The organism is Nocardioides gansuensis (assembly GCF_003076135.1).
Classification (GTDB): Bacteria; Actinomycetota; Actinomycetes; order Propionibacteriales; family Nocardioidaceae; genus Nocardioides; species Nocardioides gansuensis.
In genome coordinates, this window is sequence record NZ_QDGZ01000008.1 from 1 (window position 1) to 201,381 (window position 201,381).

182 protein-coding genes, 4 tRNA genes and 1 riboswitch are annotated in these 201,381 nt (G+C 71.3%); of the genes, 105 read left to right on the forward strand and 81 right to left on the reverse strand.

Translation table 11 applies throughout. The features are described 5' to 3' along the window. Positions 1–344 precede the first annotated feature (344 nt). The 3 genes from DDE18_RS17640 to DDE18_RS17650 form a co-directional block, all read right to left on the reverse strand. Complete coding sequence (locus DDE18_RS17640; RefSeq protein ID WP_116573599.1) at positions 345–1,055, reverse strand: alpha/beta fold hydrolase; 711 nt, start codon at positions 1,053–1,055, stop codon at positions 345–347. Positions 1,056–1,256: 201 nt separating this feature from the next. Then, the gene (locus DDE18_RS23795; protein WP_116573600.1) at positions 1,257–2,885 is read right to left on the reverse strand and encodes a helix-turn-helix transcriptional regulator; all 1,629 of its coding nucleotides are present in this window, start codon (positions 2,883–2,885) and stop codon (positions 1,257–1,259) included. 27 nt (positions 2,886–2,912) lie between these two features. Beyond that, positions 2,913–3,416, reverse strand: a complete 504-nt coding sequence (locus DDE18_RS17650; protein WP_133241259.1) for a nuclear transport factor 2 family protein — start codon at positions 3,414–3,416, stop codon at positions 2,913–2,915. 200 nt (positions 3,417–3,616) lie between these two features. Between DDE18_RS17650 and DDE18_RS23060 the strand changes: the two genes are divergently transcribed. Further along, positions 3,617–3,769 carry a hypothetical protein gene (locus DDE18_RS23060; RefSeq protein WP_165821188.1) on the forward strand — a complete coding sequence of 51 codons (153 nt, stop codon included), beginning with the start codon at positions 3,617–3,619 and terminating at the stop codon, positions 3,767–3,769. 150 nt (positions 3,770–3,919) lie between these two features. Here DDE18_RS23060 and DDE18_RS17655 read toward each other — a convergent pair whose 3' ends face one another. From DDE18_RS17655 to DDE18_RS17670, 4 genes are all read right to left on the reverse strand, one after another. Then, positions 3,920–4,408, reverse strand: coding sequence for a hypothetical protein (locus DDE18_RS17655; protein WP_116573602.1), 489 nt, complete (start codon positions 4,406–4,408; stop codon positions 3,920–3,922). A gap of 492 nt (positions 4,409–4,900) precedes the next feature. Continuing rightward, on the reverse strand, positions 4,901–5,356 hold the full coding sequence (locus DDE18_RS17660; protein ID WP_116573603.1) for a DUF1579 family protein: 456 nt from the start codon (positions 5,354–5,356) through the stop codon (positions 4,901–4,903). A 55-nt stretch (positions 5,357–5,411) separates the two neighbouring features. Further along, the gene (locus DDE18_RS17665) at positions 5,412–5,642 is read right to left on the reverse strand and encodes a hypothetical protein (protein ID WP_116573761.1); all 231 of its coding nucleotides are present in this window, start codon (positions 5,640–5,642) and stop codon (positions 5,412–5,414) included. Positions 5,643–6,244: 602 nt separating this feature from the next. Then, positions 6,245–6,637, reverse strand: coding sequence for a globin (locus tag DDE18_RS17670; RefSeq protein ID WP_116573604.1), 393 nt, complete (start codon positions 6,635–6,637; stop codon positions 6,245–6,247). 83 nt (positions 6,638–6,720) lie between these two features. Between DDE18_RS17670 and DDE18_RS17675 the strand changes: the two genes are divergently transcribed. Then, the gene (locus tag DDE18_RS17675; RefSeq protein ID WP_116573605.1) at positions 6,721–7,149 is read left to right on the forward strand and encodes an OsmC family protein; all 429 of its coding nucleotides are present in this window, start codon (positions 6,721–6,723) and stop codon (positions 7,147–7,149) included. On the opposite strand, the gene DDE18_RS17680 is transcribed toward DDE18_RS17675, so the two are convergent. Continuing rightward, positions 7,135–8,118, reverse strand: a complete 984-nt coding sequence (locus DDE18_RS17680) for a mechanosensitive ion channel family protein (RefSeq protein WP_116573606.1) — start codon at positions 8,116–8,118, stop codon at positions 7,135–7,137. The two genes, DDE18_RS17675 and DDE18_RS17680, sit on opposite strands and share 15 nt — an antisense overlap. A 55-nt stretch (positions 8,119–8,173) precedes the next feature. Between DDE18_RS17680 and DDE18_RS17685 the strand changes: the two genes are divergently transcribed. Next, a complete protein-coding gene (locus DDE18_RS17685; RefSeq protein WP_116573607.1) occupies positions 8,174–8,530 on the forward strand; it encodes a hypothetical protein in 357 nt (118 codons plus the stop codon). Next, positions 8,517–8,906, forward strand: a complete 390-nt coding sequence (locus tag DDE18_RS17690; protein ID WP_116573608.1) for a DUF5130 family protein — start codon at positions 8,517–8,519, stop codon at positions 8,904–8,906. Before DDE18_RS17685 ends, DDE18_RS17690 begins: the two co-directional genes overlap by 14 nt. 91 nt (positions 8,907–8,997) lie before the next feature. Here the strand turns inward: DDE18_RS17690 and pepN are convergent, their stop codons facing one another. Then, positions 8,998–11,541 carry an aminopeptidase N gene (pepN, locus tag DDE18_RS17695; protein ID WP_116573609.1) on the reverse strand — a complete coding sequence of 848 codons (2,544 nt, stop codon included), beginning with the start codon at positions 11,539–11,541 and terminating at the stop codon, positions 8,998–9,000. Between the two features lie 59 nt (positions 11,542–11,600). On the opposite strand from pepN, the gene DDE18_RS17700 reads away from it, so the two are divergent. Continuing rightward, the gene (locus tag DDE18_RS17700) at positions 11,601–12,200 is read left to right on the forward strand and encodes a mycothiol-dependent nitroreductase Rv2466c family protein (protein ID WP_116573610.1); all 600 of its coding nucleotides are present in this window, start codon (positions 11,601–11,603) and stop codon (positions 12,198–12,200) included. Positions 12,201–12,277: 77 nt separating this feature from the next. After that, the gene (metG, locus tag DDE18_RS17705; RefSeq protein ID WP_116573611.1) at positions 12,278–14,095 is read left to right on the forward strand and encodes a methionine--tRNA ligase; all 1,818 of its coding nucleotides are present in this window, start codon (positions 12,278–12,280) and stop codon (positions 14,093–14,095) included. Here metG and DDE18_RS17710 read toward each other — a convergent pair. Continuing rightward, positions 14,085–14,435 carry an MGMT family protein gene (locus DDE18_RS17710; RefSeq protein ID WP_116573612.1) on the reverse strand — a complete coding sequence of 117 codons (351 nt, stop codon included), beginning with the start codon at positions 14,433–14,435 and terminating at the stop codon, positions 14,085–14,087. The genes metG and DDE18_RS17710 overlap by 11 nt on opposite strands. Positions 14,436–14,467: 32 nt before the next feature. Here DDE18_RS17710 and DDE18_RS17715 point away from each other — a divergent pair, with 32 nt between their 5' ends. The 12 genes from DDE18_RS17715 to DDE18_RS17770 all read left to right on the forward strand — a co-directional run bounded on the left by DDE18_RS17715 (position 14,468) and on the right by DDE18_RS17770 (position 24,221). Then, complete coding sequence (locus DDE18_RS17715) at positions 14,468–15,028, forward strand: LURP-one-related family protein (RefSeq protein WP_245916840.1); 561 nt, start codon at positions 14,468–14,470, stop codon at positions 15,026–15,028. Positions 15,029–15,050: 22 nt separating this feature from the next. Next, complete coding sequence (locus tag DDE18_RS17720) at positions 15,051–15,599, forward strand: ribose-5-phosphate isomerase (protein ID WP_116573614.1); 549 nt, start codon at positions 15,051–15,053, stop codon at positions 15,597–15,599. Further along, positions 15,592–16,473 (forward strand): Fpg/Nei family DNA glycosylase, encoded by an 882-nt coding sequence (locus DDE18_RS17725; protein WP_116573615.1) that lies wholly within the window; start codon positions 15,592–15,594, stop codon positions 16,471–16,473. The genes DDE18_RS17720 and DDE18_RS17725 overlap by 8 nt, the downstream gene beginning before the upstream one ends. Then, positions 16,470–17,558: a PP2C family protein-serine/threonine phosphatase gene (locus DDE18_RS17730; protein WP_116573616.1), complete on the forward strand. Its 1,089-nt coding sequence runs from the start codon at positions 16,470–16,472 to the stop codon at positions 17,556–17,558. Before DDE18_RS17725 ends, DDE18_RS17730 begins: the two co-directional genes overlap by 4 nt. A 114-nt stretch (positions 17,559–17,672) precedes the next feature. After that, a tRNA-Gly gene (locus DDE18_RS17735) sits at positions 17,673–17,746 on the forward strand. Positions 17,747–17,792: 46 nt separating this feature from the next. Continuing rightward, a tRNA-Pro gene (locus DDE18_RS17740) sits at positions 17,793–17,865 on the forward strand. A gap of 34 nt (positions 17,866–17,899) precedes the next feature. Next, positions 17,900–19,291: a trigger factor gene (gene tig / locus DDE18_RS17745; protein ID WP_165821220.1), complete on the forward strand. Its 1,392-nt coding sequence runs from the start codon at positions 17,900–17,902 to the stop codon at positions 19,289–19,291. 138 nt (positions 19,292–19,429) lie between these two features. Continuing rightward, entirely contained in the window at positions 19,430–20,605 is a 1,176-nt protein-coding gene (locus tag DDE18_RS17750; protein ID WP_116573618.1) for an alpha/beta hydrolase, read from the forward strand. A 192-nt stretch (positions 20,606–20,797) separates the two neighbouring features. Then, positions 20,798–21,415 (forward strand): ATP-dependent Clp protease proteolytic subunit, encoded by a 618-nt coding sequence (locus DDE18_RS17755; protein WP_116573762.1) that lies wholly within the window; start codon positions 20,798–20,800, stop codon positions 21,413–21,415. A 3-nt stretch (positions 21,416–21,418) separates the two neighbouring features. Beyond that, entirely contained in the window at positions 21,419–22,027 is a 609-nt protein-coding gene (locus DDE18_RS17760) for an ATP-dependent Clp protease proteolytic subunit (protein WP_116573619.1), read from the forward strand. A gap of 133 nt (positions 22,028–22,160) precedes the next feature. After that, positions 22,161–23,444, forward strand: coding sequence for an ATP-dependent Clp protease ATP-binding subunit ClpX (gene clpX, locus DDE18_RS17765; protein ID WP_116573620.1), 1,284 nt, complete (start codon positions 22,161–22,163; stop codon positions 23,442–23,444). Between the two features lie 111 nt (positions 23,445–23,555). Further along, a complete protein-coding gene (locus DDE18_RS17770) occupies positions 23,556–24,221 on the forward strand; it encodes a hypothetical protein (RefSeq protein WP_116573621.1) in 666 nt (221 codons plus the stop codon). A 15-nt stretch (positions 24,222–24,236) separates the two neighbouring features. Here the strand turns inward: DDE18_RS17770 and valS are convergent, their stop codons facing one another. After that, positions 24,237–26,861, reverse strand: coding sequence for a valine--tRNA ligase (gene valS, locus DDE18_RS17775; protein ID WP_116573622.1), 2,625 nt, complete (start codon positions 26,859–26,861; stop codon positions 24,237–24,239). Between the two features lie 78 nt (positions 26,862–26,939). Here valS and DDE18_RS17780 point away from each other — a divergent pair, with 78 nt between their 5' ends. Continuing rightward, positions 26,940–27,827 (forward strand): GNAT family N-acetyltransferase, encoded by an 888-nt coding sequence (locus DDE18_RS17780; protein ID WP_116573623.1) that lies wholly within the window; start codon positions 26,940–26,942, stop codon positions 27,825–27,827. Between the two features lie 4 nt (positions 27,828–27,831). Here the strand turns inward: DDE18_RS17780 and DDE18_RS23065 are convergent, their stop codons facing one another. Next, positions 27,832–27,996 carry a hypothetical protein gene (locus tag DDE18_RS23065; RefSeq protein WP_165821221.1) on the reverse strand — a complete coding sequence of 55 codons (165 nt, stop codon included), beginning with the start codon at positions 27,994–27,996 and terminating at the stop codon, positions 27,832–27,834. Positions 27,997–28,197: 201 nt separating this feature from the next. On the opposite strand from DDE18_RS23065, the gene DDE18_RS17785 reads away from it, so the two are divergent. Next, positions 28,198–29,556 (forward strand): bifunctional folylpolyglutamate synthase/dihydrofolate synthase, encoded by a 1,359-nt coding sequence (locus DDE18_RS17785; protein WP_116573624.1) that lies wholly within the window; start codon positions 28,198–28,200, stop codon positions 29,554–29,556. Next, on the forward strand, positions 29,553–29,924 hold the full coding sequence (locus tag DDE18_RS17790) for a DUF4233 domain-containing protein (RefSeq protein WP_245916842.1): 372 nt from the start codon (positions 29,553–29,555) through the stop codon (positions 29,922–29,924). The genes DDE18_RS17785 and DDE18_RS17790 overlap by 4 nt, the downstream gene beginning before the upstream one ends. On the opposite strand, the gene pdxR is transcribed toward DDE18_RS17790, so the two are convergent. After that, positions 29,921–31,258 (reverse strand): MocR-like pyridoxine biosynthesis transcription factor PdxR, encoded by a 1,338-nt coding sequence (gene pdxR, locus DDE18_RS17795; RefSeq protein WP_116573626.1) that lies wholly within the window; start codon positions 31,256–31,258, stop codon positions 29,921–29,923. The genes DDE18_RS17790 and pdxR overlap by 4 nt on opposite strands. A gap of 69 nt (positions 31,259–31,327) precedes the next feature. Between pdxR and DDE18_RS17800 the strand changes: the two genes are divergently transcribed. After that, a complete protein-coding gene (locus DDE18_RS17800; RefSeq protein ID WP_116573627.1) occupies positions 31,328–32,020 on the forward strand; it encodes a pyridoxamine 5'-phosphate oxidase family protein in 693 nt (230 codons plus the stop codon). On the opposite strand, the gene DDE18_RS17805 is transcribed toward DDE18_RS17800, so the two are convergent. Further along, positions 32,010–32,870, reverse strand: coding sequence for a winged helix-turn-helix transcriptional regulator (locus DDE18_RS17805; protein ID WP_116573628.1), 861 nt, complete (start codon positions 32,868–32,870; stop codon positions 32,010–32,012). The genes DDE18_RS17800 and DDE18_RS17805 overlap by 11 nt on opposite strands. A 91-nt stretch (positions 32,871–32,961) precedes the next feature. Between DDE18_RS17805 and DDE18_RS17810 the strand changes: the two genes are divergently transcribed. Beyond that, positions 32,962–34,206: an MFS transporter gene (locus tag DDE18_RS17810; RefSeq protein ID WP_116573629.1), complete on the forward strand. Its 1,245-nt coding sequence runs from the start codon at positions 32,962–32,964 to the stop codon at positions 34,204–34,206. Here the strand turns inward: DDE18_RS17810 and DDE18_RS17815 are convergent. Next, positions 34,187–35,053 (reverse strand): carbohydrate kinase family protein, encoded by an 867-nt coding sequence (locus DDE18_RS17815; protein WP_116573630.1) that lies wholly within the window; start codon positions 35,051–35,053, stop codon positions 34,187–34,189. The two genes, DDE18_RS17810 and DDE18_RS17815, sit on opposite strands and share 20 nt — an antisense overlap. Positions 35,054–35,064: 11 nt before the next feature. Further along, positions 35,065–36,066, reverse strand: a complete 1,002-nt coding sequence (locus DDE18_RS17820) for a Gfo/Idh/MocA family protein (RefSeq protein ID WP_116573631.1) — start codon at positions 36,064–36,066, stop codon at positions 35,065–35,067. Positions 36,067–36,146: 80 nt separating this feature from the next. Here DDE18_RS17820 and ndk point away from each other — a divergent pair, with 80 nt between their 5' ends. From ndk to rodA, 6 genes are all read left to right on the forward strand, one after another. Further along, positions 36,147–36,572 (forward strand): nucleoside-diphosphate kinase, encoded by a 426-nt coding sequence (gene ndk / locus DDE18_RS17825; RefSeq protein WP_116573632.1) that lies wholly within the window; start codon positions 36,147–36,149, stop codon positions 36,570–36,572. Between the two features lie 156 nt (positions 36,573–36,728). Then, positions 36,729–37,757, forward strand: a complete 1,029-nt coding sequence (locus DDE18_RS17830) for a rod shape-determining protein (RefSeq protein WP_116573633.1) — start codon at positions 36,729–36,731, stop codon at positions 37,755–37,757. Continuing rightward, positions 37,757–38,695, forward strand: coding sequence for a rod shape-determining protein MreC (mreC, locus tag DDE18_RS17835; RefSeq protein WP_116573634.1), 939 nt, complete (start codon positions 37,757–37,759; stop codon positions 38,693–38,695). The genes DDE18_RS17830 and mreC overlap by 1 nt, the downstream gene beginning before the upstream one ends. Continuing rightward, entirely contained in the window at positions 38,692–39,201 is a 510-nt protein-coding gene (gene mreD / locus DDE18_RS17840) for a rod shape-determining protein MreD (RefSeq protein WP_116573635.1), read from the forward strand. The genes mreC and mreD overlap by 4 nt, the downstream gene beginning before the upstream one ends. After that, positions 39,201–41,339, forward strand: coding sequence for a penicillin-binding protein 2 (mrdA, locus tag DDE18_RS17845; RefSeq protein ID WP_116573636.1), 2,139 nt, complete (start codon positions 39,201–39,203; stop codon positions 41,337–41,339). Before mreD ends, mrdA begins: the two co-directional genes overlap by 1 nt. Then, complete coding sequence (gene rodA / locus DDE18_RS17850; RefSeq protein ID WP_116573637.1) at positions 41,336–42,541, forward strand: rod shape-determining protein RodA; 1,206 nt, start codon at positions 41,336–41,338, stop codon at positions 42,539–42,541. Before mrdA ends, rodA begins: the two co-directional genes overlap by 4 nt. 9 nt (positions 42,542–42,550) lie before the next feature. Here rodA and DDE18_RS17855 read toward each other — a convergent pair whose 3' ends face one another. Further along, positions 42,551–43,546: an endonuclease/exonuclease/phosphatase family protein gene (locus DDE18_RS17855; protein ID WP_116573638.1), complete on the reverse strand. Its 996-nt coding sequence runs from the start codon at positions 43,544–43,546 to the stop codon at positions 42,551–42,553. 130 nt (positions 43,547–43,676) lie between these two features. Here DDE18_RS17855 and DDE18_RS17860 point away from each other — a divergent pair, with 130 nt between their 5' ends. From DDE18_RS17860 to DDE18_RS17870, 3 genes are read left to right on the forward strand one after another with little or no spacing between them, the layout of a single operon-like run. Continuing rightward, the gene (locus DDE18_RS17860; RefSeq protein ID WP_116573639.1) at positions 43,677–45,626 is read left to right on the forward strand and encodes a TIGR03960 family B12-binding radical SAM protein; all 1,950 of its coding nucleotides are present in this window, start codon (positions 43,677–43,679) and stop codon (positions 45,624–45,626) included. A 31-nt stretch (positions 45,627–45,657) separates the two neighbouring features. Then, positions 45,658–46,197 carry a hypothetical protein gene (locus DDE18_RS17865; protein ID WP_116573640.1) on the forward strand — a complete coding sequence of 180 codons (540 nt, stop codon included), beginning with the start codon at positions 45,658–45,660 and terminating at the stop codon, positions 46,195–46,197. 1 nt (position 46,198) lies between these two features. Further along, positions 46,199–48,715: a rhamnan synthesis F family protein gene (locus DDE18_RS17870; protein ID WP_116573641.1), complete on the forward strand. Its 2,517-nt coding sequence runs from the start codon at positions 46,199–46,201 to the stop codon at positions 48,713–48,715. Here DDE18_RS17870 and DDE18_RS24090 read toward each other — a convergent pair. Both DDE18_RS24090 and DDE18_RS17880 read right to left on the reverse strand, forming a co-directional pair. Beyond that, positions 48,702–51,248, reverse strand: a complete 2,547-nt coding sequence (locus DDE18_RS24090; RefSeq protein ID WP_116573642.1) for a rhamnan synthesis F family protein — start codon at positions 51,246–51,248, stop codon at positions 48,702–48,704. The genes DDE18_RS17870 and DDE18_RS24090 overlap by 14 nt on opposite strands. Next, complete coding sequence (locus DDE18_RS17880) at positions 51,248–51,787, reverse strand: hypothetical protein (protein WP_116573643.1); 540 nt, start codon at positions 51,785–51,787, stop codon at positions 51,248–51,250. The genes DDE18_RS24090 and DDE18_RS17880 overlap by 1 nt, the downstream gene beginning before the upstream one ends. A 116-nt stretch (positions 51,788–51,903) precedes the next feature. On the opposite strand from DDE18_RS17880, the gene lhgO reads away from it, so the two are divergent. Together lhgO and DDE18_RS17890 are read left to right on the forward strand one after the other, a co-directional pair. Continuing rightward, the gene (lhgO, locus tag DDE18_RS17885; protein ID WP_116573644.1) at positions 51,904–53,112 is read left to right on the forward strand and encodes an L-2-hydroxyglutarate oxidase; all 1,209 of its coding nucleotides are present in this window, start codon (positions 51,904–51,906) and stop codon (positions 53,110–53,112) included. A 57-nt stretch (positions 53,113–53,169) separates the two neighbouring features. Beyond that, on the forward strand, positions 53,170–54,123 hold the full coding sequence (locus tag DDE18_RS17890; protein ID WP_116573645.1) for a Gfo/Idh/MocA family protein: 954 nt from the start codon (positions 53,170–53,172) through the stop codon (positions 54,121–54,123). On the opposite strand, the gene DDE18_RS24095 is transcribed toward DDE18_RS17890, so the two are convergent. From DDE18_RS24095 to DDE18_RS17940, 10 genes are all read right to left on the reverse strand, one after another. Next, positions 54,097–54,564, reverse strand: coding sequence for an acyltransferase (locus DDE18_RS24095; protein WP_116573646.1), 468 nt, complete (start codon positions 54,562–54,564; stop codon positions 54,097–54,099). The two genes, DDE18_RS17890 and DDE18_RS24095, sit on opposite strands and share 27 nt — an antisense overlap. A 4-nt stretch (positions 54,565–54,568) precedes the next feature. Continuing rightward, a complete protein-coding gene (locus tag DDE18_RS17900; RefSeq protein ID WP_116573647.1) occupies positions 54,569–55,492 on the reverse strand; it encodes an NAD-dependent epimerase/dehydratase family protein in 924 nt (307 codons plus the stop codon). Positions 55,493–55,547: 55 nt separating this feature from the next. Continuing rightward, positions 55,548–56,750 carry a glycosyltransferase family 4 protein gene (locus tag DDE18_RS17905; protein ID WP_116573648.1) on the reverse strand — a complete coding sequence of 401 codons (1,203 nt, stop codon included), beginning with the start codon at positions 56,748–56,750 and terminating at the stop codon, positions 55,548–55,550. A 10-nt stretch (positions 56,751–56,760) separates the two neighbouring features. Next, complete coding sequence (locus DDE18_RS17910) at positions 56,761–58,338, reverse strand: DUF2142 domain-containing protein (RefSeq protein ID WP_116573649.1); 1,578 nt, start codon at positions 58,336–58,338, stop codon at positions 56,761–56,763. Next, positions 58,335–59,438, reverse strand: coding sequence for a DegT/DnrJ/EryC1/StrS family aminotransferase (locus tag DDE18_RS17915; protein WP_116573650.1), 1,104 nt, complete (start codon positions 59,436–59,438; stop codon positions 58,335–58,337). The genes DDE18_RS17910 and DDE18_RS17915 overlap by 4 nt, the downstream gene beginning before the upstream one ends. A 16-nt stretch (positions 59,439–59,454) precedes the next feature. Continuing rightward, positions 59,455–60,150 (reverse strand): LbetaH domain-containing protein, encoded by a 696-nt coding sequence (locus DDE18_RS17920; RefSeq protein ID WP_116573651.1) that lies wholly within the window; start codon positions 60,148–60,150, stop codon positions 59,455–59,457. Continuing rightward, positions 60,147–61,298 carry a DegT/DnrJ/EryC1/StrS family aminotransferase gene (locus DDE18_RS17925; protein ID WP_116573652.1) on the reverse strand — a complete coding sequence of 384 codons (1,152 nt, stop codon included), beginning with the start codon at positions 61,296–61,298 and terminating at the stop codon, positions 60,147–60,149. Before DDE18_RS17925 ends, DDE18_RS17920 begins: the two co-directional genes overlap by 4 nt. 128 nt (positions 61,299–61,426) lie before the next feature. Continuing rightward, a complete protein-coding gene (locus DDE18_RS17930; protein ID WP_211754622.1) occupies positions 61,427–62,317 on the reverse strand; it encodes a glycosyltransferase family 2 protein in 891 nt (296 codons plus the stop codon). Next, positions 62,314–62,697 (reverse strand): DUF2304 domain-containing protein, encoded by a 384-nt coding sequence (locus DDE18_RS17935; protein WP_116573653.1) that lies wholly within the window; start codon positions 62,695–62,697, stop codon positions 62,314–62,316. Before DDE18_RS17935 ends, DDE18_RS17930 begins: the two co-directional genes overlap by 4 nt. Then, positions 62,694–63,470: a glycosyltransferase family 2 protein gene (locus DDE18_RS17940; RefSeq protein ID WP_116573654.1), complete on the reverse strand. Its 777-nt coding sequence runs from the start codon at positions 63,468–63,470 to the stop codon at positions 62,694–62,696. Before DDE18_RS17940 ends, DDE18_RS17935 begins: the two co-directional genes overlap by 4 nt. Positions 63,471–63,536: 66 nt before the next feature. Between DDE18_RS17940 and DDE18_RS17945 the strand changes: the two genes are divergently transcribed. Then, entirely contained in the window at positions 63,537–64,256 is a 720-nt protein-coding gene (locus DDE18_RS17945) for a TIGR03936 family radical SAM-associated protein (RefSeq protein ID WP_116573655.1), read from the forward strand. A 323-nt stretch (positions 64,257–64,579) separates the two neighbouring features. Next, positions 64,580–67,783, forward strand: coding sequence for an Rne/Rng family ribonuclease (locus DDE18_RS17950; RefSeq protein ID WP_211754623.1), 3,204 nt, complete (start codon positions 64,580–64,582; stop codon positions 67,781–67,783). 98 nt (positions 67,784–67,881) lie between these two features. On the opposite strand, the gene DDE18_RS17955 is transcribed toward DDE18_RS17950, so the two are convergent. The 3 genes from DDE18_RS17955 to DDE18_RS17965 form a co-directional block, all read right to left on the reverse strand. Further along, complete coding sequence (locus DDE18_RS17955) at positions 67,882–68,160, reverse strand: HAD family hydrolase (RefSeq protein WP_116573656.1); 279 nt, start codon at positions 68,158–68,160, stop codon at positions 67,882–67,884. 57 nt (positions 68,161–68,217) lie between these two features. Beyond that, the gene (locus tag DDE18_RS17960; RefSeq protein WP_116573657.1) at positions 68,218–68,838 is read right to left on the reverse strand and encodes a hypothetical protein; all 621 of its coding nucleotides are present in this window, start codon (positions 68,836–68,838) and stop codon (positions 68,218–68,220) included. A gap of 85 nt (positions 68,839–68,923) precedes the next feature. Next, a complete protein-coding gene (locus tag DDE18_RS17965) occupies positions 68,924–70,324 on the reverse strand; it encodes a tannase/feruloyl esterase family alpha/beta hydrolase (RefSeq protein WP_116573658.1) in 1,401 nt (466 codons plus the stop codon). 292 nt (positions 70,325–70,616) lie between these two features. On the opposite strand from DDE18_RS17965, the gene rplU reads away from it, so the two are divergent. From rplU to DDE18_RS18000, 7 genes are all read left to right on the forward strand, one after another. Then, a complete protein-coding gene (gene rplU, locus DDE18_RS17970; protein WP_116573659.1) occupies positions 70,617–70,922 on the forward strand; it encodes a 50S ribosomal protein L21 in 306 nt (101 codons plus the stop codon). Between the two features lie 33 nt (positions 70,923–70,955). Further along, positions 70,956–71,210: a 50S ribosomal protein L27 gene (gene rpmA / locus DDE18_RS17975; protein WP_116573660.1), complete on the forward strand. Its 255-nt coding sequence runs from the start codon at positions 70,956–70,958 to the stop codon at positions 71,208–71,210. Between the two features lie 107 nt (positions 71,211–71,317). Beyond that, complete coding sequence (gene obgE, locus DDE18_RS17980) at positions 71,318–72,871, forward strand: GTPase ObgE (protein ID WP_116573661.1); 1,554 nt, start codon at positions 71,318–71,320, stop codon at positions 72,869–72,871. Continuing rightward, entirely contained in the window at positions 72,868–73,992 is a 1,125-nt protein-coding gene (gene proB / locus DDE18_RS17985) for a glutamate 5-kinase (protein WP_170313296.1), read from the forward strand. The genes obgE and proB overlap by 4 nt, the downstream gene beginning before the upstream one ends. Before the next feature lie 49 nt (positions 73,993–74,041). Continuing rightward, positions 74,042–75,211: a cysteine desulfurase family protein gene (locus tag DDE18_RS17990; protein WP_116573663.1), complete on the forward strand. Its 1,170-nt coding sequence runs from the start codon at positions 74,042–74,044 to the stop codon at positions 75,209–75,211. Next, complete coding sequence (mnmA, locus tag DDE18_RS17995; protein ID WP_116573664.1) at positions 75,211–76,311, forward strand: tRNA 2-thiouridine(34) synthase MnmA; 1,101 nt, start codon at positions 75,211–75,213, stop codon at positions 76,309–76,311. Before DDE18_RS17990 ends, mnmA begins: the two co-directional genes overlap by 1 nt. After that, complete coding sequence (locus DDE18_RS18000; protein ID WP_116573665.1) at positions 76,308–77,294, forward strand: uroporphyrinogen decarboxylase/cobalamine-independent methonine synthase family protein; 987 nt, start codon at positions 76,308–76,310, stop codon at positions 77,292–77,294. Before mnmA ends, DDE18_RS18000 begins: the two co-directional genes overlap by 4 nt. Before the next feature lie 57 nt (positions 77,295–77,351). On the opposite strand, the gene DDE18_RS18005 is transcribed toward DDE18_RS18000, so the two are convergent. Together DDE18_RS18005 and DDE18_RS18010 are read right to left on the reverse strand one after the other, a co-directional pair. Then, positions 77,352–78,998, reverse strand: a complete 1,647-nt coding sequence (locus DDE18_RS18005) for an MFS transporter (RefSeq protein WP_116573666.1) — start codon at positions 78,996–78,998, stop codon at positions 77,352–77,354. 34 nt (positions 78,999–79,032) lie between these two features. Continuing rightward, a complete protein-coding gene (locus tag DDE18_RS18010; protein WP_116573667.1) occupies positions 79,033–79,641 on the reverse strand; it encodes a TetR/AcrR family transcriptional regulator in 609 nt (202 codons plus the stop codon). A 146-nt stretch (positions 79,642–79,787) separates the two neighbouring features. Between DDE18_RS18010 and ligA the strand changes: the two genes are divergently transcribed. The 3 genes from ligA (at position 79,788) to DDE18_RS18025 (ending at position 83,733) form a co-directional block, all read left to right on the forward strand. Further along, entirely contained in the window at positions 79,788–81,902 is a 2,115-nt protein-coding gene (gene ligA / locus DDE18_RS18015; protein ID WP_116573668.1) for an NAD-dependent DNA ligase LigA, read from the forward strand. 81 nt (positions 81,903–81,983) lie between these two features. Beyond that, the gene (locus DDE18_RS18020; protein WP_116573669.1) at positions 81,984–82,415 is read left to right on the forward strand and encodes a CBS domain-containing protein; all 432 of its coding nucleotides are present in this window, start codon (positions 81,984–81,986) and stop codon (positions 82,413–82,415) included. A gap of 79 nt (positions 82,416–82,494) precedes the next feature. After that, the gene (locus DDE18_RS18025) at positions 82,495–83,733 is read left to right on the forward strand and encodes a calcium-binding protein (RefSeq protein WP_116573670.1); all 1,239 of its coding nucleotides are present in this window, start codon (positions 82,495–82,497) and stop codon (positions 83,731–83,733) included. Positions 83,734–83,755: 22 nt separating this feature from the next. Here DDE18_RS18025 and DDE18_RS23075 read toward each other — a convergent pair whose 3' ends face one another. Then, positions 83,756–84,637, reverse strand: a complete 882-nt coding sequence (locus DDE18_RS23075) for an SGNH/GDSL hydrolase family protein (protein WP_165821222.1) — start codon at positions 84,635–84,637, stop codon at positions 83,756–83,758. A gap of 120 nt (positions 84,638–84,757) precedes the next feature. On the opposite strand from DDE18_RS23075, the gene DDE18_RS23080 reads away from it, so the two are divergent. Continuing rightward, entirely contained in the window at positions 84,758–87,028 is a 2,271-nt protein-coding gene (locus DDE18_RS23080; protein WP_165821223.1) for a sensor histidine kinase, read from the forward strand. A 2-nt stretch (positions 87,029–87,030) separates the two neighbouring features. Then, the gene (locus tag DDE18_RS18040; RefSeq protein WP_165821224.1) at positions 87,031–87,675 is read left to right on the forward strand and encodes a response regulator; all 645 of its coding nucleotides are present in this window, start codon (positions 87,031–87,033) and stop codon (positions 87,673–87,675) included. Here DDE18_RS18040 and DDE18_RS18045 read toward each other — a convergent pair whose 3' ends face one another. From DDE18_RS18045 to DDE18_RS18055, 3 genes are read right to left on the reverse strand one after another with little or no spacing between them, the layout of a single operon-like run. Continuing rightward, positions 87,676–88,584 carry an LCP family protein gene (locus DDE18_RS18045; protein ID WP_165821225.1) on the reverse strand — a complete coding sequence of 303 codons (909 nt, stop codon included), beginning with the start codon at positions 88,582–88,584 and terminating at the stop codon, positions 87,676–87,678. Then, a complete protein-coding gene (locus tag DDE18_RS18050; protein WP_133241262.1) occupies positions 88,581–89,177 on the reverse strand; it encodes a hypothetical protein in 597 nt (198 codons plus the stop codon). Before DDE18_RS18050 ends, DDE18_RS18045 begins: the two co-directional genes overlap by 4 nt. A 35-nt stretch (positions 89,178–89,212) precedes the next feature. Beyond that, positions 89,213–90,793, reverse strand: a complete 1,581-nt coding sequence (locus DDE18_RS18055; protein ID WP_133241263.1) for a N,N-dimethylformamidase beta subunit family domain-containing protein — start codon at positions 90,791–90,793, stop codon at positions 89,213–89,215. A 182-nt stretch (positions 90,794–90,975) separates the two neighbouring features. Between DDE18_RS18055 and gatC the strand changes: the two genes are divergently transcribed. From gatC to DDE18_RS18095, 8 genes are all read left to right on the forward strand, one after another. Continuing rightward, the gene (gene gatC / locus DDE18_RS18060) at positions 90,976–91,308 is read left to right on the forward strand and encodes an Asp-tRNA(Asn)/Glu-tRNA(Gln) amidotransferase subunit GatC (protein ID WP_116573677.1); all 333 of its coding nucleotides are present in this window, start codon (positions 90,976–90,978) and stop codon (positions 91,306–91,308) included. Further along, complete coding sequence (gene gatA / locus DDE18_RS18065) at positions 91,305–92,837, forward strand: Asp-tRNA(Asn)/Glu-tRNA(Gln) amidotransferase subunit GatA (protein WP_116573678.1); 1,533 nt, start codon at positions 91,305–91,307, stop codon at positions 92,835–92,837. Before gatC ends, gatA begins: the two co-directional genes overlap by 4 nt. Then, entirely contained in the window at positions 92,834–94,330 is a 1,497-nt protein-coding gene (gene gatB / locus DDE18_RS18070) for an Asp-tRNA(Asn)/Glu-tRNA(Gln) amidotransferase subunit GatB (protein WP_116573679.1), read from the forward strand. The genes gatA and gatB overlap by 4 nt, the downstream gene beginning before the upstream one ends. Positions 94,331–94,395: 65 nt before the next feature. Then, a riboswitch (cobalamin riboswitch) is annotated at positions 94,396–94,500 on the forward strand. 40 nt (positions 94,501–94,540) lie between these two features. After that, complete coding sequence (locus DDE18_RS18075) at positions 94,541–95,893, forward strand: prenyltransferase/squalene oxidase repeat-containing protein (protein WP_116573680.1); 1,353 nt, start codon at positions 94,541–94,543, stop codon at positions 95,891–95,893. 11 nt (positions 95,894–95,904) lie between these two features. Next, the gene (locus DDE18_RS18080) at positions 95,905–96,825 is read left to right on the forward strand and encodes a hypothetical protein (RefSeq protein WP_133241264.1); all 921 of its coding nucleotides are present in this window, start codon (positions 95,905–95,907) and stop codon (positions 96,823–96,825) included. A 4-nt stretch (positions 96,826–96,829) separates the two neighbouring features. Continuing rightward, positions 96,830–97,951 carry a CbiQ family ECF transporter T component gene (locus tag DDE18_RS18085; RefSeq protein ID WP_116573682.1) on the forward strand — a complete coding sequence of 374 codons (1,122 nt, stop codon included), beginning with the start codon at positions 96,830–96,832 and terminating at the stop codon, positions 97,949–97,951. Then, complete coding sequence (locus tag DDE18_RS18090) at positions 97,948–99,558, forward strand: ABC transporter ATP-binding protein (protein ID WP_116573683.1); 1,611 nt, start codon at positions 97,948–97,950, stop codon at positions 99,556–99,558. Before DDE18_RS18085 ends, DDE18_RS18090 begins: the two co-directional genes overlap by 4 nt. Continuing rightward, the gene (locus tag DDE18_RS18095) at positions 99,555–100,358 is read left to right on the forward strand and encodes an ECF transporter S component family protein (RefSeq protein WP_116573684.1); all 804 of its coding nucleotides are present in this window, start codon (positions 99,555–99,557) and stop codon (positions 100,356–100,358) included. Before DDE18_RS18090 ends, DDE18_RS18095 begins: the two co-directional genes overlap by 4 nt. A 465-nt stretch (positions 100,359–100,823) precedes the next feature. On the opposite strand, the gene DDE18_RS18100 is transcribed toward DDE18_RS18095, so the two are convergent. Next, positions 100,824–101,987: a PQQ-dependent sugar dehydrogenase gene (locus DDE18_RS18100; RefSeq protein ID WP_116573685.1), complete on the reverse strand. Its 1,164-nt coding sequence runs from the start codon at positions 101,985–101,987 to the stop codon at positions 100,824–100,826. Beyond that, complete coding sequence (locus tag DDE18_RS18105; protein ID WP_116573686.1) at positions 101,987–102,931, reverse strand: alpha/beta fold hydrolase; 945 nt, start codon at positions 102,929–102,931, stop codon at positions 101,987–101,989. Before DDE18_RS18105 ends, DDE18_RS18100 begins: the two co-directional genes overlap by 1 nt. A 135-nt stretch (positions 102,932–103,066) precedes the next feature. On the opposite strand from DDE18_RS18105, the gene DDE18_RS18110 reads away from it, so the two are divergent. Next, positions 103,067–104,662 (forward strand): alkaline phosphatase D family protein, encoded by a 1,596-nt coding sequence (locus DDE18_RS18110; RefSeq protein ID WP_245916843.1) that lies wholly within the window; start codon positions 103,067–103,069, stop codon positions 104,660–104,662. Here the strand turns inward: DDE18_RS18110 and DDE18_RS18115 are convergent. Beyond that, positions 104,659–105,513 carry an EamA family transporter gene (locus tag DDE18_RS18115; protein WP_245916845.1) on the reverse strand — a complete coding sequence of 285 codons (855 nt, stop codon included), beginning with the start codon at positions 105,511–105,513 and terminating at the stop codon, positions 104,659–104,661. The two genes, DDE18_RS18110 and DDE18_RS18115, sit on opposite strands and share 4 nt — an antisense overlap. A gap of 54 nt (positions 105,514–105,567) precedes the next feature. Then, positions 105,568–106,137 carry a PadR family transcriptional regulator gene (locus DDE18_RS18120; RefSeq protein ID WP_116573688.1) on the reverse strand — a complete coding sequence of 190 codons (570 nt, stop codon included), beginning with the start codon at positions 106,135–106,137 and terminating at the stop codon, positions 105,568–105,570. Between the two features lie 51 nt (positions 106,138–106,188). Between DDE18_RS18120 and DDE18_RS18125 the strand changes: the two genes are divergently transcribed. From DDE18_RS18125 to DDE18_RS18140, 4 genes are read left to right on the forward strand one after another with little or no spacing between them, the layout of a single operon-like run. Continuing rightward, complete coding sequence (locus DDE18_RS18125) at positions 106,189–107,181, forward strand: ATP-binding cassette domain-containing protein (protein WP_116573689.1); 993 nt, start codon at positions 106,189–106,191, stop codon at positions 107,179–107,181. After that, entirely contained in the window at positions 107,178–108,035 is an 858-nt protein-coding gene (locus DDE18_RS18130; protein ID WP_116573690.1) for an ABC transporter permease, read from the forward strand. The genes DDE18_RS18125 and DDE18_RS18130 overlap by 4 nt, the downstream gene beginning before the upstream one ends. 42 nt (positions 108,036–108,077) lie before the next feature. Further along, complete coding sequence (locus tag DDE18_RS18135; RefSeq protein ID WP_116573691.1) at positions 108,078–109,199, forward strand: WD40/YVTN/BNR-like repeat-containing protein; 1,122 nt, start codon at positions 108,078–108,080, stop codon at positions 109,197–109,199. 27 nt (positions 109,200–109,226) lie between these two features. After that, positions 109,227–109,697 (forward strand): SRPBCC family protein, encoded by a 471-nt coding sequence (locus DDE18_RS18140; protein ID WP_116573692.1) that lies wholly within the window; start codon positions 109,227–109,229, stop codon positions 109,695–109,697. On the opposite strand, the gene DDE18_RS18145 is transcribed toward DDE18_RS18140, so the two are convergent. Beyond that, positions 109,690–110,271, reverse strand: coding sequence for a dihydrofolate reductase family protein (locus DDE18_RS18145; protein WP_116573693.1), 582 nt, complete (start codon positions 110,269–110,271; stop codon positions 109,690–109,692). The two genes, DDE18_RS18140 and DDE18_RS18145, sit on opposite strands and share 8 nt — an antisense overlap. 400 nt (positions 110,272–110,671) lie before the next feature. On the opposite strand from DDE18_RS18145, the gene ilvD reads away from it, so the two are divergent. The 3 genes from ilvD to kynU are packed head-to-tail and all read left to right on the forward strand — an operon-like array spanning position 110,672 to position 115,066. After that, the gene (ilvD, locus tag DDE18_RS18150) at positions 110,672–112,390 is read left to right on the forward strand and encodes a dihydroxy-acid dehydratase (RefSeq protein ID WP_116573694.1); all 1,719 of its coding nucleotides are present in this window, start codon (positions 110,672–110,674) and stop codon (positions 112,388–112,390) included. 60 nt (positions 112,391–112,450) lie between these two features. Next, the gene (locus tag DDE18_RS18155; RefSeq protein WP_133241265.1) at positions 112,451–113,794 is read left to right on the forward strand and encodes a hypothetical protein; all 1,344 of its coding nucleotides are present in this window, start codon (positions 112,451–112,453) and stop codon (positions 113,792–113,794) included. A 12-nt stretch (positions 113,795–113,806) separates the two neighbouring features. After that, a complete protein-coding gene (gene kynU, locus DDE18_RS18160; protein WP_116573696.1) occupies positions 113,807–115,066 on the forward strand; it encodes a kynureninase in 1,260 nt (419 codons plus the stop codon). Here the strand turns inward: kynU and DDE18_RS18165 are convergent. Further along, positions 115,063–115,686, reverse strand: a complete 624-nt coding sequence (locus DDE18_RS18165) for a hypothetical protein (protein WP_116573697.1) — start codon at positions 115,684–115,686, stop codon at positions 115,063–115,065. The two genes, kynU and DDE18_RS18165, sit on opposite strands and share 4 nt — an antisense overlap. 94 nt (positions 115,687–115,780) lie before the next feature. Beyond that, positions 115,781–116,263, reverse strand: coding sequence for a DUF6973 domain-containing protein (locus tag DDE18_RS18170; protein WP_133241266.1), 483 nt, complete (start codon positions 116,261–116,263; stop codon positions 115,781–115,783). Positions 116,264–116,272: 9 nt separating this feature from the next. Between DDE18_RS18170 and DDE18_RS18175 the strand changes: the two genes are divergently transcribed. The 7 genes from DDE18_RS18175 to DDE18_RS18205 all read left to right on the forward strand — a co-directional run bounded on the left by DDE18_RS18175 (position 116,273) and on the right by DDE18_RS18205 (position 122,532). Continuing rightward, on the forward strand, positions 116,273–117,298 hold the full coding sequence (locus DDE18_RS18175; protein ID WP_116573699.1) for a S66 family peptidase: 1,026 nt from the start codon (positions 116,273–116,275) through the stop codon (positions 117,296–117,298). 4 nt (positions 117,299–117,302) lie between these two features. Next, the gene (locus DDE18_RS18180) at positions 117,303–117,719 is read left to right on the forward strand and encodes a VOC family protein (RefSeq protein WP_116573700.1); all 417 of its coding nucleotides are present in this window, start codon (positions 117,303–117,305) and stop codon (positions 117,717–117,719) included. Positions 117,720–117,757: 38 nt separating this feature from the next. Then, positions 117,758–118,429, forward strand: coding sequence for a 4a-hydroxytetrahydrobiopterin dehydratase (locus tag DDE18_RS18185; RefSeq protein ID WP_116573766.1), 672 nt, complete (start codon positions 117,758–117,760; stop codon positions 118,427–118,429). A 269-nt stretch (positions 118,430–118,698) separates the two neighbouring features. Beyond that, positions 118,699–120,441 carry an acetolactate synthase large subunit gene (locus DDE18_RS18190; RefSeq protein WP_116573701.1) on the forward strand — a complete coding sequence of 581 codons (1,743 nt, stop codon included), beginning with the start codon at positions 118,699–118,701 and terminating at the stop codon, positions 120,439–120,441. Next, positions 120,441–120,983 carry an acetolactate synthase small subunit gene (ilvN, locus tag DDE18_RS18195; RefSeq protein ID WP_116573702.1) on the forward strand — a complete coding sequence of 181 codons (543 nt, stop codon included), beginning with the start codon at positions 120,441–120,443 and terminating at the stop codon, positions 120,981–120,983. The genes DDE18_RS18190 and ilvN overlap by 1 nt, the downstream gene beginning before the upstream one ends. Positions 120,984–121,030: 47 nt before the next feature. Next, positions 121,031–122,056, forward strand: a complete 1,026-nt coding sequence (ilvC, locus tag DDE18_RS18200) for a ketol-acid reductoisomerase (RefSeq protein ID WP_116573703.1) — start codon at positions 121,031–121,033, stop codon at positions 122,054–122,056. Between the two features lie 74 nt (positions 122,057–122,130). After that, entirely contained in the window at positions 122,131–122,532 is a 402-nt protein-coding gene (locus tag DDE18_RS18205; RefSeq protein WP_116573704.1) for a VOC family protein, read from the forward strand. 14 nt (positions 122,533–122,546) lie between these two features. On the opposite strand, the gene DDE18_RS18210 is transcribed toward DDE18_RS18205, so the two are convergent. Both DDE18_RS18210 and DDE18_RS18215 read right to left on the reverse strand, forming a co-directional pair. Further along, positions 122,547–123,359 (reverse strand): ABC-2 transporter permease, encoded by an 813-nt coding sequence (locus DDE18_RS18210; RefSeq protein ID WP_116573705.1) that lies wholly within the window; start codon positions 123,357–123,359, stop codon positions 122,547–122,549. After that, on the reverse strand, positions 123,356–124,288 hold the full coding sequence (locus DDE18_RS18215; RefSeq protein ID WP_170313297.1) for an ABC transporter ATP-binding protein: 933 nt from the start codon (positions 124,286–124,288) through the stop codon (positions 123,356–123,358). The genes DDE18_RS18210 and DDE18_RS18215 overlap by 4 nt, the downstream gene beginning before the upstream one ends. 140 nt (positions 124,289–124,428) lie before the next feature. Between DDE18_RS18215 and DDE18_RS18220 the strand changes: the two genes are divergently transcribed. Beyond that, positions 124,429–125,139, forward strand: a complete 711-nt coding sequence (locus DDE18_RS18220; RefSeq protein ID WP_116573707.1) for a DsbA family oxidoreductase — start codon at positions 124,429–124,431, stop codon at positions 125,137–125,139. A 22-nt stretch (positions 125,140–125,161) separates the two neighbouring features. Here the strand turns inward: DDE18_RS18220 and DDE18_RS18225 are convergent, their stop codons facing one another. Beyond that, entirely contained in the window at positions 125,162–125,734 is a 573-nt protein-coding gene (locus DDE18_RS18225; RefSeq protein WP_116573708.1) for a YdeI/OmpD-associated family protein, read from the reverse strand. Positions 125,735–125,855: 121 nt separating this feature from the next. Here DDE18_RS18225 and serA point away from each other — a divergent pair, with 121 nt between their 5' ends. Then, a complete protein-coding gene (gene serA / locus DDE18_RS18230; RefSeq protein ID WP_116573709.1) occupies positions 125,856–127,442 on the forward strand; it encodes a phosphoglycerate dehydrogenase in 1,587 nt (528 codons plus the stop codon). A gap of 13 nt (positions 127,443–127,455) precedes the next feature. Here the strand turns inward: serA and yczR are convergent, their stop codons facing one another. Then, positions 127,456–128,898, reverse strand: a complete 1,443-nt coding sequence (gene yczR, locus DDE18_RS18235; RefSeq protein WP_116573767.1) for a MocR-like transcription factor YczR — start codon at positions 128,896–128,898, stop codon at positions 127,456–127,458. A 61-nt stretch (positions 128,899–128,959) separates the two neighbouring features. Between yczR and yczE the strand changes: the two genes are divergently transcribed. Together yczE and DDE18_RS18245 are read left to right on the forward strand one after the other, a co-directional pair. Continuing rightward, positions 128,960–129,625 carry a membrane protein YczE gene (gene yczE / locus DDE18_RS18240; RefSeq protein ID WP_116573710.1) on the forward strand — a complete coding sequence of 222 codons (666 nt, stop codon included), beginning with the start codon at positions 128,960–128,962 and terminating at the stop codon, positions 129,623–129,625. Positions 129,626–129,756: 131 nt separating this feature from the next. Next, positions 129,757–130,800, forward strand: a complete 1,044-nt coding sequence (locus DDE18_RS18245) for a DNA polymerase IV (RefSeq protein ID WP_170313298.1) — start codon at positions 129,757–129,759, stop codon at positions 130,798–130,800. A gap of 88 nt (positions 130,801–130,888) precedes the next feature. Here DDE18_RS18245 and DDE18_RS18250 read toward each other — a convergent pair whose 3' ends face one another. Beyond that, positions 130,889–131,455, reverse strand: a complete 567-nt coding sequence (locus DDE18_RS18250) for an O-methyltransferase (protein ID WP_116573711.1) — start codon at positions 131,453–131,455, stop codon at positions 130,889–130,891. Positions 131,456–131,689: 234 nt separating this feature from the next. Here DDE18_RS18250 and DDE18_RS23085 point away from each other — a divergent pair, with 234 nt between their 5' ends. The 4 genes from DDE18_RS23085 to DDE18_RS18265 are packed head-to-tail and all read left to right on the forward strand — an operon-like array spanning position 131,690 to position 135,715. Further along, positions 131,690–131,842, forward strand: a complete 153-nt coding sequence (locus DDE18_RS23085) for a hypothetical protein (RefSeq protein ID WP_165821226.1) — start codon at positions 131,690–131,692, stop codon at positions 131,840–131,842. A gap of 11 nt (positions 131,843–131,853) precedes the next feature. Beyond that, positions 131,854–132,924, forward strand: coding sequence for a 3-isopropylmalate dehydrogenase (locus tag DDE18_RS18255; RefSeq protein ID WP_116573712.1), 1,071 nt, complete (start codon positions 131,854–131,856; stop codon positions 132,922–132,924). 5 nt (positions 132,925–132,929) lie between these two features. Then, on the forward strand, positions 132,930–134,003 hold the full coding sequence (locus tag DDE18_RS18260) for a branched-chain amino acid aminotransferase (protein WP_116573713.1): 1,074 nt from the start codon (positions 132,930–132,932) through the stop codon (positions 134,001–134,003). Positions 134,004–134,032: 29 nt separating this feature from the next. Beyond that, positions 134,033–135,715, forward strand: a complete 1,683-nt coding sequence (locus DDE18_RS18265) for a serine/threonine-protein kinase (RefSeq protein WP_133241267.1) — start codon at positions 134,033–134,035, stop codon at positions 135,713–135,715. On the opposite strand, the gene DDE18_RS18270 is transcribed toward DDE18_RS18265, so the two are convergent. Further along, entirely contained in the window at positions 135,716–138,241 is a 2,526-nt protein-coding gene (locus DDE18_RS18270) for a M4 family metallopeptidase (RefSeq protein ID WP_165821227.1), read from the reverse strand. Between the two features lie 325 nt (positions 138,242–138,566). Here DDE18_RS18270 and cimA point away from each other — a divergent pair, with 325 nt between their 5' ends. Next, the gene (gene cimA, locus DDE18_RS18275; protein WP_116573716.1) at positions 138,567–140,147 is read left to right on the forward strand and encodes a citramalate synthase; all 1,581 of its coding nucleotides are present in this window, start codon (positions 138,567–138,569) and stop codon (positions 140,145–140,147) included. 4 nt (positions 140,148–140,151) lie between these two features. Here the strand turns inward: cimA and DDE18_RS18280 are convergent, their stop codons facing one another. Then, entirely contained in the window at positions 140,152–140,745 is a 594-nt protein-coding gene (locus tag DDE18_RS18280) for a TetR/AcrR family transcriptional regulator (protein ID WP_116573717.1), read from the reverse strand. Between the two features lie 73 nt (positions 140,746–140,818). Here DDE18_RS18280 and DDE18_RS18285 point away from each other — a divergent pair, with 73 nt between their 5' ends. The 3 genes from DDE18_RS18285 to DDE18_RS18295 all read left to right on the forward strand — a co-directional run bounded on the left by DDE18_RS18285 (position 140,819) and on the right by DDE18_RS18295 (position 143,738). Further along, positions 140,819–141,388, forward strand: coding sequence for an NADPH-dependent FMN reductase (locus DDE18_RS18285; protein ID WP_116573769.1), 570 nt, complete (start codon positions 140,819–140,821; stop codon positions 141,386–141,388). A gap of 27 nt (positions 141,389–141,415) precedes the next feature. Then, positions 141,416–142,825, forward strand: a complete 1,410-nt coding sequence (locus DDE18_RS18290) for an amidase (protein WP_116573718.1) — start codon at positions 141,416–141,418, stop codon at positions 142,823–142,825. 124 nt (positions 142,826–142,949) lie between these two features. Next, positions 142,950–143,738 (forward strand): mechanosensitive ion channel family protein, encoded by a 789-nt coding sequence (locus tag DDE18_RS18295; protein WP_245916865.1) that lies wholly within the window; start codon positions 142,950–142,952, stop codon positions 143,736–143,738. Between the two features lie 51 nt (positions 143,739–143,789). Here the strand turns inward: DDE18_RS18295 and bioD are convergent, their stop codons facing one another. Genes bioD through DDE18_RS18330 form a run of 7 tightly spaced genes read right to left on the reverse strand, consistent with a single transcriptional unit; the run spans position 143,790 to position 149,874 of the window. After that, on the reverse strand, positions 143,790–144,473 hold the full coding sequence (bioD, locus tag DDE18_RS18300) for a dethiobiotin synthase (RefSeq protein WP_116573720.1): 684 nt from the start codon (positions 144,471–144,473) through the stop codon (positions 143,790–143,792). Then, positions 144,470–145,597, reverse strand: coding sequence for an 8-amino-7-oxononanoate synthase (locus DDE18_RS18305; protein WP_116573721.1), 1,128 nt, complete (start codon positions 145,595–145,597; stop codon positions 144,470–144,472). Before DDE18_RS18305 ends, bioD begins: the two co-directional genes overlap by 4 nt. Next, entirely contained in the window at positions 145,598–146,902 is a 1,305-nt protein-coding gene (locus DDE18_RS18310; protein ID WP_116573722.1) for an adenosylmethionine--8-amino-7-oxononanoate transaminase, read from the reverse strand. A gap of 4 nt (positions 146,903–146,906) precedes the next feature. Next, positions 146,907–147,968 (reverse strand): biotin synthase BioB, encoded by a 1,062-nt coding sequence (gene bioB / locus DDE18_RS18315; RefSeq protein WP_116573723.1) that lies wholly within the window; start codon positions 147,966–147,968, stop codon positions 146,907–146,909. Positions 147,969–147,992: 24 nt separating this feature from the next. After that, positions 147,993–148,595, reverse strand: coding sequence for an energy-coupling factor transporter transmembrane component T family protein (locus DDE18_RS18320; protein WP_116573724.1), 603 nt, complete (start codon positions 148,593–148,595; stop codon positions 147,993–147,995). After that, entirely contained in the window at positions 148,592–149,281 is a 690-nt protein-coding gene (locus DDE18_RS18325) for an energy-coupling factor ABC transporter ATP-binding protein (protein WP_245916847.1), read from the reverse strand. The genes DDE18_RS18320 and DDE18_RS18325 overlap by 4 nt, the downstream gene beginning before the upstream one ends. Continuing rightward, positions 149,278–149,874 carry a biotin transporter BioY gene (locus DDE18_RS18330; protein WP_116573725.1) on the reverse strand — a complete coding sequence of 199 codons (597 nt, stop codon included), beginning with the start codon at positions 149,872–149,874 and terminating at the stop codon, positions 149,278–149,280. Before DDE18_RS18330 ends, DDE18_RS18325 begins: the two co-directional genes overlap by 4 nt. Positions 149,875–150,010: 136 nt before the next feature. On the opposite strand from DDE18_RS18330, the gene DDE18_RS18335 reads away from it, so the two are divergent. Then, positions 150,011–150,571: a TetR/AcrR family transcriptional regulator gene (locus DDE18_RS18335; RefSeq protein WP_116573726.1), complete on the forward strand. Its 561-nt coding sequence runs from the start codon at positions 150,011–150,013 to the stop codon at positions 150,569–150,571. A 1-nt stretch (position 150,572) separates the two neighbouring features. Here the strand turns inward: DDE18_RS18335 and DDE18_RS18340 are convergent, their stop codons facing one another. The 3 genes from DDE18_RS18340 to DDE18_RS18350 are packed head-to-tail and all read right to left on the reverse strand — an operon-like array spanning position 150,573 to position 152,015. Then, positions 150,573–151,181, reverse strand: a complete 609-nt coding sequence (locus tag DDE18_RS18340; RefSeq protein ID WP_116573727.1) for a pentapeptide repeat-containing protein — start codon at positions 151,179–151,181, stop codon at positions 150,573–150,575. Further along, positions 151,174–151,464 carry a DUF2087 domain-containing protein gene (locus DDE18_RS18345; RefSeq protein WP_116573728.1) on the reverse strand — a complete coding sequence of 97 codons (291 nt, stop codon included), beginning with the start codon at positions 151,462–151,464 and terminating at the stop codon, positions 151,174–151,176. The genes DDE18_RS18340 and DDE18_RS18345 overlap by 8 nt, the downstream gene beginning before the upstream one ends. Continuing rightward, positions 151,461–152,015 (reverse strand): M23 family metallopeptidase, encoded by a 555-nt coding sequence (locus DDE18_RS18350; protein WP_116573729.1) that lies wholly within the window; start codon positions 152,013–152,015, stop codon positions 151,461–151,463. Before DDE18_RS18350 ends, DDE18_RS18345 begins: the two co-directional genes overlap by 4 nt. Positions 152,016–152,058: 43 nt before the next feature. Here DDE18_RS18350 and DDE18_RS18355 point away from each other — a divergent pair, with 43 nt between their 5' ends. After that, positions 152,059–152,700: a sulfotransferase family protein gene (locus DDE18_RS18355; protein WP_133241268.1), complete on the forward strand. Its 642-nt coding sequence runs from the start codon at positions 152,059–152,061 to the stop codon at positions 152,698–152,700. Here the strand turns inward: DDE18_RS18355 and DDE18_RS18360 are convergent. Continuing rightward, entirely contained in the window at positions 152,688–153,560 is an 873-nt protein-coding gene (locus DDE18_RS18360; protein ID WP_116573731.1) for a 3-methyladenine DNA glycosylase, read from the reverse strand. The two genes, DDE18_RS18355 and DDE18_RS18360, sit on opposite strands and share 13 nt — an antisense overlap. A gap of 29 nt (positions 153,561–153,589) precedes the next feature. On the opposite strand from DDE18_RS18360, the gene DDE18_RS18365 reads away from it, so the two are divergent. From DDE18_RS18365 to DDE18_RS18390, 6 genes are all read left to right on the forward strand, one after another. Beyond that, on the forward strand, positions 153,590–153,991 hold the full coding sequence (locus DDE18_RS18365; RefSeq protein ID WP_116573732.1) for a VOC family protein: 402 nt from the start codon (positions 153,590–153,592) through the stop codon (positions 153,989–153,991). A 29-nt stretch (positions 153,992–154,020) separates the two neighbouring features. After that, the gene (locus DDE18_RS23445) at positions 154,021–154,830 is read left to right on the forward strand and encodes a fumarylacetoacetate hydrolase family protein (protein WP_116573733.1); all 810 of its coding nucleotides are present in this window, start codon (positions 154,021–154,023) and stop codon (positions 154,828–154,830) included. After that, positions 154,827–156,272 carry a glutamate--tRNA ligase gene (gene gltX, locus DDE18_RS18375; protein WP_116573734.1) on the forward strand — a complete coding sequence of 482 codons (1,446 nt, stop codon included), beginning with the start codon at positions 154,827–154,829 and terminating at the stop codon, positions 156,270–156,272. Before DDE18_RS23445 ends, gltX begins: the two co-directional genes overlap by 4 nt. A gap of 6 nt (positions 156,273–156,278) precedes the next feature. Continuing rightward, positions 156,279–157,211 (forward strand): CPBP family intramembrane glutamic endopeptidase, encoded by a 933-nt coding sequence (locus DDE18_RS18380; RefSeq protein ID WP_211754624.1) that lies wholly within the window; start codon positions 156,279–156,281, stop codon positions 157,209–157,211. 73 nt (positions 157,212–157,284) lie between these two features. After that, positions 157,285–157,356: transfer RNA gene (locus tag DDE18_RS18385), tRNA-Gln, on the forward strand. A gap of 96 nt (positions 157,357–157,452) precedes the next feature. Then, a tRNA-Glu gene (locus DDE18_RS18390) sits at positions 157,453–157,525 on the forward strand. Between the two features lie 631 nt (positions 157,526–158,156). Here DDE18_RS18390 and DDE18_RS18400 read toward each other — a convergent pair. Beyond that, a complete protein-coding gene (locus tag DDE18_RS18400; protein WP_133241269.1) occupies positions 158,157–160,643 on the reverse strand; it encodes an amylo-alpha-1,6-glucosidase in 2,487 nt (828 codons plus the stop codon). Positions 160,644–160,973: 330 nt separating this feature from the next. Here DDE18_RS18400 and DDE18_RS18405 point away from each other — a divergent pair, with 330 nt between their 5' ends. From DDE18_RS18405 to DDE18_RS18430, 6 genes are all read left to right on the forward strand, one after another. Continuing rightward, entirely contained in the window at positions 160,974–164,066 is a 3,093-nt protein-coding gene (locus tag DDE18_RS18405) for a glycosyl hydrolase (RefSeq protein ID WP_116573737.1), read from the forward strand. Positions 164,067–164,209: 143 nt separating this feature from the next. Continuing rightward, positions 164,210–164,407, forward strand: a complete 198-nt coding sequence (locus DDE18_RS18410) for a LuxR C-terminal-related transcriptional regulator (RefSeq protein ID WP_116573738.1) — start codon at positions 164,210–164,212, stop codon at positions 164,405–164,407. 100 nt (positions 164,408–164,507) lie between these two features. Then, positions 164,508–167,804 (forward strand): family 78 glycoside hydrolase catalytic domain, encoded by a 3,297-nt coding sequence (locus DDE18_RS18415; RefSeq protein WP_116573739.1) that lies wholly within the window; start codon positions 164,508–164,510, stop codon positions 167,802–167,804. Between the two features lie 22 nt (positions 167,805–167,826). After that, complete coding sequence (locus DDE18_RS18420; protein WP_116573740.1) at positions 167,827–171,225, forward strand: glycosyl hydrolase; 3,399 nt, start codon at positions 167,827–167,829, stop codon at positions 171,223–171,225. Then, positions 171,222–173,756 carry a beta-L-arabinofuranosidase domain-containing protein gene (locus tag DDE18_RS18425; protein ID WP_211754625.1) on the forward strand — a complete coding sequence of 845 codons (2,535 nt, stop codon included), beginning with the start codon at positions 171,222–171,224 and terminating at the stop codon, positions 173,754–173,756. The genes DDE18_RS18420 and DDE18_RS18425 overlap by 4 nt, the downstream gene beginning before the upstream one ends. Positions 173,757–173,849: 93 nt before the next feature. Next, complete coding sequence (locus tag DDE18_RS18430) at positions 173,850–175,898, forward strand: galactocerebrosidase (protein WP_165821229.1); 2,049 nt, start codon at positions 173,850–173,852, stop codon at positions 175,896–175,898. A 574-nt stretch (positions 175,899–176,472) separates the two neighbouring features. On the opposite strand, the gene DDE18_RS23090 is transcribed toward DDE18_RS18430, so the two are convergent. The 4 genes from DDE18_RS23090 to DDE18_RS18450 form a co-directional block, all read right to left on the reverse strand. Continuing rightward, a complete protein-coding gene (locus DDE18_RS23090) occupies positions 176,473–176,640 on the reverse strand; it encodes a hypothetical protein (RefSeq protein WP_165821230.1) in 168 nt (55 codons plus the stop codon). Between the two features lie 422 nt (positions 176,641–177,062). After that, a complete protein-coding gene (locus DDE18_RS18440; protein ID WP_116573742.1) occupies positions 177,063–178,217 on the reverse strand; it encodes a luciferase domain-containing protein in 1,155 nt (384 codons plus the stop codon). Further along, positions 178,214–178,723 (reverse strand): VOC family protein, encoded by a 510-nt coding sequence (locus tag DDE18_RS18445; protein WP_116573743.1) that lies wholly within the window; start codon positions 178,721–178,723, stop codon positions 178,214–178,216. The genes DDE18_RS18440 and DDE18_RS18445 overlap by 4 nt, the downstream gene beginning before the upstream one ends. 28 nt (positions 178,724–178,751) lie before the next feature. Next, entirely contained in the window at positions 178,752–179,327 is a 576-nt protein-coding gene (locus DDE18_RS18450; RefSeq protein ID WP_116573744.1) for an NADPH-dependent F420 reductase, read from the reverse strand. A gap of 89 nt (positions 179,328–179,416) precedes the next feature. Here DDE18_RS18450 and DDE18_RS18455 point away from each other — a divergent pair, with 89 nt between their 5' ends. After that, on the forward strand, positions 179,417–179,908 hold the full coding sequence (locus tag DDE18_RS18455) for a MarR family winged helix-turn-helix transcriptional regulator (RefSeq protein WP_116573745.1): 492 nt from the start codon (positions 179,417–179,419) through the stop codon (positions 179,906–179,908). Between the two features lie 217 nt (positions 179,909–180,125). Here DDE18_RS18455 and DDE18_RS18460 read toward each other — a convergent pair whose 3' ends face one another. Together DDE18_RS18460 and DDE18_RS18465 are read right to left on the reverse strand one after the other, a co-directional pair. Then, the gene (locus tag DDE18_RS18460) at positions 180,126–182,000 is read right to left on the reverse strand and encodes an FAD-dependent oxidoreductase (protein WP_211754626.1); all 1,875 of its coding nucleotides are present in this window, start codon (positions 181,998–182,000) and stop codon (positions 180,126–180,128) included. After that, positions 181,987–182,208: a hypothetical protein gene (locus DDE18_RS18465; protein WP_116573746.1), complete on the reverse strand. Its 222-nt coding sequence runs from the start codon at positions 182,206–182,208 to the stop codon at positions 181,987–181,989. Before DDE18_RS18465 ends, DDE18_RS18460 begins: the two co-directional genes overlap by 14 nt. Positions 182,209–182,284: 76 nt before the next feature. Between DDE18_RS18465 and DDE18_RS18470 the strand changes: the two genes are divergently transcribed. Continuing rightward, complete coding sequence (locus DDE18_RS18470; RefSeq protein ID WP_116573747.1) at positions 182,285–182,896, forward strand: TetR/AcrR family transcriptional regulator; 612 nt, start codon at positions 182,285–182,287, stop codon at positions 182,894–182,896. Positions 182,897–183,018: 122 nt separating this feature from the next. Here DDE18_RS18470 and ygiD read toward each other — a convergent pair whose 3' ends face one another. The 9 genes from ygiD to DDE18_RS18515 form a co-directional block, all read right to left on the reverse strand. Further along, positions 183,019–183,876: a 4,5-DOPA-extradiol-dioxygenase gene (gene ygiD / locus DDE18_RS18475; protein ID WP_245916848.1), complete on the reverse strand. Its 858-nt coding sequence runs from the start codon at positions 183,874–183,876 to the stop codon at positions 183,019–183,021. A 168-nt stretch (positions 183,877–184,044) separates the two neighbouring features. Continuing rightward, positions 184,045–185,883 (reverse strand): glycoside hydrolase family 15 protein, encoded by a 1,839-nt coding sequence (locus DDE18_RS18480; protein WP_116573748.1) that lies wholly within the window; start codon positions 185,881–185,883, stop codon positions 184,045–184,047. Between the two features lie 11 nt (positions 185,884–185,894). Continuing rightward, on the reverse strand, positions 185,895–186,350 hold the full coding sequence (locus DDE18_RS18485; RefSeq protein WP_245916850.1) for a hypothetical protein: 456 nt from the start codon (positions 186,348–186,350) through the stop codon (positions 185,895–185,897). A gap of 22 nt (positions 186,351–186,372) precedes the next feature. Next, entirely contained in the window at positions 186,373–187,476 is a 1,104-nt protein-coding gene (gene tal, locus DDE18_RS18490; protein WP_245916852.1) for a transaldolase, read from the reverse strand. Further along, positions 187,473–188,999 (reverse strand): FAD-dependent oxidoreductase, encoded by a 1,527-nt coding sequence (locus DDE18_RS18495; protein ID WP_245916854.1) that lies wholly within the window; start codon positions 188,997–188,999, stop codon positions 187,473–187,475. The genes tal and DDE18_RS18495 overlap by 4 nt, the downstream gene beginning before the upstream one ends. 5 nt (positions 189,000–189,004) lie before the next feature. Then, positions 189,005–189,262 carry a hypothetical protein gene (locus DDE18_RS18500; RefSeq protein WP_211754632.1) on the reverse strand — a complete coding sequence of 86 codons (258 nt, stop codon included), beginning with the start codon at positions 189,260–189,262 and terminating at the stop codon, positions 189,005–189,007. A 172-nt stretch (positions 189,263–189,434) separates the two neighbouring features. Beyond that, positions 189,435–190,658, reverse strand: a complete 1,224-nt coding sequence (locus DDE18_RS18505) for an NAD(P)/FAD-dependent oxidoreductase (RefSeq protein WP_116573751.1) — start codon at positions 190,656–190,658, stop codon at positions 189,435–189,437. A 1-nt stretch (position 190,659) separates the two neighbouring features. After that, the gene (folE, locus tag DDE18_RS18510; RefSeq protein ID WP_116573752.1) at positions 190,660–191,259 is read right to left on the reverse strand and encodes a GTP cyclohydrolase I FolE; all 600 of its coding nucleotides are present in this window, start codon (positions 191,257–191,259) and stop codon (positions 190,660–190,662) included. Continuing rightward, positions 191,256–191,678 (reverse strand): hypothetical protein, encoded by a 423-nt coding sequence (locus tag DDE18_RS18515; protein WP_116573753.1) that lies wholly within the window; start codon positions 191,676–191,678, stop codon positions 191,256–191,258. Before DDE18_RS18515 ends, folE begins: the two co-directional genes overlap by 4 nt. Before the next feature lie 90 nt (positions 191,679–191,768). Here DDE18_RS18515 and DDE18_RS18520 point away from each other — a divergent pair, with 90 nt between their 5' ends. The 6 genes from DDE18_RS18520 to DDE18_RS23100 all read left to right on the forward strand — a co-directional run bounded on the left by DDE18_RS18520 (position 191,769) and on the right by DDE18_RS23100 (position 198,786). Beyond that, positions 191,769–192,443 carry a helix-turn-helix transcriptional regulator gene (locus DDE18_RS18520; RefSeq protein WP_116573754.1) on the forward strand — a complete coding sequence of 225 codons (675 nt, stop codon included), beginning with the start codon at positions 191,769–191,771 and terminating at the stop codon, positions 192,441–192,443. Between the two features lie 1,116 nt (positions 192,444–193,559). Then, positions 193,560–194,477: a slipin family protein gene (locus DDE18_RS18525; protein ID WP_116573755.1), complete on the forward strand. Its 918-nt coding sequence runs from the start codon at positions 193,560–193,562 to the stop codon at positions 194,475–194,477. Positions 194,478–194,769: 292 nt separating this feature from the next. Beyond that, on the forward strand, positions 194,770–195,888 hold the full coding sequence (locus DDE18_RS18530; protein ID WP_245916856.1) for a PucR family transcriptional regulator: 1,119 nt from the start codon (positions 194,770–194,772) through the stop codon (positions 195,886–195,888). 531 nt (positions 195,889–196,419) lie between these two features. Further along, positions 196,420–196,725 carry a TraR/DksA family transcriptional regulator gene (locus DDE18_RS18535; protein WP_116573757.1) on the forward strand — a complete coding sequence of 102 codons (306 nt, stop codon included), beginning with the start codon at positions 196,420–196,422 and terminating at the stop codon, positions 196,723–196,725. A gap of 573 nt (positions 196,726–197,298) precedes the next feature. Further along, on the forward strand, positions 197,299–198,297 hold the full coding sequence (locus DDE18_RS18540) for an SDR family oxidoreductase (protein ID WP_116573758.1): 999 nt from the start codon (positions 197,299–197,301) through the stop codon (positions 198,295–198,297). 312 nt (positions 198,298–198,609) lie between these two features. Then, positions 198,610–198,786: a hypothetical protein gene (locus tag DDE18_RS23100; protein ID WP_165821231.1), complete on the forward strand. Its 177-nt coding sequence runs from the start codon at positions 198,610–198,612 to the stop codon at positions 198,784–198,786. 193 nt (positions 198,787–198,979) lie between these two features. Here the strand turns inward: DDE18_RS23100 and DDE18_RS18545 are convergent, their stop codons facing one another. Further along, a complete protein-coding gene (locus tag DDE18_RS18545) occupies positions 198,980–199,714 on the reverse strand; it encodes a response regulator transcription factor (RefSeq protein ID WP_281258406.1) in 735 nt (244 codons plus the stop codon). Positions 199,715–199,796: 82 nt separating this feature from the next. After that, complete coding sequence (locus tag DDE18_RS18550; protein ID WP_165821232.1) at positions 199,797–200,912, reverse strand: sensor histidine kinase; 1,116 nt, start codon at positions 200,910–200,912, stop codon at positions 199,797–199,799. Positions 200,913–201,381: the final 469 nt, after the last annotated feature.

Below are 201,381 nucleotides of genomic sequence, written 5' to 3' on the forward strand. Positions count from 1 at the left end.
GGGCACTGCGGGGCGTCTCAAGAATCCAGCGCGGTCGACTCTCACCCGCTCATCGACACTTCGGATCAGCCACTTCCCGGACCCGCGACCACGACGCTACGCCCACGACCGCCCACCCGGAAGAGGGCCCTCGAAACCACCGGTTGACAACAGAAGGGAGCCGATGTGTCACTCGTCCTGTCACCCTGATCGACCGGTTGGGTCGGGTCCATGCCATGCATCGGGTGCCCAAGCGTGTCATCCGACAGTTGATCTGCGACCTGGGTCTGCCACCTGATGCGCGACAAATAGACCGGCACTCAACGCGGCAACTGAGTGCGTCTCTGACGGCAATCCGAGTTCCGTCATGTCAGGCCGATGAGAAGACTGGCCAGTTGCCGTGGTGCGGTGACGTGCGCCGCGTGGCCTGCTGCCAACTCTACAAATTCCCAGTCCTTGTCCGCACGGATCCGTTGGACATAGTCGGGAAGCTCCTGCCCCTCCTTGCCCTCGGTGTGCAGCACGTACGTCTGGCGGAAGGGCGGTGCAGCGGCGGTCAGGCGCAGCGGCTGCGTGAAGGTCCGTAATGGCTGTGGCACCATTCGCGACATCGCCCACTGCACGTCCGGGTCGAGGTCCGGAGGCAACGGGTCCGGCAGCGGCGGCGGGATGCGCCAGCCCTGTCCGTGTAGTTTTGCGGACTCCTCGTATGTCGACCTCTCGTCTGGCGGCAACAGATCCATCACTGTCTCGCCCTCCCGAGGAACCTCCGCGTCGAGGTACACCAACCGGGCGACGCGCCTCGGCACGCGGTCTGCCGCGCCCGTTATCACTGGTCCTCCGTAGCTGTGGCCAACGAGGATCACCTCGCGGAGATCTTCAAACTCCAGCGTGCCGACGACATCGCGGATATGCATCTCGAGATCGACCTCGGGGCTGGCCAGGTGGGCGCGCTCCCCGAGCCCGGTGAGGGACGGCGTGAAGACGTCATGCCCGTCATCCCGCAGCAGCGGGCGGATCCATCTCCACGCATGGGCCCCGGACCAGGCACCGTGCACGATCACAAGGGTCGCCATCCCGTGTCCTCCTGGTCAGCAGGATCGCGCCCGATGAGCCGCGCAGCAAGGGATCTCACGGGATGCCGATGCTGAGCATCCCGGCGAAGGATCCACGGCCTGACTCGATCAATCGCCGCCCGCGCAGCGGCATGTCCGTGCGTCTCCGAGCGAGCCCGGTTCGGCAACTGACCACAAACGCCCGCTGCGCCTGGAGCCCGGTCACTGCAGGCCGTGTTCGTACGCGTAGGCGGTGGCGGCGGCGCGGCTGGCCAGTCCCAGCTTCGTGAGGATGTGGCCGACGTGGGTTGCCACGGTCTTCTCGCTGACGACGAGACGCTCGGCGATCTGACGGTTGGTGAGCCCCTTGGCGATGTAGGCCAAGACTTCTTCCTCGCGGCTGGTCAGACCGCTCGACGGCCGGGGTGCGAGGTGCAGACCAGCCCGGGCAGCGGCTCCGTCGCGGACCGCGTTGAGGCGATCGAAGACCGGGATGGCACCGGCGAGCTCCATCTCGGCACCGTCGTCGTCACCCACTGCTCGGCACGCGGCTGCGATCAGCATCCGCGTGCGGGCAGCCTCGTAGGTCGCGTCCAGCGAGCGCCACCCGGCCAGCGCTCGCCGAAGGGCGGACAGCGCGGGTTCGGGCTGATCCTCCGCCAGCAGCACGGCGCCCAGGACGTGCAGGTGCAGCGCGGTCGGCAGAGGCCGTCCGAGCATGCCGGCCACCGTGCCAAGCTCGTCGGCGGCAGACCGCGCGGCGGCGACATCACCGTTGGCGAGGGTGATCTCGACGTAGCCGGCAACCAGTCGCGCGCGTGACATAGGGTCGCCGGCCTCGTGATAGGCCCTCCGGATGGAGGCGGCGGCCGCCTCGAACTTTCCCGTGGCCAAGCGCAGCAGCGCGAGCCCCGGCTGCGGATCGCGACCGAGCTCGCTGGCCAGTTGGAACTCAGCCTCGGCGGCACGGTCCTGGCCACGGAGTCGGTGCAGGTCGCCCTTCAGATAGGCGGCAGCGCCCAGTGCCGGGTGCCCCACCGGGTCGGCCAGACGTCGGCAAGCCTCCTCGATCTGGTCGGCTGCGGCGTCCCAGTCGCCGCGAAGGTACAGCATCTCGGCGCGATGGATCAGGCACTGGCCTCGGTACAGCATGAGCTCTGGCTGGCCGTCGACCCACCGACCCAGCGCGGCGGTCCACGTGTCGGCGCGGCGTACGTCGAACAGTTCGTGGCAGCCCTCGATGGCGGTGCAGTAGGCATCGCCGATCGCGATCGCCGAGACGTCGTTGGCCTCGATGGCGACCATCCCCTCGTCGAGCAGGGCGACCCCGTCGTCCACTCGGTCGAGGTAGATCAGGCACCTGCCTTCGCCGATCCGTGCCAGCGCTGCGAGTTCGGGGTCGTGGAAGAGGACGCCGATTTCGGCCGCCGCGTGAAACGCCTCGTACCCGGTGCCCACGTCGCCGGAAAACGTCGCGCGCATCGCCGCCGCGTAACGCAGGTAACCGCGTTCGACGCAGTCGATCTTGCGGTCGTCCAGCAGCCGCTGGGCGCGGTCGACCCAACCGCCTCCGCGCGCCAGGTCCCCGGCGTTCAACAGCGCGAAAGCCAGCCAGAAGGCGCACCGGACCGCCCGTGCAACGTCGCCGACGTGGGCGCACTTCTCGTGCGCGCTGATCCAAGCGGACCGGCTCTCGTCGCTGAGTCCGGCGAGATAGGCCGCGGACGCCAGCCGCTCGAGATCATCGACCTCGAGCGGCTCCGCGACTGCGGCCGCCGACAACTCGTCGTACGCCCGCCGCCAGGCCTGTTGGTTGAACGCCTCGCGTGCGCGCCCGATGCCGGTGCCCATGGGCTCAGTGTCGCGCGAACACGCCGCCTATGCCCAGAACGATGCCGCCTCGGCTGGCCCGGCCGCGATGAACCACATCTCGCGGATTCGACCATCGTCGAACCGGTAGACGAAGGCGTCATTCATCTCCAACGTCTGCCCGTTGCGGCCAAAGACGGCGTGTTCCCACTCCGTCCCCCATTCGTCCTCAGCCAGGCAGAACAACTGCTCGAGCTTCACATCCCCGTCGGTCAGCTCAAAGACGGTGCCAAGGGCTGCCAGCAAGCCGTCGACTCCGTAGTGGTCGCCTGCGAACGGAACCGGACCACGGCCGTGGAAGACCATGTCCTCGGTGAAGATGCGGCTTAGGGTCTCGCGGTCGTTTTCGACGATCGCCTGGGTCATCCGGTCAATGACCGCAACATTCGGGTGGCTGCTCATGATGTCCTCCATCGCTCGGGCGTGCTTATAGAGCGACGATAGGAAGTGGGAACCGGCTGCCACATCGGGCGGATTGACGATCCGCCCGCATGGAGTGGTCAGCAATTCCACTGATCTCGGCAAGAGCGCGCTCCGCGGTGAGTGAGTGCGTGGGCGAGAGGACCGAGGAGTTGGGGATCGTTGACCCAATGGGGAGGGCAGTAAACGGTCATCGCGCGAACGGCGCCTTCGCCCGTGGTCGGCTGCTCGGCGCCGTCCTACCCTGGACTCAGGGACATGAGAGATCCAGCCAGAATCGAGGCGATTCACACATGTCAGCGATCTCAGGCAACCACGGCGACAAAGACCACGTCCAAGAAGACCGCGTCCACAGCGAAGCACCCGCCGAGGGCGATCCCGAGTTCGACGAAACCGAGATCCGGGCACATTCCATGGATCCTGCAGAAGGCGCCGACGAAGACTGAGCCGCTTAGCTGCGACGAGGGCTGCGCGCTGGGTCGAACGAGGCAGGTCACCACGCGCGATTCGCGGCAGTAGCGTGCGCCTGACGCGCGAGCGGTGGGGCATGAGCGGGTCTCGGGCTCGGCTCTTGCTGTTCCAGACGCGCGATCGGGCTAGCCAGCCACCGGCGGCGACCACGCTGGGTAGTCAAACGGGTTGACGCCCTTGGGCCCTGCCGCCACGTGGGCCGAAGCGCCCGCACGCTCGAGCGCCTGGACGATGATCTCGGTCATCTTCTCGAGCATGGGAATGGGGATCTCCGACTTCGTGTCAGCCCAGATCAGAAAACCGTCGTCCGTGACGACAGGGCCGAGGACCATGTTCGGCGTGTAATACTCGCCGGTCAGCGACAGGGGCTCGTCCAGCTCGGTCCCCTCGTAGGTCACCTGCTGTAGCCGGTGAGCGGCAGCCAGGAGCGCTTGGCCGACAACGTCCTCCTCAACGACACCGTTCGCGTCCGGCCGGGCCGAAACTAGGAACCGGGGATCGCCATTGACAGTCCGAATCCCGTTCGCCTGCAGGTCGAGCAGAACCTCCTGTGGTGCGTCCCATGGGGTGCCCTGAGCGGTGACCACGTCATCCGCAGTCGTGACGATGCCCATCCCAGCCTCCGTCCTCTTGCCGCTTGCAATGCAATCACACCGCGGGCCGCGGCACTGGCGTGACGTCATCAGATCGTCCGCCTAGCACCCGATCGACGCCATCGCGGTCCCAATGCCTGGTCGGACAACTGCGCGCTCATCGGCGTGAGCGGTCGCATCTCACCGCCGTTTGCCTGCGCTCATCCCGCGAGGATGTAGTCGATGGTGAGGGCCGGTCTTCGGTGGATAGCTCGCACGCATCCGACGCTCCCACAGGCCCCGCCAGGCTCCGCTGGGAACGCGTCGCGCACTTCTTCGAACATGTCTTCGATTCTAGAGACGGGACCACCGGCAACGCTCCGCGCCAGCAAGCCACCTGTGGCTTCGATGTTTCTGGGCCGCGGCGGTGGCTGCGGGCGATCCGCAGATGGCGCACCCGTGGGCGGGGACCGGCCACACGCCGAGGCACCCACCGCGACGGCGGAGGAGATCGCGCGCGCTGGTCCCCCCGCGTCAACGGCGGGTGAAGCGGGCGATCTGGCTCTCGTACCGTCCCGCGGCCAGGCCGTCGCTGCCGCCCGCCGGTACGACGTTGCGCATCGTGATGGTCAGGCTTGACTGGTCGCCGGCGATGTCGATCTCCCAGCCCCACTCGTCGTGATAGCTCCCATGGACAGACAGCGTGCCGCCGTCCTGTTCCCCGCGCAGGATCATCGGGTTGGGGGACTGGCCCCAGCTGTCCGTCCAGGCGACGACCACTTCTCCGGAGTCGTCGGGCGATCCGGCGAGCAGCACGCCGTCCGCGGGGCCGTCCTCGGGATGGCGCCAGGTGTATCGGATCAGGAGCGTGTGGTCGGCAGCCGCCGTCTCCAGCCGCGCGGTGGCCGGCGCCTCGGCGAAGCCCTCGGAGGGCAGCAGGCGGAATCCGCACGTACCGGACCAGTCACCCACGAGCGAGGCGTAGTCCATGACGGGACTCTATCTACTCCAGGCGTTCCTGGTGTCTGGGCCGGCTGAGCGAGGCTCAGTCGATGTAGCCCGTCGCAGGGTTGATCTGGGCGAGGAAGCTCCGGATCGCATCCTCGTGCCCGGCCATGCTCTCCTCGGCACGATCGGAGCGGCTGCTGCTGAAGCCGTAGTGGTGCCGCCCGCTCACCCAGTCGTAGTGGTAGACCCCGGGCTGGTCGGGATCCGTCTTGACGTCGAAGACCTCGCCGTCGACGACGAGGCGGAGTGGCTGCTCGGGTTTTGCCATGGCGACCTCCCTGTCGACCTCCATCATCGCCCACGGCGGGATAGCCGCCGGGACCTCATGGGTACCTCACCGCGGTGAGCCCGCTCCAGATCAGACCCGTCGGCGGAGCGGTCGGCTGCCTGCTCATGATCCTGGTCTCCGTCGTGCTGTCGATCGTGCTGACGGTCCTTCTCAACCGGGGTCGCTGAGCGACCCATGAGGGCCTACCTGCTCGTGGGCGGCCGGCCGGTCGACATCGGCGGGTTGGCGGCGCGGCTCAGGGCCCTCGTCGACGAGGAGTGCGCAGAGGCCTTCCGCGAATGACCCGCGAGCCAGCGGGCGCTCACGTGTAGCGGTGGCTCTTCGCCGCGTGCCCGGCCTCGCGCGTGCAGGTGCGGCCGCTCATGTTGCGGTGGCCGCAGAGCTGCTCCTCCACGGCCTCGGGGACCGGAGCGGGGGGTGTCCTCGACCTGCTTGGGGGCCGATCTCAACGCCGGCCTCGGGGAGGCGGGGGGCTTCGTGGTGCCCGCCGTCGCTCGCGCGTAGCGGGCCTCTCGCATGGCGCGCAGGTCGTCCATCTTGCTCATCGTCGGCTCACCTGGCCGATCCTAGGCCCGCGCGGGTCAGACCGGGTCTTCGAGGGTGTTGACCATGAACTGGGCGGCGTGGGTGACGTAGTCCCAGAACTGCGCGTCCTGCTCGGGCGTCAGGTCGACGGCGTCGAGCCCGGCGCGGAAGTGGACCAGCCAGCGCTCGGCCGCGCGAGGCGTCACCGCGAACGGCGCGTGTCGCATCCGCAGGCGCGGGTGGCCGCGGTTGTCGGAGTACGTCGTCGGGCCGCCCCAGTACTGGATCAGGAACAGCGCGAAGCGCTCCTCGGCGGGACCGAGGTCCTCCTCGGGATAGAGAGGCCGCAGGACCTCGTCTCCTGCCACGCCCTCGTAGAAGACCTTCACGATGCGACGGATCGTCTCCTCGCCGCCGATCTCGTCGTAGAAGGTGCTCACGCGGACCATTGTGCTAGCACCTCGGTGCGCAGTCCCAATCGGGCGTGGAACACTCGGACCGACCGACGAACCGCGACCACAGGAGAGAACCCATGGCAGCAACCCGCACCGCTCAGGCCCACTGGGAGGGCAGTCTGTTCGAAGGTGCCGGTCAGGTGACCCTCGCGTCCTCCGGCATCGGGACGTACGACGTGTCCTGGCCCGCCCGCACGGAGGAGCCCAACGGCACCACCAGCCCCGAGGAGCTCATCGCGGCCGCCCACTCGGCCTGCTTCTGCATGGCGTTCTCGAACGCGCTGGACAAGGCCGGCACCCCGCCGACCTCGCTCGACGTCAAGGCCGACGTGACCTTCGTGCCCGGCGAGGGCATCACCACGAGCCACCTGACCGTGACCGGCGTCGTGCCGGGCATCTCGGAGGAGGACTTCGTCAAGGCCGCCGAGGGCGCCAAGGACGGCTGTCCCGTCAGCCAGGCGCTCAAGGGCGTCGAGATCACCTTCGAGGCGTCACTGGCCTCCTGATCCGTTGTCCCCGGCGGGTGGGGCCGGCACGTCCCGGTGCCAGACCACCCGCTGGGGGAATGGGATCTCGATGCCCTCGGCGTCGAAGCGGGCCTTGATCCGCTCACGCATCTCGCGGGCGACGGCCCACTGCTCCATCGGCGCGGTCTTGAGGGTGACGCGCACGGTGACGCCGTCGATGCCGAGCGACTCCACGCCCCACACCTCGGGCTCCTCGATGACGAGGCCGCGGAAGGCCTCGTCCTCCCAGAGGTCGTGCGCGACCTCCTGGAGCACCCGGCGTACCTTCACCAGGTCGGCGTCGTAGGAGACGCTCACGTCCAGGACGCTGCGCGCCCAGTTCTGGCTCATGTTGCCGACGCGCAGGATCTCGCCGTTGCGGACGTACCAGACGGTGCCGTTGACGTCGCGCAGGCGGGTGACCCGCAGGCTGACGGCCTCCACGGTGCCGGAGGCCTCGCCCACGTCGACCACGTCGCCCACGCCGTACTGGTCCTCGAAGATCATGAAGATGCCGGACAGGAAGTCCTTGACCAGGCTCTGGGCGCCGAAGCCGAGCGCGACGCCGAGGATGCCGGCGCTGGCGATGATCGGGCCGATGTTGGCGCCGAGCTCGCTCAGCATCATCGTGAGGACGACGGCGAACACCAGGCCGGTGATGACGCTGTTGAGCAGCGACCCCATCGCCTGGGCCCGCTGCACGCGGCGGGCGGCTCCGGCGGAGTCGAACGCCCGGGTGAGGCGGTCGGGCAGCACGCCGGCCTCGGCCCTGCGGACGACGCGGTCGACCAGCCGGTGCAGCAGCCAGCGGGCGACGACCCCGAGGGTGAGCAGCCCGAGCAGGGCCAGCGGTGCGCCGACCAGCCAGTCGGCCAGGGTGGCGGCCGTCTGGTTGGACGTCTCCTCGTAGACCCAGGTGCAGATCTGCTCGTCTTCGTCGCATCGGTCGGCCAGGCTCAAGTCCCACATGCCCGCCAGTATGGCGAAGTCAGGCCGAGACCCAAGCCGCGATATCGTGTGCGCCGTGACCACGCTCGACTCGTTCGCCAGGCGCGCCACCCGCGCATCCGTGCTGATCGCCGGTGTCGGCCTCGCGCTGCTGACCGCGCCCGCCCACGCCGACGTGCCCGAGGGCTGGAGCAACCCGGAGGACGTGGACTCGCTGTATGCGCTGCTGCTGCTCGCCGGCGTGCCCCTCCTGCTCTTCGTCGGCATCGCGACGCTGGTCTACCTCCCCGCGATGATGCGCGGCGAGAAGCTCACACCGGGCCCGGCAGCTATCGAGGACCAGTGGTTCGGCGGCCCGCGCCAGGGCACCCAGGAGCTCCCCGCCCCCGACGACGAGACCTCGCAGGCAGGCGGGGCCAGTGGCCGCTGGTGAGCTGCTGACCGACCAGGACCGTCAGGCCGTCGACGAGGCCATCCGCAAGGCGGAGCAGCTCGCCCGCTTCGAGTTCTCGGTGTTCGTCGGCACCGTCCAGGGCGACGACCCGCGTGCCTTCGCCACCCAGCTGCACAACCGCCTCGTCGCGCCCTCGCGCAGCATCCTGCTGATGGTGGACCCGACGGCTCGCGTCATCGAGGTCGTCACCGGCCGCGAGGTGCGTCGCCACCTCACCGACGCCGAGGTCAGGCTCGCGGTCCTCGAGATGCGGACCGCCTTCGCCGCGGGCGAGCTGGCCGCCGGCCTCAAGCGCGGCCTCGCCATGCTCGCCGAGCACGCCCGCCCGCAGCACACCCTGCACGCCGACTCCTGAACACGGCAGACGCTGAACACGGCAGACGCTGAACACGGCAGACGCCCGGTGACCTCACGGTCACCGGGCGTCATCTGGTGGGGTACGCCGCTCAGCCGGCGTCGCAGGCCTGTGCGGCGAGCGCCCGGGCCAGGTCGGCACGGGCCTCGCTGACGTAGCGCTTCGCGGCCTTGGGGGCCGTCGACGTGGCCAGCCACTCGTCGAGGCGAGCCACGACCTCGGGGGAGCAGGCCGCCCGGGGGAAGCCGAGCTCGAGGACCACGGACCCCTTGTGGAAGCCGAGGGTGTCCAGGCACGTCTCGGCGGCCTCGAGGAACTTCTCGACGTACTCGCGCGCCAGCTCCTCCTGGCCGAAGCGGAAGATCGACATGACCATCTCGCGGGACGTCTCGTTCGGCGTGGCCGGGTCGAGGATCGCGGCCCAGCCGGCGGCCTTGGCCTCGGCGGTGGGCTGCGCGACCCGGGCGGCCGCGGCCTTCTCCTTCCCGGAGATGGTGTTGTCGCGCTCGAGCTCGGCGTCGATCTCGGCCTCGCCGATCTCGCCGAGCCCCGCGAGGGCCTCGAGCAGGCCCCAGCGCAGGTCCTGGTCGACAGCGAGTCCCTCGACGGTGAACGAGCCGTCGAGCAGGCCCTTCAACTCGGCGACGGCCTGCTCGCTGTGGGCAGCGGCGGCGTAGGACCGGGCGAAGGTGAGCTGGTGGTCGCTGCCGGGAGCCGCCTCGAGCAGCAGGGTGCGGAGGCCCTGCTCCCACTCGGCGCGCAGCGCCTCGCGGTGCTCCGGCGCGGAGTAGAAGCGCACCGCCATGCCGGTCGACGCGGGGATCCGGGTGACGCCCCACGCGTCGGTCTCCTGGCCGATGTTGGCCAGCACCAGCCGCATGAAGTCCGTGGTCGGCATCTCGGCGTCGCGGGTCATGTCCCACGCCGCGCCCCACACGAGGGCCCGGGCGAGCGAGTCGTCGAGGCGGGAGAGGCCCTCGATCGCCGTACGCAGGGAGCGCTCGTCGAGCCGGATCTTGGCGTAGGCCTGGTCCTCGTCGTTGAGCAGCAGCAGGTCGGGCTGCTTGGTGCCGATCAGCTTCTCGACCTTGGTCGACTCGCCCTCGACGTCCACCTCGAGGTATTCACGGCGCACCAGGGCGCCGTCCTCACCCGCGTCGTACAGGCCGATGCCGAGGCGGTGCCGGCGCAGGGTCGGCCAGTCGGGGTGGGCTGACTGCACTACCCGGAACGAGGAGTAGGCGCCGGTCTCGTCGAGCTCGAAGGCGGGCTTCAACGTGTTGACGCCCGCGGTCTGCAGCCACTCCTGCGCCCAGGACTCGAGCTCGCGGCCCGAGGAGCGCTCGAGTGCGGCGAGCAGGTCCTTGAACTCGGAGTTGCCGTACTCGTGGTCCTTGAAGTAGTCGCGCAGCCCCGCCAGGAACGGCTCGAGGCCCACCCAGGCGACGAGCTGCTTGAGCACCGACGCGCCCTTGGCGTAGGTGATCATGTCGAAGTTGACCTCGACGGCGTGGAGGTCGACGTTGTCGGCCGCGATCGGGTGGGTCGACGGCAGCTGGTCGGCGCGGTAGCCGGTCTGCTTGCGGGCATTGGCGAAGCCGGTCCAGGCGTCGGTGTACTCGGTCGCCTCGGCCTCGCACCAGTAGCAGGCCCACTCGGCGAACGACTCGTTGAGCCACAGGTCGTCCCACCACTTCATGGTCACCAGGTCGCCGAACCACATGTGCGCCATCTCGTGGGTGATCACCGAGGCGCGGAACTCGAAGAACGAGCGGGGCTGGCGGGAGCGGGGGAGGTATTCGTCGCGCAGGGTCACGCAGCCGGCGTTCTCCATCGCGCCCATGTTGTATTCCGGCACGTAGAGCTGGTCGTACTTGCCGAACGGGTAGGGGTAGTCGAACTGCTCCTCGAAGAACTGGAAGCTCTGCTTGGTCAGCTCGACCAGCACGTCGGTGTCGAGGTGCTCCTTGAGCGACTGGCGGCAGTAGTGGCCCAGCGGGATCTCGCCGTACTTGCCGACGTAGGTGTCGAACTCCGCGTGGTACTCACCGGCCACGACGGCGGTGATGTAGGTCGACATCGGCTTGGTCTCGGGGAACCGCCACACCGCCCTGCCGCCGCCCAGCGACTCAGGCTCGGGGGTGGGCGCGTTGGACACGACGACCCAGTGGTCGGGGGCGGTGACAGTGAACGTGAAGCGGGACTTCAGGTCGGGCTGCTCGAAGGTGGTGAACACGCGGCGGGCGTCGGGCACCTCGAACTGCGAGTAGAGGTAGACGCGGTCGTCGGCGGGGTCCACGAAGCGGTGCAGGCCCTCGCCGGAGTTGCTGTAGGTGCAGTCGGCGCGCACCACCAGCGTGTTGTCAGCCTCCAGGCCGTCCAGGGCGATGCGGGAGTCGGCGTACGCCGTCGCGGGGTCGAGGCGGCGTCCGTTGAGCGTGATCTCGTGGACGGTCGCGTCGACCAGGTCGGCGAACGTCGAGGCTCCCGGCTCAGTGCACGTGAAGCGCAGCGTGGTGGTCGATCCGAAGGTCTTGTCGCCCGTCGTGAGGTCCAGGTCGATGGAGTACGACGTGACGTCCAGGAGGGCGGCGCGGGTGGCCGCCTCGTCCCTGGTCAGGTTGGTTCCAGGCATGGGGGGATCATGTCACTCGGGTCACAACGGCGACCAACCGCTGTGACATCGTGTCGGGTATGACCAAGGCCGACTTCTGGTTCGACCCGCTCTGCCCGTACGCGTGGATCAGCTCCCGGTGGATGCTCGAGGTCGAGCAGGTGCGCGACATCAACACGACGTGGCACGTGATGAGCCTCGCCTACCTCAACAAGGACAAGGACATCTCCGAGGACTACCGCAAGATGCTGGAGCCGGCCTGGGGGCCGGTGCGGGTGTGCGTCGCCGCGGAGGAGCGCCACGGCAACCAGCGGCTGCTCGACCTCTACACCGCGATGGGCACGCGCATCCACCACGAGCAGGCCGGCCTCACCCGCGAGATGGCGGAGGCGGCGCTCGCCGACGCCGGGATGGACGCCGACCTGATCGACGCCTGGGACAACGACGGGATCGACGAGGTCGTGGTGAAGAGCCATCACGAGGGCATGGACGCGGTCGGCGACGACGTGGGCACGCCGACCATCCACGTCGAGGGCGCGGCGTTCTTCGGCCCCGTGCTCTCGAAGATCCCGCGCGGCGAGGAGGCCGGCCGGCTGTGGGACGGGTGCGTCCTGCTGGCGAACGTGCCCTACTTCTACGAGCTGAAGCGCTCGCGCACGGGAGAGCTCGACTTCAGCTGACGCACCGGCTGGTCGAGCGAAGTCGAGACCACTCGGGCGCCGAAGGCCCGGCGGCGCCTGCTCACTAGGATCGAGCCATGAGTCGTGTCCTCTCAGCAGTCGCCTGGCCGTATGCCAACGGCCCGCGCCACATCGGCCACGTGGCCGGCTTCGGCGTGCCCTCCGACGTCTTCTCCCGCTACATGCGGATGGCCGGACACGACGTGCTCATGGTCAGCGGCACCGACGAGCACGGCACGCCGATCCTGGTCACGGCCGACAAGGAGGGCGTCACCGCCAGGGAGCTCGCCGACCGCAACAACCGGGTCATCGTCGAGGACCTGGCGGCGCTCGGCCTGTCCTACGACCTCTTCACCCGCACGACGACGGGCAACCACTACCGCGTCGTGCAGGAGATGTTCACGACCGTGCGAGACAACGGCTACATGGTCGAGCAGACCACGAAGTCCGCGATCAGCCCGTCGACCGGCCGCACGCTGCCCGACCGCTACATCGAGGGCACCTGCCCGATCTGCAAGTACGCCGAGGCGCGGGGCGACCAGTGCGACAACTGCGGCAACCAGCTGGACCCCACCGACCTGATCGACCCGCGCTCGAAGATCAACGGCGAGACCCCGGCATTCGTCGACACCCAGCACTACTTCCTCGACCTGCCGGCTCTCGCCGGTGCGCTGGGGGAGTGGCTCGACGAGCGCGAGTCGAGCGGCACCTGGCGGCCCAACGTCATCAAGTTCTCCCAGAACATCCTCAAGGAGATCCGGCCGCGGGCGATGACCCGCGACATCGACTGGGGCATCCCGGTCCCGGGCTGGGAGGACCAGCCCACCAAGCGGCTCTACGTGTGGTTCGACGCCGTGATCGGCTACCTCTCCGCCTCCATCGAGTGGGCCCGCCGGCTGGCCGAGACCGAGGGAAGCAGCCCGGAGAGGTGGCGCGACTGGTGGAACGACCCGGAGGCGCTGTCCTACTACTTCATGGGCAAGGACAACATCGTCTTCCACTCCCAGATCTGGCCGGCAGAGCTGCTGGCCTACTCCGGATCGGGCGACAAGGGCGGCGAGCCCGGCACGTTCGGCGAGCTCAACCTGCCGACCGAGGTCGTCTCCAGCGAGTTCATGACGATGGAGAGCAGGCAGTTCTCCACGTCCCGCGGCCACGTGATCCTCGTCCGCGACGTGCTCGAGCGCTACGGTCCCGACCCGCTGCGCTACTTCATCTGCGCCGCCGGCCCGGAGACCTCGGACGCCGACTTCACCTGGGCCGAGTTCGTGCAGCGCAACAACTCCGAGCTGGTCGCGGGCTGGGGCAACCTCGTCAACCGCACGGCCACCATGGTCGCGAAGAACTTCGGCGAGATCCCCGAATGCGGTCCCCTCGAGGAGGTCGACGAGGCCGTCCTCGCCACCGTCCGCGGCGGCTTCGGGTCCGTGGGCGCGCTGCTCGGCCGGCACAAGCTGCGTGCGGGCATCGCGGAGGCGATGCGGATCGTCGGCGAGGTGAACAAGTACCTCACCGTCACCGAGCCCTACAAGATGAAGGACGACTCCCAGCGCGAGCGACTGGCGACCGTCCTCCACGTCGCCGTGCAGTGCGTGAGCGACTGCAACACGCTGCTCGCGCCCTTCCTGCCGCACGCCGCCAACAAGGTGCACGCGGTGCTCGGAGGCGAGGGCGAGCTCATCCCGATGCCGCGGATCGAGGAGGTCGACGAGCTCGAGCCGGACAGCGGCGCCGGCCTCGTGACGTATCCGGTCATCACCGGCGACTACACGGCCACGCCGGCCTGGGAGTCGCGCGCGGTCGTGCCCGGCACGAAGGTGGACAAGCCCACGCCCGTCTTCACCAAGCTCGATCCCTCGGTGGTCGAGGAGGAGCTGGCCCGGGTCAGCGGCTGACGTCGCCGCCGAGGCCGGCGGTCGCGCGCTCCCAGTCGTCGGCCAGCTGCACCAGGTCGCAGCGGAAGTCGGCGATCCGGCAGCCGAGGCCGTTGGGCTTCCAGGTGATGCCCTCGTCCGCCCAGCGCGGCCGGGCCTCGTCGCGCAGGTGGGCGGGCAGGTCGCCGTAGGAGTTGGTGATCCGCCACCAGGGCACGTCCGAGCCGAGCCGGCTCATGATCGCGCCGACGTGGCGGGGTCCGGTGCCCACCAGGCCCGCGACGTCGCCGTACGACGCGACGCGGCCCCGCGGGACCTGCTCGGCCGCGCGGAGCACGAGCTCGGCAACGAGGTCGTCCATGCGCACATCATGGCCCCAGTAGATTCGTCCCCGTGACCGCCGAGATGTACGTCCCCGAGTTCGTCCTCCGTCAGCGGCTGACGCTGATGGTCAACCGCTACGAGGTCCGCGTGCCCGACGCCCAGGGGCGCCTGATGGCGTTCGCCGAGCAGAAGCGGATGACGTTCCGCGAGCAGGTCACCTTCTTCGAGGACGACACCAAGGCCCGGCCGGTGTTCGCCTTCCGCGCCCGCCAGCGCCTCGACCTCAACGCCGGCTACGACGTCACCGACGAGTCGGGCGCGCCCCTCGGCTTCTTCCGCAAGGACTTCGGGGCCAGCCTGCTGCGCTCGACCTTCCACCTCGAGGGGCCCGGCGTCACCGGCACCGGCCGGGAGCGCAGCATGCCGGTCGCACTGCTGCGCCGGTTCACCGACGTGGACTTCCTGCCCATCCACTTCGACTTCGTCGACCCGCAGGGCGCGCCGCTGATCTCGGTGGAGCGGAAGTTCGCGATGCGCGACACCTACCGGGTCACGGTGCCGGACCCGCGCGTGGACTTCCGGCTGGCGGCCGCCGTGTCCGTGGCCGTCGACGCCCTGATGGCTCGGTGACGGATTCTGGAACACTGACGCCATGCGCGTACACCTCGGCTCCGACCACGCGGGCCTCGAGCTCAAGGACCACCTGCTGAACTGGCTGGTCGACCGCGGCTACGAGGCCGTCGACCACGGTCCCTTCGTCTACGACGCCCTCGACGACTACCCGGTCTTCTGCCTGCGGGCGGCCGACGGCGTCGCGGCCGAGCGTGCGGAGGGCCTGGACAGCCTCGGCGTCGTGATCGGCGGCTCCGGCAACGGCGAGCAGATGGCGGCCAACAAGGTGCCCGGCATCCGCTGCGCCCTGGTCTGGTCGGAGGAGACCGCGGTGCTCGCACGCGAGCACAACGACGCCAACGTCGTGTCCGTCGGCGGCCGGATGCACTCGCTCGAGGACATGACCCGCTTCGTCGAGGTCTTCCTCACCACCGACTTCCCGGGCGATGAGCGCCACGTGCGCCGCATCACGATGATGGCGGACTACGAGCAGACCAGGGAGCTGCCGCCGCTGCCCGAGTCCGCGCTCCACGGTCGCACGATGGTCGACCGGGTCGGTGGCGAGGGCGACCTGCCCCCACATGCCTGAGGGGCACACCCTCCGACGCCTGGCCCTCGACCTCACCGCCGCGTTCGGCGGGCGGGGGGTGCGGGTGTCGAGCCCGCAGGGCCGCTTCGCCGCCGACGCGGCCTCACTGGACGGCGCGGAGTGCGTCGGCGCCGACTCCGCCGGCAAGCACCTGTTCCTGGAGTTCGCCGGTGAGCGATTCGTGCACGTGCACCTCGGCCTCATCGGCACGTTCGACGTCCACTGCGACGTCGCCGAGGTCCCGCCGCCGGTCGGACAGGTGCGGCTGCGGGTCTCGACGGTCGACGGCGACCACGCGTCGTACGCCGACTTGCGCGGCGCCATCCAGTGCGACCTCGTCACCCGGGCCCGCGTCGAGGAGGTCGTCGCCGGCCTGGGCCCCGACCCCCTGCGGCCCGACGCCGACCCCGCGCGGGCCTGGCGGCGGATCTCGCGCAGCAGCCGCTCGATCGGCGACCTGCTGATGGACCAGTCGGTCGTCGCAGGAGTCGGCAACGTCTACCGCGCCGAGGTGCTCTTCCGGCACCGGATCGACCCCAGGCGGCCGGGCCGTAGCCTGCGGTCCGGCCAGTTCCGGGCGATCTGGGACGACCTCGTCGAGCTGATGGCGGACGGCGTCCGCACGGGGCGGATCGACACCGTGCGGCCCCAGCACACGCCCGAGGCGATGGGCAGGCCGCCCCGCGTGGACGACCACGGCGGCGAGGTCTACGTCTACCGGCGCACGGGCCGGGCCTGCCACGTCTGTGGTTCGGTGGTGCGCACCGAGGTGCTCGCCGGACGCAATCTCTTCTGGTGCCCGCGCTGCCAGCCCACGTTCCGTTCGCGCGCCGTAAAGTCGTCCTCACCCGCACCCCCAGGACCGAGGACATGACGTTGACCCGAGCCGCCCGCTTGTCCGGCGTGTCGGTGACGACCCGACGGTTCAGCGGCACGCGCCTGGCGCTCGGGCGCGAGCGGATGCTCGTCTTCCTGGTCGTGCTGACGCTCGCCGCGGGCGCCGCGATCCTGCTGGCCCCGGACTTCGCCCCGCTGATGCTGCTCACCGTCCCGATGGCGGTCTCCAGCCTCGTCCTGGGCCCGCGCGAGCTGCCGTGGTTCGTGGTCTTCGTGATGATGGTGCTCGCGGGCCTGGTGCCCGCCCAGCCCGAGATCAATCCCCGCATCGGGGTGACCGTGCTGGCGATCTTCCTCCTCGGCCTCTACATCCTGCTGACCTCCTTCCGCCGGTCCCGGCTGGGCGTGGGCGGCCTCCAGGGCGAGGAGATGCTGGTCGACCTGCGTGACCGCATCCAGCGCCAGGGCGGCATCCCGCCCCTGCCCAACCAGTGGTACGCCGCGAGCGAGCTGCGCTCGGCGGGGGGCACCAAGTTCGCCGGGGACTTCGTGGTCGCCGCCCGCGACGACCACCACCTCAACGTCGCCGTCGTCGACGTCTCGGGCAAGGGGGAGGGTGCCGGCACCCGGGCGCTCCTCCTGTCGGGCGCCATGGGCGGGCTACTGGGTGCCCTGCCCGCGGAGGAGTTCCTGTCGGCGGCCAACGAGTTCCTGCTGCGCCAGGACTGGGAGGAGGGCTTCGCCACGGCGGTCCATCTCTCGCTCGACCTGCGCACCGGGCGCTACGCCGTGCGCTCGGCAGGCCACCCGCCGGCCGCCCTGCGCAATGCCGGCTCCGGCCGGTGGTCGGTGCTCGAGGCCGAAGGGCCGGTGCTCGGCCTGATCGAGGGCGCCGAGTACGAGTGCGTCGTGGGCGAGATGCGCCCGGGAGACGCCCTGCTGCTCTACACCGACGGGCTGGTCGAGGCTCCGCACCGCGACATCGGGCTGGGCATCGACCGCATGCTCGGCCAGGCCGAGCGGCTGCTCCGCGGTCACTTCGAGGGCGGGGCGGCGCGCCTGATCGACGCGCTGGGCTCGCGCAACGACGACCGCGCGCTGCTGCTGGTCCACCGGCGCTGATCGCGGCCCGTTCCACGGGCGGCCTCGGTTGTGGGCGACGACCGGCGGTGTGGCACGATGACACCGCATAAAAGGCGCCGCAACCGCACCCACGGGGGCGGAGCCCTCGTGCGTGCGGATGTAGCTCAATGGTAGAGCCCCAGTCTTCCAAACTGGCTACGCGGGTTCGATTCCCGTCATCCGCTCCAAGCAGGTCGCTCCCGGCTCTCGCGGAGGCGGAAGGGGCCCACTTGGCGGGGCGTAGCGTAGTGGCTAGCGCGCCTGCTTTGGGAGCAGGAGACCGCAGGTTCGAGTCCTGTCGCCCCGACTGCACCACTCACCAGACAAGAGGAGACACACCTGTGAAGAGCGCCGTCGAGACCTTGAGCCCGACCCGGGCCAAGCTGACCGTCGAGGTGCCCTTCGAGGAGCTCAAGCCGAGCCTCGACGCGGCGTACAAGAAGATCGCCCAGCAGATCAACGTTCCCGGCTTTCGCCGGGGCAAGGTCCCGCCTGCGGTGATCGACCGGCAGGTCGGCCGCGCGGCCGTCCTGAGCGAGGCGGTGAACGAGGTGCTTCCGCAGAAGTACGTCGAGGCCCTCCAGGCCAACTCCCTCGAGCCGCTCGACCAGCCCGACATCGAGGTGACTCGCCTCGAGGACAACGAGGCGCTGGAGTTCACCGCCGAGGTCGACATCAAGCCCGACTTCGAGCTGCCGGACTACGAGGGCGTGGAGGCCCAGGTCGACGACGTCGAGGTGACCGATGCGGACCTCGAGGAGCAGGTGCAGGCCCTTCGTGAGCGCTTCGGCACCCTGGTCGACGTCGACCGCGAGGCCGCCGAGGGCGACTTCGTTACCATCGACCTCGTGGCGGCCCAGGAGGGCGAGACCGTCGAGGGCGGCGAGGTCACCGGCATGTCCTACAAGGTCGGCCGCGGCGGCATGATCGACGGCCTCGACGAGGCCTTGGTCGGCATGAAGGCCGGCGACGAGAAGACCTTCACGTCCGAGCTCGTCGGCGGCGACCTGGTGGGCCAGGACGTCGAGGTCACCGTCAAGGTGACGGGTGTCCAGGAGCAGCAGCTCCCCGAGTTCGACGACGAGTTCGCCCAGATGGCCTCGGAGTTCGACACCGCCGAGGAGTTCACCGCCGACCTGCGTGAGCGACTCAGCCGCGGCAAGCGCCTCGAGCAGGCCGCCGCCGCGCGCGACGCCGTCCTCGAGGCCGTCCTCGAGAAGGTCTCGATCCCCCTGCCCGAGACCATGGTCACCGACGAGCTCAACGCCCGCCGCCAGAACGTCGAGCAGCAGCTGATGTACGCCGGCCTCACGATGGAGAAGTACCTCGAGGACGAGGGCCAGACGCCCGAGGAGTTCGAGTCCGAGCTCGAGCGTCGCGTCCGCGACGCCATCACGGCCCAGTTCATCCTCGACGCGATCGCGAAGAAGGAGGAGCTCGGCGTCGACCAGGCCGACCTCTCCAGCCACCTCGTGCGGCGCGCCCAGCAGTCCGGCCAGGACCCGCAGGAATTCGCCAACCACATGTTCGAGCACAACCACATCCCCGACCTCGTGCAGGAGATCCTCCGCGGCAAGGCGCTCGCGACGATCGTCGAGTCGGCCGTGGTCAAGGACGCCTCGGGCAACGTGGTCGAGCTGAAGAACCTGCGTCCCGACGGCACCATCGGCGAGCCGGTGGCCGAGGACGAGAGCCCGGCCGAGCAGCCCGCGGAGGAGCCCTCCGAGGCCTGAGCCCGACGCGCGACGGCGCCCGTCCCCGGTGTGGGGCGGGCGCCGTCGTCATCTCTGGCCGGCCCAGCTCTGTGGACGCCGCCACGCCGCGCGACGAGTGAGTGCACACCCGTGCACTCAACCGGCTAGTCTGCTGCCATGTCCACCCAGGCAGTGCCCGGTCCCGGCGTCCTGGACGCGCTCTCGCTGCTCGCCGAGGTGGCCGACGACCTGGTCGTCGGCACCGCGCGCGACACCCACCTGGCGGTCGTCGACCGCGTCCACGGGCTGTTGAGGAAGCCGACCCTGGACGCGGGTGCCGTGCCCGGCTCGCTGCACCGCACGATCGTCTCGAGCGTGTACGCCGGCCTCGGCCTCGCCCTGCGTGCCACGAGCGCCGGCCTCGACCGGGCCGCCGCCCTCGAGGCGGACCCGCGCCTGGAGGCGGATCCGCGCGGACGCTTCCTGCACTCCGCCGTCAACGGCCTCATCGGCGACCGGCTCGACAGGGAGCGTCCCCGGTGGTCGATCCCGATGGCGGTGCGGGTCGCCGGACGCGACGTGCGGCCGGTGACCCCGGAACTGGCTGCGGCGTTCCCGGACACCACCGGGCTGGTGGCCGTCTTCGTGCACGGCCTGTGCGAGGACGAGACCCGCTGGCACCTGCATCGCGACCGCCTGGGTACGACCTACCCCGAGGCCCTCGCCTCCCGGGGCTGGACACCTGTGGCGCTCCGGGCCAACACCGGGCTCCCGGTGCGGGCCAACGGCGCCTTCCTCGCGGGGCTGCTCCAGGAGCTGACCGACGCGTGGCCCGTCCCCGTCGAGAGGATCGCGCTCGTCGGACACTCGATGGGCGGCCTCGTGATCAGGGCCGCGTCCACCGTCCGCACCGAGGCTGACGAGCCGTGGTCCGGGCTCGTGTCCGACGTCGTCTGTCTCGGCACCCCGCACCTCGGGGCGCCGCTGGCGGCCTTCGTGGGACGCAGCAGCTCGCGACTCGGCTGGCTCCCGGAGTCGGCCGCCTTCGGCCGGATCCTCGACCAGCGCAGTGCCGGCGTCCGCGACCTCGTTGAGGGCCTCGCCGAAGACGTGCCGCCCCTGCCGAGGGCCCGCTACCGGCTGGTCAGCGGCTCGGTGACGGTCTCGCCGCTCAACCCGGTCGGGGCCTTCCTCGGGGACGGGCTGGTGCGCGTGCCCTCGGCCCAGGGCCGCGGTCGTCGCCGCGTCGACCTCTTCCCGGGGGCTGACGTGCTGCACCTTCCGGGCGCGGGTCACTTCGACCTGCTCAACCATCCGCAGGTGCACGCGCACCTCGAGGAGTGGCTGTCATGAGTGCCGAGCGTGAGCTCCGGACAGAGACGACCGTCGCCGCCCCGCCCGACCACGCGGTCGAGGGCTGAGGAGCGTCCCCGCCACCCGAATCCGCTGTGGGCGAACAGGGGCGGTTCACGCGTGGAACTGTCCGACCTTCGGGCTAGTGTCGCCAGCGTGAACCAGAACTCCAGCCCCGCACTCTCGCCGGAGATGAACGGTGGTGCGCCCTCCTACGGCCTCGACGACCACATCTACCAGCGGCTGCTCCGCGAGCGCATCGTGTTCCTCGGCTCGGAGGTCCGCGACCAGAACGCGAACGCGATCTGCGCCCAGCTGCTGCTCCTGTCGGCGGAGGATCCCGAGGCAGACATCTTCCTGCACATCAACTCACCCGGTGGCTCCGTGGATGCCGGCATGGCGATCTACGACACCATGAACTACATCCCCAACGACGTGGCCACCGTCGGGATGGGCCTGGCCGCCTCCATGGGCCAGTTCCTGCTGTGCGCCGGCACCAAGGGCAAGCGCTACGCGCTGCCCCATGCACGGATCATGATGCACCAGCCCTCGTCGGGCATGGGTGGCTCGGCCTCCGACATCAAGATCCAGGCCCAGCAGTCGCTGCACATCAAGAAGGTGCTGCTCGAGCTGATCTCGTCGCACACCGGCCAGGCGCTCGACCAGGTGATCGCCGACGCCGACCGGGACCGCTGGTTCACGGCCGACCAGGCGCTCGAGTACGGCTTCATCGACAAGGTCGTGACCAGCGCCCGCGAGGCCGCCGACGAGGGTCGCCCGGCCCGCACCAACTCCTCCACGAAGGACTGACGCATGAACTACTACATCCCGCAGTGGGAGGAGCGGACGTCCTACGGCTTCCGCCGCATCGACCCCTACGCCAAGCTCTTCGAGGAGCGCATCATCTTCCTCGGCACGCCCATCAGCGACGACGTGGCCAACGCGGTCATGGCCCAGCTGATGTGCCTGGAGTCGATGAACCCCGACCAGGACATCCAGATCTACATCAACAGCCCGGGCGGGTCGTTCACCGCGCTGACCGCGATCTACGACACGATGCGGTTCATCAAGCCCGACGTGCAGACGGTCTGCCTCGGCCAGGCCGCCTCGGCCGCCGCGATCCTGCTCGCGGCCGGCAGCAAGGGCAAGCGGATGGCGCTGCCCAACAGCCGCATCCTGATCCACCAGCCCTACACCGAGGGCACGTTCGGCCAGACCTCGGACATCGAGATCCAGGCCAACGAGATCATCCGGATGCGCGAGCTGCTCGAGAAGATGATCAGCGACCACAGCGGCAAGGACATCGAGCAGGTCAGCCGCGACATCGAGCGCGACAAGATCCTGACCGCCGAGCAGGCGGTCGAGTACGGCCTGATCGATGCCGTGATCGAGTCCCGCAAGGGTGCCCCGGCACTCGCCTGACACAGCCACACACAGATGATGATCGCGACGAGGCCCCGTGTCCGGCTCCCCCGGGGAGCCGGCTCGGGGTACCGTCGAGGAGCTTGCAACGCCGGGTCCCCGCGCCCGGCAGGAGGACCGGAGGACCAAGCCCGTGGCACGTATCGGTGACGGCGGCGACCTGCTGAAGTGCAACTTCTGCGGGAAGAGCCAGAAACAGGTCAAGAAGCTCATAGCCGGGCCCAACGTCTACATCTGCGACGAGTGCATCGAGCTCTGCAACGAGATCATCGAGGAGGAGCTCGCCGAGGGCTCCGAGGTCAGCCTCGACGAGCTGCCCAAGCCTCGCGAGATCTTCGAGTTCCTCAATGCCTACGTGATCGGGCAGGAGCACGCCAAGAAGTCGCTCGCCGTCGCGGTCTACAACCATTACAAGCGGGTCCAGGCGGGCCTCCAGCCGGTCGGTGGCAAGCACAGCAAGGACGAGAGCGTCGAGGTCTCGAAGTCCAACATCCTGGTGATCGGTCCCACCGGGTGCGGCAAGACCTATCTCGCCCAGACGCTGGCCCGGATGCTCAACGTGCCGTTCGCGATCGCGGACGCCACCGCGCTCACCGAGGCCGGCTACGTCGGTGAGGACGTCGAGAACATCCTCCTCAAGCTGATCCAGGCGGCCGACTACGACGTGAAGAAGGCCGAGACCGGCATCATCTACATCGACGAGATCGACAAGGTGGCCCGCAAGGCGGAGAACCCCTCGATCACCCGTGACGTCTCCGGAGAGGGCGTGCAGCAGGCGCTGCTGAAGATGCTCGAGGGCACCACCGCCTCGGTGCCTCCGCAGGGCGGCCGCAAGCACCCGCACCAGGAGTTCATCCAGATCGACACCACCAACATCCTCTTCATCGTGGGTGGTGCGTTCGCCGGCCTCGAGCACATCATCGAGCAGCGGGTCGGCAAGAAGTCGCTCGGCTTCACCGCCGACGTCCGCGGACAGGCCGAGCGGGACGCCGAGGACCTGCTCGCCCAGGTGCGCCCCGAGGACCTGACCAAGTTCGGACTGATCCCCGAGTTCATCGGGCGGCTGCCGCTGATCGCGAGCGTCAACAAGCTCGACCAGGAGGCCCTCGTGCAGATCCTGACCGAGCCCCGCAACGCCTTGGTCAAGCAGTACCAGAAGCTCTTCGACCTCGACGGCGTCGAGCTCGAGTTCAGCGATGACGCCGTGCAGGCGATCGCGGACAAGGCGCTCGAGCGCGGCACGGGCGCCCGCGGGCTCCGCGCGATCATCGAGGAGGTGCTCCTCCACGTGATGTACGAGGTGCCCTCGCGTGAGGACGTCGGCAAGGTCGTGATCACCCGCGAGGTGGTCCTCGACGACGTGGCCCCCACGATGCTGCCCCGCGAGGCCGAGACCAAGAAGAAGAAGTCCGCGTGATCTGAAGCACGCTCAGATCTAGTCACTTCTGACCAAATTCGCCGCCGACTGGTTCGGACCGGCGGCCGACCCCCGACAATGGGACCGACCACAATCTCGGGAGGCCCCTCCGTGAGTCGCGAGCACAAACGCCCGCTCTTCGCGTTCGTCGCCGTCAGCATGCTCTGCATGCTGATGCTGGGACACGCGATCCGCAGTGACGCCCTGCTGGACTTGCGCCCCCCGTCGCCGACCGCGGTCGCCGCGCCCCCCGCGGCCGGTGGCGCTGCTCCCGCCCTGACGGTCTCCACCGTCGACGGTGCCCAGGTCGACCCGACGGCGCGGGAGGACATGCCCGCCGCGAAGCCGACGGTGAAGGCCCGCCCCGTCCGCCCCGCAGAGACCCCTTCTGCGGTGGCCGTCGCCGTGCCCACCCACGCGGTTGTGGTCGCGCCGACCCCCGTCCTCACCGTCCCGCTCTCCATCTCCACGCCTCAGCCCCAACCGGTCGACGACGCGAAGCCGCAGGGCACCGAGAAGGCGGCCGAGCAGGCTGCGAAGCAGGAGCAGGGCGCCAAGGCCCAGGAAGAGGCGGAGAAGTACTCCGAGGAGGCCGCCAAGGCGGTCAAGGAGGCCGAGCCGCCGACCGTCGAGGTGCGGGAGGCTGCCAAGCAGGCCGAGAAGGCCCAGGACGACGCGACCCACGAGGGCGAGAAGGCTGCCGAGGAGGTGGCCCAGGAGAGCGAGAAGGCTGCCGACGAGGCATCCCAGGCGAGCGCCCCGGGCCAGCAGGGCTGACCCGGGCGCGAGAGCTCAGTCGCTGGTGGGCGCCAGCTCCGCCTGGACGGAGATGTCCGTGGCGTCCTCGACCGTCGTGAAGACGAGCTCGCCGGTGATCCTGCCGGCGCGCTTGAGGTCGTCGGCGGCGCTCTCGACGGCGGCGATCCCGTCCGCGGGGCCCGAGACCTCGACCCGCGAGAGCTCCGCGCGCATGGACGCCTTGGCCTGCGACTTGGCGCCGCGGATGCCGATCAGCGCGGCGGCGACCGCGTCGACGACCGCGGGGTCAGCCGCAGCGGCGGCTCCCAGGTCGGCGGCCGTCGGCCACGACGCGGTGTGCACCGAGCCCTCCTGCCACCACGACCAGACCTCCTCGGTCACGTAGGGCAGGAACGGCGCCAGCAGCCGGAGCTGGACGTGCAGCGCGATCGCCAGGGTCGCCTTCGCCGAGGCCGTCGCGGCGCCACCGTCGGCGTCGTAGGCCCGCTCCTTGACCAGCTCGAGGAAATCGTCGCAGAACTCCCAGAAGAACTTCTCGGTGACCTCGAGCGCGGTGGTGTAGTCGTAGGCATCGAAGGCCTCCGTCGCCTTGCGGGTCACGACCTCGAGACGACCCAGCAGGGCGCAGTCGATCGGCTCGCTGACGGCGAAGTGGTCGAGCGAGGAGGCCCCGACGTTGCCGAGGACGAACTTCGAGGCGTTGAGGACCTTCATGGCCAGTCGCCGGCCGACCTTCATCTGCGACTCGTCGAAGGGCGAGTCCAGGCCCGGCCGGGCGATGGCGGCCCGCCAGCGGACGGCGTCCGCGCCGTACTTGGCGAGGATCTCGTCGGGGACGATCGCGTTGCCCTTGGACTTGGACATCTTCTTGCGGTCCTTGTCCACGATGAAGCCGGAGATCATCGCGGTGTGCCACGGCACGACCCCGTGCTCGAAGTGGGACCGGACCACGCGGCTGAACAGCCAGGTGCGGATGATCTCGTGCGCGTGCGTGCACAGGTCCATCGGGAAGACGCGGCCGAAGAGGTCCTCGTCCTCGAGCCAGCCGCCCGCGATCTGGGGGGTGAGCGAGGACGTGGCCCAGGTGTCCATCACGTCCGGGTCGCCGACGAAGCCCCCGGGCTTGCCGCGCTGGTCCTCGTCGTAGCCGCGTGGTGCGTGGGTCGACGGGTCGATCGGCAGCTCCGCCTCGCTCGGCAGCAGCGGGTGGGCGTAGTCGGGCTCGCCCTCGGCGTCGAGGGGGTACCAGACCGGGAAGGGGATGCCGAAGAAGCGCTGGCGGCTGATCAGCCAGTCGCCGTTGAGGCCGCCGACCCAGTTGTCGTAGCGGTGCCGCATGTGCGGGGGCAGCCAGTCGATCTCGGCGCCGCGCTCGATCATCTCCTTGCGCAGGCCGGCGTCGCGTCCGCCGTTGCGGATGTACCACTGGCGGGTGGCGACGATCTCGAGCGGCTTGTCGCCCTTCTCGTAGAAGTTCGCCATCCGCTGGGTGGGCGTCGGGTCGCCGACCAGGTCCCCGGAGGCGCGCAGCAGGGCCACCATCGCCTCGCGCGCGCTGAAGGTGGTCTTGCCGGCCAGCTCGGCGTACGCCGTGGCAGCAGGCTCGGCCGCCAGCCACTCCGGGGTCTCGCGGAGCAGCCGCCCGTCGCGGCCCACGACCATGCGGACCGGCAGTTGCAGCTCACGCCACCACATCACGTCGGTGAGGTCACCGAACGTGCAGCACATCGCGATGCCGGCACCCTTGTCGGGCTCGGCCGCGGCATGCGCGAGGACCGGGATCTCGACGCCGAAGACCGGCGAGGTGACGGTGGTGCCGAACAGCCCGGTGTAGCGCTCGTCGTCGGGGTGGGCGATCAGCGCGACGACGGCCGGGATCAGCTCCGGGCGGGTCGTCTCGATGTGGACCGGGCTGCCGTCGGGCTTGTGGAAGGCGACGCGGTGGTAGTGGCCGGGGTAGTCGCGCGCCTCGAGCTCGGCCTGGGCGACCGCCGTCTGGAAGGTGACGTCCCAGAGGGTCGGAGCCTCCTGAAGGTAGGCCTCGCCCCGGGCGAAGTTGCGCAGGAACGCGGTCTGGCTGACCTTCTGGGCCTTCCGGCCGACGGTGGTGTAGCTGATGTCCCAGTCGACGGAGAGGCCGAGCGTGCGCCAGAGCTGCTCGAAGATCTTCTCGTCCTCCTCCACCAGCCGCTCGCACAGCTCGATGAAGTTGGGCCTGCTGATCGGGATCTGCTTCTTAGGGTCCGGCTTCTCGGGCGGGGTGAAGTCCGCGTCGTACGGCAGGCTCGGGTCGCAGCGGACGCCGAAGTAGTTCTGGACGCGGCGCTCGGTCGGCAGGCCGTTGTCGTCCCAGCCCATCGGGTAGAAGACCGACTTGCCTGCCATCCGCTGGTAGCGGGCGATCAGGTCGGTGTGGGTGTAGGAGAAGACGTGGCCCACATGCAGGCTGCCGCTGACGGTGGGCGGGGGCGTGTCGATGGAGTAGACGTCCTCGCGGGGCTTCGTGCGGTCGAAGGCGTAGGTGCGCCGCTCCTTCCAGCGCGCTGCCCAGGTGTCCTCGAGCCCCTCCAGCGCCGGTTTGTCCGGTACGACGACGGCAGGAGCATTCGTCGTCGTGGGCTGTGCCCCGGATTGGGTCGGCGTGGGGGTCTCATTCATGCGCCTGAGTCTAGGAGTGTGCTCCGGAGCCGCGGAAAGCAGTTCCTCCCGTGGTCACGGCTCGCCTAGCGTGCGGTCATGGAGCTGGAGTTCTTCGACGTCCCGCGCCCCTTCCTGGCGGCGGCCGGTGACCTGCTGGCCGCCGATCCGGTGCTGGGCACGGTGGTCGCGACCGTCTCCGAGCGCCTGGCCCGGGAGCTGGACGAGGGGATCGGGCTCGAGGCGGCGCACCCGCGGTGGTGGGTCGTCGCCCGGGACGGCTCCGAGGTCGTCGGCTGCGGGATGCGGACGGCTCCCTTCCAGCCACACCCCGCGTTCCTGCTGCCCATGCCCGACGAGGCCGCGCTGCTGCTGGCGCGTGCCGTGCACGAGCGGGGCGAGGAGCTGCGCGGCGTCAACGGTGCGCTGCCGGCGTCCCGCGTGTGTGCCGATGAGCTCGCGCGGCTGACCGGCGGCCGGGTCGAGGTCGCGCAGCACACCCGGCTGCACGAGGCCACGTCGATCGAGCATCCACCGCTGCGGCCGGGCTCGCTCCGGCTCGCCAGGCCCGAGGAGGTGGAGCTGTGCCTGACCTGGTTCGAGGCGTTCGGGCGGGACGCCGACGAGCAGGCGGGACGCGAGCCCGGCTCGATGCACGAGCTCACCGACGACGTCGAGTCGATGGGCCGGCGCATCGCCGGTGGCCGCATCTGGCTCTGGGTCGACGAGGACGACCGGCCGGTCCACCTCACCGGCGCCAACGACCCGGCCTTCGGAGTGGCGCGGATCGGTCCGGTCTACACGCCGCCCGAGCACCGGGGACTGGGCTATGCCAGCGCCGCCGTCGCGCAGGTCTCGCAGCGCCTCCTCGACGCCGGGGCCCGGGTCTGCCTGTTCACCGACCAGGCCAACCCCGTCAGCAACAAGGTCTACGAGCGGATCGGCTACGAGCCGGTCGTCGACATGGCCAACCTCACCGTCGTCTGACGCGTCATCGGGGGCGTGCCGCCCCCCAGGCGCTGAGGGCGGCGTCGACCAGTCCCACACGCGGCAGCCGCGCGACCTCGTCGAGGTGGAGCCACTGCGCGTGGTCGGTGGTGCCTCCCACCTCGGTCGTGCCGAGGGTCCCGCCCGTGACCCGGGCGCTGAACAACACCCGGACGTGCTTGGCGGGCCGCGCCCGTTCGGGCTGGTGCGCTCGTGGCTCGCCTTCGTCCAGGTGTCGACCGCGAGGACCGGCCCGAGCACCACGTGCAGGCCGGTCTCCTCGAAGCACTCGCGGACCGCGGCCTCCTCGACCGTCTCGTCGAAGTCCACCGGGGGAGGGTAGGTGACCGGGCCATAGACTGGCGACGCCATGACAGACACCCCCGCTCCCCGCCCCGCCGAGACCGTTGCCGAGGCGGAGGACGCGCTCCTCTCCCGCTGGCCAGAGACCCGCCTCGAGCCGAGCCTGGATCGCATCCGGGCGTTCACCGAGCTGCTCGGCGACCCGCAGCGCTCGTTCCGGGTCATCCACCTGACCGGCACCAACGGCAAGACGTCCACGAGCCGGATGATCGACACTCTGCTGCGTGCGCTCGACCTGCGTACGGGCCGGTTCACGAGCCCGCACGTGGAGCGGATGAGCGAGCGCATCAGCGTCGACGGCGAGCCGCTCTCGGACGAGGAGTTCGTGCGCGCCTTCAACGACGTCGCGCCGTACACCCACCTCGTCGACGCCGAGCAGGACCATCCGCTGAGCTTCTTCGAGACCGTCGTGGGGATGGCCTACGCCGCGTTCGCGGACGCGCCGGTCGACGTGGCCGTCGTCGAGGTCGGCATGGGTGGCTCGTGGGACGCCACCAACGTCGCCGACGCCGACGTCGCCGTGGTGCTGCCGGTGGCGATCGACCACGCGAAGTACCTCGGTGAGTCCGTCACCGACATCGCCCGCGAGAAGGCCGGCATCATCAAGTCCGGCTCGATCGCGGTGCTCGCCCAGCAGGAGCCCGCCGTGGCGGCCCTGCTGCTCGAGCGGGTTGCCGAGGTCGGCGCCACGGCCGCACGCGAGGGCGTCGAGTTCGGCGTCGTCTCTCGGCTGCCCGCCGTCGGTGGCCAGGTCGTGTCCCTGCAGGGCCTGCGGGCGAGGTACGACGAGGTGTTCCTGCCGCTGCACGGCGCGCACCAGGCCCAGAACGCCGCGGTGGCGCTCGCCGCCGTCGAGGCCTTCGCGGGCGACCAGCCGCTCGGCGAGGACGTCGTGCGCGCCGCGTTCGCGGAGGTGACGTCACCGGGTCGGCTCGAGGTCGTGCGCCGGAGCCCCACGATCGTGCTCGACGCCGCGCACAACCCGCACGGAGCCCGCGCCACCGCGGCGGCTCTGGAGGACTCGTTCGCCTTCGAGCCGCTCATCGGCGTGGTCGGCGTGATGAACGACAAGGACTACGAGGGCGTCCTCGCCGAGCTCGAGTCGGTGCTCGCGCACGTCGTGGTCACCCAGAACTCCACGCCCCGCGCCATGCCGGCCCGCGAGCTGGCCCGCGCCGCGGTCGAGGTGTTCGGCCAGGACCGCGTCACCGTCGAGCCGAGCCTGGCCGACGCGATCGACAAGGCGGCCACCCTCGCCGAGGAAGGGGAGGCCATAGGCTCCTCCATCGGTGCGGGAGCCGTGCTGGTCACGGGCTCGGTCGTCACCGTCGGCGAGGCCCGCTCCCTGCTGAAGGTGCGCTCGTGAGCTCACCCCGCCGCGGCATGTGCGCGGCCGTGCTGTGCCTCGAGGCGATCACGCTCGGCCTCACCACGCCGGTGATGATCACTGTGGCCGGCGTGGCCAGGCCCACCGCGCTCGTCGTGGGCATCGGTCTCTGCCTGGCCTGCCTGCTGCTCTCCGGGATGCTGCGCGCCGAGTGGGCCTACAAGGCCGGCTGGGCGGTCCAGGTCGCGGCCGTCGCGCTCGGCTTCGTCGTGCCGATGATGTTCGTCCTCGGCCTCATCTTCGCCATCCTGTGGGGCTCGGCCGACCACCTCGGGCGCAGGATCGAGCGCGAGCGCGCGGCGGCCTGGGCGGCGTACGAGGCCGAGCAGGGCGACCAGGCCTCCTAGCCCCCGGCCAGGCTCCCCGCCAGCACCCGGAGCGCCTCGTCGAGCTGCTCGTCGGTCGCTCCTCCGAAGCCGACCACCAGCCCGGTGAGCCGGGCCGTCCGGCAGTAGTCGCCCAGCAGGTTGACCCGGAAGCCGGCCGCTTCGGCAGCGGCGCAGGCACGGACGGCGGTTGCGTGTGGCAGCAGCCACGTGGAGTACATGCCGGCAACCGGCCCTGCCAGCTCGGCGTACGGCGACAGTGCGGCGACCACGCGAGGCGCCCGGTCGGCGTAGGTCCGCCGGGCGCTGCGCACGACCGCGTCGACGTAGCCGTCGCGCAGCAACGCGACCATGGCCCGCTGGACCGGCCAGGGCGGCGCGTCGTGGGTCACCAGCCGGTGCCGGTCCACCGCCTCGCGGAGGTGCGGAGGGACCACCATCCAGCCCAGTCGCAGGGAGGGCAGGACCGATTTCGACGCCGTGCCGAGGTAGGCGACCGTGTCGGGGTCGAGAGTGCTGAGGGCCGGCACCGGGGCCACGTCGTAGCGGAACTCGGAGTCGTAGTCGTCCTCGACGACCAGCGCCCCGTCGCGGCGCGCCGTCGCCAGCAGGGTGAGCCGGTCGTCGGCCGGCATCACCCGGCCCAGCGGGTGCTGGTGCGCCGGCGTCACATACGCCGCGCTGCAGTCGCCCAGATCGGTCACGGGCTCCAGTGCCGGGAGGTCGCGCACCTCGCGGCCGGTCTCCCGCACGGTCAGCACCGCAGCGCGGTAGCCCGGGTCCTCGATCGCGACGGGTCCGCGGGGAAGGGCCGCGAGCAGGTGGCGCAGGCCCGCCGATGTCCCGGCGGTGACCAGCACGTCGCCGGGGTCGACGACGAGGCCGCGCGTGCGCCCGAGCCGCTCGGCGAGCAGGGTGCGCAGCTCCGGAAGCCCCTGCGGATCGTCGTACCCCCGCGGCGGCGCCGCCGCCGACACCTCGCGCCAGGCCCGCCGCCACGCTGCGGCGTGGCGGGTGTCGATCCAGGGCGTGCCGGCGTCAAGGGGGACGAGCGGCCTGGCGGCCGCAGGAGTACGGCGCGGGCGCGGGGCCGCCGCGCCGGTGATCGGCCCGCCGGCCACCCAGCTGCCGGAGCCCTGCCTGGCCTCGAGCCAGCCCTCGGCGCGCAGCTGGTCCCACGCCTGCTCGATCACCGCACGCGAGACGCCCAGCTCGGCGGCGAGCCGGCGCGTGCTCGGCAGGCGGGTGCCGGGGGCGAGGCCGCCGTCGAGCACCAGTCGGCGGACCTGGTCGGCCAGCTGGGTGCCCAGCGGGCGCGCCTCGGACCGGTCCAGGAGGACGGGGAGCGCGGGCATGAAGTGGCCTGTCAGAGTGGACGTGGATTGGCCCGTGTGCATGGGCCACTTGTCGCCGAGGATCGTGCCATGACGCTGACCGCCGACGCCAGGCCGCCGCTCGAGCCCACCGACCGCACCCGGGTCACCCGGGGTCGCAACCGCGCCGTGGCAGACCGGGCTCGCCTGATGGCCCTGCTGGACGACGCGCTGGTCGCGCATGTCGGCGTGGTCGTCGGGGAGCACCCGGTGGTGCTGCCGACCGCGTTCGCCGTCGACCCGGCCGGGCCCGACGAGGGCGGCACGCTCTACCTCCACGGCTCCGTCGCCGCCCGCTGGCTCAGGGCGACCCGGGAGGCGACGGTGTGCGTCACCGTCACCGAGCTCGACGGGCTGGTGGCGGCCCGCTCGGCCTTCCACCACTCGATGAACTACCGCTCGGCGGTCGTCATCGGCACGGCCCGCCTCGTCGAGGGCGAGGATGAGCGGCAGCGCGCGCTGGACCTCATCGTCGACCACATGGTCCCGGGCCGCGCCGCGACGCTGCGGGCGAGCACGCGCAAGGAGCTCGCGGCGACCGCCGTGGTCGCCGTGCCGCTCCTCGAGGCGTCGATGAAGCAGCGCGCCGAAGGTCCGGTCGACGAGCCGGAGGACATCGCCACCGGCACCTGGGCGGGCGTGATCCCGCTGCGGCGCGTCGCCGGGCCGCCGCTGGCCGACGCCGACGCGACCGGGGCCGTGCCCGCCGACGTGCGCGCGCGGGCCGAGGGGCTCAACGGCTGACCAGCGCGAGCATCTCGTCGACGGCGGCGGCCGGGTCGGTCACCGGCGCCTGCACGTGCCGCACCACGCCGTCCTCGCCGACCAGCAGGCTGACCCGCTTGAGCCGGTCGACGCCTGCCGTGCGGAAGACGGGCAGGCGGAGGGTGGTGGCCGCCCGGCCGTCCTGGTCGGAGGCCAGCAGGTAGGGGAGTCCGGCGTGCTCGGCGAAGCCGGCGAGCTGGTCGGGGCGCTGGGTGCTGACGCCGACCACCTGCACGCCCGCGGCGGTGAAGTCGTCGTGTGCCCTCGCGTAGGACAGGCACTCCAGGGTGCAGCCCCGGGCGCCGGGGATGTCGCCCCACCCGGGCGGATATCCGTGGGCATCCGGCGGCCAGGCGCCCGGGAAGAAGAACAGCACCGTCGGCCGGTCCGCGGGCAGGCGGACGGTGCCATCGTGGTGGTCGACCAGCTCGAGCGGGGGGAGGCGGGTGCCCGTCAGCCGCTCGAGCCGCTGCACCTCGGCGGTGGCGGGCGCCGCGCTGACCGAGCCGTCGCCCATCACGTGGCGGGTGCCGAACTCCTGCAGCGCGACCAGCACCGGAAGCAGTCCCTCGCCCTTCGCGGTCAGGACGTAGTCGTGGCGCGGTGGCCGGTCGGAGTAGGGGCGGCGCTCCAGGATGCCGTGCTCGACGAGCCGCGCCAGCTTCTCCGCGAGGGCACGGCGGCTGATGCCCAGCTCGTGGTGGAGGGCGTCGAAGCGGGTCACCCCGGCGGCGCACTCGCGCACGACCAGCAGCGTCTGCCAGTCGCCGACCACGCCCAGCGCCTGGGCGATGCCGCAGTCGGCGTCGGCGAGGTCCTCATGGCGCACGGGTGGCCTCCGGGGGAAGTCGGGTTGTCAGGGGGTCGCTCACCATGGTGGCATAGGGTTCCAATCTGGAACTGACAAGTGAGGAGCGGGCATGACGCGCGACGCCCGGGCGTTCTGGACCTACTGGGGGGCGGGCACGCTCAGCAGCGCCGGCACGGCGGTCACCGCGGTCGCCCTGCCGCTCACCGCGGTCACGGTCCTCGACGCCACGCCGTTCCAGATGGGGATGGTGGCCGCCGCGTCCTACCTCGCCTGGATCCTGATCGGCCTACCGGCCGGGGTGATCACCCAGCGCCTGCCGCTGCGGCGTACGCAGGTCGCCTGCGACCTCGTCCGTGCCCTGGCCATCGCCTCGGTCCCGATCGCCTGGTGGAGCGACCTGCTCTCGATCGGCCACCTCGTCGTCACCGCGCTCGTCATCAACCTCGCGGAGGTCGTCTTCTTCGCCGCCAACGCGACCTTCATGGTCTCCGTGGTCCCGAAGGAGGAGCTCAACGCCCGCAACAGCCTGATGTCGGGCACGCACGCCGTCACCCAGCTCGGGGGGCCCTCGCTGGGCGGGCTGCTGGTGCAGGTGATGGGTGCGGTGCCTGCCCTCCTGGTCGACGCCGCGTCGTACGTCGCGTCCGCGGTGCTGCTGCGCCGGCTCCCCGAGCGCGAGCTGCCGCAGCCGGAGGCGCGCACCGCCGTGCGGGAGATGATCGCCGACGGGTGGCGCTTCGTCACCCGGCACCCGGTGATGGCGCCGGCGACCTGGTGGGCCTGCGTCGTGAACTTCGTGTGCGGGGCGCAGCTCGCGCTGTTCGCGCTCTACCTGGTGCGCGACCTGGATGCTCCCGCCGGCGTCGTGGGCCTGCTCCTCGCCACCGAGGGAGTGGGAGCGCTGGCCTTCGCCGCCCTGACGCCGTGGCTCGTGCGGCGGATCGGCTCGGCCCGGGTGCTCCTGGTCGAGGGGCTGCTCGGTGCGGCCTCGGCGGCGCTGATCCCGTGGGGCCACGGCTGGGTCGGGTGGATCTTCTTCGCGGTGGGCAACTGCCTCTTCGCAGGATCCGTCGTGCCGGGCAGCGTCGTGACCCGCACCTACCGGCAGGTGGCGAGCCCGCCGGAGCTGCTCTCCCGCGTGATGGCGACCGTGCGCTTCGTCTCGTGGGGCGTCATCCCGGTCGGTGGCCTCGTCGCGGGCGGCCTGGCCGAGGCGATCGGTGCGCGGACCACGCTGCTCATGACCGCGCCGCTGATGCTGATCGGTCCGCTGCTGGTGTGGTGGAGCCCGATCCGGCACCTGCGCGACCTCGAGGACTACGGAACGCCCACCCTCAGTCGAGCAGCGGGCTGAGGTGCACCGAGCCGAGGGCGCGCACCGCCTGGTGGGCCCCGGCGCGCAGGCAGTCCGCGGTGCTCGCCCCGGCCACGTGGGCGGCGAAGAACCCGGCGAAGAACGCGTCGCCCGCCCCGTTCGTGTCGACCACCTGCGCCGGCTCGGCGGCGCACTCGGTCCATCCCTCGGCGGTGAGCGCCACGGCGCCGCGCGCCCCGAGCGTGCACACGACGGTGCTCGCGCCGCGCTCGAGGAGCGCGCACATGAGCGCGCGGTGGTCGTCCGTGCCGTCGTCGTTGAGGAACACCATGTCCGCGGCCTCCGCGAACGGGCGGTGGAACTCCGCCGCCCCGTCGTAGTCGTGCAGGTCCGTCCACACCGTGGCCCCGCTCGCCCGCGCTGCGTCCAGGGCCGCCGGCCCGGAGCTGCTGAGGTCCACGACGACGTGGTCGGCGGCCGCGAGCCGGTCAGCCACGCGCGCGGCGGTGGCGGTGTCCTCGGCCCCGGGTCGGGGCGCCGCCGGCGTGGCGAGGTAGATCGAGACCCGCTCTCCCGCGTCCGTCATCAGGTTGACGTGCTGCTCGGACGGACCGTCGGCCCGCCGTGCGAGGACCTCGAGGCCGGGCGCGCGCCCGAGGGCGCCGAGGACCAGCTCCGCCTCCGGGTCGGTCCCCACGGTGGTGACGAGCGTCGTCGGCAGGCCGAGGTCGGAGAGGTGGAGTGCCTTGCCGGCGCTCGTGCCCCCGACGGTGCGGATGGCGTCGCGGGCGAAGACGGTGTGCGGGCGGGGGTCGGGGAGGCGGTCGAGCCGGACCAGCGTGTTCCACGAGGCCGGCCCCACGACGACGGTGCGTGGCTCGGGCATGGCGACAGCCCCTACTCGCCGGGGTAGACGAGGCCGACCTGCGAACGCACCGAGTCGAGGGTGCCGAGCACGTCGAGCGAGTCCTGCCACGTCATGCGCGGGCTCTCGGTCAGCCCGTCGGCCAGGCAGCGGGCGACCTCGGCGGCCTCGTAGGCCAAGCCGTGGTCGACGGCGAAGTCGTAGCGACGCGGTGAGCCCCCGCGCGGATGCACCGTGAACGAGGTGGGCGTGTAGAAGGCGCCGTCGACCGCGACGAAGCCCGTGGTGCCGGAGATCGCGGCCGTCGTGGGCGTGCGGGCCAGCAGCGTCGTGTGCAGGCTCGCCTGCACCTGGTCCGGGTAGTCCAGCACCATCGTGACCTGCGCGTCGACACCCGTGTCGGTGAGCGTGCCGACGGCGGTGACCGTCGACGGGACGCCGAGGAAGTCGTGGGCCCACGCGACGGGGTAGACGCCGAGGTCGAGCAGGGCGCCGCCGGCGAGCGCGGGGTCGAAGAGCCGGTGGCCGGGGTCGGGCGCGAACCACTGCCCGTGGTCGGCAGCGACGTTGACGACCGTGCCGAGCTCACCTGAGCCGACCACCTCGTGGAGGGCGTCGACATGGGGCAGGAAGCGGGTCCACATCGCCTCCATCACGAACACGCCCGCCTCGCGGGCGGCGGCGAAGACCTGCTCGGCCTCGGCCCGGCTCCTGGTGAACGCCTTCTCCACGAGGACCGGCTTGCCCGCCCCGATCGCCATCAGCGCCTGCTCGAGGTGGTGCGAGTGGGGGGTCGCGACGTAGACCACGTCGACGTCCGGGTCCGCACACAGCGCCTCGTAGCCGGGGTGCACCCGCTCGACCCCGAAGCGGGAGGCGTACGCCGAGGCGCGGGCCTGGTCGCGCGAGCCGACCGCGACGACCCGCGACTGGGTCCGGGCGTGCAGCGCGTCCGCGAAGGCGGTGGCGATCCCGCCGGGGCCGAGGACGCCCCAGCGGAGCGCGGGTGCTTCCTGCGGGTCGGGCACGGTCATGGAGGTCTCCTTCGGCGACGACGTGGTGCTGGGGACACCTTGGCAGGTCGTGGCCCTGACCTGTCGATACAGTGCGGCGCATGACCCAGCGCACTCTCGTCCTCGTCAAGCCCGACGGCGTACGCCGCGGCCTCACCGGTGAGGTGATCCGCCGGATCGAGGCGAAGGGCTACACCCTCGCGGCGCTCGAGCTGCGCACCGCGACGCGCGAGCTGCTGGCCGCGCACTACGCCGAGCACGAGGGCAAGCCGTTCTACGAGCCCCTCGTCGAGTTCATGCTCTCCGGCCCGGTCGCGGCGATGGTGGTGGAGGGAGAGCGTTGCATCGAGGGCTTCCGCGCGCTGGCGGGCGCGACCGACCCGACCGCCGCCGCGCCCGGCACCATCCGCGGCGACCTCGCCCGCGACTGGGGCCTCAAGGTCCAGCAGAACCTGGTCCACGGCTCCGACAGCCCCGAGTCGGCCGAGCGCGAGATCAAGATCTGGTTCTCCGAGATCGCCGGCTGACCCCGGGCGCCCGCGCATCTGAGCCGCGGGGCAGGGCGTGTCCTCCCCGGATCGTCGGTAAGGCGTCCATACCCTGAATCCGGGCCGTTGGCCACCTCGCGGTGGTCGTGCTCACCCTCCCGACACGTCCGACCAGCAGCGAGGGCACCTGCGCGCATGGCACACAGCTTGATCGGCCGCGACATGGCCGTGGACCTCGGCACCGCCAACACGCTGGTCTATGTGCGCGGCAAGGGCGTCGTGCTCGACGAGCCGTCGGTCGTCGCGATGAACGAGTCGACCGGCGAGGTCCTCGCGGTCGGCCACGAGGCCAAGCGGATGATCGGGCGCACGCCCGACAACATCATGGCCATCCGACCGCTCAAGGACGGCGTGATCGCCGACTTCGAGGCGACGGAGCAGATGCTGCGCTACTTCATCCAGCAGGTGCACCGCCGTCGCTACTTCACCAAGCCCCGGCTGGTGATCTGCGTGCCGAGCGGGATCACCGCGGTCGAGCAGCGGGCCGTCAAGGAGGCCGGCTACCAGGCCGGCGCCAGGCGGGTCTACATCGTCGAGGAGCCGATGGCCGCCGCGATCGGGGCTGGGCTCCCCGTCCACGAGGCGACCGGCAACATGGTGGTCGACGTCGGCGGCGGCACCACCGAGGTCGCGGTGATCAGCCTCGGCGGCATCGTGACCAGCGTGAGCGTCCGCACCGCCGGCGACGACCTCGACCAGGCGATCATCGCGTGGATGAAGAAGGAATACTCCCTGATGCTGGGGGAGCGCACCGCCGAGGAGGTGAAGATGACCCTCGGCTCCGCCTTCCCGCTGCCCACCGAGCCCGAGGCGGAGATCCGCGGCCGCGACATGATCAGTGGCCTGCCACGCACCGTCGTGGTCTCCAGCGCCGAGGTCCGCCAGGCCCTCGAGGAGCCGCTGCACAACATCATCGACGCCGTCCGGTCCACCCTCGACCAGACGCCGCCCGAGCTGGCCGGCGACATCATGGACCGCGGCATCGTGCTCACCGGTGGTGGCGCCCTGCTCCGCGGCCTCGACGAGCGCCTCCGCCACGAGACCGGCATGCCCGTCCACGTCGCCGAGGACCCCCTCGCCTCCGTCGCCTACGGCGCCGGCAAGTGCGTGGAGGAGTTCGAGGCGCTGCAGCAGGTCCTCGTCTCCGAGCCCCGGCGGCACTGATGGGCACGTTCGGGGGGCCCGAGGGCCGCGAGCGGCGCTGGCGCGGCCTGGACCGGCTGGAGGCACGCAACCCCGCGCCCCGATCGCTGCTGGTCGCCCTCGTGCTCGCCAGCGCCACCCTGATGACCCTCGACCAGCAGGGGGGCGACGACTCGCCCATCGAGCCCGTACGCCGGGTGGTGGGGGAGGCGTTCGGCCCCGTCGAGACGGTCACGGCGGCCGTCGTACGCCCCTTCACCTCCGTGCCCTCGTGGTTCCGCAGCAAGGACTCCCTCGCCGATGAGATCGAGCGGCTCGAGGCCGAGAACTCCGACCTGCGCACCCGGGTGCAGACCGCCGGCTTCGACCGCAACCGGCTGGAGCAGTACGACGCGCTCACGGCCGCGGCGGAGGAGCTCGGCAGGTCCCTCGTGCCGGCGCGGGTGGTGGCCTACGGGCCGTCGCAGTCCTTCAGCGCCACGGTGACGATCGACGCCGGCTCGGAGGCCGGCCTCGGCCCCGACATGACGGTGGTCAACAACGACGGCCTGGTCGGCCGGGTCCTCCGGGTCACCCGCTCCACGGCCACGGTGCTGCTGCTCCTCGACCCCGAGTCGATCGTGGGCGGCCGCGTGGGCTCGAGCATGGAGATCGGCTTCGTGCACGGCGCCGGCAGCTTCCGCGAGGGCGGCTCGCTCGACCTGCGGCTGGTCGACGACAGCGTCGTGCCGGCCCGCCACGACTCCGTGGTCACCTGGGGGAGCGCCGGCGGCCCCTACCACCCGGGCGTGCCCATCGGGCGGGTCACCGACGTCTACACCTCGCTGCGCGAGTCGTCGCAGCGCGCGGTGGTGGAGCCCTACGTCGACTTCTCCGCGCTCGACGTCGTCGGCGTGATGGTGCCCGTGGGCACGCCGAGCGACCGGGCCATCATCGAGGCCGACGGGAGCCTGCGATGACCCGCGGCCGGGTGCCGGTGGCCTTCGTGGCCGTGGTGGTGGCGCTGCTGCTGCAGGTCTCGCTGTTCCCCCACGTCGCCTGGCACGGCATCGTGCCCAACCTGTGCCTGCTCGTCGTGGTCGCCGGCGCGCTCACCCTGCCGGCCCCCTCGGCCATGGTGCTCGGCTTCGTCGCGGGCGTCGCGCTCGACCTGGCGCCGCCGGCCGACCACCTCGCCGGCCGCTGGGCGCTCGCGCTCACCCTGGTCGCCTTCCTCGCCGCGCGCGTGCGCCAGGACGTCAGGCCCACGGCCATCGCCGTGGTGGCCACCGTCGCGGCGGCCTCCTTCGTCGGCACCTCGGTCTTCGCGCTCACCGGGCTGCTGCTCGACGACCCGGCGATGTCCGTGCCAGAGCTGCTCGCCGTCATCGGGGTCGCGGTCGTCTGGGACGTGCTGCTCACCCCGTTCGTACTGCCGCCGCTGATGAAGCTCTTCGGGCGGCTCGACCCGCGGTTGGCGACCTGATGGCGGTCACCGGGTCCGAGCGCAGCCGGCTGCGCCTGGTCGTCGTCCAGGCGCTCGTCTTCTCCCTGTTCGCCACCCTCTTCGTGCGGCTCTACTACCTCCAGGTCGTCGGCGGTGAGGACTACCAGGCGATGGCGGCCGACCAGTCGGTGCGCGACATCGTGGTCCAGCCGCAGCGAGGCCTGATCGTCGACGACCAGGGCCGCCCACTGGTCGCCAACCGCACCTCCTGGGTCATCTCCGTCGACCGCAACGTGCTCGACAAGCTGACCGAGCGCCAGCGCACCGAGCTCGTCCGCCGGGTCTCCGTGGTCGTGGAGGAGGAGCCGGCCGACATCGAGGCCCGGCTGGTCACGTGCGGTCACGAGGGCAGCGTGCGCGGCACCTGCTGGAACGGCTCGCCCTACCAGCCGGTGCCGGTCGCCCGCGACGTGCCCAAGGAGGTCGCCCTCCGGGTCCTCGAGCAGCCGGAGGACTACCCCGGCGTGCTCGCGGAGCAGGAGAGCGTGCGTGCCTATCCCCGCCCCTTCGGCGTCAACCTCGCCCACGTGCTCGGCTACCTGAGCCCGATCACGGAGGAGGAGTACGACGCTGCCGTCGCCGCCGACGACCAGTCGGTCAACGGCGCCTCCTCGGTCGGCCGCGCCGGCGTCGAGAAGCAGTACGACGAGTGGCTGCGCGGCCTGCCGGGCTACCGCCGTGTCGCGGTCGACTCGATGGGCCGGGTGCTGGGCGACGACAGCGTCGTCGAGGCGACCCCGGGCGACACCCTCGTCACCTCGATCGACGCCCGCGTGCAGGGCGTGCTCGAGCGCCAGCTGGCCGAGCGCATCCGCATCCAGCGCCAGACCGTCGACCCGGTCACCGGCCGTCGCTATGCCGCCGACGCGGGCGCGGCCGTCGTGCTCGAGGCGAAGACCGGCCGCGTCGTCGCGATGGCCAGCCAGCCGACGTACGACCCGGACGTGTGGGTCGGCGGCATCACGACGAAGGAGCTCGACCACCTCTACTCGGAGGCTGCCGGCACCCCGCTGCTCTCGCGGGCCACGCAGGGCCAGTTCGCCCCCGGCTCGACGTGGAAGCCCTTCATGACGGCCGGCGCGCTGCAGAACGGCTACGGCACCGACACGGTGCTGCCGTGCTCGTCGGGCTTCCAGGTCGGCAACCGGGTCTTCAAGAACTACGAGTCGGGTGCCTACGGCAACATCGGCTTCGCCAAGGCGCTCGAGGTCTCCTGCAACACGTTCTTCTACCGGATCGGCTACAACTTCTGGCAGAAGTTCGGCTCCGACGTCGATGACGTCGAGGCCCGCGACCCGCTGGTCGAGGAAGCCAAGAAGTTCGGCTTCGGCTCCCGCACCGGCATCGACATCCCCGGGGAGGCTCCCGGGCGGATCGCCGACCGCAAGTGGAAGCGCGCCTACTTCGAGTCGCAGAAGGACTACTACTGCGACCTCGCCAGCAAGCCGCAGACCCCGGACACCAGCGACTTCGTCTACAAGTTCGCCCGCGAGTTCTGTATCGAGGGGTTCGCCTACCGCGCGGGCGACGCCGTCAACTTCGCGATCGGGCAGGGCGACACCATCGTCACGCCGCTCCAGCTGGCGCGGGCCTACGCCGCGCTCGCCAACGGCGGCACGCTGTGGACCCCGACCATCGGCAAGGCGATCGTGAGCCCCGAGGGCGAGGTGCTGCGCCGCATCCAGCCGCGCAAGGCCGGCTCGGTCGAGGTGCCGAAGCAGTACCTCTCCTACATCGACGCGGCCCTCCAGGGCGTCACCCGGCAGGGCACGATGGCGTGGAAGATGGGCGGCTTCCCGCTCGACGACGTGACCGTGCGTGCGAAGACCGGCTCCGCCGAGGTCTACGGCAAGCAGTCGACCGGCTGGGTCGCGTCCTACACCGAGGACTACGTCGTGGTCATGATGATCAGCCAGGGCGGCACCGGCTCGGGCTCGACCGGCGACGCGGTGCGCAAGATCTGGGAGACCCTCTACGGCATCGAGGGCGAGCAGGTGCGGCCCGCGAAGGCCGCGATCCCGGGCACCGTCCAGCCCCGCACCCTGCCCACGTTCACCGAGGACGGGGCGATCGTCCCGCCGCGCCCCGCCGGGTCCGCGAAGGGAGAGGACCGATGAGCGTCCGCCACGTCCCGGGCCGCGGCGGCCTGCGAGCGCCCGGCCTCGACTGGCTGCTGCTCGGCGCGGCGATGCTGCTCGTGCTGCTCGGCACGCTGCTGGTGTGGTCGGCCACGTCGACGCGCATCGACCTCACCGGCGGCGACGCAGGCGCGTACCTCAAGAAGCAGCTCGTCAACGTCGCGATCGGCCTCGTGCTGATGGTGATGGTGCTCGCGACCGACCACCGCTGGGTGCGCATCGTCGCGCCGCTGGTCTATGTCGCCTCGATCGTCGGGCTGGTGCTCGTGCTCGTGGCGGGGTCGACGATCAACGGCTCCCGCTCGTGGATCCAGCTCGGCGGGATGTCGATCCAGCCCTCGGAGTTCGCCAAGCTCGCCGTCGTGATCGGCATGGCGCTGCTCGTCGCCGAGCGCACCGAGGGCCGCTGGCGCCGTGGGGTCCGCACGCTCGAGGTGGTCGGCATGCTGCTCATCGCGGCCGTGCCTGCCGTGCTGATTCTGCTCCAGCCCGACCTCGGCACGATGCTGGTGCTGGCCGCGACGGTCTTCGGTGTGCTCGCGATCTCCGGCGCAGACCGGCGCTGGCTGGCCGGGCTGACGCTCGGCGGCGTGGTCGCGGCGGTCGTCGCGGTGTCGCTGGGGGTGCTCAAGGACTACCAGGTCGACCGGTTCCTGGCCTTCACCAACCCGGGCCTGGACCCGCGGGGCGCCGGCTACAACACCGAGCAGGCGCGCATCGCGGTCGGCAACGGCGGGCTGTTCGGCCAGGGCCTCTTCGACGGCTCGCAGACCCGCTCGGGCTTCGTGCCCGAGCAGCACACCGACTTCATCTTCACCGTGGCCGGCGAGGAGCTCGGCCTGCTCGGCGCCGGCCTGATGATCCTGCTGCTCGGCGTGGTCATCTGGCGGGCGCTGGCGATCGCGATGGACACCGACGACGTGTTCGGCCGGATCGCCGCCGCCGGCATCGCCTGCTGGTGGGGCTTCCAGGCGTTCCAGAACATCGGGATGTGCCTGGGCATCATGCCGGTGACCGGCGTGCCGCTGCCGTTCGTGTCGTACGGCGGCTCGTCGATGTTCGCGGGCATGCTCGCCCTGGGCCTCCTGCAGAACATCCACCTGCGCGCCAGCGCGCCGCTGCCCACGCGACTGCTGGCCGCACCAACCGCCCGCAGGACCACGAGCCTCGCCGGCCGCTGACGTCGCGCGTCAGCCCTTCTTGCCGCTCCGGGCCTTCGGGCACTCCGTGGACGCAGGAACGACGTAGTCGGTGACCAGCCGGTTGTGGTCGGAGACGGCCGAGCCGTAGACCCGGCTGGTGACGGGCTCCAGCTCGGGGCTGGCGAGCAGGAAGTCGATCTTCGACCCGCCTGGACCCGTGCCGGAGGGGCCGACGCCGGCGGCGCTCCACGAGTCGACGAGCTGGCTGCGGAAGGCGCCGAGGGTGGGCGTGTTGATCGTGGCGTTCATGTCACCGCCGAGGATCTTCAGCTCGTCGTCCTGGGCCAGGATGCCGGCGATCTGCCGGGCCTGCGCCTCGCGGAGCCCGACGAGCTTGTTCTGCAGGTGGGTGTTGTAGACGTTGACGAAGCGGCCGCCGATCTCGAGGGTGGCGCCGAGGAGGCCCCGCTGCTCGCCGCCCCGGCCGTTGACGAGCCGGATGCTGGTCGAGTCGACGATCGGAAAGCGGGACAGGATCGCCGTGCCGTACTGCCCCGGCCCCTGGACCACGTTGGCGCCGAAGGTGTGCTCCATGCCCAGCGTGTTGGCGAACCAGGCGGCCTGGTCGACGCGCCCGGTGCGGCCGTAGAACCGGTCGATCTCCTGCAGCAGGACGATGTCGGGCTCCAGCGCCCGGATCTCCGCGGCGACGCGGGCGAGCCCGTTGCTGCCGAACGAGCGGTGGGTGTTGAAGGACATCACCCGGATGCGCACCGACTCCTGCAGCTTGCGGCACACGATGTCCTCGAGGCCGGGCGGCGGCGTGGGGATCTTGTCGGTCGCCCCGGCCTTCTCGGGCACCGGCTCGGGCACCGTCACGTCGGTCGGCGTCGACTCCGTCGGCGGCGACACCGACGGCGTGTCGGAGGGCTGGGTCTCCGGCCGGTCGTCGTTGCGGCCGCGGTCGAGCACCATGAGCGTGGCGATCACGCCGACGACGAGGACGAGCAGGGCCAGCCGCACCAGCTGTTCGCGCCGTCCCACTGCCCGCTTCCCCCACCTGTCCGTCCGTCGGTCGCGCACAGTGTGCCCTGCCGGCGCTGGTTTCGCCCGCAGGTCCCACGCGTCGTACCCTTGAGGGTCCCCGAAGTCGTCCCCCGTGAGGTGCTCCGTCGTGTCCGTCGGTCTCGACCACAGCAGCGTCTTCCCGAGGCTCGAGGGCCGTCTGCCGTCCGTGCAGAAGCCGATCCAGTACGTCGGCGGCGAGCTCAACTCCACCGTGAAGGACTGGGACTCCGTCGACGTCCGATGGGCGCTGATGTATCCCGACGCCTACGAGGTCGGCCTGCCCAACCAGGGCGTCCAGATCCTCTACGAGGTGCTCAACGAGCGCGACTGGATCATGGCGGAGCGCACCTACGCCGTGTGGCCCGACATGGAGCGGGTGATGCGCGAGGACGGGATCCCGCAGTTCACCGTCGACGGCCACCGCCCGGTGCGGGCCTTCGACGTCTTCGGCCTGAGCTTCTCCACCGAGCTCGGCTACACCAACATGCTCAACGCGCTCGACCTCGCCGGCATCCCGCTGCACGCGGAGGAACGTGGCGACGACGACCCGATCGTGCTCGCCGGCGGCCACGCGGCGTTCAACCCCGAGCCCATCGCCGACTTCATCGACGCGGCCGTCCTCGGCGACGGCGAGGAGGTCGTGCTCGCGATCTCCGAGGTCGTACGTGAGTGGAAGGGCGAGGGCTCCCCTGGCGGGCGCGACGAGCTGCTGCGCCGCCTCGCGGTGAGCGGCGGCGTCTACGTCCCGCGGTTCTACGACGTGACGTACGCCGACGACGGCGCCATCGAAGCCGTCGTACCCAACCGTCCCGGGATCCCGTTCCGGGTGCGCAAGCACACGCTGATGGACCTCGACGCCTGGCCCTACCCGGCGAAGCCGCTCGTGCCGCTCGCCGAGACGGTGCACGAGCGCTTCAGCGTCGAGATCTTCCGCGGCTGCACCCGCGGCTGTCGCTTCTGTCAGGCCGGCATGATCACCCGCCCCGTGCGTGAGCGCTCGATCGAGACCATCGGCGACATGGTCGAGAACGGCATCCGCAAGTCCGGCTTCGAGGAGGTCGGCCTGCTCTCGCTCTCGAGCGCCGACCACACCGAGATCGCCGAGGTGGCCAAGGGCCTGGCCGACCGCTACGAGGGGTCGAACGTCTCGCTGAGCCTCCCGTCGACCCGTGTCGACGCCTTCAACATCACGCTCGCCAACGAGTTCTCCCGCAACGGCCGGCGCTCCGGGCTGACCTTCGCGCCCGAAGGCGGCAGCGAGCGGATGCGCAAGGTGATCAACAAGATGGTCACCGAGGAGGACCTGATCCGCACCGTCGCGGCGGCCTACTCCCACGGCTGGCGGCAGGTGAAGCTCTACTTCATGTGCGGTCTCCCGACCGAGACCGACGACGACGTGCTCGCCATCGCCGACCTGGCCAAGAAGGTCATCGCCAAGGGCCGCGAGGTCTCCGGCCGCAACGACATCCGTTGCACGGTGTCGATCGGCGGCTTCGTGCCCAAGCCGCACACCCCGTTCCAGTGGGCCGCCCAGCTCGACCACGAGACCACCGACGAGCGGCTGAAGAAGCTGCGTGACGTGGTCCGCGAGGACAAGCGCTTCGGCCGGGCCATCGGCTTCCGCTACCACGACGGCAAGCCCGGCATCATCGAGGGACTGCTCTCCCGCGGCGACCGCCGCGTCGGTCGCGTGATCGAGGAGGTGTGGCGCGACGGCGGCCGCTTCGACGGCTGGAGCGAGCACTTCTCCTACGACCGCTGGACGCAGGCCGCCGAGCGCGGCCTCGCGGGCACCGGCGTCGACCTCGACTGGTACACCACCCGCGAGCGCGACTACGACGAGGTGCTGCCCTGGGACCACCTCGACTCCGGCCTCGACAAGGACTGGCTGTGGGGTGACTGGGAGGACGCCCTCGCGGCCGCCGACGGTGCGGACATCGAGATCGAGGACTGCCGCTGGACGCCGTGCTACGACTGCGGCGTGTGCCCCGAGATGGGCACGGAGATCCAGATCGGGCCGACGGGTCGCCAGCTGCTCCCGCTGTCGGTCGTCTGATCCGCCACGCCCAGCCGGTAGGGTCACGCAGGTGACCGTGCATCGCCCCAAGTCCGACGCCGCCGCGCTCCAGGCCGAGCTCGCGGACGCGCGGGCGGAGCTCGCGGAGCTGCGCCGGGCCCAGGAGCAGGTCGCCGAGCGGGAGGCCGAGCTGGTCGCCGCCAGGGACCAGGCCGAGCGCGCCGCGCGCTCCCTCTCCGAGGCGCTGGCCGAGCGCGTGCGCATCGACGCCGCCGGCCGCGGCCGCGGGAGTGCGCTGATGAAGGGCCGCCAGAAGCCGGTCACCCGCGAGGAGGAGGCGCAGCTCGAGCTGCTCCGTGGCTCCGCGCTGTGGGACCCCGCGTGGTACCTGCGCACCTACCCCGACGTCGTCGAGCTGGGCGAGGACCCGGCGCTGCACTTCGTGCGCCACCCCTACTACCCGGTGCGGCAGCCGAGCGAGCGCTTCGACGTGCGCCAGTACCTCATCGACCACCCCGACGCCGTCGAGCAGCGGATCAACCCGCTCGTGCACTTCCTGCTCACTCCCGAGTCCCAGGGCGCGGACGCCTACCCGCCCCGGCCCCGGTGACATGGAGGAGCTGATCGCGCAGCGCCGGGCCGAGGTGGCCGACTTCCGGCGCCGCTGGTTCCGGTTCGCACGACGCTGGCGCGCGGCCTCCCGCCGCGATCCGGACGAGGCCCGCGCGCTGGTCGCGACCGCCCTGGCCGAGGGCCTTCCTCCGGTCGGCGCCGCCGACCCGGCGCCGCCACCGGACGCCGTACAGCACGCGTGTGCCCGCGCCGTCGTCGCAGCCAGCGGCCTGATCGACGCCGAGGAGTACGCCGTGCAGCACCGGCTGCGGCGCGGCACCGACCCGGTCCGCCACTTCGTCGAGGAGGGCTGGCGCAGCCTGCGGACGCCCAGCCTCCGCTTCGACCTCTGGTGGTACTGGGTCGAGCACCTCGACCCCACCGACGACGCGGTCAACCCGCTGCTGCACTACGCCCTGCGCGGCCGCCACGAGGGTCTCGCGCCGCTGCCGAGCCCGGCAGAGCCGCGACCCCCGACGCGGCTGGACGGCCAGCCCCGGCGCGCGTGCCTGTTCGCGGGCTACGACCGCGACGGGCTCGTCGACGACACCGTCGTCGCCTACCTGGCCGAGCTGTCGCGGCACGCCGATGTCTTCTACCTCGCCGACGGCGTGCTCGAGCCCGGCCAGCTCGACCGCCTCGCCGACGTCACGGCCGGTGCGTGGAGCGTCCCGCACGGCGCCTACGACTTCGGCTCGTTCTCCCTGCTCGCCCGGGACCTGGTCGGCTGGCAGCGCCTCGCGGCGTACGACGAGGTCGTGCTCGCCAACGACAGCTGCTACCTGCTCCGCGGGCTCGACGACGTCTTCGCCGAGATGAACGGCCGCGCTGCCGACTGGTGGAGTCTGCAGGCGACGTCGATGGAGCACGACGAGTCCTACAAGCACGACGACTCGCCGATCCCGCTGGCCGAGGCGAAGCGCCGGTTCGTCGGGCCGCGGCACTGGACCGACGACCGCTTCCTCCACCTGAGCTCCTACTTCCTGGCCTTCCGCCGCCCGGTCCTCGACGACCCCGGCTTCCGCTGGCGGCTCGACACGGTGACCCGGCAGGAGGAGAAGCGGCTGGTGATCCACAAGTACGAGGTCGGCATCAGCCGCTACCTCGTGGACTCCGGCTTCGACTTCGACACCTTCCTGCCCGATCTGTGGGCCTTCCACCCGCTCTACGGCCGCCACTTCTTCGAGCTGGTGGAGCGCGGCTTCCCGCTGGTGAAGCGCAACTACCTCGGCGAGAACCCCCGCCACGTGGCCGGCCTCGAGCACTGGGAGGAGCGGCTGCGCCACCTCGTCCCGGACGCCCCGTTCGCGGCCATGCGGACCCACCTCGAGCGGGTCACGTCGCCCGCGATGCTCCGCGAGGCGTACGGCGCGCGTCTCGGGGAGGACGGGCGGCGGCACATCCCGCTGAGGGCGACCCAGGGCTTCGGGCTGCGCCGGCTCGACCGCGAGACGCCCAGCTTCCGGCACTGGTGGGCCTTCCCGGTCTCCTCGTCCGGGCGGCTCGACCCGGGCATGCGCGCCGTCCTCGAGGAGGTGCGCGACGACCCGAGCCTGCACAAGGTGGTGCTGACCCGCGGACGTCCGCTCACCGACGACGTCGCGGGCGCACGGGTGACCGTGCTGCCGATGGACACCCCGGACGGCCAGGCGGCGATGGTCCGCTGTGGCCTGATGCTGGCCGACGACACCCCCGACATGGCCTACCCGTTCTCCTTCCCGAGGTCCCGGCACGACTACGTGCACGTCGGGCTCGGGCTGCCGGTGCTCCCGCACCCCCTCGGCCCCGACGGCCGTGACTGGGCGCGGGTCGAGGCGTTGGCGGCCTGCTCGGCAGGTGAGGCACTGGTGCGGACCGCGGCCGTCCCCGACCTCGACCTCACGCGGAGCTGGGTGACCGGACTGCCGCGGCACGACCACCTCGTGCTCGCCCCCGAGCACCTGCCGGCCGACCTGCGGGCCGAGGAGCAGCGGCTCCGGGAGTCACTCGACGGCCGGCCGCTCGTCGTCTGGTGGACGCGTGGACCGGTCCAGCCGCTGCCGGCCGACCTGGTGGCCTGGGCCCGGGAGCACGACGTCGTCGTCGGGGTCAGGGAGCCGCGGGTCGACCGTCCGGACGGCTGGACGCGGGCCATGCTCGACCTCGGGCTGCCCCGCCTCGTCGGCCTCTCCGACCGGGCTGTCTCGTCACCCGTGCCGGTGCACCGGGTCGCGTCCGCGGTCGTGACCGACGACGACCTGCAGGCCGCCGACGCGCTCGTCACGGGCGTGCCGCTGCTGCAGGTGACTGGTCCCGGGCCGACGTCGGCACGCGGGATCGGGGCGGCGCTGCCGGGGGAGGGCTGGGCCGAGCCGACCCGCTGCCCGGACGCCGACGCGATCATGGACGAGCTCACCAAGCTGGCAGTGGCCGGGTTCCCCCGCCGTGAGGTCACCGTGCCGGCCGGTGCCCCCCGCCTGGACGGCGCGGCCGCGCGCCGGTTCGTGCACCGGCTGCGGTCGCTCAGTCGTCGGTGACCTCGGCCCCCGCGAGCCAGTCCTCCCAGGGCAGGTAGGTCTGCTTCAGGCGGCGCACCAGGCGGGCGGCGCTGTGGCCGTCGGAGTGGGCGTGCAGGGCGCGACCCCACGCGGCGTACTCCTCGTCGACGTGGCCGTCGAGCGCCTTCTCGACGGTGGAGAGCAGCCCGCCGGTGTCCTCCGGCACCTCGAAGGGCACGCCCTCGGTGCCGGGGGCGGCGACCGCGGACCGGCCGGTGGGGGAGAAGTCGGCGAGGTCCGCGGGCGTGCCGCTGACGACCACGCCAGCCAGCCGCCAGGCCATCTCCACCACGGGAGGCACGCGCAGGCCGGTGTTGCGCTCCAGCCACCGCGCGTCCATCAGGTCCACGAGCGGGGACGGCACGCGGGGGAGTGCCCCCGAGGTCGGCAGCACCGCCACCAGGACCTCGTCGGCGCGGTCGGCCGCCCACGTCGCGAAGGCAGCGAGGTCGAGCTCGCCGCCCGTGGCAGGGGACAGCAGCACCAGTCGGCGGCCGGCCAGCAGCCCCCGCAGGGCTGCCAGCTCGGCACGCAGGTCGCGGGCCAGGGCGTCCTCGGAGCGCAGTAGCAGGTCGACGCGCGGGGAGCCGAGCTCCCAGACGCCGTCCGGGTCGAGGTCGGAGAAGCGGGTCCCGGCCGCGTCGGTCCCGGTGTCCGAGGAGGTCACGACTGCGCGCGTCAGCCGCGCGTCGTACGCCGGGTCCGGCAGGGGCCGACCGCCCTGCAGCCCGGAGCCCGCCAGCGCGGCCACGGTCGGTGGGAGCCCGGCCGGCTGCCCCAGGTGGACGAACCGGTGGTAGCGGCGGCCGAGCGGGTGGTTGACGTCCGCGCGGGGGCCCAGCGTGCAGAAGAGCGTGGCGGCCCGGAGGCCGTACATCTGGCCGGCTGATGACTCGGCGGGCACGGCGGCCACGTTCTCGCCACCGACCTTGACCCTCCGACCGCCGAGCAGCACGATCTTCTTCACCGAGGGGTCGTCGCGCACCTCCTCGAAGACGCCGCGCACCGCTCCGGAGAGCACGCCGGTGCGGGGGTCGACGGGGAACACCCACCAGTGGTCGAAGGTGGGGACCCAGCGGTCCTCCTCGGCGAACTCGGCCGGACCGACGTGGCCCGGCGGCTGCACGGTGCCGTCGCGGCGGGTGCGGAACCCGAAGCTGCGCACCAGGCTCCAGGGTGGCGCCGTGCGGCGCAGGCTCCGGTCGATGGCGTCGACGTCGGCGTCGGGCGCGGCCGCGAGCACGCGCTCCTTCCACAGGTGCAGGTCCGGCGTCTCGAAGGGGTTCTCGGTGAGCAGCTGGCGCTTGAGGAGGGGGAAGCCCTCGTGCACCAGGTCGAACGCCGACGCGCGGTAGACGGGGTGGTAGGCCAGGATCCCGTCGACGAAGGTCGCGAGCCTGAACCCGGCCAGGATCAGGAGCCGCGAGAAGCCGATCTCGTACTTCAGGATGATCGTGACCTTCTCCGACTGCGACGCCACCTCGTCCAGGCGCCTCCTGAAGCGCGGGTCGGTGTGCACCCGCTTGCGGTAGCAGAGGAAGTAGGACCCGACGTGGATGAAGTCGGAGTAGCGCCACAGCCCCAGCTGGCGCATCTGCTCGCCGACCTCGTCGAGCCCGAGGCGGCGGCCGAGCCGCTCATAGGCGCGGTCGTCGAAGTCGTCGTACGTCGCCTGCAGCCCCCACCAGTCGCAGGTCGTCGCGTCCATCTTCGCGAAGACCTGGTCGAGTGGCTGGACCAGGAAGCAGGAGTCGTTGGCGAGCATCAGCTCGTCGTAGGTGTCGATGACGTCCCAGCCGACGAGCTCCTTGGCCAGCATGGAGTAGGAGCCGAAGTCGTAGCGGCCGTGGCGGATCGCCCAGGCGCCCCGGGTGTAGGGCGCGATCTTCTCCAGCTCGCCCGCGGCGAGCTCGCAGTCGGCGAGGTAGTAGACGTCGGCGAACCGGCTGAGGTCCGCCAGGTAGGTCACGACCGTCTCGTCGATGATCCCGTCGCCGTCGTAGCCGGCGAACAGGCAGACCCGGCGCGGCGCGTAGTCGGCACCCGGTGGCTCGGGGTCGGGCATGGTGCCGAGGGTCGGCAGCGTCGGGAGGCCGGCGCGGCGGCCCTCCACGGCGTAGTGGACGACCGGGTTGACGTCCTCGCGCGTGGGGTCGAGGTGGTCGCACCAGTAGCCCCACAGGTCGAAGTCGGGCGACGGGTGCCGCAGCTCCCTCCAGCCCTTCGTGACGAAGTGCTCGAGCTCCTCGCGGTGGCCGCACAGGTGCCAGGCCAGGTCCGGGTTGTGCAGGGCGTAGCCCAGGTCGTCGAACAGCCCGGCGGCCGCGATCACCGCGCCCTCGACCGTCGCGCGCTCGCCGGCGGTGGGGTCGAAGCTCGCGGACGGCTCGCCGGGCGGCAGGCCCTGCTCGAGGGCGCCGGCCACCATCCGGTCCCGCTCCTCCTGGCCGGCCGCCAGGAACCGCTCGGAGAAGGCCAGCCAGCGGAGACGGTAGTCGTCGAGCGCGAGCATCAGCCCTCCGCGGCCACGACGTCGACCAGGCCGTCGTCGAGGAGGCCGTGACGGTGCGCGTGCAGGAGGGCTGGCAGGCCGGAGCCCCCGGCCTCGGGGTGGCGGAGGAGGTAGCGGCCGGTGCTGAAGCCCTCGCTGGGGTCGAGCCGGCGCTCGTTGGCGTGGCGGACGTGGTGCAGCGCCGGCGGGATGCGCTGCTCCAGGATCGCCTTCTGGTGCTGGCGGAGATACCAGCCGGCGTCGAAGAGCGGGTGGGCCTCGACCTCCCGGACCAGCTCGGTCTCGGGATCGGCCGAACGACGGCGCAGCCGGCCGCGTCCGGGGTCCTGGTCGCGCCAGTAGGCCGCCGACAGCTCGGCTGCCAGGGCGGCCGCGAGGGACTCGGCCTGCTCGCGCAGCCGCGCCCGCTGGCGGCGTACGCGCTGGAGGGCCTCGGCCTGGTGCTCGAGCTCGTTGCGCGTCCACTTGAGCTCGTTGCGGGCCAGCCGCAGGGCCGTGCGGTCATCGGTCCCGGTCCCGTCCCCAGCGCGCTCCTCCACGCCGCCGAACCCTACACGGGGGGTCCGCGATGGGCCGCCTGCGCCCGCGGCGACCCACGATGGTACGAATGTGCGCACGGGGCGAGGGACGTTCCTGCCACCACGGAGGAGGACGGATGGAGGGCGTGTTCGACTACGTCGTCGTCGGTGGCGGGATCGTAGGTGCCTCCACCGCGTGGCACCTCCTGCGCAAGCGGCCGGGGGCAGGCGTGCTGCTGCTCGACAAGGAGCAGGCCTTCGGGGTGCACCAGACCGGCCACAACAGCGGCGTCATCCACAGCGGCATCTACTACGAGCCGGGGAGCCTGAAGGCGGAAATGTGCCGTCGGGGCGCCCGCCTGACGGAGGAGTTCGCCGCCGCGCACGGCATCCCCACCCGGCGCACCGGGAAGCTCCTCGTCGCCACCGACGAGCGCGAGGTGGCCGGGATGCACAGGCTGCACGAGCGCGCCGGGATCAACGGCATCGAGGCCGAGCTGGTCGACGCGGCGGAGCTGGCCCGTCGGGAGCCGCACGTCCGTGGCCTCGGGGCGCTCTGGCTGCCGGGCACGGGCATCACCGACTTCCGCTTGGTCAACCAAGCGCTGGCCGGCGAGGTCGAGGGCCTCGGTGGCGTGCTGCGCACCGGCATAGAGGTCGTGGGCGTCGTGGAGGGCACCGATCAGGTCGTGCTCCGCACCGCGGCGGGCGAGGAGCTGAAGACCCGACGCGTCGTCTTCTGCGGAGGGGTGCAGGCCGACAGGCTGGCGCGGCTCGCGGGCCTCGAGGTCGACTTCCGGATCGTGCCGTTCCGCGGGGAGTACTACGACGTGGTGCCCGCGCGTGCCGATCTTGTCTCCACCCTGATCTACCCGATCCCGGACCCGTCGCTGCCCTTTCTCGGCGTGCACCTGACGCCCACCGTGGACGGGGGGCTCAACGTCGGGCCCAACGCCGTGCTGGGCCTGGCCCGCGAGGGCTACCGCAAGTTCTCCTTCCAGCGGCGGGACGCCTGGGACGTCGTCAGCTTCCCTGGCATGTACGCCGTTGCGCGCCAGCACGCCCGCACCGGTGCACGCGAGCTGCGCAACTCCCTGTGGAAGGGCGGCTACCTCAAGGCGTGCCAGAAGTACTGCCCAAGCCTGCGGGCCGAGGACCTCACCCCGCGCGAGGCCGGCATCCGGGCGCAGGCAGTGCTGCGCGACGGCTCGTTCGTGCACGACTTCCTGCTGCGCAGGACGCCGCGCACCCTCCACGTCATCAACGCGCCCTCGCCGGCGGCCACCTCGGCCCTGCCGATCGGCGAGCACCTGGCCCGCCAGGCCCTCGACCCGGCCAACGCCTGACCGGCAGAGCGGCCCTGACAGACTGTCCGGACGCCCGATACGAAGGACTGACGCACCATGACGCACCGCATCGCTCTCGTCGGCTGTGGCTCGATGGGCCTCAACCACGCGCGCGTGATCGCGACCAGCCCGCGCACCAGCCTCTCCGTCATCATCGACCCCCACGAGGAGATCGGCCGCGCGGCGGCGGAGATGTACGGCGCCGCGTGGGCGCCCGAGCTCGACGGACTCGGCGACGTGGACGCCGCAGTGATCGCCGCGCCCACCGAGTACCACCACGGTCTCGCGCGCGAGGTGATCCGGGTCGGGCTGCCCCTGCTTGTGGAGAAACCGATCTGTCCGTCGGTGGAGGAGACCCGCGAGATCATCGCCGCCTCCGAGGATGCCGGCACGCCCCTCATGTGCGGCCTGCTCGAGCGGTTCAACCCGGCGGTCCGCGTGGCGCTGGGCATGGTCGAGGAGGCCCTGCACGTGCGCAGCGAGCGCCACTCGCCGTACGCCCCCCGGATCCGGACCGGCGTCGCCTGGGACCTGCTCGTGCACGACGTGGACTTGGTCGTGCAGGCCTTCGGCGGCGGTCACCCCGATGCCGTCGAGGTCGCCGTGGGCGAGTTCCACCCCTCGTCTCTGCCGGGTGCCGAGGACGTGATGGAGGCCGTGATGCGCTTCGGCAGCGGCATCGCGACCGTGTCGGCCAGCCGGATCGGCCAGCGCAAGTCCCGCACCATGGTGATCTGGGAGCTCGACAAGATGATCGAAGTCGACCTGCTGCGCCGTGGTGTCACCGTCTATCGGCACGCCTCGGTGGAGGAGACCGAGGTCGGCCACTTCGGCTTCCGGCAGCGCACCGAGATGGAGGTGCCGGAGATCATGGGCGCCGAGCCGCTGGTCAGCCAGCTGGACCACTTCGTGGACCTGATCGAGGGCACGGCGGACGTCGACCGGGAGCGCGACTCGATCCTGCCTGCGCACCAGGTGGTGGAGTCAGCCCTCGCCGCTCGCGTCGGCTGAGGCGGCGCCAGCGCCGGTGACGAAGGTCGGGGTCCCGGCCTCGTCGAGCTCGACCTGACCGACGACCCGGGCCGGCACTCCGGCGACGATCGCGCGGGCCGGCACGTCCCGGGTGACGACGGCGCCGGCCCCGATGACGGCCTCGTCGCCGATCGTGACACCCATGTTGATGATGGCGCCCGCGCCCACGAAGACGCGGTCGCCGATCACGACCGGCCGGCGCTCGATCTCGGCGAAGCGGCGCCCGCTCACGCAGCGCTTCGCCGTGGAGTGCGTGTAGATCTGCACCCCGGTGGAGATGTCGCAGCCCGAGCCGATCCTGAGTCCGCCCGACCCGTCGATCATGGTGAAGGCGCCGATCCAGGTGCCGTCGCCCACCACGGGCTCACCGACCACCCAGGCGTGCTCGTTCCACGGATTGGGCGGCAGCGACCCGCTCACGGGCTCAGTCGGCCCGGATGAGGTCGGTCATCCCCTTGACCACGTCAATCGTCGGCTCGAAGCCGAGGACCTCCTTGGCTCGCGTGACGTCCGCGGCGCGGCGGCTGACGAGCACGTCGCGCGGGTTGAAGATCGGCTCGACATCGGCGCCCACGGCGTCGATGAGGATGCGGGCCAGGTCGGCGATCGAGGTGTCGATGCCCGTGCCGATGTTGACCGGCACGTTGGCCTGGTCCGACTCCAGGGCCAGCACGACGGAGCGGGCGATGTCGTGGACGTGGATGAAGTCCATCGACTGCTCGCCCTTGCCGTCGATCACCGGCGGCTCGCCGTTGCGGATCCGGTTGACGAAGTGGTTGATGACCGACGTGTAGTAGGCCGTCGTCTTCTGGCCGGGGCCGTAGACGTTGAAGAAGCGCAGGGCCACCCAGGAGAGCCCGTTGCGCCGCTCGTAGAAGCCGAGGAGATCCTCGCCGGCGCGCTTGGCGATGCAGTAGGGCGTGAGGGGGGACAGCGTGTCGTCCTCATGCATCGGGAGCTTATCCGGGTCGCCGTAGACCGACGCCGAGGAGCAGTAGACCAGCCGGTCCACGCCGTGGTCGGCCGCGGCCGCGAACACGTTGTGGTTGCCGATCATGTTGATGTCCATCGACTCGTACGGGTCGGCCTGGCTCTTGTTGATCGACACCGCGGCCGCGTGGATGACTCTGCTGCAGCCCTTCATTGCCGAGTGCACCGCGCCGCCGTAGCGGACGTCCTGGTCGATCAGCTCGACGCCGTCGCCGAGGGCGGCGACCGCGTCGCGATCGCCGCGGAACATGTTGTCGAAGATCCGGACCTTGTAGCCCTTCTCGAGCAGCATCGGCACGACGTGCATGCCGATGAAGCCGGCGCCGCCGGTGAAGAAGACGGTCTCTTTCGAGGTCATGGGAAGGCGCTCCTGGAAGGTCGGGTGCGGGGGCCGATGGGGCGCTCGCAGGTTATCAACGGACGCTGGTGCGGTTGCCGGCGGCAGCGAGGTCAGCGAGGGTGTCGAGGTGCTTGTCGAGGACCCGCTCGAGGGCGAAGTGTTCGTCGACGACGCGGCTCGCGCTGGCGCCGATGGTGGCGCGCGCGGCCGGGTCGCCGAGGACGCGCAGGAGGCGCTCCCCGAGGCCGCGGACGTCACCGCGCGGGCACAGGTGGATGTCGCGTCCCTCGACGAGCTCGACGCCGGGGAAGTTGTCCAGGCGGCCCCAGCCGACGACTGGGACGCCGGCGGCCATCGACTCCAGCGTGGCGGTGCCGAGACCGTCGCCCTGTTCGTGGCACTCGACGTCCGCCGCCGCGAGCAGGTGCGGCACCGATGCCTTCGGGACGGCGCCCAGGCTGCGGACGGCGTGGGAGACGCCGAGCTCCTCGGCGCGAGTTAGGAAGTGGTTGTAGTAGACGCGACCGACGACCGCGAGCACCGCGTCGGGGTGCTTCTCGAGCACCGCGGGGAGGGCCTCGACGATGCCGACGCGGTCGCGGAGAGGGATGACGTGGCCGACCGAGACGATCAGCGGGCGATCCGCCTCGACACCGATGAGCTCACGACCGGTGGCGGCGTCGCCGGCGCGGATCCATACCGGGTCGACGCCGACGGGGATCGCGACGGTGTCGCGGTACGCCCCGCGGTAGCGGTCGGTGATGTAGTCCTGCATGTAGGTGTCCATGACGACCAGGCGCGGCCGGTGCCGGCGCATCATCGGCTTGACAATGAGCGCGTCGAGGCCGCGGAAGATCCGGCGGTAGTGCGCGGCAGGGTTCTCGAGGCGAGTGTGGATGCTGAGCAAGGTCGGCACGCCGCGACGGCGGGCGTAGTTGCCCGAGGCCCAGGTCAGGTCCATGAACTGGCCGTGCTGGTGGACCACGTCCGGGCCGAACTCGTCGAGGATCGTGTCGAGCCGCCGCGCCAGGCCAGGCCTCGTGGCGAAGGAGAGGTCGAAGGAGACGTTGATCCGGCTCTCCGGGAGCGTCTTCGCCGGGAACCGCACGATGCGGACACCTTCGCGGACCTCCTCGGCCGGCGCGTCGCCGTACTCCGCCGTCAGCACGAGCACCTGGTGGCCGCGGCGGGCGTAGCCGCGGGCGAGCGAGTCGCTCAGGTGCGAGCTGCCTCCCACACGGGGCGGGAAGAAGTTGTTGACGACGACGATGCGCATGACGGCTTCCTTAGTGCTGTTCGAGGGTGGGACGGTCGTGGACGGCGGGCCGTTCGGCGGGTGCCGGCTGCATTCGCCGCAGGGGTACGCGGCCGTCCGTCGCGACCGCGACGAACAAGGCCGCGAGAGCCACCAGCATGCTGAGGACCAGCGCCGCGAACGTGAGCTCGTTGGTCGCGAACGACTCCCAGGGGCCGTCGAACGCGTCGCCGGTGATGCCGGACGTGTTGCGACGCAGCAGGGTGTAGAAGCCCTCGATGTGGGCGCTGGCCAGCAGCACGAGCCCCAGGCCCACCAGGGCGACCGCGTTGCCGCTCGGGCGCGCCAGGCCCGGGGCCCGTTCGGGACCGAGGGCGGCGAGGACCGGCAGCATCACCGTGAGGGGAAGCGTGTAGCGGCCCTGCCACACCGGTCCGTTGGCGTTCCACTGCAACGCCTCGAGCGCGATGGGGGCCGAGTAGACGGCGAGGGCGAGCGCCAGCAGGGCGATCAGGGTGCGGGGTGTGAGGCGTAGCCACAGCACGGACAGGATGAGAGCCGCTCCCGTCAGGTACCGCAGGTATGCGTCGTCGGGCATGAGGGTGTCGAGCCAGCCGAAGGTGCCGACCTGCTGGCGCATCACGTCGGCACCGATGTGCTCTCGCGCCAGCTCCAGCCGCTGGAGCAGCGAGAGGTCGAATTGGGGGGTCGTCTGGGTGTCCCTGACGCCGGACAAGATGGTCCAGAGCGCTTGGGCCACCACGGCCACGACGGGCGCCCAGACCCACCTCCCGGCGTGCTGGGCCAAGCGGCGGAACGCGGGCCAGCCGAGGGCGACGACGAGCGCGGCGACCCAGATCGCCAGCCACCCCGGAGCGAGCATCCGCACGGCCACCATGAAGGACGCGGCCAGCATGGCACGCCTCGCGAGCACCCGGGACAGCCAGGGGTCGTTCACCTTGACGGCGGCCAGCGAGGTGGCCGCCATGGCGAAGGCGGCGAAAATCTCCCCGGAGTTCGGGTTGAGGACGCCACCCAGGTAGAGCGCCATTGGGGTGAGCGAGACGGCGCAGCCTGCCAGCGCCAGGCCACGCTGGCGGACCCTCATCGCGGCGCCGAGCCCCAACGCCAGGAAGAGGGCGGCGACGGAGATGGCCGCCGCGCGGTTGGCCGCCATCGACCACTCCACCGGGACCAGCGTCGACGGCCATCCCGTGACGAGGTAGTAGGTCGGGATGTTGCGGCCAGCGGGATTGAGCATCTCGCCCGGCTTCTCGCTGGGTCCGATCGGCGCGAGGCAAGACGCGGGCACGTCCATCTGGAACGCGGTACACCCCGCCGAGGCGGCGCTGTCGAGGATCCCCTGCGGGACGACGACTATCGCGTTCGAGGTCACTCCCGATCCGAACTCGTCGGACCGCTCGGGCCAGAGCTCACCGTGCCCCACGGAGTACGCCATTGTCTCGTGCGAGGGGGCGTCGGGGGAGCTCCACTGCGGCGTGGCTAGTGACCACAGGGTGAGAAGAGCGGCTCCGACGAGGAAGAGCCCGAGCGTCTCCAGCCGGACGCGTCGCCTGAGGCCGGGTGCCTCTGTGGTGGGGGCGGTCATGCACCCGCCTTTGCGACGGCGTTGACGCCGGTCACGATGCGGTGCAGGTCGGCCTCGGTCAGGCTGGGGTGCACCGGAAGCGAGATCACCTCGCGGGCCGCCTCCTCCGTCACCGGCAGGTCGACGTCCGGCGCGACGTGCGCCAGCGACGCCAGCCGGTGGTTGGGGATGGGGTAGTAGACCCCGCAGCCGACCTGGTGCTCCTTGTGCAGGGCGGTGACGATGCGGTCGCGATCGGCACCGTCCACCCGGATCGTGTACTGGTGGTAGACGTGCGTGGCGCCCTCCGCGACCGGGGGCACCACGACGCCCTCGAGGTGGGCGTCGAGGAATGCGGCGTTGGCACGGCGGGTCTCCGTCCACGCACCGACCTTGGTGAGCTGGACCCGGCCGACGGCGGCATGGATGTCGGTCATCCGCGCGTTGAAGCCGACGACCTCGTTGGCGTACTGCTTCTCCATGCCCTGGTTGCGCAGGAGGCGGACCGAGCGGGCGATCTGCTCCGTGGCGCAGGAGACCATGCCGCCCTCGCCCGAGGTCATGTTCTTGGTGGGGTAGAGGCTGAACATCGCGAAGTCGCCGAAGGTGCCGACGGGCGCCCCCTGCCAGGTGGCCAGGTGCGCTTGCGCCGCGTCCTCGAACACGCGGATCCCGGCCTCCTGGGCCACGGCGCCCAGGGCGTCCATGTCCGCGGGGTGGCCGTAGAGGTGCACGGGCATGACTGCGGCCGTGCGCTCGGTGATCGCGGCCTTGACGGCGTCGGCGGACAGGCAGAAGTGGTCCGGCTCGATGTCGGCGAAGACAGGGGTGGCGCCGGTGAGGGCCACCGAGTTGGCGGTGGCGGCGAAGGTGAACGACGGGACGATGACCTCGTCACCGGGCCCGATCCCGGCCGCGAGGAGGCCGAGGTGGAGGGCGGAGGTGCCCGAGTTGACGGCCACGCAGGTGCGGCCGGCCGTCACCGCGCTGGCGAACTCCTGCTCGAACGTGGCGACCTCGGGGCCCTGGGCGATCATGCCGGAGCGCATCACGCGGTCAACCGCCGCGCGCTCCTCCTCGCCCACGATCGGCTTGGCGGCGGGGATGAAGGTCTCGGACATGGTGGCCTTTCGTGGATCAGCTGGTGGCACGGCGCTCGTGCCATGCGTGGATCGGAGCGAGGATGAGGTCGGGGAGGCCGGCGGTGTCGGTGGATCCCGCCAGCAGCACGGCCTCGAGCTGCGCGTGGTGGTCCGGGGAGACGCCGAGCCGGTCGAGGCGGTGGGTGTTCAGGCGCGCGGGACGCGCCGGGACGCCCATGCTCACGACGTACGGCGGAAGGTCGCGCGTGACGGCCGACTGCATGCCGATCATCGACCCGGCCGGCACGGTGCGGCGCTGGTGCACAGTGGTGCCGAGCCCGAGGTTGGCCCCGTCCTCGATCGTGACGTGCCCTGCCGCGACAGCGGCCCCGGAGATGGTCACCTCGTGACCGACGGTGACGTCGTGGTTGAGGTGCACCTTGCCCATGAAGAAGCCGTCGTCGCCCACCGTGGTCGTGTGCGCCCAGCCGCCGTTGACCGCGACGAACTCCTTGAACACGTTGCGGGAGCCTATGCGGACACCTTGGCCGTCGTAGTCGTCCTCCCACGACGGCTCGAACCGGTGACCACGCACCTCGGCCGCGCCACCGATGGAGACGTGGGAGGCCAGGAAGTTGGAGTCGCCCAGGACGACGGGGCCCTGGAGCACGCAGAACGGGCCGATCACGTTGTCTTCGCCGAGCTCGACCTGCGGGCCGAGGACGGCGGTGGGGTGGATCCGGTTGCTCATGCCGACGTGCGCACCTCTGCCGCCGCGAGCACCTCACGGAGCTGCTCGGCGACGTGGTCGAGGTCGTCGTCGGTCAGGTTGGCGTGCATGGGCAGGGCGAACTGGGTGCGGAAGAGCCGCGCGGCCACGGGGCAGTCGCGGGTGGCGCCGTAGACGGGCTGGACGTGGCTGGAGTAGGTGCCGATGTTGCTGCCGACTCCGCGCTCGCGCAGGGCCATCACCACGCGGTCGCGGTCGACGCCGTCCTGTGCGGTGACGAGGTAGGACTGCCACGGGTGGGTCCGGTCGTCGAGCAACACGGGCAGGGAGATGCCTTCGACGCCGGCCAGCCGCTCGGCGTACCCCTCCGCCGCCCGCGTGCGGTTGGCGAGCAGGTCGGGCAGGCGGCGCAGCTGGACGCGCATGATCGCGGCCTGCACGTCGGACATCCGGTAGTTGTAGCCCGCGGTGTCGAACTCCGGCACGGCCAGCGCGGACTGCCCCTCGCGGGAGACGGCGGGCGCGATGCCGTAGGTGTGCAGCTTGCGTGCGCGGTCCATCAGGTCGGTGTCGTCGCCCACGAGCGCGCCGCCCTCGCCGCTGGTGATGCCCTTGCGGCCGTGGAAGCTGAACGCGGCGAGGTCGGCGAGGCTGCCGGCGGGCCGGCCCTTGTAGGTCGCGCCGGCGGAGCACGCGGCGTCCTCCAGCAGCCACAACCCGTGCTTGCGGGCCAGGGCTGCCAGCTCGTCGTAGTCTGCCGGCTGGCCGACCAGGTCGACGGCGATGATGCCGACGGTGCGCTCGGTGACCAGGGCGGCGGCGGCGTCCACGTCGATCGTGCCGATGTCGGGCCGCACGTCCGCGAAGATAGGCGTCGCTCCGGTCCAGACGACGGCGTGTCCGGTGGCGGGGAAGGTGTAGTCGGCGACGATCACCTCGTCACCCGGTCCCGCCCCCAGCACCTGGAGGGCCAGGTGGAGAGCCGATCCGCAGTTGGAGGTGGCCAGGGCGTGCGCCGTGCCGGCCGTGACCGCGAACTCCTTCTCGAACGCCACGCACGTCGGTCCGGCACCGCTCAGCCAGCCGGAGGCGAAGACCTCGCGCAGCGCCTCGATCTCCTCCTCGCCCACGGTGGGCTGGCCGAGGGCGACATTGCGGGTGGAGCTCATGGGACGACCTTCCTGACGGCCTCGGGACTGCGGGCCAACCTAGTGGGCGGGTCCTCCTCGTCCCAAAGCACGCCGAGGAGGTCCCTGGATGCCGGACGAACACTGACCCCCGCGCCAGCCGCCGCGGATCAGCGCACCGCGTGGCGCAGCAGCTCGCGCACCTGCTCGCGCGAGCCCGAGCGCAGCACTCCGGGCAGCAAGGTGAGCGCGTGGAGCCGGCTCGTGGCATGCAGCCGGGCCGCACGCCGGGCCCTGCGCCAGCCGAGCGCGTCCAGGCGCTGCTCAACCTCGTGGTGGAAGCGGTCCTCGTCGGAGAACCGATGGCCGTCGAAGCGGGCGGTGGCCGAGGCGCTGGCGTCGTGGCGCCGGTAGGCGAAGCAGGCATGGTCGTCGACGACCAGCTGCTCGCCGGAGAGCACCAGGTCGAGGATCAGCGCCAGGTCGAGGATGATCGGGAGGTCCGGGCGGAACGGCCGGTCCCGGATCACGTCGGCCCGGAAGGCCAGCGACGGCCAGTAGAGCCAGTTGCCGTGCAGCAGGCTGGTGGCGAGTGCCTCGCCGGCCACCATGCGGGGGAACGGGCCGTCCGGCGCGAGCCAGGCCTTGACCCGCTCGGTCAGCCCCCGGACCTCCTCGCCGTCGCCGCCGACCACCCGGACTCCCGGCTGGAAGAACGCCGCTGACGGGAAGCGGAGGTGCAGCTCGCGGACCCGGGCGACGTAGTCGGGCAGCAGGAGGTCGTCGCAGCCGGGGAAGGCCGCCAGCTCGTGCTCGACCAGCTGGCGGCACCGCTCGAAGTTGCCGGCGGTGCCGAGGTTGCGCTCGTTGCGCAGGTAGCGGATGCGCGGGTCGGGGTGGGCGCCGTAGCGCTCTCCTGCAGTGTGGTCGGGATAGCAGTCGTCGACGATGGTGAGCGACCAGTGCGGGTCGGTCTGGGCCAGCACACTCTCCACGGTCGCGTCCAGGAGCGCGGGCTCGCCCCAGTACGGCACGAGCAGGTGCAGGACCGGCTCGGTCACTCGTCCTCCGCTGGCGCATCGCGCTCGGCCTGCTGCTCTTTGCGCCGCTGCTCGACCTCGAGCCGGAGCACCGCGACCTCCTCGGCCAGGGTGCGGCTGCGTTCCTCGAGGCGCCCGAGGTCGGAGCTGTGCTGCAGGGTCATCAGGAAGAGCACCAGGATGCCCACGAAGAGCGCCAGGTTGAGCGGCAGCGCGATGCCGAGCAGGTCGGTGATCGCGAGCAACAGGCCCGGCACCACGGCCGCGAGGAGGGCGGTGACGGCGATGAGGAACCAGAGGAGCGCGTACTTCTCCCGGAGCCGCCGGCGACGGAGCATCTCGAAGAGCGTCACCATCACGACGAGCGCGCCGAGGACGCCGAGCACGGTCGCGCTGGTCATGAGGCGTCCACCCCTGCCCCGACCACCTGGGGCTGGTGCTCCACGCCTTCGTCGTACGTCGCGGGCCAGCGCCGCACCAGGGCGAGCCCGAGCGCGACGACCGCGCGACTCAGGTAGATCACGGCCCTCACCGGCGAGGCCGAGGCCTGGCCGGCGGCTCGCGGGCGCATGTCGACGGGCAACTGGGCCACCTTGCAGCCGCTGCGGATGGCGATGACCAGGGACTCGACGGTGTCGCCGAGGTATTCGGCGGGGTAGTGCATCGCAAAGATCATGGTGGCGCGCCGGTTGGCGACGCGGTATCCGGAGGTCACGTCCGTCAGGCGGGTGCCGGCGATCCGGGACAGGACGGCCGCCAGGAGCACCATCGCCCACCGACGGGGGCCGCGGACGCGGTAGGGGTCGCCGTCGCGGGCGAACCGGGCGCCGATCACGATGTCGGAGTGGTCGAGCGCAGCCACCATCTCGGTCAGGTATGCTGGGTCGTGCTGGCCGTCCGCGTCGATCTGGACGGTCACGCCGTAGCCATGTCGGAGCGCGTAGCGGTATCCCGCACGCATCGCGCCGCCGACGCCGAGGTTGAAGGGCAGCCGGCACACGAGTGCCCCCGCGTTCTCGGCCCGCTCGGCCGTGCGGTCCACGGAGCCGTCGTCGACCACGAGGACCTCGATTCCGGGGTTGGCAGCCGTGATCTCGCGCACGGTGGCGCCGACGGACTCCTCCTCGTTCCACGCGGGAACGATGACGAGGATCCGGGGCCCGCTGGTGGACATGGCGAGCACCCTAACAACGGGAGAGCGCTGCTCGACCCGTCGCTGCCCGGCACTAGCCTGTGCCCGATGCCACGCCAAGACCCGCCCCAGCAGCCGCCCCCGGTGCAGCGCCTGCGCATCCGCTACGCCAAGCGCGGTCGCCTGCGCTTCACGAGCCACCGCGACTTCTCGCGGGCCTTCGAGCGGGCGGTGTTCCGGGCCCGCATCCCGATGGCCTACTCCTCGGGCTTCAACCCCCATCCGCGCATCTCGTACGCCGGTGCCGCACCGACGGGCTCGGCGAGCGAGGCGGAATACCTCGAGCTCGCGCTCGCCGAGGTGCTCGACCCGGCCGAGGTCCACGCGCAGCTGGACGAGGCGCTGCCCGAGGGCCTGGACGTGCTCCAGGTGGTGGAGTCCTCCGGCGGCTCACTGGCCGACCTCCTCGAGGCCAGCCGGTGGCGGATCGACGTCCCCGTGGCCCCGGACGCGACCCGGAGAGCCGTGGCCGCGTTCCTGGCGGCGGGGGAGGTGCTGGTCGAGCGGATGACGAAGAAGGGCCTGCGCGAGTTCGACGCCCGGGGGGCTGTGGTTGCCCTCTCGGTGCAGCCGGTGGAGGGGTCATCCGACCGGTCGGCGCTCGACCTCCTCCTGCGCCACGGGGTCCCGTCCGTGCGGCCGGACGACGTGCTGTCGGCGCTGCGCCACGTCGCCGGGCTCGATGCCGGCCCGGCGCCGTTGATGACCCGGCTGGAGCAGGGGCGCCTCGTCGAGGACACCCAGGAGATCGCCGACCCGCTGTCGTAGATGGGGGCGCAGGGGGTGACGTGTGCGATACTCGCCCGTGTTCGACCCGGCCGGCGTGCCGACCGGATCGAGCCGACGACGTTCTCGCCACACCAGCCTGGTGCGGCACTTCGGACGCAGGTCGTCACCCGACCGCGACGCGGCCGGTGGGTCGGTGACAGCGGCTCACCCCAGTGCCTTGCGACCGCGGCAGGTTGGTGGCCGGCGCCCGTCGACGCATACGCGGAGGGCCTCGCCGCCACCGACAAGGCTTTGCGCCTGCGGCCACCGGTCGCGCGGCGCCGACACGGTTCCGGCACCTGCCGGGACGCGAGGAGCACCACATGCTCGACGACAACCAGCCCGACCCGACCACCATTGAGGCCGGAGCCGGCGACACCGACGCGCCTGAGGCGCCTGCGGCGCCCGCGAAGAAGACCGCGGCCAGGAAGGCGCCGGCCAAGAAGGCCGCTGCGAAGAAGGCGCCGGCCAGGAAGACCGCCGCGAAGAAGGCGGCTGCTGCTCCTGCCGAGGCCCCGGCCGTCGAGTCCGCCGAGGCCACCGCCGAGGCCACCGACACGACGACTGTGGAGGCGGCCGCACCTGCGACGGCGAAGAAGGCCGCCGCGAGGAAGCCGGCAGCCAAGCGCACCACCAAGCAGGTCGCGCCGGCCGCCACCGAGGCACCAACCGAGGCCTCCGCCGACGCGGCAGCCGACACCGCTGCCGCCCCCGCGAAGAAGACCGCTGCCAAGCGCACCGCTGCGCGGAAGACCGCCGAGCGGGCACCGGCCAGGAAGTCTGCGGCGAGCAAGTCCGCCGGCACGCCGGCCGACGCGGCCGTCGACGCCGCCGTCGAGCAGGCCGAGGCGACGGGGGCGGCCGAGGCTGCGGCCGGTGCCGCCGCTCCGCTCTTCCAGGCGCCCACGGCCACGACGACGACCACTCGCCGTACCCGCACGAGCGCCAGGAAGGCCGCTGCGGCTCCGGCCGAGACGCCTGCCGACGAGGAGGCGAAGCCGGCCGAGGAGCCCGCGGACGAGGTCGCGGTCGAGGTCGCGGTCGAGGACACCGACGCCGACGCCGACACCGCCGCCGCCGAGCCCGAGGCCGAGCCCGAGCCCGAGGCCGAGCCCGAGGCCGAGACCGAGGCCGAGACCGAATCCGAGACCGAGGGCGGCGCACCGCGCCGGCGTCGCCGCCGGGGTGGGCGTCGCCGCCGCAAGCCGGGCGAGTCTGCGCAGTCCGGTGCCGAGGACGACGCGTCCGAGGACGCTGCCGAGGGCAGCGCCGACGAGTCCGACACCGGCGACTCGACGGACTCGGGCGAGGCCGCCGGCGAGGAGCGCAACGGCGAGTCCACCTCGTCGCGTCGCCGTCGCCGTCGTCGTCGGGCCGGCGAGGACGGCGGAGACTCCGACGACGAGCCCAACACCGTCACCCGGGTCCGCAGCGCGCGCTCCGCGGAGGACCAGATCACAGCCGTCGCCGGCTCCACGCGCCTGGAGGCGAAGAAGCAGCGACGCCGCGAGGGCCGCGAGGCCGGCCGCCGGCGCGCCCCGATCGTGAGCGAGGCGGAGTTCCTGGCCCGTCGGGAGTCGGTCGACCGCGTGATGGTGATCCGCCAGCGCGAGGAGCTGACCCAGATCGCCGTCCTCGAGGACAAGGTCCTCGTCGAGCACTACGTCGCCCGCGAGTCGCAGACCTCGCTGATCGGCAACGTCTACCTCGGCCGCGTCCAGAACGTGCTGCCCTCGATGGAGGCCGCCTTCATCGACATCGGCAAGGGCCGCAACGCGGTCCTCTACGCCGGTGAGGTGAACTGGTCGGCCCTGGGCCACAAGGAGGGCCAGCCGCGCAAGATCGAGTCGGTGCTCTCCAGCGGCCAGTCGATCCTGGTGCAGGTCACCAAGGACCCCATGGGACACAAGGGCGCCCGCCTCACCAGCCAGATCAGCCTCGCCGGGCGGTTCCTGGTCTACGTGCCGGACGGCACGACCAGCGGCATCTCCCGCAAGCTGCCCGACACGGAGCGCAACCGGCTCAAGGCCCTGCTCAAGGAGATCGTCCCGGACAGCGCCGGCGTCATCGTGCGTACGGCGGCGGAGGGCGCCAGCGAGGACGAGCTGACGCGCGACGTCGAGCGGCTCAAGGCGCGCTGGGAGGACATCGAGGCGAAGGCGAAGGGCAACGCGCCGCAGCTGCTCTACGGCGAGCCCGACCTCACCCTCAAGGTCGTCCGCGACCTCTTCACCGAGGACTTCAGCAGGCTCGTGATCCAGGGCGACGACGCCTGGGACACCGTCCAGGGCTACGTCGCGCACGTTGCGCCGGACCTCCAGGACCGCCTCGAGAGGTTCGAGCCGGGGGAGAACGGCAAGGACGTCTTCGCCGTGCACCGCATCGAGGAGCAGATCCACAAGGGTCTCGACCGCAAGGTCTGGCTGCCCTCTGGTGGGTCGCTGATCATCGACCGCACCGAGGCGATGACCGTGGTCGACGTCAACACCGGCAAGTTCACCGGGTCTGGCGGCAACCTCGAGGAGACGGTCACCAAGAACAACCTGGAGGCCGCGGAGGAGATCGTCCGGCAGCTCCGGCTGCGGGACATCGGCGGCATCATCGTCATCGACTTCATCGACATGGTGCTCGAGTCCAACCGCGACCTGGTCGTGCGTCGCCTGGTCGAGTGCCTGGGTCGCGACCGCACCCGCCACCAGGTCGCCGAGGTCACCTCGCTCGGCCTCGTGCAGATGACCCGCAAGCGGATCGGCACCGGCCTCCTCGAGGCCTTCAGCAAGGACTGCGAGCACTGCCAGGGCCGTGGCGTGGTCATCCAGGACACGCCGGTCGAGCCCTCGAAGGGCGAGGACGACCGCCGCGGCCGGCGCACCCGCGGCCGCGCCAAGGGCGAGGGTGGCAACGGCCAGGGTGGGGACGGCGAGAACGGCACGTCTGCCCCGTCGCCCAGGACCGTGGCGTCCAAGGCCCGTGGTGAGGGCAAGCCGGACGAGGGCAAGGCGGACGGCGGAAGGTCCGGCAGGGGCAAGGCCGACCAGCGCACGGCTGTCGAGGCCGCGGTCGAGCCGCCCGCCGAGGCCCCGGTCTCGCCGGAGCCCGGCGTCGCGAGCATCGAGCCCGGGCCGTCGAGCGAGCCCGCCGCGGACACCGCCCCCGCGACGGAGGTTGCGCCGGTGGCGGAGCCCGTGGCCGAGCAGCCTGCGGAGCCGCCCGCTGCACCCGAGGTCTCCGAGCCGGTGGCCCAGCCGGTCGTCGAGCCGGTCGTCGAGCCCGAGCCGGTCGAGCCAGTGCGGCCGCGGGTGATCACGACCACCCGACGCCGCTCCGCCAGCCGTCCGGCCGGCCCGCCGATCACCCAGACCCAGGAGTCGCTGTCGGCCGCGCCCGTCGGAGTCGCCGGCGCTCCCGCCCCGGCCCAGGTGGAGCCCGGCACCGCCGGCCACGAGCCCGGCACCGACGGTGCCCACGCGGCGGAGCCGCACGTGGAGCACGTACCGATCAAGAAGAAGGGCGCGCGCAAGCGCTGACCCGGGCCTGCCCGCTGTGAAGCTCCACGCTCTGTGCGTGGAGCTTCACGCTTTCGGGACGTCAAACCCGTGAAGGTCGACGCCTCACGCGTGAAGCTTCACGCCTGGTCGGCGAGGAGGCTCTCGACGGCCGCGATCGACGTGGCGGTGTCGGTGTGGTGGAAGGCCTCGGGGTCGGGCTTCATCACCCCGACCTCGTGGGAGTAGATGAGGACGTCGACGAGGTCCTCGAATCCCCAGCACCGCTCGCGCTCGCGGGCGCCGGGGCCGGAGTTGGAGAGGATCCCAAGCAGGAGGCCGCGCTCGTGCAGCCCGGCGAACCAGTCGCGGAGTGGCACGTCGAGCTCACCGGCGTACCGCGGCCACATGTCCTCCATCAGCTCGTGCGCCTGCGCGTCGGTGAGTCCCAGCCCGCACCACCGCGCGGACAGGCATCAGGCAGGGCGGCGGAACCAGTCGGTGGACTCCTTCTGCCACAGCAGCCAGAGCACGAACGCCGTGACGCCCAGCCCGATGAGGCCGACCAGCCTGAGCAGGATCGGCTGCGGGTCACCGAGGCTCATCACGGCGCCGAGGATGCTGATCGTGGCGAGCACGGTGTAGACGATCCGGGCCCAGCCCGCGCCCCGCTTGATGAAGAGGGCGAGGCCGCCGTAGAGCAGCACGCCGATGGTGAGGCCGATGACGGCGCCGACCATCACGCCGGAGCGCACCGTGTCCTCGTCGAGCCCGCTCGCGCCGGCGTCGTCGAGCGTCATGCTGATGATCTCGTCGAGGTAGAGGAAGCTGAGCAGGGAGCTGAGCAGCCCGAGGCCGATGGTCACCCAGATCAGGGTGACGGCCAGCTGGATCGACCGGGGCGGCTCGCCACGGACCGCAGGCGGCTGGCCGTAGGCCGGCTGTCCGTAGGGAGACTGACCGGGCTGCGGCTGGCCGTAGTTCGGCTGGCCGTAGTTCGGCTGCCCGTGGTTCGGCTGCCCGTGGTTCGGCTGCCCGTAGTTCGGCTGCCCGTAGGGGTCCTGCCCGGGCCCCTCGTTGGTGGGCGGTGTGGTCATCTGATCCCCCTGGGATGGTCGAATAGCCGTGCGGCCGTGGGAGCGAGTATCCCGCCGATCCGTGCCAGGGTCACGGACGCGGGGGTCAGAGGACGCAGGTGTTGACCACGTCGCCGGTCGTGGGCTTGGGGTAGAAGCCGTCCTTCGGCGGCTTCACGTGGTCCCTCACCCACTGGTCGAGCGCCTGGAACGCCGACCGGGCGCACGGCAGCAGCGGCCGGAGCCGGTCGGGATACGTCGAGTAGAGGCCGTCGGTGTGCGTGCCGCCGCCGAACCGGTAGTAGCGGTGCAGGCGGGCCTGGTGGCTGTCCTCGACCAGCTCGTCGTAGATGTTGCTGTCGGTGCGCATCGGGAGGAGCGCGTCCAGGTCGCCGTGCAGTGTGATCAGCGGGCGCTGGATGTTGCCGGTGAGCTCCACGATGCGCACCGCCTCCTTCACCGAGGCCGGCCGGGACGCGTAGTCGTAGTCCGCGTCGCAGCCCGCCACGCCGCTCTGGCAGAACGGCACGCCGGCGTCCAGGGAGCCGTCGTAGTCGGGGTCGAACTCCTCCCGGTAGATCCGCTGGGTGAGGTCCCAGTAGTAGGAGTAGTGGAACGGCCAGAGGAACTCGCTGCCCTCCTCGAAGCCGGCCTCGAGCATGGCCTGTCGCGCCTCCTCCGAGCCCGTCGCGGCGTACGCCGGGTAGTGCCTGAGGGCAGTGGGCAGGTAGTGGAACATGGTCGGGCCCTCGGCGCGGAAGAGCGTGCCCTCCCAGTCGACGCCGCCGTCGTAGAGCCAGGGCCGGTTCTCCAGCTGCCAGCGCGTCAGGTAGCCGCCGTTGGAGATCCCGACCAGGTAGGTGTGCCGCGGAGCGCGGCCGTACCGCTGCTCGACCACGACCTTGGTGGCCTTCGTCAGCTCCGTCACCCGGTCGTGCCATTCGCGCACCGAGCCGCCGGGGGTGGAGCCGTCCGCGTAGAACCGGGCTCCCGTGTTGCCCTTGTCGGTGCTCGCGAACGCGTAGCCCTGCGCCAGCACCCAGTCGCCGAGGATGAAGTCGTTGGCGTACTGCGCACGGACGCCGGGAGCGCCGGTGATCACCACCTTGCCGTTCCACGCGTCGGGCAGCCGGATGACGAACTGGGAGTCGTGCCGCCACCCGTTGTTGGTGTTGCTGGTCGAGGTGTCGGGGAAGTAGCCGTCGACCTGGATGCCCGGCACGCCGGAGGGGTTGCGGGTGCCGCTGGCGTGGAGGCCCGCCCAGTCGTTGGGGTTGGTGTGCCCGCTCGCCACCGTGCCTGCGGTCGTCAGGTCCGCCAGGCACGCTGTCTTCTGCATCTCGGCCTGCGGCACGAGCAGCTCGGACATCCGGGCGCAGCCGGGCTCCGCAGGCGTGGGGGGAGCGGCGGCGACGTGCTGGGGTACGGCGATCGCGGCGAGCCCGAGGCCGACGGCTCCGGCGACGGCGGCGCCGAGCTGGCGCCGTACGGATGTGATGACGGTCATGTCCCCACCGTCGGCGGCAGCGGGATGGGCGGACAATGGGCCGGCCCTACACTTCGGAGCAGGGATGGCTGTGGCCCGGCGCCACCACGGATGTGGAGGACCCGTCGTTTTGCAGGCACCTCACCGCATCCCGTAGTCTTGCCCTTCGGCGTGTTCGAGCGCGCCGTTCCCGCGCGCCGGCGTGACGGCGCACCCCATCCCGGCAACGGGATGCGCGTGTGCCCGCGCCCAGCGGCAGGCCCGACAGTTTTCACAGACAGAAGTTCAGCAGTTCCGACGAGGAGGAGTCGCCGTGTACGCGATCGTGCGCAGTGGCAGCAAGCAGCAGAAGGTTGCCGTGGGCGACGTCATCGAGATCGACCGCGTTGCCGACGCGACCGAGGGCGACTCCGTCACCCTTCCCGTCGTGATGGTCGTCGATGGCGAGACCGTGACCGCGACCGGGCTGGACAAGGCTGCCGTCAAGGCCGAGGTCGTCGGCTCCACCAAGGGCCCGAAGATCGTCATCCAGAAGTACAAGAACAAGACCGGTTACAAGAAGCGCCAGGGTCACCGCCAGAAGTACACCCAGGTCAAGGTCACTGACATCTCCCTCTGAGCGCGCGCTCGGAAATCCCGAAGGACTGAATCCATGGCTCACAAGAAGGGTGCCGCGAGCACCAAGAACGGTCGTGACTCCAACGCGCAGCGCCTCGGCGTGAAGCGCTTCGGCGGCCAGGTCGTCAACGCCGGCGAGATCATCGTCCGCCAGCGCGGCACGCACTTCCACCCCGGTGCGGGCGTGGGCCGTGGCGGCGACGACACCCTGTTCGCGCTGATCGCGGGCGCGGTCGAGTTCGGCACCAAGCGCGGCCGCAAGGTCGTCAACATCGTCCCGGGCGAGTGACGCCTCGTCACTGACACCGGCACTCGGAGGGCGTCCCTAGACTCGGGGACGCCCTCCTTGCATTTCTCCGGCGGCATCGTGCCGCCGCCTTTCGAGAGGAACCCCCGATGGCTGTCCCCACGTTCGTCGACCAGGTGACGCTGCACGTCACCGCGGGGCGCGGCGGCAACGGCGTGGCGTCGGTGCACCGGGAGAAGTTCAAGCCCCTCGGCGGGCCGGACGGCGGCAACGGGGGCCCCGGCGGCTCCGTGATCCTGCGCGTCGACCCCGACGTCACCACCCTGATCGACTACCACCACAGCCCGAAGCGGCGAGCCGAGCACGGAGGCCACGGCGCCGGCGCCCACCGCAACGGCGGCCACGGCGCCGACCTGGTGCTGCCGGTCCCGGACGGCACGCTGGTCAAGGACATGGCCGGCAACGTGCTGGCCGACATGGTCGGCGCCGGCACCGAGCTCGTCGTCGCGACGGGCGGCCGCGGCGGCCTCGGCAACGCCGCTCTGGCGAGCTCCAAGCGCAAGGCACCGGGCTTCGCCCTCCTGGGCGAGCCCGGCGACGAGCTGGACATCCGCCTCGAGCTCAAGGTCGTCGCCGACATCGGGCTGGTCGGCTTCCCCAGTGCCGGCAAGTCGTCGCTGATCGCGGCGGTCAGCCGGGCCCGGCCCAAGATCGCCGACTACCCGTTCACCACGCTGGTGCCCAACCTGGGCGTCGTCCGCGCGGGCGACACCACCTTCACCGTGGCCGACGTGCCCGGGCTGATCGAGGGCGCGGCCGAGGGCCGCGGCCTGGGCCACGACTTCCTGCGCCACATCGAGCGCTGCGCGGCGCTGGTGCACGTGATCGACACCGCCACCATCGAGCCGGGCCGCAACCCGATCGACGACCTGGAGGTCATCGAGGACGAGCTGCGCCGCTACGGCGGGCTCGAGGACCGCCCGCGCCTGGTCGCGCTCAACAAGATCGACGTCCCGGACGGCAGCGAGATCGCCGACATGGTCGTCGACGACCTCCGCGCCCGCGGCCTGCGGGTCTTCCCCGTCTCGGCTGCCAGCGGCGCCGGGCTGCGCGAGCTCACCTTCGCGATGGCCGAGATCGTCCAGCGCTCGCGCGCCGACCGGCCGGTCGTCGAGGCCACCCGCATCGTGCTCCGGCCGCGGGCCCTCGACGGCGGAGGCGACTTCTCGGTGGAGGAGAGCCCCGAGGGGTGGCGCGTGCGCGGCGAGAAGCCCGAGCGCTGGGTGCGCCAGACCGACTTCAGCAACGACGAGGCCGTCGGCTTCCTCGCCGACCGGCTCAACCGCCTCGGCGTCGAGGACCGGCTGGTCAAGCTCGGCGCCCAGGAGGGCGACACGGTCCTCATCGGGCCCGACACCAACGCGGTCGTCTTCGACTTCAAGCCCGGCATCGAGGCCGGCGCCGAGATGCTCGGCCGCCGTGGCGAGGACCAGCGCTTCGACGAGTCGCGACCGGCCGCCCGCCGGCGCCGTGAGATCGACGAGGCGATGGACGACCGCGCCGAGGGTGAGACCCGCGCCGACGTGGCCCGGCGGCTCGACCGCGACAAGACGGGCGGGCGCCGCACCGGCAGCTCCGGTGTCGGGCCGATGGCCTACGAGATCGGCTCCTCCGACGACCCCGACTGGGACGGCCAGGAGTGAGCGCTCGCCCGCGGGCGGACCTGCTGGAGCACGCCCGGCGCATCGTGGTGAAGGTCGGCTCGTCGTCGCTGACGACGGCCGAGGGCGGCATCGACCCGGCTCGCGTGCGCCAGCTCGTCGAGGTGCTCGCGGCGACCGCGGGCAGGGGCGCGGAGGTCGTCCTGGTCTCCTCGGGTGCCATCGCGGCCGGGCTCGCGCCGCTGGGCATGCGCCGGCGCCCGAAGGCGCTCGCGGCGCAGCAGGCGGCGGCCAGCGTCGGCCAGGGCCTGCTGGCCCACCGCTACCAGGAGGAGTTCGCCCGGCACGGCCTGGTGACCGGGCAGGTCCTCCTGACCGTCGACGACGTCACCCGGCGCTCCCACTACCGCAACGCCTACGCGACCTTCGCCAAGCTGCTCGAGCTCGGCGTCATCCCGATCGTCAACGAGAACGACACCGTCGCGACCTCCGAGATCCGCTTCGGCGACAACGACCGGCTGGCCGCGCTCGTCGCCCACCTGGTGCACGCCGACCTGCTGGTGCTGCTCTCCGACGTCGACGGCCTGTACGACGGTCCGCCGACGCGGCCGGGCAGCCGACTGCTGCCCGAGGTGCGCTCGGGCGCCGACCTCGCGCACGTGGTCGTCGGCGCCGCAGGAGCGGCCGGCGTGGGCACGGGCGGCATGACCACCAAGCTGGAGGCGGCCCGGATCGCCACGGGCGCCGGCATCCCCGTCGTCCTCACCGCCGCCGACCGGGCAGCGGCGGCGCTGGCCGGGGGAGACGTCGGCACGCTGTTCCACCCGACCGGCAAGCGCCGGCCCACCCGCCTGCTGTGGCTGGCGCACGCCACCGAGCCGAAGGGGGCGCTGCACCTCGACGCCGGCGCCGTCCGCGCGGTCGTCGAGCGTCGTGCCTCCCTCCTCCCGGCCGGGGTGACAGGAGTCACCGGCTCGTTCGTGGGAGGCGACCCCGTCGACCTCGTCGACCCGGCCGGCGTCCCGGTCGCGCGCGGCCTGGTCAACTTCGACGCCGAGGAGCTGCCGTCGCTGCTCGGCCGCTCCACCCGCGACCTCAAGGCCGAGCTGGGAGTCGGCTACGAGCGCGAGGTGGTGCACCGCGACGACCTCGTGCTGCTGTGACCGAGACGATGGCGGACCCCGCGGCCGGCCCGCGTAGTCTTGACCGGTCATGACCGCCTACCTCGACCACGCTGCGACGACGCCGATGCTGCGCGTCGCGATCGAGGCCATGAGCGCCCACCTCGCGATCGTCGGCAACGCCAGCTCGCTGCACGCCTCGGGCCGCCTGGCGCGCAGGGTCGTGGAGGAGTCGCGCGAGACCATCGCGCGGGCGCTGGGCTGCCGGCCGGGCGACGTCGTGTTCACCTCCGGTGGCACGGAGTCCGACAACCTCGCGCTCAAGGGCATCTTCTGGTCGCGCCACGCGGAGGACCCGCGCCGCACCCGCATCCTGTCGACCGAGGTCGAGCACCACGCCGTGCTCGACCCCCTGCAGTGGCTCGCCGACCACGGCGCCGAGGTCGAGCTGCTGCCGGTCGACGACCGCTGCGTGCTCGACGTCGAGGCGCTGCGGGCGGCCGTCGAGCGCGACCCCACGTCCGTGGCGCTGATCAGCGTGATGTGGGCCAACAACGAGGTCGGCTCGCTCCAGCCGCTGCAGGACGTCGTGGCTCTGGCGGCCGAGCACGGCATCCCGGTGCACACCGACGCGGTCCAGGCCGTCGGGGCCTCACCCGTGGACTTCGCGGCGGCCGGCGTCGACGCCCTCACGTTCACCGGACACAAGCTCGGCGGCCCCTACGGCGTCGGCGCCCTCGTCGTACGCCGCGACCTCGAGGTCGCCGCGCTGCTGCACGGCGGCGGACAGGAGCGCGGCATCCGCAGTGGCACGCTCGACGTGCCCGCCATCGCCGGCCTCGCGGCGGCGGTCGAGGAGGCCGTGAAGCGGCAGCCCGAGCACGCCGAGCGCGTCGCGGCGCTGCGCGACGACCTGGTCCGACGTGTCACCGAGGCGGTCCCCGACGCCCACCTGCATGGAGCGCCGGCCGGGCCCGGCCGGCTGCCCGGCAACGCCCACATCGGCTTCCCGGGCTGCGAGGGCGACTCGCTGCTCATGCTCCTCGACGCCCGCGGCATCGAGTGCTCCACCGGCTCCGCCTGCTCCGCCGGGGTGCCGCAGCCGTCCCACGTGCTGCTCGCCATGGGCTGCGACGCCGACCAGGCCCGCCACTCGCTGCGGTTCTCGCTCGGGCACACCTCCACCCGGGCCGACGTCGACGCGGTCGTGGAGGCGATCGGCCCGGTGGTGGAGCGGGCGCGCGCCGCCAGGGCCCGCTGATGCGAGTCCTCGCGGCCATGTCCGGCGGGGTCGACTCCGCCGTCGCGGCCGCTCGCGCTGCCGAGGCCCGGCACGACGTGACCGGCATCCACCTCGCGCTCTCGCGCAACCCGCAGTCCTACCGCACCGGTGCCCGCGGCTGCTGCACGATCGAGGACGCCAACGACGCCCGCCGGGCCGCCGACGTGATCGGCATCCCGTTCTACGTCTGGGACCTCTCCGACCGCTTCCACGAGGACGTCGTGGAGGACTTCATGGACGAGTACGCCGCCGGCCGCACCCCCAACCCCTGCCTGCGCTGCAACGAGAAGATCAAGTTCGCCGCCGTCCTCGACCGGGCGCTCGCGCTGGGCTTCGACGCGGTCGCCACCGGCCACTACGCCCAGCTGCACACCGGCGCAGACGGGCTGATCGAGCTGCACCGCGCCGCCGACCACGGCAAGGACCAGTCCTACGTGCTCGGCGTCCTCACCCAGGAGCAGCTCGCCCACTCGATGTTCCCGCTCGGCGACACCACCAAGGACGTCGTACGCCGCGAGGCCGCGCAGCGCGGCCTGCTGGTCGCCGACAAGCCGGACTCCCACGACATCTGCTTCGTCGCCGACGGCGACAACGCGGGCTGGCTGCGGGAGAAGCTCGGCGACCGCGCGCCCAACCACGGCGGGGCGATCGTCGACGACGCGACCGGCGAGGTGGTCGGCAGCCACGAGGGCACGTTCGGCTTCACCATCGGCCAGCGCCGCGGGCTCCGGCTCGGGGTGCCGGCTCCCGACGGGAAGCCGCGCTACGTCCTCGACATCGAGCCGGTGACCGGCACGGTCACCGTCGGGCCTCGCGAGGGACTGCGGGTCGACCGGGTGACCGGCATCAGGCCGCGCTGGTGCGGCACCGTGCCGACCCGGCTGGCCGGGCCCGGCGTCACGGTGCAGCTGCGCGCGCACGGCCGCGAGCATCCCGCCGCCGTGCGGGTCGAGGGCGAGCGCGTCGAGATCGAGCTGCTCGAGCCGGCCGAGGGCATCGCGCCCGGCCAGGCCGCCGTGATCTACGACGGCACCCGGGTCGTCGGCTCGGCCACCATCAGCGCGACGGGCCGCGCATGAGCCTCTCGACGGGCATCGGCTCGTTCCCGGGCGACGACGACCGGGCGTACGCCGAGGCGGTGCGCGTCGTCCTCGGCGAGCTGCCGGACCTCCCTCACGTGCCGGAGCTGCCCGGCCGCGGCGCGATCGCCACGATGACCGGCCGGGCCCTGGCCGTCGTCGACGGCGTCACGGCGGACCTGCAGCCGGCCGGCTGGCGGCTCACCGACACGAGCGGCATCGACCACCGCCGGGCCCGCTCCCTCCTCGCCCAGGACCTCGACCAGGTCGAGGAGCAGGCGCAGGAACACCGGGGCGCGTTCAAGACCCAGGTCGCCGGCCCGTGGACCCTCGCGGCGACCGTGGAGAAGCCCCGCGGCGACAAGGTGCTGTCCGACCACGGTGCACGGCGCGAGCTCGCTCAGGCGCTCGCCGAGGGCGTGCGCGGCCATGTCGCCGACCTGCGTCGCCGGCTGCCCGGCGTCGACCGGCTGGTGGTGCAGGTCGACGAGCCGGCGCTCGCGGCCGTGCTCGACGGCAAGGTGCCGACGGCGTCCGGCTTCGGCCGGCACCGCACGGTCGACCTGCCCGAGGCCTCCGCGGCGCTGGAGTGGGTGCTCGCCGCGATCACCGAGTCGGGCGCCGAGCCATGGGTGCACTCGTGCGCGCCGCGCAGCCGCTGGTCGCTGGTGCGCGGCGCCGGCGCGGTCGGGCTGAGCGCCGACCTGGCGGTGCTCGACGCGGGGGACCTCGACGCCTTCGCCGCAGCCGTGGAGGATGGCGGCACGATCGCGCTCGGGCTCGTGCCGACCAGCGAGGCGGACCTCACCGACGCGGTGCTGGTGGAGCGCGTCCTGCGCTGGCTCGACATGCTCGGGCTCGACCCCGCCGAGGTGGGGGAGCGGCTCGTCGTCACGCCCACCTGCGGGCTCGCCGGCGCGTCCGCCGTCTGGGCTCGGCGGGCCCTGGAGCTCTCCCGTGAGGCGGCGCTCCGGCTGGGGTGACCCTCGGGGTGCCAGGAGCGTCCTGGTCGCGGAGCGAGGAGCGCCGGGACGGAGTCGTCAGCCGACGTGGACGCCCTCGGGCGCCTCGGTGGCCAGCTCCTCGTGCCTGACGCCGAGGCCGAGCCAGACGATGGCGGAGGACGCCACCATCATCAGCGAGCCGACGAGGAACGCCATCGTCGCTCCCTCGGTGAAGGCGCCGAGGCTGGCGAGCCGGTCGACGAGCGCGGTGAAGTCGGCCGACGGCATTCCCCGGTCGAGCCCCGCCTGCTGCGCAGCCGCCGCGAGGCCGGGGGCGATCTCGTCGGCCCGGCCCGAGGCGAAGTGGAGCGACACGGTGCTCAGGGTGGCCAGCCCGAGCGCGCCGCCCACCTGCTGCATGGTGTTGAGGACGCCCGAGCCGATGCCCGTGTCCCCCGCGCGGAGGTGGTGCACGGCCACCAGGGTCAGCGGCACGAAATTGAGGCCCATGCCGAACGCCATCAGCACGATGAACGGCAGCACCTGGGTCCAGTAGTTGACGTCCGAGCCGAGCGCGATGCCCTGCCCGCCCAGCGACTGGGGGATCGTCGCGAGGATCGAGGCGGGGTCCTCCGGGACGGTGATCCGGTGGAAGCCGTAGAGGGCGACCGCGGAGAGCAGGGTGCCGACGCCGGACAGGTACCGCGGGTCGACCTTGCTGATCAGCTTGGAGGCCGTGGTCGCCGAGATGATCATCGCGATCGAGAACGGCAGGAAGGCGAAACCGGTCTGGAGCGGCGAGTAGCCCACCACCAGCTGGATGAGCAGGCTGAGGAAGAAGAACATCGCGAACATCGCCGCCGGCACGATCATCATCACGGCGAAGGCGACGGCCCGGTTGCGGTTGGCGAACACGCGGAACGGCAGCAGCGGGTGCTCGACCCGCGACTCGATGAGCATGAAGATGCCGAGCAGCGCCGCGCCCACGACCAGGCTGGTGATCGTCCACTGGTCGCCCCAGCCGTAGCGCTCGTCGCCCGCGCGGGAGAGGCCGTAGACGATGCCGAGCAGGCCGAAGGTGCCGGTGATCGCGCCGGGGACGTCCAGCTCTCCCGAGTGGCGCTGGGACTCGGTGAAGAACTTCGGCGCGAAGAACGCAGCGGCGAGGCCGATCGGCACGACGATCAGGAAGGTGTAGCGCCAGCCGCTGATGCCGAGCGGCTCGTCGAGGCCGGTGAGCCAGCCGCCGAGGATGAGGCCCACGGCCGCGCCGATGCCGGCCATCGCGGCGTACACCGCGAAGGCGCGGTTGCGTTCCCTGCCTGCGGGGAACGTCGTGGTGATCAGGGCCAGCGCGGCGGGGGAGGCGAGGGCCGCGCCCAGGCCCTGGAAGCCCCGGGACCCGAGCAGCATGGCCTCGTTCTGCGCGATGCCACCCACCAGGGAGGCGACCGCGAAGATCACGACTCCGGTCATGAAGATGAGCCGGCGGCCGTAGAGGTCGGCCAGGCGGCCGCCGAGGAGCAGCAGGCCACCGAAGGTGAGGGCGTAGCCGGTCACGATCCAGGAGAGGTTGGCCTGCTCGATGTCGAGCTCCGCGCCGATGAAGGGCAGGGCGATGTTGGCGATGGTGCTGTCGAGCACCACCATGAGCTGGGCCAGGGAGATCAGCACGAGTGCCCAGCGCAGGCGCCGGTGCTCCTCGGGCGTGACCTCGACGGGGACGTCGACGGTCTGGGCCATGGGTGGGCCCTCCTTCTCGATCAGGTGGGTGGGGTCAGGAGCGGGTGGATCCGTGCGTGAGCGCCGGCAGGATGATCTGGTCGATCACGCGGACGACGAGCTCGGGGGTGGCCTTGTCGCCGAGGATGAAGACGCGGTGGAGCACGATGCCCGCGAGGGCGGGCGAGAGCAGGTCGAGGTCGGCGTCCGCGGAGATCTCGCCACGGTCCCGGGCGCGCTCGAGGACCGTGCGCGAGGCGGCCAGCTTGGGACCGACGTAGTCGCGCCGCCAGGCGGCCGCGAACTCCTGGTCGGTGGCCATGGCAGTCAGCACAGCACCCAGCACCGACAGTCCCTGGGCGTTGCCGAAGCCGCCCAGCCCGCAGTGGAGCGCGATCAGGTCGTCGCGCACGTTGCCGGTGTCCGGCAGGGAGTGCTCGCTCTTCTGCGAGCAGATCGCGTCCATCACCAGGGCCTGCTTGGAGGACCACCGGCGGTAGAGGGTCGCCTTGCCCGCCCGGGCGGCCGAGGCGACGGCGTCCATCGTCAGCCGGTCGTAGCCGACCTCCGCGAGCACCGCGAGGGTGGCGTCGAGGACCTCCGCCTCCCGTTCTCCCTCGATGCGCGGACGGCTGCCCGTGGTCTCGTGGGCGTGCTCCGGCATGGGCGGTCCTCCAGACATGGGATGGAACGAGACAGTTTCGTTTCAAGTACGACGGTACGCCGTGGTGCCGGATGGAACAACTCCGTTCCATCCTTCTGTTCCCGAGGCGCCGCCGGAGTGTCGGCGCGGCCGGGCAGACTAGGCCCATGAGCACGTCCGAGCCGCCTGCTGTCGCGCCTGCCCCCGCCGATGCCCGAGACCGCCACCAGGAGCTCACCCAGCTCGTCGAGGACGCGCGCTGGCGCTACTACGTGCTGGACGACCCGACGCTCTCGGACGCCGACTTCGACACCGCCATGCGGGAGCTCGAGGCCCTCGAGGAGGCCCATCCCGAGCTGCGCACGCCGGACTCGCCGACCCAGACCGTCGGCGGAGCCGTGTCCACCGACTTCACGGCGGTCGACCACCTGCAGCGGATGGAGAGCCTGGACAACGCGTTCTCGTTCGACGAGCTGACGGCGTGGCACTCCCGGCTCCAGCGCGACGGCATCCACGACCCCGCCCTGCTGTGCGAGCTCAAGGTCGACGGCCTGGCCATCAACCTCCTCTACGAGGAGGGTCGCCTCGTCCGCGCGCTCACCCGCGGCGACGGCCGCACCGGTGAGGACGTCACTCCCAACGTCAAGACCATCGACTCCGTGCCCCACCGCCTCACCGGCACAGAGGAGTTCCCGGTGCCGCGGCTGGTCGAGGTCCGCGGTGAGGTCTTCCTGCCGGCCGTGGCGTTCGAGCGCCTCAACGCGTCGATGGCCGATGCCGGCAAGCCGCTCTTCGCAAACCCACGCAACGCGGCCGCGGGCTCGCTGCGCCAGAAGGACCCGCGCGTCACCGCCACCCGGGCCCTGGGCATGGTCTGCCATGGGCTGGGCGCGCGCGAGGGCTTCGAGCCGGTCGCGCAGAGCGCGGCCTACGCCGCGATGCGGGCGTGGGGGCTGCCCACGTCCGACCGGGTCCGCGTCGTGGAGGGCCTGGACCTGGTGCGCGACTACATCGAGCACTACGGCGAGCACCGCCACGACGTCGAGCACGAGATCGACGGGGTCGTCGTGAAGGTCGACTCCGTGGCGCTCCAGCGACGCCTCGGGTCGACGAGCCGGGCGCCCCGGTGGGCGATCGCCTTCAAGTACCCGCCCGAGGAGGTCAACGCCCGGCTGCTGGCCATCGAGGTGGGCGTGGGCCGCACGGGCCGCGCGACGCCGTACGGCGTGATGGAGCCGACCCGCGTGGCCGGCTCGACCGTCGAGCGGGCGACCCTCCACAACGCCCACGAGGTGCGGCGCAAGGACGTCCGGCCCGGCGACACGGTGATCCTCCGCAAGGCGGGCGACGTGATCCCCGAGATCCTCGGCCCGGTGCTGGCGCTGCGGCCCGAGGGGCTGCCGGAGTGGGAGATGCCCACCGAGTGCCCCGCGTGCGGCACGACCCTGGCCCAGCAGAAGGCGGGCGACAAGGACCTGCGGTGCCCCAACCACGAGGCCTGTCCGGCCCAGGTGCGCGAGCGTGTCTTCCACGTCGCGGGGCGTGGGGCCTTCGACATCGAGGGGCTCGGCTACGAGGCGGCCGACGCGCTGCTCGCCTCGGGTGTCATCGAGAACGAGGGCGACGTCTTCGACCTCGACGAGGCCGGCCTGCTGCGCACCGACCTCTTCACCCGGGCGGCGAAGAAGGCCGAGGTCGAGGCAGGCGCCGGCCCGCGCGTGCTCAACGCCAACGGCCAGCGGCTGCTCGCCAACCTCGACAAGGCCAAGCAGGTGCCCCTCTGGCGGGTGCTGGTCGCGCTGTCGATCCGGCACGTCGGTCCCACCGCCGCTCGCGCGCTGGCGCAGGAGTTCGGGTCGATGGAGGCGATCCGGGCGGCATCGGAGGAGCAGCTCGCCGCCGCCGAGGGCGTCGGTCCGACGATCGCCGAGGCAGTCGTCGAGTGGTTCACCGTCGACTGGCACGCCGAGGTGGTCCGCTCGTGGACCGAGGCAGGCGTGCGGATGGCCGACGAACGCGACGAGTCCGTGCCGCGCACCCTCGAGGGGCTGACCGTCGTGGTCACCGGGTCGCTCGTCGACTTCTCCCGCGACTCCGCCAAGGAGGCGATCCTGTCGCGCGGCGGCAAGGCCGCCGGCTCGGTGTCGAAGAAGACCGACTACGTCGTGGTCGGCGAGAACGCCGGGTCGAAGGCCGACAAGGCCGAGCAGCTGGGGGTGCAGGTCCTCGACGAGGACGGGTTCAAGAAGCTGCTGGAGGCCGGGCCGGCCGCGCTCGGCTGAATCCGCCCCGATCAGGTGTCATCCCCGGTCGCGGGGGTACCGGACTCGACCACCAAGAGACCACCAGGAAAGGAGTCCGGCATGACCACCGCACGCGAGATCATGACGCCTGGCGCGGAGTGCATCCAGAGCACCGACACCCTCGCCGATGCCGCCCGGAAGATGCGCGACCTCGACGTCGGCGCGCTGCCCATCTGCGGCGAGGACAACCGCCTCCAGGGCATCCTCACCGACCGCGACATCGTGGTGAAGTGCATCGCCGAGGACGGCGACCCCACCAGCACCACGGCAGGCGAGCTGGCCGAGGGCAAGCCGGTGACCATCCAGGCCGACGCCGACCTGGACGAGGCGCTGGCAGCGATGAGCCAGTCCGACGTACGCCGGCTGCCGGTGATCGATGAGGACCACCAGCTCGTCGGCATGCTCAGCCAGGCCGACCTGGCCAAGCACCTCCCCGACGACAAGGTCGGGATGCTGGTCGGCAACATCTCCTCCGCTCCGCCCAACAACTAGAGCGAGGTCGCGGGGTTTGGGGGCGGCTCCGGTGGGCAGGATCGGGCGGTAGGCCACGCACGCACCCGGGAGACAACTCATGCGCCTCACCACCGCAGCCGCCCTCGTCCTCGCCACCGCCCCGGTCCTGGTCCAGGCCCCGGCCGGCGCGGCCGCGCCCACCTGCTTCGGCCAGAAGGCCACGATCGTCGGCAACGCGAAGGCCAACGAGATCCACGGCACGCCACGCAGGGACGTGATCGCGGCGGGCGCCGGCAACGACGTCATCCGAGGCCTGGACGGCGACGACCTGATCTGCGGCGGCGAGGGCGCTGACCGCATCAGCGGCGGGGGCGGCAACGACCAGCTGGCGGGCGACCTCGACGCCTACGCCGCCGACAGTCTGGGGCGCTTCCACAAGACCGGGGACATCCTGCTTGCCGGCTCCGGCGACGACGTCCTCCACCCGGGCTACGACGCCCGTCCCACGACCGGCGGCATCGTCGCCGAGCCCGACCGGGTCTCCTACGTCGACGCCCCCGCCCCGGCGTACGTCGACCTGCGCCTCGGTCTCGCGACCGTGCAGGCAGACGGCAACGACCAGATCGTCGTCACCGCCGGCACCGCGCTCGGCTTCGTCGGCACGCCCTACAACGACGTCATCCACGGCACGTGGAAGGACGACCGGCTGTGGGGGATGGGCGGCGACGACCAGGTCTTCGGGCACGACGGCGACGACCGGATCCAGACCGACGGCGACGGCTCGGCCGGGGCCGACCTCGTCGACGGCGGTGCCGGGGCCGACTCGATCCGCTCCGCCGCCGGCTACGACACGATCGCCGGAGGCAGCGGCGCCGACAGCATCGCGTCGACGTCGGTCAACCGCCTCGCGATCACCGGTGGCCGGGGCCGCGACGTGGTCTCGCTGCCGGTGCCCGCGGAGGCCGGCTTCAAGGTGATCGGCGGCAGTGCGCCCGACCGGCTGGTCCTCAACCCCTATCCGGACCCGGCGTTCACGCCCACCGTGCGGATCGACCAGAAGAAGGGCGTCACCTCGATCAGCCGCCTCCAGGCGGTCACCTTCACCGGCAAGTTCCAGAACTTCACCGAGGTCTCCCTGCCGTCGCGCACCAAGACCATCTACAAGGGCTCCAACAAGGGCGACATCGTCACCGCGTCCCCCGACACGGCCGCGGTGATCAAGGGGCGCGCCGGCGCCGACGTGCTGACCGGCTCCAACCTGAAGGACACCCTCGTGGGCGGCAAGGGCTTCGACATCGGCCTCGGCAAGAACGGCAAGGACCGCTGCTTCAAGATCGAGAAGCGGCACAGCTGCTGAGGCACCGCCGCCTGCGGCCGGCTCAGCGCAGCTTCGCCAGCACCAGGTCGGCCACGGCCCGCTGCTCCGCGGCGAAGGGGTGGTACGGCGTGGCGCGGCCGGGGTCGTTCGTGACGCCGTTGACCCACGGGTCGGCCGAGCAGACGTCGTGGCCGCGGCTGGCGCGCCACACGTCGACGTACTCGGCATCGGTGCGGTCGGCTGCTTGGCTCAGCGCCCGGTCGAGCCGCCTGATCACGGCGTCGACGTAGCGGTAGTCGCCCGCGGCCAGCGGCAGCTCCGGGCAGGTGCCCCGGCTGGGGGCGACCTTCGGGTAGCCGACCACGAGCACCTGGGCGTCCGGTGAACGGGCCTCGATCTCCTCGATGGCGGCGACGACGAGGCCGCGAGTCGTCGCAGCCGCCTGGAACAGGACGTCCCGGCCGTCCGGGCGCATGGCCTGTCGACAGGGTGCGCCGCCGGGGTCCGCCGACCGGAGTGCGGGGCAGTGGAGCACCAGTGTCCCGAACAGGCTGCCGTCGTTGCCGCCGATGCCGAGCGTGACCACGTCGGTCTCCGGAGTCAGCGCGTCGAGCTGGGGCGGGATCCCCTCGACCTGGCTGGCGGTGAGGTGCGCCGTGCTGGCGCCGATGCAGCTGCGATCGACGTAGTTCGCCCGCAGCTCGCGCGCGACCAGGGCCGGATAGTTGCCGGTCGAGCGGTGGCAGCCCCCAGCGGGGACCGGCGCGGGCACCCCGGGGGCCGCGGTGAAGGAGTCGCCCAGGGCGACGTAGTGCAGCACGGGTGCGGGACGGGGGTCGGCCGTCCCTTCGTCGTCGCCGAGCCACGCGGCCGTGGCGAGGATCGCAATGAGGACGACCCCCACGACGCCGGCGGCGAGCGCGATGATGCGGCTGCCCTTCATGCGATCTCCTTCCCGGCGGCCTGCTCCGACCCTAGGCACCCGCCGGCGACCGCGCCTCCGACCCGGACCGCGCCCGTTTCCCGACGCGCGCACCGGCGGACAGGGCACGATGTACGGACGATGTCGCACACCCGCAGGCTGCTCGTGCTCGCCGTCGCCTGGGCGGTACCGATCGCCTGGATCGCGACGTCGCTGCTGGCCGGACCTTCGGACGGCACCTCGCTGTCGTCGCTGTCCGTGTCCCCGGGGCAGGAGAGGTGGGGAGACACCGTCACGATCGGCAGGGCGTACGGCGACACGCCCCTGCGCGAGGGAGACCTGGTGCTCGGGATCGACGGCCAGAGCATCGGCGACTGGGTGCGGTCCGGCCGCGACGCTGGCCGCGAGGTGGGCGACGTGGTCCGCTACGACGTACAGCGGGCAGCACAGGATCTCGACCTGGCCCTGCAGCTCGAGGTGACGCTCACGCGGTATCCCTTCCTGTCCGCCGCACGCGACAACCCGCTGGCCGTCACGCTCGCCCTGCTCCTCCTGCTGTCCGGCTCGGTGGTCTTCTGGCGGCGCCCGGGCGCGGCGGCGTCCGGTGCCTTCCTGGCCACGACGTCCCTGTTGCCCACCGTGCTCACCGCCCATCCGTGGGGACTCGGGGCCGTCGACCTCGCCGGCGGCCGTGGGACCTGGCCGCACTGGGGTGGCGAGGCGCTCTGCGCCCTCGGCGGGGCCGCAGCGATCCTCGCGGCGGCCACACTCATCGGGACCCCGGAATGGCTCCGGCGACGGTGGTGGACGGCCCCGGCAGCGGCTCTGGTGCCTCTGGCCGGGTATGCCGGGTGGCTGGCAGGCCAGGGTGGACCCCCGTCGGGTGCCGAGGGACTCCAGGTCACCTCCACCGTCGCCGGGCCGGCCCTGCTCGCCACCGTGCCCGTCGTCCTGCTCGTGACGGGCCATCGCTACGTGCGTGCCCGGCAGCGTGAAGACCTGTTCGCGGCTCGGCTCGTGGTCCTGGGGATCGCCGGCGGGCTCGGCGTGTGGCTCCTCCTCGGCTACGTCCCGCAAGCCCTGGACGGCGAGCCGCTCCTGCCGTGGCCGCTGCTGTCGCTGCTGGTCGTCCCGTTCGTGCTCGGCACCGTGGGCGCGGGCATCGCCCGCTACCGCCTCGACGAGGTCGAGCCCGCGGTCCGGCGGGCCCTGGTGCAGGCCCTGGTCGTCGTGCTCGTCGGTGCGGCCTTCATCGGAGTCGTGCGGGCTGTCGACGTCGCCTCCGACCTCTCGGTCGGGTCGATGCTCGCCGGGGGACTGGTGGCGCTCCTGTTGCTGCCGGTGGCCGTGTGGCTCCAGCGGCTGGTGCGGCGGGTCGTCTACGGCGACCGCGAGTTCCCGCGCCGGGTGGTGTCCGACCTGCGCCGGCTCGACCCGCTCACCGCGCCCGAGGAGGCGCTCCAGGAGACGCTGGCCCTGCTGGCACGCCGCCTGCACCTGTCCTACGCCGCGATCGAGGTGTTCGCCACGGAGACGACGGACGCCATCGCCACCGCGACCGGTGAGCAGTACGGAGCCCCCGTGACGGTCGACCTGGCCGTCGGCGGGACCACGCTGGGGCGGCTGTCGCTCGAGGTCGATCCGGGGCGCGACCCGTTCGGCTCGGGGGACCGGCGGCTGCTCGAGGACGTGGGCAGCCAGGTCGGCGCGCTGGTGCAAGCGGTCGTGATCAACCGCGAGCTGCAGCGGTCCCGCCAGCACCTGATCGCGGCCCGCGAGGAGGAGCGGCGCCGGATCCGCCGCGATCTGCACGATGGTCTCGGGCCGTCCCTGGCGACGATGGCCATGCGGCTGGAGGCCGCGCACGACCTGATCGCCGACGATCCCGCGCAGGCGGCGGAGCTGGTCGGCAGGCTCGCGGAGCAGGCCAGGGACGAGATCGCCGAGGTACGCCGACTGGTCGACGGCTTGCGCCCGCCTGCCCTCGACCAGTTCGGGCTCGTCTCCGCCCTGCGGCAGCGCGCCGACGACGACAACCTGGGCGGCGCCCCGGGATCCGGTGCACGAGGGATGATGTGGACCGTCGAGGCCGCCGACGACGTGGAGCCGTTGCCTGCCGCGGTGGAGGTCGCCGCCTACCGGATCGCGGTGGAGGCCGTTAACAACGCCCGTCGACACAGCGGCGCGACGGCCTGTGTCGTCACGCTCCGCAGGGATGACAGGGCGCTCCACCTGACGATCCGCGACGACGGACGGGGACTGGCCGCGGATCGTGGCGCTGGTGTAGGCCTGTTCTCCATGAGGGAGCGTGCCGCGGAGCTCGGGGGGACCTGCACGCTGACGTCCGACAAGGACCCGGGCACGGTGGTCGACGTCGTGATCCCGCTCGGCCAGGACGAGAGCGAGGGATGACGATGGAGCCACTTCGGGTGCTGGTCGTGGACGACCACGAGGAGTTCAGGCAGGGCATCGAGGCCCTGCTCTCCGCGTCGCCCGCCATCGAGGTGGTCGGCCACGCGGCTGACGGGGCGGCGGCGGTGACGCTCGCCCTGGACCTGCAGCCGGACGTCGTGCTGATGGACCTGCACATGCCACGGCTCAACGGGGTGGAGGCGACGGCGCGCATCGTCTCGTCCTCGCCGCACATCGGGGTCCTGGTGCTGACGATGATGGAGGACGAGGACTCCGTCTTCGCGGCCGTCCGGGCGGGTGCGCGCGGCTACCTGCTGAAGGGCGCCCGCCGCAGCGAGGTCGTCCGGGCGATCGGGGCCGTCGGCGCCGGGGAGGTGATCTTCGGCCCCGGCATCGCCGAGCGGGTGATGACCTACTTCCGGTCCGTGAGGTCCCGCCCGGCGGCCGATGTGTTCCCCGAGCTGACCGATCGGGAGCGGGTGATCCTCGGCCTGATCGCCGAGGGCAAGGAGAACGCCGAGATCGCCCGCCAGCTGAGCCTCTCGGTGAAGACGGTGCGCAACCACGCCAGCAACATCTTCGCCAAGCTGCAGGTCGCCCATCGGGCGCAGGCGATCGTGCTGGCGCGCGAGGCGGGGCTCGGATAGTCAGCCGGCCCGGCAGCCGCCCTGGAGCCGCGCGTCCTCCCGGGCATCCGCGCCGAGCTGCTGCGCCTGGGGCCGGTCGGGGTAGACGACGCTGGCGCCGAACTCGGTGCCCGGCGTGCCGCCGATCACGCAGGCCGTGACGCGGCCCGCGTCGACGAGCGTGAGTGCGTGCACGAAGCGGTAGAGCTCGCCGGGCGACAGGTCCGTCTCGAGGCCGCCGATCGCCGCCAGGGCGACGCCCTCCATGAATCCCTCACTGTCCGCCCTGGCCCGGAGCTCCCGCAGCGCCCCCAGCAGCAGCTGCTGGTGGTGGGCGGAGCGGGCGAAGTCGTAGCCCGGCAGGTCCCTGCTGCGCGCGAAGGCGAGTGCCTCACGGGGGGTGAGCGTGTTCCTCCCCTCGCGCACCCTCAGGTCCACCTCGGGGAGGGGGAAGGAGAACGCCGAGTCGACCTCGATCTCCCCGAAGGTGCCCAGCATCGCCTGGAAGCCGTCGAACCCGGTCATCAGCACCAGGTCCGGGGTGATGTCGACGAGCTCGGCGACCTCGTGCGCGGCGAGGTCGGTGCCGCCGTCGATCACGGCGTTGTTGATGCGGCTCATGCCGTCCGGGAGCCGCACCCAGGAGTCGCGCGGGATCCCGATCGCGACGGCGTGGCCGGTGCGCCAGTTGATGCCGATCAGCTGGATCGCGTCGGTGTGGCCGTCGGTCAGCTCCTGGCCCGGCCGCGCGTCGGAGCCGAGCGCCAGCACCCACAGGACACCATCGCCGAAGTCGACCGCGGACGCCCGCTCGACGGTGGTGAGGCTGATAGCGGCGGGTCGCACGGACGAGGCCGGCACGACCAGCGCGACGGCGACCAGCAGGGGCAGCCACCGCGCCAGTCGCCGGACCCGCGATGCCCGTGTCACGGTGCCACGCCCGTCTCGAGCGTGGCACCGTCGTCCAGCGCCACGTCGTACCCGAAGATCGACCATTCCCCGGCGCCCTCCTCGAGCAGGAACCGTCCGCGCAGCGACAACGGCCGCGGCTTCCCGTCCTCCATGGTCGCCTCGAAGGCGAACCGGACGGCGGCCGTCGCCCCGATGACGTCCTGGCCGTCCACCAGGAAGGACAGGTCCGCGTCCAACCGGGTCGCCCGCACCGCGGTGGCGTCCTGGACCCGAGCCGCGGTGAGCTGCTCGATGTCGCGGGCGGCGTGCCGGGCCGCGCCGCTGGTGAACGACTCGAAGGAGGCGACGAACTCCCTGCGCGGGAAGTCCCCGAGGAACCCGCGGACGACGTAGTGCGAGAGCACGTCGCCGATCTCGGTCTCCAGCGCGGTGCGGTCCTCCTCGTCGAGGTGGTCGGCGCCGGACACGCTCTCCACGCGGAGTGCCACCGACCGGGGCGTGGGTGTCTGCTGCTCCCCCGGCACCTCGTCGGGGGAGCACCCCGCGAGCACGCCTGCGACCAAGGCCACGCCCGCAGCGCCATGCGTGACCCTGCGTCGTGGGTGGCCCATGCCCCCCATGATGTCCGATGGAGGCGGAGGCTGCGTCAACTCGCGCTCACCAGGTTCGTGGTCGGCAGGTCGAAGGAGGCGACGTTGTCCCGCGCGGGGTGACGGCCGCCGACCGGTCCCCGGGCGAAGCCGGTGACGAGGTTGTCGGTGACGATGCGGACGAAGCGCGCCGTGGCGGGGCCGAGAGGCCGGTCGCAACGGTCGACGAGGGAGCAGCCCCAGCGCAGGGTGCCTGCCGTGAACACCCCGGCCCCTGACGGGGTCGTGTAGTAGACCGACTGGGCGGTCGTGGAGACGCCACGACAGTCGTACGACGTGTGGCTGAGGATCTGCAGCGGTCGCGGCAGCGCCCGGTCCGGGTAGACCCGGTCGGCCTCCGGTCCCACGAGCCCGGGCACCCGATCGCCGTGCGACACCCCCGTGCTGCGGAAGCCCCACCAGCGCGGGGACACGACCACGTAGTCGGCGTCTACCGGGTAGCACTCGTACTGCATGCCGAGCAGGTCGTGCTCCGGCCGCGGAACCGGCGCGTCGCGGAACCGCGAGGTCGCCTCGCCCGGCCGGGAGTCGCGCAGCGGGTCGAGATGTGCGGAGTGCCGGTAGCCGACCATGACGCGGGCCCTGCCGGTCGCCCTGTCCTCCAGGCGGACCCGCCAGTACATCGTGTTGGCACCGAGGAACGCCAGGTTCGTGCCCGCGTCGCGCGCGGCCATCACCTCGGCCCGCATCGAGGGCGTCCAGTACTCGTCGTGGCCCATCGACACGTAGCCGAGTGCGCCGTCCAGTGACCCGGAGCGCAGGTGCAGGTCCACGTTGGTGAAGTAGGAGAGCGGCTCACCCGTCCGCTCGGCGCGGACGATGATGGGAATGGCGGCGGTGCGGTAGTCGTTGGCACCGGTCGCGCCGTTGTAGGGCCGGTCGAAGCTCACGGCGTAGCTGTTCCGGTCCCCAGGAGGTCCCTCGTAGAGGCTGTAGCCGCCCCACGCGTTGTAGGCCTGCCAGGTGGTGATCGGCGCGACCAGCGCCACCGTGCCGCGGGCGGACGGCGAGGTCACGACGTACGGCACCTGGGTCTGCCAGCCCGTGGGCGTCCGCAGCGTGAAGACGTAGAACCCCGGATCCCACGTCGAGGTGTCGACCGTGAGGTCGCGACGCCAGGGGGCGACCACGGTCCGGGTCCTGGCCGGCTCGAGCCGGGCCGCGGGCTGCACCCGCCCCCGCCGGAAGCCCGACTCCCAGACGAACGCACCCGTGCCGCCGCGGTAGGCGCCGATCCGGAAGGCCGACGCCTCGTAGCCACGCTCGGTCGTGGAGACCTTGAGGCCCACCCGGGTCCCGGGCAGCCCGCTCGCGTGCGTCGTGTACGCCTCGATCTGGTGGTCGTTGGACGGCTTGGTGATCCGCCATGCCTCCGACCCATGCCGTCGGCGGTCCCGGGCCCCGCCCACGCCGTCGCCGGTGCCGGACCCGTCGGCCGGCTGCGCGCCGGGGGAGGTGCCGGGGGAGACCACCGCCGGCGGCGGATCCTCCAGCCCTGTCCCGGGGATCGGCGACCCGCAAGCCGTGACCGCGCAGGTCGTCAGCACCAGTCCCACCCACACTGCCCGTGCGTCCACTCCGACCACCTCGTCCGAGGTGGCGGACCCTCCACCGCCTCGATACGACGGTCGGCCGCGGGCCTGTCCCGGGGCATGAGGCTGCGGTCACGGTCGGGGCAGGAGGAAGCGGACGCTGGCCCCTTGTCCGGGACGCCCCTCCGCGTCTCGGGACGCCGACGCGGGGACCTAGGATTGCGGCCATGCCTGACACCTCCGGATCGACCGCGTCCGCGCGCGTCGAGATCACCCGGGCCGAGGTGGCGCACCTGGCCACCCTCGCCCGGATCGACCTCTCTGACGCCGAGCTCGACCACCTGGCGCCGCAGCTGTCGGTGATCCTCGAGTCGGTCGCCTCGATCACCGGCGTGGCCGGTGACGAGGTGCCGCCGACCTCCCACCCGCTGCCGCTGACCAACGTCTTCCGCGACGACGTCGTCGTCCCGGGGCTCACGCCCGAGCAGGCCCTCGCCGGCGCCCCCGAGGTGGAGCAGCAGCGGTTCAGCGTCCCGCGGATCCTGGGAGACGAGCAGTGAACGACGTCCTCACCCGGTCGGCGGCCGAGCTGGCCGACCTCCTCGCCACCGGCGAGCTCACCAGCGTGGCCCTCACCCAGGCCTGCCTCGACCGCATCGGGCAGGTCGACGACGCCGTCCACGCCTTCCTCCACGTCGACGTCGAGGGCGCGCTCGCCGAGGCGGCCGCGTCCGACGAGCGCCGGGCCAACGGCGACCTGCTCAGCCCGCTCGACGGCATCCCGATCGCCGTCAAGGACGTGCTCGTCACCGTCGGCCTGCCGACGACATGCGGGTCGAAGATCCTCGAGGGCTGGGTCCCGCCCTACGACGCGACCGTGGTGCGCCGGCTCCGTGAGGCGGGCCTGCCGATCCTCGGCAAGACCAACATGGACGAGTTCGCGATGGGCTCGTCCACCGAGCACTCGGCGTACGGCCCGACCCGCAACCCGTGGGACCTCGACCGGATCCCCGGCGGCTCGGGTGGTGGCTCCGCGGCGGCCGTCGCCGCCTTCGAGGCGCCGCTCGCGCTCGGCACCGACACCGGCGGCTCGATCCGCCAGCCGGGGGCGGTCACCGGCACGGTCGGCGTCAAGCCGACGTACGGCGGGGTATCGCGCTACGGCCTCGTGGCGATGGCCAACTCGCTCGACCAGGTCGGCCCGGTCACCCGCACGGTCCTCGACAGCGCCCTGCTCCACGAGCTGATCGGCGGGCACGACCCCCTCGACTCCACGAGCATCGACCAGCCCGTGCCGGCCCTCGTCGAGGCCGCCCGCCAGGGGGCGACGGGAGACCTGACCGGTCTCCGCGTCGGCGTGATCACCGAGCTCGGCGGCGAGGGCTACCAGGCAGGCGTGCTCGCGCGCTTCCAGGAGTCGCTCGACCTGCTCGTCGGCGCCGGCGCCGAGGTCGTCGAGGTGTCGTGCCCGAGCTTCGTGCACGCGCTGGCGACCTACTACCTGATCATGCCGTGCGAGGCGTCCTCCAACCTCGCGAAGTTCGACGCCATGCGCTACGGCCTGCGCGTCGTGCCGGAGGCTGCCGCGCACGGGGGACCGCCGAGCGCCGAGGACGTCATGCGGGCCACTCGCGACGCCGGCTTCGGCGACGAGGTCAAGCGCCGCATCATCCTCGGCACCTACGCCCTCTCCAGCGGCTACTACGACGCCTACTACGGCCAGGCGCAGAAGGTGCGGACACTGATCAGCCGCGACTTCGAGGCTGCCTTCGCCCAGGCCGACGTGCTCGTCTCGCCCACGGCGCCGACGACGGCGTTCCGGCTGGGGGAGAAGCTCGACGACCCGCTGGCGATGTACCTCAACGACCTCGCCACCATCCCCGCCAACCTCGCGGGCGTGCCCGGCATCTCGCTCCCGAGCGGCCTCGCCGACGAGGACGGCCTCCCGGCCGGCTTCCAGGTCCTGGCTCCCGCGATGGCCGACGACCGGCTCTACCGCGTCGGCGCCGCGCTGGAGGCGCTGCTCGAGAAGAAGTGGGGCGGGCCGCTGCTCGCCCAGGCCCCCGTCCTTGATGGAGTACAGGCATGAGCACCGTGACCCTGCGCTCCTTCGAGGAGACGCTGGAGAAGTACGACCCCGCGCTGGGCCTCGAGGTCCACGTCGAGCTCAACACCGAGTCGAAGATGTTCTGCGGCTGCCCGACGGAGTTCGGCGCCGAGCCCAACACCCAGGTGTGCCCGACCTGCCTGGGCCTGCCGGGCGCGATGCCGGTGGTCAACCGCAAGGCCGTCGAGTCGGCCATCCGCATCGGCCTCGCGCTCAACTGCCAGATCGCCGAGTGGTGCCGCTTCGCCCGGAAGAACTACTTCTACCCGGACATGCCGAAGAACTTCCAGACGTCGCAGTACGACGAGCCGATCGCGTTCGACGGCTGGATGGACGTCGAGGTCGGGGGGGAGACCTACCGGGTCGAGATCGAGCGCGCCCACATGGAGGAGGACACCGGGAAGTCGCTGCACGTGGGCGGCGCCACCGGCCGCATCCACGGCGCCGACCACTCTCTGGTCGACTACAACCGTGCCGGCATCCCGCTGATCGAGATCGTCACCCGCCCGATCGTCGGGGCGGGGGCGAAGGCTCCCGAGGTCGCCAAGGCGTACGTCGCGCAGCTGAGGCAGCTGATCATCGCACTCGGGGTCTCCGACGCCCGGATGGACCAGGGCTCCATTCGCGCCGACGTCAACCTGTCGCTCGCCCCTACGGGGGCGGACCGGCTCGGCACCCGCACGGAGACGAAGAACGTCAACTCGCTGCGCTCGGTGGAGCGGGCGGTCCGCTACGAGATGCAGCGGCACGCTGCGATCCTCGACGCCGGCGGCACGATCCTCCAGGAGACCCGTCACTGGCACGAGGACACCGGGATCACGACGAGCGGCCGGGAGAAGTCGGACGCCGAGGACTACCGCTACTTCCCCGAGCCCGACCTGGTGCCGGTCGCCCCCACCCGCGAGTGGGTGGAGGAGCTGCGCGCCACGCTGCCGGAGAACCCGACCCAGAAGCGGGCCCGCCTGCAGGCCGAGTGGGGCTTCACCGACCTCGAGATGCGCGACACCGTCGGGGCCGGCGCGCTCGCGCTCGTGGAGGAGACCATCGCCGCGGGTGCCACCCCGCAGGCCGCGCGCAAGTGGTGGCTCTCCGAGCTCGCCCGCCGGGCCAACGACGCCGGTGTCGAGGTGGCCGAGGTCGGGGTCACTCCCGCGCAGGTGGCGGAGGTGCAGCGCCTCGTCGACGCGGGGACGATCAACGACAAGCTCGCGCGCCAGGTCTTCGACGGCCTGATCGCCGGCGAGGGCACGCCCGAGGAGATCGTGGCGTCCCGCGGCCTCGCGGTCGTCTCCGACGACGGTGCCCTCGGTGCCGCGGTGGACAAGGCCATCGAGGCCAACCCCGACGTCGCCCAGAAGATCCGCGACGGCAAGGTCGCGGCCGCCGGCGCGCTCATCGGGTCCGTGATGAAGGAGATGCGCGGGCAGGCTGACGCCGGCCGGGTCCGCGAGCTGATCCTCGAGAAGCTCTCCTGAGCCGCCGAGCCGCTGTCAGGGCGGCGATGTAGCCTGCTGGAGCACAACACATCAGGTCGTGGTGGGGAAGCCGGTGAGAGTCCGGCGCTGACCCGCAACCGTGAGCGCCCGAAGGCTGGGCGCGAGCCGGACCGCCCACCGCGATCACCCGAGACACGCTGCGAGGAAACGGCGGGGGCATCTTCCCCCGCTGCAGCGGGAAGGAAGACCATGACGCACCCCCTTCACAAGGCTGCCGCGCTGGTGGCCGCGTCCGCGATCACCCTGACAGCACTGGCCGGAGCCCCGGCTCAGGCGGCACCTGCCGCCAAGACCGACCCGGCCGCCCTGGACGCCGCAGCCTCCTGGCTCAAGGGCGAGCTGACCGACGGCCTGGTCGTCGGCGCGATCGGCACCGACTACGGCCTGACGATCGACGTGGCGCTGGCCCTCAACGAGAACAGCGAGAAGGCGTCCGTCCGGGCGATCAGCAACGCCGTGGCCGCCAAGGTCAACGACTACATCAGCGGCGGGGCGGTCGACCCCGACAGCACCTACGCCGGGCCGACCGCCAAGGCCGCGGTGCTCGCGCGGATCGCGGGGGCCAACCCCACGTCGTACGGGGGGGTCAACCTCATCTCGCGCCTCGAGGAGCGCGTCGCCACGACCGCGCCGATCGCCGGCCGCATCCAGGACAAGAGCAAGTTCGGCGACTTCGCCAACGTCGTCGGCCAGGCCTATGCCGCGCGCGCGCTCACCGAGGCGAAGTCGCAGCGCGCCGCGGAGGCCGTCGACTTCCTGCTGGCCCAGCAGTGCGCGTCGGGCTTCTTCCGGCTCAACTTCACGGCCGACAAGACCTCGGCCGCGCAGAGCTGCGCCGAGGGCACCAAGGGCAGCGAGCCCGACACCGACGCGACCGCCCTGGCGGTCATCAACCTCGTCGAGTCCGGTGACCACTCCAAGGAGGTGCAGGACGCGCTGGCCAAGGCCGGCACCTGGCTGGCAGCCCAGCAGAAGTCGTCCGGCGCCTTCGGCGGCGGCCCCACCACCGAGGCGCCCAACACCAACAGCACCGGCCTGGCCGGCTGGGCCCTCGGCGTGCTGAAGAACAAGGCGGCGGCCGCCAAGGCCGCGGTGTGGGTGCGCAAGCACCAGCCCATCGACGTGAGCCGCTGCCGCAGCGCGCTCACCAAGGACCGCGGCGCGATCGCCTACGACAAGCTGGCGGTCAAGACCGCGCGCACGGCCGGCATCACCGACGCCGTGGCCGACCAGTGGCGGCGCTCGACCGCGCAGGCCGCCCCGGTGCTGCAGTGGGCCCCGGCCAGCCCGGACGCCCTCACCGTGACGCCCAAGCGGCTCAGGGGTGAGGCCGGGACCAAGATGCGGTTCAAGGTCACCGGCATCGCACCCGGCGAGCGGGCCTGCCTCTCCATCAAGGGCGACTACAAGCGCCTGGTCGGCAAGGCCACCGGTGGCGTGCTCGCGCGCAAGCTCGAGCTGCCTCGCGGCGACCGCACGCGCACCGTCAAGGTGAAGACCGTCGACGACAGCGCCAAGACGCGGGTGCAGGTCCACAACTGAACGCTCGCGCCATGACCCGGACGGCCCGGCGCCCTGTGGGCGCCGGGCCGCTCGCGCTCGCCTGGCTGCTGTTGGCAGCCGCCCTGGTGGGGGTGCCGGCCGCGCCGGCGTACGCCGCGACCTGTGGCGCCGCAGGCGGGGTGAGCGTGGTCGTCGACTTCCGTGAGCTGGGCGGTGGCCTGCAGACCGCGTGCGCCCCGGCCGGTGGCGGCCGCTCGGCTGCCGCGGTCGTGGAGTCGGTGGGGCACACTCTGACCTACGTCCAGCGGCAGCCGGGCTTCGTGTGCCGCATCTCGGGTGTGCCGGCCGCGGACCCGTGCGTCAACACCCCTCCGTCGAACGCCTACTGGGGCCTCTACTGGTCTGACGGCACCGACGGCCGCTGGTCCTACTCCTCGCTCGGCGCCACCTCGCTGACCGTGCCGGACGGGGGCTCCGTCGCGTTCGCCTGGCAGGGCGCCCAGTCAGGCGCGCCCGCGGTGCCGCCGCCGGTGCGGGCGCAGCCCGAGCCGTCGAAGACGAACACCCCGTCACCGACGAAGACCCCGACGAAGACACCGACGAAGTCTGCGACGCCCTCGCCGTCGCCGTCACAGACGCAGAGCCCGACGGCTCCGCCCCCAGCAGAGACGTCGCCGTCCGCCACCGCGACGCCGACGGCCTCCGCCTCGGCGACCCGCTCGCCGACGCCGGTCCCGACCCGCAGCCGTACGCCGCGGCGTACGGCCCCGGCGAGCGAGGAGCCCACGACCACCGCACCGACCGCGACCCCCACGGACGACGCCGGCGACCCCGCCACCGACCCCGGGGCGACGGCCGCAGAGCCGGCCTCGGGCAGCGTGCCGACGTGGCTGGTGCTGTCCCTGCTCGCCCTGCTCGTGGCCGTCGCCGCCACCGTCGCGGTCCGGGCGCGCCGACGCGGAAGCCCCTGAGTCCGTGGCCGGCGCGCCGGGCGGCCTGCCGCGTGACCTCCACCCCGTCGCCTGGTGGGCCTGGGCCATCGGGCTGGCGGCGGCTGCCTCGATGACGACCAACCCGCTGCTGCTCCTCCTCCTGGTGGCCGTGACCTCGGTCGTCGTGCTCGCGCGGCGCTCCGGCCACCCGTGGGGCCGCTCCTTCCGGCTCTACCTGTGGCTGGGGCTGGCGATCGTCGTGCTGCGCGTGCTGTTCCGCGTGGTCTTCGGCGGCGTCGAGACCGGCACCGTCCTCGTCCCGCTGCCCGAGGTCCCGCTGCCCGACTGGGTCGCCGGAGTCAGGCTGCTCGGACCGGTGACCCGGGAGTCGCTGCTGGCGGGCCTCTACGACGGGATGCGGCTCGCGACGATCGTGGTCTGCGTCGGGGCCGCCAACTCCCTCGCCAACCCCAAGCGGCTGCTCGCGTCCGTGCCGCCTGCGCTCTACGAGATCGGCACGGCGCTCGTCGTCGCGGTCTCGATCTTCCCGCAGCTCGCCGACAGCGTCCGGCGGGTCCGCGCCGCGCAGGCCCTCCGCGGAGGGGCCGGGGGACGGGTCGGCCGGCTGCGGCGCTTCCTCGTGCCCGTGCTGGAGGACTCGCTCGAGCGCTCGCTCGCCCTGGCCGCCGGCATGGACACCCGCGGCTACGGCCGCTCCGGCGACCTGCCCCGGGGCCAGCGGGCGCTGACCGGTGCGCTGCTGCTCAGTGCCCTGGTCGGCATCTGCGTCGGCACCTACGCCCTGCTCGACCCCACGGCGCCGCAATGGCTGGCGGGCCCGGTGCTGGTGGCCGGTGTCGTCGTCGCCGCGCTCGGGCTGCTCAGCGCGGGCCGCCGGGTGGCGCGCACCCGCTATCGCCCTGACCCCTGGAGCGCGCCCGAGCTCATGACCGTCGCCGTCGGTGTGGCGGTGGCCGCGCTCGCGCACCGGCTGGCGACGACCGAGCTCGTCGTCGCCCACCCGGGGGTCGACGGCTTCCCGTCGCTGTCCGTGCTGGGCCTCGCCGTCGGCGTGCTGGGGCTCCTGCCCGCGGTCGCGACCCCGGCCCCGGCCAGCACCTTCGCCGGCTCCGAGGCCCCGTCCATGGAGGGGAGTGCGGTGTGATCGAGCTGCGCGGCCTGTCCTTCGGCTATGCCGACCGCCGGGTGCTCGACGGCGTCGACCTCCTGCTGGAGGAGGGCGAGCTGGTGCTCGTCTCGGGGCGCACCGGCGTCGGCAAGTCCACCCTGCTCGGGGTCGTCACCGGGCTGGTGCCCCGTTTCAGTGGCGGCACCCTGCGGGGCGACGTCCTCCTCGACGGGGCGAGCGTCGTGGACACCCCGCCGCGCGAGCGCGCCCACCTGGTCGGCTACGTCGGCCAGGACCCGGTCGCCGGATACGTCACCGACACCGTCGAGGAGGAGCTCGCCTACGGCATGGAGCAGCTCGGCGTGCCTGCCGCCACCATGCGGCGCCGGGTCGAGGAGACCCTCGACCTCCTCGGCATCGCCGAGCTGAGGCGTCGCGACCTGCGCAGCCTCTCCGGCGGCGAGCAGCAGCGGGTCGCCATCGGCTCCGTGCTGACCATCCACCCCCGGGTCCTCGTGCTCGACGAGCCCACCTCCGCCCTCGACCCCACCGCCGCCGAGGACGTCCTCGCGACGCTCACCCGCCTCGTCCACGACCTGGGGCTCACCGTGCTGCTGGCCGAGCACCGGCTGGAGCGGGTGGTGCCCTTCGCCGACCGGGTCCTGCTGCTGCCCGGCGACGGCCGGGTGGTGACCGGCACCCCCGAGGAGGTGCTGCGCACCTCACCCGTGGCTCCGCCGATCGTGGAGCTCGGCCGGGCCGCGGGCTGGGAGCCGCTGCCACTGAGGGTCCGTGACGCCCGCCGCCGGGCCGTGGCCCTCCGGACGCTGCCGAAGCCCCCGGCAGATGCGCCGGTCGGGGGAGCACCGGTGCTCTCGGCGCGCGGGCTCACCGTGGTGCACGGCTCGCACGTCGCGCTGCGGGGCGTCGACCTCGACCTCCGCGAGGGGCGGGTCACGGCCCTGATGGGCCGCAACGGTTCGGGCAAGTCCTCGCTGATCTGGGCCCTGCAGGGCTCGGGTCGCCGCCGCGGCGGCACCGTGCTGGTGGGCGAGCGCAGGGTCGATCCGGCGGCGCTGTCCCCGGCCGAGCGGCGTACGCACGTCGGACTCGTGCCGCAGACCGCCGCAGACCTCCTTTACCTCGAGACCGTCTCGGAGGAGTGCGCCGCCTCCGACGAGGGGGCGGGCGCCGCGCCGGGCCGCTGCCGCAGCCTGCTCGACCGGCTCGCGCCCGGCATCGACGACACCACCCACCCGCGTGACCTGTCCGAGGGACAGCGGCTCGCGCTGGCCCTGGCCGTCGTGCTCACCGCGCGCCCGCGCGTGCTGCTGCTCGACGAGCCGACCCGTGGCCTCGACTACGCCGGCAAGCACGAGCTGGCCCGGATCGTGCACGACCTCGCCGCCGACGGCCACGCGGTGCTGATCGCGACCCACGACGTCGAGTTCACCGCCCACGTCGCCGACGGTGTCGTGGTGCTGGCGGACGGCGAGGTCGTCTCGGCCGGCCCCACCCGCGAGGTCGTGGCGGAGTCGCCGTCCTTCGCCCCGCAGGTCACCAAGATCCTCGGCCCGCCCTGGCTGCGGGTGGAGGAGGTCGTCCGGGCGCTGGCCGCCGAGGACGTCGGGGAGGGGTCATGAGCGCCCCCGCCGTCCCGCTGCGGCCCCGGTCCGCGCTGGTCCTCGCTGTCGCGTCCCTCGCCGGCTTGATGATGCTGGCCTGGCCGCTCCTCCTGCAGGCCGGCACCGGCGACCGCGTCGACCCGCCCTTCGTGTTCCTGGCGCTGCTGCCCGTGGTCGTCGTCGTGGTGCTGGCCGAGCTGAGCGAGGGCGGCATGGACTCGCGGGTGCTCGCCGTGCTCGGGGTGCTCAGCGCGGTCAACGCGGTGCTCCGGGCCCTCGGCGCCGGCACGGCCGGCATCGAGCTGGTCTTCTTCCTGCTGGTGCTCGCGGGCCGGGTCTTCGGCGCGGGCTTCGGGTTCGTGCTCGGCTGCACCTCGCTGTTCGCGTCGGCGCTCCTCACGGCAGGCGTGGGGCCTTGGCTGCCCTTCCAGATGATCTGCTCGGCGTGGATCGGGATGGGCGCCGGCCTGCTGCCGCGCCGCGTGACGGGTCGCTGGGAGATCGCCATGCTGGTCGCCTACGCCGTCGTCGCGTCGTACGCCTTCGGCATCCTGATGAACCTCTCCTCCTGGCCCTTCGCGCTCGGGGTGGCCGTGCCGGGCCACGAGGGCTCGCTGTCGTACGTCGCGGGCGCACCGCTGCTGGAGAACCTGCACCGGTTCGGCGTCTACACGCTGCTGACGTCGACGGGCAGCTGGGACACCGGCCGGGCGGTCACCACGTCGCTGGCGATCGTCGTGCTCGGCCCGGCGATCCTCACGACGCTGCGCCGGGCGGCCCGCCGGGTGACCATCGAGTCGGCGCATCTGCACACGTGAGAGGCGTCGAGTCGGCTGGTCTGCACGCGAGGAGCGCGTCGAGTCGGCTGGTCTGCTCGCGATGAGGGCGTCGAGTCGGCTGGACTGCACGCGGTGAGGGCGCCGAGTCGGCTGGTCTACGCGCGGTGAGGGCGTCGAGTCGGCTGGTCTGCGCGCCAGGAGGGCGCCGAGTCGGCTGGACGCCCAGATCAGGCGGGGGGCGCCACGCCAGGGCGTGCACCTTCATCGCCGGCGCGCTTCCCCAGCACGTGACGGGGTGACCGCCGGCCCAACCTTCCCCAGACCCAGTGCCAGGCACCGGGGACTCAGGCGCCTTGGCCGATGCGCCGACTCGGTGCGGTCCGGGTGAGCAGATGCGCCGACTCGGTGCGGTCCGCTTGAGCAGATGCGCCGACTCGGTGCGGTCCGGGTGAGCAGATGCGCCGACTCGGTGCGGTCCGGGTGAGCAGATGCGCCGACTCGGCGTCAGGGTTGGATGCGGAGGATGCGGTCGTCGCCCTCGGCGGGCTGGCCGCGGCCGTCGTGGTTGGACGTGCTCACCCACAGCGTCCCGTCAGGGGCGGCCACGACCGAGCGGAGCCGGCCGTAGCGGCCGACGAAGAACGGGGTGGGGTTGGACGCCCGCCTGCCCGCGACGTCCACCCGCCACAGCCGCTCGCCCATGAGCGCGCCGAGCCAGAGGTGGCCCTCGGTCCAGGCCAGCCCAGACGGGGACGCCTCCGAGGTCGGCCACGTCACCAGCGGGTCGACGAAGTCGGGCTCGCCGCCCTTGCCCTCGACCTCGGGCCAGCCGTAGTTGGCGCCCGGCTCGATCAGGTTGAGCTCGTCGAACGACTGCGCGCCGAACTCCGACGCCCAGAGCCGGCCCGCGTCGTCGAACGCCAGCCCCTGCACGTTGCGGTGGCCCCACGACCAGACGGGGGTGCCGAACGGGTTGCCGGGGGCGGGGTCGCCGTCGGTCGTGATGCGCAGGATCTTGCCGGCCAGCGACTCGCGGTCCTGGGCCAGCCCCTCGTCTCCGGTCTCGCCGGTGGAGACGTAGAGGAAGCCGTCCGGTCCGAAGGCCAGCCGGCCGCCGTCGTGGATGAAGCCCTTGGGGATACCGGTGAGGATCGGCTCGGGCTCGCCGAGCCGTCCGTCCTCGTACGGCGCGCGCAGGACGCGGTTGTCCTCGGCGGTCGTGGCGTAGAGGAACACCTGCTGGTCGCTGTCGTAGTCGGGTGACACCGCGATCCCCAGCAGCCCGGCCTCGCCCTCGGGGGCGGCCTGCTCGACGACGCCGACCTGATCGCCGCCGCCGGTGCCATCGAGGTGGAACACCCGCCGGGTGTCGCGCTCGGTCACCAGCGCCGTGCCGTCGGGCAGGAAGGCCACCCCCCAGGGGACCCGCAGGTCGGTGGCGACGGTGCCGAGGACACGCGGCGACCGGTCCGGCGACGGCTCGCGGGAGGTGGGGGAGTCGGTGGGCGTGCTCGGCGTGGCGTCCGTCGGCTGGGTGAACGACGGCATCTCGGGATCGGGGGCCTCGTCCTGGCAGGCCGAGAGCAGCAGTGCCACCGCGAGCGCCAGCGTGAGGTCTCGACTTCGCTCGACCAACCGCACGCGCTCGACCAGCCGGAGTGCCCGCATCAGCTGGCCTTTCCGCCGTCCGAGACCTCGACACGGGCCAGGAACTCCAGCAGCAGCCTGTGCACCTCGTCCGGCTTCTCCATCTGCGCGAAGTGGCTCGCCGGCAGCTCGACGAACGTCGCCTCCCGCATCCGCTCCGCGGCGGTGCGCATGTCCCGCGACCCCGCGAGCACGTCGTACCGGCCGGCGACGAAGAACGCCGGGGCGTTGAGCTTGCTCAGCGAGATCCGGGCGTGCTCGGAGGTGCGCAGGGCGAGGTGGAAGTACCAGTCGATCGGGGTGGAGAGGAACTCCTTGATCGCGCGCGCCGTCAGGTCGGGATCGGCCACCGGGAGCATGAAGCCGGAGTGGCTGACGACCCCGATCGCCCGGCGGCCGACCGGCAGGCGCCTGGTGAGCGGCGTCAGCGCGCGGCCCCCGCACTTGAGCACCCGCGAGGCGCCCACGGTGGTCAGCCGGGCCGCCCAGCGGGGCAGGTGCAGCGGGCCGAGCATGGTGGAGAACGTGTCGCCGGGGACGCCGCAGACGGCGAAGAGTCCGCGCACCCGCTCGGGGTGGAGCGCGGCCAGCTCGAAGGCGGTGTTGACGCCCATCGACCAGCCCATCACGACGGCGGAGTCGATGCCGAAGTGGTCGAGCACGGAGCGCGCGTCCTCGACGAACTCCTCGATGCCGACCCGGTTGCGGTCGGCGGGGCGGGCGGAGCCGCCGACGCCGCGATGGTTCCAGGACACGACCCGGACGCCGCAGTCGGGCTCGAGCAGCGCCGGCCAGGCCCACGGGTTGGTGCCGAGACCGTTGCACAACAGGACGGTCGGGCCGTCGATCAGTCCCAGGGGGTCGTTGGTCCAGGCACGCAGCCGGGTGCCGTCGTCGGAGAGGACGTCGGTGAACGCGAGCCCCTCGTCGATCGCAACGGGCACGGGCGAGGGGGCGGCGGTCATGGCCCGATTGTGCCGCAGCGGGCGGTCGATCCGGGGACCTCCACCTCACGGTGTCGACTGATGTGGCGTCGCACGTCACGCGACCTTCACGCCCGGGATACCGCACCGTCGCCGGCCACCGGTTGGCTCCGGGCCGTGCGGACCTCTCGGCGGATCCTCCTCAAGGGCGGCGTCCTCACCGGCGCGGCAACCCTCGCTCCCGGCTCCCTGACCCCGGTCGACCTCCGCTCCACAGCGGCGGCCACCCCCTTCCGCGACACGCCGTTCTCGCTGGGCGTCGCGAGCGGCGACCCGCTCCCGGACGGCTTCGTCATCTGGACGCGGCTCGCGGTGCAGCCGCTGGCCGACGACGGCCTCGGCGGCGTCTCGCCGCACAGCCGCGAGATCCGGTGGCAGGTCGCGCGCGACGAGCGGTTCCGGTACGTCGAGGCGTCGGGCCGCGCGTGGACGGGGCCGGCCGAGGGACACTCGGTCCACGTCGAGGTGCACGGGCTGCGCCCCGGCCGGGAGTACTTCTACCGGTTCCGCACCGACCGGGAGGTCTCGCCGGTCGGCCGGACCCGGACGGCGCCGGACCCTGCGTCGTACCCCTCGAGCCTGGCGATGTCGTTCGCCTCCTGCGCGCAGCTCGAGCACGGCTGGTTCACCGCCTACCGCCGGATGGCCGAGGACGAGCCCGAGCTGGTGCTGCACCTGGGTGACTACCTCTATGAGTACTCCCCGGGCACGGTCCCCGCCGACAGCGGGAACGTCCGTGCGCACGAGGGGCCGGAGACGGCGAGTCTCGCCGACTACCGCCGTCGGCACGCGCAGTACAAGACCGACCCCGACCTCCAGCTGCTGCACGCGACCGCGCCGTGGGTCGTGGTCTTCGACGACCACGAGGTCTGCGACAACTGGGCCGACGAGGTGCCGCGCACCGCCGCCTCGGTGCCCTACTTCCGCGACAGGCGGGCCGCCGCGCTGCGCGCCTACTACGAGAACATGCCGCTGCGCCGCTCCGCGATCCCCCGGGGTCTGGAGATGGTGGCCCACCGCAGGCTGGCCTGGGGCCGGCTCGCGACCTTTCACATGCTCGACACCCGGCAGCACCGCGACGACCAGAGCTGCGGGGACGGCATGGGCTCCTGCGGGGCCGAGCAGGACGCCGCCCGCTCGATCCTCGGCGAGTCGCAGGAGTCGTGGCTGGCCGAAGGCTTCGCCGCGTCGACCGCGACGTGGGACTTCCTCGGCCAGCAGGTGCCGTTCGCCCGGATGGACACCAGCCCCACGCCCGACGAGCGGCTCTCGATGGACAGCTGGGACGGTTACCCCGCGTGCCGCGACCGGGTGGTCCGGGCCTGGCAGGACGCCGGGGTCCGCAACCCCGTCGTGCTCACCGGCGACGTGCACGACCACCTCGCCAGCGAGGTGCTCTCGGACTGGGAGGACCCCTCCTCGGTCCTCGCCCCCGAGCTGGTCTGCACCTCGATCACCTCCGGCGGCGACGGGCACGACTCCGACGACGGGCGCTACCGCTGGGCCGAGCAGAACCCCCACATCAGGTTCTGGACCGACCTCCGCGGCTACGTCCGCACCCGGGTCACGCCCGACTCCGTCACGGCCGACTTCCGGTGCCTCACGGGGGTGAGCCGCCCCGACCAGCCGGCCTTCACGCGCGCGTCGTACGTCATCGCCGACGGCGACCACGCGCTGCACCAGGTGTCCGCGACGCCGCTGTCCAGCCTCTAGTCCGGGGCCGGCTCGGAGTGCAGCGGGCGGCTGCGGGTCGCACCGCCGCTCGCGACGACCACGCAGGCGACGGCGAGCCACTGGAGGGGCGAGAGCAGCTCGTGGAGCACCACGATCGCGGCGAGGGCGGCTGCGGCCGGCTCCAGGCTCATCAGGATCCCGAAGACCGACGGCGCCAGCGACCTCAGCGCCACCATCTCGCAGCTGTAGGGCACCACCGAGCTCAGCAGCCCGACCAGCGCGCCGATCACCAGCACGCGCGGGTCGAGCAGCGTCGACCCGCCGGCCAGCACGGCCGGCACGGTCATCAGCACGGTCGCCAGGACACTGGCCACGGCCAGGCCGTCGAGGCCGGGCCAGCGCCGCCCGGTGCTGGCGCTGAGCAGGATGTACGCCGCCCACGCGGCGCCCGCCAGGAGCGCGAACGCCACCCCCGCCACCGACAGGTCGGCCGGCTCCAGGCCGAGCAGGAGCACGCCGACGGCCGCGAGGCCGACCCAGAGCAGGTCCCGGGCACGCCTCGACCCGACGACCGCGAGGGTGAGCGGGCCGACGAACTCGATCGTCACCGCGATCCCGAGCGGGATCCGGGCGAAGGACTGGTAGATCGCCCAGTTCATGATCCCGAGGCTGAGGGCGAAGCCCGCGGCGACCAGCCAGTCGTCCCGGCTCCGGCCGCGCAGCTGCGGGCGTGCGATCGCGACCAGCACCAGGGCGCTGGTCACCAGTCGCAACCACACCATCGCCGTCGGGTCGACGGTGCCGAACAGGTCCTTCGCGACCGCCGCGCCCACCTGCACCGAGACGATGCCGACCAGCACGAGCCAGACGGGTCCCAGGCGCGTGCTCACGGCGTCAATCTAGGGGCCGGCTCTCGATGCGCGGTTGGTGGTCCCTCGCGACCGCTACTCGACCAGCGACTTGATCGCGGCGCGAGCGTGCCTGGCCTCCGCATCGAAGAAGTCCAGGCCCCAGTCGGCCACGATCGCGGGGTGCTGGAAGGGCTCGCCCGGCCCGTCGGCCCCCCGGAGCGACTCGCGGACGTCCTGGAGCTCCTTGCGCGCCTGCGCCAGCTCCTCGACGTACTGCTCGAGCATCGCCCGCGTGCTGGCCGGGTCGGACACGTGGCCCATCAGCAGCCGCAGCAGCACGGTGTGCTTGATCACCGGGAAGCCCGCCGGCGTCGTCTCCATCCAGGTGCGGAGGGCGGTCCGGCCGGCCTCGGTGATGGCGTACGTCGTGACGTCCCGGCCCCCGTCGCTGCGGGTGTGCGGCTCGACCAGGCCGTGCTCGGTGAGTCGGGTCAGCTCGGAGTAGATCTGGCTCATCGCGGGGGCGACCCAGTAGAAGCGCAGGGTCACGTCGGCGCGCTGCTTGAGCTCGTAGCCGGTCAGCTCGTCGCCGAAGGTGAGCAGCCCGAGGAGCGCGTAGGAGGTGACGGGAAGCGCCTGCCCCAGCATTTTCCCTTGACTCATGGTGCCACCAGAGTAGTGTTCCTGTTCGGAATAGTCACGGAGGGAGAACGCGTGTTCGCAGGGGGAGGCGAGGCGCCGGCCATCGAGGCCGTCGACCTCGTGAAGCACTTCGGAGAGACGGTGGCGGTGGACGGGGTGAGCCTGTCCGTGCCGCGCGGCAGCGTGCTGGGGCTGCTCGGCCCCAACGGCGCCGGCAAGACGACCACCGTCCGGATGATGACGACGCTCACCGAGCCCACGAGCGGCACCGCTCGGGTCAACGGGCACGACGTCGTGACGGAGCCGGCGGCGGTGCGCCGCAGCATGGGTCTGACCGGTCAGGCAGCGACCGTGGACGAGCTGCTCACCGGCCGGGAGAACCTCCGCCTCATCGGGTCGCTCTACGGGCTCTCGACCGCCTACATCAGGCGAGCGTCCGACGAGCTGCTGGAGCGGTTCTCGCTCGCTGACGCTGGGGACAGGATCGTCAAGACCTACTCCGGCGGCATGCGCAGACGTCTCGACCTCGCCGTGAGCCTGATCGCGACCCCGCCGGTCCTCTTCCTGGACGAGCCCACCACCGGGCTCGACCCGCGCAGCCGCGTGGAGCTGTGGGACGTGCTGCGGGAGCTGGTCCGGGACGGGACGACGTTGCTGCTCACGACGCAATACCTCGAGGAGGCCGACCAGCTGGCCAACCGCATCGTGGTGATCGACAAGGGCAGGGTGATCGCAGAGGGCACGCCCCTCGAGCTGAAGAACCAGTCCGGCAAGGCGGCTCTGGTGGTGACGGTGTCGCACGCCGAGGACCTGCCGATCGCCGAGCGGATGCTGCGAGACCTGGTGGCCGAGGTCCACGTGGACAGCTCGGCACGACAGCTCACGGCACCCGCAGAAGGTCTCGCCGACGTGACCCGCGTCGCCCACGTCTTCGGGGACAGCCGGATCGAGCTCGACGACCTCGGTCTCAAGCGCCCGAGCCTCGACGACGTCTTCCTGCACCTGACCGGACACCGCGCCGAGGACACCACGGCGGCACCCGAAGCCGAGGAGGCCATCCGATGACGATCGACAGCGCCCACCTGACCGCGGAGGGACGCCTCGCGCGGCCCGAGATCCGCGACACCGGCCTCCTGCGCCAGTCCCTGGCGATCACCCGCCGCAACCTGATCCACATCAAGCGGATGCCCGAGATGCTCCTCGACGTCACCATCCAGCCGGTGATGTTCGTGCTGCTCTTCGCCTACGTGTTCGGCGGCTCCATCGCGGTCGGCGGCTCTCCGTCGGGCTACCGCGAATGGCTGATGGCCGGGATCATGGCCCAGACCATCGCGTTCGCGTCCTTCATCGTGGCGGTGGGGCTGACGGCCGACATCGACAAGGGCATCGTCGACCGGCTCCGGTCGCTGCCGATCCACCCGGCGGCCGTGCTGGTCGGCCGGAGCGTGTCGAGCCTGATGCACTCCAGCATCGGCGTCCTGATCATGTCCCTGACCGGCCTCATCGTGGGCTGGCGGATCCGGGACGGCTTCGCTGACGCGGTGCTCGCGTATGTGCTGCTGCTGTCGTGGGGCTTCGCCATGATCTGGGTCGGCATCCTCGTCGGCTCGGCCATGCGCTCGGTGGAGGCGGTCAACGGCCTCATGTTCGCCACGATGTTCCCGATCACGTTCCTCGCGGACACGTTCGCGCCGACCGAGCACATGCCCTCCTGGCTGCGCACGGTCGCCGAGTGGAACCCCATGTCCTCGCTGGTCCAGGCACTGCGCGAGCTGTGGGGCAACGACGTGCCCGCGCCCGCCGACGCCGCCCTGCCGCTCCAGCATCCGGTGCTGAGCACGCTGATCTGGGTGGTCGTGATCACGGCCGTGACCGCTCCGCTCGCGCTCCGGGCGTTCAACAAGCGCACCCGCGACTAGTCACCGCAACACTGGCTCATTCGAGGCATGAGGGAGGCATCCATGAGGACGCTGCTGATGGTCGGCACCCGCAAGGGTCTGTGGCTGGGCACCTCCGACGAGGCCCGGCTGGAATGGGAGTGGACGGGTCCGCACTTCCAGATGGAGGAGGTCTACAGCGTCCTCCTGGACAAGCGGGGGTCGACTCCGCGCATCCTCGCCGGGGCGTCGTCGAGCTGGCTCGGCCCGCAGGTGTGGCGCTCCGACGACCTCGGACAGACCTGGGAGGAGACGCCCAACGGGGCGGTGCGCTTCCCCGACGACGCGCTGCTCGCCGATGGCACCCCGGCCACCCTCGCGAGGGTCTGGCAGCTGCAGCCCGGCGCCGAGGACGGCGTGGTCTGGGCCGGCACCGAGCCCGGCGCGATCTTCAGGTCCACCGACCGCGGCGAGACCTTCGAGCTGGTGCGCGGGCTGTGGGACCACCCGCACCGCACCGAGTGGAACGAGGGCTACGGCGGGCAGGCGTTCCACACCATCCTGCCGCACCCCACCGACCCCGACTCCGTGCTGGCCGCGATCTCCACCGGCGGCGTCTATCGCACCTCCGACGGCGGCGCGACATGGGTGGCGTCCAACAAGGGGATCAAGGCCGAGTTCATGCCGGGGGAGCGGCACTACCCCGAGTTCGGCCAGTGCGTGCACAAGGTCGCGCGGCACCCCGGCAAACCGGACCAGCTGTTCCTCCAGAACCACGGGGGCGTCTACCGCTCCGACGACGGCGGCGAGTCGTGGCAGGACATCGCCCACCTGTCCGAGGATGGCGGCTTGCCGACCGAGTTTGGCTTCGCGGTGGTCGTGCACCCGCACCAGCCGGACACGGCGTACAACTTCCCGATCGCCGACGCCGGCGGCCGCTGGCCCGTCGACGGCAAGGCGCGCGTCTGGCGCACCACCGACGCGGGCGCGTCGTGGGAGCCGCTCGGTGAGGGCATGCTGCCGGACGAGTACTACGCCGCGGTGATGCGCGACGCGCTGTGCACGGACGACCACGACACCGTCGGCCTCTACTTCGGAGGCCGCAACGGGGGCGTCTGGGCCTCGGCCGACGAGGGTGAGACCTGGCGGGAGATCCACAAGGACCTGCCTGACGTGATGGTCGTGCGCGCCGCGGCCATCGACTGACTGGCTCCCGACTGGAAGGACGGCCCCGTGCCTTCGTTCTCCACAGCACGGTCGACGACGATCGCCGCCGACCCTGCCGTTGTCCACGCACTGATCGAGGACTTCCGCGCGTGGCGGAAGTGGTCGCCCTGGGAGGACCTCGACCCAGACCTCAAGCGCACCTACTCCGGCCCCGAGCGCGGTGTCGGCTCCCGCTACGAGTGGAGCGGCAACAAGAAGGCGGGCCAGGGCAGCATGGAGATCGTGGAGTCCGACCCGCCCGGATCAGGCCCCGGGCGGGTCGTGATCGACCTCGAGTTCCTCAAGCCCTTCAAGGCCCGCAACACCACCCGCTACGACCTCAAGCCGACCGGCGCCGGCACCGACGTCACCTGGACGATGTCGGGGGAGCGCAACGTGCTGATGGCCGTCGCCGGTGCCCTGTTCTTCGACAAGGCGATCGGCAAGGACTTCGAGAAGGGACTCGCCCGGCTCAAGGCTGCCGCCGAAGTCACCTGATGAACTCGAACACCTGCTTCTGGATGCCGTTGGAGTAGGCAGCGTGGTCGACCAGTCGTAGCTTCTGCGCGTCCTTGTCGGCGTCGCTGAAGAGTCGCTTCCCCGCGCCGAGGAGGAGCGGGAAGACGAGCAGGTGATAGCGGTCGACCAGGCCGGCGTCCGCGAGGGTGCGGGCCAGGGTCGCGCTGCCGTGGACGGCGATCGGCCCGCCCTCGGTCTCCTTCAGGGCTGCGACGTCGTCCAGGGAGCGGAGGATGTGCACCTCGCCCCAGCTGTGCTCGGCCTGCTCGACCGTCTTGGCCTCGAGCGTCGTGGAGACCACGTACTTCGGCATCGCGTTGTAGGTCGCGAACTCCTCCATCTTCGGCCAGACCGGCGCGAAGGCCTCATAGGAGACCCGGCCCAGCAGGAGCGCCGTGGTCTCCTCCTGCTCGGTGCCCTTGAGCTCGTAGGCCTCGGGGACGAAGTCGACAGCCTTGAAGGTCCAGCCGGAGTTGCGGTAGCCCGGCTCCCCGCCGGGTGCCTCGACGACGCCGTCGAGGGACATGAAGGCGGTGACGATGAGGGTGCGCATGGGAGTGCTCCTTGAGTGAGGGGTTCGGTCATCCTCTCCACGAATGAGGAGGGCGGGATACGACAGACCGGTTTCGGGGCTTCAGCCGGGGTCCTTCTCGACGCTAGCTTCTGGCCCGCCCAGCGGGCCAGAAGCTAGCGCCTGGCGGAGCGTGTGCGGGGGCCTGTGGACAGGGGGACGCCGAATGTCGGTCGGCCGCGCTGGGCTGGGATCCATGAGCGCCGACCACCCCACCCATCAGGACCTGGTTGATCGGCAGGACATCAGAGACCTCGCCCGCGAGCTGGCCCGCGAGCGGAGAGAAGCGCGGAGAGAAGCGCATGGAGACGCCGGGCGAGCCAGCGCCCTGAGGGCGAGACGGCCGCAGCCGCCTGCCGAGGGCGGAAGTAGGCTCGCGCCCATGAGCGCCACCCAGGACCGACCCGCGGACCGACCCGCCGCCCCGGACATCAAGCCCCGTTCCCGCGACGTCACCGACGGCCTCGAGAAGGCTGCCGCACGGGGCATGCTGCGGGCGGTCGGCATGGGCGACGACGACTGGGAGAAGCCTCAGATCGGCGTGGCGTCCAGCTGGAACGAGATCACGCCGTGCAACCTCAGCCTCGACCGGCTGGCGAAGGCCGTGAAGAACGGCGTGCACGCGGCGGGCGGCTACCCGCTCGAGTTCGGCACGATCTCGGTGTCGGACGGCATCTCGATGGGCCACGAGGGCATGCACTTCTCGCTGGTGAGCCGGGAGGTGATCGCCGATTCGGTCGAGACGGTGATGATGGCCGAGCGGCTCGACGGCTCGGTGCTGCTGGCCGGCTGCGACAAGAGCCTGCCCGGCATGCTGATGGCGGCGGCCCGCCTCGACCTCGCGAGCGTCTTCCTCTACGCCGGCTCGATCATGCCCGGCAACGTCGACGGCAAGGACGTCACGATCATCGACGCGTTCGAGGCGGTCGGGGCGTGCCTGGCCGGCAAGATCACCAGGGAGGAGGTCGACCGCATCGAGCGGGCGATCTGCCCGGGCGAGGGCGCTTGCGGCGGCATGTACACCGCCAACACCATGGCCGCCGTCGGCGAGGCGCTCGGCATGTCACTGCCGGGGAGTGCCGCCCCACCGGCCGTCGACCGCCGTCGCGACGGCTTCGCCCACAAGTCCGGCGAGGCGGTGGTCGAGCTGCTCCGTCAGGGCATCACCGCCCGCCAGATCATGACGAAGGAGGCGTTCGAGAACGCCATCACCGTGGTCATGGCGCTCGGCGGCTCCACCAACGCGGTGCTCCACCTGCTCGCGATCGCCCGCGAGGCGGAGGTCGACCTGACCCTCGATGACTTCAACCGGGTCGGCGACAAGGTGCCCCACCTGGGCGACCTCAAGCCGTTCGGCAAGTACGTCATGAACGACGTCGACAAGATCGGCGGCATCCCTGTGGTGATGAAGGCGCTGCTCGACGCCGGCCTCATGCACGGCGACTGCCTCACGGTGACGGGCAAGACCCTGGCCGAGAACCTCGCCGACATCGCCCCGCCCGGGCTGGACGACGAGGTGATCCGCAGTCTCGACCGGCCGATCCACAAGACCGGCGGCCTCACCATCCTCAAGGGCTCGCTGGCCCCCGAGGGTGCGGTCGTGAAGTCGGCCGGCTTCGACGAGTCGGTCTTCCGCGGCACTGCGCGGGTCTTCGACGGCGAGCGCGCCGCCCTGGACGCGCTCGCCGAGGGCAGGATCCTGCCTGGCGACGTGGTCGTGATCCGCTACGAGGGCCCCAAGGGCGGTCCCGGCATGCGCGAGATGCTTGCGATCACCGGCGCCATCAAGGGGGCCGGCCTCGGCAAGGACGTCCTGCTGATCACCGACGGTCGCTTCTCCGGTGGCACGACCGGGCTGTGCGTCGGGCACATCGCCCCCGAGGCTGTGGACGCCGGACCCATCGCCTTCGTCCGCGACGGCGACCAGATCACCCTCGACGTCGCCAACCGGACCCTGGAAGTCGAGCTCGCCGATGGCTCGGAGTCCTGGGAGGACCGCAAGGTCGACTGGGCACCCAACCCGCCGAAGTACACCCGCGGCGTGCTGGGCAAGTACGCCAAGGTCGTGCAGTCCGCCGCGCATGGAGCCGTGACCCAGTAGTCCAGTGACCAGTAGTCCGGTGACGCAGCGTCCGGTGACGCAGTGGATACGCTCCCGCCCATGACTGAAGGGGCACGGGGGACTGGTCGACGGCGATGGGTCGATCTGGCGGTGGTCGTCGGGCTGCTGGTGGCGAGCATGGTCTTCTCGGCCAGGCACGTCTCCGAGCACGCGTCGATGTCGCCGATCGACGAGTTCGTCTACAGCGACTACTACGCCAAGGTCCTCGACCACGGGGTGGTGCGCCAGGGCGAGAAGACAGGCCTCTTCGCTCGCCGGACGATGTCCTGCGACGGGATCCGCGTCGCCGGCCCGCCGCCGAACCAGAAGGCCTGCGGGCAGCGCAACGCCGGTGGCGAGATCTACCCGCTCGGTGGCCTGACCAGTGCGGACATCTACACGCCGGCGTACTTCCTGATCACCCGAGTGGCGGCCCAGCCGTTCGTCTGGGCCGGAGTGGGCTTCCTCGACGCCGGCCGCCTCGTCGGCGGGTTGTGGCTGGCCGCCGCGGTGATCCTGCTCTACGTCGCCCTGCGCCGGCGTGGCGTCGCACCGGCCGTCGCCGGCGGGTCCTGCCTCGTGCTGGCCGGCTCGCTGCCGGCTTACTGGGCGCACACCTACATCTCCACCGATGCCACCGCCCTGCTGGCCGGCGCCGCCATGTTCCTCCTGGCGATGGAGGCCCGTCGCAGCCGGACGCTGCCGCTCGTCCTCCTCGTCGTCGCGGCAGGAGTCTTCACCCTCTTCAAGGTGCAGAACCTCGCCGCCGTGGCGGCTGCGGCCATCTACCTCGTGCTGCTGGCGGCGTACGACGCGCGGTCGGCCGGTTCCTTCGCCGCCCGGCTGCGCGCGTGGCTGCTCGACCGTCGGCTGCTGGCGGCCGTCTCGGCCGTGGTGGTGGGAGTCGCCTGCCAGGCGGCGTGGCTGGCGGTGCGAGCCGCGCTGGCCGTCGGTGAGGTGGCCGACCACGGGGTCGGCCTGCCGTTCGAGCCGCGCTACCTCTTCACCGACGCCTTCGTGTTCCTGCCCAACGTCGCGGCCGGTGCCCTGGCTCCGGCGGTCGCGGGTCCCTACGGTGACTCGGTCTACGTGCTTACGGTGATGGTGATCATCGGCGGTGGCGTCGGCCTGCTCCTCGCCCGGTCCAGCGAGGCCTACGACCGGCTGCTGGCGCTCGCCGGGCTGCTCGGCTGCCTGCTCGCGGGGCCGGCGCTCTCGCTGGCCATCGTGGTGACGACGGGGCAGTACGTCTCCCTGCCGCCGCGCTACGGCATGTCGCTCGTGCCCTGGCTGGTGGGCTGCTTCGCCCTGCTGGTCGACGGCCGCACGCGCACCGCGCAGGTCGCGACCGTCGCGTTCGGCGCCCTCGTCTGGAGCCTGTCGCTGCTGCTCGCCGAGGCCTGAGAGAGTGGCTCCATGCCGAACGAGGTGACCCGCGGCGAGCTGACCCAGCCGTCGTACGCCGCTGCGCTGGACGCCCGGGACCCGCTGGCCGCCTGCCGTGACGAGTTCGTGGGGGCCGAGAGCCGGCTCGTCTACTTCGACGGCAACTCGCTGGGCCGTCCGCTGCGCGCCACGGCCGGCCGGCTGGCGGCGTTCGTCGAGGAGGAGTGGGGCGGCAGGCTGATCCGGGGCTGGGACGAGCGCTGGTACGACCTGCCGCTGACGCTCGGCGACGAGGTCGGTCGCGTCTGCCTCGGCGCGGCCCCGGGCCAGACGACGCTCGGCGACTCCACGACGGTGCTGCTCTACAAGCTCGTCCGCGCGGCCGTCGACGCGGCGGAGTCGACCTCCGGAAGTCGGCGTACCGAGGTCGTCCTCGACACCGACAACTTCCCGACCGACCGCTACGTGGTGGAGGGCATCGCCGAGGAGCGCGGACTCACGGTGCGCTGGATCGACGTCGACCGCACCGCCGGCGTGAACCTCGACCAGGTCCGCGAGGTCGTGGGGGAGCAGACCGCCCTGGTCCTCCTCAGCCACGTCGCCTACCGCTCCGGCCACCTCGCTGACGCCCGCGCGGTCACCGCGGCCGTCCACGACGCAGGCGCCCTCGTGCTCTGGGACCTGTGCCATTCCGTCGGCGCGGTGCCGGTCGAGCTCGACGCGTGGGGCGTGGACCTCGCGGTCGGCTGCACCTACAAGTACCTCAACGGCGGCCCGGGCTCACCGGCCTTCGCCTACGTCGCCCAGCGACACCAGGACAGGCTCATGCAGCCCATCCGCGGCTGGATGGGCCACGCCGACCCGTTCCTCATGGGTCCGGCCTACCAGCCGGCAGCGGGGATGCGCCGTTTCATCTCGGGCACCCCAGCCGTCGTCGGGATGCTCGCGATGCAGGACATGCTCGCGCTGATCGACCGGGCCGGCATGGCGGCCGTGCGCGACAAGTCGCGCCGCCTCACGTCGTACGCCGTCGACCTCGCGGACGCGAGGCTCGCCGACCTCGGTGTCACCGTCGCCTCCCCGCGCGACCCCGCCCAGCGCGGCGGCCACGTCACGCTCCAGCACGAGCGGATGCGCGAGGTGACCGCCGAGCTCTGGCGCCGCGACGTGATACCGGACTACCGGGACCCGGGGGGCCTGCGGATCGGCCTCTCGCCGCTGTCGACGTCCTTCGAGGAGGTTCGCCGCGGGCTCGAGGCCGTCCGCGAGGTGCTGCTCAGCCCCCGTTAGAGTCCGAGGTTCAGCCTCGCCAGGATCTGGTTGAGCAGGTCGCGGATCTGCGTGAGCAGGTTGCCCAGCAGACCACCGCCGGGGCCGGGGTCGAGCAGGCCGGCAATCGCGCAGAGCAGGTTGCCGAGCAGGTTGCCCGGACCGGGCGTCGCGACGATGCGGAGCTCGATCCGGCTGAGGTCGATCACCAGGCCCAGCAGGTCCAGGTGGAGCGGCCCGAGGACCAGGTGCAGGATTTCGCACACTGCCGGCTGGGCCTGGCGCGCGGAGGTGATCCGCTCGCCGTTGATCTTCTTCACCCGCATCTTCTCGATGCCGGAGAAGAGGGTCTTGCTCCCGTCGTCACCCGTGACGACGCCGTCCAGGAAGCCCTTGACCCACAGCTTGCCGTCGCGCTTGACGAACTTGATGGGTGTGAAGGAGCCGGTCACCCGGTCTCCGGTCGAGGTCTTGCCCACGACCTTGCTGATCATCTTGCCCTCTGCGGTCTTGCCGACGACCTCACGGCCGTCCCCCGCGGCAGCGGCGCTCCCCACGCCGGCGCCGACCAGTCCCACGATCATCGCGAGCGCGACGATCAGGGCGGAGGCAAGAGCACGTGTCCTCCCAGTGTTGGACATGGTTCCCTCCATCTGTCCAGGGTCGGGGACCACCCCGGCCCGCGGCTCCGCAAAGGCGCGAAGCCTCGGGACCGGTACCCACCGGGCGTAGAGGTCAGCGGCCCCGGATCCAGACGAGCTCGCCCGCCTCCCACTTCTCGGCGGCGACGTCGGCGAGCCGGTCGAGCGCGGCGCGCATCGAGCCCTCCCGGATCTCGGCGGCCTGCGCGACGCCGTACCGCTGGCCGACCGCGTTGTTCTGCTCGTCGATCCTGGAGTCCACCGGCGCGTTACGCCCGTCCTCCTGCGCGGCGGCGACCGCCTGTGCGACCTCGAGGCCGTGGCGCCCGGCGAGGTAGGCCTGCCAGATGAAGTGGCGCATCGCGTTCTGCCGCCCGGGGGTGCCGTCGTTGCGCGCGGCCGCGACACTCAGGGCGGTCGCCGACGCGGCCATCACGTCGGCGGCATCGGCGTGCGATGCGCCCGCCTTGCGGGCGGCCTGGTAGAGGGTGGGGGCACCGGTGACTGCCTTGACGGCCTTGCCGATCGAGCCGAGATCCATGCGGGCAGCCTGCCATGGTCCGACACGAGCAGCCATGATCGGAGCATGAGCATCCGCGTCCCACGGCCACTCCGCCCCGGCGACCGCATCGGCGTCACCTCTCCGTCCAGCGGCGTGGGCGGCGAGGCGGCGGCGCGGATCGACTTCTGCGTCGACTGGCTCAGCCGGCACGGGTACGACGTGGTGGTCGGCGCCTGCATGGACGGCACCCGCCACGTCTCGGCGCCGAAGGAGCAGCGGGCCGCCGAGCTGACCGCGATGCTGACCGATCCCGACGTGCGCGCCGTGGTGCCGCCGTGGGGCGGGGAGACCGGGATCGACCTGATCGACCTGCTGGACTACGACGCGATCGCGGCCGCCGAGCCGACCTGGCTGGTCGGCTACTCGGACTCCTCGACCTACATGCTGCCGCTGCTGCTGCGCGCCGGGCTCGCCACCATCCACGGCGACAACCTCGCGGACACGCCGTACGTCGTCCCCGACGGGCTGGTGCACTGGCTCGACGTGGCGCATGCCCTCGGGCCGGTGACCCAGCGCGACTCGGGCCTGGTCGCCGACTGGGTGCCGTTCGAGGAGGACAGCCGGGCGACCTCGTGGAAGCGGGTGGGCACGGGCGTCTGGTCGGTGCTCGGCGGCGGGTCGGCGGCCGCGAGCGGGATCCTCGTGGGTGGCTGCCTGGACACGGTCGCCAGCCTGGCCGGGACGCCCTACGGCGACGTGCCGGCCTTCGCCGCCGAGCACGGCGACCTGCTCGTCTTCCTGGAGGCCTGCGAGTACGGCGCCTTCGACGTCTGCCGGATGCTGCACGGGCTGCGGCTGGCCGGCCGGTTCGACTCCGCGGCCGCCGTGCTCATCGGAAGGACCGCCGCCCCCGATGCCGCGGGGTTCACCCAGCGCGACGCGGTGGCAGACGCCCTGGGCTCCCTCGACGTCCCTGTCGTGCTGGACCTGGAGATCGGGCACGTCCCGCCCCACCTGCCGCTGGTACTCGGCGCCCGAGCCGAGGTGGTGGTCGACGGCGACAGGCGCGAGATCACGCAGTGGATCCAGCCGCAGGGCGTGGAACAGTGAGCCCATGGACCAGCGAGTGAGCTTCGTGACCCTGGCCGTGCGCGACCTGGCGGCGTCGCGCGCGTTCTACCTCGACGGCCTCGGGTGGCAGCCCGAGCTCGACGTGCCGGGGGAGGTGCTGATGTTCCGGGTGGCCGAGAAGGTCGTGCTGTCGCTCTGGGACGAGCGCGCCTTCCAGGCGGAGGTCGGCGCGCCGCCCGCACGCGGCGGAGTCCCTCCGGTCACCCTGGCGCACAACCTCGCCACGAAGGACGGCGTCGACCGGGTGCTCGAGCAGGCCCGCGTCGCCGGCGCCGCCGACGTGGGGCGGGCGCAGGAGCGCGACTGGGGCGGCTACACGGGCTACTTCTCGGACCCCGACGGCTTCCGCTGGGAGATCGCCTTCAATCCCGGCGAGATCGGTCAGTCCGTGCTGCCGTGACCTCGACGCTGTCGGTGCCCGGTGGCAAGGTGGCAGCCATGAGCGATCCGAAGCAGAAGCTGACCGCAGAGGAAGTCAGGAAGGCGGGGCTCGACGACTGGCGCCAGGTCCTGGGCACCCTCCAGGCGCGCTTCGACACCCGTGACTTCGCCACCGGCCTGGCACTGGTCGACCGCATCGGGGCGGCGGCGGAGGAGATGGACCACCACCCGGACATCACCCTCACCTACCCGATGGTCAAGGTCACCCTGTCCAGCCACGACGTCGGCGGCATCACGTCGCGTGACATCGAGCTGGGGCGGCAGATCAGCGCCTTCGCGGCGGAGGCGGGCGTGGTGGCCAACACCTCGGGCCTGACCCAGGTGGAGTGGGGGCTCGACACCCCCGACGACGGCTCGGAAGTCGTGGAGTTCTGGGCTGCGCTGACCGGCGCGAAGGTCGACGACGGCGAGGTGAGCGACCCGACCCGCCAGGCCCCGGCCATCTGGTTCCAGGAGCGCGCCCCGGCCTACGAGCGCGGCCCCGACGACGTGGAGCAGCGGTGGCACCCCGACGTGTGGGTCGCCCACGACGAGGCGCAGGCCCGCATCGACGCAGCCCTCGCGGCGGGCGGCTCGATGGTCGACGACTCGCACGCGCCGTCCTACTGGGTGCTCGCCGACCGGCAGGGCAACCGCGCCTGCATCTGCACGCCCGAGCAGCGGGGGTGACGACGCGGTCGCCCCTCACATGCTGGGACCGCCGTACCGGATGTTGGGACGAGTGACAGACTGGGTTGACGCCGGAACGCCCCGGCGGCGACGGTTGGCGCATGCGCTTCGACATTCTCGTACGCAGGCGACGCGTGAGCTGAGGCCCCACGGCCCGCTGCACACGCGTCATCCCCTCGTCGCCCATCCGGGTCGGGGGGCTTTTTTATTGAATCGGCACTGTTGTTGCCAGGACCATTGAGCACAGCACGACTGAGGAACGGATTGCGATGACGGAGATCACCGGCGCACAGAGCCTGATCAAGTCCCTCGAGGCCGCGGGCGTGGAGGACATCTTCGGCATCCCCGGCGGCGCCATCCTCCCGGCGTACGACCCCCTCATGGACTCCACGCGCATCCGCCACATCCTGGTGCGCCACGAGCAGGGCGCGGGCCACGCCGCTCAGGGGTACGCCGCGGCGACCGGCCGCGTGGGGGTGTGCATGGCCACGTCCGGCCCCGGCGCGACCAACCTGGTCACGCCGCTCGCCGACGCCCACATGGACTCCGTCCCGCTGGTGGCGATCACGGGCCAGGTCGGTGCCAGCATGATCGGCACCGACGCCTTCCAGGAGGCGGACATCCGGGGCATCACGATGCCGATCACCAAGCACAACTTCCTGGTCACCAACCCCGACGACATCCCGCGGACCGTGGCGGAGGCCTTCCACATCGCCTCCACCGGCCGTCCCGGCCCGGTGCTGGTCGACGTTGCGAAGTCGGCGCTGCAGGCGAAGACGTCCTTCGTGTGGCCGACCGAGCTGCAACTGCCCGGCTACCGCCCGGTGACCAAGCCGCACAGCAAGCAGATCCGGGAGGCGGCCCGGCTGATCCTCGAGTCCCGGCGCCCCGTGCTCTACGTCGGTGGCGGCACCATCCGCTCGGGCGCGTCCGCCGAGCTCGCCGAGCTGGCCGCCTTCACCGGCATGCCGGTGGTCACCACGCTGATGGCCCGCGGCGCCTTCCCCGACAGCCACCCCCAGCACCTCGGGATGCCGGGCATGCACGGCACCGTCGCCGCGGTCGCGGGCCTGCAGAAGAGCGACCTGATCATCAGCCTCGGCGCGCGCTTCGACGACCGGGTCACCGGCAACCTCGACTCCTTTGCGCCCGGCGCGAAGGTCATCCACGCCGACATCGACCCGGCTGAGATCGGCAAGAACCGCTTCACCGACGTGCCGATCGTCGGTGACGTCAAGGAGGTCCTCGTCGACCTGCTGGCCCTGCTGCGCACGCTCGCTGCGGACGGCCACACCGGCGACTACGAGGCCTGGGTCGAGTTCCTCGCCGGGGTGAAGCAGAAGTATCCCGTCGGCTACGACACCCCTGCCGACGGCTCGCTCGCCCCTCAGTACGTCCTCGAGCGGCTCAGCAAGATCGCCGGGCCCGACGCCATCTACTGCGCCGGCGTCGGCCAGCACCAGATGTGGGCCGCCCACTTCGTGCGCTACGAGAAGCCGAACACCTGGCTCAACTCCGGCGGCCTCGGCACGATGGGGTACGCCGTGCCCGCGGCGATGGGCGCGAAGGTCGGCCGCCCCGAGGCGACCGTATGGGCGGTCGACGGCGACGGGTGCTTCCAGATGACCAACCAGGAGCTCGCCACCTGCGCGATCAACGACATCCCGATCAAGGTCGCGGTCATCAACAACGAGTCGCTCGGCATGGTTCGCCAGTGGCAGACGCTGTTCTACAACGAGCGCTACTCCAACACCGACCTCCACTCCAAACGCATCCCCGACTTCGTCAAGCTGGCCGAGGCCTACGGCTGCGTGGGCCTGGCCTGCGACAGCCCCGACGCCGTGGACGCCACGATCGAGAAGGCGATGGCGATCGACGACCAGCCGGTCGTGGTGGACTTCCGGGTCCACCGGGACGCGATGGTGTGGCCGATGGTGGCCGCCGGCACCAGCAACGACGACATCAAGTATGCGCGCGACCTGGCGCCCGAGTTCGACGAGGACGATCTGTGATGTCCAAGCACACCCTGTCCGTCCTGGTGGAGAACAAGCCGGGCGTCCTGGCCCGGATCGCCGGCCTGTTCAGCCGCCGCGGCTTCAACATCGACAGCCTCGCTGTCGGCCCGACCGAGCACCCCGAGGTCTCGCGGATGACCATCGTGGTCAACGTCGAGGAATCGCCGCTCGAGCAGGTCACCAAGCAGCTCAACAAGCTCGTCGAGGTCCTCAAGATTGTCGAGCTCGACGGCGCCGCCTCGGTGCGGCGTGAGCTGCTCCTGGTCAAGGTGAAGGCCGACGCGACGACGCGCGGCGTCGTACTGGACGCGGTGCAGCTGTTCCGTGCCAAGGTCGTCGACGTCTCGCCCGACGCGGTGACCATCCAGGCCGTCGGCAACGCCGACAAGCTCGCCGACCTGCTGCGCGTGCTGGAGCCCCTCGGCATCCGCGAGCTCGTGCAGTCGGGCATGGTGGCCATCGGCCGCGGCTCCCGCTCGATCAGCGAGCGGCCGCTGCGTCCGGTCGTCGTCCCCGCCCCGCCGTCCGCCATCGGCTAGACCCACCCAGACAACCCAGAGTCACACGACAAGAAGGAGAGCCCCCAGTGGCTGAGATTTTCTACGACGACGACGCCGACCTGTCCCTGATCCAGGGCAAGAGCGTCGCGGTCATCGGCTACGGCAGCCAGGGCCACGCCCACGCCCTCAACCTGCGCGACTCCGGCGTGGACGTCCGCGTCGGCCTGCCGGAGGGCTCGAAGAGCCGCCCGAAGGCCGAGGACGAGGGCCTGCGTGTGCTGACCCCGGCCGAGGCCGTGGAGGAGGCCGACGTCATCGTCGTCCTCGCGCCCGACCAGGTGCAGCGCCACCTCTACAAGGAGTCGATCGAGCCGCACCTCACCGAGGGCGACACGCTGGTCTTCGGCCACGGCTTCAACATCCGCTTCGGCTACATCGAGCCGCCGGCCGGTGTCGACGTGATCCTGGTGGCTCCGAAGGCGCCCGGCCACACGGTGCGCCGCGAGTATGTCGCGGGCCGCGGCATCCCGGACATCATCGCCGTCGAGCAGGACGCGTCGGGCACCGCGTGGGAGCTGGCGAAGTCCTACGCCAAGGCGATCGGCGGCACCCGCGCCGGCGTCATCAAGACCACCTTCACCGAGGAGACCGAGACCGACCTGTTCGGCGAGCAGGCCGTCCTCTGCGGTGGCGTCTCCCACCTGGTGCAGGCCGGCTTCGAGACCCTCACCGAGGCGGGCTACCAGCCCGAGATCGCCTACTTCGAGGTGCTGCACGAGCTCAAGCTGATCGTCGACCTGATGTGGGAGGGCGGCATCGCCAAGCAGCGCTGGTCGGTCTCCGACACGGCCGAGTACGGCGACTACGTCTCGGGCCCGCGGGTGATCACCCCGCAGGTCAAGGATTCCATGAAGGCGATCCTCACCGACATCCAGGACGGCTCCTTCGCCAAGCGCTTCATCGACGACCAGGACAACGGCGCCGCCGAGTTCCTCAAGCTGCGCGAGGAGGAGGCCGGCCACTCGATCGAGGCCACCGGCCGCCTGCTGCGCTCCCACTTCGCGTGGAAGCAGGAGGACTCCGACTACACCGAGGGCTCCGCCGCCCGCTGACCCTCGCCTGACCCGCGACACCCCCGGCTCCGGTGGAGCCGGGGGTGTCGGCGCTTCGTGGCAGGGTTGCGCACATGGCCCACCCACAGCTACGCAGCGTCGTCCTCGACACCACCGACGTGCCCCGGCTCGCGGAGTTCTACCGCCTGCTGCTGGGGTGGTCCTACCCCGAGGGCTACGACATCGAGGAGTTCACCGACTGGCGCGCGATCGTCGGGCCGGCCGGTCAGCGGCTCGCGTTCCAGGAGGTCGAGGAGCTGCCACCGACCACCTGGCCCTCAGCCGAGATCCCCCAGCAGGTGCACCTCGACCTGGTGGTCGACTCCCGGGCCGACCTGGAGGAGAGCCACCAGCGCGCGCTCGAGCTCGGAGCTGTCGTGCGACTCGACCGGTCCGACGACCCGGAGGAGCCGCTGCGGGTCTACGCCGACCCGGCCGGCCACACCTTCTGCCTGTTCACCCACGACGCGGGCTGACCGGGCACCGGGGCCTACTTGACCTCCGACCTCAACACCAGACGCAGGCCGATGGCCAGGGGCAGCACGATCCAGAGCCCCGAGGTGATCGCGAGCTGGGTCCACTCCTGGGTGGTGAGCGTGCTGTCGAAGAGCAGGAAGCGGGTCGCGTTGAGGTCGAACCAGCCGGCGTTCTCGGCCCACCATTGCTGGCTGGAGGCCAGGGCGCTGGAGAGTCCGGGCAGCACCAGGTTGACCACGAAGTAGCCGACCACGGCCGCCGGCGAGCTGCGGAGGAGCAGCCCGAGCGCGAAACCGAGCATCATGCCCAGCTCGTTGGCCAGCACGATCTGGCTGAAGGTCCCGGCGGTGATGTCCCAGACCGCTTCGTTGCCGGTGATCGCGGCTGTCACCAGGTTGCCGAGCGCGCCGATCGCGAGGGCGACCAGCATCGAGAGCGCGCCGATCGCGAGCACGTTGACGGCCTTGGCGCCGATCACCCGGGGCCGGCTGGGCACCAGGGTGAACGTCGTCAGCGCCGTCCGCTGGCTCCACTCGCTGGTGACGGCCAGGACGCCGATGATCGGCAGCACGATCGACATCGGGCTGCCGACGGCTGCCGCGAAGGAGTCGAAGCTGAGCGTCTCGCGGTCGCCGAGCAGCACCGTGAGCGCCGTGGCGATCACGGAGGCCACGACGATGCTGGCCATCAGCCAGAACCCGGAGCGGGTGTCGAACATCTTGCGCAGCTCGACGAGGAGCACGCGGCGGAACGGGATCGGCGCCGGCTCTGCGCGCGGGGGGCGCGCTTGCGTGGCGACGGTCGGGTCGAGGGTGAGGGTGCTCATGCTGCCTGTCCTTCGTCGGAGTGGTCTGCCAGGTCGTTGCCCAGCCCGTCGCGCTGGGTGGAGGCGGTGAGCTCGAGGAACATCTCCTCGAGGCGGGCGCCGTCGGCGGCGCGCAGCTCGGTGACGGCGATGCCGGCGGCGTACGCCGTGCGCCCCACGTCGGCGGGCTCGGCGGCGACGAGGAGGGCGTCCCCGGCGGCGGTGGCCTCGAGCCCCACGGCGTCGAGGGCGCGGGCCAGGGCGGCGAGGTCGTCGGCGCGGACCAGGGTCTCGCCGCTGGCGAGCAGCGCGTCCTTCGTCCCCTCGGCGACGATCCGGCCGTGGCCGATGACGACGAGGTCGTCTGCGATGACCTCGATCTCGTGCAGGAGGTGCGAGGAGAGCAGCACCGTGCCGCCGTCGTCCGCGAAGCCGCGGAGCAGGTCGCGCATCCAGCGGATGCCGGCCGGGTCGAGGCCGTTGGCCGGCTCGTCGAGGATGAGCACCTCGGGGTCGCCGAGCAGCGCCGTGGCGATGCCCAGTCGCTGCCGCATGCCGAGCGAGTAGTGGCGGACCCGGCGGCCCGCCTCCTCCTCGGTGAGCCCGACGAGCGCGAGCATCTCGTCGACGCGGGTCGACGGGAGGCCCATCGTCAGGGCGGCGATGCGCAGGATCTCGCGACCGGTGCGTCCGGCGTGCTGGGCCGAGGCGTCGAGCAGGACGCCGACCTCCCGGGCCGGGTTGGGCAGCTCGGCGAAGCGGCGACCGAGGATGGTGGCGCGGCCGGAGGTGGGCTCGGTGAGCCCGACCATGACCCGCATGGTGGTGGACTTTCCGGCGCCGTTGGGGCCCAGGAAGCCGGTGACCCGGCCGGGCCGGGCGATGAAGGAGACGTCGTCGACGGCCGTGAAGCCGCCGTACGCCCGGGTGAGTGACTCGACTGTGATCATGGGCCTCACCCTCGCCCGGGCGCGCCCACCCGCACATCGGGGAAGCCACCCGCGCCTGCCCCCGCAGATCCCTGAGACGGAGTCGGGGTGGCCTCGGGTCGGCGGGGAACATCGTCGGGGATCGCGGCGTTGCCGCCGTCATGCGCATCGAGATCTGGAGCGACGTCGTCTGCCCGTGGTGCTACATCGGCAAGCGCCGGCTGGAGAAGGCCCTGGCGTCCTTCGGGCACGACGGAGGGGTCGAGGTCGTCTGGCGTTCCTACCAGCTCGACCCCGGCGCGCCGGACGAGCCGGTCGAGACCGTCGCGGAGGCGCTGGGCCGCAAGTACGGCGGAGGCCCGGCCGCCGGCAAGCAGATGATCGACCGCGTCGAGGCCGTCGCGGCCGAGGAGGGCATGATCTGGCGCCACCACTCCTCGTTGCGGGTCGGCACGCTCGACGCCCACCGCCTGCTCCACCTGGCGCTCCACGACGGTGGTCTGCAGCTGCAGTCGGCGCTCAAGGAGGCGCTGCTGGCGGCGTACTTCATCGAGGCCCGCAACGTGGCCGACCACGGCGTCCTCCGCGAGGTCGCGGTCGGCGCAGGCCTGGACGCGGCGGCGGTCGACCGCGTGCTGGGCAGCAACGAGTACGCCGACGAGGTGTGGACCGACATCGAGCGCGCGCAGTCCCTCGGCGCGACTGGCGTGCCGTTCTACGTCGTCGACTCGAAGTACGGCGTCTCGGGCGCCCAGCCCGTCGAGGTCTTCACCCAGGTGCTCGAGCGCGCATGGGCCGACTCGCATCCGGCCGTCCAGCTCGTCGGCGGCGACGCGGACGGTGCCTGCGGCCCGGACGGCTGCGCCATCTGACGGCGCCCTCGCGGGCCGACGGCTAGCGAGGTCGCTCGCCCTGGGCCGTCTTCGCGGCGGTCTGGGCGACGCGCGCCGCCCGCGTCTCCGGCTTCTTCGCCGTCACGATCCAGGTCAGGGCGGCCTTCTGGGCGGAGGCCGGGAACGCGTCCCAGTGCTCGCGTGCTCCGGGCAGGGCGTCGAGCGCCGCGGCCAGGTCGTCCGGCACGATCCCGTCCTCGACGGGATCGAGCAGCGTCCAGTTGCCGTTGGCCCTGGCCTGCTCGACGGCCGCGAGTCCGGCGGCCTCGAGCCGTCCCTCGGCCTGGAGCCGCGCGACGCGCTCCTTGTTGGGCCGGGTCCACAGGCTGTCGGGCCGACGCGGGGCGAACCACATCATCGAGCGGTCGTCGTCGAGCGGCCGCTGGGTCGAGTCGACCCACCCGAAGCGCAGCGCCTCGAGCACGGACTCCTCGTAGCCGAACGCCTGGTCGGCGGCCCGGCGACGGTTGACCAGCCAGACGCCTCGGGTGTCGGCGTGGTGGGCGGCGAGCCAGTCGCCCCACTCCTCAGCGGACGCCGGCTCGACGCGCTCCGCCTCGTCCATCACTCCCATGGGCTGCACCCTAGGACCGGCTGACGGAACGCGTGAAGCTCAGGGCCCGACCGTCGGTTAGGGTGGGGCAAGCACAGCGTCGTGCACCCGCTCATCACGACTTCCCACTCGAGGACCTGCTGTGACCAAGCCCGTCGTACTCATCGCCGAAGAGCTCAGCCCCGCCACCGTCGAGGCGCTGGGCCCGGACTTCGAGATCCGCACCTGCAACGGTGCCGACCGCGCCGAGCTGATCCCCGCGATCGCCGACGTCGACGCGATCCTGGTGCGCTCCGCGACCAAGGTGGACGCCGAGGCGCTCGCCGCCGCCAAGCGGCTCAAGGTCGTCGCCCGCGCCGGTGTCGGTCTCGACAACGTCGACGTCAAGGCGGCCACGCAGGCCGGCGTGATGGTGGTCAACGCCCCGACGTCCAACATCGTGAGCGCCGCCGAGCTCGCGGTCGCACTGATGCTCGCCGCCGCGCGCCACATCAGCCCCGCGCACGCCGCGCTGAAGAACGGCGAGTGGAAGCGGTCGAAGTACACCGGCATCGAGCTCTACGAGAAGACCGTCGGCATCGTCGGCCTCGGCCGCATCGGCGTGCTCGTCGCCCAGCGCCTGAGCGCCTTCGGCATGAAGGTCATCGCCTACGACCCCTACGTGCAGGCCGGCCGCGCGGCGCAGATGGGCGTCCGGCTCGTCGACCTCGACACCCTGCTCGCCGAGGCCGAGTTCATGAGCGTGCACCTGCCCAAGACCCCCGAGACGGTCGGCCTGATCGGTGCCGAGCAGCTCGCCAGGGCCAGGCAGTCGCTCGTCCTCGTCAACGCCGCGCGCGGCGGCATCGTGGACGAGGCGGCCCTCTACGACGCGCTCAAGACCGGCTCCATCGCGGCCGCCGGCCTCGATGTCTTCGCGACCGAGCCGTGCACCGACAGCCCGCTCTTCGAGCTGGAGAACGTCGTCGCCACGCCCCACCTCGGCGCCTCCACCGACGAGGCCCAGGAGAAGGCCGGCATCGCCGTCGCCAAGTCGGTGCGCCTCGCGCTCTCGGGCGAGCTCGTGCCCGACGCCGTCAACGTCCAGGGCGGCGTGATCGCCGAGGACGTCCGGCCCGGCATCCCGCTGACCGAGAAGCTCGGCCGCCTCTTCACCGGCCTGGCCGGCGAGGTCGCCCAGCAGATCGACGTCGAGGTCCGTGGCGAGATCACCGAGTTCGACGTCAAGGTGCTCGAGCTGGCGGCGCTCAAGGGTGTCTTCACCGACGTCGTCGAGGACCAGGTCTCCTACGTCAACGCCCCGCTCCTGGCGGCCGAGCGCGGCACCGCCGTACGCCTGGTCACCAACGCCGAGAGCCCCGACCACCGGAACCTGATCACGATCCGCGGCACCCTTGCCGACGGCTCGCAGGTCTCGGTGAGCGGCACCCTCATCGGCATCCACCAGAAGGAGCGGCTGGTCGAGGTCAATGGCTTCGACATCGACATCGAGCCCACCGAGCACCTCGCGTTCTTCACCTACGCCGACCGCCCCGGCATGGTCGGCACGGTCGGCGGCATCCTCGGCGACGCCGGGGTCAACATCGCCGGCATGCAGGTCTCCCGCGAGAACAAGGGCGGCCAGGCCCTGGTGGCGCTGTCGGTCGACTCGGCCATCCCCACCGAGACGCTCGCCGAGATCGAGACCGCGATCTCCGCGGCCTCGGTGCGCTTCGTCGCCCTCGACTGAGCTCGAGCGAGCGCTAGGCGACCAGGCCCGGGCGCCCCGGACGACCGGGGCCCCGGGCCTTCGTCGTCTCGCGCACCTCCGCCCACGCAGCGGCGAGGCGGCGTACGGCCTCCACCAGCTCGTCGGCCGGCCGGGTCCACGGCAGCCGCACGAAGCGGTCGAGTCCGCCCTCGACGGCGAAGACCGGTCCCGGCGCCAGAACCACGCCCTGGCGCTCGGCTTCGGCGGTCAGCGCGGTGCCGAGGGCAGCGGGCAGCTCGCACCACAGCACGAGCCCCCCGGCAGGCACCCGGAAGCGCCACTCCGGCAGCTCCGCGCGCACCGCGCCGACGAGGGCGTCGCGCTGGTCACGCAGCCGAACCAGGTGGGCCTCGCGGATCCCCTGCGTGTCGGTGAGCAGGTGGGTGAGCACCAGCTGCTCGAGGACGGGAGCGCCGAGGTCGAGCCCGGTGCGTGCGGTGAGCAGCCGCTCCATCTGCTCGAGCGGTGCCCGCAGCCAGCCGAGCCTCAGCCCGCCCCAGAAGCACTTGCTGGCACTGCCGATGGTGATGGCATCGGGGCTGTACGACGCGAACGGGCGCGGCATGTCGACCGGGTCCAGGGCCAGGGCCTGGTGGGCCTCGTCGACCACAGCGAGCGTGCGCGACCCGCGCAGCGTCCCGGCCAGCTGCTCGCGCTGGGTGTCGGACATCAGGTGGCCGGTGGGGTTCTGGAAGTCGGGGATCAGGTAGGCCAGCCGGGGCGCGGCCTGGCGCACCACGGCCGACAGCGCGTCGATGTCCCAGCCGTCGGGGTCGACCGGGGCGGGCACCACGCGAGCGCCGGCGTGGCGGATCGCGGCGGTGGCGTTGGGGTAGGTCGGCGACTCGACGACGACGCGATCGCCGGGTCCGGTGAAGGCCTGCGCCACGATGGAGGCACCGGCCAGGGCCCCCGCGGTCACCATGACCTGGTCGGGGTGGGTGGGCAGGCCGCGCGCCTCGAACGTCGCGGCGATCGCCTCGCGCAGCACCGGCAGGCCGTAGGGGAAGTAGCCGTGGCCGCCGAGGTGCGCCGGGATCTCCTCGGCCGCGGCGGCGTAGGCGGCGGCCAGGCCCGGGGGAGCGGACGGCGCCGCGCAGTTGAGGTCGATCGCGTCCTCGCCGGCGGAGCCGGGATAGAACGCCCGGTCGTGGGCGCGCCGACGGCCGCCCGGGACCCGGGTGAACGTGCCCGACCCCTGCCGCGCCTCGGCGTACCCGCTCTCGCGCAGCAGCGCGTAGGCCCGGGTGACGGTGGTGCGGCTGACGCCGATCGCCTCGGTGAGCTCGCGCTCGCTCGGCAGCCGGACGTCCAGGCCGATGCGGCCGTCGCCGATCAGCAGGCGCAGGGCGTCGGCGAGGCCGGCGTACGCCGGGGAGGTGTCGAAGTCGCCGACCAGACTGGCTACGCGTCGGGCACTGATGTTGGTGGCCATGAAGGCCACTGTTCCACGATTGGCTATGTTATCAAAGGCCAATCCCCGGGAGCATGGGGCCATGTCCGCCACCGTGACCACGCCCCCGATCGCCCTCGTCGACCTCGGTCCGCTCGCACAGCTGCGTGCCGGCCGCCTCGTGCGCCGGCTCCCGCAGCTGGTCGTCGGGCTGTGGCTCTACGGGGTCTCGCTCGCGCTGATGGTGCGCGGCGACCTCGGCCTCGCGCCCTGGGACGTGCTGCACTCCGGCTTCATCCGGCACGTGCCGATGACGCTCGGGCAGGCGGTCGTGCTCTTCAGCTTCGTGGTGCTGCTGCTCTGGATCCCGCTGCGGGAGAAGCCGGGCATCGGCACGATCGCGAACGCCGTCCTCGTCGGGCTCGCCGCCGACGCCACCCTCGCCGTCCTCGACCGGCCCGACTCGCTGGTCGCCCGGGTAGGCCTGATGATCGGCGGCGTCGCCCTCTGCGGGCTGGCGAGCGCCCTCTACATCGGGGCGCAGTTCGGCCGCGGTCCGCGCGACGGGCTGATGACCGGGCTGGCGCGCCGGACCGGCCTCTCGCTGCGGCTGGTGCGCACCGCGCTCGAGGTCACCGTCGTGCTGCTCGGCCTGGCGCTCGGCGGCGTGCTCGGCCTGGGCACCGTCCTCTACGCGCTGGCCATCGGGCCGCTCACCCAGCTGATGCTCCCCAGCCTCATCGTCGACCTGCCCACCCCGCCCGCCTGACCGAGTCGGCGCATCTGCTCACCACGGACGCGTCGAGTCGGCGCATCTGCTCACCACGGACGCGTCGAGTCGGCGCATCTGCTCGCTGTGGGGGCGTCGAGTCGGCGCATCTGCTCGGGCATGATCGACGCATGCCACGGCCCTGGGTGCTGCACGTCGACATGGACCAGTTCCTGGCCGCTGTCGAGCTGCTCCGCCGGCCGGAGCTGCGGGGCAAGCCGGTCGTCGTCGGCGGGCGGGGCGATCCGACGGAGCGTGCGGTGGTGTCGACCGCGTCCTACGAGGCTCGCGAGTTCGGCATCCGCTCCGGGATGCCCCTGCGGATCGCCGCCCGCAAGTGCCCGGACGCCGTCTTCCTGCCGGTCGACTTCCCGGTCTACGAGGCCGCCTCGGCGCAGGTGATGGCGACGCTGCGGGCCCACCCGGGCGCGGTGGTCGAGGTGCTCGGCTGGGACGAGGCCTTCGTCGGGATCGAGACCGAGGATCCCGTCGCGACGGCCCACGCCCTGCAGGCGGAGGTGCTCGCGGCAACGGACCTGCACTGCTCCATCGGCATCGGCGACACCCTGGTCCGCGCCAAGATCGCCACCGAATTCGGCAAGCCGCAGGGCACCTTCGTGCTCACCGAGGACAACTGGGTCGAGGTGATGGGGGAGCGGCCGACCACGGCGCTGTGGGGCGTCGGACCGCGGATCGGAGCCCGGCTGGAGTCGCTCGGCATCCGCACGGTCGCCGAGCTGGCGTCTGCCGCCGTCGACGAGCTGGTCGGTGAGTTCGGACCCAACACCGGCCCCTACTTCCGCGACCTCGGCCGCGGACACGGCCGCCACCACGTCGACGACACCCCCTGGGTGCCGCGGGCACACGGCCGCGAGACGACCTACCAGCGTGACCTCGAGACGCCCGAGGAGGTCGACGCCGCGGTGCGCGAGCTCGCGCGCCGCGTGGTCGAGGACATCGAGCGGGAGGGTCGGGCCTGCGCGCGCGTCCACCTCAAGGTCCGGTTCAAGCCGTTCTTCACGACCACGCGCATCCGCAAGCTCGCGGAGCCGACGTACGACGCCGACATGATCGCCGACACCGCGCTCGACCTGCTCGCCGCGCTGGACGACGACCGGCCGATCCGGCTGCTGGGCGTGCGCGCCGAGATGGTCCCTCCGGAGGGCGGCTATTGAGAGTGCAGATGCGCCGACTCGGCACCCAACGAGCGTGCAGATGCGCCGACTCGGCACCCAACGCGCGTGCAGATGCGCCGACTCGGCGTCAGCGGCGGGTGGCGACGATCGCCGAGGCGTCGGGCGCGATCATCACCTCGACGGCGGTGAACCGCTCGTCGGTGAGCCACTCCTCGCGCAGCGTGTCGACCCGTCCGTAGGTGATCGGCGGCCACTGCTCGCACGGAGTGAAGTCGTCGAGCACGACGATGCCGCCCGGCTCGAGCAGGTCGACGACCGCGTCGACGCGCACCGACTCCGGGTCACCGGAGTCCAGGAAGATCAGCGAGTACGGACCCCGCTGGTGCAGCGTCGACCAGTCGGCCTCGAGCACCTCGACGTGCGGGTCGTCTTCGAAGATCTTCGCGGCGGCCTTCGCCAGCCGCTTGTCCTTCTCCGCGGTGAGGATGCGCGCCCCGTTGCGTACGCCGCTGCGCAGCCACGCGGTGCCGACACCGCAGCCGGTGCCGAACTCGGCCAGGGTGCCGCCGCGGGTGGCGGCCAGGGTCGCCAGCAGCCGGCCGGTCTCGTTGCGGCAGAAGGAGACGTAGCCAGCCTGGCGGGACACGGCGAACGCGCGGGAGACGATCTCGGGCAGCTCGGGAGGGGCACTCATGGCATGTCGAGTCTTCCACGGCGGCACCTACGTCTCAGATCTTGGGTATTTCGGGGATATCGGCTGCGCGACCGACGTGTCCGGCATTAGCCTCGACCCACTATGCGGCAGTTCTGCGTACTCATCGCCAGCCGCGGCGAGGCCTGACACGAGGCCACCTCGCCGCGGTGTTGCGGCGTTGCGCGAGGCCTCGTGATCTCCCTCTCGATCGACAGAGGATCCAGGCCCACACGCATGAGGAGCACCGCGATGTACTCGATGTACCCCGACTGGGGACCCGCCAGCCACGACCCCGAGAACCCGCACAGCATCGAAGCCACCGTCCAGGCGGTCCAGGCCTCGCTTGACCTGCGAGACAGCGGCGGCCAGCGCCCGGACGACAACTAGCCTCGGGCAGCATGACCGACACCTCGTCCCAGAGCCCCGCGACTGTCCGCCTCGCCGTCATTCCCGGCGACGGCATCGGCCAGGAGGTGACGCCGGAGGCCCTCAAGGTCCTCGAGGCGGTCTCCGTGCCGGTCAAGTTCGAGCAGACCCACTACGAGCTCGGCGCCGAGCGCTACCTCGCCACCGGAGAGGTGCTGCCGGACAGCGTCCTCGCGGAGATCCGTGAGCACGACGCGATCCTGCTCGGTGCGGTGGGCGGCAAGCCCAACGACCCCCACCTGCCGCCGGGCATCCTGGAGCGCGGCCTGCTGCTGCGGCTGCGCTTCGAGCTCGACCACTACGTCAACCTCCGCCCGTCGCGGCTCTTCCCCGGCAGCGTGAGCCCGCTGGCCGAGCCCGGCGAGGTCGACTTCGTCGTCGTCCGCGAGGGCACCGAGGGCCCCTACACCGGCAACGGCGGCGCCCTGCGCGTCGGCACCCCGGCGGAGGTGGCCACCGAGGTCAGCGTCAACACCGCCTTCGGCGTGGAGCGCGTCGTCCGCGACGCCTTCGCCCGTGCCAGCAAGCGCCCGCGCAAGAAGCTCACCCTGGTCCACAAGACCAACGTCCTCGTCCACGCCGGCTCGGTGTGGTGGCGCCTCTTCGAGGCCGTGGGCCGCGAGTTCCCCGACGTCGAGACCGACTACATGCACATCGACGCGGCGATGATCCACATGACCGTCAACCCGGCGCGCTTCGACGTGATCGTCACCGACAACCTCTTCGGCGACATCATCACCGACCTCGCCGCCGCCATCACCGGAGGCATCGGCCTGGCCGCCAGCGGCAACGTCAACCCCGACCGCACCACGCCGTCGATGTTCGAGCCGGTGCACGGCTCCGCGCCCGACATCGCGGGCCAGCAGAAGGCCGATCCCACGGCCGCGATCCTGTCCACCGCGCTGCTCCTCGAGCACCTCGGGTACGACGGCGCCGCGGCCGCCGTCGAGGGCGCGGTCCTCGCCGACCTGACCGAGAGGCAGGGCGCGGGGGAGCGGCTTACCTCCGAGGTCGGCGACGCGATCGCCGCCCGGCTATCGTGACCCGCATGGAGATCCGCACCACCGAGTCGGCCACGAGGGTCGACGACGCGCGCCTAGTCGAGATCCTGGCCAACCCGGGCTTCGGCACCCACTTCACCGACCACATGCTCACCGTCGAGTGGACCCCCGACGCGGACTGGCACGCGGCGCGGATCGAGCCCTACGGGCCGCTGTCCCTCGACCCTGCCACGGCGGTGCTGCACTACGCGCAGGAGACCTTCGAGGGGATGAAGGCCTACCGGCACCAGGACGGCTCGATCTGGCTGTTCCGGCCGGAGGCCAACGCCGAGCGGATGCGTCGCTCGTCGCAGCGGCTCGCCTTCCCCGAGCTCCCGGTCGAGGACTTCGTCGGTGCGGTCGAGGCCCTGGTGAGGGCCGACCAGCGCTGGGTGCCGCCCGGTGACGGCGAGAAGAGCCTCTACCTCCGGCCGTTCATGTTCGCCAGCGAGGTCTTCCTCGGCGTCCGCCCCGCGCAGCACGTCACCTTCATGGTGATCGCCAGCCCCGCCGGCGCCTACTTCAAGGGTGGCGTGAAGCCGGTGACGCTGTGGCTGACGGAGGAATACACCCGCGCCGGCCGCGGCGGCATGGGCGCCGCCAAGACCGGCGGCAACTACGCCTCCTCGCTCGTCGCTCAGCAGGAGGCCATCGCGCAGGGCTGCGACCAGGTGGTCTTCCTCGACGCCCAGGAGGGCAACTACGTCGAGGAGCTGGGCGGCATGAACCTCTACTTCGTGTTCCGCGACGGCCACATCGTCACGCCCGAGACCGGCACGATCCTCGAGGGGATCACCCGCGCATCGATCATCGAGCTGGCCGGCAAGCTCGGCCACCAGGTCGAGGAGCGGAAGTTCTCCATCGGCGAGTGGCGTGACGGGATCGCCAGCGGCGACATCGTCGAGGTCTTCGCCTGCGGCACGGCTGCGGTCGTGACCCCGGTCGGCACCGTGCTGTCCAAGGACGGGCAGATCGCTGCGCCCGAGTCGACCGACCTGACGATGCGGATCCGGCAGGCCCTGGTCGACATCCAGTTCGGCCGGGCCGACGACACGTTCGGGTGGATGCGCCGGGTCGTCTGAACGCGGCAGACCGCCGGTACGCTCAGGACGTGACGACTTCGCCGCGCCCGGAGGCGCCGCCACCCGGGCTGACCGTGGGCGGCTACCAGTTGCTCACCCGGCTGGGCGAGGGCGGCATGGGGGTCGTCCACCTGGCCCGGCGTGCCGACGGTGACCGGGTGGCGCTCAAGGTGCTGCGTCCGCACATCGTGGGCGACGACGAGGCCCGGCGGCGCCTGGCCCGCGAGGTCGACTCGCTGTCCCGCGTGCGCTCGCCCCGGGTGGCCGAGATCGTCGACGCCGACCCGTGGGGCGACATCCCCTTCGTCGCGACCCGCTACGTCCCGGGGCTGAGCCTCGACCAGGAGGTGCGCGAGGAGGGGCCGGTCACCGGGCCCGACCTGGTGTGGCTGGCCTCCTGCCTCGCCGAGGCGCTGGCCGCGGTGCATGCGGTGGGTGTCCTGCACCGTGACGTGAAGCCCTCCAACGTGGTGATGGAGGGCCGCACCCCGATCCTGATCGACTTCGGGCTGGCCCGGGTCGCCGACGACTCGCGGATCACCCACACCGGCTGGCTGCTCGGCACGCCGGGCTACCTGGCGCCCGAGATCCTCTACGGCGAGGACGCCACGACCGCCTCCGACGTCCACTCCTGGGCCGCGACCGTCGCGTTCGCAGGCACCGGCCGCCCGCCGTTCGGCCGCGGCCCGTCGATGGCGGTGATGGATCGCGTACGCCGCGGCGAGCACGACCTCTCCGGCCTGGACCCGGCCGTGCGCGACCTGCTCGAGGCCGCGCTCGCGCCGGAGCCCGCCCACCGGCCGACCCTCCCCGAGGTGCGCCGCCGCCTCGAGTCGCTCGACGCGCGCCGAGGCAGCGACCGGCGGGGCAGCGGCCCGCGCCCCACATCGGCCTTCCCGGTCACCATGCCGTATGCGGCAGCCGCGCCCGCCCCCGTCCCCGGTCACGACCAGGTCGACCGCACCGACCTGGTCGGCCAGACGTCATCCGCTCCGGTCGCCGCGGATGACGTGGTGCGGCCCACGGGCGTGCTGGGCGACGACGGATCCATCGCCGTGCTGCCGGAGGACGACGACTACGACGACCTCTGGACCACCTCGACCACCTACGACGCCCGCCCGCGGGCCGGCCTCCTCGAGCGCGTCCGCCGCGCCCTGCTCGTGTCCGCCGGGGCCACGGTCGTGGCGGGCGGCATCGCGCTCGCGCCGTACGTCACCCTCGCCGGCCTGACCGTGCTGAGCTGGCTGCTGCGCAGTGGCTCGCGGGCGGGCAGCGCCGTCGGCCAGAGGCGACAGCTGCGGGGGCGCAGGTGGTACGACGCGCCCGCACTGCTGCTGGCCACGCCCTGGCACCTCGTGGCGGCCCTGCCCGGGACGCTGATGCTCGTGCTGTGGAGCCTCGGCATCGCGGCGGCCACCGGCCTGGTCTGCTTCGCGCTCGCGCTCGGGCTGACCGAGAGCCTCGGAGTCGTCGGCTTCGCCTTCGGCCTGGGGATGTGGTGGGGACCTGGGAGCACCCGCGTGCGAGGGCCGGTCCGCCGGGTGACCGACCCGGTCGCCGCGCGGCCCGTGGCGTGGCTGCTCGTCACCGTGATGGTGCTCGCCGGCGGTGCCGGCCTCGGCGCGGCCGCGGTCAGTGAGGGGACCAGGTGGACTCCCGACGACACGCGCCCGTTCGCCGATGTGCGCCTGCCGTCCTGGCTCAAGACCTGATCAGCGCCTCCTGACGACCCACTTCGCCTTCGCGGGCCTCGGGTCGACGTTGCCGGCCCTGTCGGTGGCCCGCACCGAGAAACTGTGCTTGCCAAGCTTGAGTTTCTTGTACTTCTTCGGCGACGTGCAGGACTTCCACTTGCTCCTGTCCAGCTTGCACTGGAAGGTCGATCCGGCCTCTGTCGACCTGAAGGCGAGCTTCGCCTTGCGCGAGAAGGTCCGCTTCCTCGGCTTCTCGGTGATCCTCGTGTTCGGAGCCGTGACGTCCAACAGTGGACCCGGTGCGGTGGTGGTGGGCGCAGGGACTGGCGAGGGCGGCGGCGGCGCGTCGCACCGGTAGATCGCCAGGTCGTCGATGAACCAGCCCGCGTCTCCGACCATGGAGTCGGTGCCGATCCGCCAGCGGAACCTCACCGGCTGCCCGGCCAGGCCGGACAGGTCGACGAGCGTGCTGCCGTATCCGTTGCTCTCGCCGACGAACGCCTGCCGTCCGCCGAGCGGGTTGTCGAAGCCGCCGGAGATGGTGCCGGTGTAGCCGCCGCTCGCGATCAGGGCGGCGGCGTCCTGCCATGCGCCGCCCGCGACGGAGTATTCCAGGACGCCGCCGTCGTAGGTGTCGAACGGGTCGTCCTCGAAGCCGTAGGCGTGCCGGAAGTGGAGCAGCCCGCCCGCGGGCACGGTGACCGGTGCGGTCATCGCCAGGGCCGAGTCGCTCACGAAGGCCGGGTCGTCGCCCCAGATGTTGGTCTGCCCACTGGTGGCGTAGGTCGCGTCGTAGCCGGGGTAGTCGTTGGGGTTCTGGGGATAGGACCAGACCTCCGCGACGGCGGGTGTGATGGTGAACTGGCCGGACGGCGACTCCAGCGAGTCGTGCATCGTCATGGCCGGGGAGTGGCCCGGAGGGCAGAGCTCGGGATCGGTCGTGGGCGCCTGGGCGGGGTTGTGGTCCATCTCCGTGGCCAGGATCGCTTGATCGACCTGCGTGCAGTCGGCCGGAGTGAAGCCATCCGTGCCGGCCGAGGCGAGGTTGGTGCAGGCCTGCCGGAGAGCCCGGGCGAGATCTGCGTAGTCGGAACCTGAGACCAGGAAGTCGTTGTTGACGGTGTAGAAGAGGCGCGCCGTCTTCGTGCTGCCGACCGGCGAGATCGTGCGGCCGTTGAAGGTGTCACCGTCCGCCAGCAGGTACGCCGCCTTGTTGGCGACGCCGCTGTTGGTGTGCACGCCGCCGCTGTCGCTCTCCTCGGGCCAGTAGAGCGGGCTCTGCATGCGGTCGGGCTGGTCGTAGGCCGGGGGATCCTGCATGTCGCGGATCGCGCCGATCGGCAGGTCCTCGCCCATCAGCCAGCGGACTCCAGAGGTGTCGCCGCCCTTCCCGTTGGTGAGGTCGATCAGCTCGCCGAAGATGTCCGACATCGCCTCGTTGATGGCACCCGACTGGTAGTAGTAGAAGAGCGACGAGCTGAAGTCGGTGACGCCGTGGGCGAGCTCGTGACCGACCACGTCGTCGGCGCTCGCGTAGCCGTCGCCGTAGACCATCTGCGAGCCGTCCCAGAAGGCGTTCTTGAAGGGGCACCGGCTGCTGGGGTCGCAGTAGTCGACGGTGGAGACCAGAGGCATGCCGGCGCCGTCGAGGCTGTCCCGGCCGAACCGGCTAAGGAAGAAGTCGTAGGTGTCGCCGGCGTAGTCGAACGCTAGCCGCACGTCGGCCTCGTCGGTCGCGAGCGGCGGGCTGCCCTCCGTGCGCAGCGGGACGAGGCACGGCACCTGCGTGGGCGTGTTGTTGGCGTCGCACACCGAGCGGTTCCTGGCGTGGGCGAGGTTGGAGAAGTCGAGCGAGACCCGCAGGCGCTCCGCGTCGACGACGACCGTGTGCGAGATCGCGGGTCGCGCCGCCCTCACCTCGGTCACCCAGGACAGCCGTGCTGTCTGGAAAGCGCCCGGTGCGTCGAGGAGCCGCGGGTCGTAGTAGGTGAGCGTGGGGGTCGCGGCCGTCAGCTGGTCCGTCGCGACACCCTCGCCCTTGCCGACGGCGGCGATGGCGGCGGCACGTGCCTCGCGCGCGCTGACCACGGGCGTGGTGCGTGCTTCGGCGATCGGGCTGGCCTCGCCGAGCACGGACAACACGTCATCGTGCCGGTCGAGGTTGACGGTGAACTCGCCTCCGAACACCGGGATCCCGGCGTACTGCTGGGCGACCCGCACCGAGGTCCCGCCCCCAGCCGCGGGGTGCTGCCCGGTGACCCGCAGGCCGGTGCGGGCGGAGGACAGCCCGAGCCCTGCGGCGCGGCGGCGAAGGAGCGTAGTCGCCACGGAGCCAGGCCCGGCATCGTCGGCAAGCCCGACGTCGATCGGCTCACCGGCCCGGGTGCCGATGAAGCCCACCTTGCCGGTCTCGTCCTGCCGGGCGACCAGCGCCCGGTCGGGGCCTGGCGGGGCCGCCGAGCCGTTGTGGGCGATGCTGAGCAGGGTGGCCGTGACCGCGAGCGGGACGCCGACGGCCAGGCAACGGGCGCGTGTGGATGCCACGGGGTCCTCCCGGGAAGGGTGTGGGGTCGACGGAGTCCGTCGGCCCCTATCACGGTGGCCCGGGGCGGTCGCGGGCGTCAAATAGGTCTAGACCCGCCGCACGGACTCCTTGCGGCCTGGGTAGGCCGGATCGCGAGACGACTGCCCAGGAGCCGGTCTCCGTGGCACGATGGAGCCGTGCTGCACCGAGTGATCATCATTTCCTAGCGCGTCGAGCTCCTGCCCGACGCGCCACCTCTCGTTCCCGACGAGAGGTTTTTTGTTGCTCGATCCGCACCCCGCACGACACCCCCACACCGAAGAGCCGAGAGCCGAGAAGAGACCGATGGACCTGCAGGGCGCCTTCCACGTCTACGACACCACCCTGCGCGACGGCGCGCAGCAGGAGGGGCTCAACCTCTCCGTCGCCGACAAGCTCAACATCGCGCGTCAGCTCGACGGCCTCGGCGTGGGCTACATCGAGGGTGGCTGGCCGGGCGCCAACCCGAAGGACACCGAGTTCTTCCGCCGGGCGAAGGAGGAGCTCGACCTGCGGCACGCCAGGCTCGCCGCCTTCGGCGCCACGCGCCGGGCGGGCGTGAAGGCGGCCGACGACCCGCTCGTGGCGGCCCTGCGCGACAGCGGCGCCTCGGTGGTCACCCTGGTCGCGAAGTCGCACGACCGCCACGTCGAGCTCGCGCTGCGCACCACGCTGGAGGAGAACCTCGCGATGGTGCGCGACACCGTGACCCACCTGCGGGAGGAGGGACAGACCGTCTTCCTGGACGCCGAGCACTTCTTCGACGGCTACCGCGACAACCGTGCCTACGCCCTGGAGGTGCTGCGCACCGCGGCCGAGGCCGGGGCCGACGTCGTGGCGCTGTGCGACACCAACGGCGGCATGCTGCCCGGCTGGGTCTCCGACGTCGTGCACGACGTCATCGAGACGACCGGTGCGCGGGTCGGCATCCACTGCCACAACGACACCGGCTGCGCCGTGGCCAACACCCTGGCCGCCGTCGACGCCGGCGCCACCCACGTGCAGGGCACCCTGAACGGCTACGGCGAGCGCACCGGCAACGCCGACCTGGTCGCGGTCGTCGCCAACCTCGAGCTCAAGCTGGACCGCCAGGTGCTGCCGCAGGGCCTGCTGCGCGAGGCGACCCGGATCGCCCACGCGGTCGCGGAGGTCACCAACGTCCCGCCCGCGTCGCGACAGCCGTACGTCGGCACGTCGGCCTTCGCGCACAAGGCCGGTCTCCACGCCTCCGCCATCAAGGTCGACCCGAACCTCTACCAGCACATGGACCCTGTGGCTGTCGGCAACGACATGAGGCTGCTCGTCTCCGACATGGCCGGCCGGGCGTCCATCGAGCTCAAGGGACAGGAGCTGGGCTACGACCTCTCCGGCGACAAGGAGCTGGTGACCCGGGTGACGGCGCGGGTCAAGGAGATGGAGCAGCGCGGCTTCACCTTCGAGGCGGCCGACGCGTCGTTCGAGCTGCTGCTCGCCGAGGAGGTCGAGGGCAGGCGGCCGTCCTACTTCGAGATCGAGTCGTGGCGCGTGATCACCGAGACCCGGCCCGACGGCGAGGCCGTGTCCGAGGCGACGGTCAAGCTGCGCTCCGAGGGTGTCCGCTACGTCGTGACGGGCGAGGGCAACGGTCCGGTCAACGCCCTCGACGCCGCCCTGCGCGAGGCGATCGGCCAGGCCTTCCCCGAGGTCGCCAAGTTCGAGCTGATCGACTACAAGGTGCGCATCCTCGACCAGGGACACGGCACCGACGCGATCACCCGGGTGCTGATCGAGACCTCCGACGGGGAGTCGTCGTGGGTGACCGTCGGCGTCGGCCACAACGTGATCGAGGCGTCCTGGGGCGCGCTCGTCGACGGCCTCACCTTCGGGCTGCGCCGCCACCACCGCTGAGTCGCTAGGGCGCCTCGACCACGCGGCGTACGAGGTCGTCCCAGGCGGCCTCGATGCGCTCGAGAGGCACCTGGTCGTGCTCGACCTGCTGCTGCAGGATCGGCACCTCCAGCGGCGCGAGCAGCGCGATCGCGAGCATCGGCACGTCGCCGGTCACCTGCAGCTCCCACAGCAGGACCCGGACGTGCATCGCGGCGAAGGACACCGCGGCGTAGGACCGGGCGCCGGCGCGGCCGGCGGCCGCGATCAGCTCCGCGTGTTTGAGGTTGAGCCGCATCCGCGAGTGGCCGAAGGCCAGCAGCCGGTCCATGGGCGGGGCACCCGGACCCAGCGGCGGGGGGCCGGACAGCACGGCGGCCTGCCACGACGTCTCGGACCGGTTGAGGACGGCGGCCATCAGGCCCTCGCGGCTCTCGAACCTGCGAAACACGGTGCCCTTGCCGACGCCCGCCTCGGCCGCGACGGCGTCCATGTGGACCTGGTCGATTCCGAGCCGGTCGATCAGCCGGTCCGCGGCCGCGAGGATCGCCTCCCGGTTGCGTGCGGCGTCGGCCCGCTCGTGAGGTGTCTCGTCGGCGAGCTGGAGCGAGATCGGCACGGCGCCACCCTAGGACGCGCATCACACCCACCGCGCGGGAATAGAAACGGACCACGGTCCGGTTATGGCCTGCATGACTGAGACCCCCGTGACCCAGACCCCGTCCGAGACCCGTGTGCTCGCCCTCGTCGGCAGCCTGCGTGCGGGCTCCCTCAACCGCAGGCTCGCCGAGGTCGTCCGCGACCAGGCCCCGGCCGGCGTGACCGTCGAGATCGCCGAGGGCCTCGACGCCCTGCCGTTCTACAACGAGGACCTCGACGGCGACGCCGCCCCCGAGGCCGTCCGCGCCTTCCGTGACCAGGTCGCTGCCGCCGACCGGATCCTCGTCCTGACGCCCGAGTACAACGGCACCATGCCGGCCGTGCTAAACAACGCGATCGACTGGGCCTCCCGCCCCTTCGGCGAGGGCGCGATCAAGGGCAAGGTGCTCGGCGTCGTCGGGACCGCCGTCGGCCAGTACGGCGGCCAGTGGGCGCATGAGGACGCCCGCAAGAGCGCCAAGGTGGCCGGCGCCAACGTCGCCGACTCCGTGGCCCTCTCCCACGCCTACGCCTGGGGCAGCGACCCGACGACCGACCCCGAGACCGTGCAGGCCTTCGTGGACTCGCTCGGCAAGTTGGTCGCGCACGAGTCGGTCGCCTGACCCGCCCGATCCAGTAGCGTCGCGGTCGTGGCAGAGCTCCACGACCTGAGCGCGCTCGAGCAGGGTGACCTCGTCCGCACGGGCGAGGTCACCCCGCTCGAGCTGGTCGACCACTACCTCGCCCGCGCCGACCACGTCGGCGCCTTCATCACCCGGACGCCCCAGCCGGCCCGCGAGCACGCCCGTCGCCTCGCCGCGAGGGGACGACCCGGCGACGCCGGCCCCCTCTGGGGCGTACCGACGGCGGTCAAGGACCTCAACCTCACCGCCGGCGTGCGCACCACCTTCGGCTCCGCCGCCTACGCCGACTTCGTCCCGGACGTCTCCGACGCCGTCGTGCTCTCGCTCGAGGCCGCCGGACTGCCCAGCCTGGGCAAGACCAACACCCCCGAGTTCGGCTCGCCCTGCTACACCGAGTCCGACGTCGCCCCACCCGCGGTGACGCCGTGGGACACCCGCCGCACGGCCGGCGGGTCGTCGGGTGGCGCCGCAGCCGCCGTCGCCGCCGGGCTCGCGCCGCTGGCCCAGGGCTCGGACGGAGGCGGCTCGATCCGCATCCCGGCCTCGTGCTGCGGGCTCGTCGGCCTCAAGCCGACCCGAGGCCGGATCAGTGCCGCTCCCATGTACGCCGATCCGGTGGGCCTGGCCACGTCGGGCCCGCTCGCCCGCACGGTGGGCGATGCCGCCGCCCTGCTCGACGTGCTCGCCGGCAGGAGGGTCGGTGACCCCGCCTGGGCGCCACCTCCTTCCGGATCGTTCCTCGCCGCCTGTGCCCGTGACCCGGGGCGCCTCCGGATCGCTCGCTTCATCACCCCAGTGATCATCGACATCGAGGTCGCGCCGAACTCCGTCGAGGCGTGGGAGCACGCGAGCCGCCTGCTCGAGTCGCTCGGCCACTCGGTCGAGGACGTCCCGGTGCCGCTGCCGCCCGAGGCCGTGCCCGTCTTCGAGACCTGCTGGGCGGTGCTCACCGCGCTCTCCACCGCCCCCGAGGGCAAGGAGCACCTGCTCCGGCCCCTGACCCGCTGGCTCAGTGAGCGCGGCCGCGCGGTGAGTGGCCCGGACTTCGGCCTCGCGATCGGCGCGATGCGCAGGCTCGCCGCCGACGCGCTCGCTGCGCTCGCGCCGTACGACGCCGTGCTCACCCCCACCCTCGCGACCCTGCCGCCGATGGTCGGCGGGCTGCGCGACGACGCGGACCCGGCGGCCGACTTCGAGGCCCAGAAGGCCTTCACGCCCTGGACCAGCGCCTGGAACGTCACCGGGATGCCAGCGGTCTCGCTGCCGCTGCACTGGGTCGACGACGGCGCCGGCGTCGAGCTCCCGGTCGGCGTGATGCTGGCCGCGCGCCCGGCCGAGGAGGAGCTGCTCCTGGCGCTCGCCGCGCAGGTGGAGGCCGCCGCCCCGTGGGGAGATCGCCGCCCTCCGGCCTGGTGACCCGTCGCTCCTCCGGAGTTGAACATGTGGACGAACCGGATGTCGTGGGTACCGCCCCGAGCGGAAGAGCGGGCGAAGACCTGAGCAGGCCTCGTATCCGCTCCGGAAGGAGTCCTACGTGGACATGGAGCAGAGTTTCCAGACCACCATCGACCGGATCTTCGGGTTCCTGCCCAACCTGGTCGGCTTCCTGATCATCCTCCTCATCGGCTGGATCGTGGCCAAGGTCGTCGCCGCGGTCGTCCAGAAGCTGCTGTCCAAGCTGGGGCTCGACGCCCGGCTGACCGCCTCGAACGTCGGACGCCAGATCGACCACGTCCTGCCCGGGGCCTCCGTGTCCGTGTTCCTGGCCAAGCTCGTCTTCTGGTTCATCTTCATCATCTTCCTGGTGGCCGCCGTCGACGCGCTCGACGTCCCGGCAGTCAGCCAGTTCATGAACAACGTGCTCGAGTTCCTGCCCAACGTGATCGTGGCCGTCCTGATCTTCGTGGTCGCCGCGCTCGTGTCGTCGGCAGTCGCCGGACTCATCAGCCGCGTCCTGGGCACCAGCCCGATGGGCCGGATAGCCTCGAGCGTCGTGCCGGCGCTGATCATGGTGATCGCGTTCTTCATGATCCTCGAGCAGCTGCAGATCGCTCCCGAGATCGTGCGGATCGCCTTCTCGGCCGTGATGTTCGCCCTCGCGCTGGGCCTGGCCCTCGCGTTCGGCCTCGGCGGCAAGGACACGGCCGCCGAGCTGCTGCGGGACGCGAGGTCGAGGGCCGGCTCAGCGACCACCACGACCGGCACCACAACCGGCACCACGACCGGCACGACGACCGGCACGACGACCGGCACGACGACCGGCACGTCCTACACGGAGTCACCGGCGGGCACTCCCTACAACACCCCGGAGGACACCCCGCGCCTGTGACGGGACCTGCCCGACAGCACAGGGCGCCGGGACGCCAGTCCCGGCGCCCTGTCACGTCCGGAACCAGCCGGGCGCCGCGGCGCGGAAGTCGTCCGGGGCCGAGCGGCCGACGCCGTCGGGCACGACGGCCAGGAGGGGCAGTCGCGTCACGCGCGAGAGGTCCTCGAGGTTGCACCGCTCGGCCAGGCCGGGATGGGCGGGCCAGGACCCGATGACCAGCCCCGAGGCCGTCAGCCCGCGTGCGCGGATCGCCTCCACCGTGAGCTCGGTGTGGTTGAGGGTGCCGAGGCCGGCGCGGGCGACGACCACGATCTCAGGCGACAGGTCGGCGAGGGCCGCGGCGAGGTCGAGGAGCGTGCCGCCCTCGAGGTCGAGCCGCACCAGCGCTCCGCCGGCGCCCTCGACGACGACGGTGCCGCCCCGCTCCGCGAGCTCGCGGATGCGCGAGGCGTGGTCGGCGACGGTCGGGATCAGCGCGCCGGCCCGGCGGGCCGCGGTCTCGGGAGCCAGTGGCTCGACGAGCCTCGTGTGCTCGACCACCGGACAGCCGGCGAGCCGGGCGACGACGTCCACGTCTGCCGGATCACCGGCCACGGTCGGGTCGATCCCGGTCTGGACGGGCTTCACGACGACGACGTCGTCGCCCGCGTCGCGGGCGCGGAGCGCCAGGAGGGCGGTGGCCACGGTCTTGCCGACACCCGTGTCGGTGCCGGTGACGACGACCAGCCGGCTCATCGGCCGGTCACCTCGAGCACCTCGGCGGTGGCCCGGGCCCACTCGGCCTCCGGCACCCCGGCACTGCAGGTGACCCGCAGCCGCGAGATCCCGTCGGGCACCGAGGGCGGTCGGAAGCAGCCGACCCGCACTCCACGCGAGCGCAACGCGGCCTGTGCCGCCACGGCCGCCTGCGGCGACGGCATCGGCACGGACAGCACGGCGCCCGCGGGCACCGCGACGCCGAGTCGCCCTGCGAGCTCGACGACCCGCGACCGGACGACCGACGGCAGCTCGGGGCGGGCCACCAGGACCCGGAGAGCGGCGAGCGCGCCGGCGGTCGCGGCGGGGGCGAGCCCGGTGTCGAAGATGAACGGCCGGGCCCGGTTGACCAGGTGCTCCACCAGGGCCCGCGAGCCGAGGAGCGCCCCGCCCTGGGCGCCGAGCGACTTGCTCAGCGTGGCCGCGACCACGACATGGTCGTGCCCGGCCAGCCCGACGTCGGCCACGAGGCCACGGCCACGGACGCCGGCGACCCCGAGGCCGTGCGCCTCGTCGACGACGAGCAGGGCGTCGTGCTCCTCGCAGACGGCGGCCAGGTCGACCAGCGAGGCCGCGTCCCCGAGCACCGAGTACACCGACTCGGCGAGCACCAGGGCCCGCCGCCCGCCCGCGGCGGCGAGCGCGCGGCGTACGGCGGCGACGTCGTCGTGCGGGACGACCGCCACCTCGGCCCGGGACAGCCGGGCAGCGTCGACCAGGGAGGCGTGGATGTGGGCGTCGCTGACGACGAGGGAGTCGCGGTCGGCCAGCGCGGTCACGATCGCGAGGTTGGCGTGGTAGCCGGTCGACATGACGAGCGCGGCCTCGTGGCCGAGGAACGCCGCGAGCTCGCGCTCCAGCTCCTCGTGGAGCGACAGCGTGCCGGTGACCAGCCGTGAGGCGCCGGCCCCGGCACCCCAGCGCAGCGAGGCCTCCGACGCGGCGGCCGTGACGGCCGGGTCGCGGGAGAGCCCGAGGTAGTCGTTGCCGGCGAGGTCGACCGCCGGGTCGTCGGCGGTCCGTGGCGCGAGCCGGCGGGTCAGCCCCGTCTCCTCGCGGGCCTCGGCCTGCCCGGCCAGCCACTCACCCCAGGTGCTGCCCATTCAGCCCACCTCCGCGGCGGCCACCACGGCGCGCGTGATCGCGGTGACCTCGTCGTCGGAGCAGACGTAGGGCGGCATCGTGTAGACGAGGTCGCGGAAGGGCCGCAGCCACACGCCGAGGTCGAGCGCCGCCTCGGTCGCGGCCGCCGTGTCGACGGGGTGGTCGAGCTGGACGACGCCGACGGCGCCGAGGACGCGTACGTCGCGCACGCCGGCCAGGGCGCGCGCCGGCTCCAGGCCGGTGGCGAGACCGGCCGAGATGCCCGCCACGGTCGCGGACCAGTCCGACGACCTGAGCACGTCGAGGGACGCCAGGGCGACGGAGCAGGCCAGCGGGTTGCCCATGTAGGTCGGGCCGTGCATGAGCACGCCCGAGTCCGACGCGGAGATGCCGGCCGCGACCTCGGCGGTGCACAGGGCGGCGGCGAGGGTCAGGTAGCCGCCGGTGAGGGCCTTGCCGACGCAGAGCACGTCGGGGGAGACACCCGCCGCGTCGGCCGCCCACAGCATGCCGGTGCGGCCGAAGCCGGTGGCGATCTCGTCGAAGACCAGCACCAGGCCGTGCTCGTCGGCGACGTCGCGCATCACCCGCAGGCAGGCGGGGTCGTAGACCCACATCCCCCCGGCGCCCTGCAGCAGTGGCTCGACGATGATGCCGGCCAGCTCGTCGGCGTGCTGCTCGGCGAGGTCGGCGAAGGCAGTCGCCCAGCCGTCCACGTCACCGCCGGGAGCCGGCGGGCGTGGCGCGAAGACGTGCTCGGGCAGCAGGCCGGCCCACATCGCGTGCATGCCGCCGTCGGGGTCGCACACGGCCATGCAGCCGGCGGTGTCGCCGTGGTAGCCACCGCGGACGGTGAGCATCCGGCTCCGGCCCGGCCGTCCCGTGCCGCGCTGGTGCTGCACCGCCATCTTGAGCGCCACCTCGACGCTCACCGAGCCGGAGTCGGCGAGGAAGACGTGCTCGAGCCCGGCAGGGGCGAGCGAGACGAGGCGCTCCGCGAGCCGGACCGCGGGCTCGTGGGTGAGCCCCCCGAACATCACGTGTGAGAAGTCGCTGACCTGGCGGCGTACGGCTTCGTCCAGGACGGGGTGGCGATAGCCGTGGATCGCCGACCACCACGACGACATGCCGTCGACGACCTCCCGGTCGCCCACCGTCAGGCGCGCCCCCGAGGCCCCCGTCACGAGCCGGGTCAGGACCGGCGCGGTCATCGAGGTGTAGGGGTGCCACACGTGCGCCCGGTCGAGCGCGAGCAGGTTTCGAGACGGGCCTTGGCGGCCCTCCTCAACCCAAGGGTCCGTCATGGCGTCAGGCGTTGGCGGGGATGCTCGTGCCCGCGCCGCGGCGGCGGATCGCCGGGTCGGGGTGGGCGAGCTGCGCGGCGTGCTCCTCGGAGCCGAGCACGACGAAGCCGTTGTCGCGGATCAGCTCGAGGTCGGCCTCGGCGGCCTGGCCCTCCGAGGTGAGGTAGTCGCCGAGGAAGATCGAGTTGGCGACGTGGAGCGCCAGGCCCTGCAGCGAGCGGAGGTGCATCTCGCGCCCGCCGGCGATGCGCAGCTCCTTGTCCGGGCACACGAAGCGGGCCATCGCCAGGATCAGCAGGCAGCGCTGCGGGGTGAGCTCCCAGGTGTTCTCGTAGGGGGTGCCGTCGAAGGGCATCAGGAAGTTGACCGGGATGGAGTCGGAGTCGAGCGCCTTGAGTGCGAGGAGCGCCTCGACCAGCTGCTCGTCGGTCTCGCCGAGCCCCGCGATCAGGCCGGAGCAGGGGGAGAGGCCGGCGCCCTTGGCCTTCTCGACGGTGTCGACCCGGTCGGCATAGGTGTGGGTCTGCACGATCTGGTCGTGGTGCGACTCGGCGGTGTTGATGTTGTGGTTGTAGGCGTCGACCCCGGCCTCCCTGAGGCGCTCGGCCTGGCCGTCCTTGAGCAGCCCGAGGCAGGCGCAGACCTCGACCTGCGGGTGCTCGGCCTTGATCGCGCCGACCATCTCGGTGACCTTGTCGAGGTCGCGGTCGCTGGGCCCCCGGCCGCTGGAGACCATGCACACCCGGCTGGCGCCGCCCTTGAGGCCGGCTGCGGCCTGGGCGAGCGCCTCGTCGGTCTTGAGCCAGGAGTACTTCAGGATCGGCGCCGTCGATCCCAGCGCCTGGCTGCAGTAGTTGCAGTTCTCCGGGCAGAGGCCGGACTTGAGGTTGACGAGGTAGTTGACCTTCACCGTGTTGCCGAAGTGGGCGCGACGCAGCCGGCCGGCCGCCGCGACCACGTCGAGCACCTCCTCGTCGGTCGCGCGCAGGACGGCCAGCGCGTCGTGCTCGGTCGCCGGCTCGCCCGCGAGGACGCGGTCGGCCAGGTCGTGGAAGGCAGTGGTCATCTCGGTCTCCTCTGGGGGGATGGGTCAGTCTCCGACGCCGCGGGCATGGAGGGCGTCGCCCGTCGCGCGGGCGTGGGCGACGACGCGGATCACCAGGGGAGTGAGCCGCGCACGGGGGTCGTGCTGGAGGCCGCGGGCCAAGGCTGCCTCGCGGGTCTCCCGGGCCAGGTCCAGCGTCGTGGGCAGGGCCCTGATCACCAGGGAGAAGGCCAGTGCGACGGACTCGGGACGTACGCCGAGGGGCCGCAGGGGCTGCAGCGCGCGGGTGATCGTCTCCAGCATCTCGTCGATCGGGGTCGTCACGGTCAGCACCGTGGCGAGCAGCACCAGGGTGGCGAGGTCGGCGACGGCCTCGACGGCACGCGCCCAGTCCTGCTGCCAGGCCAGGTACGCCGCCATCAGGACCGCGACCACGACCAGGCCGCGCAGCGTGCGCAGCGTCGCGGCAAGGCCGGCCCCGGACCAGGCGACCAGCAGCAGGGCCACCGCCAGGAACGCCAGGCTGCTCCCCGGGCCCCGCACCGCGACCACCACGATGCTGGCGGACGCCAGGGCGAGCAGCTTCCATCCGGTACTGGTGCGGTGCAGCCGGGTATGTCCGGGCTGGTGCAGTCCGAGGAGGCTCATGCGACCGCCCGATAGTGCCCCACGGCCTCGGCCGCGGTTCCGTCGAAGGCGACCTCGCCGTCCACCATCACGACACCTCGGTCGCAGCGCGCGGCCAGGTCGAGGTCGTGGGTGACCAGCACGAGCTGCTGGGGGAGCGAGAGCAGGAGGTCGCCCACCCGCCGGCTGTTCGCGAGGTCGAGCAGCGTCGTCGGCTCGTCCGCGACCAGCACGTCCGGGGCGGTCGCGAGCACTCCGGCGAGGGCGAGCAGCTGGCGCTGCCCTCCCGAGAGGGTGTGCACGCTGCGGTCGCCGAGGCCGTCGAGGCCGAACGCGGCCAGCACCTCGAGTGCGGCGCGCCGGCGCTCCGCCTTGTCCGGGTGCGTACGCCGCAGCGAGAGCGCGACGTCCTCGGCTGCCGTCGGCATCACCAGCTGCGCGGCCGGGTCGGTGAACACGAAGCCCACGCGGCGGCGTACCTCCTTGCCCTCCCGCGCGACGTCGAGCCCGCCGACCCGGACCTGCCCGGTGGTGGGGCTCACCAGGCCGTTGAGGAGCCTGGCGAGGGTGGACTTGCCGGAGCCGTTGGCGCCGATGAGGGCCACCCGCTGCTCGGTCAGGGTGAGGGTGGTCTCCTGGAGCACGACCATCTCACCGTCGACGGTCCGGGCCGTGACGGTGACGCGGTCGAGCTCCAGGCTGGTCACGCCCCGGCTGCCGCCGGGACGGGCGCCTGGGGCCGGCCGAGGAGGTCGGGGAAGGCGCGGTGCACGGCGGTGGCGACGAGCGCCATCGCGACGTTCTTGAGGACGTCGCCGGGCCAGAAGACCTTGTCGATGTCGAAGGCGTCGGCGTAGGAGATGTCGAGGCGCAGCACCAGCCCGGTCATGCCGAGCGTGTGGATGAACAGCGCGGAGCTGAGCAGGCCGGCGGCGAAGATGATGGGGGCGCTGGCCAGGGTGCGGCGGGGGAGGCGCTCGACGAGCAGGCCGCAGAAGCCGGCGGCCAGTGGGAAGCCGAGGAGGTAGCCGGCGGTCGGGCCTGCGAGCACGCCGAGACCGGCGGCGCCGCCGGAGAAGACCGGGAGGCCCGCCGCGCCGACGACGACGTAGAGCAGGACGGCCAGGAAGCCGCGGCGGGCGCCGAGCACGGCACCGCTCAGCAGGACGGCGAAGGTCTGCAGCGTGATCGGGACCGGGCCGGCCACGTTGATCGCGGGGAGCAGGGCGCAGACCGCGATGAGCGCTGCGAACGCGGCGATCAGGGCGATGTCGGTGCCTGGGTTGCGGCGCGTGCTCATGCGGGTGCCTCGTCCTTCGCGAACTGAACGGTGGTCAGGTGAACGGCGTTCAGGCTAGGCTGGCGGCGCCGTGCCGGTCAATCGGTCCGGCGTGTGGACAGCGTCACGACGAGCGGGCGGAACGGGAGGAGGCGCGATGGCCTACCACCGCGGTGACGTCGTGGAGCGTGCCGTGGACGTCCTCGACCGCCACGGCCTGGCCTCGCTCACCATGCGGCGGCTCGGCAGCGAGCTCGGGGTCCAGCCCAGCGCGCTCTACCACCACTTCGCCAACAAGCAGACCCTGCTGGCGGAGGTGGCCGACGAGATCCTCGCACGGGGGCGTCGCGCCCGGGTCGCTCGTGACTGGGACGGTCGCGTCCTCGAGGTCTGTGGCGAGCTGCGCGACGCGATGCTGGCCTACCGCGACGGCGCCGACGTCGTCGCCACGGTGCACGCGTTCGGCCTCGGGGCGGCCGGCCCGGCCGACGAGCTTGAGGAGGTGCTCTCCGACGCCGGCTTCCCCGACGACCTCGTCGGGGTGGGCAGCCGCACACTCCTCCACTTCGTCTTCGGCCACACCGCCGAGGAGCAGATGGCGCTGCAGGCCGGCAGCGACGGCGCCATCGACGCACCGCCGCGCGAGACCGCCGACTTCGAGCTCGGCCTCGCGCTGGTGCTCGACGGCCTGCGCTCGCGGCTCGCCGTGTCCCGGTGACTCAGGCCGAGGTGTCGACGTCGGCGCCGTGCAGCTCTGCGAGGAGGACGGCACCGGACAGGTCGAGCCTGGTCCTCCGCAGGCGAGCCGCCGCCAGGTCGACCCCGTCGAGCGACGCGCCGCGCAGGTCGGCCTGACCGAGCTCGGTCTCGCGGAAGCTGGCCCGATCGAGCAGTGCGCCGCTGAGCGAGGCGTTGCGCAGGTCGCTCATCGACAGGTCGGCCTCGCGCAGGTCGACGCCGGAGAGGTCGACCTTCGCGAGGCTGGTCGACCTGATCGTGACGCCCAGCCACTGCCCCCCGCGCACGGTCAGCGGCCGCATCACGCACTCGGCGAAGACCGAGCCGGAGAGCTTGCACCCGTCCAGCGTCGCGTCGAAGAAGTTGCAGCGCCTGAAGTCGCAGGTGATGAACGCGGTCGTGGTGTGCACGCTCGCGTTGAGCTGGCAGTTGTGGAACGTGCAGTCCTCGAAGACGGCGCCGGACGTGGTGGCCTCGCTGAGGTCGACGCCGGTGAACGTGCAGCCGCTGAAGCGGGCGGCGCCGAGGTCGTCGCCATACCAGTCCTCGTCGCGGAACTGGCGCCCCTCGGCCTGCCGCGGCTCAGACATCGACCGTCCCGCCGCTGCGCCAGTAGTGCCCTTCCTCCCGGGTGAGGAAGCCCTCCTCGACGAGGTAGCGGCGCAGGGCCGCGTAGTCCGGATGGAACCGGCCCAGCGTCTCGTTGACCTCCGACTCCGGGTAGGTGCGCCCCAGCTCGAAGGCCTGGCAGAGGTGGTCGAGCACCGCGCGCAGCTTGCTGTGCTTCGAGGGGATCGTGTGCAGGCTGCCGTCCGGGCGGACGAACTGCGCGACGATCCGCTGCGTCGCCTCGGGAAGGGGAGTCTGCCTCATGACGCCGGCTCCAGGTCGAGGAACCGGATCGGGCGGCGCGCGGTCGACAGCCCGCCGCCGGCCGCGCGGACCTCGAAGTGGAGGTGGCAGCCGTCCGGCGCCCCCGAGTCGGACGCGTCGGCGATCGGGTCACCGCGCCGCACCCGGTCGCCCGGCTGCACGCGCACGCCGGCCGTGTGGCCGAGCAGGAAGTCCACGCCGAGCCGGCGGTTGCGGATCAGCACCGGGTCCGTGCCGTAGGCCGGGCCGAGGGAGTCGTGTGGCACGACGACCCCGCGCCGACCGGCGTACAACGTCGTGCCGCACGGCATCGCGTAGTCGACGCCGTGGTGGAAGCCGTGGCCGCGGTCGCAGCGCGGGTCGGGGGAGTAGTAGGGGGCTCGCGTGCAGCCGTAGCCGATCATCGTGCGGTGGCCGCCTTCCCACCACGGGGAGGCGTACGCCGCGGGGTCGCGGCTGTAGAACACCCACCGTGGGTCGTCTCCCGCCGCCGGTGCGGGTGCTGCCAGCGGCAGGAGCGCGGACAGGAGCGGTGCGACGAGACTGAACACGAGCTCACGCTAACCGCTAGCCCCGACCAGTAGGGTCATGGCCGTGATCGCGTCGCATGCCCACCGCTTCATCTTCACCAAGACTCGCAAGACGGCGGGCACCAGCGTCGAGATCGCCCTGTCGAAGGTGTGCGGCCCCGACGACATCATCACGCTCATCAGTCCCGAGGACGAGGAGCTGCGCAAGGCCTCCGGCGGCCGCGGACCGCAGAACTACGAGTCGCCGCCGCTGCCGCGCAAGGCGTTCAACCACATGAGCGCCCGGCTCGCCCGCGACGCGGTGGGCCCTACGGCGTGGCGCTCCTACTTCAAGTTCGCGATCGAACGGAACCCGTGGGACGCCGTCGTCTCGCTCTACTACTGGAAGTACAAGGACCGCCCCGAGCTTCCCGACTTCGAGGACTACGTCAACGAGGTCTGGATCGAGCAGCTGGCCAACAACAAGCGGATGTACCGCATCCGCGGCCGGATCGCGGTCGACCGGGTGCTGCGCTACGAGCGGCTCGCCGACGAGTTCGCCGAGGTCTGGGAGCACCTGGGCCTGCCGGGCAAGCCCGAGCTGCCTTACGCCAAGGGCCAGGCCCGCCCCGCCGGCCACTACCGCGACATCTACACCCCGGCCTCGCGCGAGCGGGTGCGCCAGGTCTTCGCCGACACGATCGAGGCCTTCGGCTACGAGTTCTGAGGCTCCGCAGCCTCGAGCAGGGTCTCGCAGGACTCGATGAGGCGCCGGCGCAGGGGAGCGCCGCGCTCGGCGAAAGTGCGCTGGGCGGCGGCGTACTGCTGCTTGCCCTCGGCGGTCTCGATGCGCACCGGCTCGAACCCGAGGTCGGCGAGGTCGTAGGGCGCGGCCCGCATGTCGAGGACGCGGATGTCGCGGGCGAGCTCGAAGCAGTCGGCCACCAGCTCGCTCGGCACCATCGGCGAGAGCCGGAAGGCGTGCTTGTAGAGGTCCATCCCGGCGTGCAGGCAGGCGGGCTGCTCGTACGCCGCGCGGTCGTCGCGGCCGGGCGACAGCACGTTGAGCGGGCGGGCTGTCGGGGTGAAGAAGCGGTAGGCGTCGAAGTGGCTGCAGGCGATCCGGTGCGACTCGACGACCTGGTCGGTGCCCGCGGCGCCCAGCCGCAGTGGCCAGGGGTGGCGGATCTCGTCGGCGCGGTGCACCATCGCCCACTCGTGGAGGCCGAAGCAGCCGAGGTGGGGCTGGCGGCCCTCCGTCGCGACCAGGAGGGCGTGGGTCTGCGCAACCAACGTTCGTTGCGCCGCGACGTACGCCCCGGAGACGGCGCCGCCCGCGTAGCCCTTCGCCCCGTCGTACTCCGGCGCGTCCTCGAGCACCACTCCGAAGCCGGGATGCCAGCGGCGCAGCTGGGCGGGCCGGTGGGAGTAGTAGGTGAAGAGGAAGTCGTGGACCGGGTGCTTCACCCCGTCGCGGCGCCGGGAGAGGTGCTCGCTGACGAGCGCGTCGACCCGCGCCTCGTGCGCGGCCGCCCGGGCGCGCCACGTCTCCCGAGCAAGCGAGGTCTCCCGGCAAAGTGATTGCACCGACCCAAGGCTAGTGCCAGCCTCGGCGCATGACCGTGGCGATGCACAACGTGACCTTCGACTGCGCCGACGCGCGCAAGCTCGCCGACTTCTGGGCGGCGATGCTGGGGTGGAGCGTCTTCTACGACGACGACCCCGAGGTCGTCGTCGCGCCGGCCTACCCGCACCTCGGCACCGGGCTGCTCTTCATCCCGGTGCCGGAGGGCAAGACCGTGAAGAACCGCGTGCACCTCGACCTGTCGCCGACCGACTGCACCCGCGACGAGCAGGTGGAGAGGGCACGCGAGCTGGGCGCCACCGTCGTGGGCGACCACCGCAACGAGGACGGCACCGGCTGGGTGACGATGGCGGACCCGGAGGGCAACGAGTTCTGCGTCGAGCGGGGCGCCCTGGAGCGACAGCCCGTGCGGGGTGCCTTCCGGATCGGGTGAGGCAGGGGCCGCCCGATAGGGTCGGGGCCGTGCGCATCTGCAGGTTCACCACTGGCGAGGAACCCTCCTACGGCGTCCTGACGGGCGAGCTCGACGACTACGGCCAGCCGGCCGAGGACGCGGCGATCGTGGCCCTCGCGGGCGACCCGCTCTATGTCGGCATCAGGCTGCTCGAGCAGCAGCACAAGGTCGAGGACGTCCGGCTGCTCGCCCCGGTGCTGCCGCGGAGCAAGGTGGTCGGCATCGGCCGCAACTACGCCGCGCACGCGGCCGAGCTGGGCCACGACCTGCCGAGCGAGCCGCTGATGTTCCTCAAGCCCAACACCAGCGTGGTGGGCCCGGGCGACCCGATCTACTACCCGACCCAGACCCAGGACCTCCACTACGAGGGCGAGCTCGCCGTCGTCATCGGCCGCATCTGCCGCGACGTCCCGCCGGAGCAGGCGACCGACGTCATCCACGGCTACACGATCGCCAACGACGTCACCGCGCGCGACCTGCAGAAGTCGGACGTGCAGTTCACCCGCGCCAAGGGCTTCGACTCGTTCTGCCCGCTCGGCCCGTGGATCGAGACCGACCTCGACCCGCAGGCGTTCCTCGACGGGGTGAGCGTGCAGACGCACCTCAACGGCGACCTGGTGCAGGACGGCAACACCCGCGACATGGTCTTCGACATCCCGACCCTGGTGGCCCACGTCTCCAGCGTGATGACGCTGCTGCCCGGCGACGTCATCCTCACCGGCACCCCCGAGGGCGTCGGTCCCATGCAGGTCGACGACGAGATCGAGATCTCGATCGCCGGCCTCGGCACTCTCACGAACAAGGTGGCACAGCGTTGAGCAACGTCCGCGTCCGTTTCTGTCCGTCACCCACCGGCTCGCCGCACGTCGGCTTCGCCCGCACGGCCCTCTACAACTGGGCGTTCGCCCGCCACCACGGCGGCACCTTCGTCTTCCGGATCGAGGACACCGACAAGGAGCGCAGCACCGAGGAGTCCTACGACTCCATGATCGGCGCCATGCAGTGGCTCGGCATGGACTGGGACGAGGGTCCGCTCAAGGGCGGCAACCACGGCCCCTACCGCCAGTCCGAGCGCGAGGACCTCTACCGCGACGTCCTCGCCAGGCTGGCGGAGTCGAAGTACACCTACGACTGCTTCTGCACGACCGACGAGGTCACCGAGCGCCGCAAGGCCGCAGGCTCCAAGGTGCAGGGGTACGACGGGTTCTGCCGCGAGCTCTCGTCCGAGCAGCGGGGCGCGTTCGAGGCTGAGGGACGGTCGTCCGTCGTCCGCTTCCGGATGCCCGACGGCTCGGTCAGCTGGAACGACCTGGTCCGCGGCGAGATCACCTTCGAGACCGAGTTCGTGCCCGACTTCGCGCTCTGCCGGGCGAATGGTGACCCGCTCTACACCCTCGTCAACCCGGTCGACGACGCGCTGATGCGGATCACCCACGTGCTGCGTGGCGAGGACCTGCTTTCGAGCACACCGCGGCAGATCCCGCTGCACCAGGCGCTCGTCGACCTGGGCGTCTCCGAGGCGGTGCCGGAGTTCGGCCACCTGCCGCTGGTCATGGGGGAGGGCAGCAAGAAGCTGTCCAAGCGCGACCCCGAGGCCCACCTGTTCATGTACCGCGACCAGGGCTTCCTCCCCGAGGGGGTGCTCAACTACCTCGCGCTCCTCGGCTGGGCGATCGCGGCCGACCGCGACGTCTTCACCCTCGAGGAGATGGTGGAGAAGTTCGACATCGCCGACGTCAACCCCAACCCGGCGCGCTTCGACCTCAAGAAGGCCGAGGCGATCAACGCCGCCCACATGCGGATGCTGCCGCTGGACGAGATCACCGAGCGGGTGCTGCCGTTCCTCGAGGCCGCCGGGGTGATGGACCCGAAGAACCTCGCCGACCGCCAGCTGCTCGACCAGGCGATGCCGCTGGTGGGGGAGCGGATCAACAAGCTCACCGAGGCGCCTCCCATGCTCGGCTTCCTGTTCGCCGACGAGACCTCCTTCGTCCGGGTCGACGAGATCGACGACGCGGGCCGCGACGTCGTGCGCGCGGCGTACGACGCACTGTCGGGGCTGCACGGCTGGAGCACCGGGGAGATCGAGGAGGCGCTGCGCACCGCGCTGGTCGACGGGCTGGGGCTCAAGCCGCGCCACGCCTTCGGGCCGGTGCGGATCGCGATCTCGGGCCGCAAGGTGAGCCCGCCGCTGTTCGAGTCGATGGAGCTCCTCGGCCGCGACCGGTCGCTGGCGCGCCTGCAGTCGGCGCTGGGCTGACGTCCCGTGAGGGGGCTCGCGTACCACGAGCTGCACCAGGCGGGGCGGCCCGGCTGGTGGCGGCCGCTGATCGGCACGCTGCTGCTCGGCTTCCTCACCCTCGGGGTCGCGCCGCTCTTCTGGCAGGCCGCCTACGCGTTCTACCTGGCCGCCACCGGGCAGCCGGTGCTCGACGGCCTCGACCGGATCCTCGACCTCTCCCGCCCGACGCCGGCCTCGCTGGCGCTGCTCAACCTGGTGCTCGCGTCGTCGATCCCGGCCGCGTGGCTGGTCAACCGGTGGCTGCACGGGATCCCGCCGCGGTGGCTGTCGTCGGTGCGGCCGCGGATCAGGTGGCGCTTCTTCGTCAGGTGCATCGGGCTATCCGTGGTGGCGCTGGTCGCGACCGTGATCGTCAGCACGCTGCTGCCGCAGCAGGGCGGCACCGAGCTGGCGAGCGAGCCCAACGAGTTCACCCGCACGATCCGTGACTTCCTGCTGGTTGTGGTGCTGCTGACACCGTTGCAGGCGGCAGGGGAGGAGTACGCGTTCCGCGGCTACCTGACCCAGGCGTTCGGCGGGCTCACCCGGAGCCGGATCGTCGCCGTGCTGGTGCCTGCCGTGCTGTTCGCGCTCGCCCACGGGGCGCAGGACCCGCCGATCTTCGTCGACCGGCTGGCCTTCGGCATCGTCGCCGGCGTGCTCGTGATCCGCACCGGAGGACTCGAGGCCGGCATCGCGATGCACGTGCTCAACAACTTCCTGGCCTTCGGGCTGGCGCTCACCTTCACCGACATGGGCAGCGCCCTCAACCCGACCGGCGGGTCCTGGTGGAGCATCCCCGCGACGCTCACCCAGTCGCTCGTCTACCTGTGGCTAGCCACCCGTGCAGCCGACCGGATGGGCCTCTCGGCCACCACGTCAGGGGCCGTTTTGGAGCCCCCACGGCCTCGCGTGTAGAGTCCCTCCTCGGCTCCGTGAGGGGCCACAAGGTCATCGAGACGGCCGTTTACGGCCCGGATCGATACCCCCTTGGGGTATGGTGTAATTGGCAGCACGACTGATTCTGGTTCAGTTAGTCTAGGTTCGAGTCCTAGTACCCCAGCGAGTCCGGGCAGCCGCCCGGATTTGGTGCGAAACCCCTGGTTCGCTAGAGTTTCGCCCGCTGATCACCGCCGCGATGTGGTGAGAAGCAAGGCAAGCCCCCGTTGTGTAGCGGCCTAGCACGTCGCCCTCTCAAGGCGGTAGCGCCGGTTCGAATCCGGTCGGGGGTACAAGGCGAAGAAAAGGGCCCTGACCAGCGGAAACGCTGGATCGGGGCCCTTCTGCTGTGTCCGGCTGGATCCGGCGGAAACCGGTGTTCTACGGGCATCTGTGTCACATCTGCCGAAAATGCCGTCGGGGACTTTTCGGCCGGAGGCCTGCTGGCTCGATACCCAATCGCCGCGGGCCAACCCATTCCGTCAACGGCGACGCGGCTCTGGGCCCGGTCCTGGCCCACGCGTCCCAGGGAGGCGCTGCGTCGCCACAGGCTGCTGCTGGAGCTCGGCGGGGCATCGAGCAGCACGATCGGATCCTTGCGCAGGTGGGCCAGGTCGGGGCCGCTACACATGTGGTGGCGCAAGAGATGGGCCGCCATTCACCCGACGCCCCGGAAAACGTGGATTCGGATGTGCTTCATTTCGGGGCGTGGCTGGCAGTTGCGGCTGGTATCGATCCGGCTATCTGCTCAAGGATGCCGAGGCGACGGTCTGGCCGTTGCGCCTCGGGCAGCGCGGGACGGCGAGGTTCTCCCCGACCCGGTCGTCCGAGCGCCAGCGCGGGGCGAGCCTCAGGGAGCACGGTCTCGCCCCGCGCTGGCGCTTCGGGGTCAGGTGACGAGCGTGCCGAGTGCCCGTCCGACTGCTACAGCCGCACCTTCGTGGTGCCGGCGGGCACGGCCACCCTGCGGGCCGGGGCAGCCTCGGGGTGAACGGTGATCGTCACCTTCTGGTCCGCGGTCACCTCGAACGTCGCGCCTGTGCTGGTGAGCACGAAGTCTCGCACCACGACCCGTCCGCCGCTGGCGGTGAAGAGCACCTGTCCGTCCCTGCTGAGCCTGGTCGAGCTGGCGTCGGCGACCACGCTGTAGGTCTGTCCGCGCCACGGCACGTCGTGGACGGCGTTGCGCCCGGGCAGGCCCAGGGTGCCGAAGCGGAAGCCGTTGACGTCGCCCCAGGCGTCGTCGCTGAACAGCTCGGTCGAGGTCATCAGCGGCATCAGGTTTGACCAGCTGTAGGTGCGCCACGCGGTGTCGGTGGCGGCGCCGTTGATCAGCTGCCCGGGCTCGGCGTCCCAGTACTCCGGGAACCAGCCCAGCTCCTCGTACGACGACTGCCACAGCCGGGTGCTCTTGTCGGCGAGCCGGGCTGCCTCCGCGTCGAAGCCGTAGCGCTTGAGGCCGTCGTAGACGGTGGCGTTCATCGGTGGCCACACCGCTCCCTTCCACTCCTCGCACGCGTCCTCCTCCATGTGTTCCTGGAAGTAGATGAAGTGCTCGGCCTCGGGATGATGGTCTCCAGAGCTGCAGAACGCGGGATCGTTGCGGGCCACGCTGGGCAGGGCGTGTGCGCCGCCGAACTCGTCCGGGTTCTCGAGGTGCTCGTCGACCAGCCGCTGGGCGTGGGCGGGGGAGGCCAGCCCGCCGAACAGCGGGTAGAAGACGGTGGGCGTGCTGGTGTGCTCCCAGCGACCGTCGAGGTAGCGGTTGAGGTAGAGGCCGCGCTCGTCATTCCACAGGCGGGCGTCCATCTGCTCGGCCAGTTCCGCGTGAAGGTCGGCGTACTGCTTCGCGTCAGCGGGCCTGCCGAGTTCGTCGGCCATCCTGCCGAGGACGTGCGCGAACAGGCCGTAGTAGGAGTTCAGTGGTACGTCGGTCAGGTCGGTGTGGTCACGTGTGTCGGTGCCACCATCCCTGGGGATCTGCTTGTAGCCGAAGAACTGCGGACTGTCGTCGAGACCGAGGTGGTTGCCACGACCCCCGGGACGGTCCGCCACCCACGGGCTCTCGAGCAGCCCGTCGCCGTTGACGTCGAACTCCGGCATCCTGGCGATGTACGCGGTCATCACCGGGTAGACCAGCTCGAGGATCGACCGGTCGCCGGTGCGCTGGTAGACCCGCCAGGCGGCGTACGCGTGCATCGGCCCGGCGTGCAGCTGGTCGTAGCGCGGACCGCCTTGGTCGTAGAAGTCACGGATGTGATCGAGGGCGAGCGCCGGGTCGAGATGGGCAGCAGTGATCGCGTCCCAGGCCGAGTCCCAGCCCTTGAAGATGTCGTCACCACCGCCGCCGAGGCCCCACATCACGAAGCTGCGGTTGAACTTCTCGTCGTAGTTGGCGTTCAGCGCCATCGCGTCGCGCATCGCGTCGATCATGTCGCCGAGCGGACCGGACCCGCTGACGCTCACCTTGTCGATGCGCGTCCTGGCACGCTCGAGCAGCTCGGTGACCTCCTCGGGAGTGCGCCGGGCCGGCGGCAGCGCCTCATCGCCCATGCGAGCTGTGAAGGTGAGCGTGTCACCCGCGTCGAGCTCGTAGTGCAGCGCCGCGGCCGCCGTCCCGTCCGCGGCACTCTTGCCCCCCATGGCGTTCATCATGTCCTTGAGGGTCGCGTACGAGCGGGCACCGTCGGCAGCCTGATCGGCGTCGACCCGGAAATGCGCGGTCTGGTCCCCGTCAGCCAGCCCCCTCGTGATGCCGGCCAGCGATCCGGATCCGGCGACCGCGTAGGTGCTGGGCTCGGCGAACGGGGCGCTGGCGTCCAGATAGATCGTGGTGCCGTCGTCGAGGGCGGTGACCGAGCCGACCAGCTCCTCGTCGTTCACGCGGGCATAGCGCACGACGATGTCCTGCTTCTGTGCCTGGATGGTGTCGTACTGCTTCTGCAGCACGGGCAGCTCCGCCGTTGCGGCCGCGACCTCCTCTGCGGACCAGCTCTCGGGATGGTCGATCGTCGCCTGGAGGGCGTCGAGGCGCGCCTGGTGCAGCACTCGGTCGTCGGAGCTGATCCGTATCTCGTAGTAGCTGCCGTCGCTGGCAATCGGCCCGAAGCTACGGATGTTCGGGACCATGTTCTCGTGGACCACCTTCTTGGACTCGGTGACGAGCGAGACGGAGGTGGAGAAGCGGGTTTCGCCGCGCCCGACGAAGAGGGCTCCGTTGAACTCCTGCTCCTTGAAGCCCGGCATGACGAACGGGCGGGCCAGTGGTGCGTAGTCCTCGAGAACGGGCCCGGCCTCCTGAAGCCGTTCTTCCGCGGCCGCGGACCAGGGACTGTCGGTAGCGAGTACTGCCAGACAGCCGGCGAGGGGCAACGCCACGCCGCGCACAGCAAGGGCGAGAGATGGGGACATCGGTGTTGACCTCCAGGATGTTAGCGCTCACATTTTCTCAGCGACGGTAAGAGGGCCGGCCGCGCCGGGGCAAGGGTTCGCGGGCATATCGACCGGATCCGGCCATGGGGCCAAGGCCGCATTCCCGCCCCACGCGAGGCGATCCCCGGGCGGGGCGCCAGGTTCGCGCCCGACTGCGCCGTGCTTGACGGGTGTGGTGATGGTCACGTAACGTGTCGACTCAATCTTGAAACCTTTCAAAAAGCGCCAAGAGAGACCCCCGCAGAGGGCTCGACCGACACATCGCCTGGCCACCGTGTGCAATCCGTCCTCAACCACGGAGGAGTCATCATGACCGCCCACACGCCTCACCCCCAGAGGGTCTCCCGACGCGCGTTTCTCGGTGCCACCGCCGCGGCCGCGGGCTTCGCCGTCTTGCCGTCGGCCGCGGCACGGGCAACTGGGCCCGCCGCAGCCCCCGCGATCGGCGGCATCCTGGCATCCGAGTGGGCCCGCAGCTTCGCGCGTCCCGGGCTCGGCACCGCCGCCGGCTTCCGCTGGTGGTGGCCGCATGGTCTGGTGGACCCGGCCGAGGTCGCCCGCGAGGTCGACCAGGTCGCCGACGCTGGCTTCGGTGTCCTAGAGGTCGCCGACGTCACCCACAGCCTGCGGGCACGTGGCATCGACATCGACACCGAGAGCCACGGTTGGGGCACCCCAGCCTGGGTGGAGGGGGTGAAGGCCGCCCTGACCCAGGCGATCAAGCGCCATGTGCGGATCGACCTCACGGTGGGTCCCTCATGGCCCGCCGCGGTGCCGACGATCACCCCCGACGACCCTGCCGCTTGCACCGAGCTGGTGCACGGTCGCGCCGACGTCGCGTCGGGCACGACGTACGACGACGTCCTCCCTTCGCCGGTCGTCCATGCCAGTGCCGGTGTCAACCGGCAGGAGCTCGTGACCGTGCAGGCTCACCGGGTGACGGCGCGTGCCGGATCGCTGACCACCCTCGAGCCGGGCTCCTATGTCGACCTCACCGACTCCGTCGAGGGGGACCGGCTCACCTGGACCGCGCCGGCGGACCCCTCGGGTGCCAACTGGGTGCTTCTCGCCTGCTGGCGGCGAGGTTCCGGCCAGGAGCCTGAGGCGGGACCCCACACCTCGCCGCGGTCCTACGTCGTCGACCACTTCAGCGCTGCAGGCGCCCGGGCAGTCGTCGCCCTGTGGGAGGACCGGGTTCTCGACCATCACATGCGCCGGCTGCTCGGCAACGCGGGCGGCTACCTGTTCGAGGACTCTCTCGAGATCGAGACCGAGGCAACCATCTGGACGCCCCACCTGCTCGAGGAGTTCGAGAAGCGCGCCGGCTACGACCTGCGGCCGTGGCTGCCCCTGGTGCTCGAGGTCGAGGAGGACTACCAGTTCGTCCTGGGCGCGCCGGGCAACGTCGCGGCGACGGACGCGCTGCGGACCAACCAGGTGCGCGACGACTTCAACCAGGTGCTCTCCGACCTGTACCTCGACCACCACCTCCGGCCGTTGCAGGACTTCGCGCATTCGCTGGGCATGGGGCTGCGCGTCCAGGCCTACGGGCTGGAGACGGACACGACGCACCATGCGGCGGTCCTCGACGTCGCTGAGACGGAGTCGCTGGGATTCAAGAACCTCGACGACTTCCGGGTGATGGCGGGCGGTCGCGACATCGCGGGCCACACGATCCTGTCCTGCGAGGCGATCTGCTACAACGGCGCCGCCTACAACACCATGTGGGGCGGCAACAGCCTCAGCCCCACGTCGCAGAACCAGGCACTGGTCACCCTCAACAGCATCTTCGCGGCGGGCGTCAACCAGGCGATCATTCACGGCTTTCCCTACGCGGAGGCTCCTGAGGTCACCTGGCCGGGGTTCGCGGCGTTCTCGCCGTACTACAACGGAGCGATCGGTTTCGGGGAGGCGTGGGGACCGCGCACGCCGCAGTGGCAGCACGTTCCCGGGATCGCCGACTACCTTGCCCGCACCCAGCTGGTGCTGCAGACGGGGACGCCGAAGTACGACATCGTCTTCCTGCGTCAGAAGAGCGGGGCGTCGACGGGCATCGGCCCGTTCTGGGTCACCAATGAGGGCACGAAGCTGGGCTGGTCCCACTCCTTCATCACCGCCCCGTTGCTGACTCGTTCCGACGTGCAGTTCCGTGACGGCCGCCTGGCGCCGGATGGGCCCGCGTACAAGGTGTTGGTCATCGGTCCGGACAAGATCCGCAGTCGCGAGCTGACCATCGACCTCGAGGCTGCGCGCAAGGTGCTCGAGCTCGGTCGTGCCGGCCTGCCGGTCGTGCTGGTACAGGACGCCGGCCGCGACTGGACCACCCAGACCACCCCCATCGGCCGCGCCAATGACCAGGCGGTCGCCGAGGTTCGGGAGCTGATGCGCCTCATCGCCGCCCTGCCGACGACACGGACGGTGCTGGAGGCCGGCGTCGGCGCCGCATTCACGGAGCTCGGTGTCAGTCGAGACGTCGAGCACGCCGATTCCACCGTCATGCACGTGCGTCGCACCCTCGACGGGGTCGACCTCTACTACCTGGCCAACGCCCGGCACGCGGAGAACCGCCGCCTCAACCGAGTCGCTCAGGACGTGTGGCTGACCGCGAGCGACCCGCACGCGGTGCCGTGGCTGCTGGACGCGTGGAGCGGCACGGTAACGCGGGCCCCGGCCTTTGAGCGCGATGGCGCCCGCGTCCGGGTGCGGGTCGACCTGGCGCCCGGCCAGTCGACGATCGTCGCTTTCGCCGACCCTGGGCAAGGTCACCGCTCGCCGTCGGTGGTTCCGGCCGCCGGGCAGGAGATCGTGCTCCACGGTGGCCGCCCCGCTTTGCGGACAACGACCGCCGGCACCCACGTCGTCACCCGTTCCGACGGCAGCTCCGCGACCGTCGGGATCGACCGGGTGCGGGGCGCCCTCACTCCGGCCTCCTGGACGCTCACGCTGGAGGACTGGAAGCCGGCCGATCCCTCCGACCCGACGGTGCTGGGGACCCGGCGCGAGGAGCACACCGCCGAGTTGGCCGGACCCACCTCGTGGTCGCGCGTGGCCGGTCTCGAGGACGTCTCGGGCATCGGTCGCTACAGCACAGTCGTCGATCTCGGTGACGACTGGACGGACGAGGACGGGGCCCTGCTCGAGCTCGGCGAGGTGAACGACACCTTCCGGGTACGCGTCAACGGCGAGGAACTCCCGCCGTGTGACCCGCTGGACACCACCGTCGATCTTGGTCACCGGCTCCGGCCGGGCCGCAACGTGGTCGAAATCGAGGTTGCCTCGACGCTGCTCAACCGGCTCCGCGTCGTCACGCCTGCGGTGTACGGCGCCGCCTCGCGGCAGACCTACGGACTCAGCGGGCCCGTGCGGCTGGTGCCGTACGTCGAGAAGACGGTGCCGCGGTGACGGGTGCCCCGCGCCGAATTGGCCGAGTCGACCGCGAGGGCGGTTTGGCCGATGACGCGCGGTGACAGGACCTACCACACTCGGGGCGCAGGGCTTAACGTGCGCAACTGAAACGTTTAATCTCGGGGTAAAGGACGTTTCCCATGTCGGCCGTGTTGACCAAGGACGAGCTCACCCTTCTGGCGCTGCTCTCGCGCGGCCTGTCGACAGATCGCGTCGCCAGGCAACTCGGCCTCTCCGAGCGCACCGTGCGCCGCCATACTCGAGCAATCTGCGACCGGCTCGGGGTCGCGACCCCCGTCGAGGCCGTGGTCTGGGCTGCGCGGCGGAAGCTCGTCTGAAGACCCTAGCCGAGGGTGACCGGATGCGGTCACACCACTTCCAGATGTGTGAACGCTCACACTACCGTCCTCTGAAACGTTTCTATCCGAAGGACCTCCGATGTCTCTCCGTCGCCTGGGAACCCTCAGCCTGACCGCCGCACTGTCCGCGGTCGTCGCAGGGGCCCTCTCGGTTCCCGCCGTCTCCGCGTCCACCACCATCTCGGCCACGCATCTGCTGGCGAACGGGATGAGTCAGCCGCTCGGCATGGACGACCTGGCTCCCGTCCTCAGCTGGCAGGTCACCTCGCGGGCTCGGGGCGCCGCGCAGACCGCGTACCAGGTGCAGGCGGCCTCGACACCCGACCGGCTCACGGACGGGGACGCCGACCTCTGGGACACCGGCCGTGTAGACGGCGTCGCACAGCGGGTCGAGTACGCCGGCGCACCGCTGTCCAGCCGTGACCGGGCCTGGTGGCGGATCCGGGTCTGGAAGGAAGGGGCAGCCTCGGCGTGGAGCGAGCCCACCTGGTTCGAGGCCGGCCTGACCTCGTCATCTGACTGGCGTGCGCGCTGGATCGCCCACGAGGACTGGCGGCTGAGCGACAAGCCTGCGAACCCGGTGCGCATCGAGCTGCCCGAGACGGCCGCCCGCTACGTGCGGCTCGAGGTCACCGAGCTGGGGCTGCCGCTCGCGGAGCAGGCCCTCGACGCACAGAACCGCCTCGACATGTCCGCGACCGCCCGCCGATTCCCGCAGCTGACGCACCGGGTCCAGCTCGCCGAGGTCCAGGTGCGCAGCTCGGCCGACCCGGCCACCAATCTCGCCTCCGGACGCGGGAAGTTCGTGATCGCCTCCGAGACCGAGACCCTGCGCAAGACCTGGGAGCCCGGGCTCGTCACGGACGACATCGTCACCTCCAACCCGCAGGAGAGCACCGCGTCCGGCTGGCAGTCCGCGGCCCACCCGAGCGCCGACGTCAGCGAGGAACCGATCTGGCTGACCATCGACCTCGGGGCACAGCGCACCTTCGACGAAGTACTCCTCTACCCGCGCACCGACACCCTGACCACGGACGGCCGGACCCCTGGCTTCCCGGTCGACTACTCGGTCCAGACCGCGGCGGAGCCTCGTGGACCGTTCACCAGCGCCGCCGAGATCGACGACCAGGCTCCCCCGGAGCCGTGGCTGCCCCCGGCGCTGCCGGTGTTCAGCCGCGACTTCGACCTGCCCACGCATGCGACTTCGGCTCGCCTCTACGTGTCCGGGCTCGGCGTCTACGTGGCCTCGCTGAACGGCCGGCGCGTCGGTGACGCCGTGCTCGAGCCGGCGAACACCGACTTCCGTGACCGCGTCACCTACGCGGCGTACGACGTGACCGGGTTGCTCCGGGATGGGGCGAACACCTTGGGCCTGCGCGTCGGGAACGGCGCCGCGAACGCGCTGCACACCAGCGGTCGCTACCGGAAGTTCGCACGCACCACGAGTGACCCGCAGGTCATCGCGCAGCTCGAGGTCACCCTGGCGGACGGGACCCGCACGGTGGTGGCCACCGACGAGTCGTGGCGCACCAGCCTGGGCGCCACCACGTCCTCGAACTGGTACGGCGGGGAGGACTACGACGCCCGCCGCGAGCAGGCGGACTGGGACGTGCCTGGGGCCGTCCGCACCGGTTGGGAGCCGGTCGTCGCGGTCGGCGCGCCCCATGGAGCCGCACTCACAGCTCGGCAGAGCGAACCGGTGCGCGTGGTCGAACGGCTCGGGGGCGTCGAGCAGGGGCGTCCCGCGCCGAAGACCCGGGTGTATGACATCGGGCGCAACATCGCCGGCATCCCCCAGCTGACGATCGACGCACCTCGGGGCACGACCGTGCGGATCTACCCGGCCGAGGAGCTGCGCAACGACCACGCCGACCAGTCGATCAGCAATGTCGGCGCCCCGCTGTGGGACCAGTTCACCTCCGCGGGCCGAAGGCAGACCTGGAGCCCGGACTTCAGCTACCACGGGTTCCGTTATCTCGAGGTGGTCGGCGTGCCCGACGGCGCCGAGCTCGCCGTGGCCGGGCTGCGCGTGATGGCGGACAACGAGTTGGCCGGCTCCTTCGACACCTCGAACGACGTGCTCGACGGCATCCACCGGCTCACCCGGCGGGCGCTGGAGAACAACATGGTCAGCGTCCTCACCGACTGCCCGAGCCGCGAGAAGCTCGGCTGGCTCGAGCAGACCCACCTCATCCACGACACCATCGCCCGCAACTACGACGTCGAGGCCTACCTCGCCAAGATCGTCCAGGACGTCGCGGACGGCCAGGAGGCCTCGGGGCTGGTCCCGAGCACGGTTCCGGACTACGTGACACTGGCCGGCGCCTACCGCAACGACCCCAACTGGGGCGGGGCCCTGGTCCGGATCCCGCTGCAGCACTGGCGGACCTACGGCGACGACGCGCTGATTCGCCGCTACTACCCCGCCATGCAGCGGTACCTGGCCTTCCTGGAGGGCTCGACGGAGCGTTGGCGCAACGGGGTCTACGACTACGGCCTCGGTGACTGGGCCACGACGGAGAGGCCTGCGATGCCGCGGCCGGTGACCGGCACGTTCGGTGTCTGGGCCGTCGCCGAGGGGCTCGCGGACGCAGCTGAGGCGCTCGGTCGGGAGGCCGAGGCCGCGACGTATCGGGCCCGCGCCGCCGAGCTCGCCGCCGCCGTCTGGCGCAACCACTACGATCCGGCGCGGGGCGTCTTCGGTGGCGGCGGCATGGGTGCCACCGCACTGGCCCTCGACATGGGCGCGGTGCCTCACGAGCACCGGCAGGCGCAGCTCCACCACCTCGTCGACCTGATCGAGGCGGCGGACTGGCATCTCGTCATGGGTGAGATCTCGTTCCCGTCGGTGCTGCGGGTGCTCTCCGAGGCAGGCCGTGATGACGTCGTGCTCAAGATCGCGTCGCAGACCACGAACCCGAGCCTGGGCTTCCAGGTCGTCCGCGGGAACACGGCGCTCGGCGAATTCTGGGACGGTGGGAGCGGCCAGTCGCAGAGCCACTTCATGCTCGGGGCGATGGACGCCTGGCTGATGACCCGGCTGCCCGGCATCGACCAGGCCGACGACTCGGTCGGCTTCCGCAGGCTTGTGATCGACCCGGCAATCGTGGGCGACCTCGCCCACGCCGAGGGCAGCTACCGCACGCCGTACGGCGAAGTGCGAAGCGCCTGGCGACGCGACGACGCTGGCGTGGTCCTCGACGTGACCGTGCCCAGCGGCAGCACCGCCGAAGTCCGAGTGCCCGTGTACCGCGACGCCGAGGGCGTCATCCGCCCCAGCGCCGATGGGGCCCGGCTGCTGCGCATCGACGACGACGAGGCCGTCTTCGCAGCCGGCTCCGGCTCCTGGACGTTCCGCTCCCCGACCACCCGCTGACCCGACCCGGAAGGACCGCACCATGAAGAAGACCACGACCGCACTGGCGACCGGCGCCCTGCTGACCGCCACCGTCGGCCTGGCTGCCGGGCCCGCCACCGGAGGACAGCCTGGCGCTGGGACACTCCAGCGCACTGCAGCCGCCGCGGTGTCCGGTTTCGACCCGGACCTGTTCCGGTCGCCGCGTGCCGACAGCATGCCGGCCATCTACTGGTACTGGGGCGGTGTCATCACCGAGGAGATCATCGGCACCCAGATGCGGGAGATGCGCTCGAAGGGCATCAACGAGTTCGTGCTCTTCCCGTTCAACGGTGACGACATGCGGCCGGAGTTCGGGACCGAAGAGTGGTTCGACAGGGTCGGTCACACCATCGAGGAGGCGCACCGCACCGGCATGAGGGTGTGGCTCTTCAACGACAACAACTTCCCCAGCGGCCGTGGGGCCAACCTGGTCGCCCACGGCGGAACACTCGGCGACCGGACTTTCGCGGCCCGGCCCGAGCACCGGCTCAAGGGGCTGTGGCGCTCCACGGCAGTCGTCGACGGGGGCGGCGAGATCCCGCTCGACCGCTCCAGCGGGGTGAGCGCGGAGGACGGTCGGCTCGCGGTCGACGGCCAGGTGCTCGGCGGCGGCGCGCCGCTGCGCGTCGGCGCCGGCTGGCAGGACTACACCGTGGCCGGCACTGACGTCCGGCTGTCGGGCACCAGCGGCGGGATCCTGGTACGCGCATCGCAGGACGGCCGCAGCGGCTACCTGGTGCGCATCGACCCGAAGGGCGTGCTGACCGTCAGCCGGCTCGACGACGGACAGCCGACGCTGCTGTCCACCGGCACCGCGGTTCCCGGCTTCACCTTCCAGCGACCGCGGCGGATCACCGTCGAGGTCCGCGGGGACACCATCACGCCGTACGTCGACGGCAGGGCGCAGAAGGCGGCGGTCGACGATACGTACAAGACCGGCACCGTCGCGCCGTACAACACCGGCACCGACCGGACGCTGTGGGGCGACCTCGTCGTGACCGACGCCGCCGGCGCCCGGCTGTGGGGCTCCGACTTCTCCGACACCTCGGCGTTCGGGGACTTCGTGCCCACGCTGCCGCTGAAGCTCGACGCGGTTGCCGTGGTCGCTCGTCCGCTCGGGTCGAAGGACGCCGCGGAGCTGGTCGAGCTCACCCCGCAGCTCAACGGTGAGGGCCGGCCCACCTGGCAGGCGCCCGCCGGACGATGGCAGGTGGACCTGTTCGGCTCCATGACGCTGGTCGAGGACAGCCGGGGCTACACCCGCGGCTACCTCGACCTGCTCTCCGAGGACGCAACGGACGCGTTCCTCGACACCGTCCCCGAGGAGTACGTCCGGCGCTGGCCGTGGGCGATGGGCACCACCGTGCCCGGCTTCTGGGACGACGAGCCGTTCCTCGCAGCTGCCGACCCGCACCCGTTCAAGCGGCAGCCGTGGTCGCCGACGCTGGCCGGCGAGCTTGCCGGTCTCGGGGCCACGCCCGGCAAGGCCTACCTGGCGTCGTACGACGACCTCGGACGCGGCGGCCAGATCCTCCGCGGGCAGTACTGGCAGGCGGTGAACAACCGCTTCTCCGAAGCCTGGTACAAGCGCCAGGCGGACTGGATGGCCGAGCACCGCCTCCAGCTCATCTCGAACCCGCTGTGGGACGAGACCAACCCGTCGCGGCGGATGGGCAACACCGGTGACCTGACCAAGGACAACCAGTGGGCCCAGGTGCCCGGCACCGACATGATCACCGGCGACTACGAGCTCGGCGTACAGACCAACCTCGCCCGCAACGCCGGCTCGGTCGCGCACCAGAACGGCCAGGAGCGCGTGGTCCTCGAGACCTTCGGCAACTCCGGCTGGCAGGTGGCGCCCGACTACATGCGCGCCACGATCGGCGCCCTCGCGGTGCGTGGCGCCAACCAGGTCTTCCTGCACGCGATGTGGACCGACGAGCAGCGGGTGATCTTCGCGCCGCCGTTCGGGCCGCGGAGCACGTTCTGGTCCGAGATGGAGCCGATGGACACGTGGATCGGCCGCGTCATGGAGATCGCCCGCGGGAAGGACGCCGCGCGCACGGCGCTGATCCAGCCGCAGCGGGCCGCCGAGCAGCACCACGGTCTCGGGGGTCAGGGCGCGGTCGACCACGAGTTCGAGGAGGCCGGCTTCGACCTCGAACAGTCCCAGGTGGACTTCGACCTGCTAACCGACGGTGCGCTCGCCGACGACCCTGCGCTGCGACAGCACGCGAAGGTGGCCGGAGGCCGACTCGTCGTGGGGAACGCGGCGTACGACCACGCCGTCCTCCCCGAGACCCCCGTCCTCGGACTGGCCGCGGCGCGAACACTGGCCGAGTTCGTGCGCTCCGGGGGCAAGGTGGTCGCAGTCGGTGACCTGCCGGCCGACGAGGCCTCCGGTCGGGACGCTGCGCTGGCCGACGTCCTCGACGACGTCTTCGGTGCCGGCCCCGGGACCCGCCGGTACGGCGCCGGGTCGGCTACGCGGGTAGCCACCCTGCACGACGTGGGTGAGGCCGTGTCGGAGGCCGGCGGCGCCGCCATCACCACCTCGTCGCCGGCCCCGTCCCTGAGGGTGGCGCGTCGGACCGCCGCCGACGACACCGCCTTCCTCGTCAACAACGAGAGCGGCGAGCCGGTGCGCACCACCGCGACGTTCCCGGTCAGCGGCACCCCGGAGCTCTGGGACCCGGCGACGGGGGCGACTGACCCCTTCCCCGCCTACACCGCAGCTGCCCGGACTACGAACGCGGAACTGGTGCTCGAGCCCTACGAGACGGTCGCCGTGGTCTTCCGTGAGCCGGTCGCGTCGCCGACCCACCTCACGTCGTCGCCGCTCGAGGTGGTCGAGGTCACCGACTCCCCGGCCGGCATGACAGCCACGGTGGCAGCCGACCAGGCAGGGAGCTGGACGCTGACGGGCGTGCGGGGCGGCCGCCAGGTCCGCGGCACGGCCACGCTTGGGGAAGCGCCGGCACCGATCGCGCTCGACGGCAACTGGTCGGTGCGCCTGGACAGGGCGGGCGCCGAGACGCTCCAGCGGCCGCTCGGCTCCTGGACGGCGATCGACCCGAGGTTCTCCGGCAGCGCCACCTACACCCGAGAGGTCGAGCTCTCCACCGCAGATGTCGACGGCCGACGGATGCTGCTGGACCTCGGCGGAGTCCGCGACCTCGCGGTCGTGACCGTCAACGGCACCCGTCTGCCCACCGCCCTCTGGAGCCCGTACGTCGTCGACGTCACCGACGCAGTCCGGCCCGGGCTCAACACGATTGAGGTGAAGGTCATCAACACATTGGCCAACGAACGCAACAAGATCCTGCCCTCGGGCCTGCTCGGCCCGGTGTCGCTGCGTCCCCAGGCGCTGGTCGAGGTCCGGATGGAGGAGGTCCGGTGACGACCACCCGCTTGGCGCGCCGGACCCTGCTCGGTGCCGCGCTGGGAGCCGGAGCGGTGGCCGCAGTCGGAGCGCCGGCCCGGGCCCTGGCCACGCCCAGCGGCACCATCCCCGGCCCCGCCAGCCCCGTAGCCCTGGACCGCGTGCGGCTGCTGGAGAGCCGCTACCGGCAGAACATGGGCCGGACCGTGGCCTACCTGCGCAGCGTCGACCTCGACCGGCTGCTGCACACCTTCCGGATGACCGCAGGCCTCCCCACCTCGGCCGAGCCGTGCGGCGGTTGGGAGGCGCCCCACGTCCAGCTCCGCGGGCACAGCACCGGGCACCTGCTCAGCGGGCTCGCCCTGACGGCGTGCCACCTCGGAGACGATGAGCTGGCCGACCGGGGCAGCCGGCTGGTGGCCGCGCTGGCCGACTGCCAGGCGGCGATCCCGGCCACGGGACAGACCCCGGGCTACCTGTCGGCGTTCCCCGAGAAGGCGTTCGTGGACCTCGAGGCCGGCAAGAACGTCTGGGCGCCCTACTACACGATCCACAAGATCATGGCCGGGCTGCTCGACCAACACCGCCTGCTCGGCAACGAGCAGGCCATGGCGGTGCTGCTCGGCATGGTCGGCTGGGTCGACACCCGCACCTCGCGGCTCTCCCGCGAGGTCATGCAGAAGGTGCTGCACACCGAGTTCGGCGGCATGAACGAGGTGCTCGCCAACCTCTGGTTCGTGACCGGCGACCCGCACCATCTCGAGCTGGCCACCCGCTTCGAGCACGACGAGATCTTCGGTCCCCTCGCCGAGCGCCGGAACACGCTCGCGGGCCGCCATGCGAACACCGACATCGCCAAGGTGGTCGGTGCCGCCGTGCAGTGGGAGGCCACGGGGGAGGACCGCTACCACACGATCGCGACGTACTTCTGGGACCAGGTGGTGCACCACCACAGTTACGTCATCGGCGGCAACAGCAACGCGGAGTTCTTCGGCCCGCCGGGCCAGGTGGTCAGCCAGCTCGGCGAGAACACCTGCGAGAACTGCAACAGCTACAACATGCTCAAGCTCAGTCGGCAGCTGTTCCTGCGCGAGCCGGACCGCACGGAGTACATGGACTACTACGAGTGGACCGTGCTCAACCAGATGCTGGGCGAGCAGGATCCCGACTCCGCCCACGGCAACGTCACCTACTACACCGGGCTCTCCTCGACGGCCAGCCGCAAGGGCAAGGAGGGGCTCGTCTCCGACCCGGGCTCGTACAGCAGTGACTACGGGAACTTCTCCTGTGACCACGGCACCGCGATGGAGACGCAGGTGAAGTTCGCGGACTCGGTGTACTTCACCCAGGACGACGCGGTGCTGGTGAACCTCTTCGTGCCCTCGGTGCTGGACTGGGAGGAGCGGTGCGTCCGGCTGCGGCTGGAAACTGGCTACCCGTATGACGAGCGGGTCCGCGTCGTGGTCGAGCGCGGGGGCAGCTTCGAGCTGCGCATCCGCGTCCCCGGCTGGACCGAGCGCGCCGGCCAGCCACCGGCGCTGCGGGTCAACGGCCGCAGTCCGGGGGTGGTCTGCCGCCCGGGCAGCTACGCCAGGGTTCGCCGTACCTGGCAGGAGGGCGACGTGCTCGAGCTTGCCTTGCCGATGACGCCCATCTGGCTGGCCGCACCGGACAACCCAGCGGTGCATGCACTCACCCACGGTCCGCTGGTGCTCGCCGGGCGGTACGCCGACGACCCGCCGCCCACGCTCCCCGTGGTCGACCCCGGGACGCTCCGCCCCGAGACGGGGTTCGCGGAGTACTCGCTCGAGGTTGATGAGCGGCGGATCCGGATGAGCCCGTTCCTCGACGTCCATCACGAGCACTACAACGTCTACTGGGCCCAGCCCCCGCAGCTCCCGCAGCCCAAGCTGGTCGCGAGGTACGGCTTCGACGAGCTGACCGGCGGTTTCCGCGACGCGACCGGCCGGTGGGCCGACGCCGTGCTGGCCGGGGGAGCCTCCCGCATCGACCGGGACGGCGGGGGAGCGGTGGCGCTCAACGGCGCGGGTGGCCACGTCGTGCTGCCCGAGGGCCTGCCCAGCGAGCTCGCGGAGCTGACCGTCGCGATGCTGGTGCGGCTGGACGCGATCGCGAACTCCGCCCGGGTCTTCGACCTCGGCTCGAACTCGCAGACCTACATGTTCCTCACGCCGCGGACCGGGCTGGGCCGGGCCCGCTTCGCGATGAAGCTGAGCGGCATGGAGGGCGAAGACGTCATCGACGCCGACCGGGCACTGCCGGTCGGCTCCTGGACGCACGTGGCGATCACCCTCGGCGCGGGCGTCGGCCGGCTGTACTTCGACGGAGTCGAGGTCGGACGCAACCCGGCCCTGAAGATGTCCCCTCTGCTTCTCGGGCGCACCCAGCGCAACTACCTCGGGCGATCCCAGAACCCTCGACACCCTTGGCTGGCCGGCGCAGTCGACGACTTCCGTCTGTACGGCGTGGCGCTGGCCGGCGAGGACGTCGCGGCGCTGCACGCCGGGAGCTTCGACCGCTGGGAGTGAGGTCGACCGTCATGCCTGCACCCCGGGCGAATCTGCTCCAGCTCGAGTTCATTGCCCCTACTCAGAATCTCGGAAAGGCACGTCATGTCCAGAATGTCCTTGCGCCGTGCAATCCCGGTGCTCCTCTTAGCCCTGGTCGGCGGAGCGCTCCTGCCCGCAGCTTCAGGCTCGGCAGAGCCGGATGACGCCGCGGGCGCCGACCCCGTCCAGACCATCCCTCTCGACCTCGACTCCGGAGGACGCGTCTACGAGGGCATGGGCGCCATCAGCGGCGGCGGCGGCACCTCCCGCCTGCTCGTTGACTACCCCGCCGCGGAGCGCAACGAGATCCTGGACTACCTCTTCAAGCCCCAGTACGGCGCCTCGCTCGACATCCTCAAGGTCGAGATCGGCGGCGACACCCACTCCAGCAACGGCGCCGAACCCAGCCACATGCGCACTCCCGACGAGGTCGACTGCAACCGGGGTTACGAGTGGTGGCTGATGAAGGAGGCCAAGAAGCGCCACCCCGACATCACCCTCTACGGCCTGGCCTGGGGTGCGCCCGGCTGGTTCGAGGGTGGCTACTGGTCGAAGGACTCCATCGACTACTTCATCGAATGGCTCGACTGCGCCGAGAAGCACCACCTCGAGATCGACTACATGGGCGGTCGTAACGAGCGGGAGCCGAGCCTGGAGTGGTTCATCGACTTCCGACGTGCCCTGGACGAGAACGGCTACGAGGACGTCCAGCTGGTGGCTGCCGACGAGGCCGGCACGCAGCGCAACGTCAACTACCTCAAGGAGAGTCCGGAGTACGCCGAGGTGGTCGACGTCATCGGTGTCCACTACCCCTGCAGCGTCGACCGGTGCACTCCGAATGCCGACGCCGTTGCCACCGGCAAGCGCATCTGGGCGAGCGAGTCCGGTTGGAACCACTACCTCACCGGCGCCAAGCGGTTGGGTTCGGAGATCAACCACCAGTACGTGGACTCCCGGATGACCGCCTTCATCAACTGGCCGCTGACGTTCTCGTGGTACCCGACCGTCCAGTACCAGAACTCCGGGCTGATGAAGGCGAACGAGCCGTGGTCCGGCCACTACGACGTCGGCACCTCGTTGTGGACCGTCGCGCAGACGGCGCAGTTCGCCGACCCCGGATGGTCCTACGTCGACTCCGGTTCCGTCTACCTGACTGCCGGCAACGGGCCCAAGGGCTACGGCGGCACGGCGGTGACCCTCGTGGAGCCCGAGACCGGGGCCGACGACGAGGGCCGCGACTGGAGTGTCGTGGCAGAGACAACGGCGGCCACCGAGCCGCAGACCGTCCGCTTCGAGGTGGGGGAGGGCCTCGCGGGCACTCCTCTCAGCGTTCGCAGCACCGTGCTGGAGGGTGGCTCCGACGCCGACTGGTTCGCCGAGCAGGCCGGCCCCGCGCTCGTCGACGGGGCGTTCGAGGTGACGCTGCAGCCCAACCGCGTCTACACCTTCAGCACCCTCACCGACGCCACGAAGGGCCGCGCGACGTCCCCCGCGTCGCAGCCGTTGGAGTACGACGGCGACAAGTTCGAGGGGTACCCGTTCGGCAAGTCCCCGACGTACATGTCGGACATGGAAGGCGCGTTCGAGACCGCCCAGTGCCAGGACCGCGGCGGCAAATGCCTGCGCCAGGTCATCACGAAGACGCCCATCGCCTGGATGCGCACGCCGTACCCGATCACGCTCTACGGCGACATCTCCTGGGACGACTACCGCATGGCCACCGACGTGCTCCTGGAGGACCAGGCCTCGGTCGCCGTCGCGGCCCGCATCACGAACGAGTACAACTCCACCTGGCGGCCCAGCCTGAACATCTGGAATGGCTACTGGTTCTGGATCGACGACAGCGGTCGCTGGCGCCTGGAGCGCCGACCGACGCAACAGCGACCCCCCGCCCAGAACCCGACGGTCGTCCTCGCGTCAGGGACGCTCGCGGACGGATTCGGCATCGACCGTTGGCATCGGCTCGCCCTCGACGTCCAGGGCAGCCAGATCACGGCCACGGTCGATGGCGAGACCGTGGCCTCGGTGACCGACACTTCGATCGTGAACGGTCAGGTCGGGATGGCGGTAGACAGCTACGCCAACGTCCAGTTCGACAACTTCACGGTCGAGCCGCACTGACCGCCCGGCCGACTCGGCCGTCACCGGGGCGAGGCGCCCGTCCGGATTGCCCCGGGCGGGCGCCTCGTGCTTCACGGCCGGTCAGCAACCGACTCAACATCACCCGGGACCGCATCGCAGGGGTATCGGTCGAATACAACCGAGGGATTCACAGGTGATCGACGAACCAACTGACCGTGCGGGGTGATCCGAACCTTGCACGCAGGCCCGATGACCGTGGGGATCGGGCATCCGAACGCCTTACGTTGCGACGTCCTCGTGGTCGCGGCGGTCCCGGACGGGATAGAAGAATCGAGGTGAGCGGCTCGCCATCGGCTGAAAGCGTCAAAGTGTCCACCAGCTCACCACGTGTCGCCGCGACGTGCTCGAGGCCCAAGGGCCGCCGCCGACAGGTCTATTGCCATGCTGGTTCGAGGGGCGCCCCCATGTGCACGTGCCCTATCTGTGCCAAAGTCCCGGATGCGCAGGCGTCCATGCCGCCTCTGACCTGCATGAGTGCACAGCACAGGTTTCGGCCCCTCAAGGCGGTAGCGCCGGTTCGAATCCGGTCGGGGGTACAAGGCGAAGAAGGTGCTCAGGAGGGCTTGCCGATCAAGGGTGAGTAGCGGTAGCCCAGCTCGTCGTGCGGCTGATGCCGGAGTGAGGGGCCGGCGAAGGTGTCGCGTCGGACGAACCGGACCAGCGTGAGCAGTCCGGCGAGGATCAGGATGGCGCCGAGTGCGGCGACCAGGGTCTCGGTCATGGTGGGAGTCCTCTCGGGGTTGGGCCGCTGCCACGAGCCGGGCAGGAAGGCAGCCGCATTAATCACAACGCTGCACGTAGCGTTTTAATTCCTGCGGGGCGCCGGGCGTCAGGAGGAAGGGCGGCTCCCGCGTCAGCTGGTGAGCGCGGTCATCCGTCCGTCCCCGTCTAGCCGGGTCAACAGTGCATCGCCGACTTCGTGGAACTGCCCGAGCTGCTCGGGGGTGGGGCGATCCAGCACGTGACTGGGCACGGTGGCTACGTGCCCGGGCGCCGCGGCAACCACCACGTCCCAACCGTCATCGGTGGGTCGGACGTTCGTGGGGAGTGTGGGGAGGCATTCGACCGGCACTGTCCGCTGTCAGGACAACCTCCCCGGGTAGTGGCCGCCACAGCCTTGGCCGTCCTGGGCCACGCAGCCGGTCAGTCGGCGGTGGAGGCGTAGGTGTGGCTGGCTGCGACGATGCCGGCGACGGTCTCGAGCTCCCGGGCGTCGCGCGGGCCGAAGACCATGACGAAGCCGGGGGTCAGTCGCGTGCCGGCCCATGGGTGCGGGGCGCCCCAGGCCTTAGCGACGAGGTCGGCAGCCTGGGCTGGCGGCAGCGCGAGATGGAGCGAGCCGTCGTAGGAGGGGTGCAGGTGCGCGAACTCCGACGCCTCAGGCACGAGGAAGGCCTGTGTGGGGCCGGCGGGGTCCTCGAGGGTGAGTCCACGGGCGCCGGGGACCGAGATGTGCGACGGGCCGACCCGGGTGCCGGGCAGTGCGCTGATCCGGGCCAACAGCTCTTCCTGCAGCGCGGCGGGCGCGTTCTGGGATTGCTGCTGTTGAGGGATCGTCCAGGTGACGTCGGGTCGCGTCCCGGCACGCTCGTGCAGGCGGCCGCCGGGCAGGGTCGGCCACGTCGCGTCGGCTGGCGCCTCGACGGGGGCGGGGCCGGATGCGGAGAGGTGGTGGATTCGGGTGGCGATCCACTGGCTCAGCCGGTGGGCCGTCGCGGCGGTGATCTGGTGGCCGCCGGGGTCGCGGTGGGCGATGGTCGGTGCGCCCGACTCGTCGAGCAGGTAGCGCCAGGTGCGGTCGAGCAGCTCCCGCGGAATCACGTGGTCGGCGTCGCCCTGGGCAACCAGGACAGGCAGGTGGGCAAGTCGGCCGGTCTCGACCGGGACGCCGGCGTCAAAGGGGAGGGTGCCGTAGAGGATCGCGGCACCGGCGTAGCGACTCGGGTCGGCCAGGACGAGGCCGCCGGCGAAGGCGGCGCCGCCGCTGAACCCGACAAGCAGCACCGGACGCCCCGTGGGGGCGACTTCGTCCAGCCAGGTGCGGAACCAGGCCATCGTCGCGGCGAGGGACTCAGTGAGGGGGCGGCCGACGCCGCGGTTGGCGAACCAGGCGAAGCCGCCGCCCTCTGCGATGGGCGCCCGGACGGCGGCGTACGCCGGGGCGGCCGGCAGGTGGGGTGCGAGGGAGATGATCTCCTGCTCGTGCGAGCCGCGTCCGTGCAGCAGGACGACGAGCGGCGCGGTCGGGTCGGTGCTGCCGTAGGTCGCGACGACTGGTGGGGCGAAGGTGGTGCTCATGGGGCGGCGTCCTGGTTGAGGTCGGCGGCGGTCCGGACGCCGGACCACCGGGTCACGTCGGCAGCCAGGTCGAGTCGGCTCACCGGCGCGGCGTTCTCGAACTCGCCCCAGCTCGCGCGGGGCAGCATCCACATCACCTCGAACTCGTTGCCGTCCGGGTCGGCGCCGTAGATGCTCTTCGTGGCGCCGTGGCTGGACTCCCCGGTGAAGGCGCCGAGCTCGGCCAGCGTGATCCGTGCCTGCTCGAGCTCGTCGATGGTGTCGACCTGCCAGGCCAGGTGGTAGAGCCCGAGCGAGCCCCGCGGTCGGGGCGGCTGGGGGCCGACACCGAACAGGCCGAGGTCGTGGTGGTTGCCCGAGCGGGGGAGCCGCAGGAATGCGGCGTTGGCGCGCGGCTCCCGCGCCATGACCGTCATGCCGAAGGCCTTCTGGTAGAGCGCGATGCTGCGCTCCAGGTCCGCCACGAACAGGACGGCGTGGTTGAGGCGGACGGCGTTGATGGTCATGGGGGTTTGCTCTCCTGGGTGTTGGTGGTCAGGCGATGACGCCGAAGCCGCCGGTCCAGGCGACCTTCTCGGCGGCGGCGAGGGTGATCTGGAGGAAGCCGAGCGCCTCGAGCTCGCTGGCCCGCCTGAGGTCGCCCGCGTCGATGGCCTTCAGGCCGCCGGAGGTCACCACGTCGGCGAGGGTGGCCTTGGCATCGGCGTCGTCGCCGGCGATGAGCACGGTGGTGGGGAGGTCACCGACCTGGCCGGAGGCGAGCGTCGCGGCGAAGGTCGTGTTGAACCCCTTCAGGACGCGGGAGTCCGGGAGTGCCGCGGCGATCTCCGCGGTTGCCGAGCTGTCGGCCGGCACGGTGAGGGAGTCGAAGGTCTCGAAGTTCACCGGGTTGGTGATGTCGACGACGATCTTGCCGGCCAGGCTCGCGCCGCGCTCGGCGAGGACGGTCCCGACGGCGGGGTAGGGCACGGCGAGGACGACGATGTCGCCGGTGGCCGCGGTCGCGGCGTCGGCCGCGCCGAGGAGCTGGACGGTGTGCCCGCCGCGCCCTGCCACGGCGGCGATCGCCTGTCCCATGTTGCCGGTGCCGATGATGCTGAGGTGTGCCATGTCGAGCTCCTTGTAATGTTTGGTTGTTGCTTCAACTAAAGACTAGCCCAGAATAGTTGTAGCGTCAACTATTGGCGTAGGATGAGGCCATGGATGCCTCCTGGCTCGACGCAGATGAGATGGCCGCCTGGCTGCGGCTGGTCGCGATCACGGAGCTCCTGCCCGGCGTGCTGGACTCGCAGCTGCGACGCGACGCCGGGTTGAGCCACTACGAGTACTTCGTGCTCGCGATGCTCTCGGAGGCACCGGAGCGGACCCTGCGGATGACCTCGCTCGCCCAGCGGACCAACGCGACGCTCGCCAGGCTCTCCCACGTCGTACGACGGCTGGAGGAGCGTGGGCTGGTGGAGCGCTATCCGTGTCCGGAGGATGCGCGCGCCACTAACGCCCGACTCACTGCAGAGGGGTGGTCGCTCGTCGAGAGCGCGGCGCCGGCACATGTCGCCAACGTCCGGGAGCACGTGCTGGACCCGCTCACCAGCCAGCAGGTGCATCAGCTGGTCGAGATCGGCGACGCCCTGCTCGAGCGCCTGGACCCCGGCGGGCGGATGACAGCCCTCTACCGCCGCGAAGCCAGGTAGGCGCCGCCGCGGCCGGTCAGCTGGTCGGCCGGCCGAGCCCCGCACCCATGTCGCCGAGGATGTCGAGCAAAGTGAGCTGGTTGACGAACTGGCGCACCGCTGGCGTCGGTGGGTGTGCTCGCGCTCGCCGGCGGCCACGGGATCGACGCGGGGTCGGTCCTGGGACGTGGTGACCCGTCGACCGCCGCTCAACGGTCGAGGGTCACCGCCGAGAAGCTCAATCCCGGTCCTGGCGCCGGGCTGCTGCCAGTCCCGCCAGGTAGCCGAAGACCAGTCCGAGCGAGATCGTGCCTCCGGCGCCTCCGTAGAACCCCTTCGTGGGGGCGCCACCTGCGTTGCCGGCGGCGTACAGGCCGGGAATGACGTTGCCCTCGGTGTCCAGTGCGCGTCCGAGGGCGTCGGTTCTCGGGCCACCCACGGTGCCGAGCGCGCTGGCTTCGACCTTGAGTGCGTAGTACGGCGCGGTGGTGATCGGCGCCAGCACGCTCGACCTCGGGCTCCTCAGCATGGGTCGGATGATCTTGGCCAGGGGACCGACCACGATGGAACGCACGCGGTCGGGGTCATTTCTCTTCGCAACCCGCCCCGCGAGCTTGCTCACGAGTGGACCGATGGCGGCGGCGATACGCATCCGGGCCTTGGCGGTGGCGGCCGGGAAGCGGGCGTCGGGTGAGTACTTGCCCAGCCGTGGATAGAAGGCGCCGAAGTAGCGGTCGAACATCGTGTCGCCGCGGTGGAACTGTGGGTCGCGTGCGCGTGCGGCCTCGGGGTTGAACCGGTCGACGGTGCGGAGCAGCCCGGCCTCGTCGACGCCGATCTCGGCTGCCAGCTCTGACAGCGTGTCCGCGCGGTGGAGATAGTCGGGCACCGGCCCGCCGGGTGGGGTGCCGAAGATCCCGAACTTCGTCCAGTAGTGGTGGTCGAAGACCAGCCACGCGGTGGCGTTCGGCATGGTGCCGGTCTCCGGGTCGACCTCGCGCATGATCTTGCCGAACTGGTCGTAGGCGAGCGCTTCGTTCGCGAAGCGCTCACCCTGGCTGTTCACCATGATGCTGTGCGGCAGTGCTCGCTCGCCCAGGAAGACGCGACTGAGCGGGCGGCCCTCCAGCTCTTCGCCGGGCAACTGGACCCCGGGCATCCACCAGGCGTCCTCCATGCCGGTCAGGTCAGCGCCGACCTCGTCGGCCAGTTGCACGGCGATGCCGTCATGGCCTTCGGGAGAGACCTGTGCGCCGAAGGGCGCGCCGAGGTAGGTCGTGGTGACCTCGGCCGAGCTCTCGAACCCGCCGCTGGCGAGCAGGACACCCTTCGTGGCGCGCACTGTGTGCTCGACGCCATCAGCCTGTACGACGATGCCGCGCACTCCCGACTCGTCGATGAGGAGTCGGGTTGCGGGGGTCTCGACACGTACGTCGACGCCGTTGCGCAGGCCAGCTTCGAGCAGGGCTCCGACCAGGGCCGGGCCGGCGAGCCAGACGTCGTCGATGCCGATTCCACCCAGCAACCAGAAGGGGAGTGGGTTCTTGGCCATGCCCGTCGTCAGGGCGGGCCGGACGAACTTCGCGGCATCTCCGAGTCCCTTGGGGGAGTACGGACCCGGGAACAGGGCCCGACCGACGGACGCGCCGTCGATGTCGGAGCGGTAGTCCGGCCAGATCGTCGGGATCCACCCGAAGGAGGTGTGCTCTTCGATGAACCTGGCGACGTGAGGTCCGGTGTCGAGGAACTTCTCCACCAGGTCGTGGTCGAGGATCTGGTCGCGTCCTTCGCCGTAGATGTAGCGCCGAGCCTGGTCCAGGTCGTCCTTCACGCCTAGGTCCTTGGTCGAGAAGCCGTGGTTGGGGATCCAGGCGGCACCCGCTGAGATCCCGGTGGCGCCGCCGACGATCTCGCGGGATTCCACGACGAGGACTCGTGCGCCCTCCTTGGCGGCGGTGAGTGCCGCCATCAGGCCTGCCCCGCCGGATCCGACGATGGCCACGTCCACCTCGTCCGGGATGCCCTCGTGGGAGACGTTCCCGATTGAGCCACGGCGCTGAGTCGAACCGATGGCCATGATGTCCGCGTTGCGTTCTTGGTTAGCGGTGGGCATTGCTGTTTCCTCCTGAAGTGCTGGTGGCGAGTTCCGTGTTCTGCGCGGTGGACGGGGAGTCGTTCTCGGCATCGGCTCCTAGCCGCGATCCGGCGGCCCGGTGCCCGATGTGGATGATGTCGGCCGCAAGAAGGGTGCCGACGACCAGAATCGTGAGGATGGCCAGGGCCATCGCGACGAACCCGACGACGTGCTCGGTGGGTGTCATGGGTTGACCTTTCTGTCCGGTGTTAATAACGTAACGCTACGTGTAGCGGAAGGTATTCCCAGCGAGAGGTGCTCCCATGCGAACTGGTCAATCCCTCGGCGACTCCACCGGTCGCGGTCCCGGACGGCCGCGTCGGGCGGAGACCGACCGGAGGATCCACGAGGCGGCCCTTCGCCTGCTCCGCACCGGGGGTCCAGCTGCCGTCACGGTTGAAGCGGTGGCGGCCGAGTCCGGGGTGGCCAAGACGACGATCTACCGTCGGTACGCCGATCGTGAGGCCGTGCTCCGCGCGGCGCTCGAGGTCGCGATCAGCGCGCCCGAGGAACCGTTGGGGAACACGCCACGGGAGAAGATCCGGTGGGCGCTGGACCAGACCTGGCACCAGATGGCCGAGGTGCTCGGCCGCGGTGGTGTGTCCGCGATCGTGGGGAACACCCAGCCGGGGTTCACCAAGCTGTTCCGCAGCGTGCTGACTCCCTACACCGGAGCCCTGGTTGACCTGATTCGCGCCGACATGGCCGCAGGCGAGCTACGACGCGACCTGGACCCGGACACGGTGGTCAGCCTGCTGATCGGCGCCTACCTGGGAGAACTGGTTCGTCGCGGCCGGGTCGACAAGGGATTCAGCGAGAGGTGTGTGGACCTCATGTGGGTGGCCATGAGCGGCGGGGGTGTCAGCGATCGCTGACGCGATCCCGTCCCGCTCAGGTGCGTTCCAATCCCGCAGGGACTCGAGAACCTCCCGTTGGAGAGGCTGCTGCCGCCTCGACTTCCCACGGCCCGAGGTCTGCCGGACGGGTCGCCAGTCGCTCAGATGTTGCTGTCGATCGCCTGCATGCCCTCGGGGAAATCGGCGGCCGACCCTGACTGATCGATGCCGGTCGTGTCGCACCTCAGGCCCAACGTGTAGGCCGCCATGGAGATCGAGCCAGCCGCGTGGCCCTCGACAAGTTGGTCAAGGGGTTCGCCGTCGGCAAGGCCGGCGATGTACAGCAAGGGGAGGTAGTGGTCGGGGGTCGGCACGGCTCTCGCAAAGTCCGGATGGCCGTCGAGCGTTGCTACCTCGTGGGGCGAGCTCTCCAGGGTCTCTCGCGCGACGTCATCGAACCGGAGGGCCCAGTCGTAGCCACTGTCGGGTTGCCGGTAGTCGACCGCACGAAGGTTGTGCACGACGTTTCCGCTGCCGACGATCAGGATGCCCTCGTCTCGTAGGGGTGCAAGCTTGCGTCCCAGCTCCAGATGGTGTTCGAAGTCCTTGAACGCGTTGAGCGAGAGCTGGACAACCGGAATTTGCGCGTCGGGGAAAGCGTGCAGCAGCACCGACCAGGTGCCGTGGTCGATGCCCCAACTGTCGATGTCCTGTCCCACCCAGGTGGGCTTGCAGACGTCTGCCACTTGCTCGGCGAGCTCCGGCGAGCCGGGCGCGGAGTACTGGATGTCGAACAGCTCCTGCGGGAAGCCGTAGAAGTCGTGGATCGTGCGCGGCCGCGGCATCGCTGTGACGGCGGTCGCATTCGTATACCAGTGCGCCGAGACCACCAAGATGGCGCGGGGCCGCGGAACCGACTCTCCGAAGGTCCGCCACGCCTCCGTGTAGCGGTTGCGGGTCAGGGCGTTCATCGGGTTGCCATGACCAAGGAACGCAGCTGGCATCCTGTTTTCGGTCACGGCCACCTCCCGATCGGGTCGAAACCCTCCACGAGCGACGATACGTCAAGCAAAGGTCGAGTCCGGGACAACGTGAGGGCGCGAGCGTAGTCGCGGCCGGCGAGGTGTCGACGGCCCCGAGCCGCGCCCGCCCAAGATCGGGTCGACTCAGGTAAACGGTCACTCGAGCTATTGAGCCCATCCGAACTTGGTCGTGCAATCGAGGCTGGTCCCTGGCAGGCCGTCCGTAGCATCGCGAATCGCGAGCGCTGCCTGGACAACGGCTGCGTGCGTGAGCGCCTGAGGGTAGTTGCCGAGATGGTGGTGGGTGCTGGGGTCCATTTCTTCTGCGAACAACCCGAGCGGGCTGGCCAGGGCCAGGATCTCCTCGAACAGGCCCGTCGCTTCGACCAATCGGCCGGTTCGCGCGAGGGCTTGCACGAGCCAGAAGGAACAGGGCAGGAACGCACCTTCATTGCCGGGAAGCCCGTCGGTCCCCGGTGGGTAGCGGTAGAGCAGGGGCCTGCCGGCGTCCAGGTTGCGGACGATGGCGTCGATTGTGTGGCGGACGCGTGGGGAGTCGGATGGTTCGAAGTCCAGCTGCGGCAGGACCAGGAGTGCGGCATCGGTGTCGGGGGAGCCGTAGCTGCGTGTGTACATGCGTCTCTCAGTACTGAAGCCACACCTGGTGATCTCCTCGTGGAGGGCGGCCCGCTCGGCGTCCCATCGCCGCGTGCGGGAGGCGCGGGTGTGGTGATGTGGAGCGATGCGCAACGCCCGGTCCAACGCGAGCCAGGCCATCAGTTTTGAGTGGACGTGGTGGGCGGCGTCGGCGCGCACCTCCCAGATTCCGGCATCGGGCTCGCGCCAGCTCTCCGCGACCCTGTCGGCGAATCCGGACATGGTGCGCCAGGTCTCGGAGTACAGATGGTGTCCGGCTCGAGTGAGAAGCCAGGCGGCGTCGAGGACCCAGCCGTATCCGTCGAGCTGATGCTGTCCGGAGGCCGCGTTGCCCCGGCGTACGGGGGCGCTCCCGGCGTAGCCCGGCCAGTCCTTCAGCTCCCGCTCGGGGGGCGGGTGCTTGCCATGGAGCGTGAAGAGCACGGGCAGCCGTGGACGATCGAGGCGTGTGGCGCTGAGCAGCCACGCCATGAATGCCCGCGCCTCATCTTGTTTGCCGACTCCCAGGAAGGCGCCGATGCCGATGCTGGCGTCGCGCGGCCAGGCGTATCGGTAGTCCCAGTTGCGTACGCCGCAGGGCTCCTCGGGGAGTGAGGTTGTCGGGGCGGCCACGGGGGCCCCGGATGGTGAATAGGTCAGCAACCGGAGGGTGAGCAGGCTACGAACAACTGCCCCGCGATGGGGCAAGCCCGGTGCGATGTCGCGACACCAGGCCTGCCAGCGCAGCTCATCGCGGTTGAGGGCGCGCCGGGCCGCGTCCGGGTCGACGTACACCAGTGGTTCCCGGTCGGCGACCGACATGGCGCTGAGGAAGGGGCGGTCCGGAGTGGTGGTGATGCGCATGGGAACCCCGGGTTCGATGGAGGTGACCGGGGTGGTCTGCAGGGCGATGGCAAGGGTGGGCCAGCTGCACACCAGCACATCGCCTCGGTGCTGGATCCGGGGTCGCCGGTGTCGGTCCCCGAGGCGGGGATCGAACATCACGGTGGCGTCCACGGGGCCGTCCGGAGCGCTCAGTCGTCGCACCAGCATCGTGGCCGGCATCAACTGACCGCGGACCTCGGTCACCATGCCTTCGGTGAGTGTGAGCCTGCCTGCGTCGGTCTTCCATGTCGTTTCCAAGGTGGCGGTGTCACGGCGGTAGTGGCGGCTCACGACATCGGCAGGGACGGCGGGGCCGAGACGAAAGCTGCCCGCAGCGCGGCCGCCGACGAGTCGACCGAAGACAGGCGGGCCGTCGAAGCGTGGGATACACATCCAGTCCACGGAACCGTCGGAGGAGACCAGTGCTGCGGTCCGGGTGTCGCCGAGCAGTCCGTAGTCCTCGATCGGGGCTGGGGAGGGCATCGTTCGCCGCCTCAGTGCGCCTCGAGGAGCAGGCCCAGGGCGATCCCGAAGGCGATATGGGCGGCGATCGTCACCAAGGGCGTCTGGGCGCCGTAGTTGAGTCCGAAGGGTCCGGGTGGCTCGAGCACCGCGGTGGAACGGAGTCCGCTCCGGGTCGAGGCCATCCGCGGGTGCACGCCGGCGAGCATCGGGATGATCACCGTCACGGCCACGAGACCATGGAGCAACCCGAGCGTCCCGCCGAGCCACCACGTTGCCTGGCCCAGGAGCACGAAACAGCCGGCATAACCCAGGGCGAAGCCTTGGCCCACAGCCAGGTGGACGAAGAAGCCCGCGGCCCGTGCTCGGTCGGGATCCGGAGTGAGCAGCGTGCCCAGGATCAGAGGCAGGTCGAGCCGGCTGAGACCGCCAAGCTGAGCGCCGATCATCAGGGCTGTCAAGGCGGTCGTGGCGAGAAACCCGAACACGGCCCACCCTGCCCAGTCCATCTCATGCGCCCGAGAGTGCGTGAGCCTTGGCGTCAAGGGCGTGGAGCACCTCGGCGAAGGACGCCTCGAACGTCGCGATGCCCTGTCTTTCCAGGGTGTGGCTCACGTCCTCCATGTCGATGCCGACTGTTCCCAGTGCCTTCATGACGCTCGCTGCCGCTGCGGTGCCGGTGTCGATGGTGCGCGCAATCGTGCCGTGGTCTTCGAACGCCTCGATGGTGCTTTCGGGCATGGTGTTGACGGTGTCGGGTCCTATGAGGCTGTCGACGTAGAGCGTGTCGGGGTACTCAGCGTTCTTGGTCGAGGTGGACGCCCATAGTGGTCGTTGCACACGAGCGCCTCGCTCGGCCAGCCGGGTCCATCGCGGGCCGGAGTGGGCGTCGCGGAACATCTGGTAGGCAAGTCTTGCCTGGGCCACCGCGGCCTGACCGCGTAGCTCGAGCGCCGAGTCCGTCCCGAGCGACTCAAGGCGTGAGTCGACCTCGCTGTCGACTCGGCTCACGAAGAAGGACGCCACACTGTGCACCGAGGCGAGATCGCCGCCGCGTTCGGCGAAGGCCTCCAGGCCCGAGAGATAGGCCTCCAGGACCTGGCGGTAGCGGGGGAGAGAGAAGATCAAGGTCACATTGGTGCTGTGGCCTTCCCCGATCAAGGTCTCAATGGCGGGCACGCCCTGGGAGGTGGCTGGGACCTTGACGAGCAGATTCGGCTGGCCTATGCCCTCGTGCAGGGCCCGCGCCGCCGTCACGCTCGCTTCGGTGTCGTGGGCGCACCTGGGCGACACCTCGATCGAGACGAACCCGTCGCCGCCGTCCCTCTCGAAAATCGGCCGAAAGATGCCTAGTGCGTCGACGACGTCGGCGACGATGAGATGCCAGTACGCAGCTTCGACGCTGTGACCAGAGGACACCAGAGTCTCGAACTGCGCGTCGTAGGCATCAGAGGCCATGATGGCCTTGGCCACGATGGTGGGATTCGCCGTCACCCCGCGCACCCCGGCCGCAGCCAGATGAGACAAGCTGCCGTCACGCAGCCCGGGGCGGGTCAGGTTGTCGAGCCAGGGGCTCTGGCCATGTTCGTCGAAGAGCTGCTCGAGCCGAGTCACAGCGTGTCCTGTCCTGAGGTTGCTGGCAGGCCCACCGGCAGCCTGTTCAGGGCTTGGGTGGCAGGTCCATTGAGTACGGCGCCGTCGACGTCGAAGCGCGATCCGTGGCAGCGGCAGTCCCAGCTGTGCTCGGCGTTGTTCCAGTGCAGTGGGCATCCCAGGTGGCTGCAGGTGAGCTCGACTGCGTGCAGCACGCCGTCCGCGTCGCGGTTGCCCCCAACGGTCTCCCGCTCGAGCTCGACGATGCCGCCCTGGTCCAACTCGAGATCCTCGATGGGAACGGGCTCGGGACGGTTGAGGCGGCCACCGAAGAGTTCGGTTCCGACCTTCAGGTTGTCCTTGATCAACCGGCCCACAGCCCTGGCATCGCCGATCCTCGAGGCGTCGAAGACGGACAGCCAGTCGTTCTCCCGAGCCGCCAGCAGATCCGCGAGCAGCATCGCGGCCGCGGTCCCGTTGCTGAGTCCCCACTTCTGGAAACCGGTGGCGACCAGCACCATAGGGCTCAGTGGGGAGCGGCCGACGTAGGGAATCTGGTCGGGAGTCGAGTAGTCCTGTGCCGACCAGCGATAGTCGAGTGACTTCACGGCGAAGGTCGAGCGCGCCCAGTCCTCCAGGTCGAGGTACTTCGACTCGGTGTCCTCGCCGTCCCCCACCTCGTGGCCGTTGCCGACGACGATCAGCCCGTCTTCTTGCCAGGGCCGCGTCGAGCGGGTGGGAGTATCAACCGAGATCGACATGCTTCGCGGGGCTTCGCCACTTAGCCGCAGCGCGAGTCCGTAGGAACGGTTGGGGCGGGTCTTGGCGAAGTACCCTCCGACCAGGCCGGGCGGAATCAAGGATGCGACCACGACCTGATCGGCATGGACATTGCCATGGGGCGTAGCGAGGTGGACGCTGCGGTCGCGTTGCTCCTCGATGCCGGTCACGCGGGTGGTCTCGTAGATGGGCCCGCCCCCGGCGATCAGGGCTTGAGCGAGTCCGCCGAGGTACTTGCTGGGATGAAAGTGGAACTGGTTGTCGAACCGCACCGCGGCTTCCACTTCGAACGGGAGGTCGACCTCGAACGTGAGACTCGCTGGCAGTCCAAGGAGCTTCGCCGCTTCCACCTCGCCCTCGATCCGCGCGCGCTCCCTGGGATCGGTGGTGTAGGCGAGTGCCACGGCGCGGGTCAGTTCGCAGTCGATGCCGAGCTCATCGGCCAGGCTGGCCACCTTCTCCACGCCTGCCTGGTTCGCCTCGGCGTAGCGTCGGGCGTTGGCCTCGCCGTGGCGCCGGACAAGGTCGGCGTAGATCACCGAGTGTTGCGAGGTGACCTTCCCGGTCGTGTGCCCGGTGGTTCCTCCGCCGATGCGCGCGCCCTCCAGGACTGCGACCCGTGCGCCGTCTCGTTGTGCCAGCAAGGCGGTCGTGAGTCCGACGAGCCCGCCCCCCACGACGGCCACGTCCACGTGCAGATCTGTGAGTAGCGGGTTGTACCGGGGTAGGTCCGCAGTTGCCAGCCAGACGCTTCGCCGCTCCATTGCCTTCAGCCTCTCTCTTCGGTTGCCAGGCGGCTCGCCTGACTCTCTGCCGAGCCTTCGCCGATGCAAGCGGTCGCGACGAATTCGAGCCACGCCGGGTCGCTGGAGCCGAGCCTGTCGACCTCTTCGCCCCCGTCGCAGCGCAGCAGTGCCACGCTCGCCCAGGCGGCATTGCTCTCCCAGACTCGCCATGTCCCGCCGGCCTCCTGCCAGCGGCGCAGCGCTTCGACGAGTTCGGCCGCCGAGTTCTCCTCGCCGCTCACTCAGCGCTCCTCGCCGCGCCCGCAGTGTCGCAAGCAGACGCATCGGAGGACCCGGACGTTGCCGACCATCCGGCCGGCTCGATGCCTCGGGCACACAGAGCCTGGAGCATCCCGACCTGGACCGCTCCCAGGCTGCCCCCACCGGAGACCACGAACGCGCGGGTCATGGCGGCTATGCCGGGGTCATCAGTGGGTGGGCCGGGTCCTGAAGGTGGTGCGGGTCCACCGGGGAACGACTGCGGATCAGGCTCTGGATGTCGTCCATGGAGTCCCAGGTGTTCACATGCATGCCGGCGAGCACCCGACCGTCGGCAACCCAGAAGGCCAGGAACGCGTTGGTGGCCGGGTCTCCTCGTAGAATCACCTCGGCAGACGTGTCATGCGGCACGTGGCCGGCGTACTCCAGGCCGACGTCGTACTGGTCGGAGAAGAAGTAGGGCACCGCGTCCTGGCTCACCTGCTCGCCCAGCATCGACCGGCCGGCGGCGAACCCGCCGTCGTGGGCGTTGGCCCAGTGCTCCACGCGCATCCGCTGCGCCAGGATCGGGTTGAACCAGTTGGCGACGTCGCCAGCGGCGAAGATGTCGGGTGCAGAGGTGCGCAACGCCGCATCGCACAGGACGCCGTTGTCGACATCGAGTCCTGCTTGCTCGGCCAGTGCGGTGTTCGGTGTGGCGCCGACGCCGACGACGACGGTGTCCGCAGGGATCCACTCGCCTGCGGTGGTGAGGACCCCGGTGACGGCGCGGTCTCTGGTGATGGCGCGTACGCCGCCTCCGAACCGGAAGCTGACGCCGTGTGCCTCATGGAGGTCGGTGAAGTAGCGGCCGACCTGTTCGCCGACGACTGCCTGGAGCGGTGTGTGTTGGGGTTCGATCACGGTGACCTCGCAGCCGTGACCACCAGCGGCCGCGCTGACCTCCAGGCCGATCCAGCCGGCGCCGACGATGACCACGGAACCACCCGCCTTCAGGCGGGCGCGCAGTGTTGTGGCCTGGTCGAGGGTGCGCAGGTACAGGACATTGGCCAGCTCGGCACCGGGCACCTCGAGGCGCCGTGCCGACGATCCCGTCGCGAGAAGCAACCGGTCCCAGGTGATCTGCGTGTCGTCGGCGAGGGTCACCGTGTGCCCCGACGCGTCGAGGTGCGTCGCCCTAGTGCCGAGGCGCACGTCGACGTGCCGTTCGGCGTACCAGTCCGGGGGATGGAGGAAGGCGGCTTCCTCAGGCTCGCCCCCGCCCAAGATTGCCTTCGACAGGGGTGGTCGGTCATAGGGGAGGTGCGGTTCGTCACTGACCAGGACCACCGGGCCGGTGTGTCCGCCGTCGCGGATCGCCTCGATCGCGCGGGCGGCCGCGAGTCCGCCCCCGACGATCACCAACGTCTCGTCGCCCATGTCATCGTCCCCTTGCCAGGCTGAAGAACTCTTGTCGGGAACGGGGGTCCTCGCGCAGCGCACCGTGCACCGCCGAGGTCAAGGTGCGAGCGCCGTTGGCTTGGACGCCGCGCAGTGACATGCACATGTGTTCGGCCTCGATGATGACGCCGACGCCCTTGGGTTCGAGGTGGTGCTGCAGCCAGTCAGCGACCTGCTGGGTCAGGCGCTCTTGGACTTGCAGGTCGCGTGCGAACAGCTCGACCACCCGGGCCAACTTGGACAACCCGAGGATGCGCTCGGCCGGCAGGTATGCGACGTGGGCGACTCCGTGGAAGGGCAGGAGGTGGTGCTCACACAGCGAGTGCAGGGGGATGTCGCGGGCGAGGACGAGCTCGTCGTACCTCTCGTCGTTGGGGAATGTGGTGAGGTCGAACTCGCGGGGGGTCAGCATCTCGGTGAACGCCGTGGCCACGCGTCGCGGGGTGTCGGCCAGGTGAGGGTTGTCCGGGTCCTTGCCGAGTGCCCGCAGGAGGTCGGTGACGGCGCGTCCGGCGGCATGCTGGTCGACGTGGGTGCGGTTGTGGACGACGCGCAGCTTCGCGACCTTCGGGGTGCTCATGTGTGTGCCCTGGCGAGACGGGCCAGCGCCACGGCGCCCACCAGGAGGCCGAAGTCGCGCAGGGCGATGTCGTAGTAGCCCGACAGGGTGAGCAGGTTGAGGATGATGCCGCCGAGCCAGGCGGCGACCAGCCAGCCTCCGAAGCGGGGAATCAGCGCGACCACGATGCCGGCGAGGATCTCGACGACCCCGACCGCGTACATGGCCTCGGTGGCGGTACCGGGGACGATGTCGTTGATCCAGGGGGCCAAGTAGATGTCCCACTCGACGAGCAGGTTGGTGAACTTGTCCAGGCCGAACACGATCGGGGCGATCGAGAACACGGTGCGCAGCATGAAGAAGGCCTGATAGCTCGGGTCGGAGACCTTAGGGACGCGGGACCTGGTGGATGACCCGAAGTCGGCGGGGGCAGTAGCCATGGCAGAAACCTTCCCTTCTAAAATTATGATTCCTTCATATTAGAACGCGCGATCACTAGTGTCAATCAGTCTTTGCTTTAGATTGGGTGCATGAACGACCGAACGGCTGACCCGATCACCAGCCTCGCTGCGCTGGACGAGCCAACGCGCCGTCGGCTCTATGACTACGTCGTCCAGGCCCGGGAACCCGTCGGTCGTGACGAGGCATCGGCTGCAGTGGGCATCCCCCGGCCGACCGCGGCGTTCCACCTAGATCGGCTGGCCGAGGAAGGCTTGCTCGACGTCGTGCACCAGCGACTCACGGGTCGTACCGGTCCCGGCGCGGGACGTCCGTCCAAGCTCTACCTCCGCTCCGGGCGCCAGTTCGATGTGTCGCTTCCTCAGCGGCGCTACGACCTCGCCGGCGAGCTGCTCGCGGCAGCCGTCGAAGAGGCCGAGGCGACCGGAGTGCCGGTGCGTGATGCCCTCGGCAGTAAGGCGCGCGAACTGGGCCGCCGGATTGGTGAGGCACGTAGCGGCGACGACCTGGTGGAAGTCCTGGAGGAGCACGGATTCGAGCCGCGAACAGACGCAGGGACGATCAGGTTGGGCAACTGCCCCTTCCACGAGCTGGCCCAGCGGCACACCCAGCTCGTCTGCGGCATGAACCAGCACCTCGTCGACGGGCTCATCGACGGCATCGCGAGCACGACATACACCGCCGAGCTGCAACCGAGTCCCGGCAACTGCTGCGTGGTGCTCGTGCCTCATCGAGCCCGGCCATGAGGGGTGGTCTGGCGGGTCGTCCTGCCGATTCAGCGGGGACCGTCGGCGAGCCCGAGCACGCCGACGGCCCCAGACAAGGCAGTGCGTCTCCTCCTGGCTACTTCTGGCCTTGTCGGTGAACTGAGCGACCAGCCCGCTGCTGAGGATGTCGACTAGCTCCAGCATGTGGGCCTCCGCTACTCCGCTGGCCTGGATGGAGTTGGCGTACCTGCCCTGGAGGTGCGCTGTGGCGTACGCGAGCGTCTGGTCGATGTGGCCCTTCATCATCTGTCGCATCTCGACCTTCGCCCATGCCGGGGCCGCCGTGGCCAGGAAGTCGGTGATGTCCCTGGCGTTGCGGCACCAGGCGGCTACGGACTTGTTCAGCGCGGCGGTGTCTCTGGCCTTCGCGGCGGTCTGTCCCTCCGACGTGTGCGTATGCGCCCGTGCGATCGGTGCCAGATCCGCGGCGCTGGCCGAGCTCCGTGGCTCCGCGTCAGGGGAACAGGCAGCCGGGCCAGTCCCCATCAGTGCCGCGCTCATCGCTCTGTGCCGGCTGCGAAGTGCCCCATACGTCCACGGTGGCGCAGGAACTCGTGGCAGTCACCGCCTCTGTCCGGCCGTCAACTGCGGGCCGTCCTTGCCGAACAACCGCCATCTCGTGATCCCAGGCGATTCAAGGGAAGGCGCCGTTCGGGACTCTCGCCGTCAGCAGTCGTTGCGGTCATTCGGAGAACATCCTGAAGCGCTGTCATCGATGTGGTGCGGTGTCGCTCGAGGAGCTCGAGGCTCCCACGCGCCTCAGCGCTACGACATCTCAGAGCCATGGCGGCCCGGGGTCGGCTGACACTGTTGACGGCGACGCGAGACGTCGAGGAGATTCAGGCGGCAGTAATCGCGGGGCTGCTGCGCCGCTGACCCAGGGCGATCTCACCGGCTTGTCTGGTTGCCGGGTCCCGGCAACCTACCTCGTCCGAGAGTCGCCGGTCTCGGCTCTCCCAATGCGTCCGGCCCGTCCGCACAGTTGCCCATAGGCGGTTAGCCCCCGGGGCGCGCATCCGGGACGACCCGACGGCGAAGACGGACCGCCCCATGTCCTGTTCCGGGACGCATTGGGCCATCGAAACGGAGACCGCAATGAATTTCCTACTTGTCACTCTCGTGGTTCTTGCGGGGCTGCTGGCCGTTGCCGCCGCGAGCACTCGCGTGGTCAAGCAGTACGAACGCGGAGTGATCTATCGCTTCGGACGAGTGCTTCGCAATCCCGTGCCGCCAGGTCTTCTCCTCATCGTCCCGCTCGTCGACCGCCTTCAGAAGGTCAACATGCAGATCGTGACGATGCCGGTCCCGGCGCAAGACGGAATCACTCGCGACAACGTCACGGTTCGAGTCGATGCCGTGGTTTATTTCCGCGTGATGGACCCCATTCGCGCTGGAGTGGATGTGCAGGACTACCTGTCGGCCATCGGGCAAGTCGCCCAGACCTCACTCCGGTCGATCATCGGCAAGAGCGATCTGGACGACCTGTTATGTGACCGGGAGAAGCTCAACCAGGGCATGGAGCTGATGATCGACAGTCCCGCTGCCGGGTGGGGCGTCCACATCGAGCGTGTGGAGGTCAAGGACGTCGCGCTGCCAGAGTCGATGAAGCGCTCCATGTCGCGGCAGGCCGAGGCCGAACGCGAGCGCCGAGCCAGAGTCATCACCGCCGACGGCGAGCTGCAGGCCTCTGAACAGCTCGCGCAGGCGGCCGAGGTCATGACCGAGCATCCAGCCGCACTGCAGCTACGGCTTCTCCAGACCGTGGTCGAGGTGGCTGCCGAGAAGAACTCCACCCTCGTCCTGCCGTTCCCCGTCGAACTGCTCCGCTTCCTCGAGCGGGTAACCCCATCTGAGCAGCCGCCTGCGGCGGCCCGCAGCAGCGCCGCCGAGGCCACCCCAGCGGGGATCCTCGACCACTCCACAGTCACCCCGGAACACGCTCCTCCACGCGTGCCCGTGTATTCCGACGTGAGGGCCGCTGCTCACGGGGTCCAGCCCGGCCAGTGTGGCTGACAGGGTGGTCCGGGGGCCCTGAAAGGTCGACCGTCCACTGTGCTCCTCACCTTGGACCCTCAAACGCCGGATGCCGGGGTGTTTGCCGGGGCCCGGCAGCCTGTCGTCTACTGGTAGCCCTAAAGCTGAGCGAGGCGATGGGATGAGCAACACCGGAGCCAGCAACCGTGACCGGAGCGCCGGGCGGGGGAACACCCCGGGCACCGACGCAGACTGGCTGAGCCTGGCTGCCGAGGGTGCAAGCAACGACGCTGGCGGCGTCCCGGTCGCACTTCTGGGCGACTACCTGCCCATGCTCGCCGATGCGGCCACGCACGGCCGGTTTCCCGGGCGCAACGAGATCGAAGCAGTACGCCGCCAGGGCCGAAGCGCTGCCGAGCAAGGAGTCCCCGTCGGGCGAGGCGTCGATCTGTACCTGTCGGCAGCCCGCCGCGTGTGGAGCGGGCTCCCCGCGGTGGTTCGTGAGCGGGACCGATCGGCGGTGCGGGCGGCTGCGGAGGCGGTCCTGCAGGTCGTGGACGACGCCGTCGCGGCTTTCGCCGAGGGTCACGCCGAGGCCGGTCGCGAGATGGTTCGCCGGGAGGAGACCCTGCGACGCGAGCTCGTCGAGGACCTGCTGCGCGGTGACGCCCATCTCAGCGACCTCGTGGAACGCGCGGAGCCCTTCGGCCTTGACTTGACCCGCGCCCACCAAGTCGCCCTTGCACAGCCGGGGAAGCGGCTCCCGTCGATCGCAGCCGCGACCACCTCGCTGGAGAGAGTCGTCTTGGACCGTTTCGGCGACCGCGACGTCCTGGTCGCAACTAAGGAAGGATGGGTTGTCGTCATCGCTCTGGCCGATGCGATGGGCGCCCCCCCGACGTCCGGCGGGTTGGGGACGACCGGTGATCTCGGCAAGATCGTGTATGGCGAGCTCAGCCGGCTCAAGCGGGGGCGACCCTGGCGCGTGGCGGTGGGTCGAGCGCATCCCGGGGCCTACGGCATCGCCCGCTCGTATGAGGAGGCTCGTGAGGGCCTCACCATGGCCACCCGCATGCAGCTGGACAGGCCGATCGTCGAGACCCGAGACCTGCTGACCTACCGAGTTCTCGCACGAGACCAGCCCGCCCTGGTCGATCTGGTGCACTCGGTGCTGAGCCCGCTGCACAACGCTCGCGGAGGCGCCCTGCCGCTCCTGGACACCCTGTCGGCGTATTTCGACTGCGGCTGCGTCGCGACCACGACGGCTATGAGGCTTCACCTCTCGGTCCGGGCAGTGACCTATCGCCTCGATCGTGTTATGGCACTCACGGGGTTTGATGCACTCGATCCAGCGCATCGCTTCACCCTTCAGGCTGCGGTGCTCGGCGCAAGGCTTCTCGGTTGGCCTGAACGGCCGCTGCCTGAGGCATCGACGCCCGTGTCGACCTGACTGTCTCGCGTCGGACGATCCGGGGTCTGTGCATGGAGGTAGTACGGCGGTAGCCGTGGTATCGCCGTCGCTGACCGATGCGCAGATTGTCGGAGTCCCGCGGGGACTGCATCGAGGAGTTGGCCGTGCCCGGTTGCCGGTCTTCGGCAACGACCCCTGACGTAGCTTGACCGAGGCGCCGCCTATCCAACGACTCGCCGGCCCGACAGAGTTGACGTCACTCCAAGAGGGTCATCACCGCACCCTTCCTCGGCCGTCGCACAAGAGATGGAGTCCACCGGCATGCCAGCTTCGAGCAGCGGCACCGCCCCGGATCCAACGCTCCCTTTGCACTCACGCAGCTGCGAAGGGTCGGGCGCTGGTTCCTCCGATCACCCCGCCCGGAAGAACCAGCGCTCATCGAGCTCGACCAGCCTGGGCGCGTCCCGGCAGCCTCCGGCGCGGGGCAAGCGCTTTCGGTCGTCGAATGCATTGCCTGCCGGCTTCGTCAAGGAGGCTCGGAGGATGCTGAGTGAGCAACGAGCATTCCGCATGGACCAGCTGAGTCGGCTGCATGACGCGCCCGCGGCGTCGTCCGACGCGGCTCGAGACGAGATCGATGCGGCGTTGCGAGAAGCCGCCCAAGCGGTCCTGACCTTGATCAACGCAGCGCTGCGCAGGATCGAACAGGGCAGCTACGGACGCTGTCAGGGATGCGGCGCAATCATGTCCCGGGACAGGTTGGCAGCGCTGCCTATGTCGATCTGGTGCGGGTCGTGTCAGCTAGCCCAGGAGAAGGCGGCGTCGAAACAGCGCCACGCCCTGAGCCACTGTGGTGAGCGTGCCCGTGACCTCTGAGGTCAACACATGTGGCGACACCTCAGCGTGTGCTGGTCCTCGCCCGCAGGTCGCAAGCCGGCCGGGCAGGTGGGGGTGACGGGCCTGGGCGGGACCCGTAGGTGTCGGCCGGGGCGAAGCGTGCGGCGTCGGCGGCGGCCGGCCGCGCTGCCACCACTCTACTACTCATAGATCTTGACTTTAGAAGGTGGCGGTGGTCGGCTGTGGATATGAGCCTTGTCGCACTCAGCCTCGCTCGGCGGAGAAGTACGCCGCACACCGTGCTCGCGCGGCGGAGCCCGGTTGGCATCGCCGACGTATTGCCTCCGGGCGGGAAGTGGTCACCTTGCCAACCTTTCCTGGAGCGGTCTCGCGTCAGCGGGGCCCTGCGCCATGCGCGTCCACTACCCGAATCGCTCGGCGACGACCGGCCGTTCGCACCTGCCGACCGTGCCCGCGGGCAAGGCCGGCGACGAGATTCCTGGTGCTTCGCGAGTGAAAGTCGAACCGGCAGGCGACCACCCGCCGGAGAGACCCCCGTGACCACCCCGACTCACACCGCGCAGCCAGACCTGAGCGGAAGGAAGGGCTGAGATGCCCACCGTGGTCGTCACGGGGGCCAGCGCAGGCGTGGGCCGGGCAGTGGTCCGGGCCTTCGCCGAACGGGGCGCCGACGTGGCGCTACTTGCCCGAGGCCGCGACGGTCTGGAGTCGGCGGCCAAGGAGGTCGAGGCCCTTGGTCGGCGGGCGCTCGTCATCCCCCTTGACGTCGCCGACGCCGACGCGGTCGAGGCGGCTGCTGCAACGACCGAAACCCACTTGGGCCTCATCGACGTCTGGGTTAACAACGCCATGGTGTCGGTCTTCTCACCGGTCCAGGACCTGACGGCGGCAGAAGCCCGTCGGGTCACCGAAGTCACCTACCTCGGCTACGTGCACGGCACCCTCTCCGCGCTGCGCCGGATGCGGCCCCGCGACCATGGCACGATCGTGCAGGTCGGCTCGGCCCTTGCCCACCGGGCGATCCCACTGCAAGCGGCCTACTGCGGCGCCAAGCACGCCGTCGAAGGGTTCACCGAGTCCCTGCGCTGCGAACTGTTGCACGACCACTCCCGGGTGCGCGTGACCATGGTGCAACTCCCGGCGCTCAACACCCCGCAGTTCTCGTGGGTCCGCACCCGGCTCCCGGGCCATCCTCAACCCGTGCCACCGATCTACCAGCCCGAGGTCGCAGCCGAGGCCGTGCTGTGGGCCGCGGAGCACGCACCCAAGGAGCTGAGCGTCGGAAGATCCACAGTGCTCGCACTGACCGCCAACCGCATCAGCGCGGGACTGATCGACCACTACTTGGCACGCACCGGCTATGACAGCCAGCAACTGGCCGAACCAGTCGACCCGGAGCGTCGCGACAACCTGTGGAATCCCAGCGTAGGGGACCCTGGTGCCCACGGCCGCTTCGACGATCGGGCCCTGAGCTCGAGCTGGCAGTTCACAGCACGTAAGGCCGCGGGTGTCCTTGCCACTTCACTTGTCGCCGCCCCCACTAGGAGGCGGCCGGATCGACGAAGAAGATCGCGTCCGAGCTCCGATTGACAGTCGCCGCGAGCTCTACGTGACGTCCCAGCTGTCGGCGGTGGTGGCGTACCACGGTCCGCCCCTCACCGCCGACCATGATGGGCTCTGCTCCTCCCCGCCGGCCGTGACGGGCTCTGCTCCTCCCCAGGTCAGTTCGATGAACGGCCCCGCGGGTCTCGAGATGCGGCCTGGCCCCTCTGGGGGTGGTGGGTAGCCCATGCGGATGGTTCTCCGTGCATTGCCCGGCACGGCCGTGCCGGAGCGTCCACACTGATGGAGAATCTCGGGCTCAGTTGTCGTGCCCGAAGTCAGAACGGGCAGGTGAGCCTGATGGATGACAAGTTCGATGTTGACTTGGTTGACCACGCCTTGCTGGAGGAAGTCGAATGGACCGCCGAGTTGATCGTGGCCGCCAGCATGTCTGATGCGCGTCTGTCGCGGGATGAGGTAGATCGGATCCTCGGGGTTACGTCACCCCACCCGGTCGTACGTCGTCGTTCGGGGTAACGAGCGCGACCTCTGAACACAGCCAGTCGGGCGTTGGCCGCCAACCTCCGCCCTTGCCCTGACCAGTTGGTCCGCGGTGAGTACTGCCATCTCAAGAAGCCGTGCAGCACCCCCGAGCATTCTCGTGGCGGGACCTCGACGTTCGCACTGCCTGCCGAGCAGCATGCCCAGGCAGAACGCCCGCTGAGGAGACTCAGGCCCCGTCGAAGCGGAAGCCGACGCCGCGGACGGTGCGGATCCATGAGGTCGTCGAGTGCAGGCGCAGCTTGCGGCGGAGGTTGGCCACGTGCACGTCGACGACGTGGCTGTCGCCGGTGAACTCGGTGTCCCACACCTCGCGGAGCAGCTCACCGCGCGGCACGACGGTGCCCGAGCGGGCGGCCAGGTGGCAGAGCAGGTCGTACTCGGTGCGGGTCAGGTCGACCACGTCGCCGTCGATGGTGACGAGGTGGGCGTTCCGGTCGACGAGGAGGCCGGCGCCGCCGTCGATCACGGCGGGGCTGGCGGGCGAGGCCGCCCGGGTCTGGTCGGGGGCCCCGCGGGGGCGGCGGAAGAGGGCCGCGACGCGGGCCGTCAGCTCGCGGGGGGAGAACGGCTTGGCGATGTAGTCGTCGGCACCGACTTCGAGGCCGATCAGGACGTCGATCTCCTGGGCGCGGGCGGTGAGCATCACGACGTAGCAGTCGCTGGTGTCACGGATCCGGCGGCACACCTCGACGCCGTCCATGCCGGGCAGGGAGAGGTCCAGGGGCCCACAAGCAGCGTTCCCCGAGACACAACCGCTGGCCCAGTCAAGTGTCAGTGACCGCCAGCGGCACGGTATCTGCCGTTCGCACGAACGCGAGCGCTCGAGGGCTATCAGCTCACTGAGGGCCGGGGGGTCGCAGGACGTCAGAGCGCTGAGATCCTCGGCGGGCCGCCGTGACAACCATGCGTGACAGGGTCAACCGCGACACGCATTGCGTAGGGCCTAGCAGATGGTGTCGGCCTTCGATGAGCGTGACTTCGTGTTACGGGGGGACGTCGGGTTCTCGCGAGAGCAGGAGGGTGACGGTGGTGCCTGCATGAGACTCGGCGATGTCCAGGCCACCGTCGTGAGCAAGGGCTACTGTCTGGGCGAGGAGCATTCCCAGACCGTGGGGGTTGGCCGTCGAGTCGCCGCGAAAGTTCGTGAGTTTGGCGTTGACGGAGGGGGCCTGGGGTGTCCCAGCCGGGGAGAGGGATACACGGACCGTGTCGCCGTCCTCGGTGACGTGGACGGCCACACCGGTGTCAGATGTCGAGTCGCGCACGGCATCGATGAGGGCGGCGATGGCGCGGCGGACCCACAGCGGGTCGGCGCTGGCGGGCACGTAATCTGTCGGGCCGGTGAAGAGTTGAACCCTGATGTCCGGGTGGACGGCACAGGCCTGGGTGATCGCGCGTTCTGCAACGTCGATCAGGTCGATGGGCTCTAGGGTCGGATCAGTGGCGTGAGCCAGGTCGCTCGCGTGTGACAGTGCTGTGAGCGCCTCGGTGAGCGAGTCGACGCCGCTCTTGATGGCAGGAAGTGCTCGGCGCGCCGGTGCCGGGAGATGGTCAGCGTCAGCCTCCAAGAGTTCGACGTGTCCTCGGATCACCGTGAGTGGTGTGCGAATCTGATGATTGGCGATCGCGGCAAGCCTGACTGAGACATCCCGCATCTGGTTCATCCGCTGTCGATGGCGAGCCGCTCGGATCTTGTGACCCGCGGCTGAGTCGTCGTCCTCGGTGGCCTCGGTGACCTGGGTGACCAGGACCAGAGCAGCAGTGATGCGGCTGCCTTGGCGCAGGGGAGTCGTGGTGCAGTGCAGGTGCCGCACCGGCTCGCCGGGCCGGCGCATAGTGATGGGCGCATCGACGACGATCTCGCCGGCAAGTGCTCGGGCGAGGGGCACCTCGCCTGGGGTGAGGGGAGAGGCGCCGGAGGCGTCGGAGAGACGGTAGGCCGACGCCCAGGTGTCTTGGGAGGAGTGCACGGCTGGGCCGACCATCGACTCGAGGGCGGAGTTGAACCTCAGCAGCCGACCGTTGCTGTCGCAGACCGCGACGCCGACGTGGCGCTGCTCGAAGAGCGCCTCCACCAGCGCGTCTCCCGAGACGTCCATAGATTCCCCCGTTGTCGTGGACTCCCACGAATCTAGAGTCTTCTGTACCCCGCTCGGTGCTCGTTGACACGACGCCGTCATGGTGTGCAATCGGGTGGTCTACACAGTGGTGGTCGGATCGGGGCCGCTGCGCCACAACTGCGGCGCGGGAGGGCGCTGGCCTGGATGACGCGTAGCTGTTTCGTCCCCGCTGGGCTCCAACCCCTACCCGAGAGCCGATGGCGGCGATGCTCGAACCTGAGGTCATGGCGACGCTGCGGTTTCCAGCTTCGAGCCTGGTCCAGAGCTGTGCCGTTTCTGCCGGGTTTTGTGACCAGAGCTGACCGCTTCAGTCACAATCGGTGGATGGATGCCCGGCAGGCTGAGCTGCTTCGGTCGATCGACCCGGCGACGTTGGGTCGGCGGGTGCGTGCTGCCCGGGTGGCGGGGGGGCTGACCCAGACCGAGCTGGCGGGCTCGGAGGTTTCGG

Excerpts from the sequence above, each read along its gene's own strand:
- valS (WP_116573622.1), bottom strand. The coding sequence starts at position 26,861 with ATGAATGAGACCCCCACGCCGACCCAATCCGGGGCACAGCCCACGACG.
- DDE18_RS17960 (WP_116573657.1), bottom strand. The coding sequence starts at position 68,838 with ATGACCACACCGCCCACCAACGAGGGGCCCGGGCAGGACCCCTACGGG.
- DDE18_RS18550 (WP_165821232.1), bottom strand. The coding sequence starts at position 200,912 with ATGGACGTCTCGGGAGACGCGCTGGTGGAGGCGCTCTTCGAGCAGCGC.
- DDE18_RS17935 (WP_116573653.1), bottom strand. The coding sequence starts at position 62,697 with ATGACCAGCGCGACCGTGCTCGGCGTCCTCGGCGCGCTCGTCGTGATG.
- DDE18_RS18305 (WP_116573721.1), bottom strand. The coding sequence starts at position 145,597 with ATGGGCAGCACCTGGGGTGAGTGGCTGGCCGGGCAGGCCGAGGCCCGC.
- DDE18_RS23100 (WP_165821231.1), top strand. The coding sequence starts at position 198,610 with ATGGATGACAAGTTCGATGTTGACTTGGTTGACCACGCCTTGCTGGAG.
- DDE18_RS18330 (WP_116573725.1), bottom strand. The coding sequence starts at position 149,874 with ATGAGCACGCGCCGCAACCCAGGCACCGACATCGCCCTGATCGCCGCG.
- DDE18_RS17905 (WP_116573648.1), bottom strand. The coding sequence starts at position 56,750 with ATGCGCATCGTCGTCGTCAACAACTTCTTCCCGCCCCGTGTGGGAGGC.
- mrdA (WP_116573636.1), top strand. The coding sequence starts at position 39,201 with ATGGCGGTCACCGGGTCCGAGCGCAGCCGGCTGCGCCTGGTCGTCGTC.
- DDE18_RS18050 (WP_133241262.1), bottom strand. The coding sequence starts at position 89,177 with ATGGGCCACCCACGACGCAGGGTCACGCATGGCGCTGCGGGCGTGGCC.
- DDE18_RS18170 (WP_133241266.1), bottom strand. The coding sequence starts at position 116,263 with ATGGCTGCTCGTGTCGGACCATGGCAGGCTGCCCGCATGGATCTCGGC.
- gatB (WP_116573679.1), top strand. The coding sequence starts at position 92,834 with ATGAGCACCGTGACCCTGCGCTCCTTCGAGGAGACGCTGGAGAAGTAC.
- DDE18_RS18005 (WP_116573666.1), bottom strand. The coding sequence starts at position 78,998 with ATGGCCCAGACCGTCGACGTCCCCGTCGAGGTCACGCCCGAGGAGCAC.
- DDE18_RS17920 (WP_116573651.1), bottom strand. The coding sequence starts at position 60,150 with ATGAGCAACCGGATCCACCCCACCGCCGTCCTCGGCCCGCAGGTCGAG.
- DDE18_RS17910 (WP_116573649.1), bottom strand. The coding sequence starts at position 58,338 with ATGACCGCCCCCACCACAGAGGCACCCGGCCTCAGGCGACGCGTCCGG.
- DDE18_RS18135 (WP_116573691.1), top strand. The coding sequence starts at position 108,078 with ATGAGGACGCTGCTGATGGTCGGCACCCGCAAGGGTCTGTGGCTGGGC.
- DDE18_RS18530 (WP_245916856.1), top strand. The coding sequence starts at position 194,770 with ATGCTCGCCGATGCGGCCACGCACGGCCGGTTTCCCGGGCGCAACGAG.
- DDE18_RS17810 (WP_116573629.1), top strand. The coding sequence starts at position 32,962 with ATGACGCGCGACGCCCGGGCGTTCTGGACCTACTGGGGGGCGGGCACG.
- lhgO (WP_116573644.1), top strand. The coding sequence starts at position 51,904 with ATGGAGGGCGTGTTCGACTACGTCGTCGTCGGTGGCGGGATCGTAGGT.
- DDE18_RS17870 (WP_116573641.1), top strand. The coding sequence starts at position 46,199 with ATGGAGGAGCTGATCGCGCAGCGCCGGGCCGAGGTGGCCGACTTCCGG.
- DDE18_RS18335 (WP_116573726.1), top strand. The coding sequence starts at position 150,011 with ATGGCCTACCACCGCGGTGACGTCGTGGAGCGTGCCGTGGACGTCCTC.
- bioD (WP_116573720.1), bottom strand. The coding sequence starts at position 144,473 with ATGAGCCGGCTGGTCGTCGTCACCGGCACCGACACGGGTGTCGGCAAG.
- DDE18_RS17675 (WP_116573605.1), top strand. The coding sequence starts at position 6,721 with ATGGCAGCAACCCGCACCGCTCAGGCCCACTGGGAGGGCAGTCTGTTC.
- DDE18_RS18515 (WP_116573753.1), bottom strand. The coding sequence starts at position 191,678 with ATGGCTACTGCCCCCGCCGACTTCGGGTCATCCACCAGGTCCCGCGTC.
- pdxR (WP_116573626.1), bottom strand. The coding sequence starts at position 31,258 with ATGCCCGCGCTCCCCGTCCTCCTGGACCGGTCCGAGGCGCGCCCGCTG.
- DDE18_RS17655 (WP_116573602.1), bottom strand. The coding sequence starts at position 4,408 with ATGGGCATCGTCACGACTGCGGATGACGTGGTCACCGCTCAGGGCACC.
- DDE18_RS17710 (WP_116573612.1), bottom strand. The coding sequence starts at position 14,435 with ATGGACGACCTCGTTGCCGAGCTCGTGCTCCGCGCGGCCGAGCAGGTC.
- folE (WP_116573752.1), bottom strand. The coding sequence starts at position 191,259 with ATGAGCACCCCGAAGGTCGCGAAGCTGCGCGTCGTCCACAACCGCACC.
- DDE18_RS17755 (WP_116573762.1), top strand. The coding sequence starts at position 20,798 with ATGAACGGTGGTGCGCCCTCCTACGGCCTCGACGACCACATCTACCAG.
- DDE18_RS17965 (WP_116573658.1), bottom strand. The coding sequence starts at position 70,324 with ATGACCGTCATCACATCCGTACGGCGCCAGCTCGGCGCCGCCGTCGCC.
- ilvD (WP_116573694.1), top strand. The coding sequence starts at position 110,672 with ATGAGCGCCACCCAGGACCGACCCGCGGACCGACCCGCCGCCCCGGAC.
- DDE18_RS17730 (WP_116573616.1), top strand. The coding sequence starts at position 16,470 with ATGACGTTGACCCGAGCCGCCCGCTTGTCCGGCGTGTCGGTGACGACC.
- DDE18_RS17955 (WP_116573656.1), bottom strand. The coding sequence starts at position 68,160 with ATGGAGGACATGTGGCCGCGGTACGCCGGTGAGCTCGACGTGCCACTC.
- metG (WP_116573611.1), top strand. The coding sequence starts at position 12,278 with ATGAGTCGTGTCCTCTCAGCAGTCGCCTGGCCGTATGCCAACGGCCCG.
- DDE18_RS18415 (WP_116573739.1), top strand. The coding sequence starts at position 164,508 with ATGTCTCTCCGTCGCCTGGGAACCCTCAGCCTGACCGCCGCACTGTCC.
- DDE18_RS23090 (WP_165821230.1), bottom strand. The coding sequence starts at position 176,640 with ATGACCGAGACCCTGGTCGCCGCACTCGGCGCCATCCTGATCCTCGCC.
- DDE18_RS18310 (WP_116573722.1), bottom strand. The coding sequence starts at position 146,902 with ATGACGGACCCTTGGGTTGAGGAGGGCCGCCAAGGCCCGTCTCGAAAC.
- DDE18_RS18260 (WP_116573713.1), top strand. The coding sequence starts at position 132,930 with ATGGAGATCCGCACCACCGAGTCGGCCACGAGGGTCGACGACGCGCGC.
- DDE18_RS18455 (WP_116573745.1), top strand. The coding sequence starts at position 179,417 with ATGGATGCCTCCTGGCTCGACGCAGATGAGATGGCCGCCTGGCTGCGG.
- DDE18_RS18105 (WP_116573686.1), bottom strand. The coding sequence starts at position 102,931 with ATGACCGCCGCCCCCTCGCCCGTGCCCGTTGCGATCGACGAGGGGCTC.
- gatC (WP_116573677.1), top strand. The coding sequence starts at position 90,976 with ATGCCTGACACCTCCGGATCGACCGCGTCCGCGCGCGTCGAGATCACC.
- DDE18_RS17940 (WP_116573654.1), bottom strand. The coding sequence starts at position 63,470 with ATGTCCACCAGCGGGCCCCGGATCCTCGTCATCGTTCCCGCGTGGAAC.
- DDE18_RS17760 (WP_116573619.1), top strand. The coding sequence starts at position 21,419 with ATGAACTACTACATCCCGCAGTGGGAGGAGCGGACGTCCTACGGCTTC.
- DDE18_RS23085 (WP_165821226.1), top strand. The coding sequence starts at position 131,690 with ATGAGGAGCACCGCGATGTACTCGATGTACCCCGACTGGGGACCCGCC.
- DDE18_RS17750 (WP_116573618.1), top strand. The coding sequence starts at position 19,430 with ATGTCCACCCAGGCAGTGCCCGGTCCCGGCGTCCTGGACGCGCTCTCG.
- DDE18_RS18190 (WP_116573701.1), top strand. The coding sequence starts at position 118,699 with ATGACGGAGATCACCGGCGCACAGAGCCTGATCAAGTCCCTCGAGGCC.
- DDE18_RS18000 (WP_116573665.1), top strand. The coding sequence starts at position 76,308 with ATGAGCCTCTCGACGGGCATCGGCTCGTTCCCGGGCGACGACGACCGG.
- DDE18_RS18080 (WP_133241264.1), top strand. The coding sequence starts at position 95,905 with ATGACCCGGACGGCCCGGCGCCCTGTGGGCGCCGGGCCGCTCGCGCTC.
- DDE18_RS18540 (WP_116573758.1), top strand. The coding sequence starts at position 197,299 with ATGCCCACCGTGGTCGTCACGGGGGCCAGCGCAGGCGTGGGCCGGGCA.
- DDE18_RS18470 (WP_116573747.1), top strand. The coding sequence starts at position 182,285 with ATGCGAACTGGTCAATCCCTCGGCGACTCCACCGGTCGCGGTCCCGGA.
- DDE18_RS18445 (WP_116573743.1), bottom strand. The coding sequence starts at position 178,723 with ATGACCATCAACGCCGTCCGCCTCAACCACGCCGTCCTGTTCGTGGCG.
- DDE18_RS17800 (WP_116573627.1), top strand. The coding sequence starts at position 31,328 with ATGACGCTGACCGCCGACGCCAGGCCGCCGCTCGAGCCCACCGACCGC.
- DDE18_RS18345 (WP_116573728.1), bottom strand. The coding sequence starts at position 151,464 with ATGAGGCAGACTCCCCTTCCCGAGGCGACGCAGCGGATCGTCGCGCAG.
- DDE18_RS18255 (WP_116573712.1), top strand. The coding sequence starts at position 131,854 with ATGACCGACACCTCGTCCCAGAGCCCCGCGACTGTCCGCCTCGCCGTC.
- DDE18_RS18365 (WP_116573732.1), top strand. The coding sequence starts at position 153,590 with ATGACCGTGGCGATGCACAACGTGACCTTCGACTGCGCCGACGCGCGC.
- DDE18_RS18225 (WP_116573708.1), bottom strand. The coding sequence starts at position 125,734 with ATGGGAGTGATGGACGAGGCGGAGCGCGTCGAGCCGGCGTCCGCTGAG.
- DDE18_RS17720 (WP_116573614.1), top strand. The coding sequence starts at position 15,051 with ATGCGCGTACACCTCGGCTCCGACCACGCGGGCCTCGAGCTCAAGGAC.
- DDE18_RS18245 (WP_170313298.1), top strand. The coding sequence starts at position 129,757 with ATGCCACGGCCCTGGGTGCTGCACGTCGACATGGACCAGTTCCTGGCC.
- DDE18_RS18215 (WP_170313297.1), bottom strand. The coding sequence starts at position 124,288 with ATGATCACAGTCGAGTCACTCACCCGGGCGTACGGCGGCTTCACGGCC.
- DDE18_RS18095 (WP_116573684.1), top strand. The coding sequence starts at position 99,555 with ATGAGCGCCCCCGCCGTCCCGCTGCGGCCCCGGTCCGCGCTGGTCCTC.
- DDE18_RS18430 (WP_165821229.1), top strand. The coding sequence starts at position 173,850 with ATGTCCTTGCGCCGTGCAATCCCGGTGCTCCTCTTAGCCCTGGTCGGC.
- DDE18_RS18320 (WP_116573724.1), bottom strand. The coding sequence starts at position 148,595 with ATGAGCCTCCTCGGACTGCACCAGCCCGGACATACCCGGCTGCACCGC.
- DDE18_RS17830 (WP_116573633.1), top strand. The coding sequence starts at position 36,729 with ATGGCACACAGCTTGATCGGCCGCGACATGGCCGTGGACCTCGGCACC.
- DDE18_RS17950 (WP_211754623.1), top strand. The coding sequence starts at position 64,580 with ATGCTCGACGACAACCAGCCCGACCCGACCACCATTGAGGCCGGAGCC.
- DDE18_RS18180 (WP_116573700.1), top strand. The coding sequence starts at position 117,303 with ATGGACCAGCGAGTGAGCTTCGTGACCCTGGCCGTGCGCGACCTGGCG.
- DDE18_RS18025 (WP_116573670.1), top strand. The coding sequence starts at position 82,495 with ATGCGCCTCACCACCGCAGCCGCCCTCGTCCTCGCCACCGCCCCGGTC.
- DDE18_RS17890 (WP_116573645.1), top strand. The coding sequence starts at position 53,170 with ATGACGCACCGCATCGCTCTCGTCGGCTGTGGCTCGATGGGCCTCAAC.
- DDE18_RS17815 (WP_116573630.1), bottom strand. The coding sequence starts at position 35,053 with ATGCCCGAGCCACGCACCGTCGTCGTGGGGCCGGCCTCGTGGAACACG.
- DDE18_RS18520 (WP_116573754.1), top strand. The coding sequence starts at position 191,769 with ATGAACGACCGAACGGCTGACCCGATCACCAGCCTCGCTGCGCTGGAC.
- pepN (WP_116573609.1), bottom strand. The coding sequence starts at position 11,541 with ATGCCTGGAACCAACCTGACCAGGGACGAGGCGGCCACCCGCGCCGCC.
- DDE18_RS18460 (WP_211754626.1), bottom strand. The coding sequence starts at position 182,000 with ATGCCCACCGCTAACCAAGAACGCAACGCGGACATCATGGCCATCGGT.
- DDE18_RS23795 (WP_116573600.1), bottom strand. The coding sequence starts at position 2,885 with ATGGGCACCGGCATCGGGCGCGCACGCGAGGCGTTCAACCAACAGGCC.
- kynU (WP_116573696.1), top strand. The coding sequence starts at position 113,807 with ATGCCGAACGAGGTGACCCGCGGCGAGCTGACCCAGCCGTCGTACGCC.
- DDE18_RS18220 (WP_116573707.1), top strand. The coding sequence starts at position 124,429 with ATGCGCATCGAGATCTGGAGCGACGTCGTCTGCCCGTGGTGCTACATC.
- yczE (WP_116573710.1), top strand. The coding sequence starts at position 128,960 with ATGTCCGCCACCGTGACCACGCCCCCGATCGCCCTCGTCGACCTCGGT.
- cimA (WP_116573716.1), top strand. The coding sequence starts at position 138,567 with ATGGACCTGCAGGGCGCCTTCCACGTCTACGACACCACCCTGCGCGAC.
- DDE18_RS18420 (WP_116573740.1), top strand. The coding sequence starts at position 167,827 with ATGAAGAAGACCACGACCGCACTGGCGACCGGCGCCCTGCTGACCGCC.
- DDE18_RS17915 (WP_116573650.1), bottom strand. The coding sequence starts at position 59,438 with ATGTCCGAGACCTTCATCCCCGCCGCCAAGCCGATCGTGGGCGAGGAG.
- ligA (WP_116573668.1), top strand. The coding sequence starts at position 79,788 with ATGAGCACGTCCGAGCCGCCTGCTGTCGCGCCTGCCCCCGCCGATGCC.
- yczR (WP_116573767.1), bottom strand. The coding sequence starts at position 128,898 with ATGGCCACCAACATCAGTGCCCGACGCGTAGCCAGTCTGGTCGGCGAC.
- DDE18_RS17925 (WP_116573652.1), bottom strand. The coding sequence starts at position 61,298 with ATGAGCTCCACCCGCAATGTCGCCCTCGGCCAGCCCACCGTGGGCGAG.
- DDE18_RS18130 (WP_116573690.1), top strand. The coding sequence starts at position 107,178 with ATGACGATCGACAGCGCCCACCTGACCGCGGAGGGACGCCTCGCGCGG.
- DDE18_RS18450 (WP_116573744.1), bottom strand. The coding sequence starts at position 179,327 with ATGGCACACCTCAGCATCATCGGCACCGGCAACATGGGACAGGCGATC.
- rodA (WP_116573637.1), top strand. The coding sequence starts at position 41,336 with ATGAGCGTCCGCCACGTCCCGGGCCGCGGCGGCCTGCGAGCGCCCGGC.
- DDE18_RS17900 (WP_116573647.1), bottom strand. The coding sequence starts at position 55,492 with ATGACCTCGAAAGAGACCGTCTTCTTCACCGGCGGCGCCGGCTTCATC.
- DDE18_RS18040 (WP_165821224.1), top strand. The coding sequence starts at position 87,031 with ATGGAGCCACTTCGGGTGCTGGTCGTGGACGACCACGAGGAGTTCAGG.
- DDE18_RS17780 (WP_116573623.1), top strand. The coding sequence starts at position 26,940 with ATGGAGCTGGAGTTCTTCGACGTCCCGCGCCCCTTCCTGGCGGCGGCC.
- bioB (WP_116573723.1), bottom strand. The coding sequence starts at position 147,968 with ATGACCACTGCCTTCCACGACCTGGCCGACCGCGTCCTCGCGGGCGAG.
- DDE18_RS18185 (WP_116573766.1), top strand. The coding sequence starts at position 117,758 with ATGAGCGATCCGAAGCAGAAGCTGACCGCAGAGGAAGTCAGGAAGGCG.
- DDE18_RS17665 (WP_116573761.1), bottom strand. The coding sequence starts at position 5,642 with ATGGCAAAACCCGAGCAGCCACTCCGCCTCGTCGTCGACGGCGAGGTC.
- DDE18_RS18285 (WP_116573769.1), top strand. The coding sequence starts at position 140,819 with ATGACTGAGACCCCCGTGACCCAGACCCCGTCCGAGACCCGTGTGCTC.
- DDE18_RS18405 (WP_116573737.1), top strand. The coding sequence starts at position 160,974 with ATGACCGCCCACACGCCTCACCCCCAGAGGGTCTCCCGACGCGCGTTT.
- mreC (WP_116573634.1), top strand. The coding sequence starts at position 37,757 with ATGGGCACGTTCGGGGGGCCCGAGGGCCGCGAGCGGCGCTGGCGCGGC.
- DDE18_RS17785 (WP_116573624.1), top strand. The coding sequence starts at position 28,198 with ATGACAGACACCCCCGCTCCCCGCCCCGCCGAGACCGTTGCCGAGGCG.
- DDE18_RS23060 (WP_165821188.1), top strand. The coding sequence starts at position 3,617 with ATGTCAGCGATCTCAGGCAACCACGGCGACAAAGACCACGTCCAAGAA.
- DDE18_RS18495 (WP_245916854.1), bottom strand. The coding sequence starts at position 188,999 with ATGGAGCGGCGAAGCGTCTGGCTGGCAACTGCGGACCTACCCCGGTAC.
- DDE18_RS24090 (WP_116573642.1), bottom strand. The coding sequence starts at position 51,248 with ATGCTCGCGCTCGACGACTACCGTCTCCGCTGGCTGGCCTTCTCCGAG.
- DDE18_RS18120 (WP_116573688.1), bottom strand. The coding sequence starts at position 106,137 with ATGAGTCAAGGGAAAATGCTGGGGCAGGCGCTTCCCGTCACCTCCTAC.
- DDE18_RS23080 (WP_165821223.1), top strand. The coding sequence starts at position 84,758 with ATGTCGCACACCCGCAGGCTGCTCGTGCTCGCCGTCGCCTGGGCGGTA.
- DDE18_RS17945 (WP_116573655.1), top strand. The coding sequence starts at position 63,537 with ATGCCACGCCAAGACCCGCCCCAGCAGCCGCCCCCGGTGCAGCGCCTG.
- DDE18_RS17700 (WP_116573610.1), top strand. The coding sequence starts at position 11,601 with ATGACCAAGGCCGACTTCTGGTTCGACCCGCTCTGCCCGTACGCGTGG.
- rpmA (WP_116573660.1), top strand. The coding sequence starts at position 70,956 with ATGGCTCACAAGAAGGGTGCCGCGAGCACCAAGAACGGTCGTGACTCC.
- ilvN (WP_116573702.1), top strand. The coding sequence starts at position 120,441 with ATGTCCAAGCACACCCTGTCCGTCCTGGTGGAGAACAAGCCGGGCGTC.
- DDE18_RS17725 (WP_116573615.1), top strand. The coding sequence starts at position 15,592 with ATGCCTGAGGGGCACACCCTCCGACGCCTGGCCCTCGACCTCACCGCC.
- DDE18_RS17990 (WP_116573663.1), top strand. The coding sequence starts at position 74,042 with ATGACCGCCTACCTCGACCACGCTGCGACGACGCCGATGCTGCGCGTC.
- ndk (WP_116573632.1), top strand. The coding sequence starts at position 36,147 with ATGACCCAGCGCACTCTCGTCCTCGTCAAGCCCGACGGCGTACGCCGC.
- DDE18_RS18440 (WP_116573742.1), bottom strand. The coding sequence starts at position 178,217 with ATGAGCACCACCTTCGCCCCACCAGTCGTCGCGACCTACGGCAGCACC.
- DDE18_RS18020 (WP_116573669.1), top strand. The coding sequence starts at position 81,984 with ATGACCACCGCACGCGAGATCATGACGCCTGGCGCGGAGTGCATCCAG.
- DDE18_RS17640 (WP_116573599.1), bottom strand. The coding sequence starts at position 1,055 with ATGGCGACCCTTGTGATCGTGCACGGTGCCTGGTCCGGGGCCCATGCG.
- DDE18_RS18175 (WP_116573699.1), top strand. The coding sequence starts at position 116,273 with ATGAGCATCCGCGTCCCACGGCCACTCCGCCCCGGCGACCGCATCGGC.
- DDE18_RS18165 (WP_116573697.1), bottom strand. The coding sequence starts at position 115,686 with ATGTCCAACACTGGGAGGACACGTGCTCTTGCCTCCGCCCTGATCGTC.
- mreD (WP_116573635.1), top strand. The coding sequence starts at position 38,692 with ATGACCCGCGGCCGGGTGCCGGTGGCCTTCGTGGCCGTGGTGGTGGCG.
- DDE18_RS17820 (WP_116573631.1), bottom strand. The coding sequence starts at position 36,066 with ATGACCGTGCCCGACCCGCAGGAAGCACCCGCGCTCCGCTGGGGCGTC.
- DDE18_RS18525 (WP_116573755.1), top strand. The coding sequence starts at position 193,560 with ATGAATTTCCTACTTGTCACTCTCGTGGTTCTTGCGGGGCTGCTGGCC.
- DDE18_RS18535 (WP_116573757.1), top strand. The coding sequence starts at position 196,420 with ATGGACCAGCTGAGTCGGCTGCATGACGCGCCCGCGGCGTCGTCCGAC.
- obgE (WP_116573661.1), top strand. The coding sequence starts at position 71,318 with ATGGCTGTCCCCACGTTCGTCGACCAGGTGACGCTGCACGTCACCGCG.
- DDE18_RS18010 (WP_116573667.1), bottom strand. The coding sequence starts at position 79,641 with ATGCCGGAGCACGCCCACGAGACCACGGGCAGCCGTCCGCGCATCGAG.
- DDE18_RS18400 (WP_133241269.1), bottom strand. The coding sequence starts at position 160,643 with ATGTCCCCATCTCTCGCCCTTGCTGTGCGCGGCGTGGCGTTGCCCCTC.
- DDE18_RS18155 (WP_133241265.1), top strand. The coding sequence starts at position 112,451 with ATGACTGAAGGGGCACGGGGGACTGGTCGACGGCGATGGGTCGATCTG.
- mnmA (WP_116573664.1), top strand. The coding sequence starts at position 75,211 with ATGCGAGTCCTCGCGGCCATGTCCGGCGGGGTCGACTCCGCCGTCGCG.
- DDE18_RS18295 (WP_245916865.1), top strand. The coding sequence starts at position 142,950 with ATGGAGCAGAGTTTCCAGACCACCATCGACCGGATCTTCGGGTTCCTG.
- DDE18_RS17670 (WP_116573604.1), bottom strand. The coding sequence starts at position 6,637 with ATGGTCCGCGTGAGCACCTTCTACGACGAGATCGGCGGCGAGGAGACG.
- DDE18_RS18100 (WP_116573685.1), bottom strand. The coding sequence starts at position 101,987 with ATGCGGGCACTCCGGCTGGTCGAGCGCGTGCGGTTGGTCGAGCGAAGT.
- DDE18_RS18250 (WP_116573711.1), bottom strand. The coding sequence starts at position 131,455 with ATGAGTGCCCCTCCCGAGCTGCCCGAGATCGTCTCCCGCGCGTTCGCC.
- DDE18_RS17660 (WP_116573603.1), bottom strand. The coding sequence starts at position 5,356 with ATGGACTACGCCTCGCTCGTGGGTGACTGGTCCGGTACGTGCGGATTC.
- DDE18_RS18480 (WP_116573748.1), bottom strand. The coding sequence starts at position 185,883 with ATGCCCTCCCCAGCCCCGATCGAGGACTACGGACTGCTCGGCGACACC.
- DDE18_RS23075 (WP_165821222.1), bottom strand. The coding sequence starts at position 84,637 with ATGAAGGGCAGCCGCATCATCGCGCTCGCCGCCGGCGTCGTGGGGGTC.
- DDE18_RS18210 (WP_116573705.1), bottom strand. The coding sequence starts at position 123,359 with ATGAGCACCCTCACCCTCGACCCGACCGTCGCCACGCAAGCGCGCCCC.
- DDE18_RS18205 (WP_116573704.1), top strand. The coding sequence starts at position 122,131 with ATGGCCCACCCACAGCTACGCAGCGTCGTCCTCGACACCACCGACGTG.
- DDE18_RS18075 (WP_116573680.1), top strand. The coding sequence starts at position 94,541 with ATGACGCACCCCCTTCACAAGGCTGCCGCGCTGGTGGCCGCGTCCGCG.
- DDE18_RS18505 (WP_116573751.1), bottom strand. The coding sequence starts at position 190,658 with ATGGGCGACGAGACGTTGGTGATCGTCGGGGGCGGACTCGCGGCCGCC.
- DDE18_RS18340 (WP_116573727.1), bottom strand. The coding sequence starts at position 151,181 with ATGTCTGAGCCGCGGCAGGCCGAGGGGCGCCAGTTCCGCGACGAGGAC.
- DDE18_RS18410 (WP_116573738.1), top strand. The coding sequence starts at position 164,210 with ATGTCGGCCGTGTTGACCAAGGACGAGCTCACCCTTCTGGCGCTGCTC.
- DDE18_RS17680 (WP_116573606.1), bottom strand. The coding sequence starts at position 8,118 with ATGTGGGACTTGAGCCTGGCCGACCGATGCGACGAAGACGAGCAGATC.
- DDE18_RS18465 (WP_116573746.1), bottom strand. The coding sequence starts at position 182,208 with ATGACACCCACCGAGCACGTCGTCGGGTTCGTCGCGATGGCCCTGGCC.
- DDE18_RS18145 (WP_116573693.1), bottom strand. The coding sequence starts at position 110,271 with ATGCGCACCCTCATCGTCACCGCCTTCATGTCCCTCGACGGCGTCGTC.